Genomic DNA, 201,236 nt, shown 5'->3' with positions numbered 1-201,236 from the left:
CAGCTTGGCGTTGGTTGTCCAAGTTTAAGGTGGTAGGCTGAGATCTTAGGTAAATCCGGGATCTTAAGGCCGAGAGCTGATGACGAGTTACCCTTTGGGTGACGAAGTGGTTGATGCCATGCTTCCAAGAAAAGCTTCTAAGCTTCAGGTAACCAGGAACCGTACCCCAAACCGACACAGGTGGTTGGGTAGAGAATACCAAGGCGCTTGAGAGAACTCGGGTGAAGGAACTAGGCAAAATGGCACCGTAACTTCGGGAGAAGGTGCGCCGGTGAGGGTGAAGCACTTGCTGCGTAAGCCCACGCCGGTCGAAGATACCAGGCCGCTGCGACTGTTTATTAAAAACACAGCACTCTGCAAACACGAAAGTGGACGTATAGGGTGTGACGCCTGCCCGGTGCCGGAAGGTTAATTGATGGGGTTAGCTAACGCGAAGCTCTTGATCGAAGCCCCGGTAAACGGCGGCCGTAACTATAACGGTCCTAAGGTAGCGAAATTCCTTGTCGGGTAAGTTCCGACCTGCACGAATGGCGTAACGATGGCGGCGCTGTCTCCACCCGAGACTCAGTGAAATTGAAATCGCTGTGAAGATGCAGTGTATCCGCGGCTAGACGGAAAGACCCCGTGAACCTTTACTATAGCTTTGCACTGGACTTTGAATTTGCTTGTGTAGGATAGGTGGGAGGCTTTGAAGCGTGGACGCCAGTTCGCGTGGAGCCAACCTTGAAATACCACCCTGGCAACTTTGAGGTTCTAACTCAGGTCCGTTATCCGGATCGAGGACAGTGTATGGTGGGTAGTTTGACTGGGGCGGTCTCCTCCTAAAGAGTAACGGAGGAGTACGAAGGTGCGCTCAGACCGGTCGGAAATCGGTCGTAGAGTATAAAGGCAAAAGCGCGCTTGACTGCGAGACAGACACGTCGAGCAGGTACGAAAGTAGGTCTTAGTGATCCGGTGGTTCTGTATGGAAGGGCCATCGCTCAACGGATAAAAGGTACTCCGGGGATAACAGGCTGATACCGCCCAAGAGTTCATATCGACGGCGGTGTTTGGCACCTCGATGTCGGCTCATCACATCCTGGGGCTGAAGCCGGTCCCAAGGGTATGGCTGTTCGCCATTTAAAGTGGTACGCGAGCTGGGTTTAGAACGTCGTGAGACAGTTCGGTCCCTATCTGCCGTGGACGTTTGAGATTTGAGAGGGGCTGCTCCTAGTACGAGAGGACCGGAGTGGACGAACCTCTGGTGTTCCGGTTGTCACGCCAGTGGCATTGCCGGGTAGCTATGTTCGGAAAAGATAACCGCTGAAAGCATCTAAGCGGGAAACTTGCCTCAAGATGAGATCTCACTGGGACCTTGAGTCCCCTGAAGGGCCGTCGAAGACTACGACGTTGATAGGCAGGGTGTGTAAGCGCTGTGAGGCGTTGAGCTAACCTGTACTAATTGCCCGTGAGGCTTGACCATATAACACCCAAGCAATTTGCTGATCCTGCTCTGGAAACGGAGAAAGGCGCCAGATTGCGGTGTGTGAAGACGAAATGAACCGAAAGTTCGAGTCAAAACCCACAAACTATCGCATACCCATTCGCTGGAACGTGACCGTAAGGCACGCGCTGGCTACCGAATTTCTTGACGACCATAGAGCATTGGAACCACCTGATCCCATCCCGAACTCAGAAGTGAAACGATGCATCGCCGATGGTAGTGTGGGGTTTCCCCATGTGAGAGTAGGTCATCGTCAAGATTAAATTCCGAAACCCCTATCTGCTGACGCAGGTAGGGGTTTTGTTTTTGCGTTAGAAAAGGTGACCTGGGGGCATCCTCCCCGACACCATCAATCAAGCCCCAGGTACCGGGCAGCTCAGGTCTCCTTCTTCGCAGTTGAGGTACGTCTTGAACGCCTCTACTCGCGCCTTCGTCAGGGCTGTAATGCAGTCATTCTGAATCATCGGATAGACGCTCCCCCCTTCGACACCAGAAGCAGAAAAGCTGCATTCGGCGTCACGGAAGTCAATCCAGGCTCGCTGTGCCTTGACCAGCAATTGCTTGGCCTCGGCATTGTCTTTCAAACGCGCTGTGATCTGTTTGTACAGACTGTTCAGTTCCTTGTCGGTAGCCTTGGTCTCTTGGGCTGCACACTGGTTTATGTCGCCTTGGGTCGTGGCGTTGGTACAAACGTCAGCCTGGACAGCGCCAATGAACAACAGCGGAATCAGGGGCAGCAACAAACGGGTGTACATCATCAATCTCTCCATGAGGGGTAAAAACTGCTGGAGGAGTGTAACCAAACAAGGCGTTGATACAACTTTACGGTTGGCCTTGTGGTCTTACAGGCCTAATGTTGAACACAGGAGGTGACGACCCATGCATCTATCTGATCGTATCGAAAGAAAGATCTTGTTGAAGGCGCCGCGTTCGCAGGTCTGGCGAGCCCTGGCCAATGCTGAAGCCTTCGGCCAATGGTTTGGCGTGGATCTCGCGGGCAAGCGGTTTGTTGCCGGTGAGCGCACCCAAGGGCAGATTACCTATCCGGGTTATGAGCATCTTGTGTGGGATGTCCTGGTGGAGCGTGTCGAACCCGAGCGAGTGTTCTCGTTTCGCTGGCATCCTTACGCTGTGGAGCCGCAGACCGACTATTCCCAAGAGTCCGAGACGCGTGTGCAATTCGAGCTTGAAGACATGGGCGGTGGCACTCTGCTGAAGGTAGTGGAGTCGGGGTTCAATGACATTCCCGAGGCGCGTCGACTCAAGGCTTTCCGAATGGACAGTCGTGGTTGGGATGAACAGATGGCCAATATTGAAGAGTATCTGAACAAGCCGTGATGGATCCCAAGGACCGAAAGCAGGCTTTGAAACGCCGGTTACCTGACCGGCTAAGGGTTTCCGGAAGGGGTGATATGGCGAATGTCTTACACGGCTTGGTAGCTATGTCCTCTGTTTCACTTTGGATCCGACGCGTAATCTAGCCTCATCCACTGAAGCACAGGAAGTGCTCAGGATCAGGGACGATCGACCTTGCAAGGATGGCTACCGACAGGGAGTCGTAATGGTCTTGGAAAAACCCGCTTCGGCGGGTTTTTTTTCGCCTGTAGAAAAGTAACAGTGGCGAATAGCGAAACGCTTACGTTGCGATGCTGCTTTCTCGTCTTTTTCTGCCTATTGATCCCCTCTAATCTACATCCATCCACTGAGTACAGGGAGTGCTTGGGGTCATGGATGATGGGACCCGGCATGGAGTGCCTGACAGGAAGTCAATCTGGTCCTTGAAAAACCCGCCTAGGCGGGTTTTTTTTCGTCCCAAGAATAGCCCCATCATGCCAGGCGCCGTCCCATGGTGCGGTCGGCTCCATCAGCCGCGAGGGTCTGGCCACCAGGAGTGCGCTCTGCACCATCAGCCGCGAGGGTCTGACCGCCAGGAGTGCGATCCGCGCCGTCTGCTGCCACTGACTGCAAAGGCTCAGGCGATTGGGTAAAGAATCGATCCTGTTGCTGGCTTGGCAATGCGAAAGCGCTGGCGCTCAGGACAAGGCTGGTAACGGCGATCAAGGAATTGAAAGTTTTCATGGCAATGACTCCGGTCGTATCAAAGGGTTGAGTGCCGGGTCGTTCAGATGTCGAAATCTGCTGAACCCGTTGCAGCCCGGACGGTTGTCTTGCTGCATGGGTTCAGAGTAGGGGCGAGGTGGCTAGGGTCGTTAGTCGGATACTGCCCTCGGTTTGCCTGATCCTGTTTGTATGCAGAATCAGGCGCTGCTCGCTTGCAACGCCTGGGCGCGAAGGCGAGCGATGTCCTTGCTCGGTGAGGCACCGAATAGACGGCTGTATTCACGGCTGAACTGCGAGGGGCTCTCGTAGCCCATCTTGTAGCCGATTGACGAAACATCGCTGTTCTCCGCCAGCAGCAGTCGTCGGGCTTCCTGCAGGCGTAACTGTTTCTGGTATTGCAGCGGGCTCATGGCGGTCACGGCCTTGAAGCGATGATGCAGTGCCGAGGGACTCAGATTGATCATCTGCGCCAGGCTGTCGATGCTCAATGGTTCGGCGTAATGGGTGTTAAGCCACTCGATGGCGCGGCTGATGCGGTGGGTCTGGGTGTCAGGAATAGCGATTTCGTGCAGCCGCCTGCCTTGGGCGCCTCGCAACAGTCGATAGAAAATCTCTTTCTGGGCCAGTGGCGCGAGGGTGGCGATGTCGTCCGGGCTGTCGAGCAGTCGCAGCAAACGCAGCATTGCGTCGAGCAGCGGCTCGTCGATGCGGTCCAGGAACAATCCGCGATCGGCTCTTTCGCTCGGTACGCCAATTGGGCTGGCATCGGCGATCAACTGGCAGATCTGTGCCGGGTCGATGTCCAGGCGTATGCACAGGTACGGTTGCTCGGGGCTGGCCTCGATCACCTGGCCGGCCAGCGGCAGCGTCACAGAGACCACCAGGTAATTGAGCGGATCGTAAACGTAGCGCTCGTCAGACAGCGTGACTTCCTTGCGCCCCTGGACAATCACGCACAGCCCGGGCTTGTGCACAACGTGCAAGGCCTCGGTGGGTTGATCGCTGCGGATCAGGTGCAAGGCCTCGATGGCCGTTGCGTGGACACCATATTCCGGTGCGAAGCGCTTCATCAGGTTCGCCAGCTCGGCGCGACGCTGATCTACGCCGTTAATGGGCGTGATGGTGATGGACGTGGATACCGACATGCCGATCAATCTCCCTGGCCAATTTAATGGATCGCGCTAGTAAAGCTGATTGCAGCCGTAACGACCAGAGGCGTTATCGTTACAGGATCGTGCAAATGCGCAGGAGAATCCGGCTAACCGAAGCGCCTGACACCCTCCTAATCTGGACCTGTCAAAACGCTCCCACCGGGGGCCAACGCATCCAGACGAGGAAACCATCATGTCCGATATTCAAAACAAAGTAGTGGTCATCACTGGCGCCAGCAGCGGGATTGGTGAGGCGGCAGCACGGTTGTTGGCGGCCCGGGGGGCTTGCGTGGTGCTTGGCGCCCGGCGCGTGGAGCGCTTGCAAGCGCTGGTGCAGGAACTTGAAGCCGCCGGTCACCGGGCTGCCTGCAAAGTCGTGGACGTGACCCGTCGCGACGATGTCCAGAGCCTGATCGATTTCGCCGTCGAGAAATTCGGCGGGCTTGACGTGATCATCAATAACGCCGGCGTCATGCCGCTCTCCAAGCTTGAGGCGCTGAAGGTCGAGGAATGGGACCGCATGATCGACGTCAACATCCGTGGCGTGCTCCACGGCATCGCCGCCGGCCTGCCGTTGATGCAGCGCCAGCGCAGCGGACAGTTCATCAATATTGCCTCCATCGGTGCGTACACCGTCAGCCCGACTGCCGCTGTGTACTGCGCGACCAAATTTGCCGTACGGGCGATTTCCGAAGGCCTGCGCCAGGAGGTGGGTGGGGATGTCCGCGTGACGGTGATTTCCCCCGGCGTGACCGAGTCGGAACTGGCGGAAAGCATTTCCGACGAAGGCGGACGGGCCGAGATGCGCGAGTTCCGCAGGATCGCCATTCCCGCCGAGGCCATCGCTCGGGCAATTGCCTATGCGATCGAGCAACCGGCGGACGTGGACGTCAGCGAACTGGTGGTGCGGCCGACGGCCAGCCCATTTTAAAACCTGGCGACCACTAGGAGACGTCCCGTGAGAAAGGCATTTGGAGATCAGGACAAATTCGTCGGCCTGTGGGTGACGGCCGATGGCGTGATTCGCCATCGGTTGCTTCCGGGCGGGCGCTACGACGAAGCACGGGGCACTCGGGAGAGTGCCTACGAGGGCGACTATTGGCTGCAGGACGACCATATCGAATACCACGACGATACGGGTTTCACCGCCGACGGGGATTTCCGCGATGGCGTGCTGTATCACGCCGGAATGGTCCTGTATCGCCAGGAAGAATAGGCCATCCAAGCCAGGCACCGGATTGCTGTGCCTGGCTGAACCTGCCGCTACGCTGTTTCCAAGCGTGCCGCAGCCCGCTGGGTAATCTGCGAGCGCACGCGGAACGATTCCGCCGAACGCCGGTTGGCCTCTTCGAGCACCAGCGTCGGCGCGGTGTCCGGGGAACCTGCGGCGAACGGCGGAGCCGGTGCGTATTCAAGCTGCAATTGGACCAGCTCGGCGGTGTCCTGGTCGAACAGCTCGGCCGCCAGGGTCAAGGCAAAATCGATTCCCGCGGTGATGCCGCCACCGGTAAGCAGATTGCCGTCGCGGACCACACGGTCCTTCACCGGCGTCGCCCCCAGCGGCTGCAACAAACTGTGGAAGGCCCAGTGGGTGGTGGCGCGCTTGCCGCGCAACAATCCCGCCGCGCCGAGTACCAGCGCACCGGTGCACACCGAGGTGATGTATTTGGCGTGAGTGGCCTGGCGTTTGATGAAGGCCAGGGTCTGCTCGTCTTCCATCAACGGACCGACGCCGCTACCACCGGGGACACAAATGACGTCGAGCTTCGGACAGTCCTCGAAGGTGGTGGTTGGCAGCAGGACCAAGCCCGTGCTGGAGGTAACCGGCGCCAGGTCTTTCCAGATCAGATGCACTTTCACATCTGGCAGCGAAGCCAGCACGTCATAAGGCCCGGTGAGGTCCAACTGCTGAACCTGGGGGAATAACAGAAAACCGATCTGCAACGTCATGTCGCTTGCTCCTTTGGATGATTGCCCGAGGGGGTGGACGGTTTGACTTTAGACTCGTAGGATCTGGCGTATTCGCCAATAAGCCCTCGAATCACGCCAATATGCCAAACACAGCAAAAACCGTTCATGTGCTGGCCTTCGCCAACGTACAAGTGCTGGATGTCACCGGACCTTTGCAGGTATTCGCCTCGGCCAATGATCTGGCCCGCGGGCAGGGTTTACCGGCGCCGTATGCGCCGACCGTCATTGCTGCGGTTGGCGGGGCGGTGATGTCGTCGGCGGGGTTGGCGCTGATGGCCGAACCACTGCCCAGCGAGGGCAGTGACACCTTGTTGATTGCCGGCGGTTGGGGCGTGTACGAAGCCGCGAAAGATCCTGCGCTGGTGGCCTGGGTCAAGGATCAGGGAGCGTGTTCGCGAAGAGTCGCATCGGTGTGTACCGGGGCGTTTCTGCTGGCGGCCAGTGGCTGGCTGGACGGACGCCGGGTGGCGACCCATTGGACCCGTTGTGAACAGCTGGCCCGGCAACATCCAGAACTGCAGGTCGAACCCAATCCGATTTTCATCAAGGATGGTTCGGTCTGGACCTCGGCTGGCGTCACGGCCGGCATTGACCTGGCGTTGGCGCTGGTCGAAGAGGACCTGGGCCGGGCGATGGCGCTGGAAGTCGCGCGGCATCTGGTGGTGTTCCTCAAGCGCCCCGGGGGGCAGTCGCAGTTCAGCGCTACTTTGGCGTTACAGGAGCAGGGCGGTCGTTTCGATAAACTGCACGCCTGGATCGCCGAAAACCTCACCCGCGACCTGGGCTTGTCGAGGCTGGCCGCCGAGGCCGGTATGAGCGAGCGCAGTTTTGTCCGTCATTACCGTGCCGAGACCGGCCAGACCCCGGCCCGCGCGGTGGAACTGATCCGCGTGGAAACTGCCCGGCGGCTGCTCTGCGACAGTGCGATGCCGATCAAGCGCGTCGCCCTGCAATGCGGCTTCGGCAGCGAAGAAACCTTGCGTCGAAGCTTTCTGCGGGGCATGGGCGTGACGCCCCAGGCGTATCGCGAGCGGTTTGCGCTCAGCCCTCAAGCAGATCCAGCAATGCCTTGAGCGTGGCTTCAGGTGCTTCCTGAGGAATGTTATGGCCGACGCCGGCCAGCACGCGGCGCTCGTAGCGTCCGGTGAAATGCGCGGCATCTTCGTCGTGCTCGGGCGCAGGTCCCACGCCGTCATCGGCACCGCACAGGGAAATACTCGGCACGCTGATGGCCGGTTGCGCCGCCAACTGTTCCTCCATCCATTCAAGCGTCGGATCTCCCGGCGCATACATGAAGCGATGGCGATAGGAATGAATCACCACCTCGACAAAATCCGGGTTATCAAACGAAGGCGCGCTCAGCGGATACAGCTCCGCACCGCGCGCCCAGGTCGGCGACCACAGGCGCCAGAGCAATTGGCACAGCTCGCGTCGGTTCTGCTTCAGGCCTTCGACGCCTCGGTCGGTGTGGAAGTAATACTGATACCACAAGCGGTATTCGGTTTCCGGGTCCAGTGGCTGGGTTGATCGAGGAATATTCTGTAGGTTGTAGCCATCGCCGGTGACCAGGCAGCGAACGCGCTCGGGCCACAACGCGGCGACAATGCACGCGGCGCGGCCACCCCAGTCATAGCCGCACAGCGCAGCCTGGGGAATGTCGAGTGTGTGCATCAGGTCCAGCAGGTCCTGGGCCAGTGCCGCTTGCTGGCCGGAGCGGGCAATCGCGGGATTGTTGAAACGGGTCGGGCCGTAGCCGCGCAGGTACGGCACGATGACTCGATAACCGCGTTGGGCCAAGGGCGGCGCAACCTCGTCAAAGGCCCGCGGATCGTAGGGAAAACCGTGCAGCAGGATGATCGGCTCGCCGTTGGCGGGGCCGTGTTCCTCATAGGCGATGCGCAGCAGCGGCGTTACCGCAAAATTGATCTTGGGCGCAGATGTCATGTCGGTCTCCGGCTTCACTCGGTTGGGGTCAGGCGGGTTCCTGGTTCACATATTTGGCCCGGTCTGGCGTGAATGTCACGATCATGCTCGTGTTGGAGCAGGTCAGGGTGCGTTCCTCGGCCAGGTCGATGTCCAGGTCTTCGCCGCGCAGGCCCTGCCATTGGGCCAGATACTTGAGGCAACCGAACTTGGCGGTCTTCTTCAGGCTGCGGCTGACTCCGCCTTTCCAGCCCAGCACCGGCAGCTCTCCGGCCAGGCAGCGTTGCGCCAGTTCAGGGAGCCTCTGCGCCCGGTCGCGGCCGACTTCCCAGCATTTGATCAAGCCCTTGTCCGGGCCGTCCCAGAGTTCTTCGCGGCTCAGCCCGGTTCGGGGTTCGGTGGTGATGGGACGTTGGATATGCGTCATGGTCGGGTCCTTGAGTCGGGTTCTTATCGGGCAGCTCCGCTGCACCCGTGAGTGCATCGATCTTAGGAGAGGGGGGCGGGGCTGGCAACCAGGAGTCACTCAAAGGCGTTTAGCTTTGGCGAAAAGCAGATCCCCCGTGGCGAGGGAGCTTGCTCCCGCTCGGCTGCGCAGCAGTCGTCGTTTTTCAATCCGGAATTTTTGGCGTCGCTGCGCAACCCAGCGGGAGCAAGCTCCCTCGCCACAGGGGTGGTGGTCCTTACAAAAAATTTGGCGAATCAGAATTTTCCGACGAGTCGTGGCGGTTGGTGGTTCGGAAGTTGTTGGGGATAGGCTTTGGTCGTCGCTGCAAAATCAGCGACCGGGCTTGGTCGTCCGGGTTTAGAATGGCGCATTGTCTGCTTTATGGCTGACTGTGCGTGGGAGGGCTGCGGGCCCTGCCGGGTATCCATTCCCTGGTCGACCAACCTGCGCATAGTTCGCCACCCTCTGCTTGGTCGCGGAAATGGCGAACTCCACCGCTGGGGCTCAGCAGTTGATCGAGTTGGGAATACTGCTGGCCAACCGAGCGCTGGATAACGTCGAACTGGCGGAGCCACCGCGCTAGCCCGAACACCGCAGGCCCACTGTGGCGAGGGAGCTTGCTCCCGCTCGGCTGCGCAGCAGTCGTCGTTTTTCAATCCGGAATTTCTGGGGTCGCTGCGCAACCCAGCGGGAGCAAGCTCCCTCGCCACGGGGGATAATCCAAATTTCCCCTCACGGCTGCCAATGATTTTTCTCCCCGCTCAACCTGCGGTCCAGGAAACTCGCCGCGCTGATCAGCGCCAGATGGCTCAGCGCCTGGGGCAGGTTGCCCAGGTGATAACCATGGCTGTCGAATTCCTCGGCATACAGCCCAAGCGGATTGGCGTAGCGCAGCAATTGTTCGAATTCCAGTTGGGCTTTCTCCACGCGGCCGGCGCGGGCCAGGCACTCGACGTACCAGAACGAGCAGGCGACGAACGAACCTTCGGTGCCGCTGAGACCGTCGATGGAGCCGTCGTCGGTGCGGTAGCGATAGACCATGCCGTCGCGCACCAAATCTTTCTCGATGGCGTCCAGCGTTGACAGCCAGCGCGGGTCGCGGGCACTGACGAAGCGCACCAGCGGCATCAACAGCATCGAGCCGTCAAGGGCGGTGCTGCCCAGGCGCTGGACGAAGTGCTGGTGTTCGTCATTCCAGAAATTCGTCCAGATGTCTTCATAGATGGCCTGTCGAGTCTCGTCCCAACGGGCGAACGGGGCGGGCAGCGAACGTTTGCTCGCCAGACGGATGGCACGGTCCACCGCCACCCAGCACATCAGCCGCGAATGCAGGAAATGCTGCTCCTCGCCGCGCATTTCCCAGATGCCCACGTCCTTGTCCCGCCAGATTTCGCACACTTGGTCGACCACATCGACCGTGTGTTTCCAGCCTTGGTGGGAGATGGCTTCGCCGTATTTGTTGACCAGGTACACCGCATCCATCAACTCGCCGAAGATGTCCAACTGCACCTGCTGGTAGGCGAGGTTGCCGATGCGCACCGGTCGCGCGTTGCCGTAGCCGCTCAGGTGCGTCAGCTCGGTTTCCGGGAGTTCGAGCCGGCCGTCCAGGCCGTAGAGGATGTTGAGCTTGGTCGGTTGTTCGCGGCAGTCGCTGACCCGGCCGCGCAGCCAGCGCATATAGGCGTTGGCTTCGTCGACAAAGCCCAGGCGCATGAACGCGTAGACGGTGAACGAGGCATCGCGGATCCAGGTGTAGCGGTAATCCCAGTTGCGTTCGCCGCCGCGTGTTTCCGGCAGGCCGAAGGTGGCGGCGGCGAGGATCGCGCCCTGTTTGCGCGAGGTCAGCAGCTTCAGCGCCAACGCCGAGCGGTTGACCATTTCCCGCCAGCGGCCACGGTAGTTGGATTGGCCGATCCAGCCGCGCCAGAACGCCAGGGTTCGTTCCAGGCACAGGGCACTGGTGTCGTCCACCAGGCGCGGGTCGTCGATGCCACCCAAGAGAAATTCAGCGGTCTGGCCTTGGCCCAGGGTGAACTCGGCCACCGCCGCCTGGCCATCCAGGGTCATGGGCTGGTCGGCACACAGGCGCAGGCTCGGTTGCTGCGGGGCCTCGAAGATGACGTGGTCGCCGTCCTGGCGCGCGGTAGTCGCGGCGCGTGAATAATCATGGCGCACCGCGCAGCGCATGCGAAACGTCGCGCTGCCGACTGTCATGCGCACTCGGCGCATCAAGACCGGCAAATCATCCTCGCTGTCGCCAATGGGCAGCAGATCGGTGATTTCCACCACCACGCCATCGCTCAGCCAGCGGGTCTGCAGGACATTGGTGTCGGGCAGGTAGATTTGCTGGCGACGGGCATCCGGCAAATCCGGAGCAAGCTGAAAGATGCCCGCCTCAGGGGTGTCGAGCAGTGAACAGAAGATCGACGGGCTGTCGAATTCCGGCCAGCAGAAAAAATCCACGCTGCCCCGATCGTTGACCAGCGCCGCCGTGCGCATGTCACCGATGATGCCGTGGTTCTCGATCGGGCTCTGCGGTTCGTCATGATCAGCCATTGCCGCGGAACCCCGGATAGAGGCTCATCCCGCCATCGATGAACAGCGTGGTGCCCACCACATAATCGGACAGGTCCGACGCCAGCCAGACCACCGCGTTGGCGACATCCTCCACATTGCCGACCCGGCCGTAGGGAATCAGCTGCAACAGCTCCTGTTCCTTGTCGCCCTCCATGGCTTCACGGTTGATGGCTGTGCGGATGGCGCCGGGGGCGATGCTGTTGATGCGGATGCGCTGGTGGCTGGTTTCCTGGGCCAGGGTCTGCATGAGCTGATCGATGCCGCCCTTGGACGCCGCGTAATTGACGTGGCCGGCCCAGGGGATGCGCTGGTGCACCGAACTCATGTGGATAATCTTGCCGGCGGCCCGGGACACACCCTGGCGAATGCCCTGGCGGTTGAAAATGCGCAAGGCCGCGCGGGCGCAAAGGAACTGGCCGGTGAGATTGACGCCGATGACGGCGTTCCAGTCGTCCAGGCTCATGTCGACGGCGGCGGCATCTTTTTGCAGGCCGGAGTTGGCGACCAGGATGTCCAGCGCGCCGAACGCGTCCACGGTCTGGGCAAATAGCCGCTCGACGTCCTGTTCCTTCGACACATCGGCACCAATGGCGATGGCTCTGCCGCCGCTGTCGTTGATTTCGCGGGCCAGGTCTTCGGCGGGGCCGGCGCTGGAATGGTAATTGAGCACCACGGCGGCACCGGCCGCCGCCAGTGCCCGGGCCGAACCTGCGCCAATGCCGGAGCTGGCGCCGGTAACCAGAGCAACTTGTCGGGCAAGAGAAATCTGCATGGGATAGCACCTTGAACTGAGGGCCTTACTTGCTGACTGACGACAGGCGCGCAGAGTTCATTTGCAGGCGGCAGTCTTCACATTTCACCCACAGTTTTACGCTTTCCCCGGCACCGTCCTTTGTGGCAAGTTGCAGGCCCTTGTTGAGGCGGCATCCCATGGCAAATCCTTATCGTGAACTGTTCAGCGCACCTGGCAGCCGTGGCTTCGTGCTGGCGGGAATGATCGCGCGCATGCCGATATCGATGACAGGGATCGGCGTGATCACCATGCTTGCGCAGCTCAAGGGCGGCTACGGATTGGCCGGCGCGGTGGCGGCGACGTTTGCCTTGGCGACGGCGTTCTGCGCGCCGCAGGTGTCGCGGCTGGTCGACCGTTTTGGCCAGGGGCGGGTCTTGCCATTAGCGGCGCTGCTGGGTGGCGGGGCGTTGCTGATGCTGCTGTTGTGCACGCGCTTGCAGGCGCCCCAGTGGACGCTGTTCCTGTTCGCCGCCCTGGCCGGTTGCATGCCCAGCATGTCGGCCATGGTGCGGGCGCGCTGGACCGAGGTGTATCGCGGCCAGCCGCAGCTGCGCACTGCCTATGCGCTGGAGTCAGTGTTGGACGAGGTCTGCTTCATCGTCGGACCGCCGCTGTCGGTGGGGTTGTGCGTGGTGGCGTTCCCGGAGGCCGGGCCGCTGGCCTCGGTGTTACTGCTGGCGATCGGCGTGACGGCGTTTGTCCTGCAGCGCGGCACCGAGCCGCCGGTGCACCCGCATCAGGCGCATCATCAGGGTTCGATCATCAGCTCAAGCGACGTGCTTTTGCTGCTGCTGTTGATGGTCGCCATGGGCGTCATCGTCGGGGTGGTGGACGTAGTCAGCGTGGCGTTCGCCCAGCATCAGGGGCAACCGGCGGCGGCGAGCATCGTGCTGTCGGTCTATGCCATCGGCTCGTGCCTGGCCGGCCTGGCGTTCGGCGCGCTGCGCTCGAAACTGCCGTTGCCGCGATTGTTCCTGTACGGCGGGGTGGCGACGGCGCTAACCACGCTGCCGCTGTTGTTGGCGAGCAATATCCTCGGGCTGTCGCTGGCGGTATTTGTCGCGGGGTTGTTCTTCGCGCCGACGCTGATCGTCGCCATGGCCCTGGTGGAACGCATCGTGCCGCCGGCGCGGCTCACCGAAGGCCTGACCTGGCTGGTGACCGGGCTGAGCATCGGCGTGGCCATCGGCGCGGCGGGCTCGGGTTGGCTGGTGGATACGTATGGCGCGCGCAGTGGTTTCTGGCTGGCGATTGCGGCTGGGGCAGTGGTGCTGGGGGCGGCGGTGCAGAGTTATCGCCAGCAAAAATAACGCACAGTCCTTTGTGGCGAGGGAGCTTGCTCCCGCTCGACTGCGCAGCAGGCGCAAATTTGGGGCCGCTTCGCAGCCCAGCGGGAGCAAGCTCCCTCGCCACGAAAGCAAACTTCGGACGCTACCAACCCCGCCCCGAATTCACCCAGAAATTCACTGACAGCGAAGTGGCCACCGATTCCACCTGATGAAACCAGCCCTCCGGCAAAAACAGCAAATCCCCAGCCTCCAGCGTCACCCGCAGGAATGTCACGTCGCGGGCGTGGGGGAAATGCTCGTAGTCCGGCGCGTCCGGGTTGAAGTCGCAACCGTCCAGCCCGCCCTGGGGCGCGGTCGACCAGGTGCCCAGGGCCTCGCGGTGGTGGGGGGCGGCGAGGGTGAAGGTTTTCTGGCCCCAGACCTGGGCGAACAGGTTGTCGGTGTCGTCGCGGTGCAGCGGCGTGAGGGTGCCCTTGGGGCCGATCCAGATGCGCGGCGGAATGAACAGCGATGGATCGAAGTAGGGCGGGTACTTGATCAGCTCCATCAGTTGCGCCGGCAAGATATTGTTGCCCATGTAGGCTGGCGGCTCGCCGTCCGCACCCTTGGCGGCCGGGTTGTCGAGAGACGCGATGAAATCGGCCATGGAGGTCGAGCGAAAATCGCGCTCGGTGGAAAAGGTTTTTTTCACGTAGTCGCCGTGGCGGGTGATGCCTTGCAGCTGGGCAAAATGCACCAGGGATTCTTCCCGGCTGAGCTTGAACAAGGGCCAGTCCTGCAGCGCGTCGCTGATCACCAGCGGAATGCCATGGGGCAGGTAGCGTGCCTGGAAATCCCTCACCGACAGTTCGCTGCGCGGCCGCCGCTCGACGCTGCGTTGGGTCGGCAGGCTCGCGGTGAGGGTTTCGCTGAAGCGCGGCGGGGTCGGGTAGCGTTTGTTCATGTCGACCTTTTCCACCGGGCGATTGCCATGGCGGGCGTGATCGATGATCTGCGGCAGCAACGTCGCCAGGCCCATGTTGCCGCCGATCTTCAGGCGACCGCTGGCGAACAGTTCCTCGACATTGGCCAGGCCGGCCATGATCCCGAGAAAATCCTTTTCCGCGATTTCGATGGTCACGTCGGGGCTGCTGTGCCGACCAGCCTGGGTGTGGCTGCTGGCTTTGACCTCGGACCAGTACGCCTGATGCGGGCCGAACACGAATTGGAAAACGCCGTCGATACCAACGGCGCCGGCGTTGGCGAACAGTTTGCCCAGGATGGTTTGCAGGTCCACGGCGGTCACTCTTGTGGGTTTTGGTCTTAGCAGGTAACGAGGGCCTGGATCAGAAATTTAGCCCTCGCGCCTGACCATCGCCCTAGCGTGTCGCGACGATGAACACCCTCGGGAACGGCAGCAGGACCGACCCATCGTCCAGGGCCGGATAGGCCTGTTCGATGGCCTTGAGGTATTGCTTCAGATAGTCCTCGCGCTGCGCTTCGTCCAGCGGCTCGAGGAATGGCCGCAGGCCGCTGCCCTTGAACCACTCCACGACCCCCGAGGCGCCACCGGCCAGCGGGTGATGGTAGGTGGTGCGCCACACATCGACGCGGGTGCAGTGGGGTTTGAGGATCGAGTAATAAGTGCTGGCATCCTCCACCTCGGTCCGCGAATCCGCCGCGCCGGCCAGTTGACTGGCCCAGGGGCCGCTGGCGGCGATGTCACGCATCAAACGGTGGGACGGTTGGTGCAGGGTGTCAGGCATCTGGACCGCCAGGCTGCCGCCAGGGGCGAGTTTGTTCACCAGCGACGGCAGCAGGGTGGCGTGGTCGGGCAGCCATTGCAGCACGGCGTTGGCGAAGATCACGTCGAAGGGGCCGCTTTCGTTCCAGCGCCCGATATCGGCGGTGTCGAATGTCACGCCGGGCAAGCGCTTACGGGCCGCTTCGACCATGTCGGCGGAACTGTCCAGGCCGCGCACCGTTGCGCCGGGAAAGTGACCGACCAGCAGCTCGGTGGAGTTGCCGGGGCCGCAGCCCAGGTCGATGACCTGACGCGCCTGTACCGGCGGGATGGCCGCCAGCAGATCGCGGGACGGGCGGGTGCGTTCCTGTTCGAACGCGACATATTGTTGGGCGGACCAGCTCATTGTGTTCTCCTTAAGGGCAGACCAGGCCATCGGGCGTGCAGTATAAGACGCATCCGGGCGAAGGGCCGGTGACTAATTCTCCATGGCCCGGCCTCGTTATTCCTTTAATACAAACGATCGGAGAAAACCGCAGTGACCCAACTGACCCTGCTGTGTCTGCCGTATTCCGGCGCCAGCGCGATGGTTTACAGCCGCTGGCGGCGCAAGGTGCCGCAGTGGCTGACGGTGCAGCCGGTGGAGTTGCCGGGGCGTGGGGCGCGTTTCGCCGAGCCGCTGCACACCGACATGGGGCCCTTGGCGAAGCAATTGGCGCGGGAGCTGGCCCCGACCCTCCAGGCCCCTTACGCCCTGTTCGGCCACAGCCTGGGCGCGCTGCTGGCCTGTGAAATCGCCCACGCCTTGCGTGAGCTGGGCTGCCCGGAACCGGTGGCGCTGTTTGCCTCGGGCACCGCGGCGCCGACGATGCGCGCCGACTATGACCGAGGTTTCGCCGAGCCGAAAACCGATGCGGAACTGATCGACCAGCTGCGTACCCTCAACGGTACCAGCGAAGAGGTGCTGGCCAATGAAGAGCTGATGGCTTTGACCTTGCCGGTGCTGCGCGCGGACTTCCTGCTCTGTGGCCGCTACCAGTCAAGGCTTCGGTCACCGCTCAACTGCCCCGTGCACGTGCTCGGCGGCACCGCCGACAAGGCCACCACCGAACAGTTGATCGGCTGGAGCCGCGAAACCAGCGGCAGCTTCTCCGTGGATATGCTGGCGGGCGGGCACTTCTTCATCCATGAACACGAGGCCAGGGTGCTGCGGCTGATCAAGGATCAGCTGAGCGTGCATCACCGGCGACACGGGTTGGCAATCAGCGCATAACCGATTCAAGACCCGCTTTTGTGGCGAGGGAGCTTGCTCCCGCTGGGCGGCGAAGCCGCCCCAAAAGAGATGGCGCATTAAGCCAGGCAGACCGCATCAGCCGGTTTACGACTGCTGCGCAGCCGAGCGGGAGCAAGCTCCCTCGCCACGGTTTTTCTTCATTCCTGACACTTGTTCCCAATCGCTAATTTTTCCGGTTTGCATTCGTTTCATAGGGACGACTTGCCTTTGTGCCTCTGTGCCCACTGATTCCGGATACCCCAGAAATGAATGCTGAAGACGCCTTGAAACTTGCTCGCCGGTTTATCGGGTTGCCCCTGGACAAGCGCCAGATGTTCCTGGCAGCGCTGGACAAGGAGGGCGTGGATTTCAGTCGCTTCCCCATTCCCCAAGGCGTCGAAGCCGACGACCGCCAGGCCCTGTCCTATGCCCAGCGCCGCATGTGGTTTCTCTGGCAACTGGACCCCGACAGCGGTGCCTACAACCTGCCCGGCGCGGTGCGGCTCAAGGGCGCGCTGAGCCTGTCGGCGCTGGAGCAGGCCTTCGCCAGCCTGGTGGCCCGCCATGAAACCCTGCGCACAGTGTTCCAGCGCCAGGCCGACGACAGCCTGGTGCAAGTACCTACCGATGCGCCGCTGGTGATTGAGCAACAGGACCTCAGCGCATTGCCGGCAGGCGAGCGCGAGAACGCAGTACGTCAAGCCGCCGAAGCACAATCGATGCGCCCCTTCGACTTGTCGCGCGGCCCTTTGCTGCGGGTCGAACTGCTCAACCTTGATCAGCAGGAGCACGTGTTGCTGCTGACCTTGCATCACATCGTCTCCGACGGCTGGTCGATGAACGTGCTGATCGACGAGTTCATCCGCTGCTACGACGCCCACGAGGCAGGCGTGGCCCCGCAACTGGCCGACCTGCCGATCCAGTACAGCGACTATGCCCTGTGGCAGCGTCGCTGGCTGGAGGCCGGCGAGCAGGCGCGGCAGCTGGCGTACTGGCAGGCACAACTGGGCGATGAACATCCGGTGCTGGAGTTGCCCACCGACCATTCGCGCCCGGCCATGCCCAGCTATCGCGGCAGCCGCTATGAATTCGCCATCGACGCCGCGTTGGCGGAGCAACTGCGCAGCACAGCCCAGCAGCAGGGCGTCACGCTGTTCATGCTGCTGCTCGGCGCGTTCAATGTGCTGCTGCATCGCTACAGCGGCCAGTCCGATATCCGCGTCGGCGTGCCGATCGCCAACCGTAACCGGGATGAGGTCGAAGGGCTGATCGGCTTCTTCGTCAACACCCAGGTACTGCGTACCGAACTGGACGGCCAGCTCCGTGTCGACGAGTTGCTGCGGCGGGTCAAAGAAACCGCGCTCGGCGCCCAGGCTCATCAGGACCTGCCGTTCGAACGCCTGGTCGAAGCGCTCAAGCTGGAGCGCAGCCTCAGCCATACGCCGTTGTTCCAGGTGATGTACAACCATCAGCCGCACGTGGCGGACGTCACCACGATCCGCACGGCGTCCGGGCTGGAACTGGGCATGATCGAATGGCAGGCGCGCACCACCCAGTTCGACCTGACCCTGGACACTTATGAAAAGGCCGGCACGCTGCACGCGGCGCTGACCTACGCCAACGACCTGTTCGAGGCGCCGAGCATCGCGCGCATGGCCCGGCATTGGCTGCGATTGCTCACCGCGATGATCGCTGATCCGTCCCGGCGCATCGGCGAACTGCCGCTGCTCGACGCTGACGAACACGCCATCCTGGTCCACGGTTGGAACGCCACGGCGCAACGCTACCCGACCGCGCAGTGCATGCATCAACTGATTGAAGCCCAGGTGGCGCGCACCCCGGACGCACCGGCGCTGGTATTTGGCGAGCAAACCCTGAGCTACGCCGAGCTCGATGCCCGCGCCAACCGACTGGCTCACCTGCTGCGGGAGCGCGGCGTGCGGCCGGACAGCCTGGTGGGGATCTGCGTCGAGCGCTCGCTGGAAATGGTGGTGGGCCTGCTGGCGATTCACAAGGCCGGCGGCGCCTATGTGCCGCTGGATCCTGAGTACCCGCAGGAGCGCCTGGCCTACATGATCGAGGACAGCGCCATCGGCTTGCTGCTGACCCAGCGCTCGCTGTCGGCGGCGCTGCCAACCGACGGCGTCGAGGTGATCGAACTCGACCAGGCGGCCGGCTGGCTCGACGGCTACAGCGACCATCGTCCCGACATCACGCTTGATCCGCTGAACCTGGCCTACGTGATCTACACCTCCGGCTCCACCGGCAAACCCAAGGGCGCAGGCAACAGTCACGCGGCGCTGGTCAATCGCTTGTGCTGGATGCAGCAGGCGTATGGCCTGGACGGCAGCGACGCGGTGTTGCAGAAAACCCCGTTCAGCTTCGACGTGTCGGTGTGGGAGTTCTTCTGGCCGCTGATGACCGGAGCCCGACTGGTGGTCGCCGCGCCGGGCGTGCACCGCGATCCGCTGCAACTGATCGAGACCATCAAGCGCCATGGCATCAGCACGCTGCACTTCGTGCCGTCGATGCTGCAGGCGTTCATTCATGAGCCGGGCGTGGAAAGCTGCCAAGGCTTGAAACGCATCGTTTGCAGCGGTGAAGCGCTGCCGCTGGACGCGCAACACCAGGTCTTCGCCAAGCTGCCGAACGCCGCGCTCTACAACCTCTACGGCCCGACCGAAGCGGCCATCGACGTGACCCACTGGACCTGTGTCGATGAAGGCGCCGATTGCGTGCCGATCGGTGTCCCCATCGCCAACCTGCGCACCCATGTGCTTGACGCCGATCTGTCGCCGGTGCCGTGGGGCGTGGCGGGCGAGTTGTACCTGGGCGGGGCGGGGCTGGCGCGCAGTTATCACCAGCGTCCGGCGCTGACCGCCGAGCGTTTCGTGCCGTGCCCGTTCCATGCCGGCGCACGCCTGTACCGCACCGGTGACCGCGTGCGCCAGCGCGCCGACGGCGTGATCGAATACCTCGGCCGCCTCGATCATCAGGTCAAGTTGCGCGGCCTGCGCATCGAGCTCGGCGAAATCGAAACCCGCCTCATGCAGCACCCGCTGGTGCGCGAGGCCGTGGTGCTGGTCCAGGACGGCAAGCATCTGGTGGGTTACCTGGTGCTGGAAAACAGCGTGCCGCACGAGCAGTGGCAGCAGGACCTGAAGGCTTGGCTGCTGGCGAGCCTGCCGGAATACATGGTGCCGACCTATCTGATGCCGTTGGCCAGATTGCCCGTCACCGCCAACGGCAAGCTCGACCGCAAGGCCCTGCCACAACCGGACGCCGCGCCCCGACAAACATTCGTCGCCCCGCAGGATGCGCTGCAAGTTGCCCTGGCCGAAATATGGCAGGACGTACTCGGCGTGGAGCGCGTCGGCCTCGAAGACAACTTCTTCGAGCTGGGCGGCGACTCGATCATTTCCATCCAGGTGGTAAGCCGCGCGCGGCAGGCCGGCATCCGCATTCATCCCCGTGATCTGTTCCAGTACCAGACCGTGCGCAGCCTGGCGCTGGTCGCCACTCGCGACAGCCACAGTGCTGTGGATCAGGCGCCAGTCATCGGCGATGCTGTGCTCGGGCCGATCCAGCGGCAGTTCTTCTCCCAGGCGATGCAGGCCCGTGACCACTGGAACCAGTCGCTGTTGCTGACCGCCCGCGAGCCGCTGGATGCACAGCGGCTCGACGCGGCGCTGACCTGCGTCATCAACCACCACGACGCCTTGCGTCTGCGCTTTGTCGAAGACGCCGACGGTTGGCGGCAGGGCCACGGGCCGCTTGTGCAAAACGCCGATCTTTGGCAACGCGAAGCCCGATCCATCGAAGACCTCGCTGCACTGTGCGACGAGGCGCAGCGCAGCCTGAAGCTGCAGGACGGTCCGCTGCTGCGCGCCATGCTGGTGGACCTGGCCGACGGGAGCCAGCGGCTGGCGCTGGTCATTCATCACCTGGTAGTGGACGGTGTGTCGTGGCGCGTGTTGCTGGAAGACTTGCAGCAAGCCTACGAACAACTGGCGGCGGGCGGCGCGGCCACGTTGCCGGCCAAGACCAGCGCGTTCCAGAGCTGGACCGCGCGGCTGAGTGCCGAAGCTTCGCGCTTCGACGATCAGTTGGCTTATTGGCAAGCCCAGCACCAGGGCGCGGCGGACATTCCTTGTGACCGTCCGCAGGGCAGCCTGCAAAATATCCACGGCGCGAAGATCGAATGGCGCCTGGACGCCGAGCTGACCCGGCAGTTGCTGCAACAGGCCCCAGCGGCCTATCGCACCCAGGTCAACGACCTGTTGCTGACCGCGCTGGCCCGCACCATCAGCCACTGGAGCGGGCAGCCGGGCACGCTGGTGGAACTGGAAGGCCATGGCCGCGAAGAGCTGTTCGACGACATCGAACTGACCCGGACGGTCGGTTGGCTGACCAGCCTGTTCCCGGTGAAGCTCACCGTTACCGACGACCTCGACGGTTCGATCAAGACCGTCAAGGAGCAACTGCGCGGCGTGCCGGACAAAGGCCTGGGGTATGGCGTGCTGCGGCATCTGGCGGCGCCTTCGGTACAAGCGACATTGGCCGGTCTGGCGCAACCGCGCATCACCTTCAATTACCTCGGCCAGTTCGACCGTCAGTTCGACGAAACGGCGCTGTTGCTGCCATCCGGCGAAGGCAGTGGAGTCGCCCAGGACCCGACCGCGCCGCTGGCCAACTGGCTGACCGTGGAAGGCCAGGTGCATGGCGGCGAGCTGGCGCTGAGCTGGGGGTTCAGCCGTGAAATGTTCGACAGCGCGACCGTGCAGCAACTGGCCGATCAATACGCCCTCGAGCTCAAGGCGCTGATTCGACATTGCGTCAGTCTGGCGACGCCGCAAGCGACGCCGTCGGACTTCCCGCTGGCGCAAATCAGCCAGGCGCAGCTCGACCATCTGCCGGTGGCGGCTGGCCAACTCGACGATATCTACCCGCTGTCACCGATGCAGCAGGGCCTGTTGTTCCACACGCTGTACGAGCAGGCAGCGGGCGAGTACGTCAACCAGCTGCGGGTGGACGTGCAAGGCCTGGATGCCGAGCGATTCCGTGCGGCGTGGCAGGCCACCGTCGCTGCGCAAGACATCCTGCGCAGCGGCTTCGTCTGGCAGGGCGAATTGCCGCAGCCGCTGCAGATTGTCCACAAGCAGGTGCGCCTGCCGTTCACGGTGCTTGACTGGCGCGAGCGTGCCGAGCAGAGCCAGGCCCAGGCACTTGCTGCCCTGGCTGACGCCGAACGTGCGCAAGGTTTCGATCTGAGCCAGGCACCATTGTTGCGCCTGGTGCTGGTGCAGACCGGCGCCGAGCAGTGGCATCTGATCTACACCCATCACCACATCCTGATGGACGGCTGGAGCAATTCGCAGTTGCTCGGCGAGGTCATGCAACGCTACAACGGCCACGCGCCGGGCCGCATCGCCGGACGTTATCGCGATTACATCGCCTGGCTGCAACGCCAGGACGGCCAGCTCAGCCAGGACTTCTGGAGCGAGCAACTGGCCGCGCTGCAAGAACCGACCCGGCTCGCCCGCGCGGCCTCGGGCGATGCAGGCCAGAGCGGCCATGGCGATCACTTCCTGACGCTGGATGCGCCACGCACGAAGGCACTGGAGACCTTCGCCCGCCGGCAGAAAGTTACCGTCAACACGCTGGTGCAAGCGGCGTGGCTGCTGTTGCTGCAACGCTATACCGGGCACCAGACCGTGGCATTTGGCGCGACCGTGGCCGGGCGGCCGGCGGATCTGCCCGGTATCGAGCAGCAGGTCGGCCTGTTCATCAACACCTTGCCGGTGATCGGCACGCCGCGCCCCGACCAGACGGTCGGCCAGTGGCTGCAAGCGGTGCAGGCGCAGAACCTGAGCCTGCGGGATTTCGAGCACACGCCGTTAGCGGACATCCAGCGTTGGGCCGGGCAGGGCGGGGAGGCGCTGTTTGACAACCTCCTGGTGTTCGAGAACTACCCGATCGCCCAAGCCTTGCAGCAGGGCACCGACAGCGATGTCACCTTTGGCGACGTGGCCAATCTTGAGCAGACCCACTATGCCCTGAGCGTGGCGGTCACCCTCGGTGAACAACTGGCGTTGCACTACAGCTACGAGCGTCGACAGTTCGCCGACGAGGTCATCAACCAGATCAGCGCTCACCTGCTGCACCTGCTTGAGCAATTCAGCCAGGACGCCGAACGCAGCCTGGGCGAAATCGCCTTGGCCAACGCCGCGGAACACGCGCGGCAACAGGCCGACAATCACCCGCAGCCTTATCCGGTGGACATCGCCGTGCATCAGCGGATCGCCGCGTTGGCGAACGAGCGCCCGCAACGCACGGCGGTGATCTTCAATGGCCGGCACTTCAGTTACGGCGAGATCGACCGGCGCGCAAACCAACTGGCCCATGCCTTGATCGCCCGTGGCGTCGGCGCCGAAACCCGCGTCGGCGTGGCCCTGCCGCGCAGCGAAAGCGTGATCGTCGCGCTGCTGGCGGTGCTCAAGGCCGGAGGCGCCTACGTGCCGTTGGACATCAGTTATCCCCGGGAGCGCCTGGCGTACCTGATGGAAGACGCCGGCCTGGCCTTGTTGATCAGTGACACCTCGGTGGCGGCGCAATTGCCAGTGGCCGAATCGCTACCGCTGCTGGAGCTGGATCGGGTCGATCTGCGCGAGCTGCCGGTCGGTGCGCCGCAGGTGCGACTCGATCCGCAGAACCTCGCCTACGTCATCTACACCTCCGGCTCCACCGGCAACCCCAAGGGCGTCAGCGTGGCCCACGGTCCGCTGGCGATGCACTGCCAGGCGATCGGCGAGCGTTATGAAATGCGTGACAGCGATTGCGAGTTCCATTTCATGTCGTTCGCTTTCGACGGTGCCCATGAGCGCTGGCTCACCAGCCTGACCCACGGCGCCTCGCTGCTGGTTCGCGATGACAGCCTGTGGACCCCGGAGCAAACCTACAACGCCATGCGCGAGCACGGCGTGACGGTGGTGGCGTTCCCGCCGGTGTACCTGCAACAACTGGCCGAGCACGCCGAGCGCGAGGGCAGCCCGCCGAAGGTGCGCATCTACTGCTTCGGCGGCGACGCGGTGGCCAACGCCAGTTTCGAACGGGTCAAACGCGCCTTGCAGCCTGAGTACATCATCAACGGCTACGGCCCGACCGAAACCGTGGTCACGCCGCTGATCTGGAAGGCCGGCCGCGAGGTGGCTTGTGGCGCGGCCTATGCGCCGATCGGCAGCCGCATCGGCGACCGCAGCGCCTACGTGCTCGATGCCGACCTGAACCTGCTGCCACAGGGCATGCCCGGTGAGCTGTACCTGGGCGGCAGCGGCCTGGCCCGGGGTTACTTGAACCGTCCGGGGCTGACCGCCGAGCGTTTTGTCGCCGACCCGTTCAGCGCCGGCGGCTTGCTGTACCGTACCGGCGACCTGGTGCGCCAGCGCGCCGACGGCACCTTCGATTACCTCGACCGTATCGACAACCAGGTGAAGATCCGTGGTTTCCGCATCGAACTGGGTGAAATTGAAGCCAGCCTGCAAGCCCTCGACGGCGTGCGCGAAGCGGTGGTCGTGGCCCAGGAGGGTGCTGCCGGCAGCGGCAAGCGCCTGGTGGCCTACGTCGTGGCTGATCAATGGGTGCCGGATGACTTCGCAGAGAATCTGCGCGAACAACTCAAGGCGACCTTGCCGGCGCACATGGTCCCGGCCTATCTGCTGTTGCTCGAACGGCTGCCGCTGACCCCCAACGGCAAGCTCGATCGCAAGAACCTGCCCAAGCCCGACGCCAGCCAAATGCAGCAAAGCTACAGGGCACCGCGCAGCGCGCTGGAGCAGCAACTCGCGGCGATCTGGCAGGACGTGCTCAAGCTTGAGCGGGTGGGCCTGCGCGATAACTTCTTCGAACTGGGCGGCGATTCCATCGTCTCGATCCAGGTGGTCAGCCGCGCCCGTCAGGCCGGGATTCACTTGACGCCCAAGGACCTGTTCCAGCACCAGACGCTTGAGATGCTGGCGACCGTGGCCCGCCAGGGCGAAGCCGCGCAAGTCATCGATCAGGGCCCGGTGACGGGTGAGCTGGCGCTGCTGCCGGTGCAACGAGTGTTCTTCGAGCAAGCGGTGCCGCAGCGTCATCACTGGAACCAGGCGGTGCTGCTCAAGCCGACCGAGCCTCTGGAGGCGTCGACTCTGAACCAGGCGCTGAGCGCGCTGGTGCTGCATCACGATGGCCTGCGCTTGAGCTTCACGGAGCAGGGCGAAGGCTGGAAGGCGGCTTACCGTCCTGCGGACGTTCACTGCGAAGACCTGCTCTGGACCGTGGACGCACCTGATGCCTCGGCCTTGCAAAGCATCGCCAACGAAGCCCAACGCAGCCTCGATCTGCAAGACGGGCCGCTGCTGCGGGCGGTACTGGCGACCTTGGGCGATGGCAGCCAGCGCCTGTTGCTGGCGGTGCATCATCTGGTGGTTGATGGCGTGTCGTGGCGCATTCTGTTCGAGGATCTGCAACGCGCCTACCGACAGCTGTCCAGCGGCGCAGCGTTGCAGCTACCGGACAAAACCACCTCAGCGCAGGTCTGGGCCGAGCGCCTGCAAGACCATGCCCGCAACCCGGCGCTGCAGCAGCAACTGGCCTTCTGGCAGGCCCAGCTCGAAGGCATCGATGCGCGCTTGCCGATGGATCATCCACAGGGCGGCCAGCAGAACCGCCTTGCGCTGACGGTGCGTACGCGACTGAACGCCGCTCTGACCCGACAACTGCTGCAAGACGCGCCCAAGGCCTATCGCACCCAGGTCAACGACTTGCTGCTGACGGCTTTGGCGCGGGTCATGGTGCGCTGGACCGGCGCCGACAGTGCGCTGATCCAGCTCGAAGGCCACGGCCGCGAAGCGCTGTTCGACGACGTCGACCTGACCCGCACCGTCGGCTGGTTTACCAGCCTGTACCCGGCCCGACTCACGCCGCAGGCCGATCTTGGGGATAGCCTCAAGCAGATCAAGGAACAACTGCGGGCGATCCCGGACAAAGGCCTCGGTTTTGGTGCCTTGGCGCATCTGGCGGATGACGCTACGCGGGCAAGTCTGGCGCGGCTGCCGACGCCAGGCGTGACCTTCAACTACCTGGGCCAGTTCGACGCCAGCTTCGATGCAGCCGACGGCGCCTTGTTCGTGCCGGCCAACGAAGCGGCCGGCGATGAGCTGGACGCTGAAGCACCGTTGTCGAATGTGCTGGCGTTGAACGGCCAGGTGTTCAATGGCGAACTGAACCTGGGCTGGACCTTCAGCCGCGAGCAGTTCAACGAGGCGACCATCCAGGCCTTGGCCGACGAGTATGCGCTTGAGTTACAGCAGCTCATCGAGCATTGCTGCCAGGGCGGACATCACGGCGTGACGCCATCGGACTTCCCGCTGGCGAGCCTGAGCCAGCAGCAACTGGACGGGCTGGCGCTGCCGATGGCGCAGGTTGTCGACCTGTATCCGTTGTCGCCGATGCAGCAAGGCATGCTGTTCCACGGCGTGTATGGCGACGCCACCGGCGACTACATCAACCAATTGCGCCTGGACGTGGAAGGGCTGGACGTCGAGCGCTTCCGCCAGGCCTGGCAAGCGGCGGTGGACGCCCACGACATCCTGCGCACGCGGTTCGTCTGGCAAGGGGATTTGCCGGCGCCGGTGCAGGTGGTCAGCAAATACCTGGAGCTGCCTTACAGCGTGCAGGATCTGCGCAGCGATCCGTTGCCTGACCAGGCCTTGCAGGCCCTGGCCGATGCCGAACGCGAGCAACTGGACCTGAGCGCGTCGGCGCTGATACGCCTGATGATCGTGCGCCTCGACGAGCAGCGTTATCACCTGATCTACAGCCACCATCACATCCTGATGGACGGCTGGAGCAATTCGCAGTTGCTCGGCGAAGTGCTGCAACGCTACAGCGGTCAATCCGTCGCCGTGTCCGGCAGCCGCTACCGCGACTACATCGCCTGGCTGCAACGCCAGGACGCGGCGGCCAGCGAAGCGTTCTGGAAACCGGCGCTGCAACAGCTGGAGGCGCCGACGCGATTGGCCGATGCGGTGGCTAAACCGGCCGAGATGGGCAGCGTTTACGGCGATCACGTCCACGTGCTGGACGAAGCGTTGACTCGCCGCCTGGAAGCCTTCGCCCGTGCTTCGAAAGTCACCGTCAACACCCTGGTGCAAGCGGCGTGGCTGCTGCTGTTGCAGCGCTACACCGGAAAAACCACCGTGGCTTTCGGCGCAACCGTGGCCGGGCGTCCGGCGGACTTGCCCGGCATCGAGCAGCAGATCGGTCTGTTCATCAACACCTTGCCAGTGATCGCCAGCCCTCGGGCCGAGCAGACCTTGGCCAGCTGGCTGCAAGCGGTGCAGGCGCAGAACCTCGCCTTGCGCGAGTTCGAGCACACCGCGTTGCTGGATATCCAGCGCTGGGCCGGGCAGGGCGGCGACGCGCTGTTCGACAGCCTGCTGGTGTTCGAGAACTACCCGATTGCCCAGGCGTTGGAACAGGGCGCGCCGGACGGTTTGCGCTTTGGTTCGCCGGTGACTCAGGAGCAGACCAACTATCCGTTGACGCTGCTGGTGGGGTTGGAGCGGCAGTTGTCAGTGCACATGAGTTATCAGCGGGCGAGTTTTGCTCCGGATACGGTTGAGCGCCTGGCGGCGCATCTGGGGCAGTTGCTTGGACAGATGAGCGCCAATGGCGAGCGCTGCCTGGGTGAATTGTCGATGCTGGAATTCGATGAGCATCAGCGTTTGACCCATGACTGGAACCCGGTCGATGCGCCGTTCGAACAAGACCTGTGCATCCACCAACTGATCGCCCGCCAGGCGCAATCCACTCCTGACGCATTGGCGGTCACCTTCGCCAACACGCGGCTGAGCTACAGCGAACTCGACGGCCGCGCCAATCGCCTGGCCCACAAGCTCATCGAACTGGGCGTCGGCCCGGAAGTGCGGGTGGGCGTGGCGATGCCGCGTTCCGAGCAGTTGCTGATCGCCTTGCTGGCGGTGCTCAAGGCCGGTGGCGCGTACGTGCCGCTGGACCCGGATTACCCGGCCGAACGCGTGGCCTACATGCTTGAGGACAGCCGGGCGCGGGTGTTATTGACCGAGCAGGCGGTGGCGCAGACGCTGACGGTTCCGGCTGGCACGGAAGTGCTGATGCTGGACCGGATTGAGTTGAGCTCATATCCCTTTAACGCACCGGGCACAACGGTCACCCCAGACAACCTCGCCTACGTCATCTACACCTCTGGCTCCACCGGCAAACCCAAGGGCGTGGCCATCGCCCACCGCAATGTGCTGGCGCTAATCGACTGGTCCAGAACCGTCTACAGTCGCGACGATATCCAGGGCGTCCTGGCATCGACCTCGGTGTGCTTCGACCTGTCGGTGTGGGAGCTGTTTGTCACCCTTGCCAACGGCGGTTCGCTGATCATCGCCCGCAACGCCCTGGAACTGCCGCACCTGCCGGCCCGCGATCAGGTACGCCTGATCAACAGCGTACCTTCGGCGATCGCCGCGTTGCAGCGCAGCGGCGAGATCCCGGACAGCGTGCGCATCATTAATTTGGCCGGTGAGCCGCTGAAGCAGAGCCTGGTGGATGCCCTCTACCCGACACCCAAAACCTGTGGGAGCGAGCCTGCTCGCGAAAGCGCTGGGTCAATCAATGATGGGCTGGCTGATAGGACGCCTTCGCGAGCAGGCTCGCTCCCACAGGTAGGTGTGGGGGTTGAGCATGTCTACGATCTGTATGGCCCCTCGGAAGACACGACTTATTCCACCTGGACCCGCCGCACCGCCGGCGGTACGGCAAACATCGGCCGTGCGCTCAAGCACACCGCCAGCTACCTGCTGGACGCCAACCTGCAACCGGTGCCGCAAGGCGCCTCGGCGGAGCTGTACCTGAGCGGCGCGGGCATCACCCGGGGTTATCTCGGGCGCGCGGCGATGACCGCCGAGAAATACGTGCCGAACCCGTTCTCGACCACCGGCGAACGCCTGTATCGCACCGGCGACCTGTGCCGCTATCGCGCCGATGGCGTGCTCGAATACCAGGGCCGACTCGACCATCAGGTGAAGATCCGCGGCTTTCGCATCGAGCTGGGGGAAATCGAGGCGCGGCTGCTGCAGCAAGCCGAGGTAAATGACGTCGCCGTGCTGGCCCAGGAAGGTCCCGGCGGCCAGCAGTTGGTGGCTTACGTGGTTGCCCCGGCGCTGCAGCAGGACGCTAAAACGCTGCGCGACCCGCTCAAGGCACACCTGCCGGACTACATGATCCCGGCCCACTGGCTGTTCCTCGACCACCTGCCACTGACCCCCAACGGCAAGCTCGACCGCAAGGCATTGCCGGGCATCGAGGCCGGGCGCTCACAAAACGCTTACGAAGCACCGGTCAGCGACCTTGAACAGCAAGTCGCAGCGATCTGGGCCCAGGTGCTCACCGTCGAGCGCGTGGGCCTGCACGATCACTTCTTCGAGCTGGGCGGCCACTCGTTGCTGGCGGTCACCGCCGTTTCGCGCATGGCTCTCGAACTGGGGTTGAGCCTGACCCCGCAGCTGTTATTCCAGCACCCCGTCCTGAAGGATTTCGTCGCCCGACTCGACAGCGGCGACGGGCCGATCAACGAACAGAAACTGAACAAGCTGGACGCCCTGCTTGATGAAATGGAGGAAGTCTGATGGACAAGAGTGTTGCTTTGAGGGTTGCCAAGCGCTTTATCACTCTGCCGCTGGACAAACGCCGGCTGTACCTGGAAAAGATGCTGGAAGAGGGCGTCTCGCCGGCCAACCTGCCGATTCCCGAGGTGCGTTCCGGGTTTGAACATGTCCCGCTGTCCTACGCCCAGGAGCGCCAGTGGTTCCTCTGGCAGATGGACCGCCACAGCTCGGCTTACCACATCCCCAGCGCCTTGCGCCTCAAAGGGCAACTGGACGTGCCGGCGCTGGAGCGCAGCTTCAATGCCGTGGTCGAGCGCCACGAAAGCTTGCGCACCACGTTCGCCGAGCACGGCGAGCAAACCGTGCAGATCATTCATCAGCATATGCCCTTGAGCATCGCGGTCGAGGCGCTGCCCGCCGGTTCTACGGTCAGCCAGGACGAACGCATCAAGGCGTGCGTCGAAGGTCAAACCGCGCGTCCGTTCGATCTGCGCCAAGGGCCGTTGCTGCGGGTTTCGCTGTTGAAAATTGCCGAAGACGACCATGTCCTGGTGCTCATCCAGCACCACATCATTGCCGATGGCTGGTCGATGCAGGTGCTGGTGGATGAACTGGTCCGGCACTACGCCGCCGACATCGGCGGCCAGCCGCTGGCCTTGCCGGACCTGCCGGTGCAATACGCCGACTACGCCATTTGGCAACGGCACTGGCTGGAGGCTGGTGAGCGTGAGCGGCAATTGGCCTATTGGGTCCAGACCCTCGGTGGCGAACAACCGGTGCTGGAACTGCCGTTCGATCATCCGCGCCCCCCGGTGCAGAGCTTTCGTGGCGCGCGCCTGGATTTGTCCCTGAGCACGGAACTGGCCACCGCGCTCAAGCAGCTGGCCCAGCGTGAAGGCGCCAGCCTGTTCATGGTCTTGCTGGCCTCGTTTCATGCGCTCCTGCACCGCTACAGCGGGCAACCGCAGATCCGCGTGGGCGTGCCGACGGCCAACCGCAACCGGGTCGAGACCGAAGGGCTGATCGGTTTTTTCGTCAACACCCAGGTACTCAGTGCCGACGTTGATGGGCAACTGCCGTTTGATCAGTTGCTCGCCCAGGTCAAGCAATCGGCCATGGCGGCCCAGGCCCATCAGGACTTGCCATTCGAGCAATTGATCGAGGCCCTGCAACCTGAGCGCAGCCTCAGCCACAGCCCGATCTTCCAAGTCATGTTCAACCACCAGAACGCCGACGCCACTCGAAGCCGGCAGATGCACCTGCCGCAGCTGCGGGTCGAGGATCTGGTATGGGAAGGGCGTACTGCCCAGTTCGACTTGACCCTGGGCACCTATGAAACCGAGCAGGGCATCGCTGCGGAACTGACCTACGCCACCGACCTGTTCGACGCGCAGACGATCGAGCGCCTGGCCGGGCACTGGCAGAACCTGCTGCACGGCATCGTCGATGCGCCACGTCAGCGTATCGGCGAACTGCCGCTGCTCGACCCGGCGCAACAGCAACTCACGCAGCAGCAATGGCTGCGGGTCGCCGACCACACTGACGAAGCCGTTTGCGTGCACCAGCGCATCACCGAACAGGTGCGCCGCAACCCCGAGGCGCTGGCGCTGACCATCGACGACCAGGCCTTGAGCTACGCACAACTGGACGCGCGCGCCAACCAACTGGCCCATCGCCTGATCGACCTGGGCGTGATGCCCGGCCAGTTGGTGGGCATCGCGGTCGAGCGCAGCGTCGAGATGATTGTCGGCCTGCTGGCAATCCTCAAGGCCGGCGCCGCTTATGTGCCGCTGGATCCGGCGTACCCCGAGGATCGCCTGGCCTACATGATCGAGGACAGCGGCATCGGACTGCTGCTGACCCAGGCCCGTTTGCAGGCGCGCTTGCCGATCCCGCCAAGTCTTCGGACTCTGTTGCTGGACCAGCCGGACGCCGCAATGCAAGCAGCCCCGCAAACCTGCCCGGTGGTGCCGCTGACTGGCGAACACCTGGCCTACGTCATCTACACCTCCGGTTCCACCGGCAAGCCCAAGGGCGTGATGGTGCGCCATGGCGCCCTGAGCAATTTCATCCACAGCATGATCGCCGAGCCGGGTCTCGTGCCTGGCGACCGCATGTTGTCATTGACGACGTTCTCTTTCGATATTTTCGGCCTGGAAATCTACGGACCTCTGTCAGCCGGGGCCGGCGTGGTGCTGACCGGCCAGAACGTGCACCAGGACCCGCAAGCGGTGCTGGCGCTGATCGAACAACACGCTGTCAGCGTGCTGCAAGCGACGCCGTCGAGCTGGCGCATGTTGCTCGATCATGAGCAGGCTTCGCTGCTGGCCGGGCGGACCTTCCTCTGCGGCGGCGAAGCGTTGCCGCTGGAACTGGCGCAGCGCTTGCTGGCGCTCTCGCCGAACGTCTGGAACCTCTACGGCCCGACCGAAACCACCATCTGGTCGGCGCTGCATCCGCTGAGCCCGGAGCGCGACCGTCCGTTCCTCGGTAAACCGCTGGACAACACCGCGCTGTACATCGTCGGCAGCGACCTGACCCTCAACCCGCCCGGTGCGCCGGGAGAGCTGCTGATCGGGGGCGCCGGCCTGGCCCGTGGTTATTTCCAGCGTCCGGCGCTGACCGCCGAACGCTTCGTGCCGGACCCGTTTTCCGCCACGGGCGAGCGCCTGTACCGCACCGGCGACCTGTGCCGTTATCGCGCCGAAGGCGTGGTCGAGTACCTCGGCCGGATCGACCATCAGGTGAAGATCCGCGGCCTGCGTATCGAGCTGGGGGAAATCGAAGCCGCGCTGCTGGCCCAGGACCGCGTGCGCGAAACCGTGGTGGTCGCCCACGAAGGCCCGACCGGCGCGCAATTGGTGGCCTACGTGGTGCCCGCCAGCGGCGCAGTGCGGGAGCCGGACGCGCCGTTGCGCACCGCACTCAAGGCGGCCCTCAAGGCGCAGTTGCCGGAATACATGGTGCCGGCGCACCTGTTGTTCCTGGCGCAACTGCCGCTGACGCCCAACGGCAAGATCGATCGCAAGGCCTTGCCGGCGCCCGAGGCCAGCGATTTGCAGCAGGCCTACGTGGCGCCGCGCAGCGAGGTCGAGCAACAGGTCGCGGCAATCTGGCAAGACGTGCTCAAGCTTGAACGCGTGGGGCTGGAAGACCATTTCTTCGAACTGGGCGGGCATTCGCTGCTGGTGACCCAGGTGGTCTCGCGGGTCCGTCGGGTGCTCGGCATCGAGGTGCCGCTGCGCAGCCTGTTCGAACACAGCACGTTGCAGGCGTTTGTCGCCGCCTTCGAAACCACGACAGGCGAACAGGCCCCGGCCATGACGCCGGTGCCTCGCGACGCGCCGCTGCCGTTGTCCTTTGCCCAGGAGCGCCAGTGGTTCCTCTGGAAAATGGACCCCGACGGTGCCGCCTACAACATACCGACCGCGCTGCGGATGCGCGGCGCATTGGACAAGGGCGCGCTGCGCAAGAGCTTTGCCGCACTGGTCCAGCGCCACGAAAGCTTGCGCACCGCATTCGTGGAAGAGGATGGACGCACTGGCCAGGTCATTTGTGAGCAGGGCGAAGTCGACTATATCGAGCAGCGTCTGGAAGGGCGTGATATCCAGGCCTTCCTCGAACAGCAGACGCAACGCCCGTTCGATCTGCTGAATGACGCGCTGCTGCGCGTGGCGCTGTTGGAAGTGGCCGAGGAGGATCACCTGCTGGTGCTGACGCTGCATCACATAGTCTCCGACGGCTGGTCGTTGCAGGTGATGGTCGATGACCTGATGAGCCTGTACTCGGCTTTCATCCAGGGTCAACCGGCACAACTGCCGCCATTGGCGGTGCAATACGCCGACTACGCGGTCTGGCAGCGGCAATGGATGGCGGCCGGTGAGCGCGACCGCCAACTGGCCTACTGGTCGGCGCAACTGGGCGGCGAACAGCCGCTGCTGGAACTGCCCACCGACCACCCGCGCCCAGCGCAACAAAGCCTGCGCGGGGCACGCCTGCCGATCGTGCTGGATCGCGCCTTGAGCGATGACCTCAAGGCCCTGGCCCGGCAAGAAAACGTCACGCTGTTCGTGCTGTTGCTCGGCTCGTTCCAGGCATTGCTGCATCGCTACAGCGGCCAGGCCGACATCCGCGTCGGCGTGCCGATCGCCAACCGCCAGCGACTGGAAACCGAGCGCTTGATCGGGTTCTTCGTCAACACCCAGGTCCTGCGCAGCGAGTTCTCCGGCGACCTGACCGGCGCCGCTTTGCTGCAACAGCTCAAGCAGACGGCCATGGCCGCGCAGATGCACCAGGACCTGCCCTTCGAGCAACTGGTAGATGCCCTGCAGCCGCAGCGCAACCTGAGCCACAGCCCGCTGTTCCAGGCGATGTTCAACCACCGCAACGAAACCGCCTCGGTGTTTGCCAAGGCCTTGCCGGGGCTCGACGTCGAACCCGTAGGCTGGACGCAGCGCACCGCGCAATTCGACCTGAGCCTGGACACCGTCGAAAGTCCCCAGAGCCTGCACGCTGCCCTGACCTACGCCATCGACCTGTTCGAGCCGGCGACCATCGAACGCATGGCCGCGCATTGGCTCAACCTGTTGCGCAGCCTGGTGCAGGACCTGCACCGCCCGGTGGCGCAATGGTCGCTGCTGGACGAGGACGAGCGTCGACACATGCTCATCGACTGGAACGCGACGGCGCGGCAATACCCGCTCGACCGCAGCGTCCAGGCGCTGATCGAGGAGCAGGTGCGCCGGACCCCGGATGCGCCTGCGCTGGTCTTCGGCGAGCAGCGCCTGAGCTACCGCGAACTCAACGCCCGGGCCAACCGCCTGGCCCATCGCTTGATCGACCTGGGCGTCGGCCCCGATGTGCTGGTGGGCATCGCCGTGGAACGTTCGGTGGAGATGGTGCTCGGGCTGTTGGCGATCCTCAAGGCCGGTGGCGCCTACGTGCCGTTGGACCCTGAGTACCCGCAGGATCGCCTGGCCTATATGTTCGAAGACAGCGGCATCGGTCTGCTGCTGACCCAGCAACACCTGCTTGATGCTTTGCCGATTCCGCAAGGACTGCGCAGTCTGCTACTGGACCTGCCCGCTGAGGAGTCGCATGCCGGTTGTGAGGAGAATCCCGACGTCAAGGTGCACGGCGAAAACCTGGCCTATGTCATCTATACCTCCGGTTCCACCGGCAAGCCCAAGGGTGCGGGCAATCGCCATTGCGCCCTGGTCAACCGGCTGTGTTGGATGCAGCAGGCCTATGGCCTCGATGCGACTGACAGTGTGTTGCAGAAAACGCCGTTCAGTTTCGACGTGTCGGTGTGGGAATTCTTCTGGCCGCTGCTGACCGGCTCGACGCTGGTGGTGGCCGCGCCGGGGGCCCATCGCGACCCGGCGCAACTGATCGAGCTGATCACGGCGCAGCGCATCACCACGCTGCACTTCGTACCGTCGATGCTCCAGGCGTTCGTGCAGGACCCGCGCGTGGCCGAATGTACCAGCCTCAAGCGGATCGTCTGCAGCGGTGAAGCGCTGCCGGTGGATGCCCAGCAGCAGGTGTTCGCCAAACTGCCGAACGCCAGCCTGTACAACCTCTACGGCCCGACCGAGGCGGCCATCGACGTGACCCACTGGACCTGCGTCGAGGAGGGCCGCGACAGCGTGCCGATCGGACAGCCGATCGCCAACCTCGGCACCTACATTCTCGACGATGAGCTGTCGCCGGTGCCGGTCGGGGTGATCGGCGAGCTGTACCTGGCGGGCGAAGGGCTGGCGCGCGGTTACCATCGGCGCGCGGCGTTGACCGCCGAACGGTTCGTCACCGCGCCGTTCGGCGCTGGTCAGCGCTTGTATCGCACCGGCGACCTGGCGCGTTATCGGGCCGATGGCGTGATCGAATACGCCGGCCGAATGGACCATCAAGTGAAAATCCGTGGCTTGCGCATCGAGTTGGGCGAAATCGAAGCGCGTCTGGCCGAACACGAGGCGGTACGCGAAACCGTGGTCCTGGCCCAGGACGGCACGTTGCTGGTGGCGTACGTGGTGCCGGCGCGCGCCGAGCTGCTGGTCGCCGATGACGCCGTTCGCCAGGCGCTGCAAGTGCGCCTCAGGGAACATCTGAGTCAGTCCTTGCCCGACTACATGGTGCCGCAACACTGGGTGTGGCTGGAGAAAATGCCGGTCAGCCCCAACGGCAAGCTTGAGCGCAAGGCTCTGCCGAAGGCCGATCCGAGCGCCAGCCCGAAGAGCTACAGTGCCCCGGTCACCGCCGTGGAAAACACTTTGGCCGCGATCTGGCAAAGCGTGCTCGGGCGCGAACGCGTAGGGCGGACCGACAATTTCTTCGAGCTGGGCGGCGATTCGATCATTTCCATCCAGGTGGTGAGTCGCGCCCGTCAGGCCGGGATTCATTTCAGTCCCAAGGACCTGTTCCTGCACCAGACCATCCAGGGCCTCGCCGGGGTGGCAACGACCGGTGACAACGGGCCGGTCATCGATCAGGGCCCGGTGATCGGGCAGACGGTATTGCTGCCGTTCCAGCAGTTGTTTTTCGAACAGGCCATGGCCGAGCCTCATCATTGGAACCAGTCGGTGTTGCTCAAGAGCTTGCGCGCCGTGGATGCCGCGCATCTGGAGCAGGCCTTGCAGGCTCTGGTCGAGCATCACGATGCGTTGCGCCTGGCCTTCGTCTGCGAGGCAGGCACCTGGACCGCTCGCCACACTACCCTGGCCGAACAGCGCACGCTCTGGCAACGCTCGCCGCTGTTGTGGACCGCCGAGGTGGCCGATGCGCCGGCCCTTGAACGCCTGGCCGAACAAGCCCAACCCAGCCTCGACCTGCAAGATGGCGCGCTGCTGCGCGGAGTGCTGGCGAGCCTGGCCGACGGCAGCCAGCGACTGCTGCTGGTGATCCATCACCTGGTGGTGGACGGCGTGTCCTGGCGTGTACTGCTGGAGGACCTGCAACAGGCGTACGAGCAGTTGCAGGCCGGCCAGACGCCAGCGTTGCCGGCCAAGACCACGGCTGCGCAGACCTGGGCGCAACGGTTGCAGGCGCATGCCGGCAGCGCGACGTTGCAGTCCCAGTTGAAGTATTGGCAAGAGCAACTGCAAGGCGCCGGTCATGACTTGCCTTGCGACCGCCCAGGGGGCGATTTGCGCAGGTGCTACGCGACCCAGGTCCAGACGCGGCTGGACAAGGACCAGACGCGACGCCTGCTGCAGCAAGCGCCGGCGGCTTATCGCACCCAGGTCAACGACCTGCTGCTGACCGCGCTGGCCCGGGTGATCGGCCGCTGGACTTCCCAGGCCTCGACCTTGATTCAGCTGGAGGGCCATGGCCGCGAGGCGCTGTTCGAAGATGTCGACCTGAGCCGCAGCGTCGGTTGGTTCACCAGCCTGTTCCCGGTGCGCCTGAGCCCGACGGCCACCACCGAAGGCTCGATCAAGGTCATCAAGGAGCAACTGCGGGCGATCCCAGACAAAGGGCTCGGCTTCGGCGTGTTGCGTTACCTGGGCGATGAACCGACGCGGCGAACCCTCGCGGAGCTGCCCGTGCCGCGCATCACATTCAACTACCTGGGCCAGTTCGACAGCGGCTTTGCCGACGACGCCGACGGCCTGTTTGTCCCGGCCAGCGAATCGGCGGGCGCGGCGCAGAGTCCGTTGGCGCCGCTGGACAACTGGCTGACGCTCAACGGCAGCGTCTATGCCGGCGAGTTGAGCATCGACTGGACGTTCAGCTCGCAAATGTTCGATGAAGCGACGATCCAGGCGCTGGCCGAGGATTACGCTGGGGAATTGCAGGCGTTGATCGACCACTGTTGCGAGCCGCGGCACCACGGGTTCACGCCGTCGGACTTCCCCCTGGCCGGATTGCAACAGCAACAGTTGGACGCCTTGCCGCTGGTGGCGCGCGACGTGGAGGACATCTATCCGCTGTCACCGATGCAGCAGGGCATGCTGTTCCACACGCTGTACGAGCAGCAGGCCGGCCACTACATCAACCAGATGCGCGTGGATGTCGAAGGGCTGGACGTCGAGCGCTTCCGCCAGGCCTGGCAAGCGGCGACCGACACCCACGACGTGCTGCGCAGCGGTTTTGTCTGGGAGGGTGATTTCAAGCGTGCATTGCAGGTGGTGCACAAGCGCGTAGCGGTCGCGTTACAGCTGCATGACGCACGTACGCAGGCTGACCTGCCTGAGCACCTGAACACCCTCGCAACGGCCCAGCGCGAGCAAGGTTTTGCCCTCGATGCGGCGCCGTTGTTGCGGTTGGTGGTGGTGCGCGTGGCGCAGGAGCGTTATCACTTGATCTATACCAGCCATCACATCCTGATGGACGGCTGGAGCAATTCGCAGTTGCTCGGCGAAGTGCTGCAACGCTACAGCGGTCAACCCGTTGCCGTGTCCGGCAGCCGCTACCGCGACTACATCGCCTGGCTGCAACGCCAGGACGCGGCGGCCAGCGAAGCGTTCTGGAAACCGGCGCTGCAACAGCTGGAGGCGCCAACACGACTGGCCGATGCGGTGGCTAAACCGGCCGAGATGGGCAGCGGTTACGGCGATCACGTCCACGTGCTGGACGAAGCGTTGACCCGCCGCCTGGAAGCTTTCGCCCGCGCCTCTAAAGTTACCGTCAACACCCTGGTGCAAGCGGCGTGGCTGCTGCTGTTGCAGCGCTACACCGGAAAAACCACCGTGGCTTTCGGCGCAACCGTGGCCGGGCGTCCGGCGGACTTGCCCGGCATCGAGCAGCAGATCGGTCTGTTCATCAACACCTTGCCAGTGATCGCCAGCCCTCGGGCCGAGCAGACCTTGGCCAGCTGGCTGCAAGCGGTGCAGGCGCAGAACCTGGCCTTGCGCGAGTTCGAGCACACCGCGTTGCTGGACATCCAGCGCTGGGCCGGGCAGGGCGGCGACGCGCTGTTCGACAGCCTGCTGGTGTTCGAGAACTACCCGATTGCCCAGGCGTTGGAACAGGGCGCGCCGGACGGTTTGCGTTTTGGTTCGCCAGTGACCCAGGAGCAGACCAACTATCCGTTGACGCTGCTGGTGGGGTTGGAGCGGCAGTTGTCGGTGCACATGAGTTATCAACGAGCGAGCTTCTCGGCCGCTACGGTTGAGCGGCTGGCGGCGCATCTGGCGCAGTTGCTCGGGCAGATGAGCGCCAATGGCGAGCGCTGCCTCGGTGAACTGTCGATGCTGGAGTTCGATGAGCATCAGCGTTTGACCCATGACTGGAATCCGGTCGATGCGCCGTTCGAACAGGACCTGTGCATCCACCAACTGATCGCCCGCCAGGCGCAGTCCACTCCTGACGCATTGGCAGTCACCTTTGCCAACACGCGCCTGAGCTACAGCGAACTCGACGGCCGCGCCAATCGCCTGGCCCACAAGCTTATCGAACTGGGCGTCGGCCCGGAAGTGCGGGTGGGCGTGGCGATGCCGCGTTCCGAGCAATTGCTAATCGCCTTGCTGGCGGTGCTCAAGGCCGGTGGCGCGTACGTGCCGCTGGACCCGGATTATCCGGCCGAACGCGTGGCCTACATGCTTGAGGACAGCCGTGCGCGGGTGTTGCTGACCGAGCAGGCGGTGGCGCAGACGCTGACGGTTCCGGCTGGCACCGAAGTGCTGATGCTGGACCGGATTGAGTTGAGCTCATATCCCTTTAACGCACCGGGCACAACGGTCACCCCAGACAACCTCGCCTACGTCATCTACACCTCTGGCTCCACCGGCAAACCCAAGGGCGTGGCCATCGCCCACCGAAACGTCTTGGCGCTGATCGACTGGTCCAGATCCGTCTACAGCCGCGACGACATCCAGGGCGTACTGGCTTCCACCTCGGTGTGCTTCGACCTGTCGGTGTGGGAGCTGTTTGTCACCCTCGCCAACGGCGGCTCGCTGATCATCGCCCGCAACGCCCTGGAACTGCCGCACCTGCCGGCCCGCGATCAGGTGCGCCTGATCAACACCGTGCCTTCGGCGATCGCCGCGTTGCAGCGCAGCGGCGAGATCCCGGACAGCGTGCGCATCATTAATTTGGCCGGAGAGCCGCTGAAGCAGAGTCTGGTGGATGCCCTCTACCCATCACACCTCACCTGTGGGAGCGAGCCTGCTCGCGAAGGCGTCCCGTCAGTCACCCCATCATCGATTGACCCAGCGCTTTCGCGAGCAGGCTCGCTCCCACAGGTAAGTGTGGGGGTTGAGCATGTCTACGATCTGTACGGCCCCTCGGAAGACACCACCTATTCCACCTGGACCCGCCGCACCGCCGGCGGCACGGCGAACATTGGTCGCCCGCTCAAGCACACCGCCAGTTACCTGCTCGACGCCAACCTGCAACCGGTGCCGCAAGGCGTCTCGGCGGAGCTGTACCTGAGCGGCGCGGGCATCACCCGGGGTTACCTCGGGCGCGCGGCGATGACCGCCGAAAAGTACGTGCCGAACCCGTTCTCGACCACCGGCGAACGCCTGTATCGCACCGGTGACCTGTGCCGCTATCGCGCCGATGGCGTGCTCGAATACCAGGGCCGACTCGACCATCAGGTGAAGATCCGCGGCTTCCGCATCGAGCTGGGGGAAATCGAGGCGCGGCTGCTGCAGCAAGCCGAGGTAAACGACGTCGCCGTCCTGGCCCAGGACGGCCCGGGCGGCCAACAGTTGGTGGCTTACGTGGCGGCCTCGACCGACGCGGACACTTTGCGTGATCAACTCAAGGCCAATCTCAAGGCGCACCTGCCCGACTACATGATCCCGGCCCACTGGCTGTTCCTCGATCACCTGCCACTGACCCCCAACGGCAAGCTCGACCGCAAGGCCTTGCCGAGCATCGAAACCGGGTCTTTGCAGGGCGGTTACGAGGCGCCGGCCAGCGAGCTGGAGCACCGGATCGCCGGCATCTGGCAAGAAGTGCTGGAAGTGGAACAGGTCGGGCGCAACGACCATTTCTTCGAGCGCGGCGGTCACTCCTTGCTGGCGACGCAGGCCATCTCCCGGTTGCGCAAGCTGACGCGTTATCCGCTGAGCCTGCGCGACTTGTTCGACCATCCGCAACTCAAGGCACTGGCGGCGCTGATGAGCGAGACCGGCGACGGCGCGGAGCGGGCCGGCGATTCCAGCCAGGTCCGACTCAAGGCCCATGGGCCACGGCAATCGGCACCGCTGTCGCTGGTGCAGCGACGATTGTGGATCGCCGAGCAGCTGGCCGGCGGCACCTCCGCCTATGGCATGCCCATGGCGCTGCGGTTGTGCGGCGAGTTGTCGGTCGAGCGGCTGATGAGCAGCTTTGCCGAAGTGACACGCCGTCACGCCGTGCTGCGCACCGCGTATGTCCAGGATGACGAAGGCGATCCGCTGGCGCTGATTGCCGATGAGGTCCGGCTGGATTTCCCGCTGGTCGATCTGTCCGACCTGTCCCCCGGCACCCGGCAAGAGCAAGTGGCCCAGGCGATCCTGGACAACGCCAGTACCCCGATTGACCTGGAGCAGGCGCCACTGCTGCGCGGGCGGATCCTGCGCCTGGGGCCGACCGAGCACGTGTTGTTGTACGCCATGCACCACATCATTTCCGATGGCTGGTCGATGGGGCTGTTGATCAATGAACTGGTGCAGATCTACGAAGCGTCCCTGCGCGGCGAGCCCATGCCGCTCGCGCCGCTGGAGGTCCAGTACCATGACTTCGCCTTGTGGCAGCAGGCACTGGAAGACCAAGGCGTGCTGGCGCGCCAGGGCGATTATTGGAAGCAGCGGCTCGACGGTTACCACGGGCGTCTTGATTTGCCTTTGGACAACCCGCGCGGCCAGACGGCCTCCTATGCGGGCGATGCGCTGCAGTTCGAGCTGCCTGCCGGGCTGAGCGCGGCGTTGCGCCGGGTGTCGAGCGCGGCCGGCGTCACGCTGTACAGCACGTTGCTGGCGTCGTTCCAGGTGTTGTTGCATCGCCTCTGCGACGCCCAGGATCTTGTCGTCGGCGCTGACGTGGCCGGGCGCGAACAACCCGAGCTGGAGCGCCTGATCGGTTTCTTTGTCAACGTCCTGCCGTTGCGTTCGCGCTTTGCCGCCGATGTCGCCTTCAACCGGTTCCTGGCACAGACCCAGGACCATCTGCTCGGCGCGCTGGAACATCAGGACCTGCCGTTCGACCAGATCGTCGAGGCCTCGGGCGTGCCGCGACACAAGGGCATGAACCCGTTGCTGCAGGTGCTGTTCGTGATGAACAACGTGCCGGTGCGCACGCGTTCCATGGCCGGCTTGAGCGTCGAGTTCATGCCGGCGCTGCAGAACCATTCTAAATTCGACATGGCATTGTTCGTTGACGAAGAAGAAGGGCAGTTGCGCGGTAATTGGCAATTTGCCACAAGCTTGTTCGGACATGAGCGCGTCCAGTACCTGATCCGGGCCTGGACGGCCCTGTTGGAACAGATCGTCGCTGATCAGGACATTCAATTGGGAGCTATCAGCATGCCAGTCGACAACGTGGCGACAGCCGCCACGCCTGCCAACGTCCCGGGGCCCAAGGCCGACAAACTGGGCAAGTTTCTCAAGCGTTCGGCGACCCCGGCCGCGCGGCCACGTCCGGCGTTGGTGCGCGAATCGCTGGTGGCGGCGCCCCAGCGTTTCCCGCTGATGCTGGAGCCCGGCGAGCCGCACCTGGACGTCATCGAGTGGATCCGGCAGAACCGGCCGTTGATCGAGCAGAAGCTGGCCGAGCACGCCGGCATCCTCTTCCGTGGCTTCGAACTGGACGGTATCCAGGGCTTCGAAGCGTTCGCCGAAGCGATCCAGCCGGGGCTGTACGGCCAGTACGGCGACCTGCCGAAGAAGGAAGGCGGCAAGAACACCTACCGGTCCACGCCGTACCCGGAACGCAAGATGATCCTGTTTCACAACGAGAGCTCCCACCAGGACCGCTGGCCGCGCAAGCAGATGTTCTATTGCGAGCAGGCCGCACCCGTGGGCGGCGCGACCCCGGTGGTGGATTGCCGCCTGATGTACGAAAAGCTGCCGACGGACCTTCGCGAGAAGTTCGAAGACAAGGGTTTGCTGTACGTGCGTACCTTCACCGACAAACTCGACGTGTCATGGCAGCACTTCTTCAAGACCGAAGATCGTAGTGAAGTGGAGGCCCGCTGCCGGGCCGGCGGCATCCAGTGGCGCTGGCTCGATAACGATGAGCTGCAGACCCGCACGCCGGGGCCGGCGGTCATCACGCACCCGATCACCGGGGAAAAATCCTTCTTCAACCAGGTGCAACTGCATCACATCCATTGGCTGGAGCCGGACGTGCGCCAGGACCTGTTGTCGATGTACGGCCTGGAGCGCATGCCCCGGCACGTGTACTACGGCGACGGCACGCCGATCGAAGGCGAGGTGATGGCGCGTATCGGTGAGTTGTACGAAGCCTGCGCGGTGCGTTTCGACTGGCAGAAAGGTGACGTGATCCTGTTGGACAACATGCTCGTGGCCCACGCCCGCGACCCCTACGAGGGGCCGCGCAAGATCGTCGTCGCCATGGGCGATATGTACGACCACGCCAGCCTGGAGCGTCCAGCGGGCGCCGGGCGATCGGTCCGTGGCGCATTCAATACCGAGGAAAGCGGAGCATGAACGAGGTGACGATGGACACGCAGGAAGCGGGTTTTGCCCTGACGCCCGAACAGCAACGGGCACTTGAGCAACTGTCGGGCACGGTGACCTGTGGCGAGGCCTTGCGTTGGCGGAATCTGGTCATTGACGGTGATCTCGACCCGCAGCGATTGCAGGTCGCCTTCGACACGCTGGTGGCGCAGCAGCCGATGTTGCTGGCGCGACTGACCAAGGTCGGCGGTTTCCACGGTTTGCGTCAGATGGCCCATGCGGGACGCTTCCCACTGACGATACAGGCCAGCGAACAACCGGCCGAGGAAGTCCGGGCGCAGATCAGCGAGACGCTTGGCCGGGCTTTTGTGCTTGGCGAATCGGCCAGCGTCCAGGCGGTGCTTTATCGTCTGGCGTCTCGGCAATGGCAATTGCTGCTGGGCGTCGCCCGCCACAGCGCTGATGCGCCGTCGATGAACCTGCTGCTTGAACAGCTACGGCAGGCTTACGCCGGCGATGGGGCGGAGGAAGAAGCGCCCGGCGAGTTTGCCCAGTACCTGGAGTGGCGCAGCGAAGTGGTGCTGGATGAAGATGCCGGCACTGCAAGAAATTACTGGCAGCAGCATTTGCACGGCCTGCAGACGGCGATCGACACGCCGTGGCTGGCTGCGCGTCGCACTGGTGGTGGAACAGCCGATGCGCAGATTTCGCTGATCTTCGAGCCGGCCCGACGCGACGCCTTGCAACGGTTGGCCGAGCAGCTCGGCCAACCGCTGGCGACGTTGCTGCAAGGCGCATGGTGGGTGCTGCTGGGACGCCTGGGTGGCCTTGAGCAAGCTCTGGTCGGCGTGCGCCACGACAGCCGTGGCGACTATGACTACTTCGCCAATGCCTTCGGCGTGTTCGAAAAGAACCTGCCGCTTTGCGTTCCACTGCCCGCCGACGCGCCGTTCGGCGAGTGGCTGGCGGAGCTGGCGACGCGGCTCGAAACCCATCGCACCTGGCAGGAATACTGGACGCCGGAACTGGCGTCGGAGGCGGCGTATCCGGCCTATGGCTTCGCGATTGCCCCGGCGAATCCTGTTCGCAGCAACGCTGGCCTGACATGGGCGACTGAGCCCTCGCCTGGGCGGGATGCGTTCGAACTGCTGCTGCAGATTCAACTGGACGACACCCAACAACTGGTTGCGGTCGACCTCTGCTACGCCCGCTCGGGTTATTCGCAGTCCGCGGTCCGCAGCGTGCTCGAACAATACGAGGTGCTGCTGGCCTCGATCCTCGTGGCTGCGCACACGCCACTGGCGCAGCTCAACTTGCTCGGCGACGCCGAGGAGCAGCGTTTGCGGGCGATCAACCCGGCGATGCAGGCATTGGTGGATAACCGTTACCTGCCGCAGCGCATCGCCGAGCTGGCGCTGCAGGCGCCGGACGCCATCGCCCTGAGCGACGCTGGTCAATCGCTGAGCTACGGTCAGCTGAAAGATCAGGTCGAGCGCGTCGCACAGGGCCTCATGGACCAAGGCCTGGGCGAAGGGTCGATTGTCGCCCTGGCCTTGCCGCGCTCGGCGGAACTGGTGACCGCGATGCTGGCGAGCTGGCGCATCGGCGCGGCTTATCTGCCGCTGGATATCCAGTGGCCCCAGGCCCGTCAGGCGTTGATGCTGGAGCAGGCCGGTGCCGCTGTGTTGCTCACCGATGCAACACATTTGCCTGCCTGGCAGGCGCAGCCGTTCAAGGCGCTGGCAATCGCCGAGCTTGATCGTTCTTCAAACACGCCGTTGCCGGCCCTCACGACCAAGGGCAATGACATTGCCTATGTGCTGTTCACCTCAGGTTCCACCGGCGTGCCCAAGGGCGTGGTGATCGAGCATCGGCAATTGCTCAACTACACCGCCCAGGCCAGCCAGGCGTTGGGGCTGAGCCAGTGCAAACACGTCGCTTTGAGCTCTACCGTGGCGGCGGACCTGGGCAATACGGCGCTGTTTGGCGCGTTGTTCAATGGCGCGACCTTGCATGTGGCCAGTGATGAACAGATGCAGGACGGCGCGCTCTTTGCCGGATTCCTGCGAGAACAACAGATCGACTGCCTGAAAATCGTGCCGTCGCACCTCGCGGCGTTGCTCGACAGTGAGCAGGCGACGCTGCCGCACGTCCTGGTACTTGGCGGCGAGCCGATTGCGCCAACGCTGGTCGAGCGTATCGCCCGGTTGCGCAGCGATTGCCGGGTGTTCAACCACTATGGGCCGACCGAAGCCACGGTCGGGGTGATGGTCCATCGGTTGGCACTGGACGGCGCTGCGGATGACTGTTCGGCGCTGACCCAGGTGCTGGGCAATAACCAGGTCTACGTGCTGGACGCTGACAGGCGCCTGGCGCCGGTGGGTGTGCTGGGCGAGGTGTACCTGGGCGGTGCGCAGTTGTGCCGGGGTTACGTGAATGCCAAGGCGGACGAGCAGACGTTCATCCCGAGCCCGTTCGACCCGGCGCAGCGCCTGTACCGCACCGGCGACCTGGCGCGTTATCGCCCGGACGGCGGGATCCAGTTGCACGGTCGCCGCGATCAACAGGTCAAGGTGCGCGGGTTCCGCATCGAACTGGCGGAAATCGAGGCCGAGCTACTACGTGTATCGCAGGTGGCCGAAGCGCTGGTATTGCCCGGCGAGCAGGGCTTGTTGGCATTTGTCGTGCCTCGGCAAGGCCTGTCTTCGGGCGTGCTCGACGCCGTGCGCGCCGAACTGAGCGCGCGCCTGCCCGGCGTGATGGTGCCGCAGCAGCTGCAACTGATCGAACGTTTCCCGCGGCTGGCCAACGGCAAGATCGATCGCAAGGCGTTGCAGCAGTTGGCGGTCGTGATCAGCGATGAGGAGGATGCCGCGCCGCGCGATGCGCTGGAGCAACTGCTGGCCGCGCGCATGGCGCAATTGCTTGGGCTTGAACGATTGGGCATCGAGCGCGACTTCTTCGCCGCCGGCGGCCATTCGCTGCTGGTGATCAAGCTGGTGGCCGGCATTCGCAAGTTGTTGCAGTGCGACATCCATCCTGGGCTGGTCTTCGATCATCCGACCGTGGCGTCCCTGGCCATGGCCTTGCGAGCGGTGGAGGGCAGTCCGGGGCAACTGGAAAAAATCGCTCAGGTGCGTTTGCGCATGGAAGCGCTGAGTCCCGAGGAAAAGGCCCGGCTGACCGAACAGGCTCAACAGCTGCAAGCCGCCAAGGCTGCGCAAGGCCGCTGAAAGGGAGATCGTTCCCACGCTCGCGTAGGAACGATCGCTTCAATCAACAAGAGGCCGATGCCCGTTCGCATCGGCTTTTTTTTGAGCTTTTGCGCGAATGATAAATAAACTCATTCCGGTTTTTCCCAGGTGCTGCGTCTTACTAAGGTATGCGGGCAAATCGGCTCGGGCAGGGCTGCCCAGGCGCCGGTTGTGTCCAGGAAAAATTTAGCTGTCGTCCAGTCGGATGACCGTACCCGGGGAGGGGTCGGTCAGCGGTACACCGTGCTGGCGAGCGGCAGGCCCTTCGGCCCCCATGGACTTTTCACTTCTACCAATAATAGAGAGCACGATGTCGGCAATTCATGAGTTGAAACCGCTGTTCAAGGCACTGGTCATGTCCCGCGGCCTGCGTTCGCGCCGGGTGTTGACGGGCCTGGGTCTGGTCTGCGTGTTGCCATTGAGCGCCCAGGTGATGGCTGAAAACGTCAGCATCAACATCCCTGCGCAACCGCTGCCGCAGGCATTAAAAGCGTTCGGCGAGCAGACCAACCAACAAGTGATCTATAACGCCGACGAACTGGCCGGCCTGAAAAGCAATCGCGTCAGCGGCAAGATGAGCCCGCAAGCGGCCATCGCCGAATTGCTCAAGGGCACCGGCGTGCGCCACAGCCTCGAGGGCAATACCCTGATGCTGGTAAAGGGCTCCGGCGCAGGCCTGGAACTGGGCGCGACCACCATCAACGCGCAGCAGCCGGAGGCCACCACCGAAGGCAGCAACTCGTACACCAGTAATGCGGTGACCATCGGCAAGGGCACTCATACCCTGAAGGAGATTCCGCAGTCGATCACGGTGATGACGCGCAAGCAGATGGATGACCAGAACCTGGTCAGCCTCAAGGACGCCGTCAACCAGACCACCGGCGTCGTCGGCCTGCAGGGCGTCGGTCAGGGCATGATCCTCTCGTCGCGCGGTTTCCAGATCGATGACTGGCAGTACGACGGTGTGCCGATCCCGCGTAACACCTACTCGCTGGGCAACTGGGCGACCCAGGACCTGATCTTCTTCGACCGTCTGGAAATTCTCCGTGGCGCCTCCGGCCTGCTGCAAGGCACCGGCAGCCCCGGCGGCGCCGTCAACCTGGTGCGCAAGCGTGGCCAGAGCGCCCCGACCGTGACCCTGACCGGCAAGGCCGGCTCCTGGGACCACTACGGCCTGCAACTGGACGCCGGCGGCCCGCTGAACGAGGCCGGCAACATCCGCGGTCGTATCGTCGCCGACGAAGACCAGAGCAATTCCTTCGTCGATCATGCCTGGAACAAGACCCACTCGCTCTACGGCTCGCTGGACATCGACCTGAGCGAAGACACCACTCTGGGCTTCGCGGCCAGCCAATCCAATGGCGAGTCGCGCGGCAACATCCGCGGCCTGCCACGCTACGCCGATGGCTCGATGCCGGACGTGTCGCGCTCGACCTACACCGGCGCGCGCTGGAACCGTTCCGATATCGACGTCACCACGCTGTACGCCGACCTGGAGCATCGCTTCAACGAGGATTGGGCGTTCAAGGTCGGTGCCGTGCAGATGACCGAAGACAACCAGGCAAAAAACCAGCGCACGCAAAGTCCTGGCGGCCTGCTGCCGGATGGCAGCCGTGTGCAATATGCCGACTTCGTGACTGACTTCCAGTCCACCAAGGTGGGTCTGGACATGAACCTGGTCGGCAAGTTCGAAGCCCTGTCGATGGAGCAGGAGGTCATGCTCGGCGGCAACTACTCCCAGCTGGAGACGGACGACAAATACGCCCGGACCTTCAACAGCAGCACCGACAATATCTTCGACCTCGACAACAACCGTCCGGACATCAGCTATGAGGGCCTGATCAACAGCCCGGGTGGCATGGGCACACTGAGCAAGTACGACATCCGCCAGAAAGGCATATACGGTACCTGGCGCGTCAAGCCGGTGGACGACCTGACGCTGATCCTCGGCTCCCGGGTCAGCTGGTATGACTTCAGCTACAAGTCGAAAACCGAACGGGCAACCGGTATTACCCCCAACGCGCCGAGCACTGGAAGTGAGACGGGGGAGGTCACGCCCTACGCCGGTATCGTCTACGATTTGAGTCGTGAGTGGGCGGTGTACGCCAGTTACACCGACGTGTTCCAGCCGCAGACCAACGTTGATGCCAACGGTTCCGTGCTCAAGCCCGTCATCGGCACCAACTATGAAGTGGGTCTTAAAGGTGAATTGATGGACGGTCGGGTCAATACTTCCCTGGCTGTCTTCCGCTACGACCATGAAAACCGTGCGGTCAATGACGGCGGTTCGGGATGTGGTGGCTTCGGTTGCTCGACAGCCTCGGGCAAGGTGCGTAGCCAGGGCATCGAGGCCGAAATCAGCGGTGAGGTGGTCGACAATCTGCAGCTGTTCGCGGGCTATACCTACAACACCACCAAATACCTGAAAGATCCGGATAACGAAGGCAGTGTCTTCAGTACCTGGACGCCGAAACACATGCTCCGGGTGTGGGGCAACTACCAGTTCACCGGTGACTGGAACCGGGTCAACGCGGGTCTAGGCTTCACCACCCAAAGCCATACGCAGGTCTTCGACCTCAACTATGACGTACCGGGTTACACCGTCTGGAATGCCCGCGTCGGCTATCAGTTGACGCCGGAGATCGGGTTGGCGGTCAATGCCAACAACCTGTTCGACAAGACGTATATCACGCCGGCTTACAACCAGATCAACGGTAACAACAACTTCGGCGATCCTAGGAATTTGATGTTTACCGTGAAATATACACCGCAGTTTTGATCTGATCTAAGGCGGAAGGCCGATCCGCTGTGGTTTTGCGGGTCGGTTTTTTTTGGGGTGTATATCCGGTTTTTTGGTAACGGCTGCTTAGGGTTCCGCCCTTACGGCGGCTCACTTTTGAGAAGCGCAAAAGTAACCAAAACGCTTCTGCCCCACCACTCGGCACCTCGCCAAGGCTCGGTGTCCCCTCACTCCGGCATTGCTCCGTGGGCCCGCCGCGAAGGGCCGTCCCTGGCCCAGCGCGGCTATCCCGGCATCCATGCCGGGATGCCCACTCCACAATGCCTGCGTTCGGCCAGCGTGGTTAACGGGGCGCCCGAAATCAACGTCCACCGCGAGGCGGCCTTATAGCCGACCTGGTTCTTGCTGGGGTCCGCGTTCCTTCTGTGGGAGCGAGCCTGCTCGCGAAGAGGCCGGCACATTCAAAATCTTCATTGACTGACACTCCGCCTTCGCGAGCAGGCTCGCTCCCACACTGGATTTTCAACAGGTACAGATTCCAAGGCCCACAGATAATCACCGTGGGAGCGAGCCTGCTCGCGAAGGGGCCAGCACACTTAATTTCTTCATCGACTGGCACTCCGCTTTCGCGAGCAGGCTCGCTCCCACAGAAGGAACGCGGACCCCAGCAAGAACCAGGTCGGCTCTAAGGCCGCCTCGCCGTGGACGTTGATTTCGGCGCCCCATTAACCACGCTGGCCGAACGCAGGCATTGCGCAGTGGGCACCTCGGCATGGATGCCGAGGTAGCCGCGCTGGGCCAGGGACGGCCCTTCGCGGCGGCCCACGGAGCAATGCCGGAGTGAGGGGACACCGAGCCTTGGCGAGGTGCCGAGTGGTGGGGCAAAAGCGTTTTGCTTACTTTTGCGCTTCTCAAAAGTGAGCCGCCGTAAGGGCGGAACCCTAAGCAGCCGTTACCGAAAAACCGGATATACACACCGATCAACTAATCAAGAGCTACCCCGCCAAGCCCCCCAAAAACACCTCAACCAACGAATCAAGCAACCCCTCATCAAAGATCATGCCCCGATGGCGCAACGGCGAATGCACCGAGCACTGCAACTCGCCAGTCAAGCTATGTTCCCTGACCAACGCCTCGCAAAACGCCAGCTCTTGCGGTGTTTTCTCCGCCTCGGTCCACCAGCAGCTGGGACGTACCCGTACCGGCTTGAAAGTGAACCCTTCAAAGGCCTCCAGCAACCGGTCATGCACCGAAAACGCCTGGGCATTCATGACCTCTTCCTTGACGCTCTGCACGACCGACAGCAAGTCGCCTCGCTCAGGCTCGATCTGGCCCGCGGCCCACTCGTGGAAGGCGTTGACCGAGCTGTCAGGGTGTTCCCGTCGAAAGGCCGCGGTGCGTTCCGTAAGAGCAGGGAACAGCAGATCGAAATACTCGATTGCCTCATGCAGATCCTGCGAGGCCGGGTCGGTTTTTTCCTCCGCAAGCAGTTCCCGATGACGCGGCAACGTCGCGGGATACAGGTGCTCGGGAATCGTGCTGTCCACCAGGCCCAGGAAACCCACCGTATGTCCCTGGCTTTCCAGGGTTGCCGCGATGTCCAGGGCAATCGCCCCGCCCAGGGACCATCCCATCAGGTAATACGGACCCTCTGGCTGAGCCGAGACGATTTCCTGGCTGTAGTCGGCAATCATCTGGTGCCAGGCCTCGGGGCCCGCATGGGGTTCGCTGAAGCCGCGGTGCATGACGCCGAAGGTGCGTGCGCGATTTTGCAGTTTGCGCGCCAGTGGCTGGTAGCAGAAGACGATGCCCCCGCTGGGGTGCAGGCAGAACAGCTGCGGTGCGCTGGCGGGCGCGTTGTTCAGGGCGACGAGGCACTGCGTCTGCTCGCGGTGTTTTTGCGAAATGAACCGGGCCAGTTCGGCGATGCTCGGGTTGGCCAGCAGTTCTTGCAGGCGCACCGTGTGGTTCAGGCGTGCCTTGAGGTTGGCGATGAGCTCGATCGCCAGGATCGAATGCCCACCCAGCTCAAAGAAACTGTCGCTTATACCCACGCGCTCAACCTTCAGCGACTGTTGCCAGAGTTGCACCAGGGCCTGTTCCAACTGCGTGCGGGGCGCCACGTAGGTCGAATGCCGGAGGTCGGCGTCCGGTTCCGGCAAGGCCTTGCGATCGAGCTTGCCGTTGGCATTGAGCGGCAGGTGATCGATGAATAACAGATGGCTGGGCACCATGTAGTCCGGCATCTGCGTTTTCAGCGCAGTCAGCAGGCCTTCGCGCAACTCGGCCGAGGCCGGTTGCGTCGGGATGACGTAGGCGATCAATTGCAGGCCGCCCGGGCCTTCATGGGCCAACACCACGCAATCGCGGACCGCCGAGAGCATTTGCAGGCGCGCCTGGATCTCGCCCAACTCGATGCGGAAGCCGCGGATCTTGACCTGGTGATCGAGGCGTCCCACGTATTCGATGCTGCCGTCGCAGAGGTAGCGGGCCAGGTCCCCGGTGCGGTACAGGCGTCCGCCCGGCAGTGGGTCGAACGGGTCTGGAATGAAACGGCTGGCGGTCAGGCCGGCGCGCTGGTGGTAACCGCGGGCCAGGCCCGCGCGACCGACATACAGCTCGCCGATGCAACCCTTGGGCACCGGATTCAGGTGCGCATCGAGCAAATACCAGGACAGATCGACGATGGGCTCGCCGATGGGGCTGGCGGCCTCGCCATGCAAATCCTGCAACGACAGCGGCCGCCAGGTGACATGCACCGTGGTTTCGGTGATGCCGTACATGTTGATCAATTGTGGTGTCTGGTCGCCGAAACGTTCGAACCAGGGGCGCAGGCTCTGCACATCAATCGCTTCACCGCCGAAAATCACTTGTCGCAACCGGTGGACGAGCGTCTGTTGAGGGGCGCAGGCCACCTGCAGTAATGACTTGAATGCCGATGGCGTCTGGTTGAGCACCGTGACCTGTTCCTGGCAGAGGAGGGCGTAGAAATCCTCGGGCGAACGGCTCACGGCGTGGGGCACGATGACCAGTCGACCGCCATGCAGCAGGGCACCGAAGATCTCCCACACGGAAAAATCGAAGGCGTAGGAGTGAAACAGGCACCACACGTCCTGCTGGCCGAAACCGAACCAATGGTCGGTGGCCTGGAACAATCGGCTGACGTTGTGGTGGGCGAGCAGTGCGCCTTTGGGTTTGCCGGTGGAGCCGGAGGTGTAGATCACGTAGGCCAGGTTGTCCGGATCCATCGGCACGTGCGGATTGTGTTCGGGGTAGGTGCTGACGGCATCGACCGGATCCAGCAACAGGCAGTCGACGCCGGCGGGCAGCGCTAGCGAATCAAGCAGGTGGGCCTCGGTCAGGATCTGCCTGACGCCGCTGTCCTCGATCATGTAGGCCAGGCGATCGGCCGGGTAGGCCGGGTCCAGCGGTACGTAGGCGCCGCCGGCCTTGAGAATCGCCAGCAGGCCGACGATCATCCGTGGCGTGCGTTCGACGGCGATGCCGACCAGTACGTCGGGCCCGACGCCTTGTTCGATCAAGCGATGGGCCAATTGGTTGGCGTGTCGATTGAGCTCGGCATAGCTCATGTGCTGCCCTTCGAACGTCAGGGCTATCGCCTCTGCGGTGTTGGCGGCGTGGGTTTCGATCACCTGGTGCAGGCACTCTTCCTGGCGCAACCGGGTCGGCCGGCGGTTCCAGTCGTTCAGGGTCAGCCGCTGTTCATCGGCGCTCAACAACGGTAGCTCGCCGAGGGCGCAGCCGGGCGTTTCGATCAGGCCGCGCAGCAGGTTCTGCCAATGCTCGGCCATGCGCTCGATGGTTTGCGCGCGGTACAGGTCACGGCTGTATTCGAAGGTCGCCACGGTCTGCTGTTGTGAATAGTCGACATCCAGCGACACGTCGAACTTGGCCTGGTTTTCGCCGGTGTCGAGAAACTCCAGCATAAATTGATCCGGACTTGGCGGCGACGCCGCCTGTGATCCGGTGCGCCAGTTGAACAGGACCTGAAACAGCGGGTTGGCGCCCAATTGATCGAGGATCAATTCCAGCGGGTAATCGGCATGCTCCAGCGCGGCGAGGGACTGCACGCGCAGATCGCGGAGAAAATCCAGCGCGCTGCGGGTCGAGTCGATCCGCGCCCGGTACACCTGGCTACTGACAAAAAAACCTACCAGGTCCTGGCTTTCATGGTTGTTGCGGTTGGCGTTGGGAACGCCGACGGTGAAGTCGTTCTGGCGGCTGTAGCGGGCCAGCAGCAATTGCCAGGCACCCAGCGCTACCACGAACGGCGTCAGCCCCTGGCGTTGGCAGAACGTCTCGAGCGCCTGGACCATCGCCGGGGCCAGCGCCACCTGCACACGGCCGGCCATGTGTGTCTGGCTCGCGGTGCGCGCAAAATCCTGTGGCAGTTCCAGTGTGGGCAGGTCGTGGCCCAGGTACTCGCTCCAGTATTCGCCGCCGCGTCGGCAGGCCAGGCTCTGCAAGTACTCGCCGCGTTGCCACGTCGCGTAGTCGGCGTATTGCAGGGGCAACGGTGGCAGCGGTGAGGGATCGCCCAGCAAGCCCTGGGCATAGGCCTGGGTCATGTCCTGCATGAGGATCGTGTTGGACCAGGCATCGGACACGATGTGATGCATATTCAGCAACAGCACATGTTCCGCAGGGCTCAGCCTGAGCAGGGTGGCCCGCATCAGCGGCGCCTGGGTGAGATCGAACGGTCGCCGGGCGTGTTGCTCGATGCGCTGCGAAAGCGTCGGCTGGTCGAGCCCGGCGAGGTCTTCGCGATGCAGGACCAGGCAGGCGTTGCGCTCAACCACCTGGGTGGCGGCACCGTCGATTTCGATGAACGCGGTGCGGAGGATGTCGTGCCGGTCGATGACCCGATTCAGCGCTTGCTCCAGGGCAGCGGCATTCAGCTCGCCCGTCAGGCGCAGGGCACGTGGCAGGTTGTAGGCCGACCGGGTCGGGTCGCGCTGTTGTTCCAGCCACAAGCGTTGCTGGGCGAAAGACAAGGGCGCGCGGTCCAGCCGGCTGCGGTTGGACCGCGCGTGCAGATCGTCGGCGGCGTCATCGAGCAGCAGCGCCAGCAGATCATCATCTAGCAATTCGTTCATGGTGTTCTCGCGGTAGACAGCATTGCGTCGGGCAGGCTCAGGCGAAGGCTGCCGGGACCTTTTCAGTGACGACCTGACCGGCCTGCATTCGCACCAGTTGATCGGCGATGTCGAAGTAACGGTCGTCGTGGGAAATGACGATGATGGTCTTGCCCAGGGCCTTCAGCTCCGGCAGCAGTTCGGTGTAGAAAACCCGCCGGAACACCGGGTCCTGGTCGGCGGCCCATTCATCGAAGACCAGCACCGGGCGTTCTTCCAGCCAGGCATTGAGCAGGGCCAGGCGCTTGCGTTGGCCGGTGGACAGATCGGTGGTGCTGAAGGCGCCGTCGCGAATGCTGACCTTGTGGGCAATCTCCAGGCGCTCCAGGTAACGATTGGCGGTCCCCGGCACTTGCTGGTCGCCTTGCACCAGTTCATCGAACAGGTAGTAGTCGGCAAAAATCGTGGTGAACAACTGGCGATAATCGTCACGCTGCGCAGCCAGCACCGGCTTGCCATCGAGCAGAATTTCACCGCCCTGGGGCGCATAGAGGCCCAGCAGCAATTTGATCAGCGTGGTCTTGCCCCCGCCGTTCTCGCCGACGATGAATACGATCTCGCCCTGGGCGATGGACAGGTTGACCGGTCCGAGGGCGAAGGCCTGGCTGCCGTCGACCGCCGGGAAGGCGTAGTGCACGTCACGCAATTCAAGCTGTTGGATCGTCGGCTTGGGCACGCTCTTATCATTGAGCAGCAGGTGTGGCTCCGGCGAGGAGAACTGCTCGGCCAACTCCGCAATGCGTTTGAATGCAATGTTGGCGCGGCTGATCACCGGCAAGGTCATCACCAGGTATTCCAGCGGCCCTTTCATATACAACAGCACCAGCACGAAACCGCTGAGTACCGCCTTGTCGATGCCCAGCCACAGCGATTGCAGGGCCAGGACCAGGCCGATGACCACAAAGAACAGCATCGAGCCGAAGGTCTTGGCGACCACGAAGGTGTTGACCGAGCGGATGTTGGTGGCGCAGATCTGCTCGGCGGTGGCTTCGATGCGCTGGCTGAACATGCGTTGGCGGCGTGGCCGGTGGATGCGCAGTTCCTTGGCGCCGGCGGCGATCGCGCTGTAGTGCTTTTGCAGGGCATCTTCAGCCTCGCGGGCCGCTTCGAAGCCGCGAATGCCACGGGCTCGGGCCACGTACTGGATGACCGTGCCGATCACCAATGCCACCAGCAGCAGCGCAAACATCGGCAATGACAGGTAGGCCAGGTAGGCCAGGCAGCCGAGGGTGACGGTGAAGGCAATCGCCAATGGCGCAAAGGAAAAAGCGAAGTTGCTGACCATGTTGACGTCGTGGGTCAGTATCGGGATGAGCCGATGACTGCGAAAACGCTCGATCTGTTCGATCGGTGCCAACAGGACTTTCTGGCCGAGGGATTTGCGCAGGCTGGCGATGATGTTCTGGCCGACATGGTTGGTGCCGATGTCCGACAGGATCGAGGTCAGCAGCGCCGCCGCGCAAAGCCCGGCGAAGGCGCCGAGCATGTGTGGCGAGGGCCCGGCATCGGCGTTCAGCGCGTCGTTGATGGTCGCCAGCAAGGCGGTGATGCTCAGGCCACCGAGCATGCCCAAGAGGATGGAGCCTACGACAATCAGCCGGAAGGGTTTGAGCAGGATGAACAATTCAGTGATCACCCCGCGTTGTGGTTGGCTCATGGAGGTTTCCCTGCTTGAAGAAAAAGGCGAAGACCATCGCGGGCATTCACCGCATGGGCTGAAGGACGACGGCACGCCGGTTGGGGCGCGCCCACCTATGGAACGATTGGAGGGGAAGGGGATTTAACGAGGAACCACCTGACACACATTATTGTGGCGAGGGAGCTTGCTCCCGCTCGGTTGCGCAGCGACCGCAAAATCTTGGGGCCGCTGCGCCCGAAGCGTCGGACCGGCCCAGCGGGAGCAAGCTCCCTCGCCACGAAAGCGTGTCCGGCAGGTTGAGCTACATATCCCGGGCGACCCGGAACCCCAGCCAATCGCCGCGGGCATCGGAAAACACCGCGTTGCGGTTGCCCGAACGGGAGAACACCGGTGCTTCGCCCCAGTCGTTGCCACGGATGCGCCGCACTTTGCAGTTGCCCGTCAGTGCGGCGCTGCCGTCGCCTGGAGCATTGAGGTAGTTTTCGTTGAAGCAATCGGCGGTCCATTCGTAGACGTTGCCGTGCATGTCGTACACGCCGAAGGCATTGGGCGCGAAGCTGCCGGCCGGCGCGGTAAAGTTGTAGCCATCGGCGGCGCCGTAGGTATTGGCGTGCTGGGCGATGCTGTAGTCCTTGCCTTCATCGAACGGGAAGGGAAACGGGCCATCGCTGCCGCCGCGCGCTGCGTATTCGCGCAGGGACTCGCTGACCAACCGATACGGCTTGCCGGTTTTTTTCGACAGCCACGCCACGTAGGCCGTGGCCTCGGCGAAATCCATGCACACCGCCGGGTGCCGGTCGGTGTATTGCTTGCGCGGATCGCTGCCCTGGTAATCCGGGACGCCGGCCTGGCACGCGCGGCCGGGGCGCGTGTCGCCGTCAGGCATCACGTAGCCGCTGTCGCGCAGGTAGGCGAACCACTCGCCTTTGAGTACCTGGAAGCGGCTGATTGCCACCGGCTTGTCGAACGTCACCGGGTGCATCGGGCCTTCGTCGGGCTCGCGGCCGACCTCGTTGTCCGGCGTGCCCATCTGGAAGGTGCCGGTGGGCAGCACGACCATTTCCGGGCAGTCCTTGCAGTCGCGAAATACCTTGCCCGGTTGCGAGGCCTGGGCATGGGAGGGCAGCAGGGCGGTGAGGGCCAATGCCGGAAGCGTCTTCAATAAAAATCGGTTCATCGATTGCTCTCGATCAGTCATCAGAGTGTTTTGCTCAACAGCGCCATGAAGCGGTCGATTTCCACTTCGGTGTTGAGCAGCCCCGGCGCGGTGCGGATCACCGGCCCGGCATCGCGGTGCACGGCGTCGGCGATGACGCGGTTTCGCATCAGGTAGGCAGCGATCTCATCGCTTTTGCGATTCTTGACCCGGAAGAAGGTGAAGCCGGCCGACAGCTCCGGGCTCAGCGGCGTGACCAGCTCGATCTGCGGCAGCGCCAGCAGTTGTTTCTTCAGGTAGCTGTTGAGCGCGTGAATGCGCGCCTGCACCTCGGCCTTGCCCAATTGCAGATGCAGCTTGAAGGCCTCGTCCGCCGCCCAGCGATGCTCGAAGGCGTGGTAACCGCCCGGGGTCATGGTGGTGGAAAACGCCGTCGCCTCGGAGAAGGTCGGGATGATCGGCGTGACGTACCTGACCTCTTCGCTGCGGCTGCACACCACGCCGGTGCCCCGGGGGCCGAACATCCATTTGTGGGTGCCGGCGATGAAGAAGTCGCAATTCATCTGCGGGAAATTCAGGTCCTCGACACCGAAACCGTGCACGCCGTCCACCACATAAACGATCCGCTGCTCATCGCTGCGGCCCTGGTTGTGCTTGTCCACCAGGGCGCCGATCTTGCCGATCGGCAGCTTCACGCCGCTGCCCGAGTGCACCCAGGTCATGCCCAGTACGCGGGTCTCGGGGCGGATGTTGCGGTCGATGGCCGCGAGGATTTGCGCCTCGCTGGCGTCGCGGGCGTTTTCGAACAGCTTGATCTTGCGCACCCGGGTGCCGTCCCGTTGCTTGCGCAAGTCGAGGATGGTGTGGGTGGCGTAGTGTTCATGGGCGGTGGTGAGGATTTCCTGGTCGGGCCGTACATGGACGCCGCCATAGATCATCGCCAGGCCTTCGGTGGTGCTGCCGGTCAGGGCGATCTGTTGCGGTGTCGCTTGCAGGTAGCGCCCGGCCCAGGTCCGCACGTTTTCCTCGCGCTCTTCGGTGACGCCCAGGTCCCAGTCCATCAACAATCCCGGGTTTTTATCGAGGGCGGCGCGGTGGCGTTCGATGGCCTCGCGCACCGGACGCGGGTGAGTGGTGATGAGGAAATTGGAGAAATGCAGGTAGTCCGGGTCCTGGTTGAACAACGAGCGCAGTTGCGCCCATTTGTCCCGGGGCAGCGGCGACAATGGATCTGCAGCGGCGATGGACGGCAGGCTGGCGGCAAACGGCAGGCCGGCCGTCAGGATCCCGGCTTGCTTGAGAAAGGTACGGCGTTCGTTCATCGCTGGGCCGCCTTCTGCGTCGCGGCAATCGCTGGCTGGGCGGCTTTCTGCACCTGGTCCCAGACGCGCAGGAAGTTGCCGCCCCAGAGTTTGGCGATGTCGGCTTCGGAGTAGCCGCGCGTCAGCAGTTCGGCGGTCACGTTGCGGATGTCGCCGACATCTTCCCAGCCCTTTACGCCGCCGCCTTCGTTGAAGTCCGAGCTGATGCCGACGTGGTCGATACCGATCTTGCGCACGGCGTAGTCGATGGCATCGCCCAGGTCCCTGAGGCTGGCCTTGGGTTCCTCTTCGAGAATGGCGTAGAGCTGGCCGGCGTATTCGCCGAATCGCTGTTCCGGCCACGCGGCGATGATCGGATCGCCGGGCATCAGCGCCATCGCCAGGTTGGGCAGCGGCGGCAGGTCGAAGCGCTCGCGCAGGTCGTTGAGTTTGTCCTGGGTCTTTTGCGTCAGCGGCCGCAGGTACTGGGAGAAACCGACAATCTGCACCACGCCGCCGCTGGCCTTGATCAACTGCATTTCCTTGTCGCTGAGGTTGCGCGGGATGTCCACCATGGCCCGTGGCGCCGAGTGAGAAGCTACCAATGGGGTGCGGCTCAGTTGTGCGACTTGCTCCAGGGCCAGGGTCGACATTTGCGATACGTCAATGATCACGCCCAGGTCATTCAGGCGTTTCACCGCTTGCTTGCCAATGTCCGAGAGGCCGCCAAGGGCGTCGGGCGAATCGTTGAAAAACGGCAGCGGTCGCGAAGAATCGGCCCAGTCGTTGTTGCCGATGTAGCTGAAGCCGAACATGCGCATGCCCCGCGCCGTCCACAGGTCCAGCAGGCTCAGGTCGTGGCCGAGGGGGTAGGCGTTGAGCATGCTGATGAAAATTGCGAACTTGCCTTCGCCGTGCAGGCGGCGAAAATCATCCGGGGTGTAGGCGATGGCGACCTGGTTGGGGAAATCCCGGACCATGCCGGTGATGATCTTGTAGCGCACTTCCTGCTGGTTGCGCGCTTCCTCGACGAAGCCGGCGGTGGGCTTGTGCGGCGCGTTGGGGCCGTTCCACAGTTCGGGCCAGCCGAATATGGTCAGCGCTGCGCCGGAGAGGTGACCGCGATTGGCTTTCACCAGGTCGAATTGGCCGTTGCCGTCCTTGTCCGCTTCATTGTCGGCGGTGCCAAAATCCAGCGGCACGGTGATGTGACTGTCGAAGGACAACAGGCGCTCGTGCAACTCCCGGGCTTCTTTCATCACCTTCACCGGGTAGCCGGGATTGTCCCGCCACCAATGGTCCCAGGCCGCGAGCCCACCACCGACGACCAGCGCCAGGGCCAGGGATACGCCGGTGAAAAGAGCCTTTTTCGAACGTGGTGTGGTCATTGCCGATCTCAGTCTGGTTCGCCTTGGAAGGACAGGCGCGGGGGCCTTTGCTATCTGGGGGGAACGAGTGGTCGGCGGGGAAATTTAGGCGCCCTCGAGGGCCTCTTCGCGAGCAGGCTCGCTCCCACATTGAAATGCAATCCACCTGTGGGAGCGAGCCTGCTCGCGAAGGCGGCCATGAAACCAACCTATCTTCTGCGAATGTACCTAGACCCATTGTGGGAGCGAGCCTGCTCGCGAAGGCGGCCGTGAAACCCACCTATCTTCTGCGAATGTACCCAGATCCATTGTGGGAGCGAGCTTGCTCGCGAAGGCGGCCGTGAAACCAACCTATCTTCTGCGAATGTACCCAGATCCATTGTGGGAGCGAGCTTGCTCGCGATGAGGCCCTCAAAGCTCGCTATAAATTTGTTCGCCCAGCCATCGTCCTAGCTTGGATAAAGCCCGTCCGAGGCGAACACAGGTAAGGTAATGACGATTTCTCGACGATGGTTCATGGCAGGCCTGGCGCTGACCGGTGCCGCCGTGCCTGCGGTGTATTACGGGCACCGTGAACTGACCCGGCCGGACCCCACCATCACGCCCGGCGAGGCGTCGTTCGATGTGGCGGATGTGGCGGGCCAGCGCCGGGCCAACACGCTGCGGGGTATCTGGACGATCCGTTTCATCGGTCGCGATGCCGGTCTCGACGGTATGCCCGGCGACGGCCTGCAAGTGTTCCTCGACATCGCCCACAAAGGCCGCGGCCTAGTGGGTTGCCTGGACACCGCCGAACGCCTGCGTGCCGGGGACGAACCGCGTTATCGCGTCTTGGGCGACCTGGCCGGCAGCGACCCGAAGCAGTTGAGCTGGCGACTGATCGGCAGCGAACATGACGCGCCGGACTACGAGTTCATCATGACCGTTGACGAAGTCTGGGCCGGTTTCGGCAATGCCGGCACCGCCACCCTCAGTGGCCGGGTGTTGCGCCTGGACCGCCCGCTGGCACAGCCGGAACTCGACAACCAGTTCATCGCCGTCAAGCAGCGCTTTCCCGAAGCCAGGGAGCGCATACCGCTGAGCCCGAAGCTCCTGGCCTGGCTGGTCTCGCCCGAGCACCGTCTGTTTCACCAGCTCTGGCACGCCTCGCGGGACAAATGGCATACCCTCGACGAAGACAAACGCAACGCCCTGCGCGGCCTTGGCTGGCAGCCCGGGCCGCGAGACAACGAGCGTGACGCCCGTGGGCCGCGCAAGGATCGCAACGGCTCGGGGGTGGATTTCTTTTTCATGCACCGGCACATGCTCGGCACGGCGCGTTCGTTCCAGCCGTTACCGTCGTGGCCGCGTTTCCCCTTGCCGCAACCGGAGCTGGAACGCGATCGCCTGGGCTTTGCCCGGTATTTCGATAATGTCGACGGCACGGCGCTGCCGCCGACCTGGCTGGCCCGTGGCGACGAGCAGTACGCCCAATGGGTCAGCGACATCAAGACCGCCGAGACCTACCACAGCAATTTCCAGGTCTGGGAGTCGCGCTATCGCGATCCGCGCTACCTGTCGAAGCTGACCTTGGGCCAGTTCGGTTCCGAGGTAGAACTGGGCCTGCACGACTGGCTGCACATGCGCTGGGCCTCGGTGCCCAGGGACCCGTCCAACGGTCATCCGGTGCCGTTCGCCCGCGATCAGGCGGACTTCGCCCAGCGCTGGTTCGAACCGGAGAACGATTTTTTGGGCGATCCGTTTTCGTCTCACGTGAGCCCGGTGTTCTGGGCCTTCCACGGCTGGATCGACGATCGCCTCGAAGACTGGTTCCGCGCCCACGAGCGTTTCCATCCGGGCGAAGTCAGCCGGCTGCAAGTCAACGGCGTGCCCTGGTTCGCCCCGGGCCGCTGGGTGGAAATCGCCGACCCCTGGCTGGGCCCGGACACCCATGGCTGCAGCACCACGCCGGGGCTGCAGGTCGGCCGCTCGGTGGAAATGGACCCGGAAACCATGAAACTGGCGCTGCGCATCACCTTTGGCAGCGATGACGACAAACTCTCCAGACTGTTGCGCCGCGTGCCGCAACGGCCGTGGTACGCGCGTAATCTGAAGTCCAAGCCGGTTTGACTTACGCGACAGCTGCTTTTGTGGCGAGGGAGCTTGCTCCCGCTGGGCCGGTCCGACGCTTCGGGCGTAGCGGCCCCAAAATCTTGCGGTCGCTGCGCAACCGAGCGGGAGCAAGCTCCCTCGCCACGGGTTTCACTTGGCTTGAGGTGCTAGCGCGGCGCGGCAATGTCCAGGGCGCGGTTTGCCAGGAGCTCGCCGAGTTCGATCATCTGCTGGATCCCCAACGCGAAATGCCGTCGCGAGCCTTCCAGGGCGAAGGCAAGGTCGCTGGCCATCGCATTCGCCGAGGCGAGGGTTTCGGTGAGGTTGGCGAGCAGGCATTCGATGTCGGCGTCTGGTGCGACGGTGAATAACGGGCTGGGGGATTCTTCGGGGGGATTGGGGGTGTGCTTGAACATGATGTAACTCCTAGTATGCATTTTCAGGAGCCGACACCATCGCTACCAAACGATTGGGGGGCGGCCGTACGCGGGTTGGTAGACCGGAGCACTAGGAACCCGGCGCGCCCGAAGACGCCCTGCGCACGGCCACCATGAAACAGATGCCAAGACAGCATCTGCAGAAGGTGGCGCTTGCGCCTAGTTGACTCGCGGGCTACCAAACCCGATCACTGAAATCAGCGACCCGGAAACAGTAAAAGCCACGAGCCAAGCGCACAAGTCGGCGGATTCTGGCGTAGTTGTAGGCAATGACGCAAGGCAACGTAGCCTAGCTCGGACGTCTTACATGGCCGCATAAACAGAACCAAGGCCGAACACAATTTGGAGGAGACGAATCCCCCGTGGCGAGGGAGCTTGCTCCCGCTCGGTTGCGCAGCGACCGCAAGATTTTAGGGCCGCTGCGCAGCCCAGCGGGAGCAAGCTCCCTCGCCACGGGTATTACCCCGTCCCCAATAGGGCGCTCGGCTTTAGGCCTACATCACCCGCCAACCCCCACCCAAAGCCTTGTACAACGCCACGCTCGCCTGCACCCGTGCCAGGCGCAATTGCACGTTCATGTCCTGGGCGGCGTACAGCGTGCGTTGGGTTTCGAGTACGGTGAGCAAGTCTTCGGCGCCGGCCTGGTAGCGGCTCTGGGCGATGTCGAAGGCGGTCTGCGCCTGGTGCAGTTCTTCGCTCTGCCATTGTCGCTGCTGGTCCAGGCCCTGGATGCCGTTCAGGGCTTTTTCGACGTCGGCGAAACCGTTGACGATGGCGGCGCGGTAGGTTTCCAGCAGTTCTTCCTGGCGCGCGGTGGCCCTGTCCCGTTCGGCCCGCAGGCGACCGTTGTTGAAGATCGGCGCGGCCAGGCCGGCGCTGAGGTTGTAGACGTTGTTGCGCAGCAACTGGTCGGCAATGTCGGCGCCGGTGGCTAGGCTCAGGCCCAGGGTGACCGAGGGCAGCAGGGCGGCGCGGGCCACGCTGATGTCGGCCTGGGCGGCGGCGAGGCGTGCTTCGGCGGCGGCGATGTCGGGGCGACGGCGCAGCAGGTCACTGGGTACGCCCGCGTCGATGGCGGGCCAGTGCAAGGCGTCGAAGGTTTCATCGTCGAGCTTGAGCGCTTGCACCGGCTGGCCCAGCAACGCCGCCAGGGTGATCAACGCCTCGCGCGCCTGTTGTTGCACCTGGGGCAATCGGCGCCGCTGCGTCGCCACCAGGCTTTTTTGCTGGGACAGTTCCAGCGCCGTGGCGCTGCCGGCGTCGTAGCGGGTCTGCACCAGGTCGAGCACGTTTTGCGCGTTGGCCAGGTTAAGTTCGGCGATGCGCTGTTGTTCGCGCAGCGACAAGGCCTGGGTGTAGCTGTTGGCGACAGCGCTGAGCAAGGTCAATTCCACGGTCGCCCGGTCAAACCGGCTGGCCGACAACGCGCTCAGCGCACTGTCCCGGGTAGCCCGCTTGCCGCCCCAGAAATCCACTTCATAACTGGCGCTGAGGTGGGCATCGTAGTAGTCGATGGTGCGGTTGTTCCGATCCACGTCCAACTGGCTATAGCCCTTGCCCCGCAGCAGCTCCTGGCGATTGCCGTTGAGCCCGGCGCGGATTTCCGGCAGCAACGGCGCGCCGGCGATCACCGCGCTGGCCTGGGCCTGGCGAACCCGGGCCATGGCGGCCGCGAGGTCGAAGCTGCCTTGGCGCGCCTGTTCGATCAAACGATCGAGTTGCGGGCTGCCGAACTGCTTCCACCATTGTTGGTTATCGACACGCGCATTGGGCGTATCGACAGTTTGCCAGGCTTGCGGCGGCTCGATGCCGCTGTCGGGTGTCGACAAAGGTGTGCCGCAGGCCGCCAGCAGCAGGCTGGCGGCCAGGAGGGTCAGGTGCGCTTTCATAGAGAAGGGTTCATTCACTGGTAAGGGCCGCGACCGGGTCGAGGCGAGCGGCCTTGCGGGCCGGCATGAAACCGAAGACGACGCCGGTGACCAGCGCACAACCGAAGGCGCCGAACACCGCCAGCCATTCGAACGCCACGGCGATTTTGCCCAGCAGCAACGCGCCGCCCACCAGCAGGGCCAGGCCGATGCCGGCCAATCCACCGACCACCGAGAGCATCACCGCTTCGGTCAGGAACTGGCGCAGGATGTCGCGCTGGCGGGCACCGGTGGCCATGCGGATGCCGATTTCCCGGGTCCGCTCGCGCACTGTCATGAGCATGATGTTCATCACGCCGATGCCGCCCACCAGCAGCGAGATTGCCGCAATGGCCCCGAGCATCAACGACAGCGTGCCCTGGGTGCGGGCCTCGGCCTGGATCATCGCGGCGTTGTTGGTCAGCTCGAAATCCTGCTTGCCGTTGTGCAGTCGCAGCAAGGTACGGGAAACGGCCTGCTCGGCCTCCTTGACCTTGGCCGCGTCGCGAGCGGCGATCACCACGTATTCAGGATGACGGCTGCCAAACAGACGCACGCTGGCGGCGGAGTAGGGCACGGCGATGCGGTTGTCGGCGTCCGAATCCCCCGAGCTGGCGCCTTTTTCGGCGAGTACGCCGACCACCTGGAATGGCACGTTTTCGATCAGGATGTAGCGGCCGATGGGATCGGCGACGTCCTTGAGCAGCTTCTGCCGGACCTTGTGGCCGATCACCGCCACCGCCGCCGCGCTGCGCTCATCGGTGTCACTGAAGTAGCTGCCCTGGGCCACCGGCCAGTTGAAGATGGTCGGGAAATTCGTGTCGTTGCCGCCCACGTAGCTGGTGTGGTCGAGGTTGCCGAAACGCACGTTGGCGTTGTTGCCGTTGACCGGCATGATGCGCTGCACTTCGGGCAGGGCGGCGAGGGCGGCGATGTCCTGTTCGCTGATGATGCCCTTGGCGGCGCGCGGGTTGGGCGCGGTGCCGTTTAGGTAGATGATGTTAGAGCCGAAGGCGCCCATCTGGGCCATGACCTGGCGCTTGCTGCCTTCGCCCACCGCCAGCATTACCACCACTGAGGCCACGCCGATGACGATGCCGAGCAAGGTCAGGGCGGTGCGAAAACGGTTGATCCACATCACTCGCCAAGCGGCCTGGACGGCGTCCACCAGTTCGCCTTTCCAGGCGCCGTTGTGCTCGCTGCCGGCGCTCAGGCGCTGGCGCAGATCCACCGCCTGCAACGCCTTGGGGTTGGCTTGTGGTGCGCTGGCTGTGGTGGTGGCGCTGTCGCTGATGATCAGCCCATCGCGGATTTCGATGATGCGTTTGGCCCGGGCCGCCACTTCGCGGTCGTGGGTGATCAGGATCACTACGTGACCCTGGCTCGCCAGTTCGTCGAGCAGCGCCATGACTTCGATGCCGCTCTGGCTGTCGAGGGCGCCGGTGGGTTCGTCGGCAAGAATGATGTGCCCGCCGTTCATCAAGGCCCGGGCAATCGACACTCGCTGTTGCTGCCCGCCGGACAGCTGGTGGGGACGATTGCCGGTGCGGCTCGCCAGACCCAGGCGTTCGAGCAGGGCGCTGGCCCGGGCATGACGCTCGGCGGTCGAGGTGCCGGCATAGATGGCCGGCATCTCGACGTTTTCCTGGGCCGTGCCGGACGGGATCAGGTGGTAGCCCTGGAACACGAACCCGAACGCCTCCCGGCGCAGCCAGGCCAGTTCGTCGCTGCCCAGTCGGGCGACGTTCTCACCGGCAAAGCGGTACTCGCCGCTGGTGGGACGGTCGAGGCAGCCGAGGATGTTCATCAGCGTCGATTTGCCGGAGCCGGACGCCCCGACGATCGCCAAAAACTCCCCAGCGTGAATCGACAGGTCGATACCCCGCAGCACTTCCACCCGTGGGCTGTCGCCACCGCCGTAGGCCTTGCGAATGTCCCGCAGTTCGATCAGGGGCGTACTCATTCAGCCTCCGCTGCCGCTGGCCGGGCCGATCAGCACGCGATCGCCTTCGCTCAGGCCGTCGAGGATCTGCGTGCGCAAGCGGTCGCTGACGCCGGTGCGAACGGTCCTTGGCTGGATGTCGCCATTGTCGGCCAGCACCCGCACTTGGCTTGCGTCCTGCAACGCGGCGATGGGCACGGTCAACACGTCCTTGGCCTGGGCAGCGACGAAAAATACCTGGGCGGTCATGTCGGTCATCAGGGCGCGGTCGGCGTTGTCCACGTCCAGCAGCACGGTGTAGAGCACCACCCGTTCGCTGCCGCTGCGGCCACCGGAGGGACTGCCGCCCTGGCTGGCTTCCAGCGGACGCGGCGGCACCGGCAGGATCTGTCGCACGGTGCTGCTCCAGCGCCGGTTGCCGCCGGCCAGGGTGGTGAAGTAGGCGGTCATGCCCGGCTTGACGTGGCCGATGTCGGCTTCCGAGACTTCGGCCCAGACCGTCATCGGTGATAGCCGGGCGATGCGCAGGATCAGCGGGGTTTGCTGCTGGGCGTTGAGGGTCTGGCCTTCTCGTGCTCCGACGGCAACCACTGTGCCGTTCATCGGCGCGTAGATCCGGGTATAGCCCAATTCGGCCTCATCGCTGCGCAGATTGGCCTGGGCCTGGCGGATCTGCGCCTGGAACATGTCGATGCGCGCCTGGGTCGCCCGCACCTCGGCCTGCGCCGTTTGCACATCCTCTTCGCGAGTAGCTCCGCCGGCCTTGAGCTGTTGTTGACGGCGGAATTTCTGTTGCGCCAGGTCGTGCTGGGCGCGTTGTTCCTGGAGTTGGGCCTTGAGGTTTTCGATGGAAAAACGTCCGGCGTCGAGCCGGGCTTTCTGCGTGGACGGGTCGATTTCCACCAGCAACTGACCTTCGCGAACCTCGTCGCCGGCCTCGACATGGATCCTCTGGATCTGCCCGGAGGCCTGGGCGCCGACGTCTACATAACGCCGCGGTTGCAAGGTGCCGAGGGCGGTGACGCTGTTTTCGATATCGCCACGGGTGACGGCCGCGGTGGCGACGGTGCCGTGGTCCGGCGTAACCGCTTGCCACGCGGCGAAGGCCACGGCCGGTAGCAGGGCGAAAGTCAGGAGCCAGGCGGGGCGGGTGAGGCGGGGACGTTTCATGCAGGGTTCCGGCCGGTGATATCGGGTCCGTCGCAAGAGCAGCAGGGACGGGGGCTGTTCTGGTAAACGAGCGTTCCGGGCGGGAATTTAGCGGGGGAAATACTGCGTAACAGTTGAACCCCGTGGCGAGGGAGCTTGCTCCCGCTGGTCTGCGCAGCAGGCCCAAGGCAGGCAACCCGATAAAAATTGTGCACTCAGGTTTGGGGCCGCTTCGCGCCCCAGCGGGAGCAAGCTCCCTCGCCACAAAGGCGGGTTTAATGCCCAATCAGATGAACGAATCGGCCTTGATACAAACCAACGCTTTAAATCTATATGAGAATTACTATAAATTACGCGATTGAGCCTGCCACTATCCTGCCATGCCTTTTTCAGGCATGCCGAGTGGCACAGGGATAGCTGTCGCAGTCGCTGCGCACGGGAGTCATGTTGGAAAACTACTATCGCGAACTGGTGTGTTTCCTCAACGCCAGGCTAGGCAACCGCCAGGCGGCCGAAGATGTGGTGCATGACGCCTATGTGCGGGTGCTGGAGCGCGCCAGCGATACCCCCATCGAGCAGCCCCGGGCGTTCCTTTATCGCACCGCGCTGAACCTGGTGATCGACGGGCATCGGCGCAACACCCTGCGCCAGGTCGAATCCCTCGATGTGCTCGACAGCGAAGAACGGTTCTTCACCCCATCGCCCCATACCAGCCTGGACCACGGCCAGCGCCTGGACATGCTGCAACGGGCCCTGGCCGAGTTGCCGCCGCTGTGCCGCGAGAGTTTCCTGCTGCGCAAGCTCGAAGGCCTGTCTCACTCGCAGATCGCCGGGCGCCTGGGTATTTCCAGGGCGCTGGTGGAGAAACACATCGTCAATGCCATGAAGCATTGTCGTATTCGCGTACGGCAGTGGGACGCGTCCTGATTCACCCTCGCTGATTCTCGGTGGTAAATTTTCCTTCTTTGTCCTCGTTCCTCTCAACAGACGACTGACGGCCTAGTGCGGGCCGCTCAAGTCACCCAGGCTTTCGCGCCCTGTTGAGGGGCTTCTCCAGAGGACACTGGACATGACACAGGCAATTGCAGCGCCCACCGTTCACGATTTGATCGGCATCGGCTTCGGCCCTTCGAACCTGGCGCTGGCCATCGCGCTTCAGGAACGTGGCCCGGTCCAGGGCGAACTGGATGTGTTGTTCCTCGACAAACAGGCTGACTACCGCTGGCACGGCAATACCCTGGTGACCCAGAGCGAATTGCAGATTTCCTTCCTCAAGGATCTGGTGACCCTGCGCAACCCGACCAGCCCGTACTCGTTCGTCAATTACCTCAAGCACCATGGCCGCCTGGTGGATTTCATCAACCTCGGCACCTTCTACCCGTGTCGCATGGAGTACAACGACTACCTGCGCTGGGTGGCGGCGCAGTTCGCCGGCCAGAGCCGCTACGGCGAAGAGGTGCTGCGCATCGAGCCGGTGCTGCACAACCAGCAGGTTGAAGCGCTGCGGGTGATTTCTCGCAACGGACGGGGCGAGGAGTGTGTGCGCACCACGCGTTCGGTGGTGGTCAGCGCTGGCGGCACGCCGCGCATTCCCGAGGCGTTCAAAGGGTTCAGGGAAGATGCGCGGGTGTTCCATCACTCGCAGTATCTGGAGCGCATGGCAACCCAACCGTGCGTGAGCGGCCAGCCAATGAAAATCGCGATCATCGGCGGCGGCCAGAGCGCAGCCGAAGCCTTCATCGACCTCAACGACAGCTTCCCATCGGCGCAGGTCGACATGATTCTGCGCGGCTCGGCCCTCAAGCCGGCCGACGACAGCCCGTTCGTCAACGAAGTGTTTTCGCCGGAGTTCACCGACCTGGTGTTCCAGCAACCCCACAGCGAGCGCGAGCGGCTGGTCAATGAATACCACAACACCAATTATTCGGTGGTCGACATCGACCTCATCGAACGCATCTACGGGATTTTCTATCGCCAGAAAGTCTCGGGCATCGCCCGTCACGCCTTCCGTACCCTGACCACGATCGAAAAAGCCACGGCCACGGAGAATGGCGTGGAGTTGGCCATGCGTAACAACGCCACCGGCGAGCTGACAATGCGGCGCTATGACGCCGTGGTGCTCGCCACCGGTTACGAGCGCCAGATGCACCGCACCTTGCTCGAACCGCTGGCGCAATACCTCGGCGATTTCGAGGTGGATCGCAACTACAAGCTGATCACCGACGAGCGCTGCAAGGCCGCCATCTACATGCAGGGCTTTTGTCAGGCCAGCCATGGTTTGAGCGACACCTTGCTGTCGATCCTGCCGGTGCGCGCCGACGAAATCGCCGGCTCGCTCTATGAGCACGGCAAGGAACGCGGCCTGTGCCAATCGGTACGGGGACAATTGCTGGCCACGGCTTAAGGTCTGCCGCAGGCGGCGATCCCGGGCTGCGCTTGGGCGCAATACCACGGATCACCGTCTGCGCCTGAGAAATGTTATTTCTCGATAACACATCAGGAAATTCCTCAGAAACTTCCTACACTCCAGTCACGCTTGCTGTATTTTCGACAGGCACGCTGACGGTTCGCTGTTCCCTTGCTTTGGCAGGCAGAACCTTATTTTCACCCAGGTTCGGTGGCGCTTTCGCGCCAACTCTGCCAACGCCAGGCGAAACCCTCTGATCCGATGATTGTGTTTTCACGCATGAGCCTGGCGGCGTTGTGGCTGGGTTTATTGAGCATGGCACCGCAGGTCGTCGCTGCGCCCGAGTTACTGCAGGTGCTTGGGCGTTCCACCGTGAGCGGTTATTCGGTGTCGCTGGACGCAGCCGACCGGGCCTGGCTGCGCGACAAGGGTTCGTTGCTGCTGGGCGCCTCGGCGCCGGATTATGCGCCGTTCGGTATCACCGGCAATGGCCATGAATACGAAGGCCTGACCGCCGATTACGCCGGGTTGCTCGGTCAGTTGTTGCAGGTCGATGTGCAGGTGCGCCGGTACCCGTCGCGGGCCGAGGCGCTGCAGGCCCTGCGCGGCGGTGCAATCGACATGCTCGGCAGCGCCAATGGCTTCGAGGCTGGCGATCCGGAACTGGCGATGTCCCAGGCCTACGCCGATGACCAGCCGACCCTGGTGACCCGTGCCGGTGACAATCGCAAGCTCGCGCCGGACCTGGCGGGCAAGCGGGTGGCGATGCTTTATCACTATCTGCCCCCTGAAGTGGTCAAGGCTTTTTACCCCAAGGCTTCGCTGCAGCTGTACCCGTCGACGCTGAGCGCCATCGGTGCCGTGGCTTTCGGCCAGGCCGACGTCTATCTGGGGGACGCGATCAGTGCCCATTACCTGATCACCAAGAACTACCTGAACAACGTCCAGTTGGCCGATTTTTCACGCTTGGAAGTGCAGCCGTTCGCGTTTGCCCTGGCGCGTGACAACACGCGCCTGCTGCGGATCATCAACAGCGCCTTGCAAGCCATTCCCGGCACCGAGCGCATGGCGATCCTGCGCCGCTGGAGCGCTGGTGGCGCAAGCATGCCCGGCCACCAACGGCTGCATTTCAGCGTCAACGAACAACGCTGGCTGGACACGCATCCGCGAATCAAGGTGGTGATCAATGATCATTTCATGCCGCTCACGTTCATTGACCAGCAGGGGCACTTTCGCGGCATCAGTGCCGATGTGCTGGCGAAAATCAGCCTGCGCACCGGGCTGAAATTCGATATCCGGCACGGTGAGTCGCTTGAGGATCTGATCGCGCAGGTCAAGGCCGGCGAGGCCGACGTCGTGGCGGCGTTCCCGCCGGGTTCCGACTACGCCGATGAGCTGAGTTCCACCCGACCCTATTTGAGCAATCCCTACGTGCTCGTGGCCGCCCTGGATACCCAGGCCCCCGTCACGCCGGAGCAGATGGCCGGCAAGCGTCTGGCGCTGGTGCGCGGAAATGGGCTGCGCGGTTACCTGCTGCAGCACTTTCCCGAGGTCCAACTGGTGCCGGCGCAAAACGCCGCCGATGCCCTGGCCATGGTGGCTTCCGGCGCGGTGGACGCGGCGATCAGCCCGCTGCTCAGTGCCAGCTACATGATCTCCCGTCAGTACCGCGACACGCTGCGGATCACCTGCACCGTCGGCACCGAGCCGGCGCTGATCGCCTTGGGCACCCGCCGGGACGCGCCGCAGCTGCATTCGATCCTGGACAAGGCGCTGCTCAGCGTTGCACCTGAGGAAATGGACGAACTGACCAACCGCTGGCGTACGGAAATCGTTGTGGAAGACAATTATTGGCTGCGCCACCGCGCCACCGTTCTCCAAGGCTTCGCCATCGCTGCACTGCTGTTGCTCCTGGCGCTGGGCTGGATCGGCTATCTGCGCCATCTGATACGCAAGCGTCGGCAGGCCGAAGTCGCCCTCAACGACCAACTGGAATTCATGCGGGTATTGATCGACGGCACGCCGCATCCGATCTATGTCCGTGATCGCGAGGCGCGGCTGGTGTTGTGCAACAGCGGCTACCTGGAGGTATTCGGTGCCGAACGGCAGAGCGTTGTCGGCAAGACCCTGCTCGAAAGCGCGCCGGGGGATCCGGTAGAAGCGCGGCTCTACCACCATGACTATCTAAGGGTCATGGAGGAGGGCTTGCCACGGGTCCAGGACCGCCGCCTGACTGTGGCCAGCGGCGAGGTGCTGACCATCTATCAATGGATGCTGCCGTATCGCGGCAGCGACGGCGCGGTCAGCGGCATGATCGGCGGCTGGATCGACGTCAGCGAACGCCAGCACCTGCTCGAACAATTGCGCATTGCCAAGGACGGTTCTGATGACGCCAACCGGGCCAAGACCACGTTCCTGGCGACGATGAGCCACGAGATCCGCACGCCGATGAACGCGGTGATCGGCATGCTCGAACTGGCGCTGAAAAAGGCCGAAGAAGGCATTGTCGATCGGGCGGCCATCGAGGTCGCTTCGGGCGCCGCCCATGGCTTGCTGGCGCTGATCGGCGACATCCTCGATGTTGCCCGTATCGAGTCCGGGCGGATGTCGCTGGCGCCGGAGCGCGCCAACCTGCGGGAGCTGGTCGAGTCGGTGGCGCGGGTTTTCGAAGGCCTGGCCCGGCAGAAACACCTGGGCCTGCAGCTGGCCCTGGATGATGAGCTCGACCGCGACGTGCTGATCGATCCGTTGCACTTCAAGCAGGTGCTGTCGAACCTGCTCAGCAACGCGATCAAGTTCACCGATCAGGGCTTGGTGCGCTTGATCGCCGAGGTCGTCCCCGGCAGCGAAGACGAGCGACTCGCTGTTCGCTTGCGGGTGGAAGACACCGGCAGCGGGATTTCCCTTGAAGACCAGCAGCGGCTGTTCCAGCCGTTCACCCAGGTCGGCGACAACCGCGAGTCGACCCGCGGCGGTTCCGGGCTGGGGTTGGTCATCAGCCGGACCTTGTGCGAAATGATGGGCGGCACCCTGACGATGAGCAGCCTGCCGGGGGAGGGCACGCAGGTCGAGATCCGGCTGGATCTGCCGCTGCTCGACGCCTTGCTCCAGGCCCCACTTGCCGGGGGCAAGACGCCGTTGCCGATGCGGGCGCTGGCTATCCTGGTGGTCGATGACTATCCGGCCAATCGCCTGTTGCTGTGCCAGCAACTGAGTTACCTGGGCCACCGCGTGGAGGAGGCTGCGGAGGGTGTGCAAGGCCTGCAAGCGTGGCGCGCCGGGCATTTCGACATGATCATTACCGACTGCAACATGCCTTTGATGGATGGCTACGCATTGACCCGAGCCATTCGTGAAGAGGAGCACGCGCGAGGCCTGTCGCCGATATTGATACTCGGGTTCACCGCCAATGCCCAGCCAGAAGAAAAGCAGCGTTGCATCGACGCGGGAATGAATGATTGCCTGTTCAAGCCCATCGGGCTCGAAGTCCTCGGTGCGCGCCTGGCGCAGGTTTTTCCGGAACCGGCCGCAGGGTTTCCTGGAACGGAGGCCGAGGCGCCCGCGGATGATTTCGACCTGGACGGCCTGGCGCAGTTGACCGGCGGCGATACGGAGGCGCTGAACAGCCTGATCAGCGAACTGGTCACCTGCAATACCGAAGACACCGCGCAATTGCTGCACTTGTCCGCCCGGCATGATCTGCCCGGACTCGCCGACCTGGCGCATCGGATCAAGGGCGGGGCGCGGATGGTCAGGGCGCAAGGTCTGGTTAGCGCGTGCGATGCCTTGGAAGACGCTTGCAGGGCCCGGGATACGTCGTCGTTGGCCGATGCGGTGGGCGACTTGCAGCAGGCGCTCGAACATTTGACCGGGCGGCTGCGTGCTTCGTCGCTCTGGCCAGGTTGAAGTGGTTGCTGACCGACATGAGGGGATATCGATCGCAGGACGGCGCCATGGGCGCCATTTACCCGGTTTTTAAGATTTTTCCTACAGCGTCGTTTGGAAGCTTTCTCTAGCCTGACGCCTCCTGACGTTCATGGGCCGCCGTACCCGTCGCGTTGCCATTGGATGCCCGTCATGCCGAACAAAGCATTACGTATCATGATCGCCGATTCAGAGCATTTTCATCGAATGAAGCTTGAGCGCCTGTTCAACCAGCAAGGTTATTTCCGGATTGCGCCGGTGAACGACATGGAGGAATTGTTGCTGCTGGTGGAGTATGGCAGCGAGCCGTTCGACGTGATCGTCGCCAATGCCCGACTGGCAAGTGGCGGAGTGGAGTTAGCCGATTTCCTGGTCGACAACCCCCAGGTGCTTCACGGGTTGATCTACAACATGCCGCAGGCTGGCGTGTCGCCGCGGGTAGGCGGGCGCCGGTCTCACGTGCAACTGAGCCAGGCCGCGTTGCCCGATCCTGTTGCACTGGCCTGCTTGATGGCTCGTGTCGAGGGAGCGCGTATCAGCGAGCGGGCGCGCTTGTGACGAGATGGTTTCGCCGGGCCAACGACCACTGGTCGCACCTGTCAGATCTGACAGGTGAATCCTGCCCACCGCTTGTGCAAGAGTTCGATGCCGTCTGGCACCAATGTCATTTGTAATTACCCAGGGAGTTGCCGTGAAAGACGTGTTGATCGTGGACGACCACCCTGTCATTCGAGGAGCGTTGCGGCTCATTTGCCAGAATGAAGGGGCTGCGCAGGTCCGCGATGCCAGCAGCGTGGCGCAAGCCAGGGCCTTGATCAAGGAAGGCATACCCGACCTGGTGATCCTGGACCTGGTAATGAACGGTTTCGACGGCCTTGAACTGTTGAGCTGGATCATGGCCGAGTTCCCGTCATGCGGGGTGCTGGTGTTTACCTCCCAGGATGCCCAGCATTTCTGCAATCGCTGTATCTCGGCGGGGGCCCGAGGGTTTGTCACCAAGAAAAGCGACCTGAAGGAATTGACCAAGGCCATTCATGCATTGAAGTCCGGTTATTCCTATTTCCCACAGATGTCCGTTCGCCTGGATTTCCAGCAGCGCACCGAACAGCAGGCGCTGGAGAGTCTCTCGATCCGCGAGTTGTCAATCCTGCGGATGCTGGCCATGGGCATGCGCGGCAAGGACGTCGCCGAAGCTTTGTTCCTGAGCCCCAAGACGGTCAGCACCTACAAGACCCGCCTGCTGGAGAAGCTTGGCTTGAAAACCCTGGTGGGCCTGTCGGATTTCGCCAAGCGCAATCACTTGTAGGGCACCGTGGGGAGCGCCTTGCCGCATGCGCTAGGCCATGTCGCTCTGGCTGAACTCCTCGGCGAGGAAGTCGATCAGGGTGCGCACCGAGGGCAGCAAGCCACGGCGTGAGGCGAATATCGCATGGACGATCCCGCATTTCGGTGTCCAGCCCGGCACCAGTTCCACCAGGCGTCCGGCGGCCAGGTCTTCGCGTACCACGACCGTGGGCAGGTGAGCGATGCCGATGCCCGCCAGCACCGCATGACGCAAGGCCAGCAGGTCGTCGGTGACCATGCGCGGTGCGTGGCGGATCAGCGCGCGGGTGCCGTCCGGGCCGAACAGCTCCCATTGGTATTCACGTTGCGCCGAACCCCAGTGGACGCTGGGCAGGCCATTGAGGTCCGCCGGCGAGGCGGGGGACGACAGGCCTTCACGATAGACCGGGCTCCCCACCAGGCACTGGGTGCTGTTGCTCAGCACCTTCATGACCATGTCAGTGTTTTCCAGCGGGGGGAAACGGACCCGCAACGCGATATCGAACCCTTCGTGGAGCAGGTCGACGCGGCGGTTGGTGCTCTCGATGAACAGCTCCACCCGCGGGTACTTGACCATGTAGCGGGTCAGCATCGGTCCGACCCAGCTGTTGAGCAGCGCCGTCGGGCAACTGATGCGCACCAGTCCCTGGGGTTCCGAGCGGTTGCGTTCGATCACTTCGGCGGCGCTTTCAGCCTCGACCCGCATGGCCAGGCAGCGCTGGTAATAGGCCTGGCCGATTTCCGTCAACGAACAATGCCGGCTGGTGCGATGGATCAGCCTGACGCCCAGGCGCTCCTCCAACTGGGCGATACGCCGGCTGAGCTTGGACTTGGGCATGTCCAGCGCCCGGCCAGCGGGGGCGAAGCCGCCGTGTTCGACCACTTGGGTGAAGTAGTACAGGGTGTTGAGGTCTTCGATGATCGTTCTCCTGATGGAACGCTACGGCCGATTTTTGCAGTCTAGCGCATCAAGGGGCGCGGTTTTAAGCTGTTCCATCGAATGGCAACACCCGATCGGAGACTCAGCATGAAAAACATCACCGGCGTCTATACCAGTCCGCGGCCTCATTGGGTCGGCGACGGCTTTCCGGTTCGCACGCTGTTTTCCTACGATAATCTGGGCAAACATGTCAGCCCGTTCCTGCTGCTCGATCATGCGGCCCCCAGCGAATTCGCACCGACCACCGAGCGACGCGGCGTAGGCCAGCACCCTCATCGTGGTTTCGAAACCGTGACCATCGTCTACCAGGGCGAACTGGAACATCGTGATTCGACTGGCAGCGGCGGCAAGATCGGCCCCGGCGACGTGCAATGGATGACCGCTGCATCCGGCATCGTTCACGAAGAGTTCCACTCCGAAGCCTTCGCCCGGCAGGGCGGGTTCATGGAAATGGTCCAGCTGTGGGTCAACTTGCCCGCCAAGGACAAGATGGCGCCGGCCGGCTACCAGACCATTCTCAAGGGCGACATCCCACAGATCGCGCTGAAGGACGGAGCCGGTAGCTTGCGCCTGATTGCCGGGTCCTTCGAAGGGCATCAAGGCCCGGCGAAAACCTTTACCCCGATCGACGTCTGGGACATCCGCCTGAACGCCGGGAAGCACCTGACCGTGGCCGTGCATGACGGTTACAACAGCGCACTGGTGGTGCTTCGCGGTACCGTCCAGGTCAACGGCCGTGAACGCGTCGAGCAAGGGCAACTGGCCCTGTTCGAACGGGCCGGCGACCAATTGAGCCTGCAAGCCGACCATGACGCGGTGGTCCTGTTGCTCAGTGGCGAGCCCATCGATGAACCCATCGTCGGCCATGGCCCGTTCGTGATGAACAGCCAGCAGGAAATCCTCCAGGCCTTCGAGGATTTCCATTCCGGGCGCTTCGGCCGGATGCAGGGCTGAAGTGGTCGCATAGCCCTGTAGACCTCACCTGTGGGAGCGAGCTTGCTCGCGATAGCGGTATCTCAGGCGAAAAAGGATGTTGAAGGGGCCGGCCTCTTCGCGAGCAGGCTCGCTCCCACAGGGGGCTGGGGCGTGCCTGGGATTTGTCGTGGGGTGACCTCTACAGCGTGTTCATTCTGTGCCAATCTTCGCCAATGGCCTTCCTGGAGCTGTCCCGATGCTGTCTCTGTTCACCGACCACCCGCTGCTCTGTGCCCTGGCACTGCTTGTGCTCGATCTGGTGTTGTGGCGGCTTGTCAGCGCCGACCGGACCTACTGGAAAATCGGTGTACGGCTGCTGATCTTTTCGTTGTTCAGCGTGCTGCTGTTCAACGAAGGCCTCAATCCCATGGAAAAAGCCCAGTGGGTCGACGACGTGCCCCGGCACCTCGCGGCGACCGGCTTGCAGATCGGCTGGTGGTTGTTCGCCGCGCGCACCCTGACGGTGATGATCGGTGCGGTGATGATGCAACGGGTCGGCCATACCGGGCGGCTATTGCAGGACCTGCTCGGTGCGGTGATTTTCCTGGTCGCGGTGATCGCCGCGTTGGCTTACGTGCTCGACCTGCCGGTCAAAGGCGTGCTGGCGACGTCCGGCGCGATGGCAATCATCGTCGGCCTGGCGTTGCAGAGCACCCTCAGCGATGTTTTCTCCGGCATCGTGCTCAATACCACCAAGCCCTATCAGGTCGATGACTGGATTTCCATCGACGGCACCGAAGGCCGGGTCACCGACATCGATTGGCGGGCTACACGGCTGCAGACCTCCCAAGGGAGCATGGCGGTGATCCCCAACTCGCTGGCGGCAAAGGCCAAGATCATCAATTTCAGCCGACCCAGCGATGTCCATGGCTTGTCGATCAGCATCCAGGTGAGCCCTCACGCACGGCCGCAAACGGTAATCGACGCACTGGAGCGGGCGATGGTCGGCTGCCGTGCGTTGCTGCCCAGCCCGGAGCCCTGCGTGGCGCTGAAAAGCACTGGCAGTGGCGGGGCGGAATACGAGATCAGTGGGTTCGTTGCCTCGATGGGCCAGAAGCGCGGGGTGCGCAACCAGTTGTTCGACCTGGCATTCCGGCATTTGCAGGCGTCCGGCGTGAGCCTGCTGTCCACCAGTGAAAGTGCGGCGCCCGCGGTGGTGTCCCGGCCCCGGGCATTGCTGGAGAGCTCGAACATTTTCTCGACCTTGCGCCAGGATGAAAAAGACACTTTCAGCCAGAACATGACCCTGCAAACCTTCCGCGCCGGCGACGTGATCCTGGCGGCCGGGGAGGTCAGCGATCATCTGTTCATCATCGAGTCCGGGGTGGTCAGCGTGACGCTCATGCGTAACGGCCAGCCGCTGGAGGGCGGGCGCATGGGACCGGGGGAAGTCATCGGCGAAGCCGGAATTGTCGCCGAACAAGCCGCACTGGCGAACTTCTCCGCCAAGACCTTCTGCACCCTGTATCGCATCGAGAACAGCTACCTCAAGCCCTGCCTCGAAGCCCGTCGCGATATCAACGACGCGATGAAGAACCTGCTGGACGTGCGCATGCACCTGGCCCAGAACCTGACTCGCGACGTGCCCAAGCCGGTGGCCAAGAAGCGTTTTTTGCAGTGGTTGCGCAGTCGGGCCTGAGTAGTACCTGTGGCGAGGGAGCTTGCTCCCGCTGGGCTGCGCAGCGGCCCCAAAACCAGACACCTCGGTGCAGCGGGTAAACCGTGCCAGCCGGTTTACGACTGCTGCGCAGCCGAGCGGGAGCAAGCTCCCTCGCCACGAAGGCATTCTTTGATTTCCGGACCATTGGCCACCCGAACTTCCCAACAATTGGCTATTTGTCCAGCGCCAGGGCAGGGCTAACGTAGCGCCACACCCCATTGTTCCAGGAGTTCACCATGCAACCGCGTATCGATTTCTACACCGCTTCCCCCGACGCCTACAAAGCCATGCTGACGCTGGAAAACACGGTGTCGAAACTGGGCCTGGAAAAGTCCCTGCTGGAGTTGGTCAAGCTGCGTTCCTCGCAGATCAACGGCTGCGCATTCTGCATCGACATGCACACCGCTGATGCGCGCAAGGACGGCGAGACCGAGCGGCGCCTGTATGCCGTGACCGCCTGGCGCGAAGCACCGTTCTTTACCGGCCGTGAACGCGCCGCGTTGGCCTGGACCGAAGCGCTGACACGCCTGAGCGAGACCCATGCGCCGGACGCGGACTACGCGCTGCTGAGCGAGCATTTCACGCCCAAGGAGATGGTCGACCTGACCGTGGCGATCAACGCCATCAACGGCTGGAATCGGCTGGCGGTGGGCTTTCGGAAAATGCCCGAGGTTTGATTCGAGCCCTGCTTACCTCAGGTAGTTCTTGGGCGTGAGACCGGTCATGAGCTTGAAGAAAGCGATAAAGGCGCTGTCGCTGGCAAAGCCCAGTTCGAAAGCGCAATAGCTCAGGCTGCGGCCAGTGGCGAGCAGTTCAATGGCACGCATCAAGCGCCATTGCTGACGCCACTGCTGATAGCTCATGCCGGTTTCCCGTTGCAGGATTCGCCCGATGGTCCGGCCACTCGCGCCGATCTGCTGCTCCAGCACAGCCAGCGCCGGTGGCAGTTGTTCCAGAGTCTTGAGCAGCGGCGCCAGGCGCTTGTCTTGAGGCAGCGGCAGCAGCATCGGCTGTGGTGCAGCCTGGCGGATTTCCTCCAGGCAAAGGCCCAGCAGATGCGCGTTGCGGCCCTGCATCCAGTCGCTGTCAAACGCAGCGTGGGCGATCGGTTCAAGTACGGCGCGCAGCAGTGGCGAAACCTCGATGATGCGCACTTGCGAAGGTAGATCGGCGCACAAAGCCGGCGTCAGGTAGATCGATCGATACTCCACGCTCTGTTGCATCACTGCGCGATGCGGCGTACCCGGTGGAATCCAGGCCGCTCGTGAGGGAGGCAGCAGGCAAAGCTGCCTTTGCAAGGTGATGCGCGTGCAGCCCTGAAAGGTGAACAGCAATTGCCCACGCCGGTGAGCGTGCAAGCCAGAATCGTGATGACCCAGCGTTGCGGCGATGCCAACGACCGGCGCTTGATGGCGATCGGGGTCGAAGCGGGCGTGAGCGTCGAGCCAAGCCATGAGTTTGTCCGATTTCAGCGATTTATTGTCAGGCCTTGGATAATACGACAGTCATAGCGTTTATAGACTGCTCGCCATTCTTTCAGCGAGCACTTTCCATGACATCCCGTCCTCTGCTTCATCTGGCGATCGCCCTGGTCATGTTTCCCCAGATCGCCCAGACCCTTTACAGCCCTGCATTGGCAGACATCAGCCAGGCCTTTGCCGTCAGCGCCCAAATGGCGGCGCAGACGCTTTCGGTGTTTTTCCTGGGGTTCGCTCTCGGAGTGGTGGTATGGGGGCGCCTCTGTGATCGCGCGGGCCGTCGGCCCGTCATGCTGGCCGGCCTCGCGTTGTACGGGGCTGCGACCGTGCTCGGTTTGAACGCCTCCAGCTTTGAGGCGTTGCTGGCTTTTCAGGCCTTGGCCGCGTTCGGCGCCGCAGTCGGTTCGGTGGTAACCCAAACGGTTTTGCGTGACCGCTTCCAAGGCGCCGAACTGGGCCAGGTCTTCTCGATCATCGGTATCGCATTGGCGGCCAGTCCGGCTATCGGTCTGTTCAGCGGCGCGGGCCTGGTGGAGCTCTTCGGGTATCAAGGCGTACTCGGCGCACTCCTGCTGCTGTCGTTGATCCTGCTGCTGTGGTGCGTGTGTGCCTTGCCCGAAACCTTACCGGTCCGACTGCCTCCACCGCCGCTGTTGAAAACCCTCTGGCGCATGCTGGTGGACCCGGCCATCTGGCGTTCGGCATGGCTGGTGGCTGCGTTCAACGTGGCGCTCTTCAGCTACTACAACCTTGCACCGTTCCAGTTCGAACGGCTCGGCTTGAGTCCCGCCATGTTCGGTTACAGCGGAGTGGTCCTGGCGTTGGGTTCAGGTTTGGGCGCCTGGCTCAACAAGCGCCTGCTGGCACGCGGATTCGACGGCAATCAATTGTCGGCCCTGGCGGCGATTGTCCTGCTGGTGGGCGGTTCGGGTGTGCAAGGCCTGCTTGATAGCGGCAGCTTTGTCGCACCGATGATGCTGGTGGTGCTGGCGTTCGGCATGGCGATCCCCAACGTCCTGGGTGCGGCGCTCGTACATTACAAGGATTGCCTGGGCACGGCCGGCGCGCTGTTCGGCCTGTTCTACTACGTGCTGATCGGCGCTGCGCTGATGCTCGCCGCCTGGTTCCAGGCGCTGGGCTGGACCTTGATCCTTTGCGGCACGCTGGCGGTGGGCTTGACGGTGCGTCAGTTGCTGCGTGCCAAACGCCAGTCATCCCGTGCCGGGAACTAAGCCCGATCACTTTTCTTCTACCCACAATAGGCGGCCCAAAGCCGCCTTTGTCAGAGGAGTCGATCATGCAAGTTCAAGTCAACAGCAACCATATCGAAGGCAGTGTCCGATTGCAGGAGTGGGTCGGCAGTACGGTGGTGGACGCGCTACAGCGTTTCGAAGACCAGTTGGCCCGGGTTGAAATCCACGTCAGCGACGAGAACGCCCAGAAGGGCGGCGCCGCGGATAAACGCTGCCAGATCGAGGCGCGTCTGCAAGGCGTTGCCGCCATTTCCGTGAGCCACAAGGCCGAAAGCCTGGAGCTGGCGGTCGAGGGCGCCGCCGAGAAAATGCTGCATGCGCTCGATCATCAGGTCGGCAAGCTCAACCCCGCCGTCGAATCCATGGGGCGCGTGACCGCTCCGGTGGATGAAGCGCCACCGGAATTGGTGGACGCCATGCTGGAGGAAGATTTCCTCGCAAACCAAGAGGCTCGTGGCAAAGAATAAAAGGAGACGATCATGACCGCTCATCAACCCTTCAGCCGGCAGGTATTGGCCGAGCTTCTGGCGTTCGACGAACAGCCGAGCCTTTCGTTGTATATGCCTACCCACCGTACATTCCCCGAACGCAGCCAGGACCCGATCCGCTACAAGAACCTGGTGCGCGAACTGCAGACGCAACTGGAACAACAGCATCCGGGCGTCGATTGCGCGCCGTTGCTTGAGCCTTTTCATGCGCTGGTGGACGACCAGGATTTCTGGAACTCTAATCGGGACGGCATCGCGGTGTTCGGCGCCCGTGACTATTTCAAGGTCATCGCGGTGAACCAGCGCCTGCCGCAATGCGCATTCGCCAACAGCCATCCTTATCTGAAGCCATTGTTGCGTCTGGTCCAGTCGACCGAACGTTATCAGGTGCTGTGCCTGACCCGTAACGAGGTGTGGTTGTACGAGGGCTCCTCCCAACAACTGGAAAAAGTCGAGCTGGCCGACGAGGTGCCGCGCAACCAGAACGAGGCGCTCGGCGATGAACTGACTTCAGGTGACCAGCAGGGTTTCCCCAACGGCTTCAGCCGCAGCAGTGAGCGCGGCGATCCGATGATGCATGAATCCGCCGGCGGCGGTAAGCAGGACGAAATCAACCTCGACCGCGAGCGGTTTTTTCGCGCCGTGGACAAAGCCATCCTGGAACATTACTCGCAGCCTTCGGGCTTGCCGATGATCCTCGTGGCCCTGCCGGAAAACCAGGCGGTGTTTCGCGCGGTCAGCCATAACTCGCAGTTGTTGGCCCAGGGCATCGATGGGGACCCTTCGAGGTTGAGCGTGGAGGAGTTGCGCGTCCAGTGCTCCAAGGTCATGGCCCACAGCCACTCGGACCGGGTCGTCGATAGCCTCAATCGTTATGGTGTCGCGGTCGGCCAGGGACGGGCGCTGGACAACCTCGCCGAGATCGCCAAGGCCGCCTGGGAAAGCCGCATTGCGCTGTTGCTGGTGGAGGCGGAGCGCCAGGTGCCCGGCCAGCTCGACGCAGACAAGGGCCGCTTGATCATTGACGAGACCGGCGATGAACAGGCGCCTGACGTGCTGGACGAATTGATCCTGGCCGTGACCCGGCAGGGCGGCGAGGTAATCGTCGTGCCGCCTGAGCATGTCATGCCGACCGATACGGGGGCGGCGGCGGTGTGCCGGTTCTAGGCAATCCCAGAGGCAGTGTCGAACCCTGTGGGAGCGAGCTTGCTCGCGATAGCGGACTGACCTTCAACATAAATGTTGACTGATATACCGCCATCGCGAGCAAGCTCGCTCCCACGTTGTATTTTTTCTGCCCAGGTGGTCGGACGGCGTTTGCTTCCAATTAATAAGAACGATTACTATTCGTGCCCCGTCCCCACAGCACGCCGCGATGATTCCCAAGCTGCCTCGCAGACCCGGCTTTTTCGAGCATTACGAAGAGTTGATCGGCACCTGGACCCGCCGCCTGCGCAACCGCGAGCAGGCCGAGGACCTGGCCCACGACGCCTTCGTGCGCGTGCTCGAGTCCGATTCGGCGCGGGTCGAGCAGCCACGGGCCTATCTGCACCAGACAGCGCGCAATATTGCAGTGGACGGCTATCGGCGTGAAGATCGACGGGGCGCCATTGAGGAAGCGGCGCTTGACCCTGGTTATTCGTTTGCGGGCGACCCGGAGCACTACATGCACGCGATCCAGCTGGCGGACTCCATCGAACGGGCGCTTGCCGAGCTGCCGGCCCATTGCCGCACGGTGTTTGTCTGGCAGAAGATCGAAGGCCTGACCCAGGCGGAAATCGCCGAGCGCCTGGGCCTGTCAAAAAACATGGTGGAAAAGTATATGATCCGCACCCTGCGCCATCTGCGTGATCGCCTCGACGGACCGGATCAATGAGCGGTCGTCCTTTTCCACCCGAGCCACAGGACCCTTCCATGATGGATAGCCGTGACTGCCCGTGCGGGCAGAGCAGGGTTCGCGACGAGGCGGCGCAATGGTTCGTGCGTCTGCAGGACCCGGTCATGAGCCTCGACGAGCGTCAGCGTTTCGAGGCCTGGCTGGGCGAACACCCCAACCACCGCGATGAAATTCAACTGCTGCAAGGGATCTGGAGCGCAACGGACCTGCTGCCCCGGGAGCGCTTGCAAGCCTTGTGCGAGCGGCCCGCCGAACGCCCGAGACGCAGGCCTTTGCTGCGCTATGCGGTGGCCGCCGGATTGGTGGCGGTGGCGGTCGGGCTGGGGTTGTTCAGCGGCCTGGGTGCGTCGAGCGATTACCGCAGCGAATTCGCCACTGCCCTCGGTGAGCGTCGGCATGTCGCGCTGCCGGATGGCTCGCTGATCGACCTCAACAGCCGCAGCCATGTGCGTGTTGTCTTCGAACATCGCCAACGTCGGGTAGAGCTGGTCGAGGGGGAGGCGCTGTTCAGAGTCGAGCATGATGCCGCGCGCCCGTTCACCGTTGACGCGGGCAACGGCCAGGTGACGGTGACCGGGACGCGCTTCGACGTGCGCCGCGATGCCGGCAGCACCCGGGTGGCGGTGGAGGAGGGTAGCGTCAAGGTCCAAGGGCGTGATTTCCCCATCAATCTCACGGCCGGCCTGGGCACCCGGATCGATGCTCAAGGCAAGGTCGCGTCACCGTACCCGATCAACGCCGATGAACTCACCGCGTGGCGCAACGGCAAGCTGGTGTTCAACAACGCGCCGTTGAGTGAAGTCGCCGAGGAGGTCTCCCGTTATCGCGCCAAGCCCCTGCGGGTTGCCAGTGCCGCGGTGGGCAACCTGCGCCTGACCAGTGTGTTCCGTTCGGACAATCCCGAGGCGCTGCTCAAGGCCTTGCCGAACATCCTGCCGGTGGCCGTGCGCACACTTGACGACGGCAGCCAGGAAATAATTGCGAAATAGATTCAGGTTTTTTTCGAGTTCTTCGTCTTCTTGTCCAACTGCAACTGGTTTGCATTAACAGACGCGTATTCTTGCGATTCGACAGGACAAGGTTCGACGTGAAAACTTCCGCCAAGAACAACAAACGTACCTCCACCCGTTGGCTACCGCTGGCCCTGACCCTGGCGGTCAGCGCCGCGTTGCCCGAGGCTTTTGCCGACCAGACCGTCACGGCGATCCACATCCAGGCGCAACCCTTGGGTCAGGCGCTGAGCCAGCTTGGCCAGCAGACCTCATTGCAGGTGTTTTTCAGCGCGGAGCTGGTGGCCGGCAAACAGGCACCGGCGGTGCAGGGCAACCTGTCTCCCGAGGTGGCTCTGGGTCAATTGCTCAAGGGCAGCGGTTTGCAATACCAGATCGATGACGGCTCGGTGACTGTGTTGCCGGCTCCTTCGGCGTCTACCGATGGCCCACTGGAGTTGGGCGCCACCGAGATCCAGGTGGTCGGCGACTGGCTTGGCGACGCCAACGCCGAAGTGGTACAGAACCACGCCGGCGCGCGGACGGTGATCCGCCGCGAAGCGATGGTCGAGCAGGGCGCCATGAACGTCGGCGATGTCTTGCGGCGGGTCCCGGGCGTGCAGGTGCAAGACGCCAACGGCACCGGTGGCAGCGACATCGCCCTGAACGTCGGCGTGCGCGGCCTGACCTCGCGCCTGTCGCCGCGCTCCACGGTCCTGATTGACGGCGTACCGGCGGCCTTCGCGCCATACGGCCAGCCGCAACTGTCCATGGCACCGATTTCGTCGGGCAACCTGGACAGCATCGACGTGGTACGCGGTGCCGGCTCGGTGCGCTACGGCCCGCAGAACGTCGGCGGCGTGATCAACTTCGTGACTCGCGCTATCCCGGAAAAAGCCACCGGGGAAATCGGCAGCACCCTGGAGACCTCCCAGCGCGGCGGCTGGAAGCACATCGACACGGCGTTCCTGGGCGGTACCGCCGATAACGGGCTGGGCGTGGCGCTGCTGTATTCGGGCATCAACGGCAACGGATATCGCAAGAGCAACAACGATAACGACATCGACGACGTGATTCTCAAGACCCACTGGGCACCGACCGACGTCGATGATTTCTCGCTGAACTTCCACTACTACGACGCCGAGGCCGACATGCCCGGCGGCCTGACCCAGGCACAGTACGACGCCGACCCGTACCAGTCCGATCGCGACTGGGACAGTTTCAGCGGCCGCCGCAAGGACGTGTCGTTCAAGTGGATCCGCGAAATCGGCGAGCGCACCCAGGCCGAAGTGCTGACCTATTACTCCGACAGCTTCCGCGGCAGCACCATCGCCTCGCGGGACCAGCGCAACCTGGTGTCCTACCCGCGTAGCTATTACACCTTCGGCATCGAGCCGCGTGTGTCCCATGTGTTCGACCTCGGGCCGACCACCCAGGAGGCCAGCGTCGGTTATCGCTACCTCAAGGAAGGCATGCACGAGGAGGCCAGCCGCCTGGCGCTGCGCAACAACGAACCGGTGGTGCGTCCGGGCGCCGACGGTCACGTCTATCAGGACCGGACCGGTGGTACCGAAGCCCATGCGGTCTACATCGACGACAAGATCGACGTGGGCAAGTGGACCATCACTCCGGGCATCCGCTTCGAAAACATCAGCACCGAATGGCACGACCGCCCGGTGCTCGACACCGCCGGCCGCCCGGTGCAGGAAAAGCGCCGCAGCATCGACAGCAACGAACCGTTGCCGGCCTTGAGCGTGATGTACCACCTGTCCGACGCCTGGAAGCTGTTCGCCAACTACGAGACTTCGTTCGGCAGCCTGCAGTATTTTCAACTCGGCCAGGGCGGTGACGGCAACAACACCGCCAATGGCCTGAGCCCGGAAAAGGCCAAGACCTACGAGATCGGTACGCGCTACAACGATGACGTGTGGGGCGGGGAAGTGACGCTGTTCTACATCGACTTCGACGACGAGTTGCAATACATCAGTAACGATGTGGGCTGGACCAACATGGGCGCCACCAAGCATCAGGGGCTGGAAGCGTCGGTGCACTACGACATGGCCGCGTTGGACCCGCGCCTCGACGGCCTGACCGCCAGCGCTGGTTTCACCTATACCCGGGCCACCTATGAAGGGGACATCCCGAGCTTCAAGGGTCGTGACCTGCCGTTCTATTCGCGCCAGATTGCCACCGTGGGCCTGCGCTACGAAGTCAATCGCTGGACTTACAACCTCGATGGCTTCGCCCAGTCCGGGCAACGTTCACCGGGCAACAGCGTGAACCCCGATGGCAGTTTCAGCGATAACTACATCACCGACGGCACCGCCGATGGGCAATACGGCGACATGCCGGGCTATATGCTCTGGAACGTTCGGGGCGGCTATGATTTCGGCTCGCAGCTGTCGAACCTGAAACTCGGCGCGGGGGTGAAGAACCTGTTCGATCATCAGTACTACACGCGTTCCAGCGACAACAACTCGGGTATCTACGTCGGCGCGCCGCGTACGTTTTTCGTGCAGGCGAGTGTGGGGTTTTGAGCAAATACCCAGCGGCCTGAAACGCGGTCCCAAGGCTCAAATACAATCCCGTGGCGAGGGAGCTTGCTCCCGCTGGGTCGCGAAGCGGCCCCAAAACCTGTCGAACGCGGAGCATCAGGTACTCCGCGTTCGCCGGGTTACGACTGCTTCGCAGCCGAGCGGGAGCAAGCTCCCTCGCCACGGGGAATCTGCAGGGCTTAGACTCTTGACACTTTCCCGCAACCACCGCCCAACGGGCGTGTCTACGTCGGCGCACCGCGTACGTTTTTCGTGCAGGCGAGTGTGGGGTTTTGAGCAAATACCCAGCGGCCTGAAACACAGTCCCAAGGCTCAAATACAATCCCGTGGCGAGGGAGCTTGCTCCCGCTGGGTCGCGAAGCGGCCCCAAAACCTGTCGAACGCGGAGCATCAGGTACTCCGCGTTCGCCGGGTTACGACTGCTTCGCAGCCGAGCGGGAGCAAGCTCCCTCGCCACGGGGAATCTGCAGGGCTTAGACTCTTAACACTTTCCCGCAACCACCGCCCAACGGGCGTATCTACGTCGGCGCGCCGCGTACGTTTTTCGTGCAGGCGAGTGTGGGGTTTTGATCAAGTACCCAGCGGCCTGAAACTCAGTCCCAAGGCTCAATTAATTCCCGTGGCGAGGGAGCTTGCTCCCGCTGGGTCGCGAAGCGGCCCCCAAACCTGTCGAACGCGGAGCATCAGGTACTCCGCGTTCGCCGGGTTACGACTGCTTCGCAGCCGAGCGGGAGCAAGCTCCCTCGCCACGGGGAATCTGCAGGGCTTAGACTCTTGACACTTTCCCGCAACCACCGCCCAACGGGCGTATCTACGTCGGCGCGCCGCGTACGTTTTTCGTGCAGGCGAGTGTGGGGTTTTGAGCAAATACCCAGCGGCCTGAAACGCGGTCCCAAGGCTCAAATACAATCCCGTGGCGAGGGAGCTTGCTCCCGCTGGGTCGCGAAGCGGCCCCAAAACCTGTCGAACGCGGAGCATCAGGTACTCCGCGTCCGCCGGGTTACGACTGCTTCGCAGCCGAGCGGGAGCAAGCTCCCTCGCCACGCGAAATCTGCAGGGCTTAGACTCTTGACACTTTCCCGCAACCACCGCCCAACGGGCGTATCTACGTCGGCGCGCCGCGTACGTTTTTCGTGCAGGCGAGTGTGGGGTTTTGAGCAAATACCCAGCGGCCTGAAACGCGGTCCCAAGGCTCAATTAATTCCCGTGGCGAGGGAGCTTGCTCCCGCTGGGTCGCGAAGCGGCCCCAAAACCTGTCGAACGCGGAGCATCAGGTACTCCGCGTTCGCCGGGTTACGACTGCTTCGCAGCCGAGCGGGAGCAAGCTCCCTCGCCACGGGAATCTGCAGGGCTTAGACTCTTAACACTTTCCCGCAACCACCGCCCAACGGGCGTATCTACGTCGGCGCGCCGCGTACGTTTTTCGTGCAGGCGAGCGTGGGGTTTTGAGCAAGTACCCAGCGGCCTGAAACACAGTCCCAAGGCTCAAATACAATCCCGTGGCGAGGGAGCTTGCTCCCGCTGGGTCGCGAAGCGACCCCAAAACCTGTCGAACGCGGAGCATCAGGTACTCCGCGTCCGCCGGGTTACGACTGCTTCGCAGCCGAGCGGGAGCAAGCTCCCTCGCCACGCGAAATCTGCAGGGCTTAGACTCTTGACACTTTCCCGCAACCACCGCCCAACGGGCGTATCTACGTCGGCGCACCGCGTACGTTTTTCGTGCAGGCGAGTGTGGGGTTTTGAGCAAATACCCAGCGGCCTGAAACGCAGTCCCAAGGCTCAATTAATTCCCGTGGCGAGGGAGCTTGCTCCCGCTGGGTCGCGAAGCGGCCCCAAAACCTGTCGAACGCGGCATCAGGTACTCCGCGTTCGCCGGGTTACGACTGCTTCGCAGCCGAGCGGGAGCAAGCTCCCTCGCCACGGGGAATCTGCAGGGCTTAGACCTTCAACACCTTCCCGCTGCCCGCCACCGCCACCAGCGACAGCGCAATCAATCCGAACGCAATGGCCAGGCTGCTGCCATGGGCGACAAAACCGATCAGTGCCGGCCCCGCGAGGATGCCGGCATAACCGATCGTGGTGATGGCCGGCACGGCGATGGCTTCGGGCATCAGGGTCTGTTTGCCGACGGCGGTATACAGCACTGGCACGATGTTCGAACACCCGGCGCCGACCAGCGCATACCCCAGCAGCGCCGCTTGCCACATCGGTGCGAGGGTCGCCAGGAAGAAACCTGCTGCGGCGATCGAGCCGCCGTAGATGATCACGCGCTTGGCACCCAGGCGATGCACCACCGAATCGCCTGTCAACCGGCCGACGGTCATGGTCAGCGCAAACGCGGCATAACCCAACCCGGCGTAGGCGGTATCCACCGCACGCTCGGTGGTCAGGAACACCGCACTCCAGTCCAGTACCGCGCCTTCGGCCAGGAACACGATAAAGCAGAGGATGCCGATGAACAGCACCACGCCATGCGGAATGGCAAACGCCGGTCCCGAGCTTTCACTGCCGTAGGGCAACAGGTGCGGCGCGGCCTTGAACAACGCCACCAGCAGGACCGCGTTGACCACCAGGGTTGCCGCCAGCGGCGAAAGCCCGAGGCCGAGCAGGGCGCTCACGCCGGCCGCGCCGATGATTCCGCCGAGGCTGAACATGCCGTGGAAACCCGACATCATGGTCTTGCCGCTGGCGCGCTCGACGATCACCGCTTGCAGGTTGACGGTCGAATCGACGGTGCCGAGCCCGGCGCCAAACACGAACAATGCCGCCACCAACCAGGGCAAGGAACTCATCGACGCCAGTAGCGGCAACGCCAGGCAGATCAGGATCGTACCGCCACTGAGTACCCGACGGCAGCCGAACCGCGTCGCCAGCGCACCGGAGATCGGCATCGCCAGGATCGACCCGACCCCAAGGCATAACAGCAGCAAGCCGAGGGTCCCTTCATCCAGGTTCGCCCGCGCCTTGGCATAAGGCACCAGCGGCGCCCAGGCGGCAATACCGATTCCGGCAATGAGATAGGCGATGCGGGTGGACATCTGTTCCAGGCGTCCGGGAACAAAAGTGGGCGGGGGTGTTATGGCAGTCATGAAACGTCCTTGGCTTTGGTGCGGTGCGGTGATGCAGGCAGGGGCCTATGCTTGCATATCCACTGACCGCACCGCGACCCCAAGGTGCCGACCCGATGTTCCCGTCTGGAGCAGGCTTTGCTCCTGCCGGGCTTGCCGGCATAAAGTAACGGTTCTTCCTGGCCTGTTCGGACCTGATGCATGACGCAGTGCTACAACGCACGCGGCAACCTCTACGGAGTCGTCTCACCGCAGCAGGTGCGCGCCCAGGGCATCGGCCTGCCGTCGTCCGCCGCCGAGGCGGCCTTGTTACGCCAATCCTGGGCCGGCGCCGCCGTGCAGGCCTTCTGCGCCTGGGCGCCGGGGGAGGCGCCGCCGGATGCCAAGGCTCATCGCAGTGATGGGCTGCTGGTCGGCCCGTTCCAGGACACGCCGCCCTTCGACCTGCTGATCGTCAATACCGACGGGACGCTGGCCGAGCGTAGCGGCAATGGCCTGACGATTTTTTCCCTGGCGCTGCAAGAGCGGGGGTTGCTGGTGGGCGATGACGATTGCGTACTGCAGGTTCACCACGACAAACCCGACGGTATCTCACCGCTGCGGACATCGGTTCGCGCGGCTGAACTGGGCGGCGTCCCAGGCTTCTGGCTGAACCTGGGGACACCGCTGTTCGGGCCCGCTGCCGTGGGCGCTCAAGGTGTAGCAGCGGTGACCTTCAACCAATGCGCGGTAAGCCGGGTGCCTGCGCTGCATAGCTTGAACCCGGCGTGGGGCAACAGCCAATTCGTGCGCATCGGCAATCCTCATTGCGTAACGCTGGTGGATGACGTGGAGGCGTTGCCAGGTCTTGCGCAGATGCGCGCCGAGGCGCTGTCGCAAAGCCTGACTAACATTGCCTACGCAGCGCCTGGCGGGGCGGGGATACCTTGTCCGGCGGGCGTCAACCTGCAATGGGCCTGGCGCGCCGCCGACGGACAAATCGCCGCCCGGGTGTTCGAGCGGGGCGAAGGCCCAACCGCGTCCTCCGGCACCAGCGCCAGCGCCGTCGCGTGTGCCGCGTGGCGGGTGGGCTGGGTGCAGGCCGGGACGGTGAGCGTCATGATGCCCGGCGGTACTGCGCCAATCCTGTTGCAAGAGCGGGAGGGTGAGTTGGTACGGGTCAGCCTGTTTGGCACGGCCAGCGCCATGCGTTAGGCGTCGATGGCGGTAAAGGCCGGTGCAACCCCGTCCCACTTTGCTGTACTGCTTAAAGTCGCCCGGTCGTCTCGTTGGCCGTGCCACTGGTGAATGAAACGTTCGGCCCTGGCTGCCAACGAATCTCCGCAGAGTCCTGGCGGCGAACCATGCACTTCCATTCCACTTGTTGCTGCGCAGGCAGTTGGATAACGCTGCTCCGGCGATTATTGGAGCCCTCCAGCGGCACGGCGTGGCGAGGATCCCACGCCCCCAGTTCCAGGGACGACCCAATGGCGAAGACGCTTTCGCCGGGCTGAGCGCCTGGGTTGTCGCAATGAAAGGTGACCGAAACCTGCGGCGGTTCGGCAGGGATGCTCCAGATGCGGATGGCGCCGTTGTCCCACTCCAGTGCCGCTGCCTGCATCCCTTGAGGCAACTGCTGGAGATCCGACTGCAGGGCGATCACCAGGGCTTTTCGGCTGCCGCTGGTAGTCGCCACCAATCCCGAGTAATTGGGGTGGAAGCGGATTGGCGAGTCGGCGCGAATGCCCGCATCCTTGCGCAACTTGATCAGCCGACGAATCAGCTCATCCCGTTGCCAGTCGTACATGTGAGCCCAATACACGGTCGGCGTACCGGGGCTGCTGAGAATGTAGGCGTAGGCCTGGTTGATCAACGCATCGGCGACCGGCCAGTGATGTTGGCCGCCATAGGCGCCGGGTGAGTAGCCGGTGTCGTGGTTATCGACGAAGGTGACTGCGATTCGGCGCCAGGCCGGATCTGGATTGCCATTCAAGCCATGGCGCCATTCGGCAATCGAACCGTTCTGCATGCGCTCCTTGAGCGCGAAGTCGAACACGGTGCAGTGTGAGCGATCCGACCAGTCTTTTAATACTTCCTGCCAACTTGCGCCGTGCCGCCAGTCACCCTGTGGATATTCGTTCGGGCTTTTCCAGTTTTCGCCGACACAGAACTGTTGGCTGCCGAAGGCCTCCATCCACTTATCCACCGTTTCGGGAGCGTAACCCCGGACGAAGTCGAAGCGCAGGCCTTGCGCGCCGTAGTTGTCGCGCAGGTTGATGAACTCATTCTTGAAGGTTTCAGCTACTCGCTGGTTGCCGGTATTCAGATCCGGGTCGCCCTTGTCGAATGCGTCGCCTTCATCGCATGCAGGGCGGCAGTCCTGCCGCCACTCCCCGCTGCCTCGAACAAACATCGAAGGGCCGTCTCGTTCAGCCATGTGATTGGGCACCACGTCGTAGATGACCTTGACCCCGGCCTTGTTCAGCGCGGCCGCTGCCTGACGCAGCTGTGCGTCGGTACCGTAGCGGCCGTCCTTCTCGAAGCTGTGCCAGAAGTAACCTTCGCCGCCCCCCGAAACGGTCCCGTTGTTCCAACTTGATTGATCCGCCCATGGCGGTGGCATCCAGATGGCGGTAAAGCCGTCGGCGCCAATCGTGTTGGCCATGCGCGAGAGCACCGGGTACCACTTTTCCGTGTTGCGGCTGGAGTTCCAGTGAAAGCCTTGCAGCAGGATTTCCTCTGCGCTGCCATCACGCACGGTATCGATGGTTGCAGCCATCGCTGGCAAAGCTAAAACAATGCCCAGCAGCAAGCCCGGCAGTGACGTCCTTTTCATGGCCGTTTCCTCAAGTGATCGGTGATGATCACTTTGAGGCGGGCTCGGAGCGCGGTCACCTGTCAGACCTGACAGGTCGATGGTTTTTTTCTTGGACTCGTTGCCGTTGGTTCCGCTACGTCAACCTGCCCGGGGGGGAAACTCCACCATCGGCATCTGCCGCTTCATCAACACTTCACCATTGCGAATCGAGTAAAGCGGCAGGCCCTGGCTGCGGATCACTTCGTAGTCGCTGTCGGCCGAGAGGATCAGCAGGTTCGCCGGGCGTCCGGGTTCCAGTCCGTAACGTTCGCCCAGGGCCATGGCCTTGGCGCTGTTGTCGGTGACCAGGTCCAAAGCGCTTTGCAGGTTGCGGTAGCCGAGCATATGGCAGATGTGCAGCCCGGCTTCGAGCACGCGCAGGATGTTGCCATTGCCCAACGGATACCACGGGTCGACGATCGAGTCCTGGCCGAAGCAGACGTTCATCCCGGCTTCGAGCAGTTCATTGACCCGGGTGACGCCACGGCGTTTAGGGAAGTTGTCGAAGCGTCCTTGCAGGTGAATGCTTTCGGTGGGGCACGATACAAAGCTGATGCCCGAGTGCCCGAGCAGGCGGAACAGCTTGGCGCAGTAGGCGTTGTCGTAGGAGCCCATGGCCGTGGTGTGGCTGGCGGTGACCCGGGCGCCCATGTCGCGGCTGCGGGCCTCTTCGGCGAGTACCTCGAGGAAGCGCGAGTGCGGGTCGTCGGTTTCGTCGCAATGCACATCCACCAGGCAACCGGTGCGCTCGGCCAGGTCCATGAGGAATTTCACCGAGCTGACGCCTTGATCGCGGGTGTACTCGAAATGCGGAATGCCGCCCACCACGTCGGCGCCCATGCGGATGGCTTCTTCCATCAGTTCGCGACCGCTGCGGTAGGACTCGATGCCCTCCTGGGGAAACGCGACGATCTGCATGTCGACCAGATGACGGCTTTCCTCGCGCACTTCCAGCATTGCCTTGAGCGCGGTGAGCGTCGGGTCGGTCACGTCGACGTGGGTGCGCACATGCTGGATGCCATGGGCGGCGAGGGCCTGGAGCGTCTTCCTGGCGCGGGTTTTGGTGTCTTCGTGGGTGATGGTGGCCTTGCGTTCGCCCCAGCACTCGATACCTTCGAACAGCGTACCGCTCATGTTCCAGCGCGGTTCGCCGGCAGTCAGGGTGGCGTCCAGGTGAATGTGCGGCTCGACGAAGGGCGGCACCACCAGGTTGCCGCCGGCGTCGAGGTCTTCGGGGCCCAGGCTGGGGGCCTCGGTCTGGCGGGCGATGCTGGCGATCAGGCCGTTTTCCAGGTGCAGTTCATGCAAGCCTTCGCGGTTGCGCAGGCGGGCGTTGATGATGTGCATCAAGCGAGTCCTTTATAGGTCTTGTAGAGGCGCGTCAGCGGTGCGAATGCCCATCACGCCGATCAATAGCACATACGTTAGCGCGCCGGTGGCGATTCCTACCAGCGGCGCGACCCAGGGTGAATTCAAGGCGGCCACCGTGCCGACGCCGTAAGCACACAGCCCGGGCCAGTTGAAGGCCGGCAGTTGCGCCGCGGCCAGGCGCGGATAGCGACCACGCCAGCGGAAGAAGAAGTCGGCCATGATCACCCCGCCAATCGGTGGGATCACGGTGCCGAGCAGGATCAGGTACGGCACCAGCAAATCGTACATGCCCAGCAGCGCCAGCAGCGTGCCGATCACCGCGCCGGCCAGTGTGACGGTCTTGCGTCGGCGGGTGCGCAGCAGGTTGCAGCCGGCCACGGCAAAGTTGTAGATCGTGTTGTCCTGGGTGCTCCAGATGTTGAGCAGAAGCATCGCCATCGCCGCCATGGCGAAACCTTGCAGCAGCAAGACTTCGACCACATCGGGCTGCTGGTAGACGATGGCTCCGTAGGCGCCGATCAGCACCATCAGGCCATTGCCGAGAAAAAAACCGATCAGGCTGGCCAGCACCGCGACCTTTGCCGAACGGGAAAAGCGCGTCCAGTTGGTCGCCTGGGTGGCGCCGCTGACGAACGTGCCGAACACCAGCGTGATCGCGGTCGACCAGTCGAGGCTGCCGGTGGGCACTACCGCGAGCAGGCCATCGAGGCCGCCGACCTGCTGCGTGGCAACCCACATCGAGAGGATCAGCAACAGCAGCATCGCCGGGACGGCGACGTACGAGAGGATTTCCAGTCCGCGATAGCCGATGTAGGCCGTGGCGCAGAAGCCCAGCCCGAACAGCACCATCAACCCGAGGACGGTGCCCTGGCTCAATTCGAAATACTTGCCCAGCACCACCGCCGCGGTGGCCGTGCCCCAGGCGTACCAGCCGATCTGGGTGAAGCCCAGGATCAGGTCGCTGAGCTTGCTGCCCACCTCGCCAAAACAGAAGCGGCCCATCAACACCGAATTGAGCCCGCTCTTGAAGGCGATGTAACCCAGGCTCGCCGCGTACAGCCCCAGCAGCAGGTTGCCGATGACAATCACGCCGAGCATCTCGGCGAAACCGAACGCCACGCCCAACTTGCCGCCGGCGAACATGGTCGCGGTGAAAAAAGTGAAACCCAGCAGCACCATGGCCGTGGAGGCCAGGCCCTTGCGGGCGTGCATCGGGACTTCGCTCAAGGGGTAGTCGTTACCGGGATCGTTCTGAGTCATGTGGCGGTCCTTGCGGAGGAGGAGGTGTCGCAAGCGTGCAGCGGCCGTGCCAAACGAGTGATTGCCGGTTATTTATAGCCAACGGGTGGGTCGGGTGGGCTTCGAGGAGCAAAAGCGGTGCAGGGAGTGGATCAAGTTGGAACACGGATCGTGTTACCCAGAAGTACCTTGTGGGAGCGAGCCTGCTCGCGAATGCGGTAGATCAGCCGATGACTATGTGACTGATCGGACGCTTTCGCGAGCAGGCTCGCTCCCACAAAAGGTTGTAGGGGGGCCCTCAGGCAGGCGAGTGCGACGGCAAAAACCGCAGCACCGCCGCGACGATCGCTTCCGGCGCGTCCTCCTGGACCAGATGCCCGGCATTCGGTACAGGATGGAACAGCGCCCCCGGGATCATCTTGTGCAACGCCCGGCCGCGCTCGATGGGGATCCACTGGTCATCCTCGCCCCAAAGGATCTGCGTTGGGCAGCGCACCTTCGGATAAAGGTCCTGGACCTCGTCGGTGTAACGCTCGTCCATCTGCGCAATCTGCCGGTAGAGCGCGGCCTGGCCGGTTTCGCCGAGCCAGGGCTGGACGTACGGGGAGAGCTCTTCATCGGTAATGCAGCGCTTGATCGCGCCCCGGATATAGGTCGGCACGATGGCCCGCTGGATGTAGTCGGGCAGGCCGCTGAACGCCGCTTCGTGCTGGCGTACGTGTTGCACGAACGCAGAGCCCCAAGGCGACAAGGCTACCGGGTCGATCAGGGTCAGGCTGCGGTAATCCTTGCCATCGAGCAGATGGGTGCGCAGGGCCGTGGCGCCGCCAAAGTCATGGGCGATGACGTCCGGGCAATCCAGCTTCCAATGCTCCAGCAGTCGGGCAAGCAGCCGGTTTTGAACGCCGAGGGACACGTCTGCATCGGGTTGCGCGGATTGGCCATAACCCAACAGGTCGAAGTAATGAACCTTGTGCGTGGCGAAAAACAGCGGGGCGATCCGGTGCCATACATAAGAGGAGAACGGCGTGCCATGGACAAACACCAACGGCGGGCCGTCGCCGTGGATGGCGTAGCGGATGGAGTGCCCGTTGAAGTCGTATACCTGATCCAGCGGCCAGTGGGTCATGATGGTGTCCTCTTGGTAGATCCCAACCAAGGAGGATAGACACAAAGGCCGCCAGGTTCATTCGCCGTGGTAGATGCAGCCGCTGGTGCAGGTCTCGTGGATGCGGATGGCGCTGAGTTCCGGCAGCAGCGGCTTCAACTCGTTCCAGATCCACTTGGCCAGGACTTCGCTGGTGGGGTTTTCCAGACCGGGGATGTCGTTGAGGTAGTTGTGGTCCAGGCGCTCGTAGAGCGGCTTGAAAATCGCCTTGATTTCCGAGAAGTCGCGAATCCAGCCGGTGTGCGGGTCGATGTCGCCGCTGAGGTGGATCGCCACCTTGAACGAGTGACCATGCAGGCGTCCGCACTTGTGGCCTTCTGGCACGTGGGGCAGGCGGTGGGCGGATTCGAAGGTGAACTCTTTGAAGATTTCCACGGTGTGACCTGTAGGGGTTGATTTCAGCGGGTTCTGATGGGTTGTCAGTATCTGGTGTACTGATCAATGTACTGATTGGTCGTTGCTGGGCGTGATTGAGGTCATCCATTCAGCGATTGCCGACTGGCGCCAGGCGACCGAGTTTGGACCTATTCTAACCTGTTTTGGGAAGGTGCCCTCTCTGATCCTGCGATAAACAGTGTTTCGGCCCAGGCCGGTGGTATGAAGCACCTCGTCGAGGCGCAGGAAACGGTCAATGCTTTCGGTCATTGCTCTGTTGTTCATGCCTTTCTCCCAGCTTCGCGCTGCGCCTTATTCCAGCCGTCTGTCCATTTGCGCTTGGAGGCAGGCGACGTGTCGTTTTCCGTTTCGAACGGGTTTTGCTTGATGCTCACGCCCTTGAGGAAGGCCGCATACCCCTGCTCGAACGGGTTGAACTTCTGGCCGTGCAGTTCTGCAGTTGCCATGTGTGTGCTCCATGCCGCGCGTGGCGGCAGAAGGTGGTTATTGGGTGGCTTTGGCGATGGCAGCCCGGACGACCTTTAGATACTGGCCATCAACCCCGACATAACCCATGGATTCGCAGCGTTTCTGAACGCCCTTGAGCACCCCGACGATTTCGTTGCGCTGGTCTTTCAGCTCGATCAGCGCCTGGCGGAGTTGGCCGGCGTCTTCCATGCATTCTTCTGCCAGAATTTCGAAGTGCTCGACGGGCTCCCAAGGCGATGGGATAACGTTCGTTACCCAGTCGTGCCAATGCTCGACGCTTTCACCGCGCGCAATGCGCTCCTGTTTCATGCGCTCCCCAAGCTCGCGCAGCTCCTGTGCTCTTTGCTCGGCATCTTCTTTGTTGAGGCAGGGGTATTGCTCACCGGGCCCGACGCTGTGGATTGCCCAAAGCTCAACCTTTGGCTCCGCCAATGCCTGTCGGAAAGCGCAGACTTCCTGACAGAGCGAGGGACCGCCCTGGGCAATATCAGGATGGCTCTCCAGCAAGGCCAGCGCTCGCTCGACCATGCCGCGCTCGAGGTTCACCACTTCGGCGGCCGGCGTAGGCGGCTTCGTCAGGGCTTCGATGATTCGTTCTATTCCGGACATACGAATTCCTCGCCCGCCGTTCACCGGCAGGCTGTAGGTGGATTGGGTTAGGCTGTTGCGAATAAATCGATTTGCGGTACCGGGGTATCGCGGATGGCGATTGCGTCGGTGATGCGCTGGTGTGCGATATCGAGGTAGCCGAGGCGGTTGCCGTTCTCGTCCAGGTCCTTCTCGATACCGATGAACCGGCGGCCCAACTGCATGCAGGCCACACCAGTGGTGCCGCTACCCATGCTGTTGTCTAGCACCACCTGGCCGGGATGGGTGTAGGTGCTGATCAGGAAGGCCATCCAGGCCACGGGCTTTTGCGTCGGATGAAAGCTGCCTGTCTGCTTGTCGCTGGAGAAGAACTGAACCGAGCGCGGGTACCGCTCTGTCGAGTCGTACTCAGTCAGGGCCAGGGCCTTGCCGTAGCACTCCGAATTGACCGTCTTGCGCTTGGCCGTCTTCCGCTCATGCCCCCCCGACATCTGCGGGTTGTACACGGGCTGCTTGCGGTAGAAGACCTGGGCGCTTTCGTGCGCTCGAAGCGGCTGCTTCTTGGAGTTGAGAAAGCCCGTGGCGTTGCCTTTCTCCCATATCCACTCATACCGGTAGAGCTTCGGATTGCTCGCCACCAGCATCGAGGCGAACGGCTGGGCCGCGCACAGCAAAATGGCGGCCTCGGGCTTGGCGATCCGCAGGTATTCACGCCAGAGTGGCTCGAGCGGGATGATGGTGTCCCAGGTGCATTGGGTCGATCCGTATGGAAGGTCAGCCAGCACCATGTCGACACTGGCGTCCGGCAGTTGCTTCATGACATCCAGGCAATCGCCGAGATAGAGCTGATATTCACTCATGGCCTAGGCCCCCTGTATATCAGGTGGGCCATGTAGAGCAGGGGGAGGATCATGGCGTCACCTCGTTTCTCTGCTGGCGTTCGAAGTCTTCCGCCGAGCTTGCGCATCCTTTTGCCTGGCAGCCATGCTCATGGCAGGCGGTTTGATTGCAGATCGATCGGTAACCGGAGCCGCCACAGAGGCTGCAATGGGAGCCAGAATGCGAAGGGCACCGGTATACCTCGCCGGCTCTCCCGTGCTTCTGTAGCCGCGGCGGCAACATGCCGGTTCCGGCGTCGGGGACGCATAGCTGTGGCTCCTTGCCCATCGGGCTTTTGGCTCGCTCAACGAGCGCCCGCCACTGCTCGGCGTCCTTGCGCAGTTCCTGGTTCTCGTCCCGGAGTCGGTCGATCTCCTTCTTCAGGCGCATCGCGCAGGCGTACTTCATGCCGTTGCGGGCTTGGTCGAGGTCGTCCAGTAGGGCCCTGACTGCGGCGGGGTTGGCGGCGGCAATGAAGTTCAGCGCCGCGTAATACGCCTCATCCTCCACGTCATGTCCTGCATCAGCATCCAGCAGATGCCGGGTGTAGCCGTCATCCTTGAAGTACAGAGAATCGTTTTCGGCGATCCACGGACCGCTCGGCGCAGCCTCTGCCAGCCGCCTCAGTTCGGTGTTGTCAGTCATGGCTCAACCCTCCGAAAGGTAATCGCCCAGACCCAGGGGTTGGCGTCCCATGCACCCGGGCCATTGATGGAGCTCCATAAGTCGCCGAATGCTTCTTTGGCCGTTGACCATGGCGTGACGAGGTTCCCAGGGCCTTCTCGACTTACCCATGTACCGCTGCCGTCGCGCATCAGGCGGACGCCCTCGGACCTGGCCTGCTCCTCGCTGATGTCCTGCAACCGCTCGACGCGGACGGCGGTGATCTCCAGCAGGATGCGGCACGCGGCCCGAGGCATGTGAATGCTGGGTTTGTACTTCAGGCCGAAGTCTTTCCTTGCCTCGTCGCTGTGGGACCCGGGCCGGCAGTCGGCAGCGTAGGCGTAGCGCTGGAGCGGGCCGTCTGGGTCTGGGCGATGCTCAACGCCCGTCCCGCGCAGATCAATGAAGGTCTCTCGCACCCACAGCCGGTCGCCGGGCTGGCCGTACGGGCAAAGTCCGTTCGCTGAGTGCACAACGAACTCCGGCACGAATTCTTCCAGCCATTTCAGCGCAGTGCCTTTCACCGGCCGGCGCGTGACGGTCTTCAGATCTTCCAGGATGGCGCGCACCATCGGCGCCGAGAACAGGATTGGGCGTTCCTTTATTTGAGACATGAGTCGTCCTTGCCGCTATAGCGGCTGACTTGATGTTGAGATAGGCTGCGCAATGCAGTTTTTCAAGGGAAATGTATGGAATACCAGAATCGACTTACTTGCTTTATCGATCTTCTAGGGTTCAAAAGCGCAATCGATCAGTCTCTTGAAGAACCGAAGATTGCCGAGTCACTATTTGAGTTATTTGAGCAATTCAGAGGTGCGGAATTAGAGAAGGTTGTTTACGGAACGGTGCCTTACTTATCTGAGAACGGCTTGATTAGCGCTGCTGATCATCATGGAGATCAGATTGTTGACGTCATGGATAAGCATTTTGACTTAGTTGTTACTCAGTTTTCAGACTCCTTTGTGATATCTGCACCAGCCAATAATCCTGCATCCTGCAATTTGTTGTTTCGCGCCCTAAGGCTTATAAATGTACAATTTTTCTTTGGGCTGGGGATGTTGATGCGGGGCGGAGTTTCGGTCGGAAAGCTCGTTCATAAGCGGGGTGGTGCTCTATTCGGGCCCGCTATGAACGAGGCGTACGCAATTGAGAGTAAAGCTGCCATTTACCCTCGCGTTGTTGTTTCTGATCAGGTGTTTGATTTCTATAATAAGACTTTGATACTCGCAGCGCCCGCTCCTGAGGAACCCTTCATAAAGCGGGGGTTTGATGGAGTTCCTTACTTTGATCTCGTCTCTTGCTTTGTTGACATGCATGGGTTTAGGGGAGAGCGCTCGAAAATAAGTGATCAATTCAAAAGGGTTGAAGAAGACATCCTAAAGTCCTCTAAGGCATCTCATCCCAAGATCGCATATCTACTTCATCAGTGGTCGCTATATGAAAATAGGTTCACTGACGAAGAAGAGCCCAAAGCCATGAGTTAAGCGGCAACGCTTACCGTAGTTTTCATTTGCCACGGATCATTCGCCCGAGCGAGCGCTGCCATCGGCGGCGGGCTGACGCTATTGCCGCACATGTGAACCTGCTGGGTTTTGGTGAATGGCGTGCCGTCTGCGCCGTGGCTGATGATGTAGTCAGCGGGGAAGCCCTGAGCCTTGTATAGCTCTGCCGGTTGCAGCATCCGCAGGCAGATGTCGACGATCACGTAAGGCGTGCCTTTGATGGTGACAGTGACCAGACCAAGCCGATCCTTGGTGGTGATGGTTGGCGCTGGCGCGTCGGCGGCGCTCATGTTTTCGGTGCCGTAGTAGCTGATCAAGAATGCAGCGACCCGCAGCGCGCCGGCCTCAACCTCTGGCGAGAGCTGCAGCTCGACCAGCGAACTCTTGCCGCCACCTCCCGCCGTGATGGTTGGCGCAGGCTCGTCTACACCTTGGCCGACGCTGGCGCCGAACTGGCGTTCCATGAAGGCAGTGACCAGCCCGTGGTGAGTGCCGCCGGCGCTGACGGTGTGCAGCGGATCGGTTGTGTCTCGCGCATCACAGTTGCCGCGCAGGTGCACCAAGTTCGCCGTCACCAGCTGCTGCTGGCTTCCGGTGTTGGTCACCGTGGTCATCGGATCGTCGACGCTCTTGGCGTCGGTGGTGTTGAACCCGCCGTTCATCTGGGCCATGAATACCGTTGAGATTCCCATGGCGTGGGCGGCGCCGGCGGGACGCTTGTAGTCGCCGCCGCTGGTGATGGTCGGCAGCGGCTCGTCGAGCGCCTTGCCTTCGTCCGCGAACCGGAACTTCACCAGGTGCGCGGCAGCGAGCGCGCGGTGACCACGCGTCATCAAGGTGCCGAGAGGCTTATCCGCAGCTACCGGATTTCCGGCATATACCGGGCCACCGGCACCGACCAGCACCGGACTGATCATCGTCAGCTCGCCGCGATTCGCGCAGGTAACCGTCGGCAGCGGTGCGTGTGGATCGTTTACGCGGTCGCTGCCCTGATGCGTTGCTGGCGCGATGATCGGGCTCGCCATGGCGAACGATCCGCCGCGCGGCCAAGACGTCACGGTGCGCAGTGGATCATGCGCAGACTGGACACTTTCGCCGGACCAGTTCGCGATCGGCACGATGAATGGGTCAGCAGCATCAATCACGAACTTCTTCATGCCCTTGGCGATTCGGCGCAGGGTTGCCGGTGCCAGCGGTTTTGCCCGGTCGAAAATGCTTTTGCTCGGGATGGTCCAGTCGATGCACTCGGCGGCGGTGCGCCACTTCTTTTGGCCCTTGGCCGGGTTCTTCGCGTGGGTTGGCTCTGGCCACACGATCGGCTGGCCGTCGCAACGGGCGATCATGAACAGTCGCTCGCGGCTGGTCGGCGCGCCGAAGTCGCAGGCTTTGATTACTCGCCATTCAACGGCGTAGCCCAGGCGCTTCAGCTCGGCGACGAACACAGCCCACGTTTGCCCGCGACGCTTCGGGTCAGGAACCAGGAACTGCTGGTGAACCGGTACGACTTCGCCAGGCTCGGCAATGGCGCCGCCCAGCTTCATGACACGGCCGGTCGACTTGCAGCGCTTAGCGATCAGCGGCCCCCACTGGAGGATCTGTTTCACGTTCTCCAAGCTGATGACGCGAGGCTTCTTTTTGCCGGCCCACTTCAGGCCGATCCACGACAGGTTCCGAATCTCGCGCTTGCGCGGCTGGCCGCCGGCGGCCTGGCTGTGGTGCGTGCAGTCCGGCGACATGTGGAACCAGCCCACGGCCTTGCCGCCGCACTCGGTGTCCGGATCACCGTCAAACACGTCGGTGGTGTAATGCACCGCGCCCGGGTGATTCACGGTGTGCATGCTGATCGCTTGCGGGCTGTGGTTCTTCGCGACATTCACCGCGCGCCCCAGCCCCATCTCCAGCCCGGTACCAGCGCCGCCGCCACCGCAGAAGAAGTCGACAACGATCTCATCGTCCTGAGTGCTGAAGCCGAGTCCGTATTGAGTTTTGAAATCGAAGGGGTGTTTCTTCTGTTGTGCGGACATAGGGGATCCTCGCCGGCTGGCGTGATTTAGGTTTTGGATTTCTAAAAAATGTTTTCGCGTCGCGGGTTAGATAGACTCTCTAACTAATCCAGAGAACGGAGGTGTGGTATGGGATCGTATTTAGAAAGTGCGTTGGCGAACATCAGTCGTCATGAACAGATGATTGATGGTTGTAACGGGCGCGTTAAATGGGCTGCAAAAAATGCAGTCTTCCATCTCAAGATGGCTGCGGAACTGCTACATGTAGACCCGTTAATTTCCGCATTTCGCGCTATATGTGCTGAAGAGGAGGCGGCTACAGCCCTTATCTTCTCGCTTAAACGGCTAAATTACGAAGGTGCATCGAAGATCCAATTCAAAAGTCATCAAGATAAGCAGGCTGTAATATTTTTCATTCATGCGATGAGAGAATGGGTTAACGATTTCAAGGCTGAGGTTAGCCAGTTTTTCTCAGATGCACGCTTGTATCCCACGGAAGTAAACGGTCGTCATGCTGTTGGTATTTACCTGCCATTGGTCAACACAGATAAAGCCGTACATCCGATTCCACCGCTTTCTTTGAATGTTCAAGGGAATAGCTCTTGGGATGAAATTATCAATCGCATCGTCGCGAAGAAATGCGATTCAGACTGTTTTATCGGATTGAAAGAATATGTGGAAAAGCGTGCGAATTTCAGAAACGAACTCCTGTACGCTACCGATAAAGGTATTCCATCTTGGAAAGTTGGAGCAGAAGAATTCGTTGCGAATCAATGCGGGATTGTCGAGGCCCTGCTTTTCTCCATCGGACTCATAGATCCATGGGGTGGAAAAGACAAGGATCGCTCGCCGATCGTCGAGTCGTGTATTGCAGTGTTTTTAAAATCATTCAGGCTCCCTAAGAAGGCTCAAGTATCAGCCATCGACGTTTAAACCGTGGCTGCCCCCTTTGGGTTCGATCGCTCGAATTGTCTTAGGGCTTTTCGACTTCGTCGTCAGGCTCTGGCGGATCATCGGCCAGCGACTTCATGCCGGCGGCCTCAATAAGTCGCGACACCTCTTCTGTAATGACGAAAGGTGTCGTGACACAGCGAAGCATCTTGGTCTGCGTTTCGAAGTCGGCGGCGATCAGGTTCATCAGCAGCAGCTGGTAAACCTCCTGCTGGTTGTTGATGCCGTGCGCTGCCATGACGCGCTTGAGGTCGGGCTTGAAAACCCCGGCCACCTCAACCGTAAACTTCTCGACGCCCAATGCAGCGTCCTTGGCTGCAGCCTTCTCGCGCTTCCTGCGCTGCTTGATGGCTTCCGCTGTCGGCTGCGGCTCTTCCGTCAGGAGCTGCTGTTCTTCGGCCATGGCCTACCTCTTCAATTCCACTGGCCGGCAGTGCCAGCCAGGTCTGTCGTTTGCGTTGTTGGGTGCGGGCTATGCGAGGCATGAAGTGCAGCCACGTTGCGCCTTGGGATAGTCGATGCCGTGGGTGGCAAGGATCCGCTCCAGGGTCTTGTTCGCGATCCCGAGCTTTCCGCAAACCTGGCGCCGAGTGATGCCGATCTCCAGGAAGGCCCTGATGCGCTCGGCAAACTTGGCGTCCCTCGCTTCCATGTGCTCTTTGCGGTGAGCATCGTTTGCACCGCCGCGAGTCGGCCGCTTGAATGTGAGGTCGTGTTCTTGAGCGATGTTGTAGAGCTTTCGCCGACTGATACCCAGAATCTCAACGATTTGAGACTGGGTATGCGTGGGAGCCATTTCGCGGATCGTTTCGATCTGCTTCATGCGCTCCTGCTGGCGAATGTCCGTTGCGGTCAATGGCGGCGGGGTTGGTTCGACTCGGCGTCGTACGAACGGCTTGGGCGCCGGCGGCATCTGGTTGCTGTAGGTAATGGGCTTTGGCTTGTAGCCGATCGGCTCGGCCTCTTCGATCTTTCCGCCGGCGGCCAGGTATTGCTCGGCCTGGGCCGCCAGTTTCTCTCGTTCCGGCCGAAGGGCCTCGACCATGCTGAGGTGGTTGCTGATCATGCTGCGATCCCCAGTACTTGATTCATGCGGTCATCGAGGATTTCGTAGAACGTCTTCACCCGCTCCGAGAGCTTGCGGATCATTGCTTCGTCGCGGTACGCGCGCTTGATGAACAGCGGCATTCCCGGCCAGTAACAGACGAAGTCGATCCATTCGCGCTCCGAGATCCACAGGCCGCCCTGGCATTGGGCGACGTGTTCTTTTGGGATTTCGCCGGAGAGGATTACCTCGACCTGAAACTTCGGCAGCTTGGTTTTGATTTCCGTCAGCCCATTCGGTCCGACAAGCGAGTCGGGTGAGTAACCGGCACCATGGTTGAGGATGATCGCCACCTGCTTGGTTTCGACTTCCTCGCGCTGCTCATACAGCTTGCGGGCAACACCTTCCAGTTCATGGCCTCGCTCCGTGTGCCGATTTCCCTGGAAAGGGTCGGCAGCCTCGCCGGTGATGCGCTCGCCGATGAGCGTGTTCATGTAGGTGAAGGCGCCGGCGCCAAAGCCGGCTTTGCCTTTCCCGTTGACCAGCAGGCATTCCAGCTCAGAGCAGGTGACGATGCCCAGTCGCAAAGCCAGCCATTCCTGCGAACCCTGCTCGACTTCTGTGATGATTTGCATGGCCGTTACCCCGCTTGCTGGGCCGCTTTGGCCGCTCTTGAGATTGAGTTATTCAGACCTGCCACGACGCCATCGAATGCGGACTTAGCTATCTGTCCGGGGTCGCCATACATTTTCTCGAAGTTGGCGTGGACAGCCTCGCTGCATTTATCCAGCAGCGCCTGAATCTGCCGCGCCTGGGCAGGCGTGACCAGTTGTTCAGATGACTCGACATATCCGTCGTTGTCGTTGTCGTCTCCGCTGGTGATATTCAGCAGGGCGCACATCACATACCGCTTTCCATACGTTGTGGTCGAACCAACCGACTGAACAGCACTGCGCCCGGCGCCAGTATCAAGGGGCAGGATCATTGTCGTTTCTTCGCGGTGCCCGGCCTTGTGCATCAGGATTCCAGTGACGCTCACACCGTTGGGCTGGTTCACAATCTTGAAGGAAACGCCAAAGCCGAACTTAGCCATGACCGGACGGACCGCGTAATTGATGTCGTCGAGGTCGGCGTACATCTTTTTCGTGTGGGTGTTCTCGGTGCGCTTTTCGACAGAAGGCATTTCACACTGCATTTCAGCGAATGCTGCGTTGAAGGCTTCGAGCGCACTTTTGGCTTCCATTCGGTCTTGAAGCTTGATCAGGCGTTCCAGCTTGTCCATGTCGCACCGTGGGTCGAGAGCAAGCCGGCTGATAGTTGCCAGCATGCTGATCTCTTGGGGCGGATGGGCGAGCATTTGGCTTTCACGCTCTGGAGGCATGATGATTTCGGTAGACATGGCGACCTCAGTAGCTGATTGAAATGGCGGGGATCTTGCGCTGCGCAATCAGGGTGATTGCCTGCTTGGCGCATTCCTCGGTCATGCCGCCTTCAATGAAAGCTTCCAGCGCGGCGCGGTTGATCTGCTTTTTGTGTTCCAGGTCGGCCTCGCGCGCCTGCTGCTGGCGGAGGATTTCGGCAGCCGCTGCATCGGCGCGGCGGCGCTCGTCGGCACGCGCTTGCTCTGCGGCCTGTTCGGCGCGTTTTGCTGCGGCTTGGCGCTCCTGCTCGGCACGTTGCTCGGCGGCGATGCGATTCGCTTCCGCCTGCTCTGCCGCCAGTCGAGCCTGCTCGGCCTGCTGCTCAAGCTGGAGGCGCTGACGCTCGGCCTGTGCCTCTGCTTCGCGGGCAGCTTGCTCGGCAGCACGTTGCGCGGCGGCAGCCTGATCAAGCAACTCTTGCTCGCGGCGGGCGGCGGCTTCTCGTTCGGCCTGTGCGCGCTGCTCCGCTTCGCGGCGGGTGCGCTCTTCAGCTTCCCGGGCGATCTGTGCATCCCGATCGCGCTGCGCCTGTGCTTCGGCTTCGGCGCGCAAACGGATCAGTTCGGCCTGCTCAGCTTCGTACCGCGCTCGCTCGGCGTGCAGGGTGCGCAGCTTGATCAGCGTTTGGTCCTTCACCTGGGCGGCTTCGGCCAAGAACTCTTCCCAGCTATCGCCGATTTCGAGCAGTTCGAGGTCGGCGATGATGCGGGCCAAGTGGTCGGACGTGGGCGCCGTTTCGAAGATGGCGAGATCCTCGATGCGCTGGATCGCGTCGACGTGAGCGTCCGTCCGGGCTATCTCGGCCTGCTCCCAGTCCGTCAGCGGCTGGCGAGTTGCGTCACGCAGCGCGTCCATCTTGTTCACGAACTCGCGCAGCTCGGCCTCGACGACCTTCGGCATTTCCTTCAGGCGTTTGAGGTAGTCGCGGCCTGGCTTTTCCACGGCTGTCTTCGACTTGCTAACCTTGGCGGCCAGAGAGGCGATTCGCTCGCGGCCTTTGCGAGTGGTCAGATCTGGAACCTCGGCGGTGACCTCAGCGGCTACCGCGTCGAAGAACTGGCCAAGGCCGCCGGCGACATAGATGGCCGGTGCGTTTTCTTCGCTGATGTCGTCAATCTTGATGACTTGCTGTTGTGCGGACACGGGGAATCCTTGCCGCGACGTGCGCAGCTCTTGAAGTTGAAAGTCAGGAGGTGATGCGGTCGGCGAGGGCGCTGAGCAGCATCAGAAGGGTGAAAACGCCGATGGCGGAGAACGATCCGCGCCAGATCAGCGTACGGCGGGCCATCTGCCGGCTGGTCATCGGAACACGTTGTAGGTAGTGGAGCGCGGCGCCTGGCAAGTGCCTTGGCCATCGCGAACGACGCCGTAAGCGCCTGCGCCGGCGATGAGGATTACGACGAGAAACCAGTAAAATAGATTCATGGTCACGACCTCAGTTGCTGTAACACCAGTTCATGCAGTGCTGTGCCGTCGCGGCTCATGCGCTGCCCTCGGAGCTGCCACTTTTTCGTGCTTGGCCAGCAATCGATCATGCGACCATCCGGAAGCGTCAACACGACGTGATAGCCGTTGTTGTGTCGCTTGTGGGCGAGTCCGGTACGGGCCAGCCAGACATCAAAGCGCTGCATGGCCTCAGCCTTCATGCGCTTTTTATGGCCTTCAGAGTTTGGCTCGCTGCCTTCACCGCCGCAGTTCCTGCAAGCCCGTGGGTATCCGACAGAATCGCCTATGAGCTGGCAGCAACTCATGCAGTGACTGCCATCGTCCACGTTGTCTTCGTAGAAGCTCACGACCGAGCCCTCACCGCGATGCGTCCGCCTTTCATGGTCACCGACAGGCGCTGCGGAAGGCTGTCGACCAGATCCTCGCGCTTGCGGCCGATCACTTCATTGAAGGGCAGGCCGAAGCCGAGAATCGCGATGCGGCGCTCGATATCGTCGAGCTGTTCATCGACCAGCGTTTTCACCAGCGGGGTTGTCATGCCGAAACTCCTTTCAGATGCGTGTTGCGCTCGACGAACTTGGCGTCCAGCGCATCCCGATAACGATTGGCGGTGCGGGTGTCGATGATCTCGGCGAATTCCGCCATTTCGATCATGCCCATGACGAAGGTGCGATCCGGTACCGGAGTGCAGGACTTGTGCATCTTCGCGATCTCAAGGCCCAGCCGGGCCAGTGCTACCTGATTGCTCATAGGTCGTTGTCCTCGGCCTGGGCGATCAGCGCGTCATCGACAAGGGGTCGAAGTAGGCCCTCTGCGATTTCGCCGAGCTTGCCCAGCGGGTGTTCGCTGGGGCCGAGTAGTGCAGCGGCGGCAGTTTTGTCGGATTGCCCGCTCGCTGCCGCTATCACCAAATAACCAAGGGATGCGGTGAAGATCTCGCAATCCTCAAGCCTTCCGTTGACGTGCTCATCGACAGCCATTGCGAACTGGTGCGAGGTAACTGTTTTGACTGGATGCTGGCGCCTTTGAAAGGCTACATTGCTGCCGTACCGCACCAACTGCTCGGTCGCGTTGTACAGCCACTCAGCCCGAGCAACCTCCCGAGGGCTCTCGCTCACCATCGGAGGCAACTGGCCGTCGTGCATGGCCTGACAAATCTTCAGTGCTGCGTTCATGATTGCCTCCAGGGTGGCGGGTCAGTCGGTGGGCGGGGTGATGAATGGCTGCCAATGGGTTACGCGATGCTCGAAACGAGAGCCGTCCGGGTAGCGCCAGTCGATGCCGTTCCAGTAAAGGAAGCGCGAGCCATTGGCGAACCGCTGTGCTTCCTTGGCTGGCGTGTAGGCGATGACGTGGTGCTTTCCGCCACGCTTTGGCAGCTCCGGCAGCCGCTCCGAGCACTTGATCCAATCGCTCATGGCGACCTCCAGTGTTTGGGGTTAGGCGGAACGGGCGGCGAGCATGTCGTCGGCCATGCGGAAAGCAACAACCGAAGTCCGTAGTCCGTCGGCGCCAGTGATGGGCCAGTTGTTAGCGATCATTGCCTGCATGGCCTTGGCCGCGAAGTAGTCACGCAGGCTCATGCCGGACAGATCACGCTTCGTTTCGGCGACTGTCGACGGCTGAAAAATCATGTGGTCGTAGTCCGCGACCGGGAAGGCAGGGCCTCCGTCTTCTCTGCTCATGACTCTCTCCATCTGGTTGATCCAACAAATTCCGGCTGCACACGATCCTTCCGCTGGTTGCCGTTGGGCGCGGTGTCATGTGCATGCGGGATTGGTCGGGGGAGGGGGTTCCGCATGTGCGGGCAGAATCCAATTGATCCCCGGCAGGTAGGGTAAGGATTCGGGCCCCTGCCGTTTGATGCGGTGATGCAGGTGGGCGGTTATAGGCCGCAGCTTCGTCCGCATTGGGGTGTGATCTACGCGAGGTCGTCACCTCCGGCTTCGCCTGCCGCCGCGCTTTGTCGACGGTGCTCAGTGGCTGGTCTGATTACGAGTCAGGTGCCTTGCTCCGCTGTAGATCACACCCCGATGCGCTCTCATAGAGAGGATCGGGCAGTTATAGTCAGGGCTGACTTCGGCGCTGGTTGTTCAGTTGAGGTGCATGGCGAGCATTGCGCGATCCATGATCGCCAGCTCGGCAGTGCCGTTCATGATGCGGCGCAGCTCAGTCTCGCCTCCTGCAATGCCGGAGATTGCCGCCACTACGCTGAGGCGGCCCTTGCTGTCGGCGTTGCGCAAGGCCTGTCTGATGCGTTCGTCCTGCTTGCTGTCTGTCAGGTTCATCGTCTTGCTCCGTTGTTGCTGGCTTTCAAATACCTCCCGGGGTGTGAGAGGCATTTGTAAAGCCAGATGGCCGACCTGAAACAGCAGGGGCCATCTGTGCCTTTCAGTACGGCTTTTCAACCTTGCCTTGGTCTTGCAGGCTTTTGATGTGAAACAGGCCGTCCAGCATGTTGTCCATCTGCTTAGCCAGTTGACCGCGCAAGCCGTCCTTGAGAGCCCCGGTGACTGAGTTCACGCTTGTCTGCATCTGCTTGCTGAAGTCCTCGGCGCACACCTGGGTCATGATGTATTCAGCCCGGGTAACTGCGTTGTAGTCGCTGGATGCCGTCTTGCCGGTGCGCGGATCAACCTTTGCCGACCAGTAAGCGTTCACCGTTTTTTCAAGCTCTTTGCGAATGGTCGTGGCCGGACCTTCCGGCTCGCCCCAGGTGTTGACGCGGCGATATTCACGTTCGAACGAACCGCTGATGGTTTCGTTGATTGCTACTTCAATCTGCGCACTCACGCGCTCGTTGAAAATCTTGTCGATGCGCTTCTTCAGTTCCGCCGCAACCAGGCCGGAAAGGTCGTCGCCGTCGCGCAGCAGTTCATCAGATACCTTTGCCACGATTGCGGTTTTCAAATCGTCTTCGTTGATGTTGAGCATTTTGTGACTCCCGTTGATTTCCAATGCCGCCTCATCGAAGCGGCATCAGAAATATGCGGTCACGCTGCAAGTGCATTCAGCTTATTGCGGCAATCAGTCATCTCGGCATAGCAGCGGCTGGCTTCGGCTGGGTCGCCTTTGCGAAGTGCCTGGATCGCCCAGCGCTTCCACTCAGAGATGAAGAAGCGGAGATCCATTGCGATGGCGGCGTTCTCAGAAATGAACTGACCTTTCTCATTGCGGTAAACCATGGTGAATCCCTCCCGGTTGATTTTCCGGATGACCCTGTCGCCAAGGTCATCGAGGAAATCTGTGGCGCCGTGACCCGCTACTGGCGTCGGTCACCGGCTCAATCAAGTTGTTCCTCCAGCCGCGGGCCTTTCGGCTTGTTCTCCCGCTGGATAACTGTTCTTGGCGCTTTACGCTGCACGCCCGGGTCAGTTGCCAACCCTCTGAACCGTTAAGGCCGGTTCATCGCTGCCTTTGAATCTGGGCCGGTGGTAATCCGGCAAGGGGTGGAGCTAAAGAGCGGTTGAGGCTTGAGGGCCTCCGCAGGGCCTTAAGCGCTGCGATGGGTGTAAATTAGCAATCGCTAATTAGCACGTCAATAGCAATTGCTAAATTATTTGCACATGGCAATCCTTCCGCGTCCGGCTGGTCCTGTTTAGGTGGTTACATTTCGGTAAGAGTCGGGCTATGATCTTGCTTTCACTGTATGAATATACAGCTATAAAAAGGAGGATTGTGAATGGCTAAGAAGCAGGCTAAACCGGTAGAGCGGCAGGAAATGAGCGGAATCGAACGGCTTGGCCTGAGGGTTTCATCAATGATTAATCACCCGATCGCGCAAGATCAGCGCTGGGTGACGATCCACCGCTTGGACACGGACGGCGACCGGGAGTGGGAGCAGGTGATGGGCTTGCTGTCCGAAACGGACGGCATCGAAATGACGTTCAACGACGATGAGTCGGTGACCCTGAAGTGGGAGGAGTCCTCAGAAAACGACCATGAGGTCGAGGTTCCTGACGAATTCATGAAAGTGGAGGAGGTTGCGCCATTCTGACAGGCACAAAAAAGCCCGCTCCGATGGCGGGCTTTTGCGGTTCACGCGATAGCAGTGCATTCCTGGCTTACAGTTATGGCTTGAATAGCCAGTCGCGCGATTCTGCATTCGCCCTGAGGATTTTCGCTTTCTTCTCGATTTCTTTCTTTTCGAATTCACTAAAGTCGATCAGGACATGCTCCGGAAACTCGTCCGGATCAGATACGGCGGGGAGCCCCAGCGCATGGCATTCTGCCGTAGTTATAGAAACTACACCTGCCGAGCGGCAATCTTCCCTGGCAGTGAAATGGGCATACGAAGCCTCTGGCGTGATCAAGCTACCATCGTACGAGGAGAGTTTCTTATCATCTTTCGGAGTTGGACGAAAAACCTGTGAGGTGATTTTTCCATCCTGCACAAAGCTGGGGTGAACCTGTCGCAGCAACTGAGTTTGATCATCCATTACACTTCACCCTTTGCTGCTTTGGAAATGAAATCTATCAGCGAATCGACGTCAGCCCTTGCTTCGAGATTCAGCTCCATGTACGTGTCTGCGCCATCCTTGATGTTCAGCCCATGCAGCTCGGCCGTTTTGTTTTGTGGAATAATTTCCAGGCTAAGGTCTTGGTTGCCTGTTCTCCATTCAAACTGGAAGCCACCTTCCGCAGTAGGATAGATAAATGGTGTCGGCAGCGTGGCCGGGTATTGATCCCTAAAAAATGACTCTATCCAGTCAAACTCTTCAGGACTCGGGACCACGCCGCGACCATCAAGCCAGCCGACTCGTAAAAGTCTGAGCTCATCCAGTCGTGCGAGTGGATCATTCAATTCGATGATCACTGCGTCCTCAATTAGGTCCAGGGAGTGAAGCTTTTCCATGCGGTCAAATCGACCAACACCCGATACAGATATTTTCAGCCCCTCACGAAACCCCCGCGTAGCCTCAAGGATGGTGTCGAGATGTATTGCATCCATCTTCGCGGTGATCTTTTTTCCATCAGGCAGGAGGAGCTCGAAACTCATTTTCGCTTGATCTATCTCAGGCACCAAGCCGCGGACGGTCACCTCATCCGTGAGGATCTGATTCTGTGACGCTAGCAGCAGTCTGCGCCGAGTTAGCTTTGAAAGCCTAGCAGGCCTATCGGTTCCCGGTCGAAACTCCAGAATCTCCCCGTCACGTAAGCCCCTGCCAAATCTGTCGAAGTACCCGAGTAGCGTTGCGGGGATGTGCTCTGTAATGGGGGTTCCGCGCTCGGCGGCGTCTATGGCGTTACCAATAGACTGTACCGCCTGGAAAAAATAATCCTCATTAGCGGCTGCAAAAAGACCTGCGGTAGGGTCATTGTATTCAATCACGATGTTGGGGACAGCGCTTCCTTCCCCGACCGACGACAGGTTTATCGACAAGTGATCCGTAAATCCCTTCGGCGTCCGAACCCGACCGTGCTGTTGGACGAATTTCCATTTAGCAACGGCCACGACGAACTCTTCGAGCGCTGCGAGATCTTTTAGCAGCTCTAACGGGATCGTGTGGTCATCAAATCTTGCGCCGACGAGTCGCGGTGCGACAAATGGCTTCTTCATATGACGTCCCTATCTCAGGTTATAACTTGTTTTTCGCGGCGCAAGCGCGCACTGCCACGTAACAGCCCATCAAATTTCAGGCCTTTCGCCCGTTCCAAATGAACAAAACCTTGGCGTGGATCGTCACGTCGTCGATTCGGGCTGTCTGATTTTCGTAGTGCTGATTGTCTGAGATCAGCCGGTAGTTCTCCTCGTCCAGGCGCATTACCCGCTTGATGTACAGCTCCTGGTGCCAGGTCAGGACATAGATACCCTCACCGACGAAATCCCGGACGCCCTTATCAACGATCACCAGATCCTTGTCATTGATGGTGCCTTCCATGCTCTGGCCCCAGCCGTTGATCATGGCCAGCGAAGCAGCTGAGGTGTAGGTGACGCCCTTCTCGCGCAATATCTCCTCGCGCACCACCAGGTTGCGAACCACCTCTGTGTAATCCGGCGGCACTTGTCCGTGGCCCATGGCTGCGCGGATGTCGTACTGCGGAATCAGGATTTCGTCATTCGTAGGGCGAAGGCCGGAAAGGCTGGCAGGCAGGAAATTTGTCGGGCCGCTATCTGGTTCTTCAGCTGCGGCCACGATGCGATCCCGTGCCTCGCTGGAGAATCCCTTCACTTTCGACAAGGACAACTTCAGCTGCTCAATTGCCGAAAGCCCGGGCTTCGCCGGTACTGACACTTCCGATCGAGCAGGGCTTACCAGGCTCCCAGCAGCCAAGCCGATTTTTTCTTCCAAATTAGCTGCAGCCTTCTCGCCGAGGTTTCTGTGCCCGTTAAGAATCTGTGACAGATAGGACGCGTCCAGGCCGTGCTGATTTGCGAAATCTTTCTGTGAGGCCCCGGCCATCACGGCCTTCAGGGCATTCACTCGTAGCTGATTTATATCCATCCGCAGATCATCGCTTCCGTTTAGCACTCAGTAAATTACGGTCTGCTATTGATTGGTGCATTAGCAGTTGCTAATCTTGCAGCAATACGGAGGTGCGCCCATGAATCTGCACGACTACATAAAGCCATTCGATAAACAAACACTCGAGAAATTTGCCATCAGCTGCGGAACAACCGTCGGGCAGCTAAAGCAAGTCGCTTATGGCTACCGGCGCCCGGGCGCAGCTCTCGCTATCAGCATTGAGCGTGAGTCCGCGCGGTCGGTGACCTGCGAAGTCATGCGCCCCGATATCGACTGGGCCTATCTGCGCAGTTCTGAGCCGTCCCAATCCGCCGCTTAAACCCATTCATCAACCAGGAGCAAACCCAGCATGTACATGGACCCCAATCAAAAGCGCGCCATCCCGGTGAAGGTTCGATTCGAACCAGTGCTTGATCGGATTCTGCGTAAAGCCGCAACCAAGACCCGCATGCAGCACGCGACCTACCTGTACGAAATCATCGAGTGGGCCGTAGCCAACGGCGTGATCGAGGAACTGATGCAGGACAAACAAGAAGATATCGCGGGCTGAAGCCCCTTTGGAGGGCCAAATGACCGTAGAGCTTGAAAGGCTGCCTCCGCGGACTCGACAGCGAGTGGAGGAACTGATGCGCGCAAACGGCTGGAACTTCAGCCGTGCGATCAACGAAATGACGGAAACCGCCATTGCCTGTGGCGCGCTTTCCGAAGTGGGAAGGAAGAAGGCCAAGGTCCTTCAGCTGGTGCCCCCAATGAGGGCCTCGGGCAGGGACTCTTCGGGGTAATCCAGAGGGCCTCTGCCAAATTCAGGACGAAAAAAAGCCGGGGTAGTGACCCGGCTCTCTTAAACATCTGTGTGGGACGAATTATATGCAAACCACCACAAACATCAAGCCCCCGGCCAATGTCGCGACACAATTTGGCAGCGGTGAAAAAGTGTCGCGTGAAAAAATGAGCAGCTTCGACTTGCTCGAATTGGTCAACACATCCCGCACTGAGTTCGGAGAAAGCGAGGTTCGCCGCGCCGACTTCACCGCCCGGTGCCGTGATGAGCTGGAGGGGGAATACTACGAAACTTTCGTAGTAAGGAATCAACGTGGTCCAGCCTCTGAAGGGCTGATGCTGACGAAGGATCAGTGCCTGCTTGTTTCAATGCGTGAGTCGAAAGCCGTCCGCCGTTCCGTAGTCGCGAAGCTCAACAGCTTGGCGCAGCCTCAGCAGCTCTCCACCATCGAAATCCTGCAGATCGCCATGGAGTCTGAAAAGGCCCGCTTGCTACTGACCGCCCAGGTCGAGCAGCAGGCCACCAAGATCCACTCCCTGGAAAACCTTTTCAAGGAAGGCATGACCCACACCCAGTTCTGCAAGGGCCTGAATGGGGTCAATGTGATGCAGGTGGGCAAGTACCTGGAAAGCCGGAATTGGCTCTACAACGAGAGCAAGTCCGGCCTGCGCCACCGTGTTGGCTCGTATGCCCGTGACAAGTACATGACCGAGCACCAGCACGAAGTCACTCCTCACGGCAAAGACGCCTTCATTTCCTACACGCCTGTCCTGCTGAAGAAGGGCGCCGCCCGGCTGTACGACCTGTACCTGGCCGGCGAGCTGCCCATGAAGAAGACCTGGGACGGCCTGTTCACTCACGACAAAGCATTCAAGGGGGCCGCGTGATGGCTCGCATACGCACCGTCAAGCCCGAGTTCTGGTCGAGCGAGCAGGTCATGTCCTGCCGCCCGCTGGCTCGGCTGTTGTTCATTGGTATCTGGAACTTCTGCGACGACGGCGGCAACCACCCGCTGTCGCCGCGGACCATTAAGGCCCTGGTCTTCCCGGGCGACGACATCACCGTCGAGGAGGTCAGTGGCCTGCTGGGCGAGTTGGAAGGCGCCAACCTGACCCTAAGCTACTGGATCGATGGCAAAAACTACCTGCATGTCCGTGGCTGGAAGCACCAGAAAATCGAGAAAAAGAACTTCAAATACCCGGCTCCCCCTTCTGAATTCGACGACCAGTCGGAGAGCGGTCGTCGACAATTCGCCGAGGAGTCGTCGACCGGTCGCCAACCATTCGACCCCGGAAGGGAAGGGAAGGGAATAGGAGAAGATCAACACAACACTCTACGCGAGGAGCAGGAAAATCCCACCGACCCAAAAGCGCCAACCGAGATGACCCTTGACTGGGTGCCCGACGAGAAGCTGCTGAAGGCCTACGCGTTCCGGATGGCTATCCCGGTGACCGTGTTCACCGCTGACGCTACCGCCGCCTTCGTCTGCCACTACTCGGCATCCGGCCGCATCGAGACGCAAGCGTCCTGGGTCAGCCTGCTGGTCAAGTGGGTGAAGCGCGACACGGCCACAGCCACAGCCAACAACGTGCACCCGTTCCCCGGGCGACGGCAGGCCAACGGCCCCGACTTCGACGATCAGACCTGGGCTGACAATCTCGAGGACGCGCTATGAGCAACAAGCCAAAGCCGCCGCGAAGCGCAGCTCAGCTCATGAAGGCCGCAGGCGCTACCGAGGACCTTCCAAGCGCAATGGCTGGCTACAAGCCTCCAGCACTGCCCGTCATGCCCAAGACTCTGCCGCCAGGTACGGTGGACGTCGTCAATGCCCTGTTCAAAGAGCTGCAGGCCATCTTCCCGGCCTGGAAGCAGGCATGGCCGACCGATGCCGCCCTGAGCACCGCCAAGCGCAGCTGGATCAAGGCGTTCATCGTCGCCGAGATCAATACCCTGGAGCAGATCCGCTTCGGCATCGAGCGCTGCCGCTCGCTGGGCACTGACTTCGCCCCGAGCGTCGGCAAGTTCATCACGCTCTGTCAGCCGACGCCGGAGATGCTGGGCATCCCACCGCACGACAAGGCCTTCCGCGAGGCGCTGGTGAACGCCCACCCTAGCCGGTTCGGGAACCGCACATGGTCGCACCCAGCCGTGCGCCACGCTGCGCTGCAATGCGAGATGCACAACTTGGGCGACCTGATCCCCGAGAAGGCCAGCAAGGTCTTTGACCGGGCCTACGACATCACCATCCGCATGTTGATGCAGGGCAAGCCTCTGGAAGACATCGCCGTGGGCATCGGCCATGACAGCCAGAAGACCGAGCTGGAGCGGGCCGAGGAATACGCCAACAACCGCCAAGCACGCCTGCTGGAAGTCCAGGCCATCCCATGCAGCGGTGCGGCGGCACGGGCTCAGTTGATGGCGAAATTCGGAAGGAAGACCAGGGAGCAGCGGACATGACCATCGACAAACAAAAACTCCAGAAGCTGCTGTGGGCCGAAGCCGCGTCCTTCCGTGCCGACTGCGCAGACTGGAAGCGAAACACCGAGGCGCTGCAAGAGTTCCTGGGTGAGAAGACTCTGGAGGAAGTTGCGCTGGAGCTGCTGGCTGACGCCGAGGTGCTTCGCAAGGATCTCGAATCACACAAGCGCATGCTTCTGGCGGCCGTTTGCGACCTTGGCGCGATTGGCGGAGCGCTCAAGTCCGACATGGACGCCGACGGGGACGAGTTGCTCGGCATGGTCGTCGACCTGAAAGCACAGAACACCCGAATGCTGGGGTGGCTCACGGACATTAGCCGCACATCCGGCGACAAGGGTGCCGTCATGGGCGCACGCCAATTGCTCAAGGAGTTCGCCGAATGAATGACTCTCGCGATTTAAAAGCGATTGCCGAGGCGTGCCAGCAGCATCAGCCGCTTCGCTTCATGCGCAGCCACGGCGCGTTGTACATCCGGAACGACAACGGGATCGTCTTTGACGTGCATCAGAACCGGTCATTCCCCGAATTCATGGCGCAGAACAAGGACTATGCGGACCTGGTGCTTGCCGCCAAACCTGCCACGATCCTGGCTCTGATCGCCGAGAACGAGCGCGTCAAAGCCCGACTTTGCATATGCCGCGACTGCGGCGGCCAGGGCGAGGTTTATTCCGGTCACGATTCGTATCAGGGGTACAACCAGCCCCCAGAACCCGACATGGACGTGTGCGGCACCTGCGGTTACGAGGCGCTGGCTGTCGAGCGCGACCAGCTCAAGGCCGAGAACGATGCCCTGCGCAAAGATGCCGATCGCCTGCAGAGCGCTACAGCTTTCGTTCAGAAGCTGTGTGATTCCGCAGGGAAGCAGCCAAGCGTGGCGACGGGTTATCTGCACGACATCCTTTCAGCCCTGGGCAAGGGAGAGCAGTCATGAGCTTTCTGATCATGCACCAATCCCAGCCAACCACTAACACTTGCTTCTCAACCTGCATGGCGATGATCAAGGGCGATCCCGCGGCCTTTGTGATTTCGCAGATTCACGACTGGTACTTTACCGGTCGGGTGAGCACCAGGCAGGCACTGGAGCGCCTGGACATTCCTTTCGAGTCGTTTGATACGGCCGATTTGCCGCAAATGGAGCGCGATGGGGTTTATCTGGTAGCCGTACCATCGTTGAACCACCCGGGTGGCCTGCATCAAATCCTGTGTGAATGCCTTGATGGCATGTACACGGTTCTCGATCCAGCTAAAGGGCTTGCCGGATCAAAGCACTACGTTGCCGCTCTCACGGAAGGCGAGCTGGGCGAAGTCCTGCTCTACGGGTACGTCATCGATGCATTTATCCCGCGCAGCTACTTGCTGGATCGATATGCACGGAGGGTTGCGTAATGGTCGACAAAATATCCGTCAACTGCCAGGCCAAGCTCTCCGAGGCAATCACCCGACTTAGCGCCATGTTCCGCGACAAGAAGTTTGTGGTGGTCTCGCTGCGCCCGGGCAAAGACCGCACTCTCGACCAAAACGCCCTGTGGTTCGCTATGTACAAGCGCATCGCGGAAATGACCCAGATCGGCGACGCGGCCGACGCCCGCCGGTACTGCAAGCTGCACTTCGGCGTCCAGATCCTGCTGAACGAGGACGCCGGGTTTCAGGCTGACTGGTACCAGGTCATGCGGCACCTGTCCTACGAGCGGAAGCTTTCGCTGATGGGTGGCTGCAACCTGTTCGGCCCTGACGGCATGCCGGTGACCAGCCTGTTCAATCGCGCCCAGGGCATTCAGTACACCGACCGCATGGCCGCGTACTTCACCGGTCAGGGCGTGGTGTTCTCCGATCTGCTGAGCGAGGTGGCGGCATGAACCACAACTTCAAGCCGGGCGACCTGGCGATGATCGTTGATAGCCGAGCAAGGGACGCGAACGTAGGGCGAGTGGTGAGCCTCGTTGAAAGCATGGGTTTCCCAGCAGTGTATTTCTGGAAGGGCATCGAATATCGCAATACGACAAGCAGCCAGGTTTGGGTCATAGAGGTCCAGGGCGACCCGCTTGAGACGCGAGGGGGCGGTCATGCCGTACGGGGGCCGATTTGCGAATACAAGCTAATGCCCCTGCGTGGCGAATTCGCCCCTGAGCAGCAGAAAGCCAAGGAGGCCGAGCCATGCGCGTAGCCCTCAAGGAGAAGAAGGCGCCCCGGGCGAAGAAATGCCGAGTCGCCGAGTGCAGGGCCTCATTCGTCCCACAGCGCCTGGGTCAGGCGGTATGCAGCGCTGCCTGCGCCATCCTCGATGCGCCCACCAACCAGGCAAACCAGGAGAAGGCCCGCAAGTCCCTGGCCCAGGTCGAGCGCCGGGAGATCAAGGTCCGCAAGGAGAAGCTGAAGAGCAGGGCGGATCACCTGCGTGAGGCCCAGCAGGCTTTCAATGAATGGATCCGCCTACGTGACGCCGATCTGCCCTGCGTGAGTTGCGACAAGCCTTCGACCTGGTCAGGCCAGTGGCACGCGTCTCACTTCCGCAGCGTGGGCTCATCGCCGGAGCATCGATTCAACCCGGCCAACGTCCACAAGGCTTGCAGCGTCTGCAACAACCACATGAGCGGCAACATCCTCGGCTACAAGCCGGAACTGGAGCGCCGTATCGGAGTTGAAGCGGTAGAGGCCCTTTTAGGTCCCAGTGAGCCGAAGCGCTACACCGCGGAAGAGATCAAGGCCATCAAGGCCGAATACCGGGCCAAGACCCGCGAACTGAAGAGGGCTGCAGCATGATCTACCCAAGCATACTGAACGCAGTTGTCTCGGCCCTCGCGGCTGAGGCCATCGACAACACCAGCAAGCAGGCGTGGCAGAAGCTGTACAACTCTGCCGACGAGGAGGAGAGTGGTGATATGGCAACACTGGTTCGCTCCCGCGGCGCCGACACCATCGACCGCACTCAGGTGGACTGCTGGGTGTCCGCCCGCCTGCATAGCGCCCTGGAGCAGAAGCACTGGAATGCTCTGGTGGCGAAGTACAGCACCCACAAGGGGCGCAAGGTGCAAGCCATCGCGGCGTTACAGGCCCTGATCATCACCCCCGCGCCGAAGTTGTTCCTGTTCAAGGCGACCACCGCCTGGGCTATTCCACAACTGAAGGGCGCGCGGCAGAAGGTTGTCACGTCGGTATCGGTCGAGATCCCGCTGGACGCGCCGGCGTGGCGTCGCGAGTCGATGGTGAGGGCAGCGGTGGCTGCCGGCCAGGCCAAGGCGAAGAAAGACGGGACCCGATCCGCCGACATGATCGTGCTGAAGGACAGCTTCTACGACATGAACACATGGGACAACGACGGGACCCCGGAGTCGACCCGGCGCCGGTGGAGGCAGGATATTGGCAAGGATGCTGACGCCCTGGTGAACCAGGCTCTGGCTCATGCGGAGGAGATATTGGAGGCGGAGGGGTTGTTGATTGGAAGGGCTGCGTGATTGCCTGTTGACATCGGTGAGCGAATGAGCGAAATTATCCCCATCCTGTCATTCCTGCGTGTGTAGGACTGACTAACAAGAACCCGGCCACCGCGCCGGGTTTTTTATTGCCCAAATGCAGGCGAAAGACCGGAAAGACCCTCCTGCCCAATCGATGTTCGAGGATCTACCGATGACCCATATCACCCGCTGCAAAATGACTCTCCGCTCCAAAGGGCCTGTTCAGGGCTCGACGGAATCACTGACCCGTCTGCACTTCGGTGCTGTGTGGTCGGCCAATCCAGCGGAAGAAGACGCGATCTATGGCAAGTACACGCCATACGGTGAATACACCGTGAATGTGGCCGCCGACCGCGCCGAGCATTTCGAAGAAGGGAAGGACTACTACTTCGATATCTCGCCAGCTTTCTGATTCACCTGTAGCCAGGACAGCCCTCGGGACGACCTGGACGCCGATTAGCCGGACAGTACGGCGTACGGAAATAACACCGGCAGCCCGCGCACCCTGACCTCACATGCTTTCCGGGTGGCGCGAGACTTGAGCGGCGAGATCGATGCAAAGGGGCGTCGACGCTGGGATGGTCTTCGGCAGACAGCTCGGAAAGACGAGCGCACCTATTCAGGGCCCCTGCATTGCAGGGGCCCTTTTCGTTTCTGGTTACGCTGCTTCAACCGATAGCGAGAGACGCTTGCCGAGAGCCGCCAAGGCGTTTTCCAACTGATCCATCCTGGACGTGTGCAGGAAGTCGACAAGACGGTCGCCCTGGGCCTGGCGAACATCCAGCAGCCGGCACAGGTCAGCCTTGCGCATACCTCGCTCCATCATGGCGTTCCACAGCGCGATCTTCGCCACGGTCACCGCTGGTAGATGAACGACGTGCTCGCCATTCTGGGGGGCAGACGCTGGCGGAATTGCTCGACGCTCATCCACGTAGATAGAGAGGGCGCTTTCAATCCCGTCCAGGGCCTCACGGATGGCGTGCTCCCGGTCATCCCCATAGCTGTTGAGCTCTGGCAGGTCACGGCAGAACACGGCAACGCCTGGAGCGCTACCGTCCTGCTCAAAGCGGATTGCATAGTCGTACATGGTCACTCCTTGGAGGTGATCGCTCAGCATTCAGATGTGGTGAAGGGGCTCTCAGAGCCCCAGTTGTTTAATGATCGCCTTGCGGGTCGGTTCCGGCATTTCCTTGGATCCGTGGTCCGCGAAGGTTGTCTTGTTGCCGTTTGGGGCGGTGACTTTGAAGTGGCTTCCTTTGCCTGCTTCGAAGGTCACCCCTTGGGCCTTCAACCATCGTCTGAACTCGCTGAACTTCATCACCTCGCCTCGTTGTTAGGGTGAGTTCATTCTACAACACTTTTGTGTTAATACAACACTTTTGTGGTGTTGAGGCAGAGATTTCGGTGTATCGCTTTGCCGAGTTTTATCGCCACCAGAATGCAAAAAGCCCCGACAGATTCGGGGCTTTTTATTTTGGCGCGAAGAAAAGAGAGGGCGACTCCAGAGGGTGCGGTAACACCCAAGGGAGACGCCAGATCGCAGATGTACCCTGCAAGCCAGCCAAGGCCCTCACTGCTCGCGCGAGCGGGGCGGAGCCTAGCAGAAACGACAAGGCTTTGCAGATGCTTAAAGATTGCAGATGTGGAAAGTGCAACAGACTACTGGCCCGTGTGGGCGAGTACACCCAGCTCCAGATCAAATGCTCCCGATGCGGGACGTTGAATCATGTGAAGGCCGCGAGCCTCGAGCGATCGCCTTTGAGCGACATGAATGCGGAATCCTCCGCGAAAAATCATTCGAATTAAAGGTGACAACATGGAACCGGTAACTATTGGTGCAAAGCACTACTCCTACACCGCCTATCAGAGCGCTCAGATCATCAAGCCATCTGATAACGTGGCTGGCGTAATTATTCGGACTGGCGTTTTCTCTGGCCCGGCAGGTTCATTCATCTCAACTGGCACTGCTGCAGCTACGGGCAGTACCGACTCTACCAAGCCGATGTTGATGTATCTGCCGACAGCTAACGTATTGCAGCAACTCCAGTACCCAATCTACCTGCCACCAGGGTATGGCTTGTGGGCCAACAGCAGCTCTTACCTCGTTACTTATATCACCTACGACCTGCTCGCATAACGGAAGGGGTCGCTTCTGCGGCCCTGTTCCTTCCAATTCAGGGCCTCGAAATGATCGAGGTCTTTTCGTTTTCGGCTCCCCACACCCATAGCTCCGAGCTGGGAGTGCAGCGGAGCCGGATTTATCAATCTCCCCAAGGGGGAGGCAACCCGGATGCCAAACATGCCTGACAAGCCAGACACATGGGCCAAGATCTGGCTGGCGTTGAGCAATCCGCTAATGGCGGGCGTCATCATGGCCATAACCGTATCTCTGCTCCGCGTCCTGTACGACGGGAAAGAAACCAGCAAGCGTCGGATCGTGTTCGAGTCGCTTATCTGCGGATCTCTCAGCCTGGTCGCTTCGAGCGTGATCGAGTGGATGGAGTGGCCGCCGAGCCTGTCGATTGCTGCTGGAGGGACTATTGGGTTCCTCGGCGTGACAGCCATACGCGAGCTGGTGACCCGATTCCTGGGTCGCAAGGCGGATGCCGCATGAAGGCCTTCGCTGCTGCAATCATCATCGCCCTGGTGGGGCTGCTCCTGCTGGGCATTCAGCAATCGCGCGTCGTCGCCCTTCGTGGAGAGGTGGCATTCGAAGCCGGCGAGAAGAAGAAGGCGGTCGACGCCAACCTCGAAAGCCAGGCCACGATCACCACGCTACGGGCAGAAGCCCAGCGAAACGCCGAGTACCTGAAAGACCTGAACCGGCGGATCAAAGCCAGCGAAGACAAAGCCAAAAAGGCGAGGAAAGACTTTGAAGACCTCAAACGCAACAGCAAGCCTGTTCGTGATTGGGCTGCTCAGCCTCTGCCTGACGGCCTGCGCGGGAAAGCCAGTAGTGGTAACAAAGACCCAGGCCGTAAGACTGGAAGCCCCTGAGCTGATCCCCTGTGAGCGAGTGGGCCAAGACGACGCCGACCTTCGCCTCAATGGTGATGTGTGGGAGTTGAAGGACCAGGCCATCAAGCTGCTCGACACCTGCGCAGATCAGGTGGACGCGCAGATCAAGCGCAGTCAGAGCAAGTAACGCGCGACACGTTTCGCGAATCAGCAAATTGTGTCGCGACGCAGGGGCAGGACATGACCGCAAAACTTATTGACTTCAAGCGCGAGGGATGGCGCGACGCCGCAAAGACGCTGCGCAAGATCGCAGAAGACCTTGATGCTGGCGTTCATCCGGAGTGCACCGTAGGCGCGCTGACCATCATCGGCCCGAAAGGCCAGGTGACTGTGTTCGGCCTTGGCCCAAAGTGCGACGACCTGCAATGCCTGGGTGCCATGCGCCTGGGTGAGCAGAAGCTGATTGATGTTCTGTTGGATAACGGAGAAGGGTAGGTGTGCCGCAGGGCGAGTGCGGCACGGATGGATCACTTGGCCTTGAGGGCTTCTTGAATCTGATCGGCATACTTGGATAGTTGCCCGAACTCATAGTCGAGGCTGACTGCTGGGTGACCGCTCGCTACGTACCCCGCGATAACCTCAAGGGCTGCAGCTACGGCGTATCTACGGTAATGATTGTCATTGGTATCGTTGTTGCCAGCGTTAACGATGTTTTTGCCTATCTCTGCCATTTGTAAATCCTCGGTAGATTGATCCCCACCAATACCGGCAACCCGCCACTATTTCAAGCACTAGAGAATACCAATGACAGCCAAGCAACCCGACTGGGAGGCGATCGAACGAGCCTACCGGGCCGGGGCGCTTTCCATCAGAACCATTGCCGAGCGCCAAGGTGTAAGCGACACCGCAATCAGGAAGAAGGCTAAAGCCCTTGGATGGGCGAGAGATCTTTCTGACCAGGTGCGGAAAGAGGTTCGCAGCAAGCTGGTTCGCGGAGAGGTTCGCAACGATCAAGGCGCGAACTGCGAACTGGATGCCGAGATCATCGAAGAGGCGGCGGAAGAAGGGGCGAGGGTGGTTCGCAGCCATCGGCGAGACATCCGCAAAGCCACGAACCTTGCGAACCTGCTGATGGACGATCTTTTGTCCACCATCCAGCGCCGAGTAGAGATCGAAGAAGACATCGAGGCGGAAACCTCCGAAGACAGTAACGGGATGCGCCGGGCTTCGATGCTCGCCGCTGTGGCGCTGCCCAGCAACTCCAAAACACTGTTCCAGCTTTCCTCTGCGATGAAGAACCTGCAGGTCCTGGAGCGTCAGGCATACAGCCTGGATGAGAAGGAGAAGACGGACGAAGCCGACGAACTATCGAAGATGATGGACGAACTATCGAAGGACGCCTGACATGAAGCCCGAGCACATGAAGCTGCTACGGGATAAGCGTTGGCGGTTGAACAATCTCTATTTCATCACCGACAAGCAGGGCAAGAAAGTCCGCTTCCGGATGACGGACGAGCAGATTGAATACTTCGATGGGATGCACACCCGCAACATCATCCTGAAGGCGCGGCAGCTCGGCTTCACCACTGAGTGCTGCATCATTCAGCTGGACGCCGCTCTGTTTGAGTCGGCCAAGTGCGCGTTGATCGCCCACACCCTGAACGACGCCAAGCGCCTGTTTCGGGAGAAGGTGAAGTATGCCTACGACAACCTGCCGAAAGAGATCCGCGCTGCCAACCCGGCGAGCAACGATGCCGCCGGCGAGCTTGTGTTCAGCAAGGGCGGCTCGCTCTATGTGTCTACTTCCTTCCGTGGCGGCACCCTGCGCTACCTGCACGTCTCCGAGTTCGGGAAGATCTGCGCCAAGTTCCCGCACAAGGCGCGCGAGATCGTCACTGGCGCCTTCGAGGCTGTAGCCACCGATTGCTTCGTCACGATTGAATCCACGGCAGAGGGCCGGGCCGGCTACTTCTTCGACTACTCGCAGAGCGCCGAGAAACAGCAGTTGTCCGGTACGCCGCTTGGCAAGTTGGACTGGAAGTTTTTCTTCTTCAGTTGGTGGAAGAACAAGGCCTACTGGCTGGACCCTGCTGCAGCGGCCATCCCCCAGCGGCTGACTGACTACTTCAACGAACTGTTCGCCAAGCACGGCATCGACACCAACCCGGGCCAGCGCGCCTGGTACGCCGCCAAGGAGAAGACCCTCGGCGACGACATGAAGCGGGAATACCCGTCCATCCCTGTCGAGGCCTTCCAGCAGTCGATCGAGGGCGCGTATTACGCCAGGCAGTTCGCCAAGCTCTACGGCTCACAGCGCATCGGCACGCTGCCGGACAACAGCCACCTACCGGTGATGACCTTCTGGGACATCGGCGTCGGCGACTCCACGGCCATCTGGTTCGTGCGTCAGGTCGGCAACGAGTACCACGTCATCGACTTCTACCAGAACAGCGGGGAAGGGCTGCGGCACTACATGAAGGTGCTCAAGGACAAGGGCTACACCTACTCCGAGCACTGGGGGCCGCACGACATCGACAACCGCGAGTTCGGTAGTGATGCCAAGACCCGGCGGGAAATGGCGCGCGAAGGCTACGAGATCGACGGCCAGCACTACCGCATGACGTTCCAGGTCGTGCCGAAGATCGGCGTTGACGACGGCATCGATCAGGTGCGCGAGATCCTCGGCCAATGCGCCTTTGACGAGGCGAAGTGCGAAGAGGGCATCACCGCGCTCGAGAACTACCGCAAAGAATGGGACGACAAGAAGGGCTGCTGGAAAGACAAGCCGCTCCATGACTGGGCGTCTCACCCGTCCGACGCATTCCGGTACTTCGCTGTCGCCAAGACCAAGCGCGTCAGCATGACCCACATCCCTGTCACCTTCACTTTCTGAGGCCAATATGGCGAATTACAGCATTCCCCGGGCAGAGTACGCAAAAGCCCTGGCTGGCTGGCAGTTGGTGAAGCGTTGCGTTGCGGGGGCTCGGGAGGTTCGCCAGCACGACGAATACCTGCCGATGCCTGACCCGGAGAACAAAACGCCGGAGAACCTGGCCCGCTACAAGCAGTACAAGAAGCGGGCGATGTTCCTCAACATCACCGGGCGCACGCGCACCGGCCTGATGGGGGCAGTTTTCCGCAAGACCGCCGAACTGACCCTGCCAACTGCCGTTGATTACCTGAAAGAAAACGCCAGCGGCGACGGGACCAGTCTTGAGCAGCTTTCGAAGGAGTCTGTAGGTGAGTGCCTGGATACTGGGCGCGGCGGCTTCCTGGTCGACTTCCCGACGGCAACGTCCGAAAGTGGCGTCTCCTCGATGGCCGACCTCAGCACCAAGCGCGCCTTGATCCACTTCTACGACGCCCTGTCGATCATCGACTGGGATGAGCAGGTGATCGATGGCGTCAAGCGCCTGGTGTACGTGAACCTCAAGGAGTGCGTGACCGAGTTCAGCCCGGTCGAGTTGTCGCGTGACACCTACAACCAGAACCGCGTGCTGCTGCTGATCGATGGCAAATACGTGCAGCGGGTATACAAGGAAGGTGCCGCCGGTTACGCCGAAACCGAGCCAAAGGACAAGTCCGGGCAGCCATTCGACCACATCCCCTTCAGCTTCTTCGGCTCCCAGAACAACGACGCCAGCATCGACAAGTCGCCACTGGAAGACCTGGCAGACGTGAACATCCTTCACTATGGCAACAGCGCCACGGTGGAGGAGAGCGGATTCATCAGCTCGCAGCCGACCCTGTTCATCACCACCAGCATCAACGCTGACGAGTTCGTCAAGGCCAACCCGAACGGAATGCAGATTGGCTCTCGCCGCGGGCACATGCTCGGCACCACCGGGACAGCAGTGCTGTTGCAGGCCGACGAAAGCCAACTGGCCCGCACGCTGATGAAGGACAAAGAAGAGCAGATGCTCATGATCGGCGCGAGGATCGTCCAGCAGGGCGGTGGCGCTGAGACGGCAGAGGCTGTTCGCATCCGGTACAGCTCCGACAACTCAGTCCTGGGCACTATCGCCGGCAACGTGTCAGAAGCCCTGAAGCGCGCCATCCTGGACGCCGAGCGGTTCATGATCGGCGAGCCGGACGAGAAGGGCACGGTGTTCTGGCTCAATCAGGCGTTCTTCGACGAAACCATGAGTGCCCAGGACATCCTGGCCCAGGTCCAGCTCTGGCAACAGGGCTTTATCGCGAAGTCGGATGTGCGCACCAACTTGCGACAGGGTGGCGTGCTGGAAGCCGACCGGACCGACGACAAGATCGACGAAGAGCTGGCGAGCCAGCCACCTGTAGGCGCAAGCGATGAGCAGTGAAGGCTTTCTGGAGGATGCGGCCACCCGCCACCAAATTTACGTCCAGCGCTATGCCGGCGGAAACCTCAAGCGTGTGGCCGTATTTCTCAGCAGGGCAATCAAAACAGCCAAGCAGCGGGTGTCGGATGGACTGAGCGCCTACGGGACCAAGCGCTACACCTCGCAGATAGAAACGCTCCAGGGCGATCTGCGGGGTATCTACGATGATCTGAAGGGTCGGGCGCAGCTTGATCTGAGCGACTTTGCTTCATACGAGGCCCAGTTCAACGCAACCATGCTGGGAAGGGTGGTTCGGGCCGTCGTGCAGCTTAATGTGCCGTCGGCTGAAATGGTTTCTGCTGCGGCGCTGGCTGATCCGCTGGAATTGGAAGCTCGCAAGGGCATCCAGCGCATCAGCATCAGCGGCGCCCTTGACCAGTTCGGGACCAAGAAGGCGGCAGAGATCATCGGTGAGATCCAGATCGGGTCATCGCTGGGCGAAACCAGCCAACAGATCAGCCGGCGCCTGACCAGCATTCACCAGTTGCAGCAGGATCAGGCCGGGGCCCTAGTGCGCACCATGACCAACCACATCGCCAGCACGGCACGGGTGGAGACGCTGAAGGCGAACGACGACATCCTCAAAGGGATGCGCAGGGTCGCCACGCTTGATTCGAAAACCACGCTGTTCTGCATGAGCATCGACCAGACGATTATCCCGCTGGACGGTCCGAAACCTCCGTACCACTGGGGCTGCCGGACAACGTTGGTGCCAGTGCTGAAGGATGAGTTTGCGAGAGATATCCCAGGCTCAACCCGGCCCTCAATCGGCCCCGATGGTGTTGAACTGGTGTCGAGCAAGACCAGCTATCAGGAGTGGCTTGCCCGACAGCCTGCGTCCTTCCAGCGCGAGGTGCTCGGGCCGAATCGCTATGCCTTGTTCAGCAAGGGCGAGCTGACCCTGGACAAGTTTATCGACGACAACGGCAAGACGCTCACATTGCAGCAGTTGAAGGACCTTGAGCCCCAAGCGTTTGAGCGGGCCGGCATGTAACGAGCAAGCAGATTGAACAGCCCTGCCATTTGGCGGGGTTTTTTTGTGTCCGCAGGCAGGGCCTGCACAAAGTCTCTGGGAGACAGCAATGACCTTGAAATTCCAACTGGACAGCCTCGAAGGCGTCGACGAATCCATCCAGTCCATGTACGTCGAGAAGGACGGCAAGTTCGTCCTGAGCATCGAGGGGCTGCCGCAGCCCGAAGACGTCACCGGCCTGAAATCGAAGGTACAGGAGCTGCTGGACGAGAAGAAAGAGGCTGACAAAAAGCGCAAGGACGCCGAAGAGCAGGCCCGCCTGGAGCGCGAAGAGGCGCTGCGCAAGTCGGGCAATGTTGAAGAGCTCGAAAAGTCCTGGTCCGAGAAATACAACCGCCGCGAAGCTGAGCTGAACGGCCTGCTGGAACAGGAGCGCGGCACCCTGACTACTCAGATCCGGGATCTGACCGTTGGCCGGACCGCCACTGACATCGCAACCACGCTCGCCATCCCGGGCAGCGCCAAGGCATTGCTTCCCCACATCGAGCGCCGGCTGAGCGTCGAGCAGCGCGACGGTAAACCCACCGTTGTGGTGCTGGACCAGGCCGGCAAGCTCTCCGCGACAACGCTGGACGAGCTGAAAGCTGAATTCATGAACGACCCTGCGTTCGGTCCATTGATCGCAGGCAGCAAGGCATCGGGCGGCGGGGCCGGCGGTGCTGGTAAGGGCGGCGGGGCCGCAAAAGGAAACATCGGCGGCACCAAAGAGGAACGACAGGCAGCAATCGCGAGCCGGTTCCCAGACCTCCCTCAGAAATAAGGAAAAACACCCATGTCCCTGTCTCAAATGCAGGTTTTCAACGAATACATCATGCCGGCGACCATCGAGACGCTGGATCAGATGCTGGTGGCGTTCAACGCTGCCAGCCGTGGTGCGATCGTGCTGTCTCCGGACGGCTTCACTGGCGACTTCTTGCAGGAGTCGTTCTTCCAGACCCTGGCCGCCGCCCAGCGCCGCGTTGATCGTTACGCTGCCAACGGCGCCGCGCCGATCACCGACCTGACCGAGCTGAAGAACTCTTCGGTCAAGGTCGCGGGCGGTTTCGGCCCGGTCCGTTACGAGCCGTCCCAGATGACCTGGCTGGAGCGACCAACCACCCAAGGCATCGAAGTCGCCTCGCGCGCCTTCGCCGAGATCCTGCTCAAGGACCAGCTGAACACCGCCATTGCCGCACTCGTTGCCGCGATCACCACTCAGGCGACCGCAGTAAACGACGTTTCGGCCACTGGTGGCATTACCCAGGCCGCACTGAACAACGCTCACGCGAAGTTCGGCGACGCGAGCCAGAACCTGGTCACTCAGGTAATGCAGGGCACCACCTATCACAAGCTGATCGGCCAGGCCCTGACCAACTCGCAGCAGCTGTTCCAGGCGGGCAACGTTCGCGTGGTCGACATCCTCGGCAAGGTTTCGGTGGTCACCGACGCTCCCGCCCTGATGCAGGCCGGCACGCCGAACAAGGAAATCATCCTGTCCCTGGTCCAGGGTGCCGCGCTGGTGCACGACGGTCGCGACATGATCAGCAACGTCTCCACCACCAACGGCAAAGAGCGCATCGAAACCACGCTGCAGGTGGATTACACCTTCGGCTTGGGCCTGCGCGGCTACACCTGGGACACCACCACCGGCGGCAAGTCGCCGACCGATGCCGAACTGGCTACCGGTACCAACTGGGATAAGACTGCGACTTCGATCAAGCACACCGCTGGTGTTGCCCTGATCGGTGACGCCGCTCAGTAATCCCACCCAAGAAAGCGAGCTGGGCTTATGGCCTGGCTCGCTGAGGACATGACATGAGTAATAAAAACACTTGGTATCTGCCGGGCCCGTTTCACCAGTACCAGGAAGACGTGAAGGCGCTGGCTAAAGAGCACGGCCTGCGCATCGTCGACGCGAACGTGACCGAGAGTCGTGAAGATGCGGCTGAGTCCGTTCCTACGGTGACGGTCAATGAGTCGCCTCGGGTGCTTATGGTCAGCGGCGGCAGCTCCAGCGTCGCTATCGATGCATTACGCGCTGAGCTGGATGCAGTAAACCTGCTTGCTGCCGGCCTTGAATCTGGCGTACTGAGCCCTGTTGAAGGCGACGGCCCAGCATTGCGCCTGCATGCTGCCCTGAGTGGCATTCAGGAAAGCACGCAGCGCCTGGCCCAAAGCCGTGATCAGGCAGTCGATAAAGCTGCTCAACTGCAAAAGCAGGTCGACGATCTGCTGGCTCAGGCCGAGAAGGCAGTTCAGGCAGAGGCAGAGGCCAAGGAAGTTACCGACCTCAAGGCCAAGCTTGATGCCGCTGGCGTGAACTACCGCGCCAACGCCTCGAAAGATTCGCTGCAAAAGCAGGTCGACGAGCTCGCCAAGTAACACGGGGGCTTCGGCCCCATTCATTCAAACGGAGGCCAGATGGCTACCTACATCACCGTGGCGGACGTTGACGCCATCCTCGGGGCTTTGTGGGCTCCAGATGACAAGAAGGCCCGGGCGGTGTTGCAGGCGAATGCCTATCTGACGTCGCTCAACTTGGTCGGCATCGACATGGATGCCATTCCAGCCGAGGTGAAGCAAGCTGGAGCCGAGCTGGCAGCTGTCGCTGCTGAGGGAAAACTGTACCAGCAGCACACCGAGGGCTCGCTTGAGGCCAAGACGGTCAAAGCCGGATCGGTGAGCACCAGCAAGACGTTCGCCTCGCTCGATTTCAGCAAGACCACCTCGCTTCCTGATGGCGTCCAGTTCGCCCTGGCCCTGTTGCAGCCGTGGATGAGCAGCATGTTCTCTTTCCGCGTTGACCGGGGGTGATGCATGGGATTGCGCGACGACATCCAGATCGACTTGGCCGAGGCGTTCGATACAGACCTTTCGGACGCGGTGCAGCCCTTCACGGGGGAATATCTCGGCCCAGGCGTCTATGACCCCGTGACTGAGACGACCACTCAGCAACCCGTCACCTACACCGGGCGCGGTGTGCTGGATACCTACGAAAGCCGGCGCATCGATAACGTGAACATCAAGGTCGGCGATGTGCTGCTGATCTGCCTGGCCAACGAAACCACGGACAAGCCTGCGGTCGGGCACAAGATCACTGCCCAGGACCTGCTGACCGGCGAGCAAGCCGTGTATCAGGTAGTTAGCCCAGGTATAGACCCCGCGAAAGCACATTACGAAATCCAGCTGAGGAAGTGAGCCATGGCCAAGGGTAGAGGCTGGAGCGTTCCACCTTCAGCATTCCGGGAGGACGTCGATGAGGCGGTGGCCACCAGAACCCGAGTTATCTCAATGGCGCTTCTCCAGGAAATCGTTCTGAAGTCGCCCGTCGGAAATCCTGATCTCTGGAAGGCTAATACCGAGCGAAAGTCGCGAAACGTTGCCCAGGCTGACGCTTACGACGCGCTCGCCTTATCACTCGGCAACAAGAAACTGACGCAGAAAGAGCGGGACCAGAATTTCTATGTCAACGACCTGGCAGCGGGGAAAGGATACGTTGGCGGGCGCTTTCGGGGGAACAATATCGTCACGATTGGCGACCCAAACTATTCGTTGCTTGATGTCACGGATGCCACCGGGTCGGCAACGATAGCTAAGGGTGCGTCCGTTCTGAACGGTGTCACCGCCTATTCGGTCGTGTATATCCAGAACAACCTGCCCTACGCGGAGCGCTTAGAGGATGGGCACTCAACCCAGGCGCCGGCCGGCATATACGCCGTTGCCTTCCATGGCGTCTCCCAGGCCTACAGCTCATGACCTTCGAACAGATCCGCAGCATCGTTATTACGCGCATGACGCAGTGGGCTGGAATCCCGGCCAGTGCCGTCGATTACCCGAACCCGCCGCAGCCATTCGACCCGGCAGGGAAACCCATCTGGGCGCGCCTCGCTGACGCTCCCGGCCTGTCGTCCACGCCTGAGATAGGACTGGGTCCAAGCGTGCGCCGAACCGGTATCCTGGTGATTCAGCTGTTCGTGCCCACCTACAAGGGCACCCTGGCGATCACCCGGGCCGCCGACACGCTCGTCGAGCACTTCGAGTACTACAGCGACCCGTCTGGCCCGTTCGACTGTTTCGCCGCCTCTGCGCGAGTGGTAGGCGATGACGGCCTGGGCTGGTATCAGGTCAACGTGCAAATCCCCTACCGGGCTTATTGAGCCCAGACCACTCACCGCCACATGGCGGTTTTTTTACGCCTATCGATAGGAGAAACACCCCATGTCCAGTGGTGCCAAGGTCTCGACCGCGTGGAAACGCGAGATCACCCCAGGAATCACCCCGCCCGGCGACTGGAACGTCCTGACCCGGGTCAGCTTCGGCCTGTTGCCAACCTACAACTCTGAAGAGAACAACGAAATCGGCGCCGACCGGATGGCCCAGGGCACAGCTCAGACCACCGTGGACGTGGGCGGCGACGTCGAAACCAAGCTGCGCTTCGGCGCGCTGGACGAGTTCATGGCGTCCTGCTTCGGCAAAGATTGGGCCGGTAACGTTCTGACCATGGGCAACGACCGGATCTCGTTCTCGATCGGCTCGTATGCCAGCGACATCGGCGTGGCTGCCATCGCCCGCGGGGCCCAGGTCGCGACGATGAACTTCGAGGTCCCGAACGACAACGAAATCAACGTCACTACGACCTTCGCGGCTATTGCCTGGGACGACAAGGCCGACAATACGTCCTTCATCGTCAATCCGCAGTCTGAGGCCTTCCAGCGGCGCTATGGCTTCAAGGACGTCACCGGCCTGAAGATCAACGGCGTGCAGCTCGGCGAGGACAACGCCTGCGTCGACAGCTTCAACCTGCAGTTCGACAACAGCGTCCAGACCCAGCGATGCATCGGTAACGGCAACCCGTTCCCCGGCAACATCATCCCGACCACGTTCACGCCGTCCGGCTCGATCACTATGAGCTGGTCAAAGGCCTCCTACCTGTATTGGAAGTCTCAGCAGACTGGCGACGCCTTGAGCTTCGAATTCACGCTGAACAACGGCGACGGCGGCTACACCTTCTTCCTGCCAGAAATGGAAGTCAGCGGCGACTGGCCTGACGGTGGTTCGACCGACATCATCCAAGTCGAGCTGAGCTACACCGGTCGCCGCGTGCCGCCGACCATCACCCGCCTGGCTGCGCCGATCACTATTGCCGCTGTGACTGTTACCCCAGCCACCGCCAGCATCGCAGAAGACGCAACAGTGGACCTGGAAGCCGTCGTCACCCCGGTTGGCGCAAGTCAGCTGGTCAACTGGACTTCTTCGGCCCCGGCAATTGCCAGTGTCAGCGCTACCGGGCTGGTCACGGGCATTTCCGCAGGCACTGCAACCATCACGGCGACCAGCGCAGCAGACGGCACTAAGACCGACACCGCTGAAATCACCGTAACCGTGTAACCCTTTGCCCGGCGCACCCTGCGGTGTGCGTCTGGCCTTTTACCGCAGAGGAATACCATGCTCACCATTGCAAAGAAGCCAGAGCTCGACATTGACGGCACCCGCTGGGTAGAGATAGCCCCGGGGGCGAAGATCCTCGTCGGCTCCACGGCGGCTCCGCTGTACAAGTCGAATTACGCGCTGATCCAGCGGCACCTGAACTCCATCGACGCGCAAACCCGCGTGGGCACCCAGCAGTTCACGGGCGAATCCATTGGCGCTGTTGCGTTCGAGGATGAAAGCGAGCTGCTGATCGAACTTGTGGCGAAGCACCTGATTAAGGACTGGGAAGGGGTGGATGAAGTCGATAAGCCAGGCGTGCCGGCCCCGTACTCGGCCGAGCTGTGCAAACAGCTGATTTATCAGATGCCGGCTGTGTATTTTGCGGCCATCCAAGCCGGTCGCGACATCGCTGTACGCGCCGAAGCACAGGCCCAGGCCACTGCGGGAAAGCCTTAGCTGCCTACCAGTGGGGGCGCGAGTGGGCAGGCAGCTCAAACGAAAAGAAGCGGTGGAGGCACGAAAGGCTAGGGGCTAGCGTTCCGGAGGCGCCTGAGATTGACGGCGTAACCGCCGAGGTCCTGGAGGCTTACGGCTGGATCAGTCGGTCCCGGCAGTATGTCGGGATGGCCGCAGCGCCCGCGCCGATATCGCCTGCCGCCGTTACCGACTACCTGTCACAGCGTCCATCGGCCATATGCCGCGAAGAGTTCGAGGCCGCGATATTCGCCCTGGATGACGACTTCCGCCAGCACTGGGAAGAGCAGCAGGAGAAAGACAAGCCGAAACCGCCGAAGAAACCATAGCCCGCCCAGCGGGTTTTTTTACGCCTGGAGAAAGCTATGGCGCAGGAATCACGTCTCAGCATAACCATTGATTCAAGGGGCGCCGAGCAGAACGCCAACAGGCTGACCGACGCGCTGGATCGGATGGAAAAGAGCGGGGATTCCGCCAGCACTTCCGCCGATGGCGTCACCTCCAGCGCCGCCGAGCAGCGCAAGGAGCTTGCAAAGCTGCTGGGGCAGATCAACCCCGCGGTTGCCGCCTTGGATCGCCTGGACGACATGCAGGAGAAGCTGGCCAAGTTCAAAAAGGCCGGCATCGTCGAGAGCGACACCTTCGTCGAATACCGTCAGCGCATCGACTCTATGCGCCAAGGTCTGACCGAAACCACGACTGCCATGGGCCAGACCGGGATGTCGGCCAAGGCCATGTCCAACAACTTGCGCATGTTGCCGGCTCAGTTCACGGATATCGCCGTCTCACTTCAGGCTGGACAGTCTCCTTTCACTGTCTTCCTGCAACAGGGCGGGCAGATCAAGGACATGTTCGGCGGCATCGGGCCTGCTGCCCGGGCGGTCGGTGGATATGTTGCCGGCCTGATTAACCCATTCACGCTTGCGGCTGCGGCAGCTGGCACGCTGGCAATCGCCTATTACCAGGGCTCAGAGGAATCTGAGCGCTTCAACACTGCGATCATCACCACCGGCAACGCTGCTGGCACCTCCGTCAATCAGCTGGCTAATCTTGCGGACCAGGTTTCTGCGACCGGGACAACCGTCGGCGCTGCTGCTGGCGTACTGACTCAGTTGACGGCGGCAGGAAACCGCCTCACGCCGATGTACGCCCAGATCACCCAGGCCTCTCTTGCCTGGTCAAAGCAAACAGGTCGCGACATCGACGGTGTCGTTCAATCATTCAACGACATCAGCAAGAGTCCGGTTGAGGCAATCAAGAAGCTCGACGCCGAGCTCAATATCCTTACCGCAACCCAATACGCCAACATCATTTCCTTGCAGGAGCAGGGGAAGACGATGGAGGCGGCCAAGCTGGCGGCATCCATCTACGCCGATGAGATCAGCGTCAGAGCCAGCGAGATCGAACGCAACCTGGGCAGCCTTGAGTCTGCATGGCAATCGGTCGCCGGCTTCGCCAAGAAGGCGTGGGACGCCATGCTGGATGTCGGAAGAGATCAATCCCTTCAAGAGCAGATCGCGAACACCGAAAAGCTTCTGGCAGAGCGGAAAGACGGATTTCTGGCCTCGCTGTTCCCTGATGACTTGGGTGCTGGCAGCCAATCGACTCGGTTCCTTGAGGGTAAGCTGAAGCAGCTGCAAAACGCCCTGGCGGCCAACAGCGCCCAGGCGGCAGCGGATGCCAACAACAAAGCCATTCAGGATGCCGGCAAGAAAGCTGTTGACACCATTAATGCCAGCTACAAGGCGGGGCAAACCCAGACCGAGAAGCTGCAAAAGCAGTTGGTCGACTTGGACAAGGCCAGGGCCGCGGCTCAAAAGGCTGGCGCGCTGACTGCGGAAGAGGAAACCAAGCTCGCCGCGTCCCGCAAGAACATCGAGCAGCAGATCGCCGACATCAAAGAGCGGGAGGCGAAAAAGAACAAGCCGAAGGCTGCCACGGGGCAGAATCGAGGCGTGTCCGAAGCCGAAAACACCTTCTCCAAGCTGTACAACCAATTCGACCCAGCCGCCCAGGCCGCCAGGAACCTGACCAAGGAGCAAACACAGCTCCAGCTGGTGCTGGACAAGGGAAAAATCAGCCAGGAGGAGTACAGCAAGGCCCTGGCCCAATCGTCGATCAACTACGCCGCCGCCATCAAGGGTGCGCAGGGGCTGACCCAAGCCGAGCAATACCGCGCCGACCTGGAGAAGCAGCTCGCCACGCAGCGCACCCAATACAACCTTGATGCCGCTTCAGTGGGGATGGGCGACCAACAGGCCGGCCGGCTGCAAGAGCGCGTTCAGCTCGAACAGCAGACGAACCAGAGAATACTGCAGCTGCGCACGGAACTGGCAAACGCCACGACCGAGAAACAGCGCCAGGACCTACAAGCCCAAATCGATCTGACGAACGAGTTTCTTCCTCTTCAGATAGAGGCATTGCAGGCCGGCTGGGCGCAGATGGATCAGGCCATGCTCAACCCGATCAACGGGTGGACGGCGGCGGTGCAGAACTTTGGCGTCCAGGCGCTGGATGTTGCCGGGCAAACGCAATCCATCTTCTCAGGCGCGTTCAACCAGATATCGACCGATATCACCACCGCAATCATGGATGGATCGCTGTCGTTCAGCACCTTGGGCGATATCGGGAAATCGGTTCTGCGCGAAATCCTGTCCGGCTTCATCAGGATGGGCGTGCAGATGGGGATCAACGCCGCGCTGAGCGCCACGCTTGGCACGGCAACTTCGGCTGCCTCTATTGCCATGGCGGGCACCACGGCGGCGGCATGGGCGCCTGCTGCGGCGATGGCTTCCTTGGCGACTCTTGGCGGCAACTCGGTCCCTGCGGCCGCTGCCCTGACCTCCACCACAGCACTGGCTTCCACGCTAGCCGTGATTCCTGGCTTTGCCACGGGCGGCTATTTCGCCGGCGCCGGCACCGCGACTTCGGACAGCAACCTCGCTTGGCTCAGTGACGGCGAATTCATAGTCAACTCTGGCGCGACCAAACGAAATCGGGCGCTACTGGAGGCGATCAACTCCGGTGATCGGGTGTCCGGCGGATCATCCGCCACATCCGGATCTGGCGCCTACGGACCTACGCCGGCGCCAATCGTACAGATTTTCGGCGATCCATCTAGGGCAGGGACGTCAGAGGTCACTCGAGAGGGCGAGCAGGACTTCATCAAGGTCTGGGTGGCAAGCGTCATGGGCGACGGCGCAGCCCATCAAGCAATGCAGGCCAAATACGGACTACAGGGGCAAGGCTCATGATCGATTACCCGGCGGAGCTTCCGCCTCCGCTACAGGACGGCTATGCGCTGGACACCCCTGTCGATCCGATGCTTCGGACCCAGATGCAATCGGGCAGGGCAAGGCAGCGCCTTAACTTCGAGGAGGTTCCTTATCTCATCAACGCGAAGTGGAACTGCGATCGCAACCAGATGGCGTTCTTTCAGGGGTGGTATGCCAGGACACTTGTTCAGGGGGTGGAATGGTTCAAGGCCACTCTGCTCACGCCGATTGGCTTCAAGGAATACGAGTGCCGCTTTACTGGGCACTATTCCGGACCGGTTCTTGTGCAGGTCAGTCGGTGGGAGTTTTCCGCAACGCTTGAACTGAAGGAGCCCCCACTGATCGAGCCAGGCTGGGAGGAGTTCCCGCAGTTTTGGTTCATGATGAACATCATCGATATGGCCATAAACATCGAATGGCCTGAGATGACGTTCGACTTCGCAACACACGCGGCAGCCATGGCCGCTATCAGGACAATGAGGCCAGGTCTGCAAATAACGATTGAGACAGACGAGACGCAAGGCGGTAAGCATGCCGTTTACAGCGTAGTGCGTGCCAACTACCCATCACTCAGCCTCGATTTTATGAGCCAGGCCTACTTGGTCGGGCAGCCAAACGACTACCTTCAATTGGTGAGGGCATATGGACTCTAAATCGTTCGGGGAGTTGGTCACGTTCTCTCGGGCCTCAGTCGCCATGTATTTCAACAGCGCTGGATTGATGGTGCAGGCCGGGGCGAATGAGCCAAGATTTGAGTGCTCGCCAGACACACTTCTGCCTCTAGGGCTGAAAATGGAGCCGGCGCGCACCAATACGCTGACCTACTCGCAAGATTTCTCGAATTCTGCCTGGGTCAAGACCAGAAGCACTATTGAGATATCCGGGCCAGCTCCTGATGGTTCGGCTACCGCATGCAAATTGATCGTTAACAACGCGACCGGATCAAGCTACCTCTACCGTGCTGGTATTGCCTGGACAGCAGGCAACTCCTACAGCTTTAGTGTTTTTGCAAAAGCTGATTCACAGAGCTTCCTGTATCTGACGTTTCCGGCTGCTGCGTTTGGCGTTGGCCAGCAGGTGAACTTCCAGCTATCTGGCGAGGGTGCGTTCGTTATCGCTGCCGGCACCGGTCTGGCAAGCATCCAGAAACTTCCGGGTGGCTGGTACAGGTGCAGTATGACGGTCACAGCGACAACAACAGCCGCTGCTGCGAACTGGATCGCAATTCAACAACCGGTAGTACTGAACAACTCCATATTCATATGGGGCGCTCAACTTGAGGTAGGCGCCTGGCACTCGTCTTACATACCCACCACCGCTGCGACTGCTGCGCGCGCGGCAGATGCCGCTTTCTTGGGTAGTCTGAGCCCGTGGCACAGGTTCGACGAAGGGACGCTGTACACAGAAGTCGTAAGCAATACGAGCGGATTCAGCGCAAGTATTGGTACTACGGTGGGAGCCGGGCCCCGCATTGCGAACTGGCGGACATCCACTAGCGCCTCATCGCAGATAATTGACGATGCCGGTACTGCGGTATTCGCGCAGGCGTTCGGGCTTGTAAGCCCAGGGCAGGTCATCAAGCAGGCTGTGGCATTCAAGCTTGATGATATGCAGGCCGCTTCAAATGGTGTCGCGGGGGTCATTGATACCTCAGGTGCGCCCCCGATAACGGTGACGCGACTGGCTCTGGGTGCTCGAGGCACAGCCACAGACCAAATAAGTGGGCACATCCGCAAGGTCAAGTTCTTTCCATACCGCCTTAGTGGCCCAGAACTTCAAGCGATCACAACATGACCATCCTCGAAGACGCCTATCGAGAGGCGCTTGCCTCTGGCGGTAAGGAATCCTTCGTCAGAACCCTGGAAATCACCTGTCCAGCCTGGCCTGCTTCGGTTCTCATCTGCAACGGATTCAAGGATCGGGTTTGCGGCACTGAGGATGGCCGCCTGCTCACCTTCATCGCGGCCAACATCGGAATCGCACTCCCGCAGAAGAACAACAAAGGCAACCAGGCCCTGGCCTTTGCGATCGACAACACGACCGGAGAGGTTCAGCACAAGGCCGACCAGGCGCTGGATTCGAACGCCAGGGTCACCGCCACCTATCGTGTTTACTTGGCAAGCGACCTTTCGACCCCCTGCGAGCGACCGTACCGAATGTCCGTGGATAGCGACTCCTTCCAGGAGAACCTCGCCAACCTTCAGTGCGGCTTCTTCGACCTGATCGGCACGTCATGGCCGCGAGTTTTCTACACCGCGCGCTTTGTACCGGGCCTCGTATATCTCTGAGGAATCAGCATGGAATGGATCAACAAATACCTGTCTTGCAGGTATGAGGACGGCGCGCGGGGCCCTGAAATGTTCGATTGCTGGGGATTGGTACGTGACGCAAGGCATTGCCATCAGGGTAAGCGACTACTGCCGAGCTGGGGCCATGTTCGCAACACCGAGCCCAGGGAGTTCACGCGGGCGTACAGGTCCGAAGCCGAACATATGGAGACTTGTCAGCCTGAGGACGGCGCTATAGCCGCGGTGATGCGAGGCCAGATTTGTGTGCATGTCGCCCTGGTAGTCGGAGCGGGTGATCGACTCAAGGTTCTAGAAATAAACCCAACTCGCGGGGCCCGTTGCCTACCGATAAGCCAGTGGGAACGGGATCACAACACCATCATCTATTACCGGGACCGACAATGATCGAAGTATTCCCCAACAAGATCGTGCCTTTCCCGGCGCAGACCTATGAAATAGCCGAGCGCCAAAGCCTGCTTGGTTGGTTTCAGGCCGACGGCCTTCCGGATGACGTTGATCCGGCAGCGTTACCGTTGAGCGTGTTCGTCAATGGTGAAAGAGCTCTACCTTCGCAGTGGAAGACGGTTGAGTTTGGCCCAGAAGATCGTGTTGAGATCTACCGCGAGCCGAAAGGAACGGACCCGTTCTCTATCACCTTTGCCTTGGTTTTCGGCGCCAAGGCCGTACTGGCATCGCTCATGCCCAAGATGCCGTCGCTCAACAATGGCAACAGCAAGCGCGGAACCGATCTCAACCTGTCGACCGTCAAGGGCAATCAGGTCAAACTAAACTCCGTCATCAGGGAAATTGCGGGCCGTCAAAAAGTTTACCCGGACTATTGCCTGCCAACGCATCGGTACTTTCTTGATCCGCGCTCCCAGTGGGTTGACATGCTTCTGTGCATCGGTCGAGGGAAGTACCAGGTGCCGCCGAGCAGTATCCTGATCGGTGACACCCCAATCATTGCCCTGGGCGATGATGCCGTGTACCAAATATACGAGCCCGGTGCAGATATCTCGGCTGACCCCGTGTCTCGGCATTGGCATTCGGCACCAGAGGTAGGGGCGACCTCAACCGGCACTGCTGGCATCGAGCTCACCACGACATCAACGGTGGAAGCAGTACCAGACGCTTCGTCCTATCAGTTCTCAGGTTTCACGGTCACCGTGCCGGCCGGCTCCGGAACATTTCCCGCAGGATGGGCTTCGGGCATGGTCGCGCGGATCGTTGCGCCCTACTCGTACAGCGTCGTAAGCGGCGGAGTCGACAGAGACAAGATCAAAGGGCCTTTGGCTCAGATAGCACCATTCGTCGGCATGAAAATCGAAATTGTGGGGCCGAACGAAGGCATTTACACCGTTGCCAGCTATGCCAGCGGCGGCGGGCTTGTGCCGGACGAGATGACCTTGAACTACGATACAGGCGGCGCAGCGGTAGGCCTTCAGCTTGGCGACAACCTCCAAATGGCGATCGGCTACGAGGGGCTTCGCTTCCGGCTTACTTCTGCCAACACCACTACAATTGCATTGGAGAGACTTACCGACACTGGAGCAGCTGACGGGGCTTGGCCCGGATTTGATGCGCTCACATCCGCCGCAGCAAACATCAGCCTCGACGGATCTACAATCGAGGGTGGATGGGTTGGACCCTTCGCGGCCTGCCCAGATGGAGCCACAACCACTAAGATTGAACTGGACTTCATGTTTCCTGGCGGGTTGGTGCATATCAACTCAAAAGGCAAGGCGATCAACATGAGTGTCAAGGTCGAGGCTCAGTATCGGGACTTGGCAACAGCTGGGGCGTGGACTTCTTGGAGCAAAACCTACACTGCCGCCACCCCAAATCAGATCGGATTCACTGAAACCCTTACCGCGCCATCTGCGATCCAGCCTGAGGTTCGGGTTCGGCGCATCGGAGCCAAGACCACTGACACCGACAAAGCCGACACCATCCAATGGTACGGGCTCAGGTCTCAGCTCCCATCGAAGACTTCTTACGAGGGCGTGACGCTACTCAGCTTGCGTGTCAGGGGCGGAAATCGAATCGCTTCGCAGTCAGAGAGCCAGGTTTCAGTCACCGCAACCCGGGTGCTTCCGGTTCGGCAAAACGGGGTCTGGGGACCTGAGGCCCCCACACGTGACATCTCTGCGTGGATCGGTCATATCGCGCGGAGTGTGGGTTACTCAGTGGCTGACGGAGATTCGGATATAGATCTGGCCGAGCTTGACCGACTGCACCAGATATGGACGGCCCGCGGCGATTACTTCGACCGGGCTATCGAAGGCCAAAGCACCGTGAAGGCGTGCATGATTGAGGCGCTTCAGGCTGGATTTTCGGAACTGACAATTGATAGAGGATTGATCAGACCGGTGCGGGACGAGCCTAGAGGGCCTGAATTCGACCAAATCTATAACCCCCAGGTTATGACCAAGCCGCTCAAGCGAGAGGCTGAACACATCACAGCTGATGACTTTGATGGCGTTGATGTTGAGTACCTGAACAGCAAGACGTGGCAATGGGAAACCGTAGAATGTCGACTTCCGGGCGATACGGGGCTGCGCGCCGAGAAGGTAAGGCTGGAGGGGGTAGGGGAGAGACATCGGGCGTGGCGGTGGGGTATGCGGCGCAGGCGCCAGCAGGTGTACCAGCGCAAGCGCTACAGCTTTTCCACTGAGCTGGACGCGCTGAATAGCGGCTATTTGGACTACGCATTATTGGGCGACACCACGCCAGGATACGGACAAAGCGCGATGCTCAAAGGGTACGTCAATCTCGGTGGGTCGCGCATGCTGGTGTCGAGCGAGAGCCTGAACTGGTCAGCTGGCGGCGAGCATTGGATCGCTCTTCGCAGGCGGGATGGAAGCGCTTCAGGCCCATATGTGGCGACCCGCATCGATGACTACCGCCTGACCATTCCAGCCTTGGACTTCGTGCCTGTGCTGGACAGCTCCATGGATGCTCCGGTGCTGCAGTTTGGCCCCAAGGCCAAGTTCTGCTACCCGGCGCTCATCAAGGAGGTGAATCCCAGTGGCACCGTGAGCTGTAACGTCACCGCCGTGAACTACGACGTACGCGTCTACGCAGACGACAACAACTTCCCTCCGGCCTGACCGGAACATTGCGCAACAGCCCGCCACGTGCGGGCTTTTTTGTGTCTGGAGAAAACATGCGATACAACACCGGCAACCCTGTAGAACCTGATGGTTCGAGCGATCCTCGAGATCTTTACGATAACGGCGGCGTTCTTGACAAGCTTCTCAATGGCGATGAGCTGTCATGGATTGGAAGGCTCGGAAAAACGCTAAAGACCTGGGCCGGTATGCAGGACCAAGTAACCCAGTTCCTTTTGGATAGCGGCTTTGAATCTGTTCACCTTATTTACGGTGCCGGTGTTGTAGTAGAGCGGCCAACACAGCTTATTGAGCGCAATGGGGAGCTCTACCGCGTCACCGATCAGGCGGATCTTCCTTTAACGCTTTCTGGAACATGGACCTCTGACGCGCCAAAGCTCACGGCAACAGGGAATGCAGCGCTCAAGCAAGATCTTTCAAATACGACGGATATGTCGAAGGGAGTCACTTATATCGGCGGCGCAGGCCGCGTGGTTGGCAGCATCGCCCTTCTGAGGACGATGCCAAAAACCGGAGTCAAGCGGGCATTCGTTACGGCCTACAATGCTGGCGGTTCTTTCGGTGGCGGCAGCTATTGGCTTGATGAAGTTGATACCACATCAGCCGATGACGGGGGTTCGGTAATCGTTAATCTTTCCGACGGTGCTCGATGGAAGCTTATCTTTCGCGACTTCTTGGAGGCGGGACAGTTTGGCCATGACGGGCTTCCTGGCAGCAACGGACAGGCTCCTGTTCAGGCAGCAATCATCGCAATGTACAACGCGGGTGGCGGACGGGTGATGTTTCGCGGGGCTATCGGCATGCCGGCGGCATCGCCCGAAATTTTGCTCTACCCGAATGTTAAGCTTGAGGGGGCTGGGCTTGATAAGTCTTATGTGCAGCGCTTTGGCACCAGCAAGACGGCATTCCGAACCTTCAGGCCATCTACTGGTTACACCCCTGCGCTCTGTAATGCTCCAGGCATTATTGGCTTCACTCTCAACGGGCAGAGCGCCGGATCGGGCAATATCGGTATCGACCTTTCGAATGTCCGTCATGCTGAAATTAAAGATGTCGTTTTTGCCAATTTACAGCATGGACAGTTTTACAACAAATACGCAGGTGATACGGAGGTAGCATTCCCATATGGTCAGGCGTTTGAAAATCAGACTGTCAGCTGCCAATTTGCTAGCTGCGCTAATTCGGTGACCTTCCGCGGGGCAGCCAACAGAAATACCTACATTGGGAACTCATACAACTCTTGTACTACTGCTTGGGCTCACGATTTTGCGAACAACTTTTCCGAAACAAACTGTTTTATAAATGAGAGCGTTGAAGGCTGTAATAATGTTTTTGCTTGGCCCGCGTCGCAATCTCAGGTGTATTCCCAAAATTTTTACGGCCTCACAGTTGAGAATCCATCTTCAAATGGATTCATTTGTACTGTCAAAGATCCCGGTCGCCAGAACTTTCATGGGCTTGTCCTGATACCGGGTAACGACAGCGCTGTGAATTTCTATCAGCTGTTCCCGGGATCCTATAGTTTGGTATCTGGTACTTTAGGTTCCTCCGACCGATACTCTCGAGGTTATCGGATACCAGAAGAAATATGGAAAATCAAAGCCGTACGCCATATTGGCAGCTACGGCTTGAGCGCGGGGTATTCAGCAACACTTTCTGCTGGTGCTGGAGGAGCAACTTCGGTTACCGTGCCCGGCGCGGCAATCGGTGACATTGTTTACGTTTGTGCAGACAAGGACCTTTTAGGGTGCGCTCTGATAGCGCATGTCTCTGCCGCCAACACCGTTTATGTGAGGATACAAAACTGCACAACAGCTCCGGTTACCCTGAGCTCTGTAACCATTCGTGCCGTAATTGAGAAATATGGAGCTACTGGTCCGATCATTTAATGGAATGGCCGCCCTAAGCAAGGGCGGCCTTTTTATTTGTGGTTGCTGCCTCCAGAGCTGCGCGAAAGGCATCAGACAGCCTCTGTTCCAGCAGGTACTGCGATATCGCGGCCATCGAAATACAAGCCACAACCGAGATTACAACGTAGCCCCATGTGTGCATGAACTGGCCGAATCCGAGATATGCCACAGAATGGTCCATAACTGCACGGGTCAAGAAGTGTGTTAGGTAAAGCGAAAACGATATTTTCCCAAGCCATGCAAGTACGGCCGGAATTTTGATATCGACCGTTTTGCTCACAATCGCCAGAACCAAGACCATAACAGCAAGCGAAGCCCCCCAATTCGTTATGCCATGTAAATATGCAGGCCCTGAATAGTTGTACCAAATCACGAATCCCGCGCTAGCTGCCAGAAGATTAATGGCAATTACCTTGTTCTTAATGATCGCCCAGCTTTCAAGATAGAGATAGCCAATCAGTGCGCCCGCTACAAACTCAAGAATGATCGGGTTCGCCGTCAGGTTTAAATAGTTTGGTGTGAATGTGTAGAACGTGAACGGGCTGAAGGAAAATACTCTGGTCAGCATGGGAAGCGCAACCACTGTGATCCCTATCCAGGTTATCATTGCGATCAGCCTGAAGCGCTTGAACAGCAGAGATACACCGAACACGGCGTAAAAGTACATTTCAAAATTCAGGGTCCACCCGAGTGGGATAATCGGTGCGAAGTAGAGCGGCGCCATATCCTTCACTGGAATGAAGAAAATGCTTTTAAGGAAAACGATCCAATTGTCTGTCGAGGCGAAATAGCTTATCCCCACATCAGCAATGAATACCCATAGGATTGTTGCAACTGTGTAGGTCGGCCAGATTCTGGAGAACCGCTTGATAGCAAAGTCCCTCACGTCGTCCAGCGTGCCCGTTGCTTTCCTGGTCGAATAGACCATGATGAAACCGCTGATTATGAAGAAAAGATCGACGCCCATCGCGCCAGGCAGCAGTACGCTTTCGATTATTGGATAATTCGGGGAGCCGGCCAGATACTCGCGGGCGTGGCATAGAACCACAAGCAAGGCAGCGATCCCTCGCAATGCCTGAACCCAATCAAGTTTTCCTGATTCCTTTCTCATCGATCTCTCCACGCTATTAAAGACTCCCTTACCCTGAAAATAAGGGCGAATGATACGAGCCCGGTTAGATTGCCGCCAGCCAGTCGATAGCCAAAACGTGGTTATTGACGTAACCGCCTATTTTTCCTCAATAGGAATGCCTTGAATGCACCCCGCCAAACCCCGCCGCTGAGCGGGTATTTTTTTGCCTGGAGAAAAGTTATGACCGCAACCGAAAAGGACCGGGACATCCTGGCCCGCACGCTGTGGGGCGAAGCCCGTGGCGAGAGTTTCGCCGGCCAGGTGGCCGTGGCCTGTGTGATCCGCAACCGCGTGAACGACGGCAAGGCCAAATCTTGGTGGGGTGAGGGTTACGCCGGCGTGTGCCTGAAGCCGTACCAGTTCAGCTGCTGGAACAAGAACGACCCGAACTATCCGTACCTGAGCGGCGCCAAGGAGATTCCGCCGAAGCAGTTTGCCCAGGCGCAGCGGGCGGCTGATCTGGTGATCTCCGGCGCCGAGCCTGACATCACCAAGGGCGCGACGCACTACTACGCGACCACGATGCCGAAGCCGCCAGTCTGGGCCAAGGACGCCACGCAAACCTTCCGCCTGGGCAACCACATCTTCTTCAAGGACGTGCCATGAGCCCTGGAACTCTGAAGCTGCTCATCGCCGGCGCGGCTGTGGCGTTGATCCTGGCGATCAGCGCGACATGGAAGGTGCAGGACTGGCGTTACGCTGGGCAACTGGCGCAGCAGACCAATGCACATCTATCCGACCTCGCCAAGATCGGCAGCGCGGCCGCGGACCAGGTCCAGGCAGAGCAGGGCAAGCGCCTGATCCTGGAACAGCAGCTGACCGCCAGTGACCAAACCCACCACCGAGCACTCACCGATGCCCAACGTGATCAAGATCGCCTGCGCGATCGCCTTGCTACTGCTGATGTCCGGCTGTCAGTCCTCCTCGCCGAGGATCCAGCCAGTTGCAACGCAGTGCCTGCCACCGCCGGCACCGGCGGCATGGTTCATGGAAGAACAAGAGCCCGACTTGACCCGGCGCATGCTCAACGAATTATCGCCATCACCGACGCCGGCGACCGGGGGTTGATCGCGCTGCAGGCGTGCCAGGCTTATGTCAGGGCGCTGGGTCAGTGATGGGGCCGGGGAGCCGGCCTATCATCGGCCACCGGTCATGTATCCAGGCGAACTCAGTGGGAGGGGAGGTGGTGACCACATAAACACGCCGGTTTTCCTCCTCGCCCAGCACCAGGCACTCCAGCCCGTAGCCTTCGTTCATATCGAACCAGTGGGATACACGCTCGCCGTCCTTCTCCATGTATCGCTGCACCAGGCCCAGGGCCCGTTGTGGGTGATACTTCTCCCATCCGCCGCGCTCGACTGTCTCCAGCTTCGCCCATCCCCCTGATGGGCCTGTGCCTTTCTCTTCACGGCGCCGGCCCCATCGCACCCACCCAAGATCCGTCCCGTCTTCAAGCACCACGGGAAACGCTGCCTTGGGATTCGGGAAGTACACCTTGACCCGCTCATACGCCCGATTCTTGTCCGCTGCTTCAACTCCGCCGCACATGTTTTTCACCTGGTTCGATGGCCGTGCTCGGTTGACCTTGGCCTTGCACTGGAAGTTTTCCCAGGTGGACGGGTTTCTCGACGAAGCCCAAGCCGCTGCAAGTCTCGCAGTCCTCTCGCAGTCCGAACCGGTCGTTACATGACAAGCATGCGGCAAACCTTGCCAGCTCGAAGAAAGGCCGTATTTTTTGCATGATGTCGAGCTGCTTGTTCTCCTTGGCTACCTGCAGGACGTCCAGCATCCAGCGGTACACGTCCGGATCTTCTATCGGCTGATATACCACTCCCGAAACCATCCGCTCAGTTTCGATCAGATCAAATTGCCGGCCGTCATCCAGCGTAAGGGTCAGCCCTTCGATACGACCCGTGGTGCTGGCGTAGCTGTATCGCACCGCAAGCCCTTCCTCGTCCCGGTACACTTGACCGTCGTAGGGGCGACGCGGGTCGTCTCGGCTGGCATCGAGCGTCAATATCGAATGAAAGATTGTCCCAAGCCGCGGTCCGCCGCCCTTCGGGATCACGTCATATCCATATGAAGGCCTGAAGATAACGGGCTGCGTGTGCAGATCCTCGACAGCGAGCCAGTACGCGGCGTTCGCCATTTCATCCATCTCGAACTGTTGCATTCGATCAATCAGCCGTTCCTCGGCTAACCGGGCGCTTGTTTCAAGCAGGCAGGACCGGTGCGCCTCTGGGTTGCGCATTCTGAAGTCGTGATCATCAAGGGTGTCGCGCCATCGCTGGATCCTCAGCGCCTTGGCCTGTTCAAAGTTCATGATTGGGGTTCGCTTGCTTGGTGCTGTTTGGATATACAGTAATCGAGGCGAGGTAGATCAGGCGAGGGCGAGGCGACGAGCAGCGTTTTTCATTCGGGGGCCATCAGCACAGCCAACGTCAGTTTTATGAACTCTTCGTTCTGGTCGATGGTGTCCAGGGCGCCGCGCACGTTGTCGGCGACTTCGGGGGAGCCATGCTGCTCGACCCAGTTGGACAGCTCAAGGATGGCCGCTTCGAGCGCCAATTGGTTTTCGTTGATCTTGTACAGCAGGGAAGGGAGCAAGTCTGAGCTGGGCAATTGATGTCCTCCAGTGGTGAGGACAGGGTAGCAGTTGGGAGATTTTCGTTCGGTCGGCAGGACGCCGGTGTTACGGCGTTACCAGGTCAGCCCAGACCTGCATCATTTCCCTGCGCTGCTCCAGATACGCTGCGTGGTTGTACACGTCACGGATGAAGCTGGTGTCGGCGTGGGCAAGTTGGCGCTCGATCCAGTCGCGATTGTATCCGCGCCCGTTCATTTCCGTTGAGAACAGGTGGCGGAAACCGTGGGGTGACTGCCTCCCGGTCAACCCGCACGCTTCCATGACATTGTTGGCGTAGTTGGTGCCGATCGGCATCATGGGATCGCTGCGGTTCGTGAAGACGTAGCGCAGATGACCGGTGAGGGGGAGCATTTCCCGAAGCAGCTCGACGGCCTGTCTCGGGAGCGGTACCACGTGATCGCGGCGCATCTTCATCTTTGAGGCTGGCGTCGTCCAGGTTGCGGCTTCGAGATCGATCTCCGACCATTCTGCGTGTCGTACTTCGCCCGGGCGGGACGCCGTGTAGATCATCAGCATGAATGCCGAGCGAAGCTGCTGGCCGGCGACACTCTGTTGGATGTTGGCGATCGTCTTCGGCAGTTCGCTGAACGGCAGGAAAGGGTGATGCTTGTGCTGCCCGATCTTTTCCGTGACCGCATGCATCTCTGCAGTAGGATTGGCGTCGATCAGGCCAATGGCGATGGCATAGCTGAACACCTGGCCCATGCGCTGGCGGACCTTCACAGCCGTGGCCACCGAACCACGCTTCTCGATCTTGCGAATCAGTGTGATAACGTCAGCGCGCTTGATTGACTCGATCTGTCGATCGCCAAAGACTGGCAAGACGTCCAACTCCATGGCGTTGCTGATGATCCTGTAGGTGCCCGGCGAGATACTTCCCTTTCTGAATGCCAGCCACTCGTCGTAGATTTTGCGAAAGGTCCTGGCATTGGCCTCCATCAGCCCGGCCTTCTTCTCCTTCCTTGATTCGCGTGGGTCAATGCCGCGCGCGATGTCTTCCCGCGCCTCGTCTCTCCTGGCGCGCGCCTCCTTCAGGCCCGTGTCCGGGTACGTTCCGAAAGAAATCCTCACCTGCTTTCCAAGCCAAGTGAATCGAAAGTGCCAGCTCTTTATTCCGCTTGGCGCAACAAAGAGTGAAAGCCCAAGCGCGTCTGGTAGCGTGTACGCCTTGTCCTTCGGCTTTGCCTGCCTGGCTGCGGTATCCGTGATCGCCACTTAGTACATCCTCTGAAATCTTCTTTCGATGTACTGGATGATGTACTAACTCAATGGCATTGGGAAGGTATTAGGCGGTACACGGTGGTACGACACAGCGGCGCAGTTATTGGGGTTTGTGTGGTTTGGTGAAACGGCGGGGTTTTGGAGGGGAGGCAACCGTGGAATCTTTGAAGATTTCCACAGATTTGGCTCTTTAAATGGACGGTCGCGAGGCAGGCGGCGCAGTTTATCAGTTTGATCCCCGCGTTGCGCGAGCGTGCTGACTAAAGGGTCAACAAACCTGGCCGTCCTACCGGGTCTTGGCTGAAGCGTAGACGCCGCTGCGCTCTCGCTTGCCAACCGCTATTACCAGAATGACGATCCGCTCCTCCTCTATGCGATACACGAGTCGATACCCAGCCCCGCGTAACTTGATCTTGTAACAATCCTTCATCCCGTGAAGAGCATCGCCCGGTACGCGAGGGTGCCCTTGTCGCTCCTGGAGTTTTTTCAAAAGCTGCAGACGGACCGCACCGTCCAGTTTTCGCAGTTCTTTCAGAGCCTTCGGGTCCCATTCGACTCCATATTCAACGCCCATTGGCGATATCAGCCTCAGCCTCGCCAATAAGGTCATCGAGCGATACGCGTACCCGCGGTTCGTTGGCCTCGATCCGCGCTTTGACCACTTGGGCCAGCTCCAACTCGTCCAGGCGCTCTATCATCGCTTCGTAGACCTCCGCCGGTACCATGTAGCCCATCACGCGGTTATGGTTCAGCACGGCCACAGGTGAGCCGTTCGCGCCACTCAGGACCGCGGACGGATTTTTCTTCAGTTCCGATACGCTGACGGCCACATCAGCCAAAACGATTTGCATGAAGATGGCTCCTTTAAAAGTGCTTTATTTTGGTCTTTTTTTGCGCGTTCAGGCAAGCATTCCATCCGGGCCCTCGAGCGTGCTGACTAAAGGGTCAGCAAACGCTCGCCCAGCCCACCGTTGGCGGTCAGTTCGAGGAACTCGTCGCCGAGGCGGCGGCTTTCGTCCATTGCGGTGCGCCAGTATTTGCGGCGGGCCGGGTCATCGCCCATGAAACGCTTGAAGTCGTTGCGGTCCGGCAGTTTGCCGTAGGGCAGGCGAGCCAGGTATTCGCGGGACGGCGCCAGCAGCAGAACATCCTGCAAGCGCGAGGTATCGCCTCGGCGCCATGGCAGGCCTTTGTCGAACCAGCCGGGAATGACCCGATCGGTGAAGTGCGGATAGAGCACGATGTCCTCGCCGCTATAGGGCAGGTCAAGGTGGTAGTCCAGCAGGCCGCCATCGCGGTAGGTGCCCGCGCCGGCGCCGGGCAGGTCGCGCACGCCTTCCATGATCATCGGGATCGAGCCCGACGCCAGCAGTGCCTGGCGCAGGTTGCCGGCCTCCAGCGGCACGAAGCGCGAGGGGAAGTCCGTCAGCGGATGGAGCGGGGGAGCCAGGCGCGGGTCGTGGATGATCAGCCTTTCGAAATGCCGCGACAGCCGCGCCCGGCCGCGCAGGTTGTCGGCGATCACCGAGGACAGCCCCAGGCCCAGCCGGCCGCGATGGTCCTGCGCCAACAGGCCATGACTCTTGACTACCATGATGTTGAGCCGGTAATGCGGATTGTCGAGGATCGTCAGGTCGCGACCTTCAAGCAGGTCGTCGAGCATGCGCTGCGAGCTCTGGCTGACCCCGGCCATGGTCACGCCTTTGGCGAAGCTCTGCTCGTTGTACAGGATGCCCAGGCGGCGAATGCCCTCGGCGGCGTCCGGCAGACAGGCGCTGGCGAAGCGCCAGGAGCCGACCGATGCACCGATCAGCGAGCGCTCCCGCGACGCGGCGGGCAGCCATTCGCCGAACAGCGCCAGATCCAGCCCTTGGATACCCAAGGCTTTCGGCCCTCCGGCGGCGCCTGGCAGGATGCCGACATCGGCGGCCTGAAGGCCTGCCTGGCGGATGCGCTTGAAGGCGCGAGGGCCGGCCTTCAGAGTCAGCGCGGGGAACTTGATGTGAATGGCGGTCATACCGGTCTCGAATACGTGCAAGCGGCTGATTATAGCGACACAGAACCCTGCGGGAGCGAGCTTGCTCGCGATGACGCTGTGTCAGTTGTCAGTTTTGATGACTGACCTGACGCTGGCGCGAGCAAAATTGACCTGGATTCAATGATGGCAATTCAGTTTCAGTTAAGTTCGTCCCGATACAGTTCCCCGCTGAAGATTATAAAAAGGAGATAACCCGTGAACCGCCTCACTGCCTTTTTCATCGCGGCGCTCATGGTCATCGGTACAGGTCCGGCTCAAGCCAGGGACCTCGATGCCACTGAAGCCCAAAAATTGCTGGACGCTGGTACCATCCTGCCTTTTGATCAGCTCAACGCCGCTGCCCTGGCCAAACACACTGGCGCCACGGTGACCGATACCGAGCTGGAAGAGGAATACGGCAAGTACCGCTACAAAGTGGATCTGCGTGATGCCAAGGGCATCGAGTGGGATCTGGAACTCGACGCCGTCACTGGCGAGGTGCTCAAGAATCATCAGGATACGTAATGAAGCTTAATCTGCGCGCCCGCAACCGTTGGGCGCTGGCGCTGATGGTGTGTTGTTCGGTGGCCGTGGCCCGCGACCTGGACCAGGACGAGGCCCTGCAACTGCGTCAGCAGGGCGTGATCCTGCCCTTGGAACACCTGCTGCAACAGGCCCTGGATCGCCATCCCGGCGCCAAGTTGCTGGAAGCCGAGCTGGAAGAAAAGCACGGCATCTACATCTACGAAGTCGAGTTGCTGGACACCGACGGCGTCGTGCGCGAACTGGACCTGGAGGCCGCGACCGGCCGCCTACTCAAAGATAAGGAAGACTGATGCGCCTGCTACTGGTGGAAGACCATGTTCCCCTGGCCGACGAGCTAATGGCCGGGCTCGCCCGGCAGGGCTACGCGGTCGATTGGCTCGCCGACGGGCGCGACGCGGTGTATCAGGGCAGCAGCGAGCCCTACGACCTGATCATTCTCGACCTTGGGCTGCCGGGGGTGCCGGGGCTCGAGGTGCTGGCGCAATGGCGCGCTGGCGGCCTGACCACCCCGGTACTTATTCTCACCGCGCGTGGCTCCTGGGCCGAGCGCATCGAAGGACTCAAGGCCGGGGCCGATGATTACCTGACCAAACCCTTTCACCCTGAAGAACTGCACCTGCGCATCCAGGCGCTGTTGCGTCGCTCCCACGGTCAGGTCAACCAGCCGACGCTGCAAGCGGCGGGGTTGCACCTGGATGAAGGCCGGCAATGCGTGATTCGCGACGGCGCCGAGATCCAGCTGACCGCCGCCGAATTCAGGCTGTTGCGCTATTTCATGCTCCACCCCGAGCAAATCCTTTCCAAAAGCCACCTCGCCGAGCACCTCTATGATGGTGAAACCGAGCGCGATTCGAATGTGCTGGAAGTCCACGTCAATCACCTGCGGCGCAAGCTCGGACGCAGCGTGATCGAAACCCGTCGCGGCCAGGGCTACCTGTTCGGCGGACAGGCGCAGTGAGATCCATCCAGCGGCGCCTGAGCCTGGGCCTGATCGGTGTGATGGTGGTGGTCGGCCTGGTCCTCGCGCAGACCAGCCTGTGGTTGTTCGAGTTGGGTTTGCAGCGCTACCTCGAAGCGGGGTTGCGCAATGACAGCGAGAACCTGCTGGTGGCCCTGGTCCGTGGCCCGCAAGGGTTGCAACTGGACGAGCGACGCTTGTCGCCGGCTTACCTGCGACCGTTCTCCGGGCATTATTTCCGCATCGATTTTGCCGACGAGCATTGGCGCTCCCGTTCCCTCTGGGACCAGGAACTGCCGCGGCTCGACCATCCGGGGCTGCACAGCAACCTGCAACTGGGCCCCGAAGGCCAGAAACTGCTGGTGCTGCGCACGGACTACCGACGCCTGGGCCAGGCGATTTCCATCAGCGTGGCGCAGGACTACACGCCGGTGCGCGACAGTTTCCTGCGGATGCAGCAGGTCGGCCTCGGCCTCGGCTTGGCGGGGTTGCTGCTGATCCTGCTGTTGCAGCGGCTCACGGTGCAGCGCGCCTTGCGGCCGTTGGAGAAGGCCCGGGAGCAGATTGCCCAGCTGCAACGCGGCCAGCGTTCGCAACTTGACGAACAAGTGCCCAGGGAACTGGAGCCGCTGGTGGCGCAGATCAACCATTTGCTGGCCCATACCGAAGACAGCCTCAAGCGTTCGCGCAACGCCCTGGGCAACCTTGGCCATGCCTTGAAGACACCTCTGGCGGTGCTGCAAAGCCTGGCGTCGAACGAGAAGCTCGACCCTTATCCCGAGTTGCGCAAGTTGCTGCTGGATCAACTCGAGCAGGTTCGCCAGCGCCTGAACCGCGAACTCAACCGTGCCCGCCTGTCCGGCGATGCCTTGCCCGGCGCGCACCTGGATTGCGACACCGAACTGCCGGGTTTGTTGGCGACGCTGAACATGATCCACGGCGAGCATCTGCACCTGGCTTATGTCGCGCCGCCCGGCTTGCACCTGCCCTGGGATCGCGAAGACTTGCTGGAACTGCTGGGCAACCTGCTGGACAACGCTTGCAAATGGGCCGACGCCGAAGTGCGCCTGACCGTGAGCGAGACGCTCGTGGGTTTCCACCTGGCAGTGGAAGACGATGGCCCCGGCATCCCGCCGGATCGCCGCGACCAGGTCTTCAGCCGCGGCACGCGCCTGGATGAGCAGACCGATGGCCATGGCCTGGGGCTGGGCATCGTGCGCGACATCGTCGACACCTGGGGCGGGACATTGGCGTTGGGCGACAGCGAGTGGGGCGGGTTGAAAGTAATGATTGAGCTGCCCAAGCGCTGAAATCCGCACGAACCCCTGTGGGAGCGAGCCTGCTCGCGAAGGCGTCGGGTCTGCCAATTCGATTCGACTGACAGACCGCTTTCGCGAGCAGGCTCGCTCCCACGGGGCATTGGTGATATGGAAATCCCGCCGCATGACCCTTGCAGCTTGCCGCTGCTTCCTGCAAAGTCGCGACCTTTTTGTCCGGTGGCTTTCCATCGCTGTGCTTTGAGGTAACGATGATAAATGCAGTAATTGCCGCGGTTGGCGTCATGCTGGTGCTCAGCCTGTCCCGCGTGCATGTGGTGATCGCGCTGATTATCGGCGCGCTGGTGGGTGGCTTGGTAGGCGGCCTGGGGATCGAGGCAACGCTCAAGGCCTTCAACGCGGGCCTTGGCGGCGGCGCAACGGTGGCGTTGTCCTACGCTCTGCTGGGCGCCTTTGCGGTGGCGATTGCCAAGTCCGGCATGGCCCATGCCTTGGCCGACAAGGTCCTGGCCATGGTCGACCGTCAGGACGCGGCCGGTGGCACGGGCGTCAAATGGCTGTTGATCGGCCTGCTGGGGACGGTCGCGGTGGCCTCGCAGAATATCCTGCCGATCCATATCGCCTTCATTCCGCTGCTGGTGCCGCCACTGCTTTATGTGCTGACCAAGCTGCAACTGGACCGTCGGCTGATCGCTTGCGTCATGACTTTCGGCCTGATCACCCCCTACATGTTCCTGCCGGTGGGCTTCGGCAATATCTTCCTCAACGAAATCCTGCTCGCCAACATCGCCCGCAGCGGTGTCGATGTCAGTGGCATCAACGTCACCCATGCGATGGGCATCCCGGCGCTGGGCATGGTGTTCGGGCTGGTGCTGTCGTTTATCAGCTATCGCAAGAAACGCGTCTACGATCTGAAAAAGATCGCCAGGGCCGAGCAGGTGGCCGTGCGCTACAACCCGCTCAGCCTGTTGGTCGCCGGGTTGGCAATCGCGGCGGCATTCGCCATCCAGCTCCTGCTCGATTCGATGATCATCGGCGCCCTGGCCGGTTTCCTGATTTTCTCGGTGTCGGGCGTGGTGCGCTGGCGCGAGACGGACGACCTGTTCACCGAAGGCATGAAGATGATGGCGATGATCGGCTTCATCATGATCGCCGCCTCGGGCTTCGCCGAAGTGATGAAGGCCACCGGTGAGGTGCAAAGCCTGGTGGAAACCTCGGCGGCCTGGATCGGCCACAACAAGGGCATCGGTGCGCTGTTGATGTTGCTGGTCGGGCTGCTGGTGACGATGGGGATCGGCTCGTCGTTTTCCACGGTGCCGATCCTGGCGACCATTTTTGTGCCGCTGTGCCTGCAACTGGGCTTCAGCCCGCTGGCGATCGTCTGCATCGTCGGCACCGCGGGCGCCCTGGGCGATGCCGGCTCGCCTGCCTCGGATTCGACACTCGGCCCGACCTCCGGCCTGAACATCGACGGCCAGCATCACCACATCTGGGACACCGTGGTCCCGACCTTCCTCCACTACAACCTGCCATTGCTGGCGTTTGGTTGGGTGGCGGCGATGGTGCTCTAATCCAGGACTGAGTCGCCTCAATCGCGAGCAAGCTCGCTCCCACAATGAATCGGTGTGAACACATTATTTGTGGTCATCCTTGAACCCTGTGGGAGCGAGCTTGCTCGCGATGGGGCCCGTGAATCCAGCGACCCTGCCAACCGACTGTCCACCTTGTCCTACAGTTTTATCGTGCGCTGCCGTTAACCCAGTTAACCACGCCATAAAACCAACAAGAGTGAACAGCATGCGCCTGAGTCTGAAGGCTAAAGTCCTGTCCCTGGCAATCCTGCCGGTATTGCTGTCCGCGGTGATCATCAGCCTGACCACGGCGTTCATCTTGAAGGAACAGGCCAGCAAGGAAGTCCAGCAAACCCGCGAACGTCTGCTCAGTGAAGCCAAGGCCACGCTGCAGAATTACGTCGCGGTCGGCCTTACCGCCATCAAGCCGCTCTACGATGCCGCCGCGCCTGGCGATAACGAGGCGCGCGCCCAGGCGATCAAGTTGCTGTCGAACATCAGCTACGGCAAGGACGGCTACTTCTTCGGCTACGACTCCGAGACTATTCGCCTGTTCAAGGCCAACAGCCCCGACGGCGTTGGCAAGAGTTTCAAGGACAACCGCGACCCGAACGGCGTCTACGTCAACCGTGACCTGGTGAAAGTCGCCAAGGACGGCACGCATTACCTGGAATACAGCTCGCCGCTGCCCGGCAGCAAGGACCTGGTGCCCAAGCTCGGCTACACCGAATACCTGGCCAAGTGGGACCTGGCGGTCGGCAGCTCGGTCAACCTCGACGGCATCGAAGGCCAGGTGGCGCTGGTGGAAGCCAAGGTCCACGATCGCCTGCAGGGCGTGATCCTGAGTATCGTCGGGATCGCCGCCGTGGTGCTGCTGGTGATCGCGGTGGTGGGCCTGGTGCTCGCCAATACCATCCTGCGTCCGCTGCACCTGATGAAGGACAACCTCGATGACATCGCCGCGGGCGAGGGCGACCTGACCCGGCGCCTGGCGATTACCAGCCAGGACGAACTGGGCCAACTGGCCGGTTCCTTCAACCGCTTCGTCGACAAGATCCACGGCCTGGTAGGGCAGATCACCGACATGACCTCACAACTGACCGGCCTGGTGACGCAGGTGTCCGAGCAGGCCCAGCGTTCCGAGCAGGCCATGGAGCGCCAGCGCCACGAGACCGACCAGGTCGCCACGGCGATCAACGAAATGTCCTCCGCGGCCCAGGAAGTCGCCCGCAGTGCCCAGGGCGCAGCCGTCGCGGCCCAGCAGACCGATGAAGAAGGCCAGTCCGCCAAGCGCGTGGTGGCCGGCAGCATCCAGCAGATTCATGCGCTGGTGAACGATATCCGCAGCAGCGGCGTGTCCCTGGACAGCCTGCAACAGGACGTGGCCTCGATTGTCAGCGTGCTCGGCGTGATCCGTTCGATTGCCGAGCAGACCAACCTGCTGGCCCTCAACGCGGCCATCGAGGCTGCGCGTGCCGGTGAAGCGGGCCGTGGTTTTGCGGTGGTGGCCGACGAAGTCCGCGCTCTCGCCAGCCGGACCCAGCAAAGCACTCAGGAAATCCAGGGCATGATCGATCGCCTGCAGTCGGGTACCCATGCCGCGGTGGAAGCGATGCGCCGTTCCAGCGAGGCCGGCGACGGCACCTCGGAACGGGCCAACGAGGCGGGCGCCTCCCTGGACACCATGGCGCAACTGATCGGCACCATCAACTCGATGAACGCCCAGATCGCCAGCGCCGCCGAGGAGCAGACCGCGGTGGCTGAAGAAATCAACCGCAGCGTGCATCAGATTGCCGTGGCGGTGGACACTGTCGCCGACGAAACCCAGCTCAGCGCCCAGACCTCCCGCAGCCTGGCCGATCTGGGGCAGCGCCTGGGCAAACTGGTGGGGCAGTTCCGGATCTGATCCGAGCACAGCAGGAGCTGCCGAAGGCTGCGATCTTTCGCTTTCGATCCAGATGTTTTCGCCTGGGCTACCAGGCCCTATCGGAAGCGGAGGATCGCAGCCTTCGGCAGTTTCTGCCGGGCAGAGACAAACATGATCCGTGTGGGAGTGAGCCTGCTCGCGAAAGCGATTTCCGGCCGAATGCAACGCAGTCGTGGCGAGGGAGCTTGCTCCCGCTGGGCCGCGAAGCGGCCCCAAACCTGCCGCATGCGGAGCATCAGACACACCGCATCCGCAGATTTACGACTGCTTCGCAGCCGAGCGGGAGCAAGCTCCCTCGCCACGATTAGATCTCAGGCAGGCAGCTCGCGCGCATCGCGCATCAACAGCCCGAACCACATTCCCATCCCCCGGCGCGACCTCGAAGGCCGGCATATGGCAGACGCGACGGCACTCCGGCGAGTCCTGGCGGACTAATGTCTATCTGCCAATGACATGGAAAGCACATGAACCGAAAGAACCTCCAAAACAAGTCGCAGATGCTGTTGCTGATCCTGGTCAGCATTGCCTTCGTCTGGATTCTGCTGCCGTTTTATGGGGCGGTATTCTGGGCCGTCATCCTGGGCATCGTCTTCGCGCCGCTGCAACGTCGCTTGCAGTTCAAGTTCGGCTGGCCGCGCAATGTCACGGCACTGTTCACCCTGAGCATCTGCGTGGTGATCGCCATTTTGCCGGTGATCGTCATCAGTACCTTGCTCGTCCAGGAAGGGGCGGCGCTGTACAAAAGCCTGGAAAGTGGCGAGCTGGACGTCGCCGATTACCTGGCGCGTTTCAAGGAGGCGTTGCCGCCGTTCTTTCAGCACCTGCTCGACCGCTTCGGCCTGGGCAACCTGAGTGGCCTGCGAGACAAGATCGTCAAGAGCGCCATGCAGGGCAGCGAATTTTTCGCCACCCAGGCGTTCAGTTTCGGCCAGGGTACGTTCCAGTTCCTGGTGAGCTTCTTCGTGATGCTCTACCTGTTGTTCTTTTTCCTGCGTGACGGCGCGGAGCTGGTGCGCAAGGTGCGCTCGGCCGTTCCGCTGGCCGAGCACCAGAAGCGCCGCCTGCAATTGAAGTTCAACCGGGTGGTGCGGGCGACGGTGAAGGGCAACCTGTTGGTGGCGATCACCCAGGGCGCCCTGGGCGGCCTTATTTTCTGGATCCTGGGTATCCCGACGGTGTTGCCGTGGGCGGTGCTGATGGCTTTCCTGTCGCTGCTGCCGGCGGTGGGGGCGGGCATTGTCTGGGTGCCAGTGGCGGTGTATTTCCTGCTGTCGGGAGCGATCTGGCAGGGCGTGGTGCTGGCGCTGTTCGGGGTCTTCGTGATCGGCCTGGTGGACAACTTCCTGCGCCCGATCCTCGTCGGCAAGGACACCAAGATGCCCGACTACATGGTCCTGATTTCGACGCTTGGCGGGTTGGCCGTATTCGGCCTCAATGGTTTTGTCATCGGGCCACTGATCGCCGCGCTGTTCATGTCCTGCTGGGCGCTGTTCGTCGAGGGCAAGCCGCGGGTGCAGTTGCCCTAGGCGCTCAACAGGTACGGACCGATACGTTGCGACAAGGCCTGGGCGGCGGGCAGGGAAGTCAGCGGGCCGCTGACGGTGACGCCATCTTGCACCAGATACCAGCAAGCCAGCAGTCCGCGCTCCCGAAGTGGGGCGGGGACGGCGCTGCCAATGACAGACATGATTTGAACCTTGGGCATGGGAAACCTCCATCAGTCGATGGGGTTACCTTACGGCTCATGCGGGACGGGGAAAAATCAACCGCTTCAATAGTAGGAATCGATGCCGCTCAATCGACCACCAGGTCGAGCATGTGCACCACTTCCTGTTCATTGAGCAGGCCCTTGCGAACCAGGTTTTCCGCGAGCAGGGAAAGGAACTTGGCGCTGCGGTGGCCTTCCAGGTGCTTGAGCTCGGTCAGTACGTTGTAGACCTTGCTGGAAGTGCACAGGCCGACGATGCGGTGGGGATTTTGTGTGGGCATGGCTTCGTCCTTGTTGTTATGAGCTGCGGCGGCGGACGTTGACAGGTTGCGGCACTGCCATGACACGCTCGTGACAGCTTGAGTCGTCGAAAAATAAAGCAGGATTCAGACCATAGTGCCTGGTTGGCGCCAGATTGTTGTTCCGGTAGCGACCTCAGCCAGGCGGTATACGGCGATCAGTCGCCGTTTGGCTGAAAAGCGCCCACAAAAAAGCCCCTGGATCTTTCGATTCAGGGGCTTTTTCTGTTGCTGTCTGGCTCCACGACCTGGACTCGAACCAGGGACCCAGTGATTAACAGTCACTTGCTCTACCAACTGAGCTATCGCGGAATGGCGCGTATGTTACTGATTGGAAAAGAGAAGTCAAGCATCTGTTGCGCACGGAGCGGCTTAAAGCCCATCGGTGACCAATCAACAATTGGCAGTTACCGCGACGGCGAGAGAGGGCTACCATGGGCGCCCGGAAGTGGCAGGACGCGCTGCCGGCCATTCGCCGACATCAAGGGACGCGCCATGAACCATCTGTTACCACTTCACACAATCGATTGCGCCGAGGTGTTCCTGTGAGCACCGCCCAGATCAGTCTGCCCAAGGGCGTGGGCCCTCACGCTGAAAAGCTGTACGACGCCATCACCCAGGCCAGCACCCCCGAAGAACTGAACCGCGCCGGTGGCAAGGCCGAGGGTTTTGTCCTGGGGCTCGAAAGTACCAAGGCGATCAAGAGCCAGGTCGCCGAGTCGTTGTATGTCATCTACGACGATGCGGCGAGCCAGCGGGCGACGGAGCTGTAGGCTCGACGAGCATTTCGTTCGCTGCTTTGTGGCCTGCCTTTTCTGGCCCGCTTTTGTGGCGAGGGAGCTTGCTCCCGCTGGGTTGCGAAGCAGCCCCAGGCTGTTCCAACCAACCAGGCTGATATCCCGCGGTGGCTGATTTTGGGGCTGCTCTGCAGCCCAGCGGGAGCAAGCTCCCTCGCCACGGGGGGGCGGATTCAACCGAAAAAAAAACGGGAAGCTCGAAGGCTTCCCGTTTTTCATTTCATCGAGCGTCAGATCACCTGGACGATGGCCTTGGTCACCGCATCGATGTTGTTCTGGTTCAGCGCGGCCACGCAGATGCGGCCGGTGTCCAGGGCATAGATGCCGAACTCGTTGCGCAGGCGGGTCACTTGTTCAACGGTCAGGCCGGAGTAGGAGAACATCCCGCTCTGGCGGGCGACGAAGCTGAAGTCGTGATGCGGCGCGGCCTTGGCCAGCATGTCGACCATCTGCTCACGCATGCCACGAATGCGCAGGCGCATTTCGGCCAGCTCTTCTTCCCACTGTGTGCGCAGCTCAGGGCTGTTGAGGACGGCGGCGACGATACTGGCGCCGTGGGTCGGCGGGTTGGAGTAGTTGGTGCGGATCACGCGCTTGACCTGGGACAGCACGCGGGTGCTTTCTTCCTTCGACTCGCTGACAATCGACAGCGCGCCGACACGCTCGCCGTACAGGGAGAACGACTTGGAGAACGAGCTGGAGGCGAAGAAGGTCAGGCCCGACTCGGCGAACAGGCGCACGGCCGCCGCGTCTTCGTCGATGCCTTTGCCGAAGCCCTGGTAGGCCATGTCCAGGAACGGCACGTGGTTCTTGGCCTTGACCACGGCCAGGACGTTTTTCCAGTCTTCCGGGCTCAGGTCCACGCCGGTCGGGTTGTGGCAGCAGGCATGCAGCACAATGATCGAACGGTCGGGCAGGGCGTTGAGGTCTTCCAGCAGGCCGCTGCGGTTCACGTCGTGGGTAGCGGCGTCGTAGTAACGATAGTTCTGCACCGGGAAACCGGCGGTTTCGAACAGCGCGCGGTGGTTTTCCCAGCTTGGGTCGCTGATGGCCACGACCGCGTCTGGCAGCAATTGCTTGAGGAAGTCGGCACCGATTTTCAGTGCGCCCGTGCCGCCCACGGCCTGGGTGGTAATGACGCGGCCCGATGCGATCAGCGGGGAATCCTTGCCGAACAGCAGGGTCTGGACTGCCTGGTCATAGGCGGCAATGCCGTCGATCGGCAGGTAACCGCGAGAAACATGCTGAGCCACGCGAATCGTCTCGGCTTCGACCACGGCGCGCAGCAACGGAATGCGCCCTTCCTCGTTGCAGTAAACACCCACGCCCAGGTTGACCTTATTGGTACGGGGGTCGGCGTTGAAAGCTTCGTTGAGGCCCAGGATGGGGTCGCGTGGTGCCAATTCGACAGCGGAAAACAGGCTCATTATTGCGCGGCTCTGAATGGAGGGTGAGAGGACGTGTCGCGCTCCAGCCGAATGCACTAGAGCGGTGCACAAACGGGGAGCTAGTATAGAGGCCATCACCGGACAGGGCGACAGGCTATTCGGCGTTTAGCGTAAGTATTTTCGATTTTTTTCGACCGTTAGTCCCTTCGCAGCGTCAAAGTCTGCAAGGCGTGTAGGACGTTCGTCTTGAAAGCGAAGGCAATCACCTCCACATTGTGTGCATTCCAGCTTTTTCCTCGGGCGACGTCAGTCGTTTCGGTCTTTCTCGTTCCTGTCGCCTGGCCGACGGGAGTGAACCCAGGGGTTATGTCATGTCTGAATTCCAGCTAGTCACTCGCTTCCAGCCCGCCGGCGACCAGCCGGAAGCCATCCGCCTGATGGTGGAAGGCATCGAGGCCGGGCTGGCGCACCAGACCTTGCTCGGTGTGACCGGCTCGGGCAAGACGTTCAGTATCGCCAACGTGATCGCCCAGGTGCAGCGGCCGACCCTGGTGCTGGCGCCGAACAAGACCCTGGCGGCGCAGTTGTATGGCGAGTTCAAGGCGTTTTTCCCGAACAACGCGGTCGAGTATTTCGTCTCCTACTACGACTACTACCAGCCCGAGGCTTATGTGCCTTCGTCGGACACCTTCATCGAGAAGGACGCCTCGATCAACGACCACATCGAACAGATGCGGCTGTCGGCGACCAAGGCGTTGCTTGAGCGCAAGGACGCCATCATCGTCACCACGGTGTCGTGCATCTACGGTCTGGGCAGCCCGGAAACCTATCTGAAAATGGTCCTGCACGTGGATCGTGGCGACAAACTCGACCAGCGCGCCTTGCTCCGGCGCCTGGCGGACTTGCAATACACCCGCAACGACATGGACTTCGCCCGGGCCACGTTTCGGGTGCGCGGCGATGTGATCGACATCTATCCGGCCGAATCGGACCTGGAAGCGATTCGTATCGAGCTGTTCGATGACGAGGTGGAGAGCATCTCGGCGTTCGATCCGCTGACCGGCGAGGTGATCCGCAAACTGCCACGCTTCACGTTCTACCCCAAGAGCCACTACGTGACGCCGCGGGAAACCCTGTTGGGCGCCATCGAGGGCATCAAGGCCGAGTTGCAGGAACGCCTGGAATACCTGCGTTCGAACAACAAACTGGTGGAAGCCCAGCGTCTGGAGCAGCGGACCCGGTTCGACCTGGAAATGATCCTGGAGCTGGGCTACTGCAACGGCATCGAGAACTACTCGCGCTACCTGTCGGGTCGTCCGGCGGGTGCGCCGCCGCCCACGTTGTATGACTATTTGCCGGCCGATGCCCTGCTGGTGATCGACGAATCCCACGTCAGCGTGCCTCAGGTCGGCGCCATGTACAAAGGCGACCGTTCGCGCAAGGAAACCCTGGTGGAATATGGCTTCCGCCTGCCCTCGGCGCTGGATAACCGGCCGATGCGCTTCGACGAGTGGGAAGGCGTGAGCCCGCAGACGATTTTCGTCTCGGCCACGCCCGGCAACTACGAAGCCGAGCATGCCGGGCGGGTGGTCGAGCAAGTGGTGCGGCCGACCGGGCTGGTGGACCCGCAGGTCGAGGTGCGCCCGGCGCTGACTCAGGTCGATGACCTGCTCTCGGAGATCACCAAGCGCGTGGCGGTGGAGGAGCGGGTGCTTGTGACCACGCTGACCAAGCGCATGGCCGAAGACCTCACCGATTACCTCGCCGACCATGGCGTGCGGGTGCGTTACCTGCACTCGGACATCGACACGGTGGAGCGGGTCGAGATCATCCGCGACCTGCGCCTGGGCACCTTCGATGTGCTGGTGGGGATCAACCTGCTGCGCGAAGGCCTGGACATGCCCGAGGTGTCGCTGGTGGCGATTCTCGACGCGGACAAGGAAGGTTTCCTGCGCTCCGAGCGCTCGTTGATCCAGACCATCGGTCGCGCGGCGCGTAACCTCAACGGCCGGGCAATCCTGTATGCCGATCGCATCACCGGCTCGATGGAGCGCGCCATCGGCGAGACCGAACGCCGTCGCGACAAGCAGATCGCGTTCAACCTGGCCAATGGCATCACGCCCAAGGGCGTGTTCAAGGATGTCGCCGACATCATGGAAGGCGCCACCGTGCCCGGTTCGCGCAGCAAAAAGCGCAAGGGCATGGCCAAGGCCGCCGAAGAGAGCGCCCGCTACGAAGCCGAACTGCGCTCGCCGAGCGAAATCACCAAGCGTATCCGGCAGTTGGAAGAGAAGATGTACCAGCTCGCCCGGGACCTGGAGTTCGAAGCTGCGGCGCAGTTGCGTGACGAGATTGGCAAGTTGCGTGAGCGGTTACTGACTGTCTGAGGTTTTGTGGCGATGCCTAGGACCTCATCGCGAGCAAGCTCGCTCCCACATTGGACCGTGTCCAGCCCGGACAACCTGGTTCCCTGTGGGAGCGAGCTTGCTCGCGATGGCCGCGACTCGGTCGGACGACTGCCACACAAATCCTGCGCTCACTGGAGCCCCCCCACCATCGCCTGTTACCATTCGCCCCCTGTTTCATCTTCGCTTTTATATTCTTTCCGAGACATGCCATGACCACCGTCCGTACCCGCATCGCGCCTTCGCCTACTGGCGATCCCCATGTCGGCACCGCTTACATCGCCTTGTTCAACTATTGCTTTGCCAAGCAGCACGGCGGTGAGTTCATCCTGCGGATCGAGGACACCGATCAATTGCGTTCGACCCGCGAGTCGGAACAGCAGATATTCGACGCCCTGCGCTGGCTCGGCATCGACTGGAGCGAAGGTCCGGACGTCGGCGGGCCGCACGGTCCGTACCGCCAGAGCGAGCGTGGCGAGATCTACAAGCAGTACTGCCAGCAGTTGGTGAACATGGGCCACGCGTTTCCTTGCTTCTGCACCGCCGAAGAATTGGACCAGATGCGCGCCGAGCAAATCGCCCGGGGCGAGACCCCACGCTACGACGGCCGTGCGCTGCTGCTGTCGAAGGAAGAAGTCGACCGTCGCCTGGCCGCGGGCGAGCCTCATGTGATCCGCATGAAGGTGCCGAGCGAGGGCGTCTGCGTGGTGCCGGACATGTTGCGTGGCGATGTCGAGATCCCGTGGGACCGCATGGACATGCAAGTGCTGATGAAGACCGACGGCCTGCCGACGTACTTCCTGGCCAACGTGGTCGACGACCATCTGATGGGCATCACCCATGTGCTGCGCGGCGAAGAATGGCTGCCCTCGGCACCGAAACTGATCCTGCTCTATGAGTACTTCGGCTGGGAGCAACCGCAGTTGTGCTACATGCCGCTGCTGCGTAACCCGGACAAGAGCAAGCTGTCCAAGCGCAAGAATCCGACCTCGGTGACCTTCTACGAGCGCATGGGCTTCATGCCCGAGGCGATGCTCAACTACCTGGGCCGCATGGGCTGGTCGATGCCGGACGAGCGGGAGAAGTTCTCGCTGGAGGAGATGGTCGAGCACTTCGACCTGTCCCGCGTCTCCCTGGGCGGGCCGATCTTCGACGTCGAGAAGCTGTCCTGGCTCAACGGCCAGTGGCTGCGCGACCTGCCGGTGGAAGAGTTTGCCGCGCGGGTGCAGAAGTGGGCGTTCAACCCCGAGTACATGATGAAGATCGCCCCGCACGTGCAGGGCAGGGTAGAGACCTTCAGCCAGATCGCGCCATTGGCCGGGTTCTTTTTTGCCGGCGGCGTGACCCCGGATGTGAAGCTGTTCGAATCGAAGAAACTCTCTGGCGATCAGGTGCGGCAGTTGATGCAGTTGATCCTGTGGAAGCTGGAAAGCCTGCGCCAGTGGGAAAAGGACAGCATCACCGCGACCATCCAGGCGGTGGTTGAACACCTGGAGCTGAAATTGCGCGATGCGATGCCGCTGATGTTTGCCGCGATCACCGGCCAGGCGAGCTCGGTGTCGGTGCTCGATGCGATGGAAATCCTCGGGCCGGACCTGACCCGTTTCCGTCTGCGCCAGGCCATTGATCTGCTCGGTGGCGTGTCGAAGAAGGAGAACAAGGAGTGGGAAAAACTGCTGGGCGCGATTGCCTGAGCGGTCGATGGAACAAGGCATACCCCGGTTTTCCGGGGTTTGTCGGTAAGTGATTGTTATCCCGGCAAAAAATTTTCAATTTTGTTGAAAATAAATTTGACAGCCCTCGGATACGCCCTTAAGATTCGCCCCGTCCTCAGCGATGAGGGGCTATAGCTCAGCTGGGAGAGCGCTTGCATGGCATGCAAGAGGTCGACGGTTCGATCCCGTCTAGCTCCACCAATTTACACTTCAAGGCCTGGCCACACCGGCCTTGAAGCGATCAACACTCAGCGTTGATCAGATGTTAGAAGGGTTTGCGTCCCCTTCGTCTAGTGGCCTAGGACACCGCCCTTTCACGGCGGTAACAGGGGTTCGAGTCCCCTAGGGGACGCCAGTTTTACAGAAGCGATGTTGCAGCAGGATGTCGCTCCGCCGCGAGGCGAAAAATCCGGGGCTATAGCTCAGCTGGGAGAGCGCTTGCATGGCATGCAAGAGGTCGACGGTTCGATCCCGTCTAGCTCCACCAATTTACACTTCGAGGTCTGGCCACACCGGCCTTGAAGCGATCAGTTCTCAGCGCTGATCATGTTCAGAAGGTTTGTGTCCCCTTCGTCTAGTGGCCTAGGACACCGCCCTTTCACGGCGGTAACAGGGGTTCGAGTCCCCTAGGGGACGCCACGATTACCCGCTCTGCGGGATTTTATAAGGGTCATTCAATTCTTGAATGGCCCTTTTGTTTGTCTGGCGTTCAGCCAATTCCCTTATCCTCGATGAATCCTTCCGACCAGCGGTGAAAATTTCGCTTGCGGAAAATTATTATGAGAATAATATTTCAATCGTAATATTCGGAGGCAACGATGAGCGATAAAAAAGCACAAACCCGTGAACGCATTCTCAAGGCCGCCAGCGATGCGCTGATCCAGCGCGGGCCGGCCGAGCCGAGCGTGGGCGAGGTGATGGGCGCGGCAGGGCTGACGGTGGGCGGTTTTTATGCCCACTTCGAAAGCAAGGACGCCTTGATGCTGGAGGCGTTCAAGCAACTGCTCAATCGCCGCCGTGGCCTGATCGCCGACATGGATGCCGAGCTGACAGGCGAAGAGCGGCGCGCGTTGGTCGCGGCGTTCTACCTGTCGCGCAAACATCGTGATTCCACCGAGCAGGCGTGCCCGATCCCGGCCTCGGTCGGCGAGCTCGGGCGACTGCCGGACGCGTTTCGTGAGGTTCTCAGTGAGCATATCGAGCTGATGGTCGCGCAGTTGGCCGCCAGCCCCGAGGATGCGGATAAAGCCCTGGCCGACATCGCCTTGATGGTCGGCGGCCTGGCCCTGGCCCGGGCGTTGGGCCCGGGCGAGTTATCGGATCGTTTGCTGCGCGCCGCCAAGTCGGCGGTGCGCTGAGCTAAGGCGCAAGCCCTGGAGATGAGCATGGACAGGTTGAGCTGGATTCGTGGTGTCAATGGCACGCTTGGCCGGATAGCCCCGCGCCTGGTAGCGAAACAAATGCGCAGGGTGTTCATGAGTCCTCGGGCCCTGCCGCCGCGGGACTGGGAGCTGCCATTGCTGGCCTCGTCCGAGCGCATCACCTTGCGCTTCGGCCTGTCTGCGTTGCGCTGGGGCAAAGGCCCGGCGGTGCTGCTGATGCACGGCTGGGAAGGGCGCCCGACGCAGTTCGCGGCACTGATCAACGCGCTGGTGGAGGCCGGTTATACGGTGGTGGCGCTGGATGGGCCGGCTCATGGTCGCTCGCCGGGTCGCGAGGCCAATGTGCTGCTGTTCGCCAGGGCGATGCTCGAAGCCGCAGCCGAGTTGCCGCCGTTGCAAGCAGTGATCGGCCACTCCATGGGCGGCGCCAGTGCCATGCTGGCGGTTCAGCTTGGGTTGCGGACCGAGACACTGGTCAGCATCGCCGCGCCGGCGCGTATCCTCGGCGTCCTGCGTGGCTTCGCGCGGATGATGGGGTTGCCACCCAGGGCGCGTTCGGCCTTTATTCGCCAGGTGGAGCAGGACGTCGGCATGCAGGCTTCGAAGATGGATGTCGCGCAATATCAGCTGGATATTCCGGGCTTGATTGTCCACGCCGAGGACGATACGTCGGTATCGGTCAAGGAATCACAACTGATCCATGAAGCCTGGTTCGACAGCCGCTTGCTGCGCCTGGGCCAGGGCGGGCATCAACGGGTACTGGCCGATCCCCGGGTCATTGATGGTGTGTTATCACTGCTGGCCGGACGCAGCCTGCAGGCGCGGCAATCGGCCTGAGCTTCCGGTACACTGCGCCGATCCAAATTCGACCAGGAGACGGGCATGGGCTGGGATCGGGCAACGCCGTTCATCATTGATCTTCAAGTGAATGCCGAAGACATCGACGGGCTGGGTCACGCCAATAATGCGGTGTACGTTACCTGGCTGGAGCGCTGCGCGTGGCGCCATTCCCAGCGCCTGGGCCTGGACCTGGTGGAGTACCGCCGGCTTGACCGGGCCATGGCGGTGGTGCGGCATGAGATCGATTACCTGGCGGCGGCCTATGAAGGCGACGAATTGCAGTTGGCGACCTGGATCGTCGACTGGGACCAGCGGCTGAAAATGACCCGGCACTTTCAACTGGTTCGCCCCAGTGATAACGCCACATTGCTGCGCGCCCAGACCACTTTTGTCTGCATCGAACTGTCCACCGGCAGGCCCAAGCGCATGCCGCCGGAGTTTATCGAGGGCTACGCAGTGGCGCTGAACCCCTGTGGGAGCGAGCCTGCTCGCGAAGGCGGCGGTACATCCAACAGCTTTGCAAGCTGACCCACCGCTTTCGCGAGCAGGCTCGCTCCCACAGGTTTTGTGGTGAATGCCGGATAGGTGAGCAAAATCCGCTAAACTGCCGCACGTTTTTTCGTTGAGTGTGTTTTCCATGCAAATTGCCCTGGCGCCCATGGAGGGGTTGGTCGACAACATCCTGCGGGACGTCCTGACCCGTGTTGGCGGTATCGACTGGTGTGTCACCGAGTTCATCCGCGTCAACGACCGTCTGCTCACGCCGGCCTATTTCCATAAGCTCGGCCCTGAACTGCTGGCCGGTGCCAGGACGGCTGCCGGAGTGCCGTTGCGGGTGCAGTTGTTGGGTTCCGATCCGGTGTGCCTGGCGGAGAATGCGGCGCTGGCCTGTGAGCTGGGCTCGGAAGTCATCGACCTGAATTTCGGTTGCCCGGCCAAAACCGTGAACAAATCCCGAGGCGGGGCGGTGTTGCTCAAGGAGCCGGAACTGCTCAACCAGATCGTCGAGCATGTCCGCCGCGCGGTGCCGAAACACATCCCCGTCACCGCCAAGATGCGCCTGGGCTTCGACAGCCCGGACGGTGCGCTGGTCTGCGCCACGGCCCTGGCCGAGGGCGGCGCGGCGCACATCGTCGTGCATGCGCGGACCAAGGTTGATGGCTACAAGCCGCCGGCCCACTGGGAATGGATTCCGCGGGTCCAGGACGTGGTCAAGGTACCGGTGTTCGCCAACGGCGATATCTGGAGCGTGGAAGACTGGCGTCGTTGCCGGGAAATCAGCGGGGTCGAAGACATCATGCTCGGCCGCGGCCTGGTTTCCCGCCCTGACCTGGCCCGGCAGATCGCCGCCGCCCGGGCCGGCGAGGAGGTGGTCGAGATGTCCTGGACCGAACTGCAACCGATGCTCCAGGACTTCTGGGTGCAGGTGGTCGAGCAACTGACGCCACGCCAGGCACCCGGTCGGTTGAAGCAGTGGCTGGCGATGTTGACCCGCAACTACCCCGAGGCGGTCGAGCTGTTCAGTGCCCTGCGCCGGGAAACCGACCTGGACGCAGTGGGTCGTTTGCTGGGTGTGCAGCGCACGGAAGCGGCCTGAAAAAATTTCCGGAAAAGCTCTTGAAAAGTATTTGGTGGTCCCTAGATAGGGAGTACGCGATGCCGAATTCGGGTCGCGGAGACAAAAAACCTTGCTGAACTTTCAGGAGATTTGAATCATGAGTACTGCATTTTCGCTGGCCCCTCTGTTCCGTTCCTCGGTGGGCTTCGACCGTTTCAACGACCTGTTCGAAACCGCCCTGCGTAACGAACCGGGCAGCAGCTATCCACCCTACAACGTGGAAAAACATGGCGATGACGAATACCGCATCGTAGTCGCCGCCGCCGGTTTCCGCGAAGAGGACCTGGACCTGCAAGTGGAAAAAGGTGTGCTGACCATCAGCGGCGGCAAGCGCGAGGCCAGCAACGACAGCGTGACCTTCCTGCACCAGGGCATCGCCCAGCGTGCGTTCAAGCTGTCCTTCCGGTTGGCGGATCATATCGAGATCAAATCCGCCGGCCTGAGCAACGGTCTGTTGAGCATCGACCTGTTGCGTGTGGTGCCGGAAGAGGCGAAAGCCAAGCGCATCCCGATCAACGGTGCGCAACAGCAAGCCGCGCTGGAAAATTGATGCATCGCAGTTGAAGAAGGGCGCCGAATGGCGCCCTTTTTTGTCTTGGCAAGCAGTGAAGGATAAATTGTGGCGAGGGAGCTTGCTCCCGCTGGGTCGCGAAGCGGCCCCAAATGGTACGACTCAAACCGACCTGATACACCGAAGTGGCAGGTTTCAGGGCTGCTGCGCACCCCAGCGGGAGCAAGCTCCCTCGCCACAAAAAGCTCTCCGGCACGGCTAAGGCAACAACCGCTCGAACGCCTCCAGCGGCAACGGCCGGCTGTGCAGGTAACCCTGGTACAAATGACAATCGAGCCCCTGCAGGAACTTCAATTGCTCCAGCGTCTCGACGCCTTCGGCAATCATTTCCAGGTTCAGGCTGCGGGCCATGGCGACGATGGCGCGGATGATCTCGGCGTCGTTGGGGTCACTGGTGGCGTCACGTACGAACGACTGGTCGATTTTCAGCGTGTCCACCGGCAGGCGCTTGAGGTAAGTCAGCGATGAATAACCGGTGCCGAAGTCGTCCATGGCAAAGCTCACCCCCAATTTCTTCAGGCGGCGCATCTTGCCGATGGTGTCGTCCAGGTTGTGGATCACGATGCCTTCGGTGATCTCCAGCTTCAACAGGGAATAGGGCAGGCCATGGCTGGCGAGGCTGGTTTCGATGCGCTCGACGAAGTCGCTCTGGCGGAACTGCCGGGGGCTGATATTCACGCACAGTTTGAACCGTCGGGGGTCGACCTTGCCCTTGGCGATCAGTTGTTTGAAGCCGTCGCAGGCTTCGTCGAGGATCCAGGTGCCGACTTCCAGGATCAGGCCGCTGTCCTCCAGCACCTTGATGAACTCATTGGGTGATTGCGCGCCCAGGTCCGGATGATGCCAGCGCACCAGCGCTTCGGCGCCGACGATGCGGTTGTCCCGGGCATCGACCTGTGGCTGGAAATGCACGCTGAACTCGTTGCGAGCCAGGGCCTGGCGCAGGTCGGTTTCCATGCGCAGCCGTTCGCTGGCGGCTTTTTGCATGGTGGCGTGGAACATCTGCGAGGTATTGCGTCCCGAATCCTTGGCGCGGTACAGGGCGATATCGGCGCGCTTGAGCAGGTCAGTGGGCGTGGAGCCGTGGTCCGGTATCAGCGCCATGCCGATGCTGGGGGTGACTTGCAGTCGTTGCCCATCGAGAAACATCGGCTCGGAGAGCAGTTCGCGAAGGGTGTCGGCCAGGGTCTGCACCTGCTGGCTGACCGCGCTACGCGTGCCTTCCAGGCCGCTGAGGAGCACGACGAATTCATCGCCGCCCAGGCGCGCCACGGTGTCTTCGAGGCGCACGCTGGCTTCGAGGCGCGCGGTGATGATCTTCAGCACCGTGTCGCCAACCGGATGGCCGAGCGAATCATTGATGTGCTTGAAATGGTCGAGGTCGAGGAACAGCAACGCCCCGCGCAGGTTATGGCGCTTGAGCAGGGCGATCTGCTGGCTGAGCCGGTCCAGCAGCAGCGCGCGGTTGGGCAGGTTGGTCAGCGGGTCGTGATAGGCGAGGTGACGGATCTGCGCCTCGGCGTTGCGCAGCAGGCTCACGTCACGGGCGGTCAGCAGCAGGCATGCGGTTTCGTTGAGCGTGATGGGCTCGACCGATACTTCCACCGTGAGGATTTCCCCGCGCTTGTTGCGCCCGAGCATTTCCTGGTGGAGAACGCGGCCCTTGAGCTGCAATTCGGCGAGCAGCGCCGTCCGTTGCTTTTCTTCGGCCCAGATGCCGACCTCGTAGACGGTATGGCCGATGACTTCGTCGGCGCGGTAACCGGTCAGGCGACAGAAGCCATCGTTGACCTCAAGGTAGCGGCCGCTTTCGCATTCGGTAATGGTGATCGCGTCGGGGCTGGAGTGGAATGCCTTGGCGAATTTTTCCTCGCTGGCTTTCAGTGCCGCTTCGGAGCGTTGTTGCTGGGTGATGTCCCGCAGGGTGGTGACGATGCAGGGCTGGTTGCCGACACTGATCTGCCGGCTGGAGATCACGCAGGTCAGCGGCTGGCCGTTCTTGTGGTGGACGACGATGGCGACATTGCTCAGCGACTGCTCGCGGATGACCCGTTCGATGCGCTGCAGGCTGCTGCCCGAAGCTTCCCACAGGCCGATCTCGTCGGCGCTGCGGCCCAGCACATCATTGGCCGCCCAGCCGAATGTCTGGGTAAAACTGGAGTTTATTTCCAGGAACGTGCCGTCGTCCTGGTGGGTTAGGCAAATCGGATCGGGGCTGACCTGGAACAACGTGGCGAATTTTTCTTCCGAAGCCGCCAGGCTCTGTTCGCGCTCCACCTGGTCGGTGATGTCGAGCAAGGTGCCGGCCATGCGCAGCGGGCTGCCGTCGTCGTTGCGGTAGAGACGGGCGCGACTTTCCAGGTAACGCGAGCTGCCGTCCGGCAGTTGCACGCGGTAGGTCAGCTGGTAATTGCCCGCCGGGCCTTCACGCAGGCTGCGGTAGGCGTTGCGCATGTTGTTGCGTTCTTCGGTAGGCACGCCCTCGAAAAACGCATCGAACGATTCGTGGAACGCCTGGGGCTCCAGGCCATGGAGCTGCGCGGCCCGGGCCGAGCCGTAGAGCATGCCGCTGGGGATGTGCCAGTCCCAGGTACCCAGTTGCGCCGAGTCGAGGGCCAGGTCCAGGCGCTCCTGGCTGTCCTTGAGGGCCTGTTCGGCAAGTTTGCGTTCGGTGGTGTCGAGGAAGGTGCTCAGTAAATAAGGCTGGCCTTCGAGTTCGACTTTCTGGGCGCTGAGGATACCGTTGTGGACCTGGCCGTTACTGGCGCGGAATTGCACTTCCATGCTCACCAGCTCGCCCTTGGCCTTGGTGGCCTCCACCAGTTTGGCGCGCTGCGTGGGGTCGACCCACAGGCCCAGTTCCAGGGTGGTGCGGCCGATCACATTGTGGACCGGCCAGCCGAACAGGCTTTCGAAATACTGGTTGGCTTCGCTGATCAGCCCATCTTCCTGGCGGGTCAGCAGGACCATGTTCGGGCACAGGTGGAACAGTGTCGCGAAGCGTTTCTCCGAGCTGCGCAGCGCCTGTTCCCGTTCGCGCTGGTGGGTGATTTCGCGGATCACCCCGATCATGCGCGGGCGACCGTGCTTGTCAGGCAGTACGCTGCCACTGATTTCCAGCCAGTGCAGGCTGCCATCGGGCCAGACGATGCGGTGGTGCATCGCCTGTTCCAGCGGCACGCCGGACACGGCTGCATGGAAGGCCCGCACGGCCCTGGCCCGATCCTCGGGCAGCAGCAGGTCGAGGTAGTCGACGTCCGCCGGCAATGGCTGGCGCGGGTCGAAGCCGAACAACGCCTGGGTGCCTCGGGACCAGCTGATCTGGCCGGTATCGATGTCCCACGACCAGGCCCCCAGCCGCGCTCCGTTCAGGGCGGCGAGCAACTGTGGCGCGCTTTCCCAGCTTTGCTCCGACCGTTTCGGGTCGAGCGCCTGGATACGCGGCAGGGGCGGAGTATGGTCGGCGGGTTTGGGCATTCTCTAGCGGGCCTTGGGCGGTTGGGTGTTAGGCGCAGGCGTAATGGCCCTGTAGGAGTAGCACAACTTATGCCCTTGTCCCTGGCAGATCGATTTGTGCGTCCAATAGAGCCATGAAAGCCCGTGCAGCGTTCGACAGCGTCCTTTCGGTGTGCAGGATATAGCCTAGCTGGCGACTGAGCTGTATGCCCGGCAAAGGCACACGCGCCACTTGATCATCAAGCATCGTGCGCGGCAAAACGCTCCAGGCCAGGCCGATGGACACCATCATCTTTATGGTTTCCAGATAATTCGTGCTCATTGCGATGTTCGGCGTCAGGCCCTGGGCTTCGAACAGCCGCTGCACGATGTGGTGGGTAAACGTGTTGCCTCCCGGGAAAACCGCCGGATGAAGGGCAATATCCGCCAGGCTGACGGCGCTGTTTTCCAGCAGGGCGTGTTCCGGCGCCACCACGAAATCCAGCGGGTCGTCCCACACCGGCGTGGCCCGTACCAGCGTGTGGGGCTCGGGGGCCAGGGTGATGACCGCCAGTTCCGCCCGGCCGTGGAGAATTTCCTCGTAGGCCACTTCCGAATCCAGGAACTGAATATCCAGTGCCACCTGGGGGTAGCGTCGGGTGAACTCCCGCAATAGCGGTGGCAGGCGGTGCAAGCCGATGTGGTGGCTGGTGGCGAGGGTCAGGCGCCCGGTCACTTCGCCGGTCAGGTTGGTCAGGGCGCGGCGGGTGTCGTCCAGCACGTTGAGGATTTGATAGGCCCGTGGCAGCAGGGCCCGACCGGCTTCGGTCAGGCTCACTTCCCGGCCCAGACGGTCGAACAGGCGCACGTTGAGCTGCTGCTCGAGGCCGGCGATACGCTTGCTGATGGCCGGTTGCGTCAGGTGCAGGCGTTCACCGGCACCGGAAAAACTGCCGGTTTCAGCAATGGCAATAAAAGCATTGAGGTTGGCGAGATCCATGGCGTTTCTGGTCGGATTCCAGTTGGTTATGCAAAGCATGAAAAATATGAATTTGAGTTATTTAATGTAGCCTCTTACCATCAGCCTCACAAGCCAAGGGGTTATTGATCCGCTCAGGACCCAGGGCATAGAAACAAGCTGATGAGGAAACCGTCTGATGGCCGGCAAAACGCTCTACGACAAGCTCTGGGATTCGCATTTGGTCAAGCAGCGCGACGATGGCTCGGCGCTGATCTACATCGACCGTCACATCATTCACGAAGTGACCTCGCCGCAAGCCTTCGAAGGTCTGCGTCTGGCCGGGCGCAAGCCTTGGCGCATCGATGCCAACATCGCGACCCCGGACCACAACGTGCCGACCACGCCGGAGCGCAAGGGTGGCATCGAAGCCATCGCCGACCAGGTTTCGCGCCTGCAAGTCCAGACCCTTGACGACAACTGTGATGAATACGGCATCGTCGAATTCAAGATGAATGACGTCCGCCAGGGCATCGTCCACGTGATCGGCCCGGAGCAGGGCGCGACCTTGCCGGGCATGACCGTGGTCTGTGGTGACTCGCATACTTCGACCCACGGCGCCTTCGGTGCGCTGGCTCACGGTATCGGCACCTCCGAGGTCGAGCACGTGCTCGCTACCCAGTGCCTGGTCGCCAAGAAAATGAAAAACATGCTGGTGCGTGTCGAGGGCAAGCTGCCTTTTGGCGTGACCGCCAAGGACATCGTCCTGGCCGTGATCGGCAAGATCGGCACCGCCGGCGGTAACGGCCACGCCATCGAATTCGCCGGTAGCGCGATCCGCGATTTGTCCGTCGAAGGCCGCATGACCATCTGCAACATGTCCATCGAAGCCGGCGCGCGCGTCGGGTTGGTGGCTGCCGATGAAAAAACCGTGGAATACGTCAAGGGCCGGCCGTTCTCCCCGAAAGGCGCCGAATGGGACATGGCGGTCGAAGCCTGGAAAGACCTGGTCTCCGACCCGGACGCCAGGTTCGACACCGTGGTCGAGCTCGACGCGACGCAGATCAAGCCGCAAGTCAGCTGGGGCACGTCGCCGGAAATGGTCCTGGCCGTGGACCAGAACGTGCCGGATCCGGCCAAGGAAATGGACCTGGTCAAGCGTGACTCCATCGTCCGCGCCTTGAAATACATGGGCCTGAGCGCCAACCAGGCGATCACCGACATTCAGCTCGACCGTGTGTTCATCGGTTCCTGCACCAACTCGCGGATCGAAGACTTGCGCGCCGCCGCCGTGATCGCCAAGGGCCGCAAGGTTGCCTCGACGATCAAGCAGGCGATCGTGGTGCCGGGCTCGGGGCTGGTGAAAGCCCAGGCCGAAGCGGAAGGGCTGGACAAGATTTTCCTCGAGGCCGGTTTCGAATGGCGCGAGCCAGGCTGCTCGATGTGCCTGGCGATGAACCCGGATCGCCTGGAGTCGGGCGAGCACTGCGCCTCGACGTCCAACCGAAACTTCGAAGGCCGCCAGGGCGCTGGTGGGCGTACGCACCTGGTGAGCCCGGCGATGGCCGCCGCCGCTGCCGTCAACGGCCGTTTTGTCGATGTCCGCGAATTGATCTGAAGGAGCGCAGCATGAAAGCTTTCACCCAGCACACCGGTCTTGTCGCGCCTTTGGATCGTGCCAACGTCGACACCGACCAGATCATCCCCAAGCAATTTTTGAAGTCCATCAAACGCACCGGCTTCGGCCCGAACCTGTTTGACGAATGGCGTTACCTGGATGTGGGCCAGCCGTACCAGGACAACTCCAAGCGGCCGTTGAACAAGGACTTCGTGCTCAATGCCGAGCGGTACCAAGGCGCCAGCGTATTGCTGGCCCGCGAGAACTTCGGTTGCGGTTCGAGCCGCGAGCACGCGCCATGGGCCTTGGAAGAATACGGTTTTCGCAGCATCATCGCGCCGAGCTACGCCGACATCTTCTTCAACAACAGCTTCAAGAACGGCTTGCTGCCGATCATTCTCAGCGATGCCGAAGTGGACGAGCTGTTCCAGCAGGTCGAGGCCAACCCTGGCTATCAACTGCAGATCGACCTGGCGGCCCAGACCGTGACCCGTCCCGACGGCAAGGTGCTGGGTTTTGAAATCGACGCGTTCCGCAAGCACTGCCTGCTCAACGGCCTGGACGACATCGGCCTGACCCTGCAGGACGGCGAGGCGATTGCCGCGTTCGAAGCCAAGCACCGGGCGAGCCAGCCTTGGTTGTTTCGTGATGCTTGATTGATCTGAAATTGATGTAGCAGTGCTGGCCTCTTCGCGAGCAGGCTCGCTCCACAGGGACGCCGCAAATCCAGTGTGGGAGCGAGCCCGCTCGCGAAGACGGCGGTGCTGACATCACAAGGCTACAGCCCAAAAGGAAGTCCCCATGACCAGCACCGCCCACAGCCAAGTCGTACAAAAGCAATTCGGCGAACAGGCCTCGGCCTACCTGAGCAGCGCCGTGCACGCCCAGGGCGCCGAATTCGCGCTGCTGCAGGCCGAGCTGGCCGGTCACGCCAATGCCCGTGTGCTGGACCTGGGCTGTGGCGCCGGGCATGTGAGCTTCCATGTAGCCCCGCTGGCCGGTGAGGTGGTGGCCTACGACCTGTCCCAGCAGATGCTCGACGTGGTTGCCGCGGCGGCGGCCGAGCGTGGCCTGGGCAATATCGGCACGGTACGTGGCGCCGCCGAGCGGCTACCGTTTGCCGACGGCGAGTTCGACTTCGTGTTCAGTCGCTATTCGGCGCATCATTGGAGTGACGTGGGCCTGGCTTTGCGGGAAGTGCGCCGGGTGCTCAAGCCGGGCGGCGTAGCGGCGTTCATTGATATCCTGTCGCCGGGCATGCCGCTGCTCGATACCTACCTGCAAAGCGTCGAAGTGCTGCGGGACACCAGCCATGTGCGCGACTATTCGGCTGCCGAGTGGTTGCAGCAGGTCAGCGACGCGGGGCTGCACACCCGTAGCACCTCGCGCCAGCGTCTGCGCCTGGAATACCGTTCGTGGGTCGAGCGCATGCGTACTCCGGAGGTAATGCGGGCGGCGATTCTCGAGCTGCAGCGCTCGATGGGCGATGAAGTGCGTGAATATTTTCAGATTGAGGCCGATGGATCGTTCAGTACGGATGTACTGGTGCTGTGGGCCGAGCGATAGCATTTTTCCCGGCTAGCCCAAGGGCGCCGACAGTTAATGAGGAAAGCATGAGCAAGCAGATTCTGATTCTCCCAGGTGATGGCATCGGCCCGGAAATCATGGCCGAGGCGGTCAAGGTCCTGGAGCTGGCGAACGCCAAGTACGGCCTGGGTTTCGAACTCAGCCACGACGTGATCGGTGGCGCCGCCATCGACAAGCACGGCGTGCCGCTGGCCGATGAAACCCTGGACCGTGCCCGTGCCGCCGATGCCGTGCTGCTGGGCGCCGTGGGCGGGCCGAAATGGGACAAGATCGAACGCGACATCCGCCCCGAGCGCGGGCTGCTGAAGATTCGCGCGCAACTGGGCCTGTTCGGCAACCTGCGTCCGGCGATTCTTTATCCGCAACTGGCCGATGCATCGAGCCTGAAGCCGGAAATCGTCTCCGGCCTGGACATCCTTATCGTGCGTGAGCTGACCGGCGGTATTTACTTCGGTGCCCCGCGCGGTACCCGTGAGCTGGAAAACGGCGAGCGCCAGGCCTACGACACCCTGCCGTACAGCGAAAGCGAAATCCGCCGTATCGCCCGGGTCGGCTTCGACATGGCCCGCGTGCGTGGCAAGAAGCTGTGCTCGGTGGACAAGGCCAACGTGCTGGCGTCCAGCCAACTGTGGCGCGAAGTGGTCGAGCAGGTGGCCAAGGATTACCCGGACGTCGAGCTGAGCCACATGTACGTCGACAACGCCGCGATGCAACTGGTGCGCGCGCCGAAGCAGTTCGACGTGATCGTCACCGACAACATGTTCGGCGACATCCTGTCCGACGAAGCGTCGATGCTCACCGGTTCCATCGGCATGCTGCCGTCGGCCTCCCTGGATGCCAACAACAAAGGCATGTACGAGCCGTGCCACGGTTCTGCGCCGGACATTGCCGGGCAGGGCATTGCCAACCCGTTGGCGACCATCCTGTCGGTGTCGATGATGCTGCGCTACAGCTTCAACTTGAACGATGCCGCCGACGCGATTGAAAAAGCCGTCAGCGTGGTCCTGGACCAGGGCTTGCGCACCGGTGACATCTGGTCACAAGGTTGCACCAAGGTCGGTACGCAGCAAATGGGCGATGCAGTAGTCGCGGCGCTGCGGAATCTGTAATCTTTCGGGCCCACTGCTTCGACGGTGGCCCACTTTTGTATAGGTGTAGTTGCGATGAAACGTGTAGGTCTGATCGGTTGGCGCGGCATGGTCGGTTCCGTGCTCATGCAGCGAATGCTGGAAGAGCAGGATTTCGATCTCATTGAGCCGGTGTTTTTCACCACCTCCAACGTCGGTGGCCAGGGCCCGTCCGTGGGCAAGGACACCGGTGTGCTCAAGGATGCCTACAGCATCGAAGAGCTCAAGACCCTCGACGTGATCCTGACCTGCCAGGGCGGCGACTACACCAGCGAAGTGTTCCCCAAGCTGCGTGAAGCCGGCTGGCAGGGTTACTGGATCGACGCCGCTTCCAGCCTGCGCATGCAGGATGACGCGGTGATCATCCTCGACCCGGTCAACCGCAAGGTCATCGACCAGCAACTGGACGCAGGCACCAAGAACTACATCGGCGGCAACTGCACCGTCAGCCTGATGCTGATGGGCCTGGGTGGCCTGTTCGAGGCTGGCCTGGTGGAATGGATGAGCGCCATGACCTATCAGGCGGCTTCCGGTGCCGGCGCGCAGAACATGCGCGAACTGATCAAGCAGATGGGCGCGACCCACGCCGCTGTCGCCGATGACCTGGCCAACCCGGCCAGCGCCATCCTCGACATCGACCGCAAGGTCGCCGAGGCGATGCGCAGCGATGCCTACCCGACCGAGAACTTCGGCGTGCCGCTGGCTGGTAGCCTGATCCCGTGGATCGACAAGGAACTGCCTAACGGCCAGAGCCGTGAAGAGTGGAAGGCCCAGGCCGAAACCAACAAGATCCTCGGTCGCTTCAAGAGCCCGATCCCGGTGGACGGCATCTGCGTGCGCATCGGCGCCATGCGTTGCCATAGCCAGGCGCTGACCATCAAGCTGAACAAGGACGTGCCGATCGCCGACATCGAAGGGCTGATCAGCCAGCACAACCCTTGGGTCAAGCTGGTGCCGAACAACCGCGAAACCAGCATTCAAGAGCTGAGCCCGACCAAGGTCACCGGCACCCTGAACGTGCCGGTGGGCCGCCTGCGCAAACTGAACATGGGCTCGCAGTTCGTCGGTGCGTTCACCGTCGGCGACCAACTGCTGTGGGGCGCGGCCGAGCCGCTGCGGCGCATGCTGCGGATCCTGCTCGAGCGTTGATCGGTTGCTGCTGTTGAAGAACCCGTGCCTTGCGAGAGGCACGGGTTTTTTTATATTGGTTTGGTGAAATCCCCGTGGCGAGGGAGCTTGCTCCCGCTGGGCTGCGCAGCAGCCCCAAAATTCTGGCGGTTGCTACGCAACCGAGCGGGAGCAAGCTCCCTCGCCACGAGTTCTCTTGTGTCCAATTGCTTGCCCGCCAACCACCCGGTAAAGTGCCGCTCCCCACGTTTTACCTGAGGTAGACCCATGAGCCAGTCCTTTGATATTGCCGTGATCGGCGCCACCGGTACTGTCGGCGAAACCCTGGTGCAGATCCTCGAAGAGCGGGATTTTCCGATCGGCACCCTGCACCTGCTGGCGAGCAGCGAATCGGCGGGAAGCTCGGTGCTGTTTCGCGGCAAGAACGTGCGGGTGCGCGAGGTCGATGAATTCGATTTCGGCAAGGTCCAACTGGTGTTCTTCGCCGCCGGCCCGGCGGTCACCCTGAGTTTTGCACCACGCGCCACGGCAGCCGGTTGTGCGCTGATCGACCTCTCCGGCGCGCTGCCGCCGGAGCAGGCGCCGCAGATCGTGCCAGAGGCCAACGCCCGGTTGCTGGCTGGCCTGAGCAAACCGTTCCAGGTCAGCAGCCCCAGCGCCTCGGCCACTGCGCTCGCCGTGGTGCTGGCGCCGCTGCGCGATTGCCTGGACCTGCAACGCATCAGCCTGACCGCCAGTCTCGCCGTCTCCGCCCAGGGGCGCGCAGCGGTGAGCGAGTTGGCGCGCCAGACAGCCGAGTTGCTCAATGCCCGTCCGCTGGAGCCGAAATTCTTCGATCGGCAGATGGCGTTCAACCTGCTGGCCCAGGTCGGTGTCCCGGATGAGCAGGGTCATACGCTGCTGGAGAAGCGCCTGGTCCGCGAGCTGCGCCAAGTGCTTGCGCAACCTTTGTTAAAGATTTCCGTCACTTGCATTCAAGCGCCGGTGTTTTTTGGCGATAGCTTTAGCGTGACCGTACAGTCCGCGAGCGCCGTTGACCTGGCGAAGGTCAACGCGGCCCTGGAGGCGGCGCCCGGCATTGAGCTGGTGGAGGCGGGTGACTACCCGACGCCGGTGGGCGATGCGGTCGGCCAGGATGTGGTTTATGTCGGGCGTGTGCGCGGTGGCGTGGACGATCCGGCGGAACTGAATCTGTGGCTGACGGCGGATAACGTGCGCAAGGGCGCGGCGCTCAATGCCGTGCAGGTGGCTGAGTTGTTGATAAAAGACTTGCTGTAAAAGATACTTGGCAACAATTTGTCGAATGAGTCTAGCTGGGCGCTATGCTTGGCCAGAGTGCTGAAGGCGAACCTCCTCCACGGGGCGTCCTCGGGCATGAGTGAAACGATCGCGCGCGCCGTCGCTTCGGGGCTGCGCGCAATGCCTTACGGCAGCGGCATCAACACCTTCTCGCTGGCCGAGGAATGTTCAAACAAAGGAAGAGGCTATGGTTCAAGTTCGCAAACTGGTGTTAGCAATAGCGGCCGCCTCGGCGCTGTCCTCCGGTATGGCGCAAGCGCTCGGGCTCGGGGAGTTGACCCTGAAGTCGCCGCCGAACCAGCCTTTGGTCGCCGAGATCGAGCTGCTCGATGTCCAGCAACTGACCGCCGCCGAAGTCGTGCCGAGCCTGGCTCCCCCCGAAGAGTTCGCCAAGGCGGGCATTGACCGCCAAGCCTTCCTCAATGACCTGAGCTTCACCCCGGTGATCAACGCCAACGGCCGCAGTGTCCTGCGGGTGACGTCCAGCCGGCCGCTGTCCGAGCCGATGGTCAAGTTCCTGGTGCAGGTGATGTGGCCCAACGGCCGCTTGCTGCGCGACTACAGCGTGCTGCTCGATCCGTCCAAATTCTCGCCGCAGGCCGCCGATGCTGCGCGGGCGAAGCCGTCCCAAGCGGTTTCCACACCGGTCACCGGGGCCACCAAGCCGTCCCAATACACCACCACGCCGCGCGACACCCTGTGGGAAATCGCCGCCAAGGTGCGCAACGGTGGTTCGGTGCAACAGACCATGCTGGCGATTCAGGCGCTGAACCCGAACGCCTTCATCAACGGCAATATCAACCTGCTCAAGACCGGCCAGGTGTTGCGCCTGCCGGATCCGGTGCAGAGCACGGCGCTGCCGCAACCCCAGGCCATCGCCGAAGTGGCTGCACAGAACGCCGCCTGGCGCCAGGGGCGTCGGGGTGTGGCGGGTAACGGCCGGCAACAGTTGGACGCGACCAAGCGGGGCGCTGCCGAGGGCGCGCCAGCCCAGGCCGCCGCGCGCGACAACCTGAGCCTGGTTTCCGCCGAGTCGGCGAAGGCGGGCGCCAAGGGCAAGGGCGCTGCCGGTGATGCCCAGGCACTGAGCAACCAGCTTGCAGTGACTCAGGAGAGCCTGGATGCGGCTCGTCGCGACAACGAAGAACTGAAAAGCCGCATGGCCGACCTGCAGAGCCAACTGGACAAGCTGCAGCGTCTGATCGAGCTGAAAAACAACCAACTGGCGAAGATGCAGGCTGATGGCGCTGCTGTACCGCCTGCGGGCGAGTCGACCCCGACGATGTCGGCCGAGCTGACCCCGACGCCGTCGGCGCAGCCACCGGCGCCAACACCAGCACCCGAGGCCGCCCCGGAAGCGACGCCGCCCGCCGCACCGGTCGAGCCGACAGCTGCCGCTTCCGATGAAAAGAAATACAACGACCTGCTGACCAATCCGATCCTCCTGGGGCTGATTGGCGGTGGCGCATTGATCCTGTTGCTGCTTCTGTTGCTGCTTGCCCGTCGCCGCAAGGCCCAGCAGGAAGCCGAGAAACATCTGCGCATGGCCCGAGCCCTCGAGGAGGAGGCCGACTTCTCCCCGGAGCTCGATCTGCCCCCGAGCAGCTTCGAGGGCATTGAGGTTCCACCACCCAGCGTAAAACTCGAACCCAAGCCAGCCCCGGCGCCAGTGCCCAAGCCGGCTCCGGTGATTGCGCCAGTGATTGTCACGCCGCCCATTGCCGCACCGTTGGTGGCCCCGGCCGCCGATCGTTCCGACGACGTGCTGCCTCAGGCCCAGTCGCACATCGACCGCGGTCGCTTGAACCAGGCGGCCGATCTGCTGGAGCAAGGCATCAAGGCTGAGCCTCAGCGCAGCGATCTGCGTCTGAAGTTGATGGAAGTCTACGGCCAACAGGGCGATCGAGACGCCTTTGTTGCCCAGGAACGTCAACTGGTCGCCAATGGTGAAAACTACGCCCAGGTCGAACAGCTCAAGAGCCGTTTCCCGGCCATGGCGGTCGCCGCTGGCGCAGGCCTGGCAGCCGCAGCCGTGGCTGCCGAACTGGATGCGCAGTACGTCAAGGAACTGCTGGAAGACAAGCCGGCGACCGATGAAGAACTCGACAACGCTTTTGACCTGAGCCTGGACGACTTTGATACTACGCCCGCAGCGCCGGCACCCGAGCCGCTCAACGAACTGGACGCGTTTCCGGAAGACGATGACCTGAGTTTCGAGTCGGTGCTCAAGCAGCAGACCGAGGCCAACGAAAGCCTCGACGACCTGTCGGAGTTCGACCTGGACCTGGGCGCCGACGCTCCGGCACCCGCCCTGGAGGATGACGACTTCCTGCTGGGCCTGGAGGATGACCTCAAGGGTCTTGACGTCCCGGCCGCCGAAACGCCGGCCCTGAACGACACCCCGGCCGACGATCTTGAGCTGCCGGCGGATTTCGACCTGTCCCTGGCGGACGAAATGGATGCCCATGACCAGCCCAAGGATGCCTTCGAATCCGAGCTGGATGATGTCAACGCCGAGCTGGATCGTTTGTCCGACAGCCTCGGTCAGCCGACCTTCACGGCCGATGATGCCTTGGCGACTGCTGACGACGAGCCGGATTTCGACTTCCTCAGCGGCACCAACGAAGTGGCGACCAAGCTCGATCTGGCCCAGGCCTACATCGACATGGGCGACGACGATGGCGCCCGGGATATCCTGGGCGAGGTCCTCAACGAAGGCGATGCCACGCAGAAGAGTGAAGCGCAGGAAATGTTGTCGCGCCTGGCTTGAGGTGATTGGTTAAACAGAGACGGCAGCCGGTGAGGCTGCCGTTTTTGTTTGCAGGGGTTGGATGGTGTCTGGGCGGGCGCTTTCGCGAGCAGGCTCGCTCCCACATTGGTTTTGCGGCGCTCAGAGAACCCTGTGGGAGCGAGCCTGCTCGCGAAAGCGCCAGTAGAACCAGCGCAGAACCACCGGTTGCACTGGCATCGCGCCCCGCCCGCCTTATAATGCCCGCCTTTGCGTACCTCAGCAGGCTGTAATTCCTTGGCAAACATAGACAACCCGGCCGCAGAAATGGCGGCTGACGGCTTTTTCCGGATCGCCCTGGGCGTTGAATACAAAGGCTCGCGCTATCGCGGCTGGCAGCGTCAGGCCTCCGGTGTCCTGACGGTGCAGGAAACCCTTGAAAATGCCCTGTCCAAAGTCGCCGACTCGCCCGTGTCGCTGCATTGCGCCGGGCGTACCGATGCCGGCGTGCATGCGTGCGGGCAGGTGGTGCATTTTGATACCCAGGTCGAGCGCTCGATGAAGGCCTGGGTCATGGGCGCCAATATCAACTTGCCGCACGATGTCAGCGTCAGTTGGGCCAAGGCCATGCCGGCGCATTTCCATGCACGCTTCAAGGCCATCGCCCGGCGTTATCGCTATGTGATCTACAACGACCAGATCCGCCCGGCGCACCTGAACGAAGAAATCACCTGGAACCACCGCCCGCTGGACGTCGAACGCATGGCCGAGGCCGCGCAATATCTGGTCGGCGTCCACGACTTCAGCGCCTTCCGCGCCGGCCAATGCCAGGCCAAATCGCCGATCAAGGAGCTGCATCACTTGCGCGTGACCCGTCACGGCAAGATGATCGTGCTCGACATCCGTGCCAGCGCCTTCCTGCATCACATGGTGCGCAACATCGCCGGCGTGCTGATGACCATCGGCGCGGGCGAGCGACCGGTGGAGTGGATCAAGGAAGTGCTGGAAAGCCGCATCCGTCGTTCCGGAGGCGTCACGGCGCATCCGTTTGGCCTGTACCTGGTGCAGGTGGAATATCACGATGAGTTCGAATTGCCGGAGCGTTACATCGGGCCACATTTCCTGACAGGCTTCTCGGAACTCGACGGCTGACGCCTTCCGTTGCATTTGTTACCATCCGGAACTTCCATGGAATTGCCTGAGGTTTTCCCCATCATGCCGGTCGTTCGCAGCAAGATATGCGGGATCACTCGCGTCGAGGACGCGCTGGCGGCGGTCGAGGCCGGGGCGGACGCCATCGGGCTGGTGTTTTACGCCAAGAGTCCGCGGGCGGTGACGGTGCAGCAGGCGAGGGCGATCATCCAGGCCTTGCCGCCATTCGTGACGCCGGTCGGTCTGTTCGTCAACGCCAGCCGTTGCGAGCTGGGCGAGATACTCGATGCGGTGCCGTTGGCGCTGTTGCAGTTCCATGGCGACGAGACGCCAGCCGATTGTGAAGGCTGGCATCGCCCTTATATCAAGGCCCTGCGGGTCAAGGCCGGCGACGACATCGCCGCGGCTTGCGAGGCCTTTGCCGGTGCCAGCGGGATCTTGCTGGACACCTACGTCGAGGGCGTTCCCGGCGGGACCGGCGAAGCGTTCGACTGGTCGCTGGTCCCGCAAGATCTTGCCAAGCCGATCATCCTCGCCGGTGGCCTGACGGCGGACAACGTGGCGGCAGCCATTGCCCAGGTCCGCCCCTATGCGGTGGACGTCAGTGGTGGCGTGGAGCAGGCCAAGGGCCTCAAGGATCCGGCAAAGATTCGCGCGTTCATGGCCGCTGTGCGCAGCAGCCAGTAGTCAATGTGACGGCTGGCAGACTGCCGCCGTCCATACCTGCACTGTACAAAGCAGGCAGGCGCCGCCTCCGGGCGGGCCGATAGCGTAGTGGCAATCGCCGTGCAGCGGTTGTCGGGATGGCAGGGGATGGTGGGGCTGGACGCAGGTCATGTTTCGCGCTGACCGCGACGGTCCGCAACCCTCGCCGCACAATGAATTTGAGCTCAAGGGCATACGCGGGGCTGCGAACCAGAGCGTTCGGGCCGCCGGTACTGGAGAAAGAAGCATGAGCAACTGGTTGGTAGACAAACTGATCCCTTCGATCATGCGTTCCGAGGTGAAAAAAAGCTCGGTGCCTGAAGGTCTGTGGCACAAATGTCCATCCTGCGAAGCGGTGCTTTACCGCCCGGAGCTGGAAAAGACCCTGGACGTTTGCCCCAAGTGCAACCACCACATGCGCATCGGCGCGCGTGCCCGTATCGATATTTTCCTCGACGCCGAAGGCCGCGTTGAACTGGGCGCCGAACTGGAGCCCGTGGACCGCCTGAAATTCCGCGACGGCAAGAAATACAAGGACCGCCTGACCGCCGCCCAGAAACAGACCGGCGAAAAAGATGCGCTGGTGTCCATGAGCGGTACCCTGCTGGGCATGCCGGTGGTGGTGTCGGCGTTCGAGTTCTCCTTCATGGGCGGTTCCATGGGCGCGATCGTCGGCGAGCGCTTCGTTCGCGCGGCCAACCACGCCCTGGAAAACCGTTGCCCGATGATCTGCTTCGCCGCCTCCGGCGGTGCGCGGATGCAGGAAGCGCTGATCTCGCTGATGCAAATGGCCAAGACCTCCGCGGTGCTGGCGCGTCTGCGTGAAGAAGGCATTCCGTTCATTTCGGTACTGACCGACCCGGTCTACGGCGGCGTCTCCGCCAGCCTGGCGATGCTCGGTGACGTGATCGTCGGCGAGCCGAAAGCGCTGATCGGCTTTGCCGGCCCTCGCGTGATCGAACAGACCGTGCGGGAAAAACTGCCGGAAGGTTTCCAGCGCAGTGAATTCCTGCTTGAGCACGGTGCCATCGACATGATCATTCACCGTCAGGAACTGCGCCCGCGCCTGGGCAACCTGCTGGCGCAATTGATGGGCCTGCCGACGCCGAAGTTCGTCGCCACGCCGATCGAGCCGATCGTGGTTCCGCCGGTGCCTGCAGGCCTATGACCCAACGTACCCTGGGCGACTGGCTTACCTACCTTGAGCAGTTGCATCCATCCGCCATCGACATGGGGTTGGAGCGCTCGCAAGCGGTAGCGTCCCGCATGGGACTGGCCAGGCCGGCGCCCCGGGTCATCACGGTTACCGGCACCAATGGCAAGGGTTCGACCTGCGCCTTCCTGGCTTCGCTGTTGCGGGGCCAGGGCCTGAGTGTCGGTGTCTACAGTTCGCCGCACCTGCTGCGCTACAACGAGCGGGTGCAGGTCAATGGCATCGAAGCCTCTGATGCCGAGCTGTGCGAAGCCTTCGCGGCGGTGGAAGCCGGGCGGGGCGAGACTTCCCTGACGTATTTCGAAATGGGTACCTTGGCGGCGTTCTGGCTGTTCGCCCGCGCCGGCCTGGATGCGGTCGTGCTGGAAGTCGGCCTGGGCGGGCGGCTGGATGCGGTCAACCTGGTGGATGCGGACATCGCGCTGGTCACCAGTATCGGCGTGGACCATGCCGATTACCTGGGTGATACCCGCGAATCCGTGGCCTTCGAGAAGGCCGGCATCTTCCGCCCGGGCGCGCCTGCGCTGTGTGGCGACCTTGATCCACCGCAGCCCTTGCTCGACAAGGTTCGCGAGCTTGATTGCCGATTTTTTCTGCGTGGGCGGGATTTCGACCTGGCCATGACCGAGCAGCACTGGCAATGGCGCGGCAGTGACGCCAAGGGCAATCCGGTGGAGCTGCACGACCTGCCGCTCCTGGACCTGCCGATGGAAAACGCTGCGCTGGCGCTTCAGGCCTATTTGCTCGCAGATCTGCCGTGGGACGCGGGACGGATTGTCCAGGCGTTGCAGGCGACTCGCGTCGTCGGTCGTCTTGATCGTCGTTCGTTCGATTGGCAAGGCAAGCGTCTCAACCTGCTGCTCGATGTCGGCCACAACCCTCATGCCGCCCAGTACCTGGCGGAGCGCCTGGCGCGGCGGCCGGTGGCAGGCAAGCGCCTGGCGGTGTTCGGGCTGTTGTCCGACAAGGACCTCGATGGCGTGGTCGATGCCTTGGATGGTACTGTCCAGCACTGGGCCGTCGCTCCGCTGGATTCGCCGCGTTCCCGTCCGGCCAGCGAGTTGCAGGCAGCCTTGCAGGGTCGTGGCGCTTCGGTCGATGCTTACGCCAGTGTGGCCGACGCGCTGGAAGGGCAGTGCGCCCTGGCGACGGCCGACGACGAGATTCTGTTGTTCGGATCATTTTTTTGCGTAGCCGAGGCCCTTCAATGGTTGGCCCGGCGCTCCTCGGAGGAAGCTGCAGATGGCATTGCTGGATAAGGCGTACAAGCAGCGCATGGTCGGGGCCCTGGTGTTGGTGGCCCTGGCGGTGATCTTCCTGCCGATGCTGTTTTCCCGTCAGGACGAGCAGCGCCAGGTCACGGTCGATGCACCCGCCGCGCCCCAGGCGCCCGCCGTGCCGCCGGTGCAGGTCGAACCGGTGGCGGTGCCCGAGCCGCAAGCATTGCCTCAGGAGCCGGTTCCGAGTGACGAGGAGTTGGCCGGGGAGCCCGCCGCGCCGTCTGCGCCCATTGCGCCCGCGCCGACCGCACCGGCTTCGGCCACGCCGAGCAAACCGGCTGCCCCGCCAACGCCTGTTCCAGCGGCGCCGGCAGTCAAGCCAGCCCCGACCCAGCCGATCACGGCGGCACCGAAACCGGACACCACGCAAAGCCGTGTCGATGCCAATGGCCTTTCGGTCAGTTGGTCGGTGCAACTGGCCAGCCTGACCAGCCGTGAAAGCGCGGAAAAACTGCAGAAGAACCTGCGCAGCCAAGGTTATAACGCCTATATCCGTTCCGCCGATGGCAAGAATCGGGTGTTTGTCGGTCCGCTGATCGAGCGTGCCGAGGCTGACCGCCTGCGCGACTTGCTCAATCGCCAGCAAAACCTCAAGGGTTTCGTGGTGCGCTTCCAGCCGGAGCGTGGTTGAACGCCATTTGGCTGATTTGAATCACGCAGCTTACCGACAGCCCTGCGCTCTGCTAAAATGCGCCGCCTTATCCGTCTGTAGGCTGCACCGTGCCATTTACCTGGGTTGATTGGGCGATCGTTGCAATCGTCGCCATCTCTGCATTGATCAGTCTGAGTCGCGGCTTCGTCAAGGAAGCGCTCTCGCTGCTGACCTGGATCATTGCGGGAGTCGTGGCCTGGATGTTTGGTGGCTCGCTGTCCCAGTACCTCGCCGGATACATCGAAACACCGTCGGCCCGCGTCATCGCGGGCTGTGCCATCTTGTTTATCGCCACCTTGCTGGTTGGCGCAATGATCAATTATCTGATCGGCGAACTGATTCGCGTCACCGGGCTTTCCGGGACGGACCGGTTCCTGGGCATGGCCTTCGGCGCGGCGCGTGGCGCGTTGCTGGTGGTCGTGGCCGTCGGGCTGTTGAGCCTGGGGCCGGTACAGCAGGATACGTGGTGGCAGGAGTCCCGGCTCGTGCCACAATTTCTATTGGTTGCAGACTGGTCCAAGAACCTGATCCTGGGTTGGAGCAGTCAGTGGCTTGCCAGCGGTATCAGCGTACCCGCTGAAATACCGTTCAAGGAACAGCTCTTGCCGACGGCCAAAACGCCGCAGTGAGTGTTGTTCAGTTCAGATCCATTAAGTAGGGGTTGCGTCGCATGTGTGGCATCGTCGGTATCGTCGGTAAGTCGAACGTCAATCAGGCGCTGTATGACGCGCTAACCGTGCTCCAGCACCGCGGCCAGGACGCTGCCGGTATCGTGACCAGCCATGACGGCCGGTTGTTCCTGCGCAAGGACAATGGACTGGTGCGTGACGTGTTTCATCAGCGTCACATGCAGCGCCTGGTCGGCCACATGGGTATCGGCCATGTGCGCTACCCGACAGCGGGCAGCTCGACCTCGGCCGAGGCCCAGCCGTTCTACGTCAACTCGCCGTACGGCATCACCCTGGCGCACAACGGCAACCTGACCAACGTCGAGCAGTTGGCCAAGGAAATCTACGAATCCGATCTGCGCCACGTCAACACCAGTTCCGACTCGGAAGTGATGCTCAACGTGTTCGCCCACGAGCTGGCCCAGCGCGGCAAGCTGCAGCCAACCGAAGAAGACGTGTTCGCCGCCGTGACCGACGTGCATAACCGTTGTGTCGGTGGCTACTCGGTGGTGGCGATGATCACCGGCTACGGCATCGTCGGTTTCCGCGACCCGCACGGCATCCGCCCAATCGTGTTCGGCCAGCGCCACACTGACGAAGGCGTCGAGTATATGATCGCCTCCGAGAGCGTATCCCTGGACGTGCTCGGCTTCACCCTGATTCGCGACCTGGCACCGGGCGAAGCGGTCTACATCACTGAAGACGGCAAGCTTTTCACCCGCCAGTGCGCGACCAACCCGAGCCTGACCCCGTGCATCTTCGAACACGTCTACCTGGCGCGTCCGGACTCGATCATCGACGGTATCTCGGTCTACAAGGCGCGCCTGCGCATGGGCGAGAAACTGGCCGACAAGATCCTGCGCGAGCGTCCGGACCACGACATCGACGTGGTCATCCCGATTCCGGACACCAGCCGCACCGCGGCCCTGGAACTGGCCAACCACCTGGGCGTGAAGTTCCGCGAAGGCTTCGTGAAGAACCGCTACATCGGCCGCACCTTCATCATGCCGGGCCAGGCCGCGCGGAAAAAGTCCGTACGCCAGAAGCTCAACGCCATCGAGCTGGAATTTCGCGGCAAGAACGTGATGCTGGTGGACGACTCCATCGTGCGCGGCACCACTTGCAAGCAGATCATCCAGATGGCCCGCGAAGCCGGCGCCAAGAACGTGTATTTCTGCTCCGCGGCCCCGGCCGTGCGTTACCCGAACGTCTACGGCATCGACATGCCGAGTGCCCACGAGCTGATCGCTCATAACCGCACGACCCAGGAAGTGGCCGACCTGATCGGCGCCGACTGGTTGATCTACCAGGACCTGCCGGACCTGATCGAAGCGGTCGGTGGCGGCAAGATCAAGATCGAGCAGTTCGATTGCGCGGTATTCGACGGCAAGTACGTTACCGGCGATATCGACGAGGTCTACCTGAACCGGATCGAGAACGCCCGTAACGATGCGTCCAAGGCCAAGACCCAGGCGGTCAGCGCGATCATCGATCTGTACAACAACTGAGTAACGAACCGGCCCCGAGGGGCCGGTTTGCGTTCAAGCGATAGAAGGAGTGGAGCATGAGTCAGGATTGGGATGCCGGTCGGCTGGACAGCGACCTTGAAGGTGTAGCGTTCGATACCCTGGCGGTTCGCGCGGGCCAGCACCGTACACCGGAAGCCGAGCATGGCGATCCGATGTTCTTCACCTCCAGCTACGTCTTCCGCACCGCTGCCGATGCCGCGGCGCGATTTGCCGGTGAAGTGCCAGGCAACGTCTATTCGCGTTACACCAATCCCACCGTGCGGGCTTTCGAGGAGCGCATCGCCGCCCTGGAAGGCGCCGAGCAAGCGGTTGCCACCGCCACCGGCATGGCTGCGATCATGGCCGTGGTCATGAGCCTGTGCAGCGCTGGTGATCATGTACTGGTGTCGCGCAGCGTCTTCGGCTCGACCATCAGCCTGTTCGAAAAGTACTTCAAGCGCTTCGGTGTCGAAGTCGACTACGTGCCGCTGGCGGATCTGTCGGGTTGGGATGCGGCGATCAAGGCCAACACCAAGCTGTTGTTCGTCGAATCGCCGTCCAACCCGCTCGCGGAGTTGGTGGATATCGCCGCGTTGGCGGAAATAGCCCACGCCAAAGGCGCCATGTTGGTGGTCGACAATTGCTTCTGCACGCCAGCGCTGCAACAGCCGCTCAAGCTGGGCGCGGACGTGGTGGTGCATTCGGCCACCAAATTCATCGACGGTCAGGGTCGTTGCATGGGCGGCGTTGTCGCCGGTCGTGGCGAACAGATGAAAGAAGTGGTGGGTTTCCTGCGCACTGCCGGGCCGACCCTCAGCCCGTTCAACGCCTGGATCTTCCTCAAGGGCCTGGAAACCCTCGGCCTGCGGATGAAAGCGCATTGTGCCAACGCTCAGGTCCTGGCCGAGTGGCTGGAACAGCAGGACGGCATCGAGAAAGTCCATTACGCCGGCCTCAAGAGTCATCCGCAACATGAGCTGGCGGCGCGTCAGCAGCGTGGTTTTGGCGCGGTGGTGAGTTTCGAAGTCAAGGGCGGCAAGGAGGGCGCGTGGCGCTTCATCGATGCCACGCGGTTGATTTCCATCACCGCGAACCTGGGTGACAGCAAGACCACCATCACGCACCCAAGCACCACCTCTCACGGGCGTCTCTCGCCGCAAGAGCGTGAAGCAGCGGGCATCCGTGACAGCCTGATCCGCGTCGCGGTCGGCCTGGAAGACGTAGCGGACCTGCAAGCCGACCTGGCCCGCGGGTTGGCGGCCTTGTGATCGAGCTGGCAACGCCGCCGAGCGGTACTCATGGCCGGGTTGCCCTGGTAACGGGTGCGGCACGGGGGATCGGCCTGGGCATTGCCGCCTGGCTGATCTGCGAAGGTTGGCAGGTCGTCTTGACCGACCTGGACCGCCAGCGCGGCTCCAGAGTGGCGAAGGCCCTGGGCGACAATGCCTGGTTCATCGGCATGGACGTGGCGGATGAAGGGCAGGTCGCCACCGGCATCGCCGAAGTGCTCGGGCAGTTCGGCCGGCTCGACGCGCTGGTGTCCAACGCGGCCATTGCCGACCCGCACAATATCACCCTGGAAAGCCTCGACCTGGCTCACTGGAACCGGGTCCTGGCGGTGAACCTGGGCGGGCCGATGCTGTTGGCCAAGCATTGCGCGCCTTACCTGCGTGCCCATAACGGCGCCATCGTCAACCTGGCCTCGACCCGCGCCGCGCAATCGGAGCCCGACACCGAGGCTTATGCGGCGAGCAAGGGTGGCCTGCTGGCGCTGACCCACGCCCTGGCGATCAGCCTTGGGCCGGAGATCCGCGTCAACGCCGTCAGCCCCGGCTGGATCGATGCGCGAGACCCCTCGCAACGTCGTGCGCAGCCGTTGACCGATGCCGATCATGCCCAGCATCCGGCGGGCAGGGTAGGCACGGTGGAGGACGTGGCGGCGATGGTGGCGTGGCTGTTGTCGCGCAACGCCGGTTTTGTTACCGGGCAGGAGTTTGTCGTGGACGGTGGCATGACCAAGAAAATGATCTACGAGTGAAAGGCTGCCCGCGCGTTGTTTGAACTGTTTTTAAAAAAACTTCAACGCTGCTATTGACTTAGCATCGGTACCTGCGTAAATTTCGCGGCCTCAACGCAGCAAAGGGTGATTAGCTCAGCCGGGAGAGCGTCTGCCTTACAAGCAGAATGTCGGCGGTTCGATCCCGTCATCACCCACCATGTTTCTTGAGAGTCTTGCGAAAGCAAGATGGAAGCTGTCAAAAGCCTCCACCGACGCGCAGCGGTAGTTCAGTCGGTTAGAATACCGGCCTGTCACGCCGGGGGTCGCGGGTTCGAGTCCCGTCCGCTGCGCCATATTTTCCGAAGCAGGTTCACCTGGTTCGAGATCCAAGCCTTCGGGTTTTGATCAGACGAGTTAACTGGACGCAAGTCCACAGCGATACGCAGCGGTAGTTCAGTCGGTTAGAATACCGGCCTGTCACGCCGGGGGTCGCGGGTTCGAGTCCCGTCCGCTGCGCCATATCTGCTTCGAGGCCCACTGAACGCCTTGGAGCTAAGAAGAAAGCTGAAAAGCTTCTTCCTATCGATAGCAAAGACCCTGGTCGAAAGATCGGGGTTTTTTGTTTCTGGGATTTGAAGATTGGAACAAGCCCCTGTGGCGAGGGAGCTTGCTCCCGCTGGGCTGCAAAGCAGCCCTTCAGTGAAATGTCGAACTCGCCTCAGAACCCCAACCGATCCCGCAACCCGTAATACCAGGCCCCCATCGCCGCAAACGGCGTACGCAACAACTGCCCGCCCGGGAAGGGGTAGTGAGGCAGGTCCGCAAACGCATCAAAACGCTCCGCCTGACCTCGCAGTGCCTCGGCCAGGACCTTGCCCGCCAGATGCGTATACGTCACGCCATGGCCACTGCAGCCCTGGGAATAATAAATGTTATCCCCCAGCCGTCCGACCTGCGGAAGACGCGACAGTGTCAGCAGGAAATTTCCGGTCCAGGCGTAATCGATCTTCACATCCTTGAGCTGCGGAAACGCCTTGAGCATCTTCGGCCGGATGATCGCTTCGATATTCGCCGGATCCCGCGCGCCGTACACCACGCCGCCACCGAAGATCAGACGCTTGTCGCCTGTCAGCCGGTAGTAATCGAGCAGGTAGTTGCAGTCTTCGACGCAATAATCCTGGGGCAGCAGACGTTGAGCCAGCTCATCGCCCAACGGCTCGGTGGCAACCACCTGCGTACCGCAAGGCATGGACTTGGCCGCCAGCTCAGGCACCAGATTGCCCAGGTAAGCATTACCCGCCACGATAATGAACTTGGCCCTGACCTTGCCCTGCGGGGTATGCACAACCGGACTGGCGCCGCGCTCGATGCGCACCGCCGGCGACTGTTCATAAATCACCCCGCCCAGCGACTCGACCGCCGCCGCTTCGCCCAAAGCCAGGTTAAGCGGATGAATATGCCCGCCGCTCATGTCCAGCATCCCGCCGACATACTCGTCGCAAGCCACCACCTCGCGAATACGCCGCTGATCCAGCAGTTCCAGCTGGGTATGCCCGAAACGCTCCCATAAACGCTTCTGCGACTCCAGATGGCCCATCTGCTTGGCGGTGAGAGCGGCGAACACACCGCCGTCCTTCAGATCACACTGAATCTGATACTTCGCCACCCGCTCACGAATGATCCGGCCACCCTCGAACGCCATGTTGCCCAGTAACTGCGCCTGCTGAGGGCCGACACTGCGTTCGATCACATCAATGTCGCGGCTATAGCTGTTGACGATCTGCCCGCCGTTACGACCCGAGGCGCCAAAGCCGACCCTGGCCGCCTCGACGATGGTCACCTTGAAGCCGTGCTCCAGTAGAAACAGCGCAGAAGACAACCCCGTATAGCCCGCACCGATCACGCAGACATCGGTTTCGACGTCATCCTGCAGGGCAGGGCGCGACGGCGCCGGATTCGCCGATGCGGCGTAATAGGACGCTGGGTAGGATGTGTTCGCCATTCTGGAACCTCTGTTTTATATTTTTTACGAATGCGCCGATCCTACCCGAGATAAAAATCCGCCGCCAGCCAGCGCAAAATCTTCGTCGCGTTGGCGCAATTAAATATTTTGCATATTCATAGGGTTAGGTGAAAAAAAGGTGTTGACACCCTTTTGGAATTCCGTAGAATGCCGCCTCACAGCAGGCACGTAGCTCAGTTGGTTAGAGCACCACCTTGACATGGTGGGGGTCGTTGGTTCGAGTCCAATCGCGCCTACCAAACAAAATCCGCTCTGCTGGGCGGTCTAGAAGGGCTCACCGAAAGGTGGGCCCTTTTTTGTTGCTTCGGATTCAAGCAGAACGTTCACAAAATATCGGGTTCGTTCACATCGGCAATGTGAACGCTGGATTAGCGAGCTTTCGTAAGGCGATTTCTCCGTTCATTCCCGCCGAACCACCGTTCATCCTCCTTGTCTTGAGTGTCTTTCGTTGTACCGATACTGTTCATTTGTACAGTATTTGGTGTGATGGCAATGCATGACGATCTGATCGATGACACTGGTTTTGAGCTTGGGCTACCTAGCCGTGAGGAGATGCTTAAGCATCAAGTGGACATACTCTGTTCAGACCTGGAGCTGACACGCCGTAACCTCAGAGCAGCCCACAGGGAGCTTGCAGGGCTGATCGTCGTGTACCGGAGTGCACTAAAGGAGATTGGGACGTTGAAGGCTGAGAACGGGAGGCTGAGGTGGACGCTGAGTGACATCTACCACAGGCAGAGCCAGGAGATGACCAAGAAGATGGGGTATGCCTACGGGGATCACGACAAGAGATGAGATCCGCCCTTTCTTAAGAAACCACTTCTTCTATAGAAAAAGAAAAGGGACGGATTTATTTTTTTGCTCCGGTGTTCTGAGTTCTCATCGAATGGATTCACTTGGAGCTGGCAGCCGCTAGAAAATAAATCTGTTCCCTTTTCCTTCCTTTTCCCTCTTATCAGACTTTTAGTTTCTGATTGGGCCGCCGATACACTCACCACTCATTTTCAAATGGATGTAATCGGATGGTCATGTACTTGCTCCTGTCGGGGCTCGGCTTAATGGTTGCTATGCAGCTGGTCATTTTCTGCGTTGCCATCAAAAATTCGTTACCCCAGGCCATGCTCTGCTTAGTCATACCCTTTTACGTGTATGTCTATGCGAAGAAAGATTCACAAGCGAAGGTGTTCCTCTGGGGTTGGTATTTGGGAGTTGTTTTGCTCACTGCGGGGGTCGTGGCCTCAGCTTGAAGACATCTCAACATATTCATGAGCCTCGGCATTTTCCGGTTTTTTTCGTTTTCGGTTCCACCACACCTTTTGCCCCGAGCTGGGAGCGCTGCTGGAGCTGACTTGTTTGACCAGGCCTGCAGCGGCCAACTTTTCCTGATGGAGTTGCGATGGATCCTTCTGACCTCGGCCCAGGCTCAGCTACCTGGCCGGGCGGTACTGGAACCATTTGCTGGGCGGCTTTCTGTGGCTGCGTAAATTTCTTTCAAAGGTAAGTCCGTCCCCTTCTCCACTGCCCCTTTTCCCTATGGTGCGAGTGAATGAGGTGAGGGTGAAGAGATCACAGATCAACTCAAATATGGTCTATCCGCTATACACTCGCTCTTCAGGCCGGTGAGTAGATGGCCGCGTGCCCAGGTATCGACAGAGGATTACGGATGACATCACTTGGCTCCAACGAGGTTTTCATCATCCGGCCGAAGATCGGCATCGGTCGTTTATTCTTTGTTCCACTGCTTCGCCAGACACCTTGGGCGATCACGGCGATCTTTTGTATCAGCTTAGCGACCGGACTGTCGTTACCGGGGAGGGAATGGCCGGGCATCATCCTCGCAAGCCTGGTTGTGATGTGGTGGGTATATCAACTGGGCAGAGATATCAGCGAGCGCGCTCCACTGGCCGTGCAGGCGTCTGGTGTGGCTTTTCTCGGACGGTATCAACTAACGAAACGCACACCGCTTCGAATAGTGCTCAAACCCGACGGCCACCTGGCTTTTAGCAAGTCCTACAGTATTCATGTCGAGTATGAAAACGGGCGTTTGTTAATTGCTCGCCGTGTCGTCGGAAAAAAAGTCAACCAACAGAAACAGCTCGCCAGCGAGCTCGCCGAGTTTCTGGGCTTATTTGCATACGTGGATGATGGCTCTGGAAGACTGAAGAAATTAGCCGGCCAACGGTGAGGTTCCCGTCGCAACCAAGCAAACGAAGCCCTATTGAGGCACGTACTCGCGTATTGCGGGCCAAGCGCTGTGTGTTGGCGCTCTGTGAGTGATAACCTGCGAGTTCTTCTTTAAGTGATATTGGATACAGTCATGGAAAGCTGCTTGAGGACGCTCGGAGTTAGCCTCGCTAACAAGATAGTGATCCCCGCCGCTTGGTTATCGGGGCTGGTAACGATAGGACTTGTGTGGGGCATGATACGGTTTTCGCCCGATAAGCTTACAGTCGAAGGGCGTCAGCTCTTCGTGGCTTCTTTTTCTATCTTTTGTCTCGCCATAGGGTACTTGATATGGCGTAAGCGACGAGCAAAAGCACTTGTGACATCCATCAACCTGAAAGAAGGTCTGAGCCTGGACGGTGCTCGGATGCTTGGCTATCCGAACTCCCTGTTTTTTGTCTTTGACCTGTCCAACAGGAAACTCGCTCAATGCCAAAGTGTAACCGGCGACTATCAGATTCGAGACTTCACGTGGGTAACAGGCTGGCAGTTCGAGTGGCAACAGATTGACAGCAGGGTATCGGGCGGCGTTCTTCAAATAGTCGATGGGGCAGGCATGAGCGTCCCAACCGACGAAATCCGGCGTAGGTTCATAAAATTCTCCCTGGTTTTGACGGTTGCCGATACAAATCATCCTCTCTTCCGTTTCCCGATGAGCCGGAGCGCAGCTGAAGGCTGGTGCAGCCGGTGCAATGTTCTTTTCATGTGCTAAACACGAAGCGTCACACCACAAGATAATTCTTTAGAACTCGTGACAGCGCTGATCGGAAGAAAAGCCCTAGCGGATTGCGCTGGGGCTTTCTTTGCAGATTACCTGGCCTCGAAATCCGGACGAGACTCTTCGAGCTTTTCGTCAACTGCCCCAAATGCCTTCTCGATATTCCCTCGGCAGTAGGCGTCGATGGCATTGCAAATCGGGAAGAGGGGATGCGTGCCTAAGGCGCCAGGGTCATTTTTCTCGTAGATATAACGCCACTCTACGAAAACCTTGTCATATTGCCGGAGTCCGTAGGCGATATCGCCACTGTATCCTTCATTAATGGCGAATGCCTTGATTGACTTTTTAGCTTCGTCTGGCAGATTTTCATATAGTTTGCTGAGATGATGTCCTTGTCCGCCAGGCGCGATTTTGAGAGATTCATCACGTCCTTGGGATATCGCAATTCCGCCAGGCAGTTCGTCCTCTTCATCGAGAAGGTAAGTCATCGTTGCGTTGATTGACTTTAAAAATATTTCCGTGGCGAGACAGATGTTGATCATTCCTGGCACGAACAGATTACTCTGCTTCGAGTCAATTAGCTTTCGCCCGGCTTCACCAAATGCCAAGCCTTGATGGTAAATAGTTCCAAGGCAGCGATAAGTCACCACGCGCTTATAAACTGAAGTCACTAACGAATCCTTTTGTTGGTTTTGGGGCGGTCAATATGGCAGGCCAAACGTCTGCGGGAGGTTTTATTCAGGCGTAGCTGTTAACTCGCGCCCAAACGCACGCGTCCCAGCCTTTCGTGCAAAGGTTGTCAACGAGCTCCTTGCATAACCACCAGTGGCTTGATAGATCATCTGGATTGACGTCGTATTCTTTAACCTCAATCTTTTTGTAGATGTCCTGAATATTGCCAGGGAGGCTCTCGAGTGGTGTTTCGGCCGTGCGAACCAAGTGAGTTCTATTCCCTTCGTCGTTGAAAGAAGCGTAGAAAAATACTTTCATGGCTGATCCTTGCTTTTGGTTGGCTGTTTTTTTTTGCAATTCATGATCTGGGAAGTTGTTACAGAACTTCAATACATATCATGATTTGAAGCGTTAGCAAATGTTACGCGGTGTTCCGCTTCTGGCGTCGAATACGTCTGTATTGGTTTTCGTTGTTTCTGATATGTAGGAACTATCCTTCAGAAG

Annotated in this window: 174 protein-coding genes, 9 tRNA genes, 2 rRNA genes and 3 pseudogenes (1 of these 188 cut by a window edge); 116 read left to right on the top strand and 72 right to left on the bottom strand. The window is 61.5% G+C overall.

Annotated features, from left to right (window positions below; translation table 11 throughout):
* A 23S ribosomal RNA gene (locus tag J3P89_RS20005) occupies positions 1–1,462 on the top strand; it begins 1,430 nt to the left of the window's first position.
* A 164-nt stretch (positions 1,463–1,626) separates the two neighbouring features.
* Positions 1,627–1,742: ribosomal RNA gene (gene rrf, locus J3P89_RS20000) — 5S ribosomal RNA — on the top strand.
* Positions 1,743–1,836: 94 nt separating this feature from the next.
* Here the strand turns inward: rrf and J3P89_RS19995 are convergent.
* Entirely contained in the window at positions 1,837–2,238 is a 402-nt protein-coding gene (locus J3P89_RS19995) for a lysozyme inhibitor LprI family protein (RefSeq protein WP_434698032.1), read from the bottom strand.
* A 124-nt stretch (positions 2,239–2,362) separates the two neighbouring features.
* Here J3P89_RS19995 and J3P89_RS19990 point away from each other — a divergent pair, with 124 nt between their 5' ends.
* Positions 2,363–2,821 carry an SRPBCC family protein gene (locus J3P89_RS19990; protein ID WP_434653100.1) on the top strand — a complete coding sequence of 153 codons (459 nt, stop codon included), beginning with the start codon at positions 2,363–2,365 and terminating at the stop codon, positions 2,819–2,821.
* 489 nt (positions 2,822–3,310) lie between these two features.
* Here J3P89_RS19990 and J3P89_RS19985 read toward each other — a convergent pair whose 3' ends face one another.
* Both J3P89_RS19985 and J3P89_RS19980 read right to left on the bottom strand, forming a co-directional pair.
* On the bottom strand, positions 3,311–3,562 hold the full coding sequence (locus J3P89_RS19985) for a hypothetical protein (RefSeq protein WP_434695440.1): 252 nt from the start codon (positions 3,560–3,562) through the stop codon (positions 3,311–3,313).
* Between the two features lie 179 nt (positions 3,563–3,741).
* Positions 3,742–4,689 carry an AraC family transcriptional regulator N-terminal domain-containing protein gene (locus J3P89_RS19980; protein ID WP_434695439.1) on the bottom strand — a complete coding sequence of 316 codons (948 nt, stop codon included), beginning with the start codon at positions 4,687–4,689 and terminating at the stop codon, positions 3,742–3,744.
* Positions 4,690–4,888: 199 nt separating this feature from the next.
* Here J3P89_RS19980 and J3P89_RS19975 point away from each other — a divergent pair, with 199 nt between their 5' ends.
* Together J3P89_RS19975 and J3P89_RS19970 are read left to right on the top strand one after the other, a co-directional pair.
* Positions 4,889–5,626 (top strand): SDR family oxidoreductase, encoded by a 738-nt coding sequence (locus J3P89_RS19975; protein WP_434695438.1) that lies wholly within the window; start codon positions 4,889–4,891, stop codon positions 5,624–5,626.
* A 27-nt stretch (positions 5,627–5,653) separates the two neighbouring features.
* Complete coding sequence (locus J3P89_RS19970) at positions 5,654–5,911, top strand: Atu4866 domain-containing protein (protein ID WP_434569274.1); 258 nt, start codon at positions 5,654–5,656, stop codon at positions 5,909–5,911.
* Positions 5,912–5,958: 47 nt separating this feature from the next.
* Here the strand turns inward: J3P89_RS19970 and inhA are convergent, their stop codons facing one another.
* Positions 5,959–6,645, bottom strand: coding sequence for an isonitrile hydratase (gene inhA / locus J3P89_RS19965; RefSeq protein ID WP_434695437.1), 687 nt, complete (start codon positions 6,643–6,645; stop codon positions 5,959–5,961).
* Between the two features lie 101 nt (positions 6,646–6,746).
* On the opposite strand from inhA, the gene J3P89_RS19960 reads away from it, so the two are divergent.
* Positions 6,747–7,739 (top strand): GlxA family transcriptional regulator, encoded by a 993-nt coding sequence (locus J3P89_RS19960; protein ID WP_434695436.1) that lies wholly within the window; start codon positions 6,747–6,749, stop codon positions 7,737–7,739.
* On the opposite strand, the gene J3P89_RS19955 is transcribed toward J3P89_RS19960, so the two are convergent.
* The 4 genes from J3P89_RS19955 to J3P89_RS19940 form a co-directional block, all read right to left on the bottom strand.
* Complete coding sequence (locus J3P89_RS19955; protein ID WP_434695435.1) at positions 7,708–8,610, bottom strand: alpha/beta fold hydrolase; 903 nt, start codon at positions 8,608–8,610, stop codon at positions 7,708–7,710. The genes J3P89_RS19960 and J3P89_RS19955 overlap by 32 nt on opposite strands.
* 28 nt (positions 8,611–8,638) lie before the next feature.
* A complete protein-coding gene (locus J3P89_RS19950; RefSeq protein WP_434695434.1) occupies positions 8,639–9,016 on the bottom strand; it encodes a hypothetical protein in 378 nt (125 codons plus the stop codon).
* A gap of 753 nt (positions 9,017–9,769) precedes the next feature.
* Positions 9,770–11,593 (bottom strand): glycoside hydrolase family 15 protein, encoded by a 1,824-nt coding sequence (locus J3P89_RS19945; RefSeq protein WP_434603385.1) that lies wholly within the window; start codon positions 11,591–11,593, stop codon positions 9,770–9,772.
* Positions 11,586–12,386: an SDR family oxidoreductase gene (locus tag J3P89_RS19940; RefSeq protein ID WP_434695433.1), complete on the bottom strand. Its 801-nt coding sequence runs from the start codon at positions 12,384–12,386 to the stop codon at positions 11,586–11,588. The genes J3P89_RS19945 and J3P89_RS19940 overlap by 8 nt, the downstream gene beginning before the upstream one ends.
* A 158-nt stretch (positions 12,387–12,544) precedes the next feature.
* Between J3P89_RS19940 and J3P89_RS19935 the strand changes: the two genes are divergently transcribed.
* Positions 12,545–13,717, top strand: coding sequence for an MFS transporter (locus tag J3P89_RS19935; protein WP_434603390.1), 1,173 nt, complete (start codon positions 12,545–12,547; stop codon positions 13,715–13,717).
* 121 nt (positions 13,718–13,838) lie between these two features.
* Here the strand turns inward: J3P89_RS19935 and J3P89_RS19930 are convergent, their stop codons facing one another.
* Both J3P89_RS19930 and tam read right to left on the bottom strand, forming a co-directional pair.
* Positions 13,839–14,972: a cupin-like domain-containing protein gene (locus J3P89_RS19930; RefSeq protein WP_434695432.1), complete on the bottom strand. Its 1,134-nt coding sequence runs from the start codon at positions 14,970–14,972 to the stop codon at positions 13,839–13,841.
* 82 nt (positions 14,973–15,054) lie between these two features.
* Positions 15,055–15,825: a trans-aconitate 2-methyltransferase gene (gene tam, locus J3P89_RS19925; RefSeq protein WP_434695431.1), complete on the bottom strand. Its 771-nt coding sequence runs from the start codon at positions 15,823–15,825 to the stop codon at positions 15,055–15,057.
* Between the two features lie 132 nt (positions 15,826–15,957).
* On the opposite strand from tam, the gene J3P89_RS19920 reads away from it, so the two are divergent.
* The 5 genes from J3P89_RS19920 (at position 15,958) to J3P89_RS19900 (ending at position 48,967) form a co-directional block, all read left to right on the top strand.
* Positions 15,958–16,692 (top strand): thioesterase II family protein, encoded by a 735-nt coding sequence (locus tag J3P89_RS19920; RefSeq protein WP_434695430.1) that lies wholly within the window; start codon positions 15,958–15,960, stop codon positions 16,690–16,692.
* Positions 16,693–16,958: 266 nt separating this feature from the next.
* Positions 16,959–29,387: a non-ribosomal peptide synthase/polyketide synthase gene (locus J3P89_RS19915; RefSeq protein ID WP_434695429.1), complete on the top strand. Its 12,429-nt coding sequence runs from the start codon at positions 16,959–16,961 to the stop codon at positions 29,385–29,387.
* Positions 29,387–42,964 carry a non-ribosomal peptide synthase/polyketide synthase gene (locus J3P89_RS19910; protein WP_434695427.1) on the top strand — a complete coding sequence of 4,526 codons (13,578 nt, stop codon included), beginning with the start codon at positions 29,387–29,389 and terminating at the stop codon, positions 42,962–42,964. Before J3P89_RS19915 ends, J3P89_RS19910 begins: the two co-directional genes overlap by 1 nt.
* Positions 42,961–46,167: a non-ribosomal peptide synthetase gene (locus J3P89_RS19905; protein WP_434695426.1), complete on the top strand. Its 3,207-nt coding sequence runs from the start codon at positions 42,961–42,963 to the stop codon at positions 46,165–46,167. The genes J3P89_RS19910 and J3P89_RS19905 overlap by 4 nt, the downstream gene beginning before the upstream one ends.
* Positions 46,168–46,498: 331 nt before the next feature.
* Complete coding sequence (locus tag J3P89_RS19900; RefSeq protein ID WP_434695425.1) at positions 46,499–48,967, top strand: TonB-dependent siderophore receptor; 2,469 nt, start codon at positions 46,499–46,501, stop codon at positions 48,965–48,967.
* A 956-nt stretch (positions 48,968–49,923) separates the two neighbouring features.
* Here J3P89_RS19900 and J3P89_RS19895 read toward each other — a convergent pair.
* The 5 genes from J3P89_RS19895 to pvdM form a co-directional block, all read right to left on the bottom strand.
* Positions 49,924–54,045, bottom strand: a complete 4,122-nt coding sequence (locus tag J3P89_RS19895) for an amino acid adenylation domain-containing protein (RefSeq protein ID WP_434695424.1) — start codon at positions 54,043–54,045, stop codon at positions 49,924–49,926.
* Positions 54,046–54,082: 37 nt separating this feature from the next.
* Positions 54,083–55,741, bottom strand: a complete 1,659-nt coding sequence (locus J3P89_RS19890; protein WP_434695423.1) for a cyclic peptide export ABC transporter — start codon at positions 55,739–55,741, stop codon at positions 54,083–54,085.
* 283 nt (positions 55,742–56,024) lie between these two features.
* Entirely contained in the window at positions 56,025–56,900 is an 876-nt protein-coding gene (locus tag J3P89_RS19885; protein ID WP_434695422.1) for a formylglycine-generating enzyme family protein, read from the bottom strand.
* A 20-nt stretch (positions 56,901–56,920) separates the two neighbouring features.
* Positions 56,921–58,201 carry a pyoverdine-tailoring periplasmic protein PvdN gene (pvdN, locus tag J3P89_RS19880; protein WP_434695421.1) on the bottom strand — a complete coding sequence of 427 codons (1,281 nt, stop codon included), beginning with the start codon at positions 58,199–58,201 and terminating at the stop codon, positions 56,921–56,923.
* Positions 58,198–59,568 carry a pyoverdine-tailoring dipeptidase-like protein PvdM gene (gene pvdM / locus J3P89_RS19875; protein WP_434695420.1) on the bottom strand — a complete coding sequence of 457 codons (1,371 nt, stop codon included), beginning with the start codon at positions 59,566–59,568 and terminating at the stop codon, positions 58,198–58,200. Before pvdM ends, pvdN begins: the two co-directional genes overlap by 4 nt.
* Positions 59,569–60,039: 471 nt before the next feature.
* Here pvdM and pvdP point away from each other — a divergent pair, with 471 nt between their 5' ends.
* The gene (gene pvdP / locus J3P89_RS19870; RefSeq protein ID WP_434695419.1) at positions 60,040–61,656 is read left to right on the top strand and encodes a pyoverdine maturation tyrosinase PvdP; all 1,617 of its coding nucleotides are present in this window, start codon (positions 60,040–60,042) and stop codon (positions 61,654–61,656) included.
* A 149-nt stretch (positions 61,657–61,805) separates the two neighbouring features.
* Here the strand turns inward: pvdP and J3P89_RS19865 are convergent.
* The 4 genes and pseudogenes from J3P89_RS19865 to J3P89_RS19850 form a co-directional block, all read right to left on the bottom strand.
* Positions 61,806–62,012: pseudogene (locus J3P89_RS19865) on the bottom strand (DUF6124 family protein); the annotation flags it as partial.
* 557 nt (positions 62,013–62,569) lie between these two features.
* Entirely contained in the window at positions 62,570–63,964 is a 1,395-nt protein-coding gene (locus J3P89_RS19860; protein ID WP_434695418.1) for an efflux transporter outer membrane subunit, read from the bottom strand.
* Positions 63,965–63,974: 10 nt separating this feature from the next.
* A complete protein-coding gene (locus tag J3P89_RS19855) occupies positions 63,975–65,945 on the bottom strand; it encodes a MacB family efflux pump subunit (protein ID WP_434695417.1) in 1,971 nt (656 codons plus the stop codon).
* Entirely contained in the window at positions 65,946–67,094 is a 1,149-nt protein-coding gene (locus J3P89_RS19850) for an efflux RND transporter periplasmic adaptor subunit (protein WP_434695416.1), read from the bottom strand.
* Between the two features lie 423 nt (positions 67,095–67,517).
* On the opposite strand from J3P89_RS19850, the gene J3P89_RS19845 reads away from it, so the two are divergent.
* The 5 genes from J3P89_RS19845 (at position 67,518) to J3P89_RS19825 (ending at position 74,710) form a co-directional block, all read left to right on the top strand.
* Positions 67,518–68,000 (top strand): sigma-70 family RNA polymerase sigma factor, encoded by a 483-nt coding sequence (locus tag J3P89_RS19845; RefSeq protein ID WP_305495896.1) that lies wholly within the window; start codon positions 67,518–67,520, stop codon positions 67,998–68,000.
* 142 nt (positions 68,001–68,142) lie between these two features.
* On the top strand, positions 68,143–69,477 hold the full coding sequence (locus J3P89_RS19840; RefSeq protein ID WP_434695414.1) for a lysine N(6)-hydroxylase/L-ornithine N(5)-oxygenase family protein: 1,335 nt from the start codon (positions 68,143–68,145) through the stop codon (positions 69,475–69,477).
* Between the two features lie 264 nt (positions 69,478–69,741).
* Complete coding sequence (locus tag J3P89_RS19835; RefSeq protein WP_434695413.1) at positions 69,742–73,386, top strand: transporter substrate-binding domain-containing protein; 3,645 nt, start codon at positions 69,742–69,744, stop codon at positions 73,384–73,386.
* Between the two features lie 171 nt (positions 73,387–73,557).
* The gene (locus J3P89_RS19830; RefSeq protein WP_434695411.1) at positions 73,558–73,962 is read left to right on the top strand and encodes a hypothetical protein; all 405 of its coding nucleotides are present in this window, start codon (positions 73,558–73,560) and stop codon (positions 73,960–73,962) included.
* Positions 73,963–74,095: 133 nt separating this feature from the next.
* A complete protein-coding gene (locus J3P89_RS19825) occupies positions 74,096–74,710 on the top strand; it encodes a response regulator transcription factor (protein WP_305495889.1) in 615 nt (204 codons plus the stop codon).
* Positions 74,711–74,740: 30 nt separating this feature from the next.
* Here J3P89_RS19825 and J3P89_RS19820 read toward each other — a convergent pair whose 3' ends face one another.
* Positions 74,741–75,646, bottom strand: coding sequence for a LysR family transcriptional regulator (locus tag J3P89_RS19820; protein ID WP_305501314.1), 906 nt, complete (start codon positions 75,644–75,646; stop codon positions 74,741–74,743).
* Between the two features lie 108 nt (positions 75,647–75,754).
* On the opposite strand from J3P89_RS19820, the gene J3P89_RS19815 reads away from it, so the two are divergent.
* The 3 genes from J3P89_RS19815 to J3P89_RS19805 all read left to right on the top strand — a co-directional run bounded on the left by J3P89_RS19815 (position 75,755) and on the right by J3P89_RS19805 (position 78,979).
* Entirely contained in the window at positions 75,755–76,621 is an 867-nt protein-coding gene (locus J3P89_RS19815) for a pirin family protein (RefSeq protein WP_434695410.1), read from the top strand.
* Between the two features lie 217 nt (positions 76,622–76,838).
* Positions 76,839–78,281, top strand: a complete 1,443-nt coding sequence (locus J3P89_RS19810) for a mechanosensitive ion channel domain-containing protein (RefSeq protein WP_434673931.1) — start codon at positions 76,839–76,841, stop codon at positions 78,279–78,281.
* 257 nt (positions 78,282–78,538) lie between these two features.
* Positions 78,539–78,979: a carboxymuconolactone decarboxylase family protein gene (locus tag J3P89_RS19805; protein ID WP_434569239.1), complete on the top strand. Its 441-nt coding sequence runs from the start codon at positions 78,539–78,541 to the stop codon at positions 78,977–78,979.
* Positions 78,980–78,991: 12 nt separating this feature from the next.
* Here the strand turns inward: J3P89_RS19805 and J3P89_RS19800 are convergent, their stop codons facing one another.
* Positions 78,992–79,756, bottom strand: a complete 765-nt coding sequence (locus tag J3P89_RS19800; protein WP_434695409.1) for an AraC family transcriptional regulator — start codon at positions 79,754–79,756, stop codon at positions 78,992–78,994.
* Positions 79,757–79,854: 98 nt separating this feature from the next.
* On the opposite strand from J3P89_RS19800, the gene J3P89_RS19795 reads away from it, so the two are divergent.
* From J3P89_RS19795 to J3P89_RS19770, 6 genes are all read left to right on the top strand, one after another.
* Complete coding sequence (locus J3P89_RS19795; protein WP_434695408.1) at positions 79,855–81,012, top strand: MFS transporter; 1,158 nt, start codon at positions 79,855–79,857, stop codon at positions 81,010–81,012.
* Positions 81,013–81,077: 65 nt separating this feature from the next.
* Positions 81,078–81,500, top strand: a complete 423-nt coding sequence (locus J3P89_RS19790; protein WP_434569238.1) for an HPF/RaiA family ribosome-associated protein — start codon at positions 81,078–81,080, stop codon at positions 81,498–81,500.
* A 12-nt stretch (positions 81,501–81,512) separates the two neighbouring features.
* On the top strand, positions 81,513–82,688 hold the full coding sequence (locus J3P89_RS19785; protein ID WP_434624968.1) for a hypothetical protein: 1,176 nt from the start codon (positions 81,513–81,515) through the stop codon (positions 82,686–82,688).
* A gap of 208 nt (positions 82,689–82,896) precedes the next feature.
* Positions 82,897–83,397: a sigma-70 family RNA polymerase sigma factor gene (locus J3P89_RS19780; RefSeq protein ID WP_434695407.1), complete on the top strand. Its 501-nt coding sequence runs from the start codon at positions 82,897–82,899 to the stop codon at positions 83,395–83,397.
* 38 nt (positions 83,398–83,435) lie between these two features.
* The gene (locus tag J3P89_RS19775; protein WP_434695405.1) at positions 83,436–84,407 is read left to right on the top strand and encodes a FecR family protein; all 972 of its coding nucleotides are present in this window, start codon (positions 83,436–83,438) and stop codon (positions 84,405–84,407) included.
* 98 nt (positions 84,408–84,505) lie between these two features.
* Positions 84,506–86,944, top strand: coding sequence for a TonB-dependent siderophore receptor (locus J3P89_RS19770; RefSeq protein WP_434695403.1), 2,439 nt, complete (start codon positions 84,506–84,508; stop codon positions 86,942–86,944).
* Between the two features lie 1,955 nt (positions 86,945–88,899).
* Here J3P89_RS19770 and J3P89_RS19765 read toward each other — a convergent pair.
* Positions 88,900–90,051: an MFS transporter gene (locus J3P89_RS19765; protein WP_305495870.1), complete on the bottom strand. Its 1,152-nt coding sequence runs from the start codon at positions 90,049–90,051 to the stop codon at positions 88,900–88,902.
* Between the two features lie 180 nt (positions 90,052–90,231).
* Between J3P89_RS19765 and J3P89_RS19760 the strand changes: the two genes are divergently transcribed.
* Entirely contained in the window at positions 90,232–91,224 is a 993-nt protein-coding gene (locus J3P89_RS19760; RefSeq protein ID WP_434695402.1) for a diaminopimelate epimerase, read from the top strand.
* 52 nt (positions 91,225–91,276) lie between these two features.
* Here J3P89_RS19760 and J3P89_RS19755 read toward each other — a convergent pair whose 3' ends face one another.
* The 11 genes from J3P89_RS19755 to J3P89_RS19705 form a co-directional block, all read right to left on the bottom strand.
* A complete protein-coding gene (locus tag J3P89_RS19755; protein WP_434695401.1) occupies positions 91,277–92,845 on the bottom strand; it encodes a glucan 1,4-alpha-maltotetraohydrolase domain-containing protein in 1,569 nt (522 codons plus the stop codon).
* 120 nt (positions 92,846–92,965) lie between these two features.
* Positions 92,966–94,213 (bottom strand): cytosine deaminase, encoded by a 1,248-nt coding sequence (codA, locus tag J3P89_RS19750; RefSeq protein WP_434695400.1) that lies wholly within the window; start codon positions 94,211–94,213, stop codon positions 92,966–92,968.
* A gap of 12 nt (positions 94,214–94,225) precedes the next feature.
* The gene (codB, locus tag J3P89_RS19745) at positions 94,226–95,497 is read right to left on the bottom strand and encodes a cytosine permease (protein ID WP_434695399.1); all 1,272 of its coding nucleotides are present in this window, start codon (positions 95,495–95,497) and stop codon (positions 94,226–94,228) included.
* A 277-nt stretch (positions 95,498–95,774) separates the two neighbouring features.
* Positions 95,775–96,605: an alpha/beta fold hydrolase gene (locus J3P89_RS19740; RefSeq protein WP_434695398.1), complete on the bottom strand. Its 831-nt coding sequence runs from the start codon at positions 96,603–96,605 to the stop codon at positions 95,775–95,777.
* Between the two features lie 57 nt (positions 96,606–96,662).
* Entirely contained in the window at positions 96,663–97,019 is a 357-nt protein-coding gene (gene queD / locus J3P89_RS19735; protein ID WP_025212792.1) for a 6-carboxytetrahydropterin synthase QueD, read from the bottom strand.
* A 63-nt stretch (positions 97,020–97,082) separates the two neighbouring features.
* On the bottom strand, positions 97,083–97,304 hold the full coding sequence (locus J3P89_RS19730; protein WP_434695397.1) for a helix-turn-helix transcriptional regulator: 222 nt from the start codon (positions 97,302–97,304) through the stop codon (positions 97,083–97,085).
* Positions 97,301–97,486 carry a hypothetical protein gene (locus J3P89_RS19725; RefSeq protein ID WP_434695396.1) on the bottom strand — a complete coding sequence of 62 codons (186 nt, stop codon included), beginning with the start codon at positions 97,484–97,486 and terminating at the stop codon, positions 97,301–97,303. The genes J3P89_RS19730 and J3P89_RS19725 overlap by 4 nt, the downstream gene beginning before the upstream one ends.
* Positions 97,487–97,523: 37 nt before the next feature.
* Complete coding sequence (locus J3P89_RS19720) at positions 97,524–98,117, bottom strand: hypothetical protein (RefSeq protein ID WP_434695395.1); 594 nt, start codon at positions 98,115–98,117, stop codon at positions 97,524–97,526.
* 47 nt (positions 98,118–98,164) lie between these two features.
* Complete coding sequence (locus J3P89_RS19715) at positions 98,165–98,956, bottom strand: DNA-methyltransferase (protein ID WP_434695394.1); 792 nt, start codon at positions 98,954–98,956, stop codon at positions 98,165–98,167.
* 49 nt (positions 98,957–99,005) lie between these two features.
* A complete protein-coding gene (locus tag J3P89_RS19710; RefSeq protein WP_434695393.1) occupies positions 99,006–99,620 on the bottom strand; it encodes an ead/Ea22-like family protein in 615 nt (204 codons plus the stop codon).
* On the bottom strand, positions 99,617–100,252 hold the full coding sequence (locus tag J3P89_RS19705; RefSeq protein ID WP_434695392.1) for a hypothetical protein: 636 nt from the start codon (positions 100,250–100,252) through the stop codon (positions 99,617–99,619). The genes J3P89_RS19710 and J3P89_RS19705 overlap by 4 nt, the downstream gene beginning before the upstream one ends.
* Positions 100,253–100,327: 75 nt before the next feature.
* Between J3P89_RS19705 and J3P89_RS19700 the strand changes: the two genes are divergently transcribed.
* Positions 100,328–101,122, top strand: coding sequence for a hypothetical protein (locus tag J3P89_RS19700; RefSeq protein WP_434695391.1), 795 nt, complete (start codon positions 100,328–100,330; stop codon positions 101,120–101,122).
* Here the strand turns inward: J3P89_RS19700 and J3P89_RS19695 are convergent.
* Positions 101,119–103,164, bottom strand: coding sequence for a DNA cytosine methyltransferase (locus J3P89_RS19695; protein ID WP_434695390.1), 2,046 nt, complete (start codon positions 103,162–103,164; stop codon positions 101,119–101,121). The two genes, J3P89_RS19700 and J3P89_RS19695, sit on opposite strands and share 4 nt — an antisense overlap.
* A gap of 108 nt (positions 103,165–103,272) precedes the next feature.
* Between J3P89_RS19695 and J3P89_RS19690 the strand changes: the two genes are divergently transcribed.
* On the top strand, positions 103,273–104,076 hold the full coding sequence (locus J3P89_RS19690) for a hypothetical protein (protein ID WP_434695389.1): 804 nt from the start codon (positions 103,273–103,275) through the stop codon (positions 104,074–104,076).
* 40 nt (positions 104,077–104,116) lie between these two features.
* On the opposite strand, the gene J3P89_RS19685 is transcribed toward J3P89_RS19690, so the two are convergent.
* The 15 genes from J3P89_RS19685 to J3P89_RS19615 form a co-directional block, all read right to left on the bottom strand.
* Positions 104,117–104,497, bottom strand: coding sequence for a hypothetical protein (locus tag J3P89_RS19685; RefSeq protein WP_434695388.1), 381 nt, complete (start codon positions 104,495–104,497; stop codon positions 104,117–104,119).
* A gap of 69 nt (positions 104,498–104,566) precedes the next feature.
* Complete coding sequence (locus J3P89_RS19680; protein ID WP_434695387.1) at positions 104,567–105,160, bottom strand: hypothetical protein; 594 nt, start codon at positions 105,158–105,160, stop codon at positions 104,567–104,569.
* Positions 105,157–105,774 (bottom strand): lambda exonuclease family protein, encoded by a 618-nt coding sequence (locus J3P89_RS19675; protein WP_434695386.1) that lies wholly within the window; start codon positions 105,772–105,774, stop codon positions 105,157–105,159. The genes J3P89_RS19680 and J3P89_RS19675 overlap by 4 nt, the downstream gene beginning before the upstream one ends.
* 5 nt (positions 105,775–105,779) lie before the next feature.
* Positions 105,780–106,538: an ERF family protein gene (locus J3P89_RS19670; RefSeq protein ID WP_434695384.1), complete on the bottom strand. Its 759-nt coding sequence runs from the start codon at positions 106,536–106,538 to the stop codon at positions 105,780–105,782.
* Between the two features lie 7 nt (positions 106,539–106,545).
* Complete coding sequence (locus J3P89_RS19665; RefSeq protein WP_434695383.1) at positions 106,546–107,703, bottom strand: hypothetical protein; 1,158 nt, start codon at positions 107,701–107,703, stop codon at positions 106,546–106,548.
* Positions 107,704–107,859: 156 nt separating this feature from the next.
* A complete protein-coding gene (locus J3P89_RS19660; RefSeq protein ID WP_434695382.1) occupies positions 107,860–107,985 on the bottom strand; it encodes a hypothetical protein in 126 nt (41 codons plus the stop codon).
* Between the two features lie 2 nt (positions 107,986–107,987).
* On the bottom strand, positions 107,988–108,353 hold the full coding sequence (locus J3P89_RS19655; protein WP_434695381.1) for a hypothetical protein: 366 nt from the start codon (positions 108,351–108,353) through the stop codon (positions 107,988–107,990).
* Entirely contained in the window at positions 108,350–108,544 is a 195-nt protein-coding gene (locus J3P89_RS19650; RefSeq protein WP_434695380.1) for a hypothetical protein, read from the bottom strand. Before J3P89_RS19650 ends, J3P89_RS19655 begins: the two co-directional genes overlap by 4 nt.
* Positions 108,541–108,756: a hypothetical protein gene (locus tag J3P89_RS19645; RefSeq protein WP_434695379.1), complete on the bottom strand. Its 216-nt coding sequence runs from the start codon at positions 108,754–108,756 to the stop codon at positions 108,541–108,543. Before J3P89_RS19645 ends, J3P89_RS19650 begins: the two co-directional genes overlap by 4 nt.
* Positions 108,753–109,181 carry a hypothetical protein gene (locus J3P89_RS19640; protein WP_434695378.1) on the bottom strand — a complete coding sequence of 143 codons (429 nt, stop codon included), beginning with the start codon at positions 109,179–109,181 and terminating at the stop codon, positions 108,753–108,755. Before J3P89_RS19640 ends, J3P89_RS19645 begins: the two co-directional genes overlap by 4 nt.
* A 21-nt stretch (positions 109,182–109,202) precedes the next feature.
* A complete protein-coding gene (locus tag J3P89_RS19635; RefSeq protein WP_434695377.1) occupies positions 109,203–109,424 on the bottom strand; it encodes a DUF551 domain-containing protein in 222 nt (73 codons plus the stop codon).
* 21 nt (positions 109,425–109,445) lie between these two features.
* Entirely contained in the window at positions 109,446–109,691 is a 246-nt protein-coding gene (locus tag J3P89_RS19630; RefSeq protein ID WP_434695375.1) for a hypothetical protein, read from the bottom strand.
* 408 nt (positions 109,692–110,099) lie between these two features.
* On the bottom strand, positions 110,100–110,294 hold the full coding sequence (locus J3P89_RS19625; RefSeq protein ID WP_434695374.1) for a hypothetical protein: 195 nt from the start codon (positions 110,292–110,294) through the stop codon (positions 110,100–110,102).
* A gap of 103 nt (positions 110,295–110,397) precedes the next feature.
* A complete protein-coding gene (locus tag J3P89_RS19620) occupies positions 110,398–110,940 on the bottom strand; it encodes a hypothetical protein (protein ID WP_434695373.1) in 543 nt (180 codons plus the stop codon).
* A 59-nt stretch (positions 110,941–110,999) separates the two neighbouring features.
* Positions 111,000–111,191 carry a hypothetical protein gene (locus tag J3P89_RS19615; protein WP_434695372.1) on the bottom strand — a complete coding sequence of 64 codons (192 nt, stop codon included), beginning with the start codon at positions 111,189–111,191 and terminating at the stop codon, positions 111,000–111,002.
* Positions 111,192–111,688: 497 nt separating this feature from the next.
* On the opposite strand from J3P89_RS19615, the gene J3P89_RS19610 reads away from it, so the two are divergent.
* Complete coding sequence (locus tag J3P89_RS19610) at positions 111,689–112,003, top strand: DUF1654 domain-containing protein (RefSeq protein ID WP_434695371.1); 315 nt, start codon at positions 111,689–111,691, stop codon at positions 112,001–112,003.
* A 73-nt stretch (positions 112,004–112,076) separates the two neighbouring features.
* On the opposite strand, the gene J3P89_RS19605 is transcribed toward J3P89_RS19610, so the two are convergent.
* The 3 genes from J3P89_RS19605 to J3P89_RS19595 form a co-directional block, all read right to left on the bottom strand.
* Positions 112,077–112,445 (bottom strand): hypothetical protein, encoded by a 369-nt coding sequence (locus tag J3P89_RS19605; protein WP_434695370.1) that lies wholly within the window; start codon positions 112,443–112,445, stop codon positions 112,077–112,079.
* On the bottom strand, positions 112,445–113,566 hold the full coding sequence (locus tag J3P89_RS19600) for a hypothetical protein (protein ID WP_434695369.1): 1,122 nt from the start codon (positions 113,564–113,566) through the stop codon (positions 112,445–112,447). The genes J3P89_RS19605 and J3P89_RS19600 overlap by 1 nt, the downstream gene beginning before the upstream one ends.
* A 76-nt stretch (positions 113,567–113,642) precedes the next feature.
* The gene (locus tag J3P89_RS19595) at positions 113,643–114,452 is read right to left on the bottom strand and encodes a S24 family peptidase (RefSeq protein WP_434695368.1); all 810 of its coding nucleotides are present in this window, start codon (positions 114,450–114,452) and stop codon (positions 113,643–113,645) included.
* Positions 114,453–114,552: 100 nt separating this feature from the next.
* Between J3P89_RS19595 and J3P89_RS19590 the strand changes: the two genes are divergently transcribed.
* The 13 genes from J3P89_RS19590 (at position 114,553) to J3P89_RS19530 (ending at position 121,596) form a co-directional block, all read left to right on the top strand.
* Positions 114,553–114,792 (top strand): transcriptional regulator, encoded by a 240-nt coding sequence (locus J3P89_RS19590; RefSeq protein WP_434695367.1) that lies wholly within the window; start codon positions 114,553–114,555, stop codon positions 114,790–114,792.
* A 30-nt stretch (positions 114,793–114,822) separates the two neighbouring features.
* Positions 114,823–115,023, top strand: a complete 201-nt coding sequence (locus J3P89_RS19585) for a hypothetical protein (RefSeq protein ID WP_039012569.1) — start codon at positions 114,823–114,825, stop codon at positions 115,021–115,023.
* A gap of 317 nt (positions 115,024–115,340) precedes the next feature.
* A complete protein-coding gene (locus J3P89_RS19580) occupies positions 115,341–116,141 on the top strand; it encodes a Rha family transcriptional regulator (RefSeq protein WP_434695366.1) in 801 nt (266 codons plus the stop codon).
* On the top strand, positions 116,141–116,929 hold the full coding sequence (locus tag J3P89_RS19575) for a DnaT-like ssDNA-binding domain-containing protein (RefSeq protein WP_434695365.1): 789 nt from the start codon (positions 116,141–116,143) through the stop codon (positions 116,927–116,929). Before J3P89_RS19580 ends, J3P89_RS19575 begins: the two co-directional genes overlap by 1 nt.
* The gene (locus tag J3P89_RS19570) at positions 116,926–117,711 is read left to right on the top strand and encodes a replication protein P (RefSeq protein WP_434695364.1); all 786 of its coding nucleotides are present in this window, start codon (positions 116,926–116,928) and stop codon (positions 117,709–117,711) included. The genes J3P89_RS19575 and J3P89_RS19570 overlap by 4 nt, the downstream gene beginning before the upstream one ends.
* Positions 117,708–118,115: a hypothetical protein gene (locus J3P89_RS19565; protein WP_434695363.1), complete on the top strand. Its 408-nt coding sequence runs from the start codon at positions 117,708–117,710 to the stop codon at positions 118,113–118,115. The genes J3P89_RS19570 and J3P89_RS19565 overlap by 4 nt, the downstream gene beginning before the upstream one ends.
* On the top strand, positions 118,112–118,663 hold the full coding sequence (locus tag J3P89_RS19560) for a hypothetical protein (RefSeq protein WP_434695362.1): 552 nt from the start codon (positions 118,112–118,114) through the stop codon (positions 118,661–118,663). The genes J3P89_RS19565 and J3P89_RS19560 overlap by 4 nt, the downstream gene beginning before the upstream one ends.
* On the top strand, positions 118,660–119,118 hold the full coding sequence (locus J3P89_RS19555) for a hypothetical protein (RefSeq protein WP_434695360.1): 459 nt from the start codon (positions 118,660–118,662) through the stop codon (positions 119,116–119,118). Before J3P89_RS19560 ends, J3P89_RS19555 begins: the two co-directional genes overlap by 4 nt.
* Positions 119,118–119,588, top strand: a complete 471-nt coding sequence (locus tag J3P89_RS19550) for a hypothetical protein (RefSeq protein ID WP_434695359.1) — start codon at positions 119,118–119,120, stop codon at positions 119,586–119,588. Before J3P89_RS19555 ends, J3P89_RS19550 begins: the two co-directional genes overlap by 1 nt.
* A complete protein-coding gene (locus J3P89_RS19545; protein WP_434695358.1) occupies positions 119,585–119,896 on the top strand; it encodes a hypothetical protein in 312 nt (103 codons plus the stop codon). The genes J3P89_RS19550 and J3P89_RS19545 overlap by 4 nt, the downstream gene beginning before the upstream one ends.
* The gene (locus tag J3P89_RS19540) at positions 119,887–120,492 is read left to right on the top strand and encodes a recombination protein NinG (protein WP_434695356.1); all 606 of its coding nucleotides are present in this window, start codon (positions 119,887–119,889) and stop codon (positions 120,490–120,492) included. The genes J3P89_RS19545 and J3P89_RS19540 overlap by 10 nt, the downstream gene beginning before the upstream one ends.
* Entirely contained in the window at positions 120,489–121,184 is a 696-nt protein-coding gene (locus tag J3P89_RS19535) for a hypothetical protein (RefSeq protein WP_434695355.1), read from the top strand. The genes J3P89_RS19540 and J3P89_RS19535 overlap by 4 nt, the downstream gene beginning before the upstream one ends.
* Positions 121,185–121,356: 172 nt before the next feature.
* Positions 121,357–121,596: a hypothetical protein gene (locus J3P89_RS19530; protein ID WP_103486202.1), complete on the top strand. Its 240-nt coding sequence runs from the start codon at positions 121,357–121,359 to the stop codon at positions 121,594–121,596.
* A gap of 246 nt (positions 121,597–121,842) precedes the next feature.
* On the opposite strand, the gene J3P89_RS19525 is transcribed toward J3P89_RS19530, so the two are convergent.
* Together J3P89_RS19525 and J3P89_RS19520 are read right to left on the bottom strand one after the other, a co-directional pair.
* Positions 121,843–122,271 (bottom strand): type II toxin-antitoxin system HicB family antitoxin, encoded by a 429-nt coding sequence (locus J3P89_RS19525; protein WP_434695354.1) that lies wholly within the window; start codon positions 122,269–122,271, stop codon positions 121,843–121,845.
* Positions 122,272–122,322: 51 nt separating this feature from the next.
* Positions 122,323–122,502, bottom strand: coding sequence for a type II toxin-antitoxin system HicA family toxin (locus J3P89_RS19520; RefSeq protein ID WP_072458260.1), 180 nt, complete (start codon positions 122,500–122,502; stop codon positions 122,323–122,325).
* Positions 122,503–122,801: 299 nt separating this feature from the next.
* On the opposite strand from J3P89_RS19520, the gene J3P89_RS19515 reads away from it, so the two are divergent.
* The 6 genes from J3P89_RS19515 (at position 122,802) to J3P89_RS19490 (ending at position 124,637) form a co-directional block, all read left to right on the top strand.
* The gene (locus J3P89_RS19515; protein WP_434698031.1) at positions 122,802–122,990 is read left to right on the top strand and encodes a Com family DNA-binding transcriptional regulator; all 189 of its coding nucleotides are present in this window, start codon (positions 122,802–122,804) and stop codon (positions 122,988–122,990) included.
* Between the two features lie 10 nt (positions 122,991–123,000).
* Positions 123,001–123,321: a hypothetical protein gene (locus J3P89_RS19510; RefSeq protein ID WP_434695353.1), complete on the top strand. Its 321-nt coding sequence runs from the start codon at positions 123,001–123,003 to the stop codon at positions 123,319–123,321.
* Between the two features lie 153 nt (positions 123,322–123,474).
* Positions 123,475–123,798, top strand: a complete 324-nt coding sequence (locus J3P89_RS19505) for a phage holin, lambda family (protein ID WP_434577570.1) — start codon at positions 123,475–123,477, stop codon at positions 123,796–123,798.
* On the top strand, positions 123,795–124,181 hold the full coding sequence (locus J3P89_RS19500; RefSeq protein WP_434695352.1) for a hypothetical protein: 387 nt from the start codon (positions 123,795–123,797) through the stop codon (positions 124,179–124,181). The genes J3P89_RS19505 and J3P89_RS19500 overlap by 4 nt, the downstream gene beginning before the upstream one ends.
* A gap of 19 nt (positions 124,182–124,200) precedes the next feature.
* Positions 124,201–124,329, top strand: coding sequence for a hypothetical protein (locus J3P89_RS19495; RefSeq protein ID WP_434698079.1), 129 nt, complete (start codon positions 124,201–124,203; stop codon positions 124,327–124,329).
* Positions 124,330–124,382: 53 nt separating this feature from the next.
* Positions 124,383–124,637: a hypothetical protein gene (locus J3P89_RS19490; RefSeq protein ID WP_434695351.1), complete on the top strand. Its 255-nt coding sequence runs from the start codon at positions 124,383–124,385 to the stop codon at positions 124,635–124,637.
* Positions 124,638–124,669: 32 nt separating this feature from the next.
* Here the strand turns inward: J3P89_RS19490 and J3P89_RS19485 are convergent, their stop codons facing one another.
* Positions 124,670–124,873 (bottom strand): hypothetical protein, encoded by a 204-nt coding sequence (locus J3P89_RS19485; RefSeq protein ID WP_434695350.1) that lies wholly within the window; start codon positions 124,871–124,873, stop codon positions 124,670–124,672.
* A 73-nt stretch (positions 124,874–124,946) separates the two neighbouring features.
* Here J3P89_RS19485 and J3P89_RS19480 point away from each other — a divergent pair, with 73 nt between their 5' ends.
* The 20 genes from J3P89_RS19480 to J3P89_RS19385 all read left to right on the top strand — a co-directional run bounded on the left by J3P89_RS19480 (position 124,947) and on the right by J3P89_RS19385 (position 145,999).
* Positions 124,947–125,546, top strand: a complete 600-nt coding sequence (locus J3P89_RS19480) for a hypothetical protein (protein ID WP_434695349.1) — start codon at positions 124,947–124,949, stop codon at positions 125,544–125,546.
* 1 nt (position 125,547) lies between these two features.
* Positions 125,548–127,035 carry a terminase gene (locus J3P89_RS19475; RefSeq protein ID WP_434695348.1) on the top strand — a complete coding sequence of 496 codons (1,488 nt, stop codon included), beginning with the start codon at positions 125,548–125,550 and terminating at the stop codon, positions 127,033–127,035.
* A gap of 7 nt (positions 127,036–127,042) precedes the next feature.
* Complete coding sequence (locus J3P89_RS19470) at positions 127,043–128,461, top strand: DUF4055 domain-containing protein (protein WP_434695346.1); 1,419 nt, start codon at positions 127,043–127,045, stop codon at positions 128,459–128,461.
* Complete coding sequence (locus tag J3P89_RS19465) at positions 128,451–129,494, top strand: phage head morphogenesis protein (RefSeq protein ID WP_434695345.1); 1,044 nt, start codon at positions 128,451–128,453, stop codon at positions 129,492–129,494. Before J3P89_RS19470 ends, J3P89_RS19465 begins: the two co-directional genes overlap by 11 nt.
* Positions 129,495–129,582: 88 nt before the next feature.
* Entirely contained in the window at positions 129,583–130,293 is a 711-nt protein-coding gene (locus J3P89_RS19460; protein WP_434695344.1) for a hypothetical protein, read from the top strand.
* A 12-nt stretch (positions 130,294–130,305) separates the two neighbouring features.
* A complete protein-coding gene (locus tag J3P89_RS19455; protein WP_434695343.1) occupies positions 130,306–131,274 on the top strand; it encodes a major capsid protein in 969 nt (322 codons plus the stop codon).
* A gap of 53 nt (positions 131,275–131,327) precedes the next feature.
* Positions 131,328–131,894 (top strand): hypothetical protein, encoded by a 567-nt coding sequence (locus J3P89_RS19450; protein WP_434695342.1) that lies wholly within the window; start codon positions 131,328–131,330, stop codon positions 131,892–131,894.
* Positions 131,895–131,933: 39 nt separating this feature from the next.
* The gene (locus J3P89_RS19445) at positions 131,934–132,326 is read left to right on the top strand and encodes a DnaT-like ssDNA-binding protein (RefSeq protein ID WP_434695341.1); all 393 of its coding nucleotides are present in this window, start codon (positions 131,934–131,936) and stop codon (positions 132,324–132,326) included.
* A gap of 3 nt (positions 132,327–132,329) precedes the next feature.
* Positions 132,330–132,710 (top strand): glutamate 5-kinase, encoded by a 381-nt coding sequence (locus J3P89_RS19440; RefSeq protein ID WP_434695339.1) that lies wholly within the window; start codon positions 132,330–132,332, stop codon positions 132,708–132,710.
* Positions 132,711–132,713: 3 nt separating this feature from the next.
* Entirely contained in the window at positions 132,714–133,268 is a 555-nt protein-coding gene (locus tag J3P89_RS19435; RefSeq protein ID WP_434695337.1) for an HK97 gp10 family phage protein, read from the top strand.
* Positions 133,265–133,669, top strand: a complete 405-nt coding sequence (locus tag J3P89_RS19430) for a phage tail terminator-like protein (protein WP_434695336.1) — start codon at positions 133,265–133,267, stop codon at positions 133,667–133,669. The genes J3P89_RS19435 and J3P89_RS19430 overlap by 4 nt, the downstream gene beginning before the upstream one ends.
* Positions 133,670–133,730: 61 nt before the next feature.
* Entirely contained in the window at positions 133,731–134,900 is a 1,170-nt protein-coding gene (locus tag J3P89_RS19425) for a phage tail tube protein (protein WP_434695333.1), read from the top strand.
* A 57-nt stretch (positions 134,901–134,957) separates the two neighbouring features.
* Positions 134,958–135,398 (top strand): hypothetical protein, encoded by a 441-nt coding sequence (locus J3P89_RS19420; RefSeq protein WP_434695331.1) that lies wholly within the window; start codon positions 134,958–134,960, stop codon positions 135,396–135,398.
* 167 nt (positions 135,399–135,565) lie between these two features.
* Positions 135,566–135,745 carry a hypothetical protein gene (locus J3P89_RS19415; RefSeq protein ID WP_434695328.1) on the top strand — a complete coding sequence of 60 codons (180 nt, stop codon included), beginning with the start codon at positions 135,566–135,568 and terminating at the stop codon, positions 135,743–135,745.
* 36 nt (positions 135,746–135,781) lie between these two features.
* Positions 135,782–138,670 (top strand): phage tail length tape measure family protein, encoded by a 2,889-nt coding sequence (locus J3P89_RS19410; protein ID WP_434695326.1) that lies wholly within the window; start codon positions 135,782–135,784, stop codon positions 138,668–138,670.
* Positions 138,667–139,344, top strand: a complete 678-nt coding sequence (locus J3P89_RS19405) for a hypothetical protein (RefSeq protein WP_434695325.1) — start codon at positions 138,667–138,669, stop codon at positions 139,342–139,344. Before J3P89_RS19410 ends, J3P89_RS19405 begins: the two co-directional genes overlap by 4 nt.
* Positions 139,345–139,387: 43 nt before the next feature.
* A complete protein-coding gene (locus J3P89_RS19400) occupies positions 139,388–140,485 on the top strand; it encodes a phage head spike fiber domain-containing protein (protein ID WP_434695323.1) in 1,098 nt (365 codons plus the stop codon).
* On the top strand, positions 140,482–140,979 hold the full coding sequence (locus tag J3P89_RS19395) for a DUF1833 family protein (RefSeq protein WP_434695321.1): 498 nt from the start codon (positions 140,482–140,484) through the stop codon (positions 140,977–140,979). Before J3P89_RS19400 ends, J3P89_RS19395 begins: the two co-directional genes overlap by 4 nt.
* Positions 140,980–141,380: 401 nt before the next feature.
* Positions 141,381–144,089 carry a host specificity factor TipJ family phage tail protein gene (locus tag J3P89_RS19390; protein ID WP_434695319.1) on the top strand — a complete coding sequence of 903 codons (2,709 nt, stop codon included), beginning with the start codon at positions 141,381–141,383 and terminating at the stop codon, positions 144,087–144,089.
* A 56-nt stretch (positions 144,090–144,145) separates the two neighbouring features.
* A complete protein-coding gene (locus J3P89_RS19385) occupies positions 144,146–145,999 on the top strand; it encodes a hypothetical protein (protein ID WP_434695318.1) in 1,854 nt (617 codons plus the stop codon).
* Positions 146,000–146,012: 13 nt separating this feature from the next.
* Here the strand turns inward: J3P89_RS19385 and J3P89_RS19380 are convergent, their stop codons facing one another.
* Complete coding sequence (locus J3P89_RS19380) at positions 146,013–147,131, bottom strand: acyltransferase family protein (RefSeq protein ID WP_434695316.1); 1,119 nt, start codon at positions 147,129–147,131, stop codon at positions 146,013–146,015.
* Positions 147,132–147,332: 201 nt separating this feature from the next.
* Between J3P89_RS19380 and J3P89_RS19375 the strand changes: the two genes are divergently transcribed.
* On the top strand, positions 147,333–147,758 hold the full coding sequence (locus J3P89_RS19375; protein ID WP_434695315.1) for a cell wall hydrolase: 426 nt from the start codon (positions 147,333–147,335) through the stop codon (positions 147,756–147,758).
* Positions 147,755–148,267, top strand: a complete 513-nt coding sequence (locus tag J3P89_RS19370) for a lysis protein (RefSeq protein ID WP_434695313.1) — start codon at positions 147,755–147,757, stop codon at positions 148,265–148,267. The genes J3P89_RS19375 and J3P89_RS19370 overlap by 4 nt, the downstream gene beginning before the upstream one ends.
* Here J3P89_RS19370 and J3P89_RS19365 read toward each other — a convergent pair.
* The 7 genes from J3P89_RS19365 to J3P89_RS19335 all read right to left on the bottom strand — a co-directional run bounded on the left by J3P89_RS19365 (position 148,248) and on the right by J3P89_RS19335 (position 153,037).
* Positions 148,248–148,700 carry a hypothetical protein gene (locus tag J3P89_RS19365; protein WP_434695312.1) on the bottom strand — a complete coding sequence of 151 codons (453 nt, stop codon included), beginning with the start codon at positions 148,698–148,700 and terminating at the stop codon, positions 148,248–148,250. The two genes, J3P89_RS19370 and J3P89_RS19365, sit on opposite strands and share 20 nt — an antisense overlap.
* Complete coding sequence (locus J3P89_RS19360; RefSeq protein ID WP_434695310.1) at positions 148,684–149,475, bottom strand: hypothetical protein; 792 nt, start codon at positions 149,473–149,475, stop codon at positions 148,684–148,686. The genes J3P89_RS19365 and J3P89_RS19360 overlap by 17 nt, the downstream gene beginning before the upstream one ends.
* An 89-nt stretch (positions 149,476–149,564) precedes the next feature.
* Entirely contained in the window at positions 149,565–149,774 is a 210-nt protein-coding gene (locus tag J3P89_RS19355; RefSeq protein ID WP_434695308.1) for a hypothetical protein, read from the bottom strand.
* 70 nt (positions 149,775–149,844) lie between these two features.
* Entirely contained in the window at positions 149,845–151,014 is a 1,170-nt protein-coding gene (locus J3P89_RS19350) for a tyrosine-type recombinase/integrase (protein WP_434695306.1), read from the bottom strand.
* Between the two features lie 292 nt (positions 151,015–151,306).
* The gene (locus J3P89_RS19345; protein ID WP_434603461.1) at positions 151,307–151,594 is read right to left on the bottom strand and encodes a type II toxin-antitoxin system RelE family toxin; all 288 of its coding nucleotides are present in this window, start codon (positions 151,592–151,594) and stop codon (positions 151,307–151,309) included.
* On the bottom strand, positions 151,584–151,871 hold the full coding sequence (locus J3P89_RS19340; protein ID WP_434603463.1) for a type II toxin-antitoxin system Phd/YefM family antitoxin: 288 nt from the start codon (positions 151,869–151,871) through the stop codon (positions 151,584–151,586). The genes J3P89_RS19345 and J3P89_RS19340 overlap by 11 nt, the downstream gene beginning before the upstream one ends.
* Positions 151,872–151,957: 86 nt before the next feature.
* Complete coding sequence (locus J3P89_RS19335) at positions 151,958–153,037, bottom strand: patatin-like phospholipase family protein (protein WP_434695305.1); 1,080 nt, start codon at positions 153,035–153,037, stop codon at positions 151,958–151,960.
* Between the two features lie 216 nt (positions 153,038–153,253).
* Between J3P89_RS19335 and J3P89_RS19330 the strand changes: the two genes are divergently transcribed.
* From J3P89_RS19330 to J3P89_RS19295, 8 genes and pseudogenes are all read left to right on the top strand, one after another.
* Complete coding sequence (locus J3P89_RS19330) at positions 153,254–153,562, top strand: PepSY domain-containing protein (protein WP_434569227.1); 309 nt, start codon at positions 153,254–153,256, stop codon at positions 153,560–153,562.
* Positions 153,562–153,873: a PepSY domain-containing protein gene (locus J3P89_RS19325; RefSeq protein WP_434695304.1), complete on the top strand. Its 312-nt coding sequence runs from the start codon at positions 153,562–153,564 to the stop codon at positions 153,871–153,873. Before J3P89_RS19330 ends, J3P89_RS19325 begins: the two co-directional genes overlap by 1 nt.
* A complete protein-coding gene (locus J3P89_RS19320) occupies positions 153,873–154,541 on the top strand; it encodes a response regulator transcription factor (RefSeq protein WP_305495857.1) in 669 nt (222 codons plus the stop codon). The genes J3P89_RS19325 and J3P89_RS19320 overlap by 1 nt, the downstream gene beginning before the upstream one ends.
* Positions 154,538–155,851, top strand: coding sequence for an ATP-binding protein (locus tag J3P89_RS19315; RefSeq protein WP_434624942.1), 1,314 nt, complete (start codon positions 154,538–154,540; stop codon positions 155,849–155,851). The genes J3P89_RS19320 and J3P89_RS19315 overlap by 4 nt, the downstream gene beginning before the upstream one ends.
* 221 nt (positions 155,852–156,072) lie before the next feature.
* A complete protein-coding gene (locus J3P89_RS19310) occupies positions 156,073–157,389 on the top strand; it encodes a Na+/H+ antiporter family protein (RefSeq protein WP_434658265.1) in 1,317 nt (438 codons plus the stop codon).
* Positions 157,390–157,498: 109 nt separating this feature from the next.
* Positions 157,499–158,437: pseudogene (locus J3P89_RS19305) on the top strand (cache domain-containing protein); the annotation flags it as partial.
* A gap of 36 nt (positions 158,438–158,473) precedes the next feature.
* A complete protein-coding gene (locus J3P89_RS19300; protein WP_370871133.1) occupies positions 158,474–159,295 on the top strand; it encodes a methyl-accepting chemotaxis protein in 822 nt (273 codons plus the stop codon).
* Positions 159,296–159,780: 485 nt separating this feature from the next.
* Entirely contained in the window at positions 159,781–160,842 is a 1,062-nt protein-coding gene (locus J3P89_RS19295; RefSeq protein WP_305495852.1) for an AI-2E family transporter, read from the top strand.
* Here J3P89_RS19295 and J3P89_RS19290 read toward each other — a convergent pair.
* From J3P89_RS19290 to J3P89_RS19280, 3 genes are all read right to left on the bottom strand, one after another.
* A complete protein-coding gene (locus tag J3P89_RS19290) occupies positions 160,839–161,021 on the bottom strand; it encodes a hypothetical protein (RefSeq protein WP_305495849.1) in 183 nt (60 codons plus the stop codon). The two genes, J3P89_RS19295 and J3P89_RS19290, sit on opposite strands and share 4 nt — an antisense overlap.
* Before the next feature lie 89 nt (positions 161,022–161,110).
* Positions 161,111–161,305, bottom strand: coding sequence for a hypothetical protein (locus J3P89_RS19285; protein WP_305495847.1), 195 nt, complete (start codon positions 161,303–161,305; stop codon positions 161,111–161,113).
* Between the two features lie 254 nt (positions 161,306–161,559).
* Positions 161,560–161,635, bottom strand: a tRNA-Asn gene (locus J3P89_RS19280).
* Between the two features lie 233 nt (positions 161,636–161,868).
* On the opposite strand from J3P89_RS19280, the gene J3P89_RS19275 reads away from it, so the two are divergent.
* Positions 161,869–162,096, top strand: a complete 228-nt coding sequence (locus J3P89_RS19275) for a hypothetical protein (protein ID WP_305495845.1) — start codon at positions 161,869–161,871, stop codon at positions 162,094–162,096.
* Between the two features lie 254 nt (positions 162,097–162,350).
* On the opposite strand, the gene J3P89_RS19270 is transcribed toward J3P89_RS19275, so the two are convergent.
* A complete protein-coding gene (locus J3P89_RS19270) occupies positions 162,351–163,547 on the bottom strand; it encodes an amino acid aminotransferase (protein WP_434695302.1) in 1,197 nt (398 codons plus the stop codon).
* 332 nt (positions 163,548–163,879) lie between these two features.
* Here J3P89_RS19270 and uvrB point away from each other — a divergent pair, with 332 nt between their 5' ends.
* The 11 genes from uvrB (at position 163,880) to J3P89_RS19215 (ending at position 172,018) form a co-directional block, all read left to right on the top strand.
* Positions 163,880–165,895: an excinuclease ABC subunit UvrB gene (uvrB, locus tag J3P89_RS19265; protein ID WP_434569222.1), complete on the top strand. Its 2,016-nt coding sequence runs from the start codon at positions 163,880–163,882 to the stop codon at positions 165,893–165,895.
* Positions 165,896–166,125: 230 nt separating this feature from the next.
* Positions 166,126–167,607 (top strand): glutamate--tRNA ligase, encoded by a 1,482-nt coding sequence (gltX, locus tag J3P89_RS19260; RefSeq protein WP_434695300.1) that lies wholly within the window; start codon positions 166,126–166,128, stop codon positions 167,605–167,607.
* Positions 167,608–167,753: 146 nt separating this feature from the next.
* Positions 167,754–167,829: transfer RNA gene (locus J3P89_RS19255), tRNA-Ala, on the top strand.
* A gap of 78 nt (positions 167,830–167,907) precedes the next feature.
* Positions 167,908–167,983: transfer RNA gene (locus J3P89_RS19250), tRNA-Glu, on the top strand.
* A 56-nt stretch (positions 167,984–168,039) separates the two neighbouring features.
* Positions 168,040–168,115: transfer RNA gene (locus tag J3P89_RS19245), tRNA-Ala, on the top strand.
* Between the two features lie 76 nt (positions 168,116–168,191).
* Positions 168,192–168,267 (top strand) — tRNA-Glu (locus J3P89_RS19240).
* A gap of 179 nt (positions 168,268–168,446) precedes the next feature.
* Positions 168,447–168,986, top strand: coding sequence for a TetR/AcrR family transcriptional regulator (locus J3P89_RS19235; RefSeq protein WP_305495839.1), 540 nt, complete (start codon positions 168,447–168,449; stop codon positions 168,984–168,986).
* 27 nt (positions 168,987–169,013) lie between these two features.
* Positions 169,014–169,847, top strand: coding sequence for an alpha/beta fold hydrolase (locus J3P89_RS19230; RefSeq protein WP_434569220.1), 834 nt, complete (start codon positions 169,014–169,016; stop codon positions 169,845–169,847).
* Positions 169,848–169,892: 45 nt separating this feature from the next.
* Complete coding sequence (locus J3P89_RS19225) at positions 169,893–170,378, top strand: acyl-CoA thioesterase (RefSeq protein WP_434653014.1); 486 nt, start codon at positions 169,893–169,895, stop codon at positions 170,376–170,378.
* A 109-nt stretch (positions 170,379–170,487) separates the two neighbouring features.
* The gene (locus J3P89_RS19220; RefSeq protein WP_434695298.1) at positions 170,488–171,447 is read left to right on the top strand and encodes a tRNA dihydrouridine synthase; all 960 of its coding nucleotides are present in this window, start codon (positions 170,488–170,490) and stop codon (positions 171,445–171,447) included.
* A 118-nt stretch (positions 171,448–171,565) separates the two neighbouring features.
* Positions 171,566–172,018 carry an Hsp20 family protein gene (locus J3P89_RS19215; protein ID WP_434569217.1) on the top strand — a complete coding sequence of 151 codons (453 nt, stop codon included), beginning with the start codon at positions 171,566–171,568 and terminating at the stop codon, positions 172,016–172,018.
* A gap of 219 nt (positions 172,019–172,237) precedes the next feature.
* On the opposite strand, the gene J3P89_RS19210 is transcribed toward J3P89_RS19215, so the two are convergent.
* Together J3P89_RS19210 and J3P89_RS19205 are read right to left on the bottom strand one after the other, a co-directional pair.
* The gene (locus J3P89_RS19210; RefSeq protein WP_434695296.1) at positions 172,238–175,516 is read right to left on the bottom strand and encodes an EAL domain-containing protein; all 3,279 of its coding nucleotides are present in this window, start codon (positions 175,514–175,516) and stop codon (positions 172,238–172,240) included.
* A gap of 67 nt (positions 175,517–175,583) precedes the next feature.
* Entirely contained in the window at positions 175,584–176,474 is an 891-nt protein-coding gene (locus J3P89_RS19205; protein ID WP_434569215.1) for a LysR family transcriptional regulator, read from the bottom strand.
* A gap of 157 nt (positions 176,475–176,631) precedes the next feature.
* Here J3P89_RS19205 and leuC point away from each other — a divergent pair, with 157 nt between their 5' ends.
* From leuC to J3P89_RS19110, 19 genes are all read left to right on the top strand, one after another.
* Positions 176,632–178,050, top strand: coding sequence for a 3-isopropylmalate dehydratase large subunit (gene leuC / locus J3P89_RS19200; protein WP_305495827.1), 1,419 nt, complete (start codon positions 176,632–176,634; stop codon positions 178,048–178,050).
* An 11-nt stretch (positions 178,051–178,061) separates the two neighbouring features.
* Entirely contained in the window at positions 178,062–178,706 is a 645-nt protein-coding gene (leuD, locus tag J3P89_RS19195) for a 3-isopropylmalate dehydratase small subunit (RefSeq protein ID WP_030142033.1), read from the top strand.
* Between the two features lie 145 nt (positions 178,707–178,851).
* Complete coding sequence (locus J3P89_RS19190; RefSeq protein ID WP_434695293.1) at positions 178,852–179,616, top strand: class I SAM-dependent methyltransferase; 765 nt, start codon at positions 178,852–178,854, stop codon at positions 179,614–179,616.
* A gap of 47 nt (positions 179,617–179,663) precedes the next feature.
* A complete protein-coding gene (leuB, locus tag J3P89_RS19185) occupies positions 179,664–180,746 on the top strand; it encodes a 3-isopropylmalate dehydrogenase (protein ID WP_434695292.1) in 1,083 nt (360 codons plus the stop codon).
* Positions 180,747–180,800: 54 nt separating this feature from the next.
* On the top strand, positions 180,801–181,913 hold the full coding sequence (gene asd / locus J3P89_RS19180) for an aspartate-semialdehyde dehydrogenase (RefSeq protein ID WP_434569212.1): 1,113 nt from the start codon (positions 180,801–180,803) through the stop codon (positions 181,911–181,913).
* Between the two features lie 246 nt (positions 181,914–182,159).
* The gene (locus tag J3P89_RS19175; RefSeq protein WP_434673947.1) at positions 182,160–183,170 is read left to right on the top strand and encodes an aspartate-semialdehyde dehydrogenase; all 1,011 of its coding nucleotides are present in this window, start codon (positions 182,160–182,162) and stop codon (positions 183,168–183,170) included.
* Between the two features lie 208 nt (positions 183,171–183,378).
* Positions 183,379–185,961: a FimV/HubP family polar landmark protein gene (locus J3P89_RS19170; RefSeq protein WP_434695291.1), complete on the top strand. Its 2,583-nt coding sequence runs from the start codon at positions 183,379–183,381 to the stop codon at positions 185,959–185,961.
* A gap of 285 nt (positions 185,962–186,246) precedes the next feature.
* Entirely contained in the window at positions 186,247–187,071 is an 825-nt protein-coding gene (gene truA / locus J3P89_RS19165) for a tRNA pseudouridine(38-40) synthase TruA (RefSeq protein ID WP_434605041.1), read from the top strand.
* Positions 187,072–187,134: 63 nt separating this feature from the next.
* Complete coding sequence (locus J3P89_RS19160) at positions 187,135–187,758, top strand: phosphoribosylanthranilate isomerase (RefSeq protein WP_434569209.1); 624 nt, start codon at positions 187,135–187,137, stop codon at positions 187,756–187,758.
* 265 nt (positions 187,759–188,023) lie between these two features.
* Positions 188,024–188,944 (top strand): acetyl-CoA carboxylase, carboxyltransferase subunit beta, encoded by a 921-nt coding sequence (gene accD, locus J3P89_RS19155; RefSeq protein WP_434569208.1) that lies wholly within the window; start codon positions 188,024–188,026, stop codon positions 188,942–188,944.
* Entirely contained in the window at positions 188,941–190,248 is a 1,308-nt protein-coding gene (gene folC, locus J3P89_RS19150) for a bifunctional tetrahydrofolate synthase/dihydrofolate synthase (RefSeq protein WP_434695290.1), read from the top strand. The genes accD and folC overlap by 4 nt, the downstream gene beginning before the upstream one ends.
* A complete protein-coding gene (locus J3P89_RS19145) occupies positions 190,232–190,900 on the top strand; it encodes an SPOR domain-containing protein (protein WP_434695289.1) in 669 nt (222 codons plus the stop codon). Before folC ends, J3P89_RS19145 begins: the two co-directional genes overlap by 17 nt.
* An 89-nt stretch (positions 190,901–190,989) precedes the next feature.
* Positions 190,990–191,550: a CvpA family protein gene (locus J3P89_RS19140; protein ID WP_053150760.1), complete on the top strand. Its 561-nt coding sequence runs from the start codon at positions 190,990–190,992 to the stop codon at positions 191,548–191,550.
* 41 nt (positions 191,551–191,591) lie between these two features.
* On the top strand, positions 191,592–193,097 hold the full coding sequence (gene purF, locus J3P89_RS19135; protein ID WP_434569205.1) for an amidophosphoribosyltransferase: 1,506 nt from the start codon (positions 191,592–191,594) through the stop codon (positions 193,095–193,097).
* Between the two features lie 56 nt (positions 193,098–193,153).
* Positions 193,154–194,365 (top strand): O-succinylhomoserine sulfhydrylase, encoded by a 1,212-nt coding sequence (locus tag J3P89_RS19130; protein ID WP_434673952.1) that lies wholly within the window; start codon positions 193,154–193,156, stop codon positions 194,363–194,365.
* On the top strand, positions 194,362–195,135 hold the full coding sequence (locus J3P89_RS19125; protein WP_434695288.1) for an SDR family oxidoreductase: 774 nt from the start codon (positions 194,362–194,364) through the stop codon (positions 195,133–195,135). Before J3P89_RS19130 ends, J3P89_RS19125 begins: the two co-directional genes overlap by 4 nt.
* 103 nt (positions 195,136–195,238) lie before the next feature.
* Positions 195,239–195,314 (top strand) — tRNA-Val (locus J3P89_RS19120).
* 58 nt (positions 195,315–195,372) lie between these two features.
* Positions 195,373–195,449 (top strand) — tRNA-Asp (locus tag J3P89_RS19115).
* A gap of 89 nt (positions 195,450–195,538) precedes the next feature.
* Positions 195,539–195,615: transfer RNA gene (locus J3P89_RS19110), tRNA-Asp, on the top strand.
* A 199-nt stretch (positions 195,616–195,814) separates the two neighbouring features.
* Here the strand turns inward: J3P89_RS19110 and J3P89_RS19105 are convergent.
* Positions 195,815–197,098 (bottom strand): NAD(P)/FAD-dependent oxidoreductase, encoded by a 1,284-nt coding sequence (locus tag J3P89_RS19105; RefSeq protein ID WP_434695287.1) that lies wholly within the window; start codon positions 197,096–197,098, stop codon positions 195,815–195,817.
* 183 nt (positions 197,099–197,281) lie between these two features.
* On the opposite strand from J3P89_RS19105, the gene J3P89_RS19100 reads away from it, so the two are divergent.
* The 5 genes and pseudogenes from J3P89_RS19100 (at position 197,282) to J3P89_RS19080 (ending at position 200,054) form a co-directional block, all read left to right on the top strand.
* Positions 197,282–197,358, top strand: a tRNA-Val gene (locus J3P89_RS19100).
* Positions 197,359–197,611: 253 nt separating this feature from the next.
* On the top strand, positions 197,612–197,914 hold the full coding sequence (locus tag J3P89_RS19095; RefSeq protein WP_434624908.1) for a hypothetical protein: 303 nt from the start codon (positions 197,612–197,614) through the stop codon (positions 197,912–197,914).
* A 601-nt stretch (positions 197,915–198,515) separates the two neighbouring features.
* A pseudogene (locus tag J3P89_RS19090) lies at positions 198,516–198,616 on the top strand (chemotaxis protein); the annotation flags it as partial.
* A 166-nt stretch (positions 198,617–198,782) separates the two neighbouring features.
* Positions 198,783–199,304: a hypothetical protein gene (locus J3P89_RS19085; RefSeq protein WP_434695286.1), complete on the top strand. Its 522-nt coding sequence runs from the start codon at positions 198,783–198,785 to the stop codon at positions 199,302–199,304.
* Between the two features lie 234 nt (positions 199,305–199,538).
* Entirely contained in the window at positions 199,539–200,054 is a 516-nt protein-coding gene (locus J3P89_RS19080; RefSeq protein ID WP_434695285.1) for a hypothetical protein, read from the top strand.
* A 98-nt stretch (positions 200,055–200,152) separates the two neighbouring features.
* On the opposite strand, the gene J3P89_RS19075 is transcribed toward J3P89_RS19080, so the two are convergent.
* Positions 200,153–200,731, bottom strand: a complete 579-nt coding sequence (locus J3P89_RS19075) for a hypothetical protein (protein ID WP_434695284.1) — start codon at positions 200,729–200,731, stop codon at positions 200,153–200,155.
* A 67-nt stretch (positions 200,732–200,798) separates the two neighbouring features.
* Positions 200,799–201,050 carry a hypothetical protein gene (locus J3P89_RS19070; RefSeq protein ID WP_434695283.1) on the bottom strand — a complete coding sequence of 84 codons (252 nt, stop codon included), beginning with the start codon at positions 201,048–201,050 and terminating at the stop codon, positions 200,799–200,801.
* Positions 201,051–201,236: the final 186 nt, after the last annotated feature.

The organism is Pseudomonas sp. Z1-14, assembly GCF_051132005.1.
In the GTDB taxonomy this organism is placed as follows: domain Bacteria; phylum Pseudomonadota; class Gammaproteobacteria; order Pseudomonadales; family Pseudomonadaceae; genus Aquipseudomonas.
The sequence above is the reverse complement of the archived record's forward strand: the minus strand, read 5'-3'. Positions and strand labels throughout refer to the sequence as shown.

Coding starts and splice junctions, on each gene's coding strand:
- pvdP (WP_434695419.1), top strand. CDS start 60,040: ATGACGATTTCTCGACGATGGTTCATGGCAGGCCTGGCGCTGACCGGT.
- J3P89_RS19765 (WP_305495870.1), bottom strand. CDS start 90,051: ATGACTGCCATAACACCCCCGCCCACTTTTGTTCCCGGACGCCTGGAA.
- J3P89_RS19095 (WP_434624908.1), top strand. CDS start 197,612: ATGCATGACGATCTGATCGATGACACTGGTTTTGAGCTTGGGCTACCT.
- asd (WP_434569212.1), top strand. CDS start 180,801: ATGAAACGTGTAGGTCTGATCGGTTGGCGCGGCATGGTCGGTTCCGTG.
- folC (WP_434695290.1), top strand. CDS start 188,941: ATGACCCAACGTACCCTGGGCGACTGGCTTACCTACCTTGAGCAGTTG.
- J3P89_RS19340 (WP_434603463.1), bottom strand. CDS start 151,871: ATGCAAATCGTTTTGGCTGATGTGGCCGTCAGCGTATCGGAACTGAAG.
- gltX (WP_434695300.1), top strand. CDS start 166,126: ATGACCACCGTCCGTACCCGCATCGCGCCTTCGCCTACTGGCGATCCC.
- J3P89_RS19695 (WP_434695390.1), bottom strand. CDS start 103,164: ATGTCCGCACAACAGAAGAAACACCCCTTCGATTTCAAAACTCAATAC.
- J3P89_RS19450 (WP_434695342.1), top strand. CDS start 131,328: ATGAGTAATAAAAACACTTGGTATCTGCCGGGCCCGTTTCACCAGTAC.
- J3P89_RS19455 (WP_434695343.1), top strand. CDS start 130,306: ATGTCCCTGTCTCAAATGCAGGTTTTCAACGAATACATCATGCCGGCG.
- J3P89_RS19990 (WP_434653100.1), top strand. CDS start 2,363: ATGCATCTATCTGATCGTATCGAAAGAAAGATCTTGTTGAAGGCGCCG.
- J3P89_RS19595 (WP_434695368.1), bottom strand. CDS start 114,452: ATGGATATAAATCAGCTACGAGTGAATGCCCTGAAGGCCGTGATGGCC.
- J3P89_RS19500 (WP_434695352.1), top strand. CDS start 123,795: ATGAAGGCCTTCGCTGCTGCAATCATCATCGCCCTGGTGGGGCTGCTC.
- J3P89_RS19365 (WP_434695312.1), bottom strand. CDS start 148,700: ATGTGCGGCGGAGTTGAAGCAGCGGACAAGAATCGGGCGTATGAGCGG.
- J3P89_RS19980 (WP_434695439.1), bottom strand. CDS start 4,689: ATGTCGGTATCCACGTCCATCACCATCACGCCCATTAACGGCGTAGAT.
- J3P89_RS19840 (WP_434695414.1), top strand. CDS start 68,143: ATGACACAGGCAATTGCAGCGCCCACCGTTCACGATTTGATCGGCATC.
- J3P89_RS19205 (WP_434569215.1), bottom strand. CDS start 176,474: ATGGATCTCGCCAACCTCAATGCTTTTATTGCCATTGCTGAAACCGGC.
- J3P89_RS19995 (WP_434698032.1), bottom strand. CDS start 2,238: ATGTACACCCGTTTGTTGCTGCCCCTGATTCCGCTGTTGTTCATTGGC.
- J3P89_RS19145 (WP_434695289.1), top strand. CDS start 190,232: ATGGCATTGCTGGATAAGGCGTACAAGCAGCGCATGGTCGGGGCCCTG.
- J3P89_RS19430 (WP_434695336.1), top strand. CDS start 133,265: ATGACCTTCGAACAGATCCGCAGCATCGTTATTACGCGCATGACGCAG.
- J3P89_RS19480 (WP_434695349.1), top strand. CDS start 124,947: ATGACAGCCAAGCAACCCGACTGGGAGGCGATCGAACGAGCCTACCGG.
- J3P89_RS19445 (WP_434695341.1), top strand. CDS start 131,934: ATGGCTACCTACATCACCGTGGCGGACGTTGACGCCATCCTCGGGGCT.
- J3P89_RS19215 (WP_434569217.1), top strand. CDS start 171,566: ATGAGTACTGCATTTTCGCTGGCCCCTCTGTTCCGTTCCTCGGTGGGC.
- J3P89_RS19540 (WP_434695356.1), top strand. CDS start 119,887: ATGCGCGTAGCCCTCAAGGAGAAGAAGGCGCCCCGGGCGAAGAAATGC.
- J3P89_RS19555 (WP_434695360.1), top strand. CDS start 118,660: ATGAGCTTTCTGATCATGCACCAATCCCAGCCAACCACTAACACTTGC.
- J3P89_RS19565 (WP_434695363.1), top strand. CDS start 117,708: ATGACCATCGACAAACAAAAACTCCAGAAGCTGCTGTGGGCCGAAGCC.
- J3P89_RS19470 (WP_434695346.1), top strand. CDS start 127,043: ATGGCGAATTACAGCATTCCCCGGGCAGAGTACGCAAAAGCCCTGGCT.
- J3P89_RS19300 (WP_370871133.1), top strand. CDS start 158,474: ATGACCTCACAACTGACCGGCCTGGTGACGCAGGTGTCCGAGCAGGCC.
- J3P89_RS19955 (WP_434695435.1), bottom strand. CDS start 8,610: ATGACATCTGCGCCCAAGATCAATTTTGCGGTAACGCCGCTGCTGCGC.
- pvdM (WP_434695420.1), bottom strand. CDS start 59,568: ATGACCACACCACGTTCGAAAAAGGCTCTTTTCACCGGCGTATCCCTG.
- J3P89_RS19285 (WP_305495847.1), bottom strand. CDS start 161,305: ATGCCCACACAAAATCCCCACCGCATCGTCGGCCTGTGCACTTCCAGC.
- J3P89_RS19335 (WP_434695305.1), bottom strand. CDS start 153,037: ATGACCGCCATTCACATCAAGTTCCCCGCGCTGACTCTGAAGGCCGGC.
- J3P89_RS19510 (WP_434695353.1), top strand. CDS start 123,001: ATGGAACCGGTAACTATTGGTGCAAAGCACTACTCCTACACCGCCTAT.
- J3P89_RS19645 (WP_434695379.1), bottom strand. CDS start 108,756: ATGAGCAATCAGGTAGCACTGGCCCGGCTGGGCCTTGAGATCGCGAAG.
- J3P89_RS19845 (WP_305495896.1), top strand. CDS start 67,518: ATGTTGGAAAACTACTATCGCGAACTGGTGTGTTTCCTCAACGCCAGG.
- J3P89_RS19130 (WP_434673952.1), top strand. CDS start 193,154: ATGAGTCAGGATTGGGATGCCGGTCGGCTGGACAGCGACCTTGAAGGT.
- J3P89_RS19660 (WP_434695382.1), bottom strand. CDS start 107,985: ATGAATCTATTTTACTGGTTTCTCGTCGTAATCCTCATCGCCGGCGCA.
- J3P89_RS19190 (WP_434695293.1), top strand. CDS start 178,852: ATGACCAGCACCGCCCACAGCCAAGTCGTACAAAAGCAATTCGGCGAA.
- J3P89_RS19575 (WP_434695365.1), top strand. CDS start 116,141: ATGGCTCGCATACGCACCGTCAAGCCCGAGTTCTGGTCGAGCGAGCAG.
- J3P89_RS19295 (WP_305495852.1), top strand. CDS start 159,781: ATGAACCGAAAGAACCTCCAAAACAAGTCGCAGATGCTGTTGCTGATC.
- J3P89_RS19790 (WP_434569238.1), top strand. CDS start 81,078: ATGCAAGTTCAAGTCAACAGCAACCATATCGAAGGCAGTGTCCGATTG.
- J3P89_RS19860 (WP_434695418.1), bottom strand. CDS start 63,964: ATGAAAGCGCACCTGACCCTCCTGGCCGCCAGCCTGCTGCTGGCGGCC.
- J3P89_RS19760 (WP_434695402.1), top strand. CDS start 90,232: ATGACGCAGTGCTACAACGCACGCGGCAACCTCTACGGAGTCGTCTCA.
- leuC (WP_305495827.1), top strand. CDS start 176,632: ATGGCCGGCAAAACGCTCTACGACAAGCTCTGGGATTCGCATTTGGTC.
- J3P89_RS19815 (WP_434695410.1), top strand. CDS start 75,755: ATGAAAAACATCACCGGCGTCTATACCAGTCCGCGGCCTCATTGGGTC.
- J3P89_RS19720 (WP_434695395.1), bottom strand. CDS start 98,117: ATGTCCGGAATAGAACGAATCATCGAAGCCCTGACGAAGCCGCCTACG.
- J3P89_RS19755 (WP_434695401.1), bottom strand. CDS start 92,845: ATGAAAAGGACGTCACTGCCGGGCTTGCTGCTGGGCATTGTTTTAGCT.
- J3P89_RS19490 (WP_434695351.1), top strand. CDS start 124,383: ATGACCGCAAAACTTATTGACTTCAAGCGCGAGGGATGGCGCGACGCC.
- J3P89_RS19085 (WP_434695286.1), top strand. CDS start 198,783: ATGACATCACTTGGCTCCAACGAGGTTTTCATCATCCGGCCGAAGATC.
- J3P89_RS19345 (WP_434603461.1), bottom strand. CDS start 151,594: ATGGGCGTTGAATATGGAGTCGAATGGGACCCGAAGGCTCTGAAAGAA.
- J3P89_RS19800 (WP_434695409.1), bottom strand. CDS start 79,756: ATGGCTTGGCTCGACGCTCACGCCCGCTTCGACCCCGATCGCCATCAA.
- J3P89_RS19435 (WP_434695337.1), top strand. CDS start 132,714: ATGGCCAAGGGTAGAGGCTGGAGCGTTCCACCTTCAGCATTCCGGGAG.
- J3P89_RS19710 (WP_434695393.1), bottom strand. CDS start 99,620: ATGACTGACAACACCGAACTGAGGCGGCTGGCAGAGGCTGCGCCGAGC.
- J3P89_RS19385 (WP_434695318.1), top strand. CDS start 144,146: ATGCGATACAACACCGGCAACCCTGTAGAACCTGATGGTTCGAGCGAT.
- J3P89_RS19370 (WP_434695313.1), top strand. CDS start 147,755: ATGAGCCCTGGAACTCTGAAGCTGCTCATCGCCGGCGCGGCTGTGGCG.
- J3P89_RS19605 (WP_434695370.1), bottom strand. CDS start 112,445: ATGGATGATCAAACTCAGTTGCTGCGACAGGTTCACCCCAGCTTTGTG.
- J3P89_RS19885 (WP_434695422.1), bottom strand. CDS start 56,900: ATGAACCGATTTTTATTGAAGACGCTTCCGGCATTGGCCCTCACCGCC.
- J3P89_RS19390 (WP_434695319.1), top strand. CDS start 141,381: ATGATCGAAGTATTCCCCAACAAGATCGTGCCTTTCCCGGCGCAGACC.
- J3P89_RS19915 (WP_434695429.1), top strand. CDS start 16,959: ATGAATGCTGAAGACGCCTTGAAACTTGCTCGCCGGTTTATCGGGTTG.
- J3P89_RS19940 (WP_434695433.1), bottom strand. CDS start 12,386: ATGCAGATTTCTCTTGCCCGACAAGTTGCTCTGGTTACCGGCGCCAGC.
- J3P89_RS19785 (WP_434624968.1), top strand. CDS start 81,513: ATGACCGCTCATCAACCCTTCAGCCGGCAGGTATTGGCCGAGCTTCTG.
- J3P89_RS19175 (WP_434673947.1), top strand. CDS start 182,160: ATGAGCCAGTCCTTTGATATTGCCGTGATCGGCGCCACCGGTACTGTC.
- J3P89_RS19630 (WP_434695375.1), bottom strand. CDS start 109,691: ATGAGCAGAGAAGACGGAGGCCCTGCCTTCCCGGTCGCGGACTACGAC.
- leuB (WP_434695292.1), top strand. CDS start 179,664: ATGAGCAAGCAGATTCTGATTCTCCCAGGTGATGGCATCGGCCCGGAA.
- J3P89_RS19270 (WP_434695302.1), bottom strand. CDS start 163,547: ATGAGCCTGTTTTCCGCTGTCGAATTGGCACCACGCGACCCCATCCTG.
- uvrB (WP_434569222.1), top strand. CDS start 163,880: ATGTCTGAATTCCAGCTAGTCACTCGCTTCCAGCCCGCCGGCGACCAG.
- J3P89_RS19505 (WP_434577570.1), top strand. CDS start 123,475: ATGCCAAACATGCCTGACAAGCCAGACACATGGGCCAAGATCTGGCTG.
- J3P89_RS19225 (WP_434653014.1), top strand. CDS start 169,893: ATGGGCTGGGATCGGGCAACGCCGTTCATCATTGATCTTCAAGTGAAT.
- J3P89_RS19375 (WP_434695315.1), top strand. CDS start 147,333: ATGACCGCAACCGAAAAGGACCGGGACATCCTGGCCCGCACGCTGTGG.
- J3P89_RS19905 (WP_434695426.1), top strand. CDS start 42,961: ATGAACGAGGTGACGATGGACACGCAGGAAGCGGGTTTTGCCCTGACG.
- J3P89_RS19220 (WP_434695298.1), top strand. CDS start 170,488: ATGCAAATTGCCCTGGCGCCCATGGAGGGGTTGGTCGACAACATCCTG.
- J3P89_RS19890 (WP_434695423.1), bottom strand. CDS start 55,741: ATGAGCCAACCACAACGCGGGGTGATCACTGAATTGTTCATCCTGCTC.
- J3P89_RS19730 (WP_434695397.1), bottom strand. CDS start 97,304: ATGAACAACAGAGCAATGACCGAAAGCATTGACCGTTTCCTGCGCCTC.
- J3P89_RS19405 (WP_434695325.1), top strand. CDS start 138,667: ATGATCGATTACCCGGCGGAGCTTCCGCCTCCGCTACAGGACGGCTAT.
- J3P89_RS19415 (WP_434695328.1), top strand. CDS start 135,566: ATGGCCGCAGCGCCCGCGCCGATATCGCCTGCCGCCGTTACCGACTAC.
- codB (WP_434695399.1), bottom strand. CDS start 95,497: ATGACTCAGAACGATCCCGGTAACGACTACCCCTTGAGCGAAGTCCCG.
- J3P89_RS19910 (WP_434695427.1), top strand. CDS start 29,387: ATGGACAAGAGTGTTGCTTTGAGGGTTGCCAAGCGCTTTATCACTCTG.
- J3P89_RS19700 (WP_434695391.1), top strand. CDS start 100,328: ATGGAATACCAGAATCGACTTACTTGCTTTATCGATCTTCTAGGGTTC.
- J3P89_RS19380 (WP_434695316.1), bottom strand. CDS start 147,131: ATGAGAAAGGAATCAGGAAAACTTGATTGGGTTCAGGCATTGCGAGGG.
- J3P89_RS19650 (WP_434695380.1), bottom strand. CDS start 108,544: ATGACAACCCCGCTGGTGAAAACGCTGGTCGATGAACAGCTCGACGAT.
- inhA (WP_434695437.1), bottom strand. CDS start 6,645: ATGACGTTGCAGATCGGTTTTCTGTTATTCCCCCAGGTTCAGCAGTTG.
- J3P89_RS19080 (WP_434695285.1), top strand. CDS start 199,539: ATGATACGGTTTTCGCCCGATAAGCTTACAGTCGAAGGGCGTCAGCTC.
- J3P89_RS19945 (WP_434603385.1), bottom strand. CDS start 11,593: ATGGCTGATCATGACGAACCGCAGAGCCCGATCGAGAACCACGGCATC.
- J3P89_RS19230 (WP_434569220.1), top strand. CDS start 169,014: ATGGACAGGTTGAGCTGGATTCGTGGTGTCAATGGCACGCTTGGCCGG.
- J3P89_RS19855 (WP_434695417.1), bottom strand. CDS start 65,945: ATGAGTACGCCCCTGATCGAACTGCGGGACATTCGCAAGGCCTACGGC.
- J3P89_RS19545 (WP_434695358.1), top strand. CDS start 119,585: ATGAACCACAACTTCAAGCCGGGCGACCTGGCGATGATCGTTGATAGC.
- J3P89_RS19795 (WP_434695408.1), top strand. CDS start 79,855: ATGACATCCCGTCCTCTGCTTCATCTGGCGATCGCCCTGGTCATGTTT.
- J3P89_RS19105 (WP_434695287.1), bottom strand. CDS start 197,098: ATGGCGAACACATCCTACCCAGCGTCCTATTACGCCGCATCGGCGAAT.
- J3P89_RS19690 (WP_434695389.1), top strand. CDS start 103,273: ATGGGATCGTATTTAGAAAGTGCGTTGGCGAACATCAGTCGTCATGAA.
- J3P89_RS19590 (WP_434695367.1), top strand. CDS start 114,553: ATGAATCTGCACGACTACATAAAGCCATTCGATAAACAAACACTCGAG.
- J3P89_RS19740 (WP_434695398.1), bottom strand. CDS start 96,605: ATGACCCACTGGCCGCTGGATCAGGTATACGACTTCAACGGGCACTCC.
- J3P89_RS19850 (WP_434695416.1), bottom strand. CDS start 67,094: ATGAAACGTCCCCGCCTCACCCGCCCCGCCTGGCTCCTGACTTTCGCC.
- J3P89_RS19360 (WP_434695310.1), bottom strand. CDS start 149,475: ATGAACTTTGAACAGGCCAAGGCGCTGAGGATCCAGCGATGGCGCGAC.
- J3P89_RS19290 (WP_305495849.1), bottom strand. CDS start 161,021: ATGCCCAAGGTTCAAATCATGTCTGTCATTGGCAGCGCCGTCCCCGCC.
- J3P89_RS19640 (WP_434695378.1), bottom strand. CDS start 109,181: ATGAACGCAGCACTGAAGATTTGTCAGGCCATGCACGACGGCCAGTTG.
- J3P89_RS19705 (WP_434695392.1), bottom strand. CDS start 100,252: ATGTCTCAAATAAAGGAACGCCCAATCCTGTTCTCGGCGCCGATGGTG.
- J3P89_RS19465 (WP_434695345.1), top strand. CDS start 128,451: ATGAGCAGTGAAGGCTTTCTGGAGGATGCGGCCACCCGCCACCAAATT.
- J3P89_RS19600 (WP_434695369.1), bottom strand. CDS start 113,566: ATGAAGAAGCCATTTGTCGCACCGCGACTCGTCGGCGCAAGATTTGAT.
- J3P89_RS19960 (WP_434695436.1), top strand. CDS start 6,747: ATGCCAAACACAGCAAAAACCGTTCATGTGCTGGCCTTCGCCAACGTA.
- J3P89_RS19535 (WP_434695355.1), top strand. CDS start 120,489: ATGATCTACCCAAGCATACTGAACGCAGTTGTCTCGGCCCTCGCGGCT.
- J3P89_RS19160 (WP_434569209.1), top strand. CDS start 187,135: ATGCCGGTCGTTCGCAGCAAGATATGCGGGATCACTCGCGTCGAGGAC.
- J3P89_RS19975 (WP_434695438.1), top strand. CDS start 4,889: ATGTCCGATATTCAAAACAAAGTAGTGGTCATCACTGGCGCCAGCAGC.
- purF (WP_434569205.1), top strand. CDS start 191,592: ATGTGTGGCATCGTCGGTATCGTCGGTAAGTCGAACGTCAATCAGGCG.
- J3P89_RS19235 (WP_305495839.1), top strand. CDS start 168,447: ATGAGCGATAAAAAAGCACAAACCCGTGAACGCATTCTCAAGGCCGCC.
- J3P89_RS19675 (WP_434695386.1), bottom strand. CDS start 105,774: ATGCAAATCATCACAGAAGTCGAGCAGGGTTCGCAGGAATGGCTGGCT.
- leuD (WP_030142033.1), top strand. CDS start 178,062: ATGAAAGCTTTCACCCAGCACACCGGTCTTGTCGCGCCTTTGGATCGT.
- J3P89_RS19395 (WP_434695321.1), top strand. CDS start 140,482: ATGACCATCCTCGAAGACGCCTATCGAGAGGCGCTTGCCTCTGGCGGT.
- J3P89_RS19610 (WP_434695371.1), top strand. CDS start 111,689: ATGGCTAAGAAGCAGGCTAAACCGGTAGAGCGGCAGGAAATGAGCGGA.
- J3P89_RS19780 (WP_434695407.1), top strand. CDS start 82,897: ATGATTCCCAAGCTGCCTCGCAGACCCGGCTTTTTCGAGCATTACGAA.
- J3P89_RS19070 (WP_434695283.1), bottom strand. CDS start 201,050: ATGAAAGTATTTTTCTACGCTTCTTTCAACGACGAAGGGAATAGAACT.
- J3P89_RS19580 (WP_434695366.1), top strand. CDS start 115,341: ATGCAAACCACCACAAACATCAAGCCCCCGGCCAATGTCGCGACACAA.
- tam (WP_434695431.1), bottom strand. CDS start 15,825: ATGAGCTGGTCCGCCCAACAATATGTCGCGTTCGAACAGGAACGCACC.
- J3P89_RS19625 (WP_434695374.1), bottom strand. CDS start 110,294: ATGAACCTGACAGACAGCAAGCAGGACGAACGCATCAGACAGGCCTTG.
- J3P89_RS19805 (WP_434569239.1), top strand. CDS start 78,539: ATGCAACCGCGTATCGATTTCTACACCGCTTCCCCCGACGCCTACAAA.
- J3P89_RS19935 (WP_434603390.1), top strand. CDS start 12,545: ATGGCAAATCCTTATCGTGAACTGTTCAGCGCACCTGGCAGCCGTGGC.
- pvdN (WP_434695421.1), bottom strand. CDS start 58,201: ATGAACGAACGCCGTACCTTTCTCAAGCAAGCCGGGATCCTGACGGCC.
- J3P89_RS19615 (WP_434695372.1), bottom strand. CDS start 111,191: ATGGTTTACCGCAATGAGAAAGGTCAGTTCATTTCTGAGAACGCCGCC.
- J3P89_RS19950 (WP_434695434.1), bottom strand. CDS start 9,016: ATGACGCATATCCAACGTCCCATCACCACCGAACCCCGAACCGGGCTG.
- J3P89_RS19830 (WP_434695411.1), top strand. CDS start 73,558: ATGCCGAACAAAGCATTACGTATCATGATCGCCGATTCAGAGCATTTT.
- J3P89_RS19410 (WP_434695326.1), top strand. CDS start 135,782: ATGGCGCAGGAATCACGTCTCAGCATAACCATTGATTCAAGGGGCGCC.
- truA (WP_434605041.1), top strand. CDS start 186,247: ATGGCGGCTGACGGCTTTTTCCGGATCGCCCTGGGCGTTGAATACAAA.
- J3P89_RS19585 (WP_039012569.1), top strand. CDS start 114,823: ATGTACATGGACCCCAATCAAAAGCGCGCCATCCCGGTGAAGGTTCGA.
- J3P89_RS19170 (WP_434695291.1), top strand. CDS start 183,379: ATGGTTCAAGTTCGCAAACTGGTGTTAGCAATAGCGGCCGCCTCGGCG.
- J3P89_RS19895 (WP_434695424.1), bottom strand. CDS start 54,045: ATGAACGAATTGCTAGATGATGATCTGCTGGCGCTGCTGCTCGATGAC.
- J3P89_RS19400 (WP_434695323.1), top strand. CDS start 139,388: ATGTATTTCAACAGCGCTGGATTGATGGTGCAGGCCGGGGCGAATGAG.
- codA (WP_434695400.1), bottom strand. CDS start 94,213: ATGCACATCATCAACGCCCGCCTGCGCAACCGCGAAGGCTTGCATGAA.
- J3P89_RS19440 (WP_434695339.1), top strand. CDS start 132,330: ATGGGATTGCGCGACGACATCCAGATCGACTTGGCCGAGGCGTTCGAT.
- J3P89_RS19475 (WP_434695348.1), top strand. CDS start 125,548: ATGAAGCCCGAGCACATGAAGCTGCTACGGGATAAGCGTTGGCGGTTG.
- J3P89_RS19560 (WP_434695362.1), top strand. CDS start 118,112: ATGAATGACTCTCGCGATTTAAAAGCGATTGCCGAGGCGTGCCAGCAG.
- J3P89_RS19325 (WP_434695304.1), top strand. CDS start 153,562: ATGAAGCTTAATCTGCGCGCCCGCAACCGTTGGGCGCTGGCGCTGATG.
- J3P89_RS19985 (WP_434695440.1), bottom strand. CDS start 3,562: ATGAAAACTTTCAATTCCTTGATCGCCGTTACCAGCCTTGTCCTGAGC.
- J3P89_RS19900 (WP_434695425.1), top strand. CDS start 46,499: ATGTCGGCAATTCATGAGTTGAAACCGCTGTTCAAGGCACTGGTCATG.
- J3P89_RS19635 (WP_434695377.1), bottom strand. CDS start 109,424: ATGAGCGATTGGATCAAGTGCTCGGAGCGGCTGCCGGAGCTGCCAAAG.
- J3P89_RS19525 (WP_434695354.1), bottom strand. CDS start 122,271: ATGTACGACTATGCAATCCGCTTTGAGCAGGACGGTAGCGCTCCAGGC.
- J3P89_RS19775 (WP_434695405.1), top strand. CDS start 83,436: ATGATGGATAGCCGTGACTGCCCGTGCGGGCAGAGCAGGGTTCGCGAC.
- J3P89_RS19680 (WP_434695387.1), bottom strand. CDS start 105,160: ATGATCAGCAACCACCTCAGCATGGTCGAGGCCCTTCGGCCGGAACGA.
- J3P89_RS19425 (WP_434695333.1), top strand. CDS start 133,731: ATGTCCAGTGGTGCCAAGGTCTCGACCGCGTGGAAACGCGAGATCACC.
- J3P89_RS19320 (WP_305495857.1), top strand. CDS start 153,873: ATGCGCCTGCTACTGGTGGAAGACCATGTTCCCCTGGCCGACGAGCTA.
- J3P89_RS19715 (WP_434695394.1), bottom strand. CDS start 98,956: ATGAGTGAATATCAGCTCTATCTCGGCGATTGCCTGGATGTCATGAAG.
- J3P89_RS19420 (WP_434695331.1), top strand. CDS start 134,958: ATGCTCACCATTGCAAAGAAGCCAGAGCTCGACATTGACGGCACCCGC.
- J3P89_RS19460 (WP_434695344.1), top strand. CDS start 129,583: ATGACCTTGAAATTCCAACTGGACAGCCTCGAAGGCGTCGACGAATCC.
- J3P89_RS19810 (WP_434673931.1), top strand. CDS start 76,839: ATGCTGTCTCTGTTCACCGACCACCCGCTGCTCTGTGCCCTGGCACTG.
- J3P89_RS19520 (WP_072458260.1), bottom strand. CDS start 122,502: ATGAAGTTCAGCGAGTTCAGACGATGGTTGAAGGCCCAAGGGGTGACC.
- J3P89_RS19620 (WP_434695373.1), bottom strand. CDS start 110,940: ATGCTCAACATCAACGAAGACGATTTGAAAACCGCAATCGTGGCAAAG.
- J3P89_RS19685 (WP_434695388.1), bottom strand. CDS start 104,497: ATGGCCGAAGAACAGCAGCTCCTGACGGAAGAGCCGCAGCCGACAGCG.
- J3P89_RS19485 (WP_434695350.1), bottom strand. CDS start 124,873: ATGGCAGAGATAGGCAAAAACATCGTTAACGCTGGCAACAACGATACC.
- J3P89_RS19670 (WP_434695384.1), bottom strand. CDS start 106,538: ATGTCTACCGAAATCATCATGCCTCCAGAGCGTGAAAGCCAAATGCTC.
- J3P89_RS19210 (WP_434695296.1), bottom strand. CDS start 175,516: ATGCCCAAACCCGCCGACCATACTCCGCCCCTGCCGCGTATCCAGGCG.
- J3P89_RS19725 (WP_434695396.1), bottom strand. CDS start 97,486: ATGGCAACTGCAGAACTGCACGGCCAGAAGTTCAACCCGTTCGAGCAG.
- J3P89_RS19570 (WP_434695364.1), top strand. CDS start 116,926: ATGAGCAACAAGCCAAAGCCGCCGCGAAGCGCAGCTCAGCTCATGAAG.
- J3P89_RS19835 (WP_434695413.1), top strand. CDS start 69,742: ATGATTGTGTTTTCACGCATGAGCCTGGCGGCGTTGTGGCTGGGTTTA.
- J3P89_RS19530 (WP_103486202.1), top strand. CDS start 121,357: ATGACCCATATCACCCGCTGCAAAATGACTCTCCGCTCCAAAGGGCCT.
- accD (WP_434569208.1), top strand. CDS start 188,024: ATGAGCAACTGGTTGGTAGACAAACTGATCCCTTCGATCATGCGTTCC.
- J3P89_RS19550 (WP_434695359.1), top strand. CDS start 119,118: ATGGTCGACAAAATATCCGTCAACTGCCAGGCCAAGCTCTCCGAGGCA.